The organism is Pseudonocardia sp. UM4_GMWB1, assembly GCF_017312155.1.
In the GTDB taxonomy this organism is placed as follows: Bacteria; Actinomycetota; Actinomycetes; order Mycobacteriales; family Pseudonocardiaceae; genus Pseudonocardia; species Pseudonocardia alni.
This window is the reverse complement of record NZ_QJPN01000002.1, coordinates 114,937-292,232: the sequence shown is the minus strand read 5'-3', so window position 1 is coordinate 292,232 and position 177,296 is coordinate 114,937. Positions and strand designations below refer to the sequence as shown.

At 70.9% G+C, this 177,296-nt stretch carries 170 protein-coding genes, 1 other RNA gene, 20 pseudogenes and 4 other annotated features (1 of these 195 running past the window's edge); of the genes and pseudogenes, 103 read left to right on the top strand and 88 right to left on the bottom strand.

Annotation, left to right across the window (positions count from 1 at the left end):
• Positions 1-659: 659 nt before the first annotated feature.
• Positions 660-1,067: a GNAT family N-acetyltransferase gene (locus DMP15_RS30485; RefSeq protein ID WP_253066741.1), complete on the bottom strand. Its 408-nt coding sequence runs from the start codon at positions 1,065-1,067 to the stop codon at positions 660-662.
• A 175-nt stretch (positions 1,068-1,242) separates the two neighbouring features.
• On the opposite strand from DMP15_RS30485, the gene DMP15_RS29155 reads away from it, so the two are divergent.
• Together DMP15_RS29155 and DMP15_RS29150 are read left to right on the top strand one after the other, a co-directional pair.
• Positions 1,243-2,151, top strand: coding sequence for an aminoglycoside phosphotransferase family protein (locus DMP15_RS29155; protein ID WP_337826852.1), 909 nt, complete (start codon positions 1,243-1,245; stop codon positions 2,149-2,151).
• 1,021 nt (positions 2,152-3,172) lie between these two features.
• Positions 3,173-3,301, top strand: a complete 129-nt coding sequence (locus DMP15_RS29150; protein WP_281010836.1) for a hypothetical protein — start codon at positions 3,173-3,175, stop codon at positions 3,299-3,301.
• Between the two features lie 364 nt (positions 3,302-3,665).
• On the opposite strand, the pseudogene DMP15_RS29145 reads toward DMP15_RS29150, so the two are convergent.
• Both DMP15_RS29145 and DMP15_RS29140 read right to left on the bottom strand, forming a co-directional pair.
• Positions 3,666-4,250 (bottom strand): annotated as a pseudogene (locus DMP15_RS29145) (IS3 family transposase); the annotation flags it as partial.
• Positions 4,164-4,295: a sequence feature (AL1L pseudoknot), on the bottom strand. It overlaps the preceding pseudogene by 87 nt.
• A complete protein-coding gene (locus tag DMP15_RS29140) occupies positions 4,253-4,588 on the bottom strand; it encodes a transposase (protein WP_337826732.1) in 336 nt (111 codons plus the stop codon). (Overlaps the previous feature by 43 nt.)
• A gap of 320 nt (positions 4,589-4,908) precedes the next feature.
• Here DMP15_RS29140 and DMP15_RS30480 point away from each other — a divergent pair.
• The 3 genes and pseudogenes from DMP15_RS30480 to DMP15_RS30470 all read left to right on the top strand — a co-directional run.
• A pseudogene (locus tag DMP15_RS30480) lies at positions 4,909-5,268 on the top strand (transposase); the annotation flags it as partial.
• A 16-nt stretch (positions 5,269-5,284) separates the two neighbouring features.
• Positions 5,285-5,443, top strand: a complete 159-nt coding sequence (locus DMP15_RS30475; protein WP_443217717.1) for a hypothetical protein — start codon at positions 5,285-5,287, stop codon at positions 5,441-5,443.
• A 34-nt stretch (positions 5,444-5,477) separates the two neighbouring features.
• Positions 5,478-5,660 (top strand): hypothetical protein, encoded by a 183-nt coding sequence (locus DMP15_RS30470; protein ID WP_443217715.1) that lies wholly within the window; start codon positions 5,478-5,480, stop codon positions 5,658-5,660.
• Between the two features lie 5 nt (positions 5,661-5,665).
• On the opposite strand, the gene DMP15_RS29130 is transcribed toward DMP15_RS30470, so the two are convergent.
• The 4 genes from DMP15_RS29130 to DMP15_RS29115 form a co-directional block, all read right to left on the bottom strand.
• Positions 5,666-6,064, bottom strand: a complete 399-nt coding sequence (locus tag DMP15_RS29130) for a hypothetical protein (RefSeq protein ID WP_337826851.1) — start codon at positions 6,062-6,064, stop codon at positions 5,666-5,668.
• Positions 6,065-6,409: 345 nt separating this feature from the next.
• Positions 6,410-6,847, bottom strand: a complete 438-nt coding sequence (locus DMP15_RS29125) for a hypothetical protein (protein WP_337826850.1) — start codon at positions 6,845-6,847, stop codon at positions 6,410-6,412.
• A gap of 334 nt (positions 6,848-7,181) precedes the next feature.
• Positions 7,182-7,907 carry a hypothetical protein gene (locus tag DMP15_RS29120; protein ID WP_337826849.1) on the bottom strand — a complete coding sequence of 242 codons (726 nt, stop codon included), beginning with the start codon at positions 7,905-7,907 and terminating at the stop codon, positions 7,182-7,184.
• A 171-nt stretch (positions 7,908-8,078) separates the two neighbouring features.
• Positions 8,079-8,897 carry a 2-phosphosulfolactate phosphatase gene (locus DMP15_RS29115; RefSeq protein ID WP_337826729.1) on the bottom strand — a complete coding sequence of 273 codons (819 nt, stop codon included), beginning with the start codon at positions 8,895-8,897 and terminating at the stop codon, positions 8,079-8,081.
• A 452-nt stretch (positions 8,898-9,349) separates the two neighbouring features.
• Between DMP15_RS29115 and DMP15_RS29110 the strand changes: the two genes are divergently transcribed.
• Positions 9,350-10,150 carry an inositol monophosphatase family protein gene (locus tag DMP15_RS29110; RefSeq protein ID WP_337826848.1) on the top strand — a complete coding sequence of 267 codons (801 nt, stop codon included), beginning with the start codon at positions 9,350-9,352 and terminating at the stop codon, positions 10,148-10,150.
• 117 nt (positions 10,151-10,267) lie between these two features.
• Here DMP15_RS29110 and DMP15_RS29105 read toward each other — a convergent pair.
• Positions 10,268-11,186: pseudogene (locus DMP15_RS29105) on the bottom strand (IS5 family transposase).
• 68 nt (positions 11,187-11,254) lie between these two features.
• Here DMP15_RS29105 and DMP15_RS29100 point away from each other — a divergent pair.
• From DMP15_RS29100 to DMP15_RS29065, 8 genes and pseudogenes are all read left to right on the top strand, one after another.
• Positions 11,255-12,328, top strand: a complete 1,074-nt coding sequence (locus DMP15_RS29100; protein WP_337826727.1) for a hypothetical protein — start codon at positions 11,255-11,257, stop codon at positions 12,326-12,328.
• 130 nt (positions 12,329-12,458) lie between these two features.
• On the top strand, positions 12,459-12,776 hold the full coding sequence (locus tag DMP15_RS29095) for a type II toxin-antitoxin system Phd/YefM family antitoxin (RefSeq protein WP_337826847.1): 318 nt from the start codon (positions 12,459-12,461) through the stop codon (positions 12,774-12,776).
• On the top strand, positions 12,773-13,390 hold the full coding sequence (locus DMP15_RS29090; protein WP_337826846.1) for a Fic/DOC family protein: 618 nt from the start codon (positions 12,773-12,775) through the stop codon (positions 13,388-13,390). Before DMP15_RS29095 ends, DMP15_RS29090 begins: the two co-directional genes overlap by 4 nt.
• A 173-nt stretch (positions 13,391-13,563) precedes the next feature.
• Entirely contained in the window at positions 13,564-14,265 is a 702-nt protein-coding gene (locus DMP15_RS29085; protein ID WP_337826845.1) for a histone-like nucleoid-structuring protein Lsr2, read from the top strand.
• A gap of 112 nt (positions 14,266-14,377) precedes the next feature.
• Positions 14,378-15,322 (top strand): annotated as a pseudogene (locus DMP15_RS29080) (IS701 family transposase); the annotation flags it as partial.
• A 125-nt stretch (positions 15,323-15,447) separates the two neighbouring features.
• Positions 15,448-16,704: an IS256 family transposase gene (locus tag DMP15_RS29075; protein ID WP_337826758.1), complete on the top strand. Its 1,257-nt coding sequence runs from the start codon at positions 15,448-15,450 to the stop codon at positions 16,702-16,704.
• Between the two features lie 60 nt (positions 16,705-16,764).
• A pseudogene (locus tag DMP15_RS29070) lies at positions 16,765-17,013 on the top strand (IS701 family transposase); the annotation flags it as partial.
• A gap of 311 nt (positions 17,014-17,324) precedes the next feature.
• A complete protein-coding gene (locus tag DMP15_RS29065) occupies positions 17,325-17,762 on the top strand; it encodes an ATP-binding protein (RefSeq protein ID WP_435827817.1) in 438 nt (145 codons plus the stop codon).
• Positions 17,763-17,773: 11 nt separating this feature from the next.
• Here DMP15_RS29065 and DMP15_RS29060 read toward each other — a convergent pair.
• The 5 genes and pseudogenes from DMP15_RS29060 to DMP15_RS29045 all read right to left on the bottom strand — a co-directional run.
• Positions 17,774-18,178, bottom strand: a pseudogene (locus DMP15_RS29060) (DUF6545 domain-containing protein); the annotation flags it as partial.
• Positions 18,179-18,236: 58 nt separating this feature from the next.
• Positions 18,237-18,296 (bottom strand): annotated as a pseudogene (locus DMP15_RS30465) (hypothetical protein); the annotation flags it as partial.
• The gene (locus tag DMP15_RS29055) at positions 18,293-18,544 is read right to left on the bottom strand and encodes a hypothetical protein (protein ID WP_337826844.1); all 252 of its coding nucleotides are present in this window, start codon (positions 18,542-18,544) and stop codon (positions 18,293-18,295) included. The gene DMP15_RS29055 and the pseudogene DMP15_RS30465, both read right to left, overlap by 4 nt.
• Before the next feature lie 163 nt (positions 18,545-18,707).
• Positions 18,708-19,505, bottom strand: a complete 798-nt coding sequence (locus DMP15_RS29050) for an IniB N-terminal domain-containing protein (RefSeq protein ID WP_337826843.1) — start codon at positions 19,503-19,505, stop codon at positions 18,708-18,710.
• 115 nt (positions 19,506-19,620) lie between these two features.
• Positions 19,621-20,436 carry a hypothetical protein gene (locus DMP15_RS29045; RefSeq protein WP_337826842.1) on the bottom strand — a complete coding sequence of 272 codons (816 nt, stop codon included), beginning with the start codon at positions 20,434-20,436 and terminating at the stop codon, positions 19,621-19,623.
• A gap of 395 nt (positions 20,437-20,831) precedes the next feature.
• Here DMP15_RS29045 and DMP15_RS29040 point away from each other — a divergent pair.
• Positions 20,832-21,000, top strand: a pseudogene (locus DMP15_RS29040) (IS21 family transposase); the annotation flags it as partial.
• 1,591 nt (positions 21,001-22,591) lie between these two features.
• Here the strand turns inward: DMP15_RS29040 and DMP15_RS29035 are convergent.
• Positions 22,592-23,456 (bottom strand): annotated as a pseudogene (locus tag DMP15_RS29035) (IS5 family transposase); the annotation flags it as partial.
• A 43-nt stretch (positions 23,457-23,499) separates the two neighbouring features.
• Here DMP15_RS29035 and DMP15_RS29030 point away from each other — a divergent pair.
• From DMP15_RS29030 to DMP15_RS29000, 7 genes and pseudogenes are all read left to right on the top strand, one after another.
• Positions 23,500-23,871, top strand: a pseudogene (locus DMP15_RS29030) (pyridoxal-phosphate dependent enzyme); the annotation flags it as partial.
• Positions 23,872-23,922: 51 nt separating this feature from the next.
• A complete protein-coding gene (locus DMP15_RS29025; RefSeq protein WP_337826762.1) occupies positions 23,923-24,249 on the top strand; it encodes a transposase in 327 nt (108 codons plus the stop codon).
• Positions 24,207-24,338: a sequence feature (AL1L pseudoknot), on the top strand. (Overlaps the previous gene by 43 nt.)
• The gene (locus DMP15_RS29020; RefSeq protein WP_337826763.1) at positions 24,246-25,103 is read left to right on the top strand and encodes an IS3 family transposase; all 858 of its coding nucleotides are present in this window, start codon (positions 24,246-24,248) and stop codon (positions 25,101-25,103) included. It overlaps the preceding feature by 93 nt. Before DMP15_RS29025 ends, DMP15_RS29020 begins: the two co-directional genes overlap by 4 nt.
• Positions 25,043-26,392, top strand: coding sequence for an IS30 family transposase (locus DMP15_RS29015; protein WP_443217716.1), 1,350 nt, complete (start codon positions 25,043-25,045; stop codon positions 26,390-26,392). The genes DMP15_RS29020 and DMP15_RS29015 overlap by 61 nt, the downstream gene beginning before the upstream one ends.
• A gap of 7 nt (positions 26,393-26,399) precedes the next feature.
• A pseudogene (locus DMP15_RS29010) lies at positions 26,400-26,720 on the top strand (transposase); the annotation flags it as partial.
• A gap of 16 nt (positions 26,721-26,736) precedes the next feature.
• Positions 26,737-27,396 (top strand): annotated as a pseudogene (locus tag DMP15_RS29005) (pyridoxal-phosphate dependent enzyme); the annotation flags it as partial.
• Positions 27,396-28,802 (top strand): MFS transporter, encoded by a 1,407-nt coding sequence (locus DMP15_RS29000; protein WP_337826841.1) that lies wholly within the window; start codon positions 27,396-27,398, stop codon positions 28,800-28,802. The pseudogene DMP15_RS29005 and the gene DMP15_RS29000, both read left to right, overlap by 1 nt.
• Positions 28,803-28,852: 50 nt before the next feature.
• On the opposite strand, the gene DMP15_RS28995 is transcribed toward DMP15_RS29000, so the two are convergent.
• On the bottom strand, positions 28,853-29,422 hold the full coding sequence (locus tag DMP15_RS28995) for a L,D-transpeptidase (protein WP_337826859.1): 570 nt from the start codon (positions 29,420-29,422) through the stop codon (positions 28,853-28,855).
• A gap of 618 nt (positions 29,423-30,040) precedes the next feature.
• On the opposite strand from DMP15_RS28995, the gene DMP15_RS28990 reads away from it, so the two are divergent.
• Complete coding sequence (locus tag DMP15_RS28990) at positions 30,041-30,820, top strand: M23 family metallopeptidase (RefSeq protein WP_337826840.1); 780 nt, start codon at positions 30,041-30,043, stop codon at positions 30,818-30,820.
• 20 nt (positions 30,821-30,840) lie between these two features.
• On the opposite strand, the gene DMP15_RS28985 is transcribed toward DMP15_RS28990, so the two are convergent.
• Entirely contained in the window at positions 30,841-31,536 is a 696-nt protein-coding gene (locus tag DMP15_RS28985; protein ID WP_337826839.1) for a cytochrome c biogenesis CcdA family protein, read from the bottom strand.
• Positions 31,537-31,680: 144 nt separating this feature from the next.
• On the opposite strand from DMP15_RS28985, the gene DMP15_RS28980 reads away from it, so the two are divergent.
• The 13 genes from DMP15_RS28980 to DMP15_RS28920 all read left to right on the top strand — a co-directional run bounded on the left by DMP15_RS28980 (position 31,681) and on the right by DMP15_RS28920 (position 47,098).
• Positions 31,681-32,298: an ABC transporter ATP-binding protein gene (locus tag DMP15_RS28980; protein ID WP_337826838.1), complete on the top strand. Its 618-nt coding sequence runs from the start codon at positions 31,681-31,683 to the stop codon at positions 32,296-32,298.
• Entirely contained in the window at positions 32,295-32,972 is a 678-nt protein-coding gene (locus tag DMP15_RS28975) for a heme exporter protein CcmB (protein ID WP_100877240.1), read from the top strand. The genes DMP15_RS28980 and DMP15_RS28975 overlap by 4 nt, the downstream gene beginning before the upstream one ends.
• A complete protein-coding gene (ccsA, locus tag DMP15_RS28970; protein ID WP_337826837.1) occupies positions 32,969-33,730 on the top strand; it encodes a cytochrome c biogenesis protein CcsA in 762 nt (253 codons plus the stop codon). Before DMP15_RS28975 ends, ccsA begins: the two co-directional genes overlap by 4 nt.
• Positions 33,731-33,851: 121 nt before the next feature.
• Positions 33,852-34,295 carry a cytochrome c maturation protein CcmE gene (locus DMP15_RS28965; RefSeq protein ID WP_337826836.1) on the top strand — a complete coding sequence of 148 codons (444 nt, stop codon included), beginning with the start codon at positions 33,852-33,854 and terminating at the stop codon, positions 34,293-34,295.
• Complete coding sequence (locus DMP15_RS28960) at positions 34,292-36,280, top strand: heme lyase CcmF/NrfE family subunit (protein WP_337826835.1); 1,989 nt, start codon at positions 34,292-34,294, stop codon at positions 36,278-36,280. Before DMP15_RS28965 ends, DMP15_RS28960 begins: the two co-directional genes overlap by 4 nt.
• Positions 36,273-36,770 (top strand): cytochrome c-type biogenesis protein, encoded by a 498-nt coding sequence (locus DMP15_RS28955; protein ID WP_337826834.1) that lies wholly within the window; start codon positions 36,273-36,275, stop codon positions 36,768-36,770. Before DMP15_RS28960 ends, DMP15_RS28955 begins: the two co-directional genes overlap by 8 nt.
• Positions 36,767-37,555, top strand: coding sequence for a tetratricopeptide repeat protein (locus DMP15_RS28950; RefSeq protein WP_337826833.1), 789 nt, complete (start codon positions 36,767-36,769; stop codon positions 37,553-37,555). The genes DMP15_RS28955 and DMP15_RS28950 overlap by 4 nt, the downstream gene beginning before the upstream one ends.
• Positions 37,552-38,181, top strand: coding sequence for a TlpA family protein disulfide reductase (locus DMP15_RS28945; protein ID WP_337826832.1), 630 nt, complete (start codon positions 37,552-37,554; stop codon positions 38,179-38,181). Before DMP15_RS28950 ends, DMP15_RS28945 begins: the two co-directional genes overlap by 4 nt.
• Positions 38,182-38,712: 531 nt before the next feature.
• Positions 38,713-39,408 carry a DsbA family protein gene (locus DMP15_RS28940; RefSeq protein ID WP_139323933.1) on the top strand — a complete coding sequence of 232 codons (696 nt, stop codon included), beginning with the start codon at positions 38,713-38,715 and terminating at the stop codon, positions 39,406-39,408.
• 787 nt (positions 39,409-40,195) lie between these two features.
• A complete protein-coding gene (gene ctaD, locus DMP15_RS28935; protein ID WP_337826831.1) occupies positions 40,196-41,950 on the top strand; it encodes an aa3-type cytochrome oxidase subunit I in 1,755 nt (584 codons plus the stop codon).
• Between the two features lie 5 nt (positions 41,951-41,955).
• Entirely contained in the window at positions 41,956-44,259 is a 2,304-nt protein-coding gene (locus tag DMP15_RS28930; protein WP_337826830.1) for a heavy metal translocating P-type ATPase, read from the top strand.
• A complete protein-coding gene (locus DMP15_RS28925; RefSeq protein WP_337826829.1) occupies positions 44,256-46,130 on the top strand; it encodes a cytochrome c oxidase assembly protein in 1,875 nt (624 codons plus the stop codon). Before DMP15_RS28930 ends, DMP15_RS28925 begins: the two co-directional genes overlap by 4 nt.
• The gene (locus DMP15_RS28920) at positions 46,127-47,098 is read left to right on the top strand and encodes a cytochrome c oxidase assembly protein (RefSeq protein ID WP_337826828.1); all 972 of its coding nucleotides are present in this window, start codon (positions 46,127-46,129) and stop codon (positions 47,096-47,098) included. Before DMP15_RS28925 ends, DMP15_RS28920 begins: the two co-directional genes overlap by 4 nt.
• A gap of 5 nt (positions 47,099-47,103) precedes the next feature.
• On the opposite strand, the gene DMP15_RS28915 is transcribed toward DMP15_RS28920, so the two are convergent.
• Complete coding sequence (locus DMP15_RS28915) at positions 47,104-47,739, bottom strand: hypothetical protein (protein ID WP_139323932.1); 636 nt, start codon at positions 47,737-47,739, stop codon at positions 47,104-47,106.
• 453 nt (positions 47,740-48,192) lie between these two features.
• On the opposite strand from DMP15_RS28915, the gene DMP15_RS28910 reads away from it, so the two are divergent.
• Positions 48,193-49,116, top strand: a complete 924-nt coding sequence (locus DMP15_RS28910) for a cation diffusion facilitator family transporter (RefSeq protein ID WP_337826858.1) — start codon at positions 48,193-48,195, stop codon at positions 49,114-49,116.
• Positions 49,113-50,681, top strand: coding sequence for an apolipoprotein N-acyltransferase (lnt, locus tag DMP15_RS28905; protein WP_337826827.1), 1,569 nt, complete (start codon positions 49,113-49,115; stop codon positions 50,679-50,681). The genes DMP15_RS28910 and lnt overlap by 4 nt, the downstream gene beginning before the upstream one ends.
• A gap of 133 nt (positions 50,682-50,814) precedes the next feature.
• On the opposite strand, the gene DMP15_RS28900 is transcribed toward lnt, so the two are convergent.
• Positions 50,815-51,219 carry an integrase core domain-containing protein gene (locus tag DMP15_RS28900; RefSeq protein WP_357440867.1) on the bottom strand — a complete coding sequence of 135 codons (405 nt, stop codon included), beginning with the start codon at positions 51,217-51,219 and terminating at the stop codon, positions 50,815-50,817.
• A 603-nt stretch (positions 51,220-51,822) separates the two neighbouring features.
• A complete protein-coding gene (locus DMP15_RS28895; protein ID WP_337826825.1) occupies positions 51,823-52,686 on the bottom strand; it encodes a TIGR02391 family protein in 864 nt (287 codons plus the stop codon).
• Between the two features lie 275 nt (positions 52,687-52,961).
• Here DMP15_RS28895 and DMP15_RS28890 point away from each other — a divergent pair, with 275 nt between their 5' ends.
• Positions 52,962-54,332 (top strand): HEPN domain-containing protein, encoded by a 1,371-nt coding sequence (locus tag DMP15_RS28890; RefSeq protein WP_337826824.1) that lies wholly within the window; start codon positions 52,962-52,964, stop codon positions 54,330-54,332.
• 71 nt (positions 54,333-54,403) lie between these two features.
• Here the strand turns inward: DMP15_RS28890 and DMP15_RS28885 are convergent, their stop codons facing one another.
• Positions 54,404-55,429, bottom strand: a complete 1,026-nt coding sequence (locus tag DMP15_RS28885) for a site-specific integrase (RefSeq protein WP_337826823.1) — start codon at positions 55,427-55,429, stop codon at positions 54,404-54,406.
• Between the two features lie 138 nt (positions 55,430-55,567).
• Here DMP15_RS28885 and DMP15_RS28880 point away from each other — a divergent pair, with 138 nt between their 5' ends.
• The 3 genes from DMP15_RS28880 (at position 55,568) to DMP15_RS28870 (ending at position 57,697) form a co-directional block, all read left to right on the top strand.
• Entirely contained in the window at positions 55,568-56,953 is a 1,386-nt protein-coding gene (locus DMP15_RS28880) for a hypothetical protein (protein ID WP_337826822.1), read from the top strand.
• A 105-nt stretch (positions 56,954-57,058) separates the two neighbouring features.
• Positions 57,059-57,412: a hypothetical protein gene (locus DMP15_RS28875; RefSeq protein ID WP_337826821.1), complete on the top strand. Its 354-nt coding sequence runs from the start codon at positions 57,059-57,061 to the stop codon at positions 57,410-57,412.
• Between the two features lie 75 nt (positions 57,413-57,487).
• Positions 57,488-57,697 carry a hypothetical protein gene (locus tag DMP15_RS28870; RefSeq protein ID WP_337826820.1) on the top strand — a complete coding sequence of 70 codons (210 nt, stop codon included), beginning with the start codon at positions 57,488-57,490 and terminating at the stop codon, positions 57,695-57,697.
• Between the two features lie 539 nt (positions 57,698-58,236).
• On the opposite strand, the gene DMP15_RS28865 is transcribed toward DMP15_RS28870, so the two are convergent.
• Complete coding sequence (locus DMP15_RS28865; protein ID WP_337826819.1) at positions 58,237-58,947, bottom strand: DUF4352 domain-containing protein; 711 nt, start codon at positions 58,945-58,947, stop codon at positions 58,237-58,239.
• 162 nt (positions 58,948-59,109) lie between these two features.
• Between DMP15_RS28865 and DMP15_RS28860 the strand changes: the two genes are divergently transcribed.
• Complete coding sequence (locus DMP15_RS28860) at positions 59,110-59,775, top strand: helix-turn-helix transcriptional regulator (RefSeq protein ID WP_337826818.1); 666 nt, start codon at positions 59,110-59,112, stop codon at positions 59,773-59,775.
• 209 nt (positions 59,776-59,984) lie between these two features.
• Positions 59,985-60,299, top strand: coding sequence for a hypothetical protein (locus tag DMP15_RS28855; RefSeq protein ID WP_337826817.1), 315 nt, complete (start codon positions 59,985-59,987; stop codon positions 60,297-60,299).
• Positions 60,300-60,381: 82 nt separating this feature from the next.
• On the opposite strand, the gene DMP15_RS28850 is transcribed toward DMP15_RS28855, so the two are convergent.
• Positions 60,382-60,918 carry a DinB family protein gene (locus DMP15_RS28850; protein ID WP_337826816.1) on the bottom strand — a complete coding sequence of 179 codons (537 nt, stop codon included), beginning with the start codon at positions 60,916-60,918 and terminating at the stop codon, positions 60,382-60,384.
• A gap of 104 nt (positions 60,919-61,022) precedes the next feature.
• Positions 61,023-61,472 (bottom strand): hypothetical protein, encoded by a 450-nt coding sequence (locus DMP15_RS28845; RefSeq protein WP_337826815.1) that lies wholly within the window; start codon positions 61,470-61,472, stop codon positions 61,023-61,025.
• A 414-nt stretch (positions 61,473-61,886) separates the two neighbouring features.
• On the opposite strand from DMP15_RS28845, the gene DMP15_RS28840 reads away from it, so the two are divergent.
• From DMP15_RS28840 to DMP15_RS28795, 10 genes are all read left to right on the top strand, one after another.
• Positions 61,887-62,174, top strand: a complete 288-nt coding sequence (locus DMP15_RS28840) for a hypothetical protein (RefSeq protein WP_337826814.1) — start codon at positions 61,887-61,889, stop codon at positions 62,172-62,174.
• Positions 62,164-62,532 carry a hypothetical protein gene (locus DMP15_RS28835; RefSeq protein WP_253067124.1) on the top strand — a complete coding sequence of 123 codons (369 nt, stop codon included), beginning with the start codon at positions 62,164-62,166 and terminating at the stop codon, positions 62,530-62,532. The genes DMP15_RS28840 and DMP15_RS28835 overlap by 11 nt, the downstream gene beginning before the upstream one ends.
• Positions 62,525-62,701 carry a hypothetical protein gene (locus DMP15_RS28830; protein ID WP_337826813.1) on the top strand — a complete coding sequence of 59 codons (177 nt, stop codon included), beginning with the start codon at positions 62,525-62,527 and terminating at the stop codon, positions 62,699-62,701. The genes DMP15_RS28835 and DMP15_RS28830 overlap by 8 nt, the downstream gene beginning before the upstream one ends.
• Before the next feature lie 938 nt (positions 62,702-63,639).
• A complete protein-coding gene (locus tag DMP15_RS28825) occupies positions 63,640-64,605 on the top strand; it encodes an ATP-dependent DNA ligase (protein ID WP_337826812.1) in 966 nt (321 codons plus the stop codon).
• Positions 64,606-64,879: 274 nt separating this feature from the next.
• Positions 64,880-66,136 carry an IS256 family transposase gene (locus DMP15_RS28820; protein ID WP_337826758.1) on the top strand — a complete coding sequence of 419 codons (1,257 nt, stop codon included), beginning with the start codon at positions 64,880-64,882 and terminating at the stop codon, positions 66,134-66,136.
• 71 nt (positions 66,137-66,207) lie between these two features.
• Entirely contained in the window at positions 66,208-66,387 is a 180-nt protein-coding gene (locus DMP15_RS28815; protein WP_337826811.1) for an FDXHR family putative zinc-binding protein, read from the top strand.
• 103 nt (positions 66,388-66,490) lie between these two features.
• A complete protein-coding gene (locus tag DMP15_RS28810) occupies positions 66,491-67,123 on the top strand; it encodes a hypothetical protein (protein ID WP_337826810.1) in 633 nt (210 codons plus the stop codon).
• Positions 67,124-67,139: 16 nt separating this feature from the next.
• On the top strand, positions 67,140-67,367 hold the full coding sequence (locus DMP15_RS28805; protein WP_443217713.1) for a helix-turn-helix domain-containing protein: 228 nt from the start codon (positions 67,140-67,142) through the stop codon (positions 67,365-67,367).
• Between the two features lie 127 nt (positions 67,368-67,494).
• Positions 67,495-68,718 carry a glucuronyl esterase domain-containing protein gene (locus tag DMP15_RS28800; protein ID WP_337826808.1) on the top strand — a complete coding sequence of 408 codons (1,224 nt, stop codon included), beginning with the start codon at positions 67,495-67,497 and terminating at the stop codon, positions 68,716-68,718.
• A 154-nt stretch (positions 68,719-68,872) separates the two neighbouring features.
• The gene (locus tag DMP15_RS28795; RefSeq protein WP_337826807.1) at positions 68,873-70,003 is read left to right on the top strand and encodes a hypothetical protein; all 1,131 of its coding nucleotides are present in this window, start codon (positions 68,873-68,875) and stop codon (positions 70,001-70,003) included.
• Between the two features lie 9 nt (positions 70,004-70,012).
• Here DMP15_RS28795 and DMP15_RS28790 read toward each other — a convergent pair whose 3' ends face one another.
• Positions 70,013-70,453 carry a helix-turn-helix domain-containing protein gene (locus DMP15_RS28790; protein ID WP_337826806.1) on the bottom strand — a complete coding sequence of 147 codons (441 nt, stop codon included), beginning with the start codon at positions 70,451-70,453 and terminating at the stop codon, positions 70,013-70,015.
• 207 nt (positions 70,454-70,660) lie between these two features.
• Here DMP15_RS28790 and DMP15_RS28785 point away from each other — a divergent pair, with 207 nt between their 5' ends.
• From DMP15_RS28785 to DMP15_RS28770, 4 genes are all read left to right on the top strand, one after another.
• A complete protein-coding gene (locus DMP15_RS28785; protein ID WP_337826805.1) occupies positions 70,661-71,893 on the top strand; it encodes an MFS transporter in 1,233 nt (410 codons plus the stop codon).
• 1,080 nt (positions 71,894-72,973) lie between these two features.
• Complete coding sequence (locus DMP15_RS28780) at positions 72,974-74,338, top strand: GGDEF domain-containing protein (RefSeq protein WP_337826804.1); 1,365 nt, start codon at positions 72,974-72,976, stop codon at positions 74,336-74,338.
• A 4-nt stretch (positions 74,339-74,342) separates the two neighbouring features.
• Entirely contained in the window at positions 74,343-75,254 is a 912-nt protein-coding gene (locus DMP15_RS28775; RefSeq protein WP_337826803.1) for a hypothetical protein, read from the top strand.
• 138 nt (positions 75,255-75,392) lie between these two features.
• Positions 75,393-76,091, top strand: a complete 699-nt coding sequence (locus DMP15_RS28770) for a hypothetical protein (protein ID WP_337826802.1) — start codon at positions 75,393-75,395, stop codon at positions 76,089-76,091.
• Here DMP15_RS28770 and DMP15_RS28765 read toward each other — a convergent pair.
• The 5 genes from DMP15_RS28765 to DMP15_RS28745 all read right to left on the bottom strand — a co-directional run bounded on the left by DMP15_RS28765 (position 76,067) and on the right by DMP15_RS28745 (position 81,944).
• Positions 76,067-77,299: a DUF6545 domain-containing protein gene (locus DMP15_RS28765; protein ID WP_337826801.1), complete on the bottom strand. Its 1,233-nt coding sequence runs from the start codon at positions 77,297-77,299 to the stop codon at positions 76,067-76,069. The genes DMP15_RS28770 and DMP15_RS28765 overlap by 25 nt on opposite strands.
• 7 nt (positions 77,300-77,306) lie before the next feature.
• Complete coding sequence (locus tag DMP15_RS28760; RefSeq protein WP_337826800.1) at positions 77,307-77,870, bottom strand: ImmA/IrrE family metallo-endopeptidase; 564 nt, start codon at positions 77,868-77,870, stop codon at positions 77,307-77,309.
• A gap of 128 nt (positions 77,871-77,998) precedes the next feature.
• On the bottom strand, positions 77,999-79,357 hold the full coding sequence (locus DMP15_RS28755; RefSeq protein ID WP_337826799.1) for a GGDEF domain-containing protein: 1,359 nt from the start codon (positions 79,355-79,357) through the stop codon (positions 77,999-78,001).
• A 21-nt stretch (positions 79,358-79,378) separates the two neighbouring features.
• The gene (locus DMP15_RS28750; RefSeq protein WP_337826798.1) at positions 79,379-81,280 is read right to left on the bottom strand and encodes a S9 family peptidase; all 1,902 of its coding nucleotides are present in this window, start codon (positions 81,278-81,280) and stop codon (positions 79,379-79,381) included.
• A gap of 142 nt (positions 81,281-81,422) precedes the next feature.
• Positions 81,423-81,944 (bottom strand): XRE family transcriptional regulator, encoded by a 522-nt coding sequence (locus DMP15_RS28745; protein ID WP_253067110.1) that lies wholly within the window; start codon positions 81,942-81,944, stop codon positions 81,423-81,425.
• A 520-nt stretch (positions 81,945-82,464) separates the two neighbouring features.
• Between DMP15_RS28745 and DMP15_RS28740 the strand changes: the two genes are divergently transcribed.
• The gene (locus DMP15_RS28740) at positions 82,465-82,860 is read left to right on the top strand and encodes a hypothetical protein (RefSeq protein ID WP_337826797.1); all 396 of its coding nucleotides are present in this window, start codon (positions 82,465-82,467) and stop codon (positions 82,858-82,860) included.
• Here the strand turns inward: DMP15_RS28740 and DMP15_RS28735 are convergent.
• A complete protein-coding gene (locus DMP15_RS28735; protein ID WP_337826796.1) occupies positions 82,857-83,291 on the bottom strand; it encodes a helix-turn-helix domain-containing protein in 435 nt (144 codons plus the stop codon). The genes DMP15_RS28740 and DMP15_RS28735 overlap by 4 nt on opposite strands.
• Positions 83,292-84,169: 878 nt before the next feature.
• Here DMP15_RS28735 and DMP15_RS28730 point away from each other — a divergent pair.
• From DMP15_RS28730 to DMP15_RS28645, 18 genes and pseudogenes are all read left to right on the top strand, one after another.
• The gene (locus tag DMP15_RS28730) at positions 84,170-84,649 is read left to right on the top strand and encodes a hypothetical protein (RefSeq protein ID WP_337826795.1); all 480 of its coding nucleotides are present in this window, start codon (positions 84,170-84,172) and stop codon (positions 84,647-84,649) included.
• A 437-nt stretch (positions 84,650-85,086) separates the two neighbouring features.
• Positions 85,087-86,055 (top strand): MinD/ParA family ATP-binding protein, encoded by a 969-nt coding sequence (locus tag DMP15_RS28725; protein ID WP_337826794.1) that lies wholly within the window; start codon positions 85,087-85,089, stop codon positions 86,053-86,055.
• Positions 86,052-87,332 (top strand): glycoside hydrolase family 16 protein, encoded by a 1,281-nt coding sequence (locus DMP15_RS28720; RefSeq protein ID WP_337826793.1) that lies wholly within the window; start codon positions 86,052-86,054, stop codon positions 87,330-87,332. Before DMP15_RS28725 ends, DMP15_RS28720 begins: the two co-directional genes overlap by 4 nt.
• A 2,281-nt stretch (positions 87,333-89,613) precedes the next feature.
• Positions 89,614-89,877 (top strand): annotated as a pseudogene (locus tag DMP15_RS28715) (transglycosylase family protein); the annotation flags it as partial.
• Between the two features lie 3 nt (positions 89,878-89,880).
• The gene (locus tag DMP15_RS28710; protein ID WP_337826792.1) at positions 89,881-90,846 is read left to right on the top strand and encodes a trypsin-like serine peptidase; all 966 of its coding nucleotides are present in this window, start codon (positions 89,881-89,883) and stop codon (positions 90,844-90,846) included.
• Positions 90,846-91,910: a hypothetical protein gene (locus DMP15_RS28705; RefSeq protein ID WP_253067103.1), complete on the top strand. Its 1,065-nt coding sequence runs from the start codon at positions 90,846-90,848 to the stop codon at positions 91,908-91,910. Before DMP15_RS28710 ends, DMP15_RS28705 begins: the two co-directional genes overlap by 1 nt.
• A 110-nt stretch (positions 91,911-92,020) precedes the next feature.
• Positions 92,021-92,356, top strand: a complete 336-nt coding sequence (locus DMP15_RS28700; RefSeq protein WP_337826791.1) for a hypothetical protein — start codon at positions 92,021-92,023, stop codon at positions 92,354-92,356.
• Positions 92,356-93,195 carry a hypothetical protein gene (locus tag DMP15_RS28695; protein ID WP_337826790.1) on the top strand — a complete coding sequence of 280 codons (840 nt, stop codon included), beginning with the start codon at positions 92,356-92,358 and terminating at the stop codon, positions 93,193-93,195. Before DMP15_RS28700 ends, DMP15_RS28695 begins: the two co-directional genes overlap by 1 nt.
• The gene (locus tag DMP15_RS28690) at positions 93,192-94,910 is read left to right on the top strand and encodes a hypothetical protein (RefSeq protein WP_337826789.1); all 1,719 of its coding nucleotides are present in this window, start codon (positions 93,192-93,194) and stop codon (positions 94,908-94,910) included. Before DMP15_RS28695 ends, DMP15_RS28690 begins: the two co-directional genes overlap by 4 nt.
• Positions 94,907-96,439 (top strand): SCO6880 family protein, encoded by a 1,533-nt coding sequence (locus tag DMP15_RS28685; protein ID WP_253068807.1) that lies wholly within the window; start codon positions 94,907-94,909, stop codon positions 96,437-96,439. Before DMP15_RS28690 ends, DMP15_RS28685 begins: the two co-directional genes overlap by 4 nt.
• On the top strand, positions 96,436-98,214 hold the full coding sequence (locus DMP15_RS28680; RefSeq protein ID WP_226369789.1) for an ATP-binding protein: 1,779 nt from the start codon (positions 96,436-96,438) through the stop codon (positions 98,212-98,214). The genes DMP15_RS28685 and DMP15_RS28680 overlap by 4 nt, the downstream gene beginning before the upstream one ends.
• A 7-nt stretch (positions 98,215-98,221) precedes the next feature.
• Positions 98,222-99,388 (top strand): C40 family peptidase, encoded by a 1,167-nt coding sequence (locus DMP15_RS28675; protein ID WP_337826788.1) that lies wholly within the window; start codon positions 98,222-98,224, stop codon positions 99,386-99,388.
• Between the two features lie 109 nt (positions 99,389-99,497).
• Positions 99,498-100,907 (top strand): alkaline phosphatase PhoX, encoded by a 1,410-nt coding sequence (locus DMP15_RS28670; RefSeq protein WP_337826787.1) that lies wholly within the window; start codon positions 99,498-99,500, stop codon positions 100,905-100,907.
• Positions 100,908-100,966: 59 nt separating this feature from the next.
• On the top strand, positions 100,967-102,820 hold the full coding sequence (locus tag DMP15_RS28665; protein WP_337826786.1) for a type IV secretory system conjugative DNA transfer family protein: 1,854 nt from the start codon (positions 100,967-100,969) through the stop codon (positions 102,818-102,820).
• Between the two features lie 215 nt (positions 102,821-103,035).
• Positions 103,036-103,752 (top strand): ParA family protein, encoded by a 717-nt coding sequence (locus tag DMP15_RS28660; RefSeq protein WP_253068802.1) that lies wholly within the window; start codon positions 103,036-103,038, stop codon positions 103,750-103,752.
• A 3-nt stretch (positions 103,753-103,755) separates the two neighbouring features.
• Complete coding sequence (locus DMP15_RS28655) at positions 103,756-104,682, top strand: ParB/RepB/Spo0J family partition protein (protein WP_253068801.1); 927 nt, start codon at positions 103,756-103,758, stop codon at positions 104,680-104,682.
• A gap of 825 nt (positions 104,683-105,507) precedes the next feature.
• A pseudogene (locus DMP15_RS30460) lies at positions 105,508-105,597 on the top strand (IS3 family transposase); the annotation flags it as partial.
• Positions 105,598-105,725: 128 nt separating this feature from the next.
• Positions 105,726-106,553, top strand: a complete 828-nt coding sequence (locus DMP15_RS28645; RefSeq protein ID WP_337826785.1) for an IS5 family transposase — start codon at positions 105,726-105,728, stop codon at positions 106,551-106,553.
• Positions 106,554-106,571: 18 nt separating this feature from the next.
• On the opposite strand, the gene DMP15_RS28640 is transcribed toward DMP15_RS28645, so the two are convergent.
• Positions 106,572-107,165, bottom strand: a complete 594-nt coding sequence (locus tag DMP15_RS28640) for a plasmid pRiA4b ORF-3 family protein (RefSeq protein WP_337826784.1) — start codon at positions 107,163-107,165, stop codon at positions 106,572-106,574.
• A 107-nt stretch (positions 107,166-107,272) separates the two neighbouring features.
• Between DMP15_RS28640 and DMP15_RS28635 the strand changes: the two are divergent.
• Positions 107,273-107,639 (top strand): annotated as a pseudogene (locus tag DMP15_RS28635) (DDE-type integrase/transposase/recombinase); the annotation flags it as partial.
• A gap of 382 nt (positions 107,640-108,021) precedes the next feature.
• Here DMP15_RS28635 and DMP15_RS28630 read toward each other — a convergent pair.
• Positions 108,022-108,886 (bottom strand): annotated as a pseudogene (locus DMP15_RS28630) (IS5 family transposase); the annotation flags it as partial.
• Positions 108,887-109,209: 323 nt separating this feature from the next.
• On the opposite strand from DMP15_RS28630, the gene DMP15_RS28625 reads away from it, so the two are divergent.
• From DMP15_RS28625 to DMP15_RS28600, 6 genes and pseudogenes are all read left to right on the top strand, one after another.
• Positions 109,210-110,001 (top strand): hypothetical protein, encoded by a 792-nt coding sequence (locus DMP15_RS28625; protein WP_253067039.1) that lies wholly within the window; start codon positions 109,210-109,212, stop codon positions 109,999-110,001.
• Positions 110,002-110,059: 58 nt separating this feature from the next.
• Positions 110,060-110,353, top strand: a pseudogene (locus DMP15_RS28620) (transposase); the annotation flags it as partial.
• A 512-nt stretch (positions 110,354-110,865) separates the two neighbouring features.
• The gene (locus DMP15_RS28615) at positions 110,866-111,936 is read left to right on the top strand and encodes an IS110 family transposase (protein WP_337826782.1); all 1,071 of its coding nucleotides are present in this window, start codon (positions 110,866-110,868) and stop codon (positions 111,934-111,936) included.
• Between the two features lie 6 nt (positions 111,937-111,942).
• Positions 111,943-112,067: a sequence feature (AL1L pseudoknot), on the top strand.
• Positions 111,978-112,793: an IS3 family transposase gene (locus tag DMP15_RS28610; RefSeq protein ID WP_337826781.1), complete on the top strand. Its 816-nt coding sequence runs from the start codon at positions 111,978-111,980 to the stop codon at positions 112,791-112,793. (Overlaps the previous feature by 90 nt.)
• Entirely contained in the window at positions 112,733-114,082 is a 1,350-nt protein-coding gene (locus DMP15_RS28605) for an IS30 family transposase (RefSeq protein ID WP_443217716.1), read from the top strand. The genes DMP15_RS28610 and DMP15_RS28605 overlap by 61 nt, the downstream gene beginning before the upstream one ends.
• Positions 114,083-114,089: 7 nt before the next feature.
• A pseudogene (locus tag DMP15_RS28600) lies at positions 114,090-114,410 on the top strand (integrase core domain-containing protein); the annotation flags it as partial.
• A 176-nt stretch (positions 114,411-114,586) separates the two neighbouring features.
• Here the strand turns inward: DMP15_RS28600 and mobF are convergent.
• The 6 genes from mobF to DMP15_RS28570 all read right to left on the bottom strand — a co-directional run bounded on the left by mobF (position 114,587) and on the right by DMP15_RS28570 (position 124,071).
• Positions 114,587-119,278, bottom strand: coding sequence for a MobF family relaxase (gene mobF / locus DMP15_RS28595; RefSeq protein ID WP_337826780.1), 4,692 nt, complete (start codon positions 119,276-119,278; stop codon positions 114,587-114,589).
• Between the two features lie 195 nt (positions 119,279-119,473).
• On the bottom strand, positions 119,474-120,697 hold the full coding sequence (locus DMP15_RS28590; RefSeq protein WP_253067041.1) for a hypothetical protein: 1,224 nt from the start codon (positions 120,695-120,697) through the stop codon (positions 119,474-119,476).
• On the bottom strand, positions 120,694-121,473 hold the full coding sequence (locus DMP15_RS28585) for an ATP-binding protein (RefSeq protein ID WP_253067042.1): 780 nt from the start codon (positions 121,471-121,473) through the stop codon (positions 120,694-120,696). The genes DMP15_RS28590 and DMP15_RS28585 overlap by 4 nt, the downstream gene beginning before the upstream one ends.
• Positions 121,473-123,095, bottom strand: a complete 1,623-nt coding sequence (locus DMP15_RS28580; protein WP_337826779.1) for a Mu transposase C-terminal domain-containing protein — start codon at positions 123,093-123,095, stop codon at positions 121,473-121,475. The genes DMP15_RS28585 and DMP15_RS28580 overlap by 1 nt, the downstream gene beginning before the upstream one ends.
• The gene (locus tag DMP15_RS28575; protein WP_337826778.1) at positions 123,092-123,367 is read right to left on the bottom strand and encodes a hypothetical protein; all 276 of its coding nucleotides are present in this window, start codon (positions 123,365-123,367) and stop codon (positions 123,092-123,094) included. Before DMP15_RS28575 ends, DMP15_RS28580 begins: the two co-directional genes overlap by 4 nt.
• A 101-nt stretch (positions 123,368-123,468) precedes the next feature.
• Positions 123,469-124,071 carry a recombinase family protein gene (locus tag DMP15_RS28570; protein WP_253067045.1) on the bottom strand — a complete coding sequence of 201 codons (603 nt, stop codon included), beginning with the start codon at positions 124,069-124,071 and terminating at the stop codon, positions 123,469-123,471.
• 205 nt (positions 124,072-124,276) lie between these two features.
• On the opposite strand from DMP15_RS28570, the gene DMP15_RS28565 reads away from it, so the two are divergent.
• From DMP15_RS28565 to DMP15_RS28525, 9 genes are all read left to right on the top strand, one after another.
• Complete coding sequence (locus DMP15_RS28565) at positions 124,277-124,546, top strand: metal-sensitive transcriptional regulator (RefSeq protein WP_098960089.1); 270 nt, start codon at positions 124,277-124,279, stop codon at positions 124,544-124,546.
• Positions 124,547-124,657: 111 nt separating this feature from the next.
• Positions 124,658-124,966 (top strand): rhodanese-like domain-containing protein, encoded by a 309-nt coding sequence (locus tag DMP15_RS28560; RefSeq protein ID WP_253067048.1) that lies wholly within the window; start codon positions 124,658-124,660, stop codon positions 124,964-124,966.
• A gap of 46 nt (positions 124,967-125,012) precedes the next feature.
• Entirely contained in the window at positions 125,013-126,395 is a 1,383-nt protein-coding gene (locus DMP15_RS28555) for an MBL fold metallo-hydrolase (protein WP_100877278.1), read from the top strand.
• A 34-nt stretch (positions 126,396-126,429) separates the two neighbouring features.
• Complete coding sequence (locus DMP15_RS28550; protein ID WP_100877279.1) at positions 126,430-127,224, top strand: sulfite exporter TauE/SafE family protein; 795 nt, start codon at positions 126,430-126,432, stop codon at positions 127,222-127,224.
• Between the two features lie 40 nt (positions 127,225-127,264).
• The gene (locus DMP15_RS28545) at positions 127,265-127,660 is read left to right on the top strand and encodes a DUF302 domain-containing protein (RefSeq protein ID WP_100877280.1); all 396 of its coding nucleotides are present in this window, start codon (positions 127,265-127,267) and stop codon (positions 127,658-127,660) included.
• A gap of 62 nt (positions 127,661-127,722) precedes the next feature.
• Entirely contained in the window at positions 127,723-127,938 is a 216-nt protein-coding gene (locus tag DMP15_RS28540; RefSeq protein WP_337826777.1) for an SHOCT domain-containing protein, read from the top strand.
• Complete coding sequence (locus DMP15_RS28535) at positions 127,935-129,392, top strand: multicopper oxidase family protein (protein WP_100877282.1); 1,458 nt, start codon at positions 127,935-127,937, stop codon at positions 129,390-129,392. The genes DMP15_RS28540 and DMP15_RS28535 overlap by 4 nt, the downstream gene beginning before the upstream one ends.
• Positions 129,393-129,490: 98 nt before the next feature.
• Positions 129,491-130,081 carry a rhodanese-like domain-containing protein gene (locus tag DMP15_RS28530; protein ID WP_100877283.1) on the top strand — a complete coding sequence of 197 codons (591 nt, stop codon included), beginning with the start codon at positions 129,491-129,493 and terminating at the stop codon, positions 130,079-130,081.
• A gap of 427 nt (positions 130,082-130,508) precedes the next feature.
• Positions 130,509-130,988 carry a translation initiation factor IF-2 gene (locus DMP15_RS28525; RefSeq protein WP_337826776.1) on the top strand — a complete coding sequence of 160 codons (480 nt, stop codon included), beginning with the start codon at positions 130,509-130,511 and terminating at the stop codon, positions 130,986-130,988.
• Positions 130,989-131,257: 269 nt separating this feature from the next.
• Here DMP15_RS28525 and DMP15_RS28520 read toward each other — a convergent pair whose 3' ends face one another.
• The 22 genes from DMP15_RS28520 to DMP15_RS28410 all read right to left on the bottom strand — a co-directional run bounded on the left by DMP15_RS28520 (position 131,258) and on the right by DMP15_RS28410 (position 146,693).
• On the bottom strand, positions 131,258-132,085 hold the full coding sequence (locus DMP15_RS28520; RefSeq protein WP_281010756.1) for a hypothetical protein: 828 nt from the start codon (positions 132,083-132,085) through the stop codon (positions 131,258-131,260).
• 513 nt (positions 132,086-132,598) lie between these two features.
• Positions 132,599-132,916 carry a hypothetical protein gene (locus DMP15_RS28515; RefSeq protein WP_281010755.1) on the bottom strand — a complete coding sequence of 106 codons (318 nt, stop codon included), beginning with the start codon at positions 132,914-132,916 and terminating at the stop codon, positions 132,599-132,601.
• Positions 132,917-133,000: 84 nt separating this feature from the next.
• On the bottom strand, positions 133,001-133,192 hold the full coding sequence (locus DMP15_RS28510; RefSeq protein WP_281010754.1) for a hypothetical protein: 192 nt from the start codon (positions 133,190-133,192) through the stop codon (positions 133,001-133,003).
• Between the two features lie 456 nt (positions 133,193-133,648).
• On the bottom strand, positions 133,649-134,575 hold the full coding sequence (locus DMP15_RS28505) for a DNA-processing protein DprA (protein WP_281010753.1): 927 nt from the start codon (positions 134,573-134,575) through the stop codon (positions 133,649-133,651).
• A gap of 136 nt (positions 134,576-134,711) precedes the next feature.
• Positions 134,712-135,188 carry a hypothetical protein gene (locus DMP15_RS28500; RefSeq protein WP_281010752.1) on the bottom strand — a complete coding sequence of 159 codons (477 nt, stop codon included), beginning with the start codon at positions 135,186-135,188 and terminating at the stop codon, positions 134,712-134,714.
• Positions 135,189-135,280: 92 nt separating this feature from the next.
• Positions 135,281-135,538, bottom strand: coding sequence for a hypothetical protein (locus DMP15_RS28495; protein ID WP_281010751.1), 258 nt, complete (start codon positions 135,536-135,538; stop codon positions 135,281-135,283).
• A gap of 67 nt (positions 135,539-135,605) precedes the next feature.
• Complete coding sequence (locus tag DMP15_RS28490) at positions 135,606-135,851, bottom strand: hypothetical protein (protein WP_281010750.1); 246 nt, start codon at positions 135,849-135,851, stop codon at positions 135,606-135,608.
• 428 nt (positions 135,852-136,279) lie between these two features.
• A complete protein-coding gene (locus tag DMP15_RS28485) occupies positions 136,280-137,038 on the bottom strand; it encodes a hypothetical protein (RefSeq protein WP_281010749.1) in 759 nt (252 codons plus the stop codon).
• A 248-nt stretch (positions 137,039-137,286) separates the two neighbouring features.
• Positions 137,287-137,502 carry a hypothetical protein gene (locus tag DMP15_RS28480; RefSeq protein WP_281010748.1) on the bottom strand — a complete coding sequence of 72 codons (216 nt, stop codon included), beginning with the start codon at positions 137,500-137,502 and terminating at the stop codon, positions 137,287-137,289.
• Entirely contained in the window at positions 137,499-138,533 is a 1,035-nt protein-coding gene (locus DMP15_RS28475; RefSeq protein ID WP_281010747.1) for a bifunctional DNA primase/polymerase, read from the bottom strand. Before DMP15_RS28475 ends, DMP15_RS28480 begins: the two co-directional genes overlap by 4 nt.
• Before the next feature lie 372 nt (positions 138,534-138,905).
• Positions 138,906-139,562, bottom strand: coding sequence for a hypothetical protein (locus DMP15_RS28470; protein WP_281010746.1), 657 nt, complete (start codon positions 139,560-139,562; stop codon positions 138,906-138,908).
• Positions 139,559-140,035, bottom strand: a complete 477-nt coding sequence (locus DMP15_RS28465; RefSeq protein ID WP_281010745.1) for a hypothetical protein — start codon at positions 140,033-140,035, stop codon at positions 139,559-139,561. The genes DMP15_RS28470 and DMP15_RS28465 overlap by 4 nt, the downstream gene beginning before the upstream one ends.
• Before the next feature lie 70 nt (positions 140,036-140,105).
• A complete protein-coding gene (locus tag DMP15_RS28460; RefSeq protein ID WP_281010744.1) occupies positions 140,106-140,429 on the bottom strand; it encodes a hypothetical protein in 324 nt (107 codons plus the stop codon).
• Positions 140,426-141,037: a hypothetical protein gene (locus DMP15_RS28455; RefSeq protein ID WP_281010743.1), complete on the bottom strand. Its 612-nt coding sequence runs from the start codon at positions 141,035-141,037 to the stop codon at positions 140,426-140,428. The genes DMP15_RS28460 and DMP15_RS28455 overlap by 4 nt, the downstream gene beginning before the upstream one ends.
• 19 nt (positions 141,038-141,056) lie before the next feature.
• Positions 141,057-141,124: hammerhead ribozyme type II (locus DMP15_RS28450), an RNA gene on the bottom strand.
• Positions 141,125-141,200: 76 nt separating this feature from the next.
• Complete coding sequence (locus DMP15_RS30455; protein ID WP_405421963.1) at positions 141,201-141,581, bottom strand: WhiB family transcriptional regulator; 381 nt, start codon at positions 141,579-141,581, stop codon at positions 141,201-141,203.
• 119 nt (positions 141,582-141,700) lie between these two features.
• Positions 141,701-142,114, bottom strand: coding sequence for a single-stranded DNA-binding protein (locus DMP15_RS28435; protein WP_281010742.1), 414 nt, complete (start codon positions 142,112-142,114; stop codon positions 141,701-141,703).
• A 306-nt stretch (positions 142,115-142,420) separates the two neighbouring features.
• Positions 142,421-143,044, bottom strand: a complete 624-nt coding sequence (locus DMP15_RS28430; protein ID WP_337826775.1) for a hypothetical protein — start codon at positions 143,042-143,044, stop codon at positions 142,421-142,423.
• An 84-nt stretch (positions 143,045-143,128) separates the two neighbouring features.
• Positions 143,129-143,707 carry a hypothetical protein gene (locus DMP15_RS28425; RefSeq protein WP_281010740.1) on the bottom strand — a complete coding sequence of 193 codons (579 nt, stop codon included), beginning with the start codon at positions 143,705-143,707 and terminating at the stop codon, positions 143,129-143,131.
• A gap of 28 nt (positions 143,708-143,735) precedes the next feature.
• Positions 143,736-144,155 (bottom strand): hypothetical protein, encoded by a 420-nt coding sequence (locus DMP15_RS28420; protein WP_281010739.1) that lies wholly within the window; start codon positions 144,153-144,155, stop codon positions 143,736-143,738.
• Between the two features lie 258 nt (positions 144,156-144,413).
• On the bottom strand, positions 144,414-144,914 hold the full coding sequence (locus DMP15_RS28415; RefSeq protein ID WP_281010738.1) for a hypothetical protein: 501 nt from the start codon (positions 144,912-144,914) through the stop codon (positions 144,414-144,416).
• An 87-nt stretch (positions 144,915-145,001) separates the two neighbouring features.
• Positions 145,002-146,693: a ParB/RepB/Spo0J family partition protein gene (locus DMP15_RS28410; RefSeq protein WP_337826774.1), complete on the bottom strand. Its 1,692-nt coding sequence runs from the start codon at positions 146,691-146,693 to the stop codon at positions 145,002-145,004.
• 655 nt (positions 146,694-147,348) lie between these two features.
• Between DMP15_RS28410 and DMP15_RS28405 the strand changes: the two genes are divergently transcribed.
• On the top strand, positions 147,349-148,605 hold the full coding sequence (locus tag DMP15_RS28405) for an IS256 family transposase (protein WP_337826758.1): 1,257 nt from the start codon (positions 147,349-147,351) through the stop codon (positions 148,603-148,605).
• A 15-nt stretch (positions 148,606-148,620) separates the two neighbouring features.
• On the opposite strand, the gene DMP15_RS28400 is transcribed toward DMP15_RS28405, so the two are convergent.
• The 4 genes from DMP15_RS28400 to DMP15_RS28385 form a co-directional block, all read right to left on the bottom strand.
• Complete coding sequence (locus DMP15_RS28400) at positions 148,621-149,211, bottom strand: hypothetical protein (protein WP_337826773.1); 591 nt, start codon at positions 149,209-149,211, stop codon at positions 148,621-148,623.
• On the bottom strand, positions 149,208-149,975 hold the full coding sequence (locus tag DMP15_RS28395; RefSeq protein WP_281010734.1) for a hypothetical protein: 768 nt from the start codon (positions 149,973-149,975) through the stop codon (positions 149,208-149,210). The genes DMP15_RS28400 and DMP15_RS28395 overlap by 4 nt, the downstream gene beginning before the upstream one ends.
• A 91-nt stretch (positions 149,976-150,066) precedes the next feature.
• A complete protein-coding gene (locus DMP15_RS28390; protein ID WP_281010733.1) occupies positions 150,067-150,831 on the bottom strand; it encodes a hypothetical protein in 765 nt (254 codons plus the stop codon).
• The gene (locus DMP15_RS28385) at positions 150,828-151,961 is read right to left on the bottom strand and encodes a hypothetical protein (protein WP_281010732.1); all 1,134 of its coding nucleotides are present in this window, start codon (positions 151,959-151,961) and stop codon (positions 150,828-150,830) included. Before DMP15_RS28385 ends, DMP15_RS28390 begins: the two co-directional genes overlap by 4 nt.
• 747 nt (positions 151,962-152,708) lie before the next feature.
• Here DMP15_RS28385 and DMP15_RS28380 point away from each other — a divergent pair.
• A complete protein-coding gene (locus DMP15_RS28380) occupies positions 152,709-153,050 on the top strand; it encodes a hypothetical protein (RefSeq protein ID WP_281010731.1) in 342 nt (113 codons plus the stop codon).
• Positions 153,051-153,083: 33 nt separating this feature from the next.
• On the opposite strand, the gene DMP15_RS28375 is transcribed toward DMP15_RS28380, so the two are convergent.
• From DMP15_RS28375 to DMP15_RS28285, 19 genes and pseudogenes are all read right to left on the bottom strand, one after another.
• Complete coding sequence (locus DMP15_RS28375) at positions 153,084-153,713, bottom strand: GNAT family N-acetyltransferase (RefSeq protein WP_281010730.1); 630 nt, start codon at positions 153,711-153,713, stop codon at positions 153,084-153,086.
• Positions 153,710-154,474 (bottom strand): lasso peptide biosynthesis B2 protein, encoded by a 765-nt coding sequence (locus DMP15_RS28370; protein WP_281010729.1) that lies wholly within the window; start codon positions 154,472-154,474, stop codon positions 153,710-153,712. The genes DMP15_RS28375 and DMP15_RS28370 overlap by 4 nt, the downstream gene beginning before the upstream one ends.
• On the bottom strand, positions 154,474-156,246 hold the full coding sequence (locus tag DMP15_RS28365) for an albusnodin/ikarugamycin family macrolactam cyclase (protein WP_337826772.1): 1,773 nt from the start codon (positions 156,244-156,246) through the stop codon (positions 154,474-154,476). Before DMP15_RS28365 ends, DMP15_RS28370 begins: the two co-directional genes overlap by 1 nt.
• Before the next feature lie 112 nt (positions 156,247-156,358).
• A complete protein-coding gene (locus tag DMP15_RS28360; protein ID WP_224404130.1) occupies positions 156,359-156,466 on the bottom strand; it encodes an albusnodin family lasso peptide in 108 nt (35 codons plus the stop codon).
• A 505-nt stretch (positions 156,467-156,971) separates the two neighbouring features.
• Entirely contained in the window at positions 156,972-157,166 is a 195-nt protein-coding gene (locus tag DMP15_RS28355) for a helix-turn-helix domain-containing protein (RefSeq protein WP_337826857.1), read from the bottom strand.
• Positions 157,152-157,379 (bottom strand): annotated as a pseudogene (locus DMP15_RS28350) (WhiB family transcriptional regulator); the annotation flags it as partial. The gene DMP15_RS28355 and the pseudogene DMP15_RS28350, both read right to left, overlap by 15 nt.
• 161 nt (positions 157,380-157,540) lie before the next feature.
• The gene (locus DMP15_RS28345) at positions 157,541-157,942 is read right to left on the bottom strand and encodes a hypothetical protein (RefSeq protein ID WP_281010727.1); all 402 of its coding nucleotides are present in this window, start codon (positions 157,940-157,942) and stop codon (positions 157,541-157,543) included.
• A gap of 97 nt (positions 157,943-158,039) precedes the next feature.
• Positions 158,040-158,495, bottom strand: coding sequence for a hypothetical protein (locus DMP15_RS28340; protein ID WP_281010726.1), 456 nt, complete (start codon positions 158,493-158,495; stop codon positions 158,040-158,042).
• Between the two features lie 79 nt (positions 158,496-158,574).
• Positions 158,575-158,970 carry a hypothetical protein gene (locus tag DMP15_RS28335; RefSeq protein ID WP_337826771.1) on the bottom strand — a complete coding sequence of 132 codons (396 nt, stop codon included), beginning with the start codon at positions 158,968-158,970 and terminating at the stop codon, positions 158,575-158,577.
• Positions 158,971-159,214: 244 nt separating this feature from the next.
• A complete protein-coding gene (locus tag DMP15_RS28330) occupies positions 159,215-159,946 on the bottom strand; it encodes a hypothetical protein (protein WP_337826770.1) in 732 nt (243 codons plus the stop codon).
• Between the two features lie 50 nt (positions 159,947-159,996).
• Positions 159,997-160,257 carry a hypothetical protein gene (locus DMP15_RS28325; protein WP_224404192.1) on the bottom strand — a complete coding sequence of 87 codons (261 nt, stop codon included), beginning with the start codon at positions 160,255-160,257 and terminating at the stop codon, positions 159,997-159,999.
• On the bottom strand, positions 160,254-160,541 hold the full coding sequence (locus DMP15_RS28320; RefSeq protein ID WP_281010723.1) for a hypothetical protein: 288 nt from the start codon (positions 160,539-160,541) through the stop codon (positions 160,254-160,256). Before DMP15_RS28320 ends, DMP15_RS28325 begins: the two co-directional genes overlap by 4 nt.
• Before the next feature lie 117 nt (positions 160,542-160,658).
• Positions 160,659-161,828 (bottom strand): DUF932 domain-containing protein, encoded by a 1,170-nt coding sequence (locus DMP15_RS28315; RefSeq protein WP_281010722.1) that lies wholly within the window; start codon positions 161,826-161,828, stop codon positions 160,659-160,661.
• Between the two features lie 334 nt (positions 161,829-162,162).
• Positions 162,163-163,134, bottom strand: a complete 972-nt coding sequence (locus DMP15_RS28310; protein WP_337826769.1) for a tetrahydrofolate dehydrogenase/cyclohydrolase catalytic domain-containing protein — start codon at positions 163,132-163,134, stop codon at positions 162,163-162,165.
• A 50-nt stretch (positions 163,135-163,184) separates the two neighbouring features.
• Positions 163,185-163,709, bottom strand: coding sequence for a hypothetical protein (locus DMP15_RS28305; RefSeq protein ID WP_337826768.1), 525 nt, complete (start codon positions 163,707-163,709; stop codon positions 163,185-163,187).
• Positions 163,710-163,741: 32 nt separating this feature from the next.
• A complete protein-coding gene (locus DMP15_RS28300; protein ID WP_281010719.1) occupies positions 163,742-164,656 on the bottom strand; it encodes an amidase family protein in 915 nt (304 codons plus the stop codon).
• 290 nt (positions 164,657-164,946) lie between these two features.
• Positions 164,947-165,825 (bottom strand): DUF5753 domain-containing protein, encoded by an 879-nt coding sequence (locus tag DMP15_RS28295; protein ID WP_281010718.1) that lies wholly within the window; start codon positions 165,823-165,825, stop codon positions 164,947-164,949.
• Between the two features lie 19 nt (positions 165,826-165,844).
• A complete protein-coding gene (locus DMP15_RS28290; protein ID WP_281010717.1) occupies positions 165,845-166,426 on the bottom strand; it encodes a DUF6879 family protein in 582 nt (193 codons plus the stop codon).
• Entirely contained in the window at positions 166,423-166,734 is a 312-nt protein-coding gene (locus tag DMP15_RS28285; protein ID WP_337826767.1) for a hypothetical protein, read from the bottom strand. Before DMP15_RS28285 ends, DMP15_RS28290 begins: the two co-directional genes overlap by 4 nt.
• A 609-nt stretch (positions 166,735-167,343) precedes the next feature.
• Between DMP15_RS28285 and DMP15_RS28280 the strand changes: the two genes are divergently transcribed.
• The 3 genes from DMP15_RS28280 to DMP15_RS28270 all read left to right on the top strand — a co-directional run bounded on the left by DMP15_RS28280 (position 167,344) and on the right by DMP15_RS28270 (position 171,435).
• Complete coding sequence (locus DMP15_RS28280) at positions 167,344-168,354, top strand: hypothetical protein (protein ID WP_337826766.1); 1,011 nt, start codon at positions 167,344-167,346, stop codon at positions 168,352-168,354.
• Between the two features lie 341 nt (positions 168,355-168,695).
• Positions 168,696-170,465: a type IV secretory system conjugative DNA transfer family protein gene (locus tag DMP15_RS28275; protein ID WP_337826765.1), complete on the top strand. Its 1,770-nt coding sequence runs from the start codon at positions 168,696-168,698 to the stop codon at positions 170,463-170,465.
• 175 nt (positions 170,466-170,640) lie between these two features.
• Positions 170,641-171,435 (top strand): hypothetical protein, encoded by a 795-nt coding sequence (locus DMP15_RS28270; RefSeq protein ID WP_337826764.1) that lies wholly within the window; start codon positions 170,641-170,643, stop codon positions 171,433-171,435.
• A 739-nt stretch (positions 171,436-172,174) separates the two neighbouring features.
• Here DMP15_RS28270 and DMP15_RS28265 read toward each other — a convergent pair.
• From DMP15_RS28265 to DMP15_RS28250, 4 genes and pseudogenes are all read right to left on the bottom strand, one after another.
• A pseudogene (locus DMP15_RS28265) lies at positions 172,175-172,495 on the bottom strand (transposase); the annotation flags it as partial.
• Positions 172,496-172,502: 7 nt separating this feature from the next.
• Positions 172,503-173,852, bottom strand: a complete 1,350-nt coding sequence (locus DMP15_RS28260; protein ID WP_443217716.1) for an IS30 family transposase — start codon at positions 173,850-173,852, stop codon at positions 172,503-172,505.
• Positions 173,792-174,649, bottom strand: a complete 858-nt coding sequence (locus DMP15_RS28255; protein ID WP_337826763.1) for an IS3 family transposase — start codon at positions 174,647-174,649, stop codon at positions 173,792-173,794. The genes DMP15_RS28260 and DMP15_RS28255 overlap by 61 nt, the downstream gene beginning before the upstream one ends.
• Positions 174,557-174,688 (bottom strand) — a sequence feature (AL1L pseudoknot). It overlaps the preceding gene by 93 nt.
• The gene (locus tag DMP15_RS28250; RefSeq protein WP_337826762.1) at positions 174,646-174,972 is read right to left on the bottom strand and encodes a transposase; all 327 of its coding nucleotides are present in this window, start codon (positions 174,970-174,972) and stop codon (positions 174,646-174,648) included. (Overlaps the previous feature by 43 nt.) The genes DMP15_RS28255 and DMP15_RS28250 overlap by 4 nt, the downstream gene beginning before the upstream one ends.
• Positions 174,973-175,154: 182 nt before the next feature.
• Between DMP15_RS28250 and DMP15_RS28245 the strand changes: the two genes are divergently transcribed.
• The 5 genes from DMP15_RS28245 to DMP15_RS28225 all read left to right on the top strand — a co-directional run bounded on the left by DMP15_RS28245 (position 175,155) and on the right by DMP15_RS28225 (position 177,018).
• Positions 175,155-175,439, top strand: coding sequence for a hypothetical protein (locus tag DMP15_RS28245; protein WP_337826761.1), 285 nt, complete (start codon positions 175,155-175,157; stop codon positions 175,437-175,439).
• Positions 175,440-175,656: 217 nt separating this feature from the next.
• The gene (locus DMP15_RS28240; RefSeq protein ID WP_337826760.1) at positions 175,657-175,932 is read left to right on the top strand and encodes a hypothetical protein; all 276 of its coding nucleotides are present in this window, start codon (positions 175,657-175,659) and stop codon (positions 175,930-175,932) included.
• Entirely contained in the window at positions 175,929-176,111 is a 183-nt protein-coding gene (locus tag DMP15_RS28235; RefSeq protein ID WP_281010708.1) for a hypothetical protein, read from the top strand. Before DMP15_RS28240 ends, DMP15_RS28235 begins: the two co-directional genes overlap by 4 nt.
• Before the next feature lie 219 nt (positions 176,112-176,330).
• Positions 176,331-176,588 carry a hypothetical protein gene (locus tag DMP15_RS28230; RefSeq protein ID WP_281010707.1) on the top strand — a complete coding sequence of 86 codons (258 nt, stop codon included), beginning with the start codon at positions 176,331-176,333 and terminating at the stop codon, positions 176,586-176,588.
• A gap of 19 nt (positions 176,589-176,607) precedes the next feature.
• Complete coding sequence (locus DMP15_RS28225) at positions 176,608-177,018, top strand: Clp protease N-terminal domain-containing protein (RefSeq protein WP_281010705.1); 411 nt, start codon at positions 176,608-176,610, stop codon at positions 177,016-177,018.
• Positions 177,019-177,119: 101 nt separating this feature from the next.
• On the opposite strand, the gene DMP15_RS28220 is transcribed toward DMP15_RS28225, so the two are convergent.
• Positions 177,120-177,296 carry the 3' portion of a hypothetical protein gene (locus DMP15_RS28220; protein WP_281010704.1) on the bottom strand. Its footprint extends 96 nt past the window's final position, so 177 of the gene's 273 nt are visible here — the last part of the coding sequence; its start codon lies beyond the right edge, outside the window — the gene reads right to left on this strand; it ends in the stop codon at positions 177,120-177,122.

The window sequence follows — 177,296 nt, the reverse complement described above, 5'->3', positions numbered from 1 at the left end:
AGCTGCACTAAGCCTAGTCGCCCTCATCGTCGCACTCTACGCTCTGTATAAGTCGAACCTAGATCTAACCCGCGAACGCACCAACCTTCACGAGTTAGAAAATCTTGCGTCAGATCGGGAGTCGCCTACACCCAAAAGCTGACCCACTTGAAACTGCCGCACTAATAGTGCTACTTCCAGATACGGATTTCCCGTTGGCTAGAGCGGGCCTCACGCACGACGGAACCGAAAAGGGACAACGCGCATTCGATGTGGGGTTTCAGCAGTACATGACCGAGACAGATGATTCAAACCAGGACGAAAAAGCCGAGTGGCGATACCTCGGTCGCCGGGTTTGGGGGTCCGCAGATTCACGTTCAATCCTGCGACGAGAGTTTGATGACGCCGTCTCCCGCAGAGTAAAGAACCCCAACAGGTAGCACGCCCTCATCCCCACACAGCCTGATCTCCACCGGTCCACGGGACTACCTCATACCGTTGAGCACCGGCGATAGTCGTAGGGACGTACCCAGTGCCAGCGGTGACCCCGAGCGTGCGCATAGCACCTGCCTGGGTCGCGATCAGGCCGCCGGCCGCGACGTCCCATAGGTGCAGGGTCTCGGTGTGCGCATCCAGGCGCACCACGACCCGGCACCGGCCCAATCGGCCGCGGTGAGCGGCTACCTGATGAGGCGTCCGCGCCGCGGATGCAGGGGCGCGCGCATCACCGGTGTGCGTGAAACGCTGAAACCGGATTCCTCGTACATTCGACGACCGTCATCGGTGGCGAGCAACTCCGCGCGGCCCGCATCAACGGTGTGACTCCAAGCGAGCACGGCGTCGAAGGCTGCGCGGCCGTGACCCCGACCCCGAGCCCCAGGATCAGTGCATACGTTGCTGATCAGCACATCGCCCTCGGTCGAGTGCGGTGATGGGGGCGCTTCTCGGAGTGTGCCCAAGGCGGTCGCGACGACCGCGCCATCCACCTCGACGACCACGATGCAGAAGCGTGGGTCCTCCAGCCGCCGCGTGAACCACTCCGTCGCCGCGGCCTGCCAATCGGCGGAGCCATGCTGCGGGACCCCCATCGCCCGGAACATCTCGACACGAAGCCGTACAACGGCCTCAACGTCGTGTGCCCTCGCCCTACGGACACGCCGGGTCGTCACGACCTCGAGCGTAACGATCACCGGGCGACCATCTCCTGTGTCGGCACCGGCTGACCCGGGTTCGCCGTCGGCGCCCCCCGCTACGGTCTGAGGTGTGTCCCAGACCGAGCCGGAGATCACCGAGGGCCTGGTCCGCGAGCTGCTGCAGGACCAGCACCCAGACCTGGCAGGGCTGCCCCTCAGCGAGGTCGAGGGCGGCTGGGGTAACCAGATGTGGCGCCTCGGGGACGAACTCGCGGTGCGGATCCAACGCATGGACACCACCCCGGAGCCACAGCTCAAAGAGAGGCGTTGGCTACCCCAGCTCGCGCCACGACTGCCGTTACCGATCCCCGTCCCGGTCCGCGCCGGCACACCGTGCGAGCGCTTCGGGAAGCTGTGGACCGTCATGACCTGGGTGCCCGGTTGCCCGCTGGACCACGGGGTGATCGCCCGGCCCGAGCACGCCGCCGACACCCTCGCCGCGTTCCTCCAGGCCCTGCACGTCCCAGCACCGGGCGACGCACCCGGTGATGACATGGGAATCGGAGCCCACCCTCGCGAGAGCACCGGAGGCTTCGAGCACTTCCTGGGCTCGATCGACACAGCCGCGTTCGATGTCGATACCGCCGGAGCTCGCGCGGTCTGGCAGGACGCCGTCGCCACCCCCGGGTGGGCCGGGCCGCGGATGTGGGTGCACGGCGACCTGCACCCCGCGAACGTCGTCATCGCGGACGGGACGCTGACCGGGGTGGTCGATTTCGGGGCCCTGTTCGCCGGCGACCCCGCGGTGGATCTCGCGGCCGCCTGGGTGGTGCTCCCAGCGGGCATGGCCGAGCACTTCTTCTCCGCCTACGCAGAGGTCGACGAGGCGACGATGCGGCGTGCTCGGGGGCTGGCTCTGCTCAAGAGCCTGTTCCTGATGCTGATGGGCCAGAACGGCGACCGGGGCCTACCCGGCGGCAAACCGGCCTGGGGACCGGCCGGCCGGAAGGCACTGGAACCGGTCCTGAACCATGAGTGACCCGGCGAATCGATCGACGACCGATCGTGCGAGTCCGGCGCCTGCCGCATCACCGCCCCGGGACGCCGCCGGTGCCGGCTACGGCCGGGAGTGGGCGTTGTTCTGCGACTACGCCGCCGCGACCGGGCAACCAGCTCTGCCGACCACGGTGCCCACACTGGTCGGGTTCTTCGCCGCGCTGCCGGCCCGCCCGGCCACCCAGGCTCGGCGGGTGCGCGCGATCGCCGCCGTTCACCGCCAGACCGGGTATCTACTCCCTCGCCCCGAGACCGGGCCCGCCGCGCTTCCGCGGCCGCGGGCTGCTCGCGCGGGCGTCCCTGATCCGGGCGAGATGATCGCTGCCTGCGCGACCCGCGCTGGCCCCACGGGCTCCACGGCCGCCGCGACGCCTTCCTCGTCGTCGCCACCGTGGTCCTGGACCTGCCGCAGGCACGGGTGCGGGAGCTGGTCCCCGCCGCGGTCATCGTCGACGACGAGGGCGTGCGGGTCGGGGCACAGCCGGTGCCTGTCGACGTCGACCCGCGGCGCTGCCCGACGTGTGCCGTCGTGCGCTGGCTGGAGCTCCTCGGCGTCCTCGACGGGCTGGGCCGCGGATCGGCCCGCATGGACCTCACCCGCGCCCACGCCCCGACCGCCACCGGCCCGCACCGTCACCAGTGCCGGGCCCCCCAGCGGTGGTGCGCCGCCGCCACACTCCTGCCGGCCATCGACCGCTACGGCTGGCACGACGACTACCGCCCCATCACCGCGCGCACCATCCGTACCCGGCTCGCACTCACCGCCGCCCGCGCATCACAGCCCGGCGAGCACGACTCGCCGCCGGACGTCCCCACCGTGCGCACCCGGGCGGCCGCGGGCGAGAAACACCCAGTCTGGACCAGGTCCTCACCCTCCTCGACAGCATCGCCGACGACGCCGACGCGCTCAACGACCGGATCATCGCGCTGCTCGAGGGAAACCCGTGAGATCCCTACGCCCTCGCCGGCCACTCTTCGCACACCCCCAGTACAGGAAGGCAGCCATGACCAGAACCGCACCCAGTACGGTCACCGCTCGCCCCACCCCGCGCCTCATGATCACCATGGCCGGGCCCCAGGCGGTGTGGACCGCGGTCGAGGACCCCACCGCGCACCGAGGGCGACGGTCGTGACCGGCCCGCAGGCGGGTGATCCTCGGATCGAGGAGCTGCTCGAAGCGGTGACCGCACTGCGCGCCACACTGCGCGCTCACGACGAACGCCACTCCTACACCGAGCGCAGACTCGGCGAGCTCGATCAATACAGCCGGGAGCAGGCCGCGGTCTTGGCAGAGCTCGCACCCCAGATCGACGAACTCGCGGCCGCGACTGCCCCAGGCCCGCCCGACCGCGACGGGGCCGGGCCAGTGGTGTGGGCGCGACTGTCCGCCCAGGAGGCTGCAGCCGCGTGGGACGAGCTGGCCCGCTGGATGGACACCATCGCCATCCCTACTCTCGCCCCGACCTGCCGCCAGATCCCGCCTTGCTGGCCCATGCACCCACGGGTCCACAGCGCCATCTCCAGGGCGTCGAGCGGGAGCTCGGTGGGCATCCGCGCGGCGCAGCGCCACCCGACGATCCGCCGGGAGTACACGTCGGAGACGAACGCGGTGAACACCGTCCCCGACCATGTCGGCACGTAGGTCAGGTCCACGACCCAGAGCTGGTTGGGCCGCGCCGCGGTGAAGTCCCTGTCGACCAGGTCCGGGGCCCGCCCGGCGTGCTGGTCGGGCCGGGTGGTGATCGTGGGCTGACCGCGGCGCACGCCGCGCAGCCCGAGCTCGCGCATCAGTCGTTCCACGGTGCAGCGCGCGACCGGCTCGCCGCCTTGGCCGGTGACGCCGTCGCGGCGCAACTGGTGCCACATCTTGCGGGCCCCGTAGAGCCCGCGGCCCTTGTCCCGGTCGAAGAAGGTGGCCTCGATCGTCTCGGCCAGCGCCGCGTCGTGCAGCGCCCGCCGCGACGGACCCCGCTTCTTGTGCGCGTAGTAGCCGCTCGGGGCGACCGCGATGCCCTGCGCGCGCAGGGCAGCACAGATCGGCTCGACCCCGAAGCGGCGCTTGTGCTGATCGATGTAGGCCACGATCAGCGGATATGGCGGTCGAGCTCCGCCGCCGCGAAAAACGCCGACGCGGTCTTGAGGATCTCGTTCGCCCGCCGCAGCTCGGCGTTCTCCCGCCGCAGCCGCTTGAGCTCCTCGGACTCTGCAGTGGTCACACCCGCGGCCAGACCGTCGTCGATGTCGGCCTGTTTGCACCAGCCGCGCAACGTGTCGGGGAGGATCCCCAACTGCGGGCCGATCCGCTTGCACGCCGCGTTGACCGAGAGCCCCGGCTCTTGCCGGCGTGCTTCACGGACCATGCGCTGGGCGCGCTCGCGCATCTCGTCGCTGAACTTCCTCGGTGCCGGCACGATCTCCACCTTCCCGTGGGATCAGAGCCTCCACCACATCCGGGGCGCTTCACACCGCATGCGGCGCGCCACCGCACATGCACCGCCGGTGTCTGAGCTGCTGGCGCATGGTTACTCCGCAGTTCATTGATTACTTACGTGTATCTCTGCGCAGTCACTCCGGCGCCGGGCCTAAGACCGTGTTTGAGAAGGGTCGGGCGTGTCTGCGCCGCGCGGGCCGCGCTTCTGGTCCATCTGGGACGGGTGGCTCGGCGTCAGCGGCGTATCCTCGGACACCAGCGATGAGCAGTGGGCGTTGATCGAACCGCTGTTGCCCGAGGCCGGGGCGGGTGGGCGTCCGGGAGAAGCACCCGCGCCGGGACGTGGTCGACGCGATCCTCTACGTCGTGCGGGCGGGGTGCGCTTGGCGGGCTCTACCAGCGGACTTCCCGCCCTGGCAGACCGTCTACTGGTATTTCAACCGGTGGGAACAGCAGAAGGTCACCGAGAAGATCCTCCCGGTCGTGCGCCGTCAGCTACGTGCCGACGAGGGGCGGGACCCGGAACCGAGCGCGGGGATCATCGACTCGCAGTCGGTGAAGGGTGCCGACACCGTCGGGCAGGACTCGCGCGGCTTCGACGCAGGGAAGAAGATCAACGGCCGGAAGCGGTTCATCGTGACCGACACCCTGGGCCTGCTGTTGACCACGGTGGTGCTCGGCGTCGGTGCAGGACCGCGACGGGGCGAAGTCGATCCTGCTCGACCTGTACCTGCGCACCAGGGTGCGGTTCGTCTACGCCGACGCCGGGTTCGCCGGACGCCTGCTGGAGTGGGCGAACACGATCCTGCGCACCAGCGTCGAGGTCGTGCGCAAACCGGCCTGAGCAGCGCGGGTTCGCCGTCCTCCCGCGCCGCTGGGTGGTCGAGCGGACACTGGCCTGGCTGACCGCACACCGCCGTCTGGCCCGCGACTACGAACGCCACCCCGCCGTCTCCGAGGCCATGATCCGCTGGGCCGCGATCAACACCATCACCCGCCGCATCGCCCGCGGCAAGCCGGCCGCCCGCCAACAGAAATACGTCTTCACACCCGCGACTTGATCTTCTCAAACACGCTCTAAGGAACGGTTCGAGGTGCGGCACCGTGCTCGCCTGTCGGTGACGGTCAGGACGGCTGCGAAGGCGGTCTGGACGACGAGGTAGCCGAGGACGAAGGGCAGCATGACCAGCGCGGGGTGTGTCGTTGCCGGGTCCGGCAGTGGGGTGAGCGAGGCGATGGCGACGACCAGCCCGCAGTTGAGCAGCGACAGGCGGGCGTAACCGGTGCCGTCGCCGTCGGCCTGGCGTCGAGCCAGCTCGAAGACCACCACGAGCCGGAACAGCACACCGACCATGAGCGCGGCGATGATCGGTGCGCCGACGGTGTAGCCGGGTCCCAGGACCCGCAGGACCGGCCAGCCCAGGGCCGCGCCCAGGGCGAGGAGCGGGACGAACAGCACCAGCATGCGGCGTCGTGTCCGGCGGGCGAGCTTCGACGGCGCGGTGAGGCTCGCGCGCGGTCTGCACGGCGAGGGAGTTGGTGAAGAACACCGCGGCGGTGTCGATGACGACGGTGGCCTGCCAGGCGATGAAGAACACCGCGCCGATGGCGTTACCCATCCGGAAGTTCGCCAGCAGCGGGATCTGGTTGTAGAGCAGCACTGCCCCGAGCTGGGCCACCGCGGTCGGGGCGAGGAACCCGGCCATCGTGGCCCGGCTGGGCAGGACACCGGGCCCGCCCGCGGCGGCGAATCTGCGGACCAGGAACCACAGCACGATCGTGCCGACCCCGATCCACACCACGACCGGGATCACCCAGGACAGCACCATGCCCTGCGAGGCCAGGCCTGCCCCGAGCACGGCGAGCAGGCCGATCGGGCCACGGCGAAGGTCCCGCTTCGCCAGACCGCCAGCCAGGGCCGGCCCGCGGCGACCATGACGAAGTCGTGCACGACGAACACGCCCCACCCGGCACAGCCCAGCACCAGCAGCAACAGGCCGAACCCGAAGGAACCCTCGCCGGCGGCGACCAACGCCACCCGCGGGACGAGCAGCCCGTAGACCAGCCCGGCCAGCCCGGACAACGGCATGATCAGCAGCAGGCTGCCGAACACCAGCCGCACGGACTTGCGGCCTGCCCCGGGCAGCCACCTCATGATGCCGATACCGAGATTGAGCTGAGCCGCGCCGCCGATCAGCTGCATGGCCGAGACGAACTCCGTCGCCCGCCCGACCTCCTCCTGGGGCATCACCCACGCCGCGATCAGAAACCCCAGAAGGCCGGCGACGGAGTTGAAGACCGAGGTGAGCGTCAGGGCCAGCGAGTCCCCCAGCTCACGGCGCCCCCTACTGGTCGAGGAGACGGAGGTGGAAGGAGGGCATCGCCGCGACGCTACGGCAGCCCCACGCGAGCCCCTCGGGATCCGCCTGCGCCTGGAGATCTGGTCTCGCGGCGGTGTCGAGACCGTCGTCGACAGCGCAGCTGGCTCGATGGCGGCGGGGCCTGCCGCGGAGATGATGAGGCCCCCGCCGCAGGGGTGCTGTGGCGGGGGCCTCGGTTGCGCGCCGTGTCGTTGTGCGTGACTACCCCGGCTTTCGGCGCGCAGCTCGGGGGATGGAGGTCAGTTCGTCCAGGTGATCGGGTCGGAGAAGCTGAACGAGGGCGCGTACTTGACCGCGTTGACGTCGGTGGTCTGCTGGTCGCCGCAGATCATCCCCGAGGTGGTGCCGCCCGGGGCGAGCTGACCGGAGTTCAGCGCCTTCGCCCCGGCGTTGAACGGGATCGACGCGGACGCCTCGACCCCGGCCGGGGTGGTGAACTTCCAGTCGAACGGGGTTGAACGACGCCGGGCTGGACCCGTTGTTCTTGTAGGTGACCGTCGAGCACGCCTGCGTCATGCCGAACTCGGTGACCTGCTCGGGTGCGGACGCCGAGATGGCCAGGTCTCCGGAGGTGGCCTCCTGCCCGAACTTCACCGACTGGTCCCCGCTCGCGGCGGCACCGGCGGCGGCAGGGGCGGCGTTCGCGTCTCCTGAGGCGGCGGCCGGGGCCTGCTCGTCGCCGCCACCGCCGGTGGCGATCGCGATGACGACGATCGCGACGAGGATCCCGAGGGTCACCTTGAGCCCGGTGCGCTTCTTCTTCGGCGCGGGCGGCGGGATCTGCGGGGCCTGGTTGTACTGCGGGTACTGGCCCTGCGGGGGCGGGTAGCCCTGCGGCGGGTACTGGCCGCCCTGCTGGGGCGGGTACTGACCGTAGTAGGGCTGCTGCTGAGGGTGGCCCTGGTAGGGGCTCTGCGGCGTAGTCACGTACCGCTTATCGGCCGCGTCACCCCCTCATTAGCGCTCGGACCTGCGGATCATCAAGGTTGTTGAACTACTCTTTACCCAGACAACCCGCGGGTAGAGGCTGATGGCGGCCGCGTCCCACTGGCTGACGGTTATGTTCGCCTCCTACCGGCGTCGGCCAGGATCCCCGAACTAGACGTTGGCAACGAACATGTCGCCCCGCAAGATCGGGACGAGTGAGCTGGAGTCCAGTTCACTCGCGGTTTGGACGTCGTCCTCGTATCCGCTGTCGATCAGTTCCCGCCCGCTGGCGCATTCACGGAGCAGCTGAGTGATCTGAGCCGAGGCGGTCTCAAACGACGTTGCTGCGACAAAAGCCTCCGGCGAAAGGTCAGTCCAGCCGAAGCTGTGCAATGCAGAGATCAGTGCGCCTGCTCCCCATAGATCTTCCACGGCAGGGCGGAGGCTCCGGTCTGGCCACTTCTCGCCGGCCGGGATGATTGCGACGCGAATGTCTGGGGCGGCGGCGCGGCGGGCCTGGATCCAACTTGCCACGGCGGCGCGGTTGCGCAGGCTGCAACCGAGCACGTCTGCCTGCGACCTAGCGAGCTCGAAGCTGATCGAAGACCCGTTAGGAGACGGAAGTACGAGACGCTCTAACGATTGAGCGTTCCGGATGCTGGCCGGCGACAAGCTGACCTGACCTGCTCGGGCTTCCGATCTGCCAACGGCGAGAGTCGCAGCACGGGCAGCAGCGAAAGTGGCGGCCGCATCCTTTCGCCAGGGCAGCGGATAGACGACGACGCCTCGATCGGCGGCCACGGTCAACGTCGTGGTGAAGCTCAGGACGTCGACGACTACGGCGATATCGCAGTCCGGAACCACAGCAGCGGCTCCGGCGAGGCCCCACTCCATGCGGAGCGAATACGCGCTCTGCCCATGAGCAGTCGACCCTGATATCACGCGGTGAACAGTACTTCGATCAGCGATGCAGCGGATGATCACAGTCACCCGAAGACTAGTCCATGACGCGCGGCTCCTCGTCGCACCGGCGAAGACTGTCTTCTCCGTGCAGATAAGTTCCGGGAGGGCAACGGGCGCACCCAACGGGCGTTCCTGGCCCAGCTCGTCCACCCCGCGGGATACGAGCTGCGCTGGACCGGGATGGACCCGGCCGAGAACACCGAGCGTCCGCGCTCTCGTTGGCCGATGACAGCTCCGCCCTGCACCGGGTCAGACTCCCTCGTGACCAGTAGCCGGGACCAGATCTGGAGTAGGGGAGCCCCTGAGCGCGATTGGGCGGGCTCCCGGATCGCTGTCGTCATGCCTTCTCGCCGGTCGTACTGCTACGAGCCCGTGAATCCGTTGCTCTACCTGAGTCACCCGACTCCGCAACCCTGCGCTCGACACCACGAACGTTTCCGGTGGGACTAGATCTGCGCTGTGCTGCACTGTGGACGACTATGGGTAACTACGACCTGCACGCGGTGCTCGACTGCGCCGTGTCAGCTGCGCGGACCGCCGGGCGGGAGATCGCCCGCGCGGCGCAGGCGGACGGCGGGCCGGTACTGCAGATGAAGGACGGCGTCGAGCCAGTCACGGACTCCGACCTGCGCTCGGACCGGATCATCCGGGGCGTACTCGGCAGCTGCATCCCAAGCGTCCCAGTGCTGAGCGAGGAGTCCGGTGACCTGCCCGTCGTCGGCGAGGGACCGTTGTGGATCGTCGACCCGATCGACGGGACGGCGAACTTCGCACGCGGGCACCGCTACGTCGCCGTCTCGATCGCCTTTGCCATCGACGGCGTCGTCCAGGCTGGCGTGGTACACGCTCCCCTGCTGGACGAGACGTTCACCGCGATCCTCGGGCGGGGAGCCGCTCTGGACGGAGCCCCGATCGGGGTGACCGACCGGGGCTCGCTCGCCGACGCGATCGTCAGCACCGGGTTCCCGCACGTCCGCCCCGACATCGACGCGCTCGTCGAACGCATCCGCCGGCTGATCACGCACTGCCAGGACATCCGCCGGGCGTCCTCGCCCGCTCTCGACCTCGCCTGGCTTGCCGCCGGACGCCTGGATGCGCACACCGAGACCCTGCACCCATGGGACGTCGCGGCCGGCGGCCTGATCGCGACCGAGGCCGGCGCTGTGCGCACACTCCTGCCGGGACCTGCCCGGACGCTGCCGCCGGACCTGGACGGCGCCGAGGTGCTCTTTGCGGTGCCGGGCATCAGTGACCTGCTCGAGCACCTGCTGAGCGAGTAGCTGGACCAGCCGCGGAGGGGCATCGTGAGTGATCGGGACGTAAGGGCCGCAGGAACGTAGGCATCGTGTGAGCCGGTTGCTGCCGAACCGGACACCGCGGTAGTTTCTGGAACCGACCTACCTGATCCGCAGGGGAGTCAGAGCGTGTTTGAGAAGATCAAGTCGCGGGTGTGAAGACGTATTTCTGTTGGCGGGCGGCCGGCTTGCCGCGGGCGATGCGGCGGGTGATGGTGTTGATCGCGGCCCAGCGGATCATGGCCTCGGAGACGGCGGGGTGGCGTTCGTAGTCGCGGGCCAGACGGCGGTGTGCGGTCAGCCAGGCCAGTGTCCGCTCGACCACCCAGCGGCGCGGGAGGACGGCGAACCCGCGCTGCTCAGGCGGTTTGCGCACGACCTCGACGCTGGTGCGCAGGATCGTGTTCGCCCACTCCAGCAGGCGTCCGGCGAACCCGGCGTCGGCGTAGACGAACCGCACCCTGGTGCGCAGGTACAGGTCGAGCAGGATCGACTTCGCCCCGTCGCGGTCCTGCACCGACGCCGAGCACACCACCGTGGTCAACAGCAGGCCCAGGGTGTCGGTCACGATGAACCGCTTCCGGCCGTTGATCTTCTTCCCTGCGTCGAAGCCGCGCGAGTCCTGCCCGACGGTGTCGGCACCCTTCACCGACTGCGAGTCGATGATCCCCGCGCTCGGTTCCGGGTCCCGCCCCTCGTCGGCACGTAGCTGACGGCGCACGACCGGGAGGATCTTCTCGGTGACCTTCTGCTGTTCCCACCGGTTGAAATACCAGTAGACGGTCTGCCAGGGCGGGAAGTCCGCTGGTAGAGCCCGCCAAGCGCACCCCGCCCGCACGACGTAGAGGATCGCGTCGACCACGTCCCGGCGCGGGTGCTTCTCCGGACGCCCACCCGCCCCGGCCTCGGGCAACAGCGGTTCGATCAACGCCCACTGCTCATCGCTGGTGTCCGAGGGATACCGCCGCTGACGCCGAGCCACCCGTCCACGATGGACCAGAGCGCGGCCCGCGCGGCGCAGACACGCCGACCCTTCTCAAACACGGTCTCAGCGCGCTGCCGCGCGTCTCCAGCCAGGAGGTCGCACTCATGAACGCCGACCAGCCCGACCTGTGGCGATCCCAGGGCAGCCCCGCGCCGATTGTGCTGTGGGACATGCTTGACGGTCCGATGCCGCGAGGGCTACTCGGTGTCGGTGACCCGAACGTTCACCTCGTCGACGACCGGTGGACCCTGTTCGTCGGCGGCTTCACCACCATGTTCCGCAACCGCCTGTTCCGCGCGCACCTGGTCGACGAGGCGACCGGCCCCGGCGGTCCATGGCGGGTCGCCTGCGACCCTCGGGGCCGGGCCCGACCGCTGGCCGCCGACCCGCCGAAGGGCAGTTGGGACGCTGCCGGCATGCACACCCCGAGCTACGTCCCGCCGGCTGCGGGCAACGGCGCTCGGATCTATTACTCGGGCCGGGCGAACGCCAAGCTTTACGGGCCCGGGAGCAGGTACGCGATCGGCGTGCTGGAGCACGTCGACGGCCAGTGGCGGCGGCGCGGAGCGCCGGTGCTGGAGGGCAGCGGCCCGCGATGGAGCGTGCTCGAACCGCGCGTCGTTCATTCCGGGGGTCGCTACCGGATGTGGTATCAGGCCAACCCGCACGAGATCGGTCCCGGCGAGCACCCCGACTACGAGCTGCACTGCGTCGAGAGCGAGGACGGCCTGACCGGTTGGACACCGCCGCGTGTGTTCGCCGGGCCGGACGAGGGCTTCTTCGACATCGCGATCGCGCCGCGCGGCGACAGGTGGATGATGCTGCTTGCACGCGGATCCGACCTGCACAACACGGGCGGCTTCCCGCCGCAGGGCCTCTGGTGGAGCACAGCGGCACACCCCAGCGCCGACCGCGCGGACTGGTCGCAACCGCGGCGGTTCCTCGACACCGACGCGCCGGGTACTCCAATCTGGATGGCCCGCGGAACCTACGGACCGGGGCTCGCGTTCGATCCTGCCAACCCCGCTCGCGTCACGGTGCTGCTGACGGGCGTCCGGGACGCCCCGCGATGGCCCCGCCTGATGCTCGGGCGGGTCTCCCGGCTGCGTGGCCCGCCGGTGCCCGCACCGTTCTACCTGTCGGTGGCTTCTCTGATGCTTGATCTGCCGACCTGCTGATCGATGCGCTTACACGGCCGGAGTCCAGATCGGCGTAGGGCTCAGTGCGCTGTGCTTTGCACTAGCCCTCAACGAGTCCGCGGCGCGTACTCGAATGTGTACGCGTTCGGGTACGCTGGGCGGTGTGTGGGTGCCTGAGGTGTTGTCGTTTCGTGAGTTCCGTACGGCGTTGGCGGCGACGTTGAAGCGGGTGCAGGAGCCCGAGGCCGAGCCGGTGTTCGTCGGTGCTCATCGCAAGCCCGAGGCGGTGGTGATGTCGGTGGCGCGCTACGAACAGCTCATTGGGGCCGCGCAGCGCCGCGCCGATGTCGACGAGGCCCTCGCCTCGGTCCGGGCCGAGGGCCTGGAGCCGAGCGCGGAGGGTCTGGCGCTGCTCGACGGTGTCGCAACAGGCTCGTTGAGTACCGGCGAGGCTCGTGAGCGTGTCCTGGCCCGCTACCGCCGTTGACCGGCCCGGACCCCTACCTCGACCTCGCCACCGGCGTTCTGCGGAACCGGCTGGGGATCACCGATCCGGGAGAGCTCGCCCAGGCCGAGGCCGAGCTCACCGCGCTACGCCTGATCGAGCTGCGCCAGGCGCCGCTGCCCGGACGCTACGACCTGGACCACCTGCAGGACTTCCACCACCACATCTTCAGCGACCTCTACGACTGGGCCGGTCAGCTGCGCACCGTGTCCATCGGCAAGGGACAGCTGTTCTGCCTCCCTCAGCACCTCGAGACCTTCGCCGCCGACATCTTCGACCGCCTCCACTCCGAGCAGGTCCTGCGCGGGCGTGACCTCGACGGCTTCGTCACCGGCCTGGCCGAACTGCTGGCCGACATCAACGCCCTGCACCCGTTCCGGGAGGGCAACGGGCGCACCCAGCGGGCGTTCCTGGCCCAGCTCGCCCACGACGCCGGCTACGAGCTGCGCTGGACCGCGATGGACCCCGCCGAGAACAACCGCGCGTCTGCGCTCTCGCTGGCCGGTGACAGCTCCGCCCTGCACACCATGCTCGTCCGCCTCATCAGGCCACTCCGTCAGCTACCCCGGTCGCGGCCGGCCTCCAGCGACAGCTGAGCAGCGCCTCCGCCTGGACGTCGGCCCGATTCTCGAGGGGCGTGCCGCTTGTGCCGGGTCGGCAACGCGTTCCTGTCGGTTTGTCCGCCGAGCCTGGCTTGGCGGGCCTAAAGAATTGTCGGCCCCCTGTCGCACACTGAGCCCTATCCCCGGTGCTGTGCGAGAGGACCGTGATGTCAGACCCCGTCATCGTGGCAGGAACCGCCCTGTCCCGTGAGCTTCAATCAGCGTTCCGGAACGCATGCGACGCCCGCCGGAGCGAGTGGGTCGAGCGGGAGAACGAGGCACTGACCGCCCTGCGGATCCTGGCCACCTACCTCGCCTACCACCCGGGAAGCGCCACCGCCCGGGCCATCACGACAACGCTGGCCCGCACTATCACTGGTCCGGGGGAATGCATGTCTCCCGCAGAGCATCCACTACCCTCGGCACCGAGCATCAATACAGCAGAGGGTGACGCAGTGGCGCGAATCAAAACGGTACAGCTGATCGACGACCTTGACGGCGCGGCAGCTGATGAGACCATCGCTTTCGCCCTCGACGGAAAGCAATTCGAGATCGACCTCAATGCGGCCAACGCCGCGACGCTCCGGAACAAGCTCGCCCCGTTCGTTTCCGCCGCGCGAACCGCAGGAGGCAGCCGGCGCGCACGCCGTCGCGAGGCTGCCGCGGGGGCGGGCTCGACCGAGGCTCGGCGCCACAACCAGGCGGTGCGCGTGTGGGCGCGGGAGAACGGATACTCCGTCTCCGAGCGGGGGCGTATTCCTGCCGAGGTCGTCGAGGCCTACTGCGACCACGACTCGAACACCTCGCCGTCCGCCCCGGAGAAGGCCGCGCCGACGACGCGGCCACAGGCCGCCCAGTTCAGCGGATAGCCCCGCGCGCCGCCCTACATCGACGGCGGGTCATCAACCAGGTCCTAGTACTGCAACGGCGTTTCGGCGTGTCGTGAGAGGCTGATCCGGGTTCGGCGGTGATGATCGCCGGGTGGTGGATCTTGCTGGATGGGTAGCGGCGTTGGACCAGGTCATCGCGTCGATCGGGCCGCGGTTCTTCCGTCGTGAGCCCCGCGCGCGGGCCGGGGCGTATGTGCGCGGCCTGCTGGCCGGGTTGGAGCGCAAGAACGGGTGGACTCTGGCCGAGCATGCGGGGGCGGTCTCGCCGGACGGGACGCAGCGGATGCTGCGCACCGCTGACTGGGACGTCGACGGGGTCCGCGACGACGTGCGCGACTACGTCCTCGACGCCCTCGGCGACCCCGCAAGTGAGGTGTTCGTGGTCGACGAGACCGGGTTCATCAAGAAGGGCCTGCGTTCGGCGGGAGTGCAACGCCAGTACACCGGTACCAGCGGCAAGGTCGACAACTGTCAGCTCGGGGTGTTCCTGGCCTATGCCAGCTCGAAGGGGCGGGCGCTGATCGACCGCGAGCTCTACCTGCCGACCTCGTGGACCGAGGACCGGGACCGCTGCGCCAGAGCCGACGTGCCCGATGAGGTCGGGTTCGCCACGAAACCCCAGCTCGGGCTGGCGATGCTCGACCGCGCCCACGCCTGCGGGGCCCTCACACCCCGCTCGTGGGTGACCGCCGACGAGATCTACGGACAGAATCCGACCTTCCGCACCTGGCTGGCCGACCGGGAGATTCCGTTCGTGCTGGCCACTCGCAACGACGACGTCCTGACCAGCCCGGACGGGCATCGCCGCCAGGCCAAGGTCCTCGCCACGATCGCCGGCGCCCGCGACCCCGACACCGGCCGCAGCGGGTGGGAACGGCGCCAGGTCGGCGCGGGCGCGCACGGAGAGCGGATCTATGACTGGACCACCGTCGCCCTCGACCCGGCCGGCCTACCCCACGGCTGGGGACACTGGCTGCTCGTGCGCCGCCAGACCGAACCCGGGCAGGGCAAGACCACCCGGGAGCTGGCGTTCTACGGTTACGTCCGCGGAGGTGGTGTACGGGTTCGTCGCTGGTGAGCGGCGTGGCGTCGTGACGTGAGACGGCCACCGCGTGATCTTTCTCGAGTACCGACCAAGGAACTCCAGGAAGGACCACCACGATGGCCGCACCACACAGTGTGGACCCTGCCCAGCTTGTCGAGGAGTTCGCCTCGGCGGGTGTGTCGCCGGATCTGTTGCAGACGATGATCGCGACGACGGCGAACGCGTTGATGTCGTCGCAGGCCGATCAGCAGTGCGGGGCCGGCTATGGCGAGCGCAGCAGCGAGCGGACGAACCAGCGCAACGGCTACCGGGCCCGGGAGTGGGACACCCGAGCGGGCACGATCGAGTTGGCGGTGCCGAAGCTGCGCCAGGGCTCCTATTTCCCGGACTGGCTGCTGACCCACCGCCGCCGCGCCGAGCAGGCCCTGGTCACCGTCGTGGCCACGGCCTACCTACTCGGTGTCTCCACCCGGCGGGTGGAGAAGCTGGCCGAACAACTCGGGGTGAAGTCGCTGTCGCGTTCGCAGGTCAGCGAGATGGCCACCCACCTCGACGGGCAGGTCGCCGCGTTCCGCGAGCGCCCGCTCGACCAGGGCCCGTACACGTTCGTGTGGGTCGACGCGCTCACGGTGAAGGTCCGCGAAGACGGCCGGGTGGTCAACGTGCACGCGCTGCTCGCGACCGGGGTGAACGCCGACGGGCACCGCGAGATCCTCGGCCTGGATGTGGCCTCCAGCGAGGACGGAGCGGGCTGGTTGGCGTTCCTGCGCGGTCTGGTCGCCCGCGGCCTGTCCGGGGTCCAGCTCGTCATCTCCGACGCCCATCCCGGCTTGGTGGCGGCGATCGCCTCGGCGTTGCCGGGTGCGGCGTGGCAGCGGTGTCGCACCCACTACCTGCGTAACCTGCTCTCCCGTGTTCCGAAGTCGGCGCAGCCGCATGTCGCTACGCAGGTGCGCACGATCTTCGACCAGCCCGACGCCGACGCCGTCACAGCCCAGTACGGACGCGTGGTCGACACTCTCACCGCGCGCTGGCCCGACGCAGCCGAGCACCTCGACAACGCCCGCGATGAGCTGCTGGCGTTCACCGCATATCCGCGCGAGGTCTGGCGCCAGATCTGGTCGAACAACCCTCAAGAGCGACTGAACAAGGAGATCCGCCGTCGCACCGACGTGGTCGGGATCTTCCCCGGCCGCGACTCCCTGATCCGCCTCGTCGGCGCCGTCCTGGCCGAACAGAGTGATGAGTGGACCGAGAACCGCCGCTACATGGGCCTCGATCTACTGGCCCGCTCACGCATCCGCATCGTCACCACCGAAGCCGCACCGACCGGCAGCGAGGCACTCATGACAACCGAGGCAATAACCGCCTAGAATCCCGAACCAAGATCACGCGGAGTCGATCTCATACACCACTCCGCCGGACGTGACCCGTTCTACCGCTGCGCCGCCCCCGCGGCCACGCCGCTGCGCGAGCTGGTCCGCGTCGCCGGCGCACGCTGGGCGATCGAGGAATGCTTCCAGACCTCCAAGAACGAAGCCGGCCTCGACCACTACCAAGTCCGCTCCTACCGAGCCTGGTACGCCCACATCACACTGGCCATGCTCGCCGCCGCCTACTTGTCCGTCACCCGCGCACAGGAGGCCGAAAAGGGGGATCTCCAGCCGAGCGGACCGGCCTGATCCCGCTGAGCGGCAACGAGATACGGCGTCTGCTCGCCACCCTCATCCTCACCCCAGCCGCCTGCCTGGCCAGCACACTCGCCTGGTCCACCTGGCGCCGACGACGCCAGCACCAGGCCCGGACCTGCCACTACCGCCGCCGCGGCCAACGCCCACCAGCCTGACAAAACGCCGTTGCAGTACTAGCCGGGGCGGTCGTTCCCCAGCGCTCTTGGGCAGGCTGGAGGGCCAGGCTGACCGGTTCGCCGATTACGACCTGGGACGCCTCGGGTTGTCGGGCCCACTCCTCCCGCTATGAACAAGGCAGCGTCATGGTCACCAGCAACCTGCCCTTCGGCCGTTGGGGCGAGACCTTCTCCGACGACGTCGTCGCCGCAGCCATGATCGACCGCCTCGTCCACCACGCCGAAGTCCTGACCCTGTCCGGGGACTCCTACCGCACCCGCGCCCGCCGCGAGCTCTGGCCAAACACAACCGCGCAGCAACGACTGACCACCCACCCAGGGGCCAATCCCAATTTGTCGCTACAGGGTCACTCCCAACCCGCCGTTGAACGCGGCGGCACAGATCACCTCCGGCGCGCATCCTGCGACGGCGCGCATACCGTGTTGCTCCGCTGTCCAGTAACGGCCGTAGCCGAGTGCCTCGGCGTGGCGGGCGAGGGCGAGGGATCGCCCGAGAGTGTCGCGGACCGTGGCGCCTTCGACGATGGGTGCAGTGTCGTGAACCGTCAGGACGCCGGGATCTAGGAGTTCCACTGTCACGATCTCTCCGCGAGATCCATAGGTAGCACGTCGCGCTGTTGCAGGGCGTCGCTGAGCTTGGCCATCCACAGCGCGCGCTCGCGCCACGAGCTGACCTCGGGTTCCCACTGGGGTAGTTCGTCGTCGGTGACGTGTCGGTGTTGCCCGGTCCAGCGGGCAACACCGAACGCATGTTTGTTGCTCAAGGCCATGGCGATGTCGGCTACCACTGTGGACGGTGCCTCGGCACGAGGTGGCGCCCAGGGGGCGAGGTAGGCCAGGCCATCGGATACCTCGATGACCATGCGGTCCAGACGAGGCGGCCGGACTGTTTGTGGAGTGCTGGTGGGCAGTGCGATGTGGGGGAACTCGACCGACAGCACCTCCCACAGCGAAGACAACCGTTGAACGAGCCGGCTCTCGAAACGTGCCCATCCAGGCTCGGCCGTCGGCCCGGGTCGCTGACGCCATCAGCTGATCGTCGGTCTTCATCAGGTGGTCGTACTGCGGGTGGAACGGCTTGTAGAGGTCGCTGTCTATCTCGACAGCACCACCGTCCGCACGGCGATGGCGATGTCGTCGTCGACGGGACACACGGTGGCGTTGACCAGCGCGTTCACCAACTGGCTCTTGCCCTGCTTGAACTCGCCGACGACCAGCACCCGCACGACCGGGTCGGTCAGCCGCGCCTTCGTCTGCCGCAGCCGAGGTGCCAGGTCGGGGCGGTCGTAGGCAGTGACCGCCGTGAGGGCCAGGTCGACGAGTGCGACCGCCTCCGGCACTGCCACGACCGCTCCCCCCGTCGCTCCGCGGACGGTGCCCACACCACCCGTCACGTTCCCGTCGTGGATACACGAACGACGACGGCCCCGGTCACCCACGGGTGGGTGACCCGGGCCGGGCGGTCCGGGCGGTCGAACCAGCTGGTCCGCCCGGAGCAGAGCTGCTGGATCAGGTCTGCGACAGGAGGTCGGCGTTCGCGTCGTTGTGCGACAGGACGTCGGTGTGGCTGTGGTCGTCGGTGTTGGTCTCGGTGTACTGGCTGTCGTCGGTGTTGTACGAGTCGTCGATGTCGACCGTCGTGTTGGTCTCGGTGCGGGTGTCGTTGAACGAACCCGACGCGTCGTTCGAGCCCGTGGCGTTGTCGCCCAGGGACACCGCGCCGCCCTTGTCCGCGGAGATGTCGCCGGTGTCGTAGGCCGAGCCCGAGCCGAAGGCGCTCGTGTTGTCGTCGCCCGAGACGACCTGGTTGTCGTCGCCGACCACGTTGTGGTCGCCGGTGGTGACCGGGGCGTTGTTGTCGCCGCCGACCGCGACGGCGCCGTCGCCGGACGCGACGGTGGTCTTGGTGTCGATCGACTGGTTGAAGTCGCCGCCGCCGGTGTCGACGTTCTGGTTCACCGAGTTGTCGATGATGGTGTCGCGGTCGTCGACGTTGTAGGTGTAGTGGTTGTTGGTCACGTACTTGTCGATGTACTTGACCGGGTCCTCGCCGTGGTGCACGGGCGGCGGCGGCGGGGTGTGGTGGTGGCCGCCACCGTGGCCGCCGCCGGTGTTGTAGTCACGGTCGAAGGACACGTCGTCGTTGTCCTGGGCCAGGACCAGGGCGTCGCGGACGTCGTCGGCGGAGACCTCGGACAGGCCGCACTGGGCGAGCATGCCGTGCGGGTCCTCCTTGAACTCGGCCAGGGCCTTCGGGTCCTTGAGCAGGTCCAGGATGAACTGGATCAGCGACTTCTCGACGGACATGACGTTCTCCTCATGGGGTGCCGCCGGGCTCGGGCGCGCGGCGGAGGGTTCGGGTCGTGCGGGAGGTGGTGGACGGGCTGGGCTCACCGGCCCGTCCACCGGGCGGTGCTCGGGCTCAGCCGACGCTCAGGTCGACGTCGTTGTGCGAGGCGATGTCGGTGTGGCTGTTGTCGTCGGTGTTGGTGACCGTGTCGACGCTGCTGTCGACGTTGCCGGAGTCGTGGATCTCGACGCTGTCGTTCGACTCGCTCCAGGTCTTGTTGAACGAGTCGGTCGCGTCGTGCGAGCCGTTCGCCTCACCGCCCAGGGAGACCGCACCGCCCTTGCTCGCGGAGATGTCGCCGGTGTTGTAGGCCGAGCCCTCACCGAAGGCGGTGGTGTTGCCGTCGCCGGACACCACCTGGTTGCCCTCGCCCACCACGTTGCCGTTGCCGGTGGTGACCGGGGCGTTGTTGTCGCCGCCGACGGCCACGGCGCCGTCACCGGAGGCGGAGGTCGACCGGATGTCGATGGTCTGGTCGAAGTCGCCGCCACCGGTGTCGATGTTCTGGTTCACCGAGTTGTCGACGATGGTGTCGCGGTCGTCGATGTTCTCGGTGTACCAGGCATCCTTGACGTGCACGTTCTCCTGGGATGCGGCGGCCTTGTGGCCGTGGTCGCCGTGGTCGCCCTTGCCCTCGTTCCAGCCCCAGCCGCCCTTGCCCGAGTCCCAGCTGAAGCCGGTGTCGTAGTGGCGGTCGAAGGACACGGTGTCGTTGTCCTGGGCGATGACGATCGCGTCGCGGATGTCCTCCGGGGACAGCTCGGACAGGCCGTAGTAGTGCAGGGCGGCGTTCGGGTCCTTCTCGAACCAGTCGCGGACCTGGATGCTCTCGGAGCCGCTGCCGAGCAGCAGCTTGATGAACTCGACGAGCGAGATGTTCTCCGCCATGACGGCCTCCGGATGACTTCGGGGTGACCGGTCCGTCGGCGACGACCGGTGTTGACGACGAAAGCTAGGGGCGCCGGCCGGTCCGGCCATCGGGGATCGCTCCGGGTCCGTGGGGGGGCCGTTAGGGGATCGGCCCCCAACCTCGAACTGCTGCGCCGCACGGGCTAGAGGGGGCCGTTAGGGGATCGGCCCCCAACCTCGAACTGCTGCGCCGCACGGGCTAACACCGGGGCGGCCCCGTCGATGGGTCTCGGAGAGGGCTACGCCGGCGTGCCGGTTCGACGAGGGGGGAGCAGTGATGTCGTACCTGCTCGGGATCGATCTGGGGGCCACCTCGGTGACCGCTGCCGTGCTCCGCACGGGCGGTGCCGCGGAGCCCGTGCGGCTGGGGGGCGGATCGGGAGGCCGACATCGGCGGCAGGGCGCGTCACGGCGCCGGCGGCGGCGTTCACCGGGACCCTGGCCACCCGCATCCGGTTGGCCCCGCGCCACGACCCGGAGTTCAAAGGGGTCGTCGAGCGCAGCAACGGTTATTTGAAGACCTCGTTTGCGAAGGGTGCTCGACCTTGTGCGTGAGGGCCTGGTCGAAACGGTGCGAAACAGGGGATTCCGGATCACCGCGGTCAGCGACGCGGAACTCGACGGCATAACCGAGATCCGTGGCCTCCTCGAGATTCGCCGATCACACACGGGACGTGCCCCCGGGACGTCGGCACCACGACCTCGTCGTGCAGGACGTAGCTGGCCACGCTGGCGAAATCGACGGCCGTGACCCGGGAACCAGTGGTCGCGACCCTTGCGGTCACCCGTCCCGAGTGACGGTGACCGGAGCGGCGCCGCGTGCAGCGCAGCCGGGGACGTCTGTACGAATTCGGACGCGAGCACGGGGGCCGAATAGATCTGGCCCGGCACCAGCCGACCCGAAACCACCAGCGACCGCAGTGACTGGGCACGTGGGCGGTGCAGACCGGGCTTCGGTCCGAACCTGACGATCGCTAGTGGCAAGGGACTGCACGGCTGACCCGTCGCCGAGCACACGCTGACCCGCGTGCTTGCCGCGGCGCGCCGACTCGACCGCGCATTCGTGGCGCAGCATGACTACTTATGGAGCACGGGGATCGGCGGTCTGCATGAGCCGCGGTGGAAAACCCGCATCGAACTGGCCGACAGATCTTCGAGTACCTCGAGATCTGCACAACCGGCGCCGCCGACACAGCGCTCTAGGCTAGCGCTCGCCGGAAGAGTTCGAGGCTCAGACCAAGATCGTCGTGGCTTAGAGACTCCAGCCACGCAACTCCGCGGGACCCGGTGCACCCCACAGCCTCCACCGCGCCCGAGGCGCTTCACCGCGACCGCACGAGCGCGAACAGGCGTTCCACACTGCCCACCAGGACAACCAACAGCTGGTCGGAATCCCGTCGCGGGGTCTCAATCCGACCCGGAGCGACTCAACCGGGCACTGCAACACGGCTTTGGGCCTCGATCGCGTAGCGCCCGCGATCGGTGCCGTCAGCGGCCGTTCTGGCCGCCGCCCGTCGAGTCCGTGGACCATCGCAGGCGCTCGTTCTCGATGTGTAACAGGCTGATACCGTTCGATCGCTGTGAGCGACCGTCTAGAGCATCCCGGCCTGGTGTGGCCCCGCCGTATTGCTGTGTGCTCCGGTCTGTTACTGGGTTTGGTCATCGTCGTGCTTGCCGCCGCTGGTGCTTCGCATGTTGATGGCGGGCCTGTGGCCTCCTCGGTTGCGGTGGTGGCTCCGCCCCACAGTCACGGACCGTCGTGCCACGAAGCCGGCGACCACGACGCCGCGAGCACCGTGACGCGCCCGGACCGCTGGGGCGACTTGGGCGATGGCCTTCCAACTATTCTCTTTACTTTCGAAGCCGCCGCTGTGCGGCAGGTACCGACAGTTGTGCCAGTCGATACTCGACCAGCACGCCCCCGCAGTGGTCGATCGCATCTCGCTCTCGCACAGATATGTCGCACGTAGATGCTGGCGGGACACAGCTCCCGTTGTCGTTTACGCCCGTCTGTACGTTCCCGCACGGCATAGTGCCGCGCTGCCTGAACGAGGTCTGAATTCGTATGTCCACGCTTGTCTATGCTGGCCTGCCCATGTCTGAGAGCGTGTTTGAGAAGATCAAGTCGCGGGTGTGAAGACGTATTTCTGTTGGCGGGCGGCCGGCTTGCCGCGGGCGATGCGGCGGGTGATGGTGTTGATCGCGGCCCAGCGGATCATGGCCTCGGAGACGGCGGGGTGGCGTTCGTAGTCGCGGGCCAGACGGCGGTGTGCGGTCAGCCAGGCCAGTGTCCGCTCGACCACCCAGCGGCGCGGGAGGACGGCGAACCCGCGCTGCTCAGGCGGTTTGCGCACGACCTCGACGCTGGTGCGCAGGATCGTGTTCGCCCACTCCAGCAGGCGTCCGGCGAACCCGGCGTCGGCGTAGACGAACCGCACCCTGGTGCGCAGGTACAGGTCGAGCAGGATCGACTTCGCCCCGTCGCGGTCCTGCACCGACGCCGAGCACACCACCGTGGTCAACAGCAGGCCCAGGGTGTCGGTCACGATGAACCGCTTCCGGCCGTTGATCTTCTTCCCTGCGTCGAAGCCGCGCGAGTCCTGCCCGACGGTGTCGGCACCCTTCACCGACTGCGAGTCGATGATCCCCGCGCTCGGTTCCGGGTCCCGCCCCTCGTCGGCACGTAGCTGACGGCGCACGACCGGGAGGATCTTCTCGGTGACCTTCTGCTGTTCCCACCGGTTGAAATACCAGTAGACGGTCTGCCAGGGCGGGAAGTCCGCTGGTAGAGCCCGCCAAGCGCACCCCGCCCGCACGACGTAGAGGATCGCGTCGACCACGTCCCGGCGCGGGTGCTTCTCCGGACGCCCACCCGCCCCGGCCTCGGGCAACAGCGGTTCGATCAACGCCCACTGCTCATCGCTGGTGTCCGAGGGATACCGCCGCTGACGCCGAGCCACCCGTCCACGATGGACCAGAGCGCGGCCCGCGCGGCGCAGACACGCCGACCCTTCTCAAACACGGTCTGAGGAGACCCGGCTCATCCACGTCGTCGGGAACACTCCTGTCGTCTGGATCGACTCACCATTCGCCGAGGGCGGGCGGGGTTTCTGGGCCAAGCTCGAAGGAGCCAACCCCGGTGGGATCAAAGACCGTCCAGCGGTACATATGGTTCGCCGCGCCCGCGAACGCGGCGACCTGCTCCCGGGCGGACGCATCGTCGAATCGACCAGCGGAACCCTCGGGCTCGGTCTCGCGCTGGCTGGGATCGCCTTCGGGCACCCAGTCACCCTGGTCTCAGATCCCGGTATGGAACCTTTGATGTATCGGTTGCTGCGCGCCTACGGCGCAGGAATCGAGACTGTCGACGCCCCCGCGTTGATTGGTGGGTGGCAGCAGGCCCGTCGGGACCGTGAAGCGCCCCGGGTCTGGTGGAGGTTCTGAAGCCACGGGAAGGTGGTCTTCGTGCCGGCACCGAGGAAGTTCAACGACGAGATGCGTGAGCGGGCCAAGCGCATGGTCCGGGAAGCACGACAGCAGGAGCCCGGCCTGTCGGTCAACGCCGCCTGCAAGCGGATCGGGCCGCAGCTGGGGATCCTGCCCGATACGCTGCGGGGCTGGTGCAAGCAGGCCGATATCGACGACGGGCTGGCGCCTGGGACCACGACCAGTGACCGCGACGAGTTGACCCGGCTGCGTCGGGAGAACGCCGAGCTGCGGCGGGCGAACGAGATCCTCAAGACCGCCTCGGCGTTTTTCGCCTCGGCGGAGCTCGACCGCCGACTGCGGTGATCGTCGACTACATCGACGCCCACCGGGACCGGTTCGGGGTCGAGCCGATCTGTGCCGTGTTGACCCAGCACGGCGCCACGATCGCCCCGAGCGGCTACTACGCAGCCAAGACCCGCCCGCCCTCGCGGCGAGCACTGTCCGACGCCGCCCTGGCCGAGACGATCGAGGCCACGTTCTGGGACCGGACAAAGGGCCGCGGCGTGTACGGAGCCCGCAAGATGTGGCACCAGCTGCGCCGTGACGGCGTCACGGGCGCCGCAGGGAGTCCGGTCGCCCGGTGCACGGTGGAGCGGCTGATGCGCCAGCTTGGCCTGCGCGGGGTCCGCCGCGGACAGCCGGTGCTGACCACCCAGCCCGACCGGCAGGCCACACGCGCGCCTGATCTGGTCGACCGGAACTTCACCGCCGCCGCACCGAACCGGCTTTGGGTGGTCGACCTGACCTACGTGCCGACCTGGTCGGGGATGGTGTTCACCGCGTTCGTCTCCGACGTGTTCTCCCGGCGCATCGTCGGATGGCGCTGCGCCGCCTCGATGCCCACCGAGCTTCCGCTCGACGCTCTGGAGATGGCGTTGTGGACCCGTGATAGCGCAGGTCAGACCACCGACGGGCGCCTGGACGGGCTGATCCATCACAGCGACGCGGGCAGTCAGGGCGGATTCAACTGGTCGTCGCAACACCTCGATCATGGAGGTGTTCGGCAGTGGCGACGAAGGACTGGATCGCGAAGACGAGCGAGGTGCCCGAAGGGGCTAGACGTCAGTGGCGGGCGGATCGGGCGTTGCGGCCCCCGATGCGTTCGCCTGGGCGGCCCGAGCCCTCGCGTGCGGTGCAGCGGCAGTTCTGGCGGTTGATCGCGACGGGCATCACCTCAGCCGAGGCGGCGCTGAAGGTGGGCGTGTCTGTGCCGGTCGGCGCACGGTGGTTTCGCCACGCTGGCGGTATGCCTCCGATCTCACTGGCCGAGCCCAGCGGCCGCTACTTGTCCTTCGAGGAGCGTGAGGAGATCGCGATCCTGCACGCCAAGAACACGGGAGTGCGCGAGATCGGCCGGGCGATCGGGCGTGACCCGGGGACCGTCTCTCGCGAGCTGCGTCGCAACGCGGCCACCCGGGGAGGGAAGGCGGAGTACCGAGCGCTGGTGGCGCAGTGGAAGGCCCAGCAGGCAGCGAAACGACCGAAGACCGCGAAGCTCGCGAGCAACGACGAGCTGCGGGAGTACGTGCAGGAGCGGCTCGCTGGGGGCGTGCGCCGGCCGGACGGCAGCATCGTCGTTGGGCCGGAGCCGCCAGCATGGAAGGGGCTGAACAAGCCGCATCGGCAGGATCGGCGGTGGGCGACCGCGTGGAGTCCGGAGCAGATCTCGCACCGTTTGAAGGTCGATTTCCCGGATGATGAGTCCATGCGCATCAGCCACGAGGCGATCTACCAGTCGCTGTTCATCCAGGGCCGTGGCGCGCTCAAACGCGAACTCGTCGCCTGCCTGCGAACAGGACGTGCGCTGCGGCAGCCGCGGGCTCGCGCGCAGAATCGCCCGCAAGGACACGTCACCGCCGATGTCGTGTTCTCGAAGCGCCCCGCAGAGGCGGCGGACCGTGCTGTTCCCGGGCATTGGGAAGGCGACTTGATCATCGGCACCGGTCGCTCCGCCATCGGCACGATCGTAGAACGCAAGAGCCGCTCGACCCTGCTGGTGCACTTGCCGCGGCTGAACGGCTGGGGTGAGACCCCGCCGGTCAAGAACGGTCCCGCGCTGGGCGGATACGGCGCCGCGGCGATGAACGCCGCCCTGACCATGTCGATGACGACGCTGCCCGAACAGCTCCGCCAGACGCTCACCTGGGATCGCGGCAAGGAGCTCTCCGGACACGCCCAGTTCGCGCTCGAGACAGGCACGAAGGTGTTCTTCGCCGACCCCCACTCACCCTGGCAGCGGCCGACGAACGAGAACACCAACGGGCTTCTGCGGCAGTACTTCCCGAAGGGCACAGATCTCTCGCGCTGGTCCGCCGAAGATCTCGAAGCCGTCGCCCTCGCGCTCAACAACAGGCCCCGCAAGAGCCTCGACTGGAAGACCCCCGCCGAAGTGTTCGAAGAGCAGCTACGCTCACTCCAACAACCCGGTGTTGCAACGACCGGTTGAACCCAGGCAGTACTGCGCCATCCGGTATGGCGACCGCCTCGCCGAGGCCGGCGCGATCGCCTCGATCGGCTCGGTCGGTGACAGCTACGACAACGCGATGGCCGAGTCGGTGATCGGGCTCTACAAGACCGAGTGCATCGGTCGTGACGGACCGATCCGCTCAGTCGACGATCTCGAGCTGGCCACCGCGAGCTGGGTGCACTGGTTCAACACTCACCGGCTGCACTCCATGATCGGCAACATGCCGCCGGTCGAGTACGAACAGAACTACTACGCTCACCAACCAGACCGAGACACACCGATCTCGGGAGAACCCAGCCTCCACTGAACCCGGGGCGCTTCACCGGGTCGCCCAGGTGCTCGCCGAGCACCCCGGCTCGTGGTGCCCTGATCAGTACAACAACCCGGACAATGTCGCCGCCTATGCGCCACTCGCCGCTGAGCTGTGGCATCAGCTCGGGCGCATCGACGTATTGGTCTGTTCCGTAGGCACCGGCGGCCACTCGGCCGGGATCTCGCGCGCGCTGCGACGTCACCAGCCCGACCTAGAGGTCGTCGGCGTCGACACGATCGGGTCGACCATCTTCGGACAGCCGGCTCGGCCTCGTCTGATGCGTGGGCTCGGCTCGAGTATCCACCCGCGCAACGTCGATCACAGCACCTTCTCCGAAGTGCACTGGGTAGCGCCGGACGAAGCGGTATCTGCGTGCAGAGCGATGGCGAGCGCGAGCTACGCCAGTGGCGGTTGGAGTGTCGGTGCCGTCGGCGTCGTCGCTGGCTGGTTGGCCCGTACCCGCCCACCTGGTACGCGGATCACTGCGGTCTTCCCCGACGGCCCGCAGCGGTACTTCGACACGGTGTACAACGACGACTTCTGTCGGAACCACAACATCGAGGTCGGACCGCCGCCACTAGGTGATCCGGACCAGATCGACCGCACTGACCGCTCGGAGGTCCGGCGCTGGACGCGTTGTGTCGACGTCGTCGCACCTGAGGCGAGCTGATGCGGGTATGGGCCCGCTACCGTTCGTTCGAGCGTCCGACGCGGCTGCTACTTCTCAACCAGCTCACCATCAACCTCGGCTTCTACATGCTCATCCCGTACCTGGCCGACCACCTGTCGGCCGGGCTCGGGCTGTCGGTACTAATGGTCGGCGTCGTCCTCGGAGTCCGGAACTTCTCTCAACAAGGGATGTTCCTGGTAGGAGGTAGCCTGGCCGACCGGTTCGGATACAAGCCGATGATCGTCGCCGGGTGCGCCTTGAGGACCGTCGGATTCGTACTGATCGGGCTCGTCGACGCCGTGCCCGCGTTGGTGATCGCCTCGGCGATGACCGGGTTCGCCGGGGCGCTGTTCAACCCGGCAGTCCGCGCCTACATCGCCCACGACGCCGGAGAGCGACGGGTCGAGGCGTTCGCCTTATTCAGCGTGTTTTACCAGGCGGGGATCCTTATCGGGCCGGTGGCGGGAATGCTGTTGACCGGGATCAACTTCACAGCGACCTGCCTGGTCGCCGCAGCTGTCTTCGCCGTGCTGACAGTGCTGCAGATTTGGGCATTGCCTGGTCGTCACGGTAGCGGCGGGAACTCCCGTGAGGATGGGCGTTCGGTACTGGCCCAGTGGCGTGACGTGGCTACCACCAGGGGTTTCGTGCCGTTCGCCGTCGCGATGATCGGTACCTACGTGCTGTCGTACCAGATCTACCTCGCGCTCCCGCTCTATACGCGGTCGTTGCTTGGCGGCGGTGACTCCGCGACGATGCTGGTAACTGCCGTCTACGTCGTATCAGGCGGGGTCACGGTCGCGACACAGATGCGGGTCACCGCGTGGTGCCGGGACCGCTGGGGGTCAGCCGCGTCGCTGAGCAGAGGCCTGTTCGTGCTCGGAGCAGCGTTCGTGCCGATGCTCGTCGCCGACTGCCTACCAGCACTTGACGACGGTACGACAGTCGTCGTGGGGATCATAGCGCTGCTATCCACAGCTGCGATGCTCGCGGTCGGCACAGCCATCGTTCTGCCCTTTGAGATGGATACGATCGTCGGGCTGTCGGGCAACCGTCTCGTTGCCACTCACTACGGGTTCTACAACACCGTGTGCGGGATCGGGATCCTGCTGGGCAATGCCGGGACCGGGTGGGCTATGGACTTGGCCCGTTCAGCTAGAGCAGCTGCAGTCCCGTGGGCGGTGCTCGTCGCGACCGGAGTCGTCTGTGCGGTAGCACTTATGGCTCTTCACCGGCGCGGTCTTCTGACCGTGACACCAGAGAAGACACCACGCCCGACGGAGACAGACGCGCCCACGGTGAGCTTTGAGGCGATCAATTGGTTCGCCGCAGCCGACACCGCTCCGACGCAACCGTTGCCCATGGCATCGGCATCGGCATCGGCATCGAGAAGCCGAACCCGCTGACCTCCGCTGGTGTGGCGCCCGCTGCAGCGCCACACCAGCGGACGCGGTCCTCAGCTCGCCGCTGCACCGCCTCCGCGCGCTGTCTGCTCGTCCGAAGCGCGTACGACCTGAACCTTGTCGCCCTCGACGAGATCGTTGAAGAACGCCTCGGCCTCCCCGGTGTCGAGCTTGACGCATCCCGCCGACGCTCTCGCCCGGTCACCGCCGTGGAAGGCGACGCCGCCGTCGGCGAAGAAGACCGACCACGGCATCGGCGCAGGGTTGCCGTCAGGGCCGGTGAACTCACCGCTGACGTGGTCCTTATTCTTGCGGTAGACCCGAAACGAGTGTCCCAGAGGTGTCTCCTGGCCGGCTCCGCCGGACGCGATCGGAACCGGACCACGGGTCACCTTGCCGTCGCGCAGGAGCCAGGCGCGTTGCGTGTCGAGATCGACGCACGCCCGTGCCGAGACCGCGCAAGGGGTGCCCGGGGCGACGGCCTCCGCGTGGGCCTGGGTTGCGATGTCGCCCTGCTCGACGTCGGCGAGCGCGGTTCCACCGAGGCCGATCCCGGTTGCGGCGACGATCGCGGCGACGACGATCCGCTTGCGGCGTGGTCGTCGGGTCGTCGGATTCCCCATCTGGTGCTCCTGTTCGTGGGTCGCCGTCACCGCGCTCGGGGTAACGAGACTCGGCATCATCCGTAACGAGAGACGTTCAAGAGTGGCCGAGGTTGTCACGCTTCGGAGTCGGATCTGCCGGTGGGTGACCCCGGGGAGTCTCGGAGGCCCGTGGCCGGGTGCTGGAGAGTGGCCGACCCTGCACCGCTAGCCTCGTCGATGACGGAGGGAGTGCACGTGCGGCGGATTGCTCGATGGACAAGCGCCATCGCGGTCGCCGTACTCACCGTGCTCACGGTCGGTGTCCTATGCGCGGGAGGCGCGACGGCGGGGGAGCCCCCGGCCCCTGTCGGTCAGGAAAGCTCGCACGGATGCCACGGTGCTCCGCTGCAGGACATCGAGCACGCCGCCGCGAGCCCGGTCCGCCTCGCCGACGACGGGACGAGTGCGTCGACCGTCGACCTCACTGTTCTCTGCGTCCGAACCGTTCCCGCAGCAGTGGTCCGCCCGGCGGTGCCGGACGACACCCCGCCGGCTCCCGCACGCGTCTCGACAGCTGATCTCCAGGTCTTCCGGATCTAGACACCGCTGCGCGCTCCCACGCCGCCCGCAGCCCCTTGTCAGATTTGGGATACCCGTATGTCGACGTCCAGTACGTCCCTGTCCTTCTGCCTCCCTGCTCCGCCGCCCGCCGGTGCCGGGGCCGTCGCCGCACTCGCAGCCGGAGCCCTGGTCACCGGTGCTCAGGCCACCTACGACGAACTCGATCTCCAACTGGTCGACGACGAGGTCCGTCCGGTCGCGGCGCTGTCGCTCGAACCGGCCTCGATGCCGACTCCCGACCGTCCCGCGGTCGTCGCGCCTGTCGCGGCGTCCGAGCTCCCGGACGCCGCCGACCCGGACGACCTCGCCGCCCTGGCGAAGGGCACCCGGATCGGAGAGGAGTCCGCCCGTCGAGCCGACCAGCTCTCGGCCGCCCGGGCCGAGGGCGCCCCGGCCGCCGTGACCGCGGCCGGCGGTGAGGTCACCGTGCAACCCGTCCGGGGCCGGATCACCTCGACGGCCGGTCCGCGCTGGGGCTCCACCCACTACGGCCTGGACATCGCCAACCGCATCGGGACCCCGATCTTCGCCGTCGCCGACGGTGTCGTGGAGAAGTCCGGTCCGGCGAACGGATTCGGACTGTGGGTGGTCGTCCGCCACCCCGACGGCAGCCGATCGGTGTATGGCCACATCAATCAGGCGTTCGTCGCGGCAGGGGAGCGCGTGGCGGCCGGGGACCGGATCGCCGAGGTGGGCAATCGCGGTCAGTCGACGGGGCCGCACCTGCACCTGGAAATCCGGCAGGGCTCGGTGTCGGGCGAGAAGGTCGACCCTGTCGGATGGCTGAGAGCTCGCGGTCTGGAGCTGACCGGATGACGACGCAAGCCGGGAATGCCTCAGATCGGAGGCCAGCCCCACCGCGCATAGCCGGAGACAGCATCGGCCATCACGGCCGACCACACGCCGCTGAGCATCAGCACGCCGGTGACCACCAGCATCACGCCGCCAGTGACCTCCAGACGGTGGGCGTTGCGGCGCAGCCAGGCGAATCGGTCGCGGCCGCGCAGGAGAGCCCGTGCCAGCAGCAGGAAGGGAAGCCCGAGTCCAAGCGCGTACGCGGCGAGAAGCACGACACCGGTCATGAGCTGGCCCGAGGTCGCGGCAACGGTGAGGATCGTCGCGAGCACCGGACCGACGCACGGGGTCCAGCCGAGCGCGAACGCCGCACCCAGACCGAACGAACCGATCGTGCCAGAGGTCGCCCGGCGCAGGCCGGGCCGGAACTCGCGGGCGATCAGCGGAATTCGGAGGACCCCGGTCATTCCGAGCCCGAGAGCGACGACGACCACTCCGGCGCCCCGGGTGAGGATGTCGAGGTTCTGCCGCAGCAGGAGCCCGACCGCCGAGGCCGTGAGACCCATGGCGACGAAGACCGCGCCGAACCCGGCCACGAACAGCGCCGGTCCCCAGTGCGATCGTCCCCTGTCCTGACTGCCGGAGCGGCTGACGAAGGAGACGTAGCCGGGCAGCAGCGGCAGGACGCACGGGGAGCTGAACGACACGGCCCCGGCGACGAGCGCGAGCGCCGTCATGGCCAGGAGTTCCACGACACCTCCGAGATCGACCAGGGCCGTTGTGGACCCGTTACGCGAAGTATGTCATCTTCTACCATCTGTAGAAGTTTGGGAGTCCTCGTGAACAATGCGTCGCCGGTCGCCCGTCTCGCAGGAGTACGGGTGGACCTGCACCAGGCCCCGGTCCTGCGCGATCTGGACCTTTGTCTCGAGCCTGGCGAGGTCATCGGCCTGATGGGCGCCAACGGTTCGGGTAAGTCGACGCTGCTCTCCGTGCTCGCCACCCTCGTCCGCCCTACCGCCGGAACGGTCGAGCTGTTCGGCCGGCAGATCGACGCCACCAACGCTCGCACGGCGAGGTTGCGCGTCGCGCTCGTCGGACACTCGGCGGCGCTCTACGACCGGCTCACCCTCGAGGAGAACCTGCGGCTGGTCGCTCGCCTCACCGGCCGCCCGCGTCGCCGGGTGCCCGAGGTGCTCGCCGACGTCGGTCTCGCCCGGGCGGCCGGTCGGCCGGCGATCGCCTGCTCGCAGGGAATGCGCAGGCGCGCGGAGCTCGCCCGGGTGATGCTCACCGAGCCCGACCTGCTGCTCCTGGACGAGGTGCACACCGGGCTCGATTACGACGCCGCACCGTTGGTGGGCCGGGTTCTCGCAGAGGTGTGTGCCCGGTGGGGAGCGGGGGTCCTCGTCTCGCACGAGGCCGGAAGGGTCTCCGACCTCTGTGACCGGACGGTCGGTCTGCGCTCCGGCCGGGTCGAGACGGTGGTAGCCCGATGACTCCGTCGGTGTCTCCGCTGGCGCAGGCGGTCGTGCTCGCCCGCAAGGATCTGTCCGTCGACCGTCGTACCGGTGAGGTCTTCGGGGTCGTGGCACCGTTCGGTGCGGTCGCGCTCTTCCTGGTGCCGTTGGGTGTGGGTGCCGAGACCGCTCTGCTGACCGCTGTCGGACCGGCCCTGTTCTGGCTGATCGTGCTGCTCTTCGGAGTTCTCGTGACCATGCGGGGCGGCGCTGTCGACAGCCCCGCCCACAGAGCGCTCCTGCTTCTGTCCGGGGTGACCCCCCGGGTCCGTCTGGCCGGTCGAGCCCTCGGGAACACGGCGCTTCTGCTGGCGTTCCAGCTGGTCATCGCTCCGGTGGCGATAGTGCTCTACGCGCCGGATCTGGGCGGGTGGCCGTGGTTGCTGCCGATGGTCGTCCTCGTCGCTGCGGGCCTGGGCACGCTCGGTGCGTTCGCCGATCTCGTCTCCGAGGGGCTCGCAGGGCGCACCACGCTCGGTCCCCTGCTCGTCACTCCGATCACGGTTCCGTTGCTGCTCGGCGCCGTCGGAGTCATCGACGCCACCCGCTACGAGCGCCCGGCGTGGCCGTGGCTCGTCCTCGTGCTGGCCGTCGATCTCGCCATCGCGTTGTCGGCCGCGTGGTGCGTCCGGCACCTGGAGGACCAGACATGATCGAACCCGACCTGACCCGAACGACTGCGGTGACACCGCTGACCGTCTTCGGCCGTCGGTTACCGCTCGCGGTCGCGACCGCCGTCGTCATCGCGGCGGGCGCCGCGATGCTCTCGCCGCCCGACCGATTGCAGGGTGAGCTCGTACGGCTGATGTACGTGCATGTCCCCGCGGCGTGGACGGCGTTCCTCGCCTACGGCGTGACCCTCGTCGCCGGCCTGGTCTGGTTACGGCGGCGCACCGCCGTCTGGGATCGGCTGGCGGCATCGAGCGCCGAGGCCGGGGTGTTCTTCACCGGTCTCGCCATCGGCCTGGGCTCGATCTGGGGTCGACCTACCTGGGGCGTGTGGTGGACGTGGGACGCCCGGCTCGTGACCACGGCGTTGCTGTTCTTCGTCTACCTCGGGTACCTCGCCCTGCGGCGCGCGATCGACGACCCGGTCGCTCGGGCCCGCCGGTCGGCGGTGTTCGGCGTCGTCGCTTTCGCCATGGTCCCGCTCGTGCACTTCTCGGTGCTGTGGTGGAGGACGCTGCACCAGCCGCCGTCGCTGCTGCGTCCCGCTGCACCGGCGATCGTTGGCGGCATGCTGGCAGCGCTGCTGCTCTCCGTCCTGGCCTTCACCGCCCTCTACGTGCTGGTCGTCCGGACCCGGATGCGGATCACCGCCGCCAAGGACACCGCAGACGCTGCTGAGAGCGCCGGGGGCCGGCCGTTCGCCGGCGATGCCGTGACCGCACCCCGAGGGGAGACCGAGTGATGACGCAGTGGGCCTGGGTGATTCTCGGGTACGGCGTGACCGTGACGGCGACCGTCGCCTATCTCGGGGTGCTCGTGCGGGCCGCCGCCCGGATCGGCGAGAGGACGGAGGGGAGGCGATGATGACCTCACACATCCGCGAGCGCCGTGTCGTGCGGCGCTATCGCCTGCTCGGCGCTTCTGCGACCGGTGTCCTGGCCGTCCTCGTCGGCCTGCTGCTGTTCGGCAACCTCAACGGCAACCTCGTCTACTACCTCGAGCCCGCCGAGGCGGTGGCCCAGCGCGCGAGCCAGTCTGAGGGCACCCGGTTCCAGCTCGGCGGCCTCGTCGTGGACGGCACTGTCGTCGGCGAACCAGGCCGGGTGCAGTTCGAGGTGACGTCCTCGGCCGGGCCAGACGGTGTCCGGGTGCCCGTGGAGTTCAGTGGCGCCCCGGCCCAGCTGTTCGGCGCCGGCGTCGGGGTCGTGCTCGAAGGGCAGTGGCAGGGGGACACCTTCGTCTCGGACTCGATGAAGGTGAAGCACGACGAGAACTACCAGCCGCCCGACGACGAGGGTTCGGCATGACGACGGCGGTGCCCTCCGCCGGGTGGACCGGCCTCATGCTCGGCCTCTCAGGGTCGGTAGTGCTGGCGGTCCTCGGCTTCCTCGCCCAGCACCGGCCCGGTGCCGTGCGTCGCAGGCAGCTGCTGGTCGGGGCGGGTTTCATGCTCGGTGGCTCGGTGCTAGCGATGGCGGCGCTCCAGGTCGCCCTGCTGACCGACAACTTCGCCGTCGCCTACGTCGCCGAGAACCACTCCCGTGCCACCTCGACGTTCTTCAGCATCACCGGGGCCTGGGCAGCGCTCGAGGGCAGCCTGGTCCTGTGGGTGCTCGTCCTGTCAGGATTCACCGCAGCGGTGATGCACGGAGTACGCGACACCGATGACCGGCTCGGCACCGGGGCGCTCGGCGTGCTGGGTTCAGTCGGCGCCTTCTTCTTCGGCCTGGTCGTGCTGGCGGGCAATCCATTCGAGATTCTTGCCGAGGTACCCGCAGACGGGCCCGGGCCGAACCCGATCCTCGCCGACCACGTGCTCATGGCCGTCCACCCGCCCTTGCTGTACGTGGGCTACGTCGGCCTCACAGTGCCGTTCGCGTTCGCGATGTCGGCGCTGCTCGGCAGCGTTGCGGGAGTGGAGTGGCTGCGCCGCACCCGCCGCGCGAACCTGACGGCCTGGAGCTTCCTCACGGCGGGTCTCGTGGTGGGCGCCTGGTGGTCCTACGAGGTCCTGGGGTGGGGCGGCTACTGGGCCTGGGACCCCGTGGAGAACGCCGCACTGGTTCCGTGGCTGGTCGCCACCGCCTTCCTGCACTCGGCCGTGGTACAGGTCCGGCGGGGAATGTTGCAGTCCTGGAACTTCGTCCTGGTGCTGGCGGCATTCGCCCTCACCGTCCTGGGCACGTTCCTCACCCGCAGCGCGGTCGTCCAGTCGGTACACAGCTTCAGCCAGTCCGACGTGGGCCCACCGCTGCTGGTGTTCTTCGTCGTCGTGGTGGTGACCGGGTTCGTGCTCATCGCACTGCGTGCCGAGCGCATCGCATCCCGGGGCGGTCCCGAGTCGCTGGCCAGCCGGGAGGGCATGTTCCTGCTGAACAACTTGCTTCTGAGTCTGTTCGCGTTCGTCGTGCTGCTCGGAACCCTCTACCCGGTCGTCCTCGAGGCGATCACCGACGAGCAGGTGTCGGTCGGACGGCCGTTCTTCGACCGGATGGCGGTCCCGCTCGGTTTCGCCCTGCTCCTCGCGATGTGGGCCGGACCGGTCACCCCGTACCGCCATGCGTCGCCGGCGGTGATCTGGAGACGCCTGCGCGTGCCGTTGCTGCTCGCGGCCTGTGCCGCGACGTCGACGGCCCTTGCCGGGGTGAGCTCACCGGGGGTCGTGGCCGTCGTGGCCCTGGCTACCGGGATCGCGTCGAGCACCGTGCGCCAAGCCCTGGTGACCGCCCCCGCACGGACTCCCGCCGGTCTGTGGCGCCTCATCTGCGGGCAGCGCGGGTACTGGGGCGGGCAGCTGGCCCACCTCGGTGTCGCTCTCTTCGTCGTGGTGGTCGCCACCTCGTCCGGTCTGGCCGAGCGGAGCACCGTCACCGTCGACCGCGGGGACTTCGTCGAGTTCGCCGGGTACACGCTGACCTTCGACTACGTCGACGAGCACGAGCTGCCCGACCGGCTGGTCACCGACGCGCACCTCACCGTCACCGACGGGGAGCGCGTCATCCGGGAGATGACACCGTTGTTGAACTCCTTCCCCGGCAGGCCACAGGCGGTCGGTAACCCCGATGTATGGACGACCCCGGCTCAGGACGTCTACGTCGCCCTCGGGGACCTGGAGCCCGAGCGCGTCACGCTCAACCTGTTCCGCTACCCGCTGATGGTCTGGATGTGGGTCGGCGGGGGCATGGTCGCGGCCGGCGGGTTCTGGGCGTTGGGTCGGCCGCGCCGGACCGCGCGGGCCGCGGTCGATCCCGGCCAGTCGCGGTCTGGGGAACCGGTGAGCACCGATGCCTAGCCCGGGCCAGAGGGCGGTCTCCGTCGTGATCGGCGGGGCGACTCTTCTGCTGACCGTCGCCGTCGCACTGGTGCTCGCCATGGCCCCCGCGGCGGGGCAGGACCGGGTGCAGGAACTGGCCGAGCGGCTGCGCTGCCCGGTCTGCACGAGCGTGTCGGTCGCCGAGTCGCCGTCGGACACCGCTGTCGCGATGCGGCAGGTGATCGAGGACCAGGTGGCGGCGGGGCGGTCGGACGACGAGATCGAGGCCTACTTCCGTGCCCGGTACGGTGACTGGGCGGTGATCGACCCGCCGGCGTCGGGCAGCACGCTGCTCCTGTGGCTGCTGCCCGCCGCGGCGACGGTCGCAGGTGTGGCGCTGCTGCTGACCCGCCGGTCCCGGCGCGCCGGCCGCGACGAGCCGGAACCGTCCGAGGCGGAACAGGCACGGGTCAACCAGGCGCTCGACCGGAGCCGCGAGTCGCAGGCCCGGCGGGAGCTCGAGCCGTGAGCCGGGGTGACGAGATCGCCGACCAGGCGCTGGCGGACATCCTGGAACTCGAGGCGCAGGTCGCCCAAGGCGAGATCGACGAGGAACGAGCCCGGCGGATGCGCCGGCATTATGTCTCCGTCGCCGCCGAGGCGATGGCCTCGCCGGACGACACCAGATCGCCCGGCCCCCGGAGCCCGGCAGGTCGAGCACCCCGCCCGTGGACGCTCGCCTACGTGCTGGCAGCCACGGTGGCGCTGGTCGCCGGGATCATCGTGCTCCCGGCGTCGATCGTGGAGCGCCCCGAGGGTGGAGCGGTCACCGGGATCGAACCGATGGCCGAGGCACCCGGTGATGCCCCGGCGGTCGACCCTGCCGCCGTCGACGACGAACAGCTGGAGCAGGTGGTCGCCGAGAACCCCGGGGTGATCGGGATGCGGTTGGCCCTGGCGGACCGCTACGTCGCGGCAGGCGACCACGGTGCCGCGATGCGCCATTACGTCGAGGCGGTCCGCCTCCGGCCCGACGACCCGCAGGTCCGCACGCGGCTGGCCTGGCTGCTGCTGACGATCGGGCAGACCGGACCGGCCCTCGAGAACGCCGACCGAGCACTCGCACTGAGCCCCGGCTCCCCTGACGCGGCCTGGGTCCGGGCGAACGTGCTTATCGACGGTCTCGGCGACGTGGCAGGTGGCGTCGGTGTCCTCGAGGGCCTGCTGGCCCGTCCGGACCTCACCCCGGACATCCGGGGCCAGGTGGAGGACCTGCGCCGCCGCGCACTGACCGACGGAGGAGGTGGGCGATGACGACGCGCAGTCGTCGATGGAGTGGGGTCCGCGCAGCGGCGGTCGCCGTGGTCGTCGTGGCGATCGGGGTCGGTGCCGTGTTCGGTTGGCGCCTTGTCGGAGGATCGACGGTCGTCGACAGCCCGCTGATCGGCCGCCCGGCCCCGGCAGCGACCCTGCCGCAACTGGACGCCGGCGGCACGGTCTCGCTGGCCGACCTCCGCGGTGACGTGGTCGTCGTCAACTTCTGGGCCTCGTGGTGCGTGGCGTGCCGTGGCGAGCATCCGGTCCTCGTGGAAGCGGCCCGTGACTACCGGGACCGTGGGGTGACCTTCCTCGGCGTCGACTACCAGGACTCGCCGGACTCGGCCCGGGCGTTCCTCGACGAACTCGGCCGCGGCGGCCCGAACTATCTCTACGTCAGCGACCCGGGATCGCGCGCCGCGTTGGACTTCGGGCTCTTCGGAGTCCCGGAGACCTTTGTCCTCGATCCCGACGGCGTGATCGCAGCGAAGATCACCGGGCCGGTGACGACAGGGCAGCTGGACGGGGTTCTCGAGGCCGTGCTCGCCGGTCGACGCCCCGAACCCGGGACACCCGGGTCCGTCCAGCCCGCACCGGGCGCGCCGTACAGGTCCCCCGGATGACGGCGCCGCCCACTACCGGACGAGTACCGGACGGTCCCGGTCGCAGGCGGTTGCCGTGGAGCGTCCTGCTGCTCGCCCTCCTCCTGCCCCTGGCGATGGGATGTCTGCCGGGCTCCGAGGTCACCGCAGGTCCGGCGGCGTCAGCCATCGGAGCCTCGGCGACCGCGGCGGAGTCCACCGCCGCAGAGCAGGATCACGACGTCTGCCCGTTGCAGCCTCTCTGTCCGCACGATGCCGGGCAGGACCACGCCACCGACGACGCCCCACCCCGCCTGACCGGTCCGGCCCCGCACGATCCGCTGTGTCCGTCGGCCCAGGGCGTCGAGGGGATCCGCGGGGAGTCCGGGACGGCCGCAGCCCCACGCGGCGAGCCGATCGTCCTCCCCGCCGTCCGGACGCCGGTCTCGGTCCTCTGCGTCGACCGGAACTGATCGACCGCACGAGCCGGCGCCTGTTCGTCCCGCGACCGGCCCGCCCGTCACGTCAGTCCCGACACCCGCGGCCCCACAGCCGCAGAGCCCGAGGTCTCCCATGTCCCGCAAGACCCGCACGCGTTCGACACCCTCGCTCCCCGTCAAGGGCGGGATGTCCAACCTGAAGTTCTCCCTGATCATCGTCGTGGTGTTCGTCGTCGGAGTCGGCACCCTGTTCGGCATCAGCCGCTTCAACGCCGACGACACGTCGGACGCTGCGGCAGTCGCCGTCCGCGAGAACAGCCTGAGGCTGTCGACTGCACCGGGCGCCACGGTCGACTTCGTCGAGTTCCTCGACTTCGAATGCGAGGCGTGTGGCGCCGCCTACCCTGCGATCGAGCAGCTGCGCCAGGAGTACGGCGACCGTGTCAACTTCGTCATCCGGTACTTCCCGGTGCAGAGCCACGCCAACGCCGAGCGGGCCGCTCGTGCCGTCGAGGCCGCTGCACAGCAGGGCGCGCTCGAGCCGATGTACAAGCGGATGTTCGAGACACAGGCCCAGTGGGGGGAACAGCAGGTGCCGATGGACGATCGGTTCCGCGGCTATGCTCGTGACCTGGGCCTGGACCTGGTCCGCTTCGACGTGGCCTACAACGACCCGGCCACCATGGATCGTATCGACGCCGACCGGAACGACGGTTTGAGCCTCGGGGTGCAGGGCACACCGACGTTCTTCGTGAACGGCGAGCGAGTCACGGTCCAGACCTTCGACGACCTTCGCCGGGCCCTCGACGATGCACTCGCCGCGAGCTGAGGCCGGTCGTCGGGCGACCGCGTCGGTGCCTGCCGTGCTGACGGGACTGACCGTGCTCAGCTCTGCGGTACTCGCTGCCTGGGCCTGCCTGCGGTTCACCGCCACGGACGACCGGGGCACCTCGGTCCCCGGCCGTCGCCGGTGATGCACGGGAGCGACGAGCTGATGTGCGTAGGGACCGCATGTTCTACGCTGTGTCGGAGTTCGAGGGAGCCGACGGTGGAGCTGGTCACGTGATGTCGAATCGAGGTGCGGTCGTGCTGGCCGTCCTCGGCGCGCTCCTCGGCCTGCTGGCACTGCACCCGTTGTCGGCGGCGTATGCGGGAGTGGCCCCGCACCCGGTTGCGGTGACCGCGGTGCCCGCCTCCGCCCCGGCTGCGTCGTCGACGCCCGACGCCGGCGCCGGACATATCGTGGGATGTCCTGAGTCGCCGGCCGACGGGCATCCCGCGCCGCTGTCGCCGAGCCGTGACGACGATCGGCCGATGCCCACGCTCGTGGGCAGGGTGGCGGCGACGGCCCCTGCCGAGTGGGCATCGGCTCTACGGTCGCCGATCACGGCAGAACCGCCTGCGCTCGCGGGGACACGTCTCCTGATCGGGATCTGCGTCTCCCGGACGTAGATGCGCCCGCGACCCTGGTCGCCAGCCACCGTCCCGCGCGGCCTCCGCGCGGATGCCCCTCGGCGTCGATCGTCCCGACGACCGCCGCCCCTGCTCTGTTCCGCGCCCGGATCCGGCACGACGTCGACGACCTGGATCGCCGCACGGAGCCGAAAGGACACTCCATGACCCAGGTCGGTCCACAGCCGGTGACGGTTCGCCCGAACCCGACGCGCTCCACCGCGAAAGGGTCCACGTTCCTCAAGATGCTGAGAACGACGGATCCAAAGGACATCGCGATCCTGTACCTCTGCACGTCGTTCGCGTTCTTCGCGGTCGGCGGCGTCATGGCGCTGCTGATCCGCGCCGAGCTCGCGCGACCGGAGCTGCAGTTCTTGTCGACCGAGCAGTACAACCAGCTGTTCACCATGCACGGCACAATCATGCTGCTGCTGTTCGCGACGCCGATCGTCTTCGGTTTCGCCAACTACATCGTGCCGCTGCAGATCGGTGCGCCCGACGTGGCGTTCCCGCGACTCAACTCGTTCTCCTACTGGCTCTACCTGTTCGGCGGGATCATTGTCGTCTCCGGCTTCCTGACCCCAGGCGGCGCCGCGGACTTCGGCTGGTTCGCCTACACCCCGCTGTCCAACGCGATCCGCTCACCAGGTCCCGGTGCGGACTTGTGGATCATGGGCCTCGTCGTTTCCGGCCTCGGCACGATTCTCGGTGGCGTCAACTTCGTGACGACCATCGTCTGCATGCGCGCGCCGGGTATGACGATGTTCCGGATGCCGATCTTCACCTGGAACATCTTCATCACCGCGCTGCTGATCCTGATCGCGTTCCCGATCCTGACCGCCGCGCTGCTGGCGCTGGCCGCGGACCGCCACCTCGGTGCGCAGATCTTCAACCCGGCCAACGGTGGTGTGGTGCTCTGGCAGCACCTGTTCTGGTTCTTCGGCCATCCGGAGGTCTACATCGTCGCGTTGCCGTTCTTCGGCATCGTCTCGGAGATCTTCCCGGTGTTCTCCCGCAAGCCGCTGTTCGGCTACAAGGGCCTGGTCTTCGCGACCATCGCCATCGCGGCGCTGTCGGTCGCGGTGTGGGCGCACCACATGTACGCCACCGGCGCGATCATGCTGTCGTTCTTCGCCTTCACCACGTTCCTCATCGCCATCCCGACGGGCGTCAAGTTCGTCAACTGGATCGGCACCCTGTGGAAGGGCAAGATCACCTACGAGACGCCGATGTTGTTCTCGGTCGGCTTTCTCGTCACGTTCCTCTTCGGCGGCCTGACCGGCATCCTGCTCGCGATGCCGCCGGTGGACTTCAACGTGTCGGACACATACTTCGTCGTCGCGCACTTCCACTACGTGCTCTACGGCACGATCGTGTTCGCGACGTTCGGCGGGATCTACTTCTGGTTCCCGAAGATGACCGGGCGGTTCCTCGACGAGAAGCTCGGCAAGATCCACTTCTGGCTGACCTTCGTCGGGTTCCACCTGACGTTCCTGGTGCAGCACTGGCTGGGCAACGAGGGGATGCCCCGGCGTTATGCCGACTACCTGCCCTCCGACGGTTTCACCGTACTGAACACGATCTCGTCGATCGGTGCGTTCGTGCTCGGTGCGTCGACGCTGCCGTTCTTCTACAACGTGTTCAAGAGCTACCGATACGGCCGGATCTGCGAGGTCGACGACCCGTGGGGATTCGGGAACTCGTTGGAGTGGGCGACGTCGTCGCCGCCGCCGCGGCACAACTTCACCGAGCTGCCCCGGATCCGGTCCGAGCGTCCGGCGTTCGACCTGCACTACCCCCACATCGTGCAGCGAGCACGGGCTGAGGCGCACGTCGGCGGGAGGGCGCACCCGACGGAGGTGCTCGCCCACGAGGTCGCCAAGGAGTCCATGCCGAGCGACGACCCGAGGGAGAACTGACTCGCGTGACAGATCGTCACTTCACTGGCACGGGGCGCGAGCTCGGGACGATCGACGGGGACGATGCCACGGTCCGGCCGGTGGAGATCCACGTGTTCGCGATCGGAGGGATGACGTGTGCTGCGTGTGCTGGACGTGTCGAACGGAAACTGAACAAAGTCGACGGGGTGGTGGCGACGGTCAATCTCGCCACCGAGCGTGCCCGGGTCGCCGTTCCGTCCGGTACCGATCCCCGCTCGCTCGCCAAGATCGTCGAACGTGCCGGCTACACCGCACGGCCACTGCCTCCCGCCCAGGATCTCACTGGTGGCGGCGCAGCGACCCGGACGCATGATCTCCGCCGCCGGCTCGCCGTCGCGGCGGTGCTTGCCATGCCGCTGGCCGACCTGTCGCTCGCGCTCTCCCTGTTCCCCGAGCTTCGCTTCGCCGGCTGGGAGTGGGTCTTCCTCGGGCTGGCGTTGCCGATGGTGCTCTGGTGCGGGTGGCCGTTTCACCGGGCCGCGTGGCTCGCGGCCCGCCGCGGCGGGGCGACGATGGACACGCTGGTGTCGGTCGGCACGCTCGCGGCGACCTGCTGGTCGCTGTGGATCATGCTTCGAGGGGGCGAGGCGGAGCCGGGCTTCGGCACCGGTTGGGCGGCCCTCGCCCGGACCGACGACGCGCTCTACCTCGACGTCGCGGCAGTTGTGATCACGTTCCTGCTCGCGGGACGCTACTTCGAAGCACGTGCGAAGCGTTCGGCAGGGTCGGCGTTGAGCGCACTGCTCGGCTGGGGGGCGAAGGACGTCGAGGTCGTGCGCGACGGTGAGCCCGTCCGGGTTCCGGTGGGGGAGTTGCGGGTCGGCGAGCTGTTCACCGCGCGGCCCGGCGAGAAGATTGCCACAGACGGCCTCGTCGAGGAGGGCCGGTCCGCTGTGGACACCGGTGTGGTGACCGGTGAGTCGGTCCCGCGCGAGGTCGGGCCGGGTGACCGGGTCGTCGGTGGCACGATCAACACGGTCGGGCATCTGCTGATCGTGGCGACCCGGGTCGGCGCCGCGACCCGGCTGGCACGGATGACCCGACTCGTCGAGGAGGCGCAGGAGGGCAAGTCCGCCACCCACCGCCTCGCCGACCGGGTGTCGGCTGTGTTCGTGCCGTCGGTTCTGGCCCTCGCGATGGCGACGTTCGCGGGATGGTGGCTGCTCGGCCCGTCGACCGCGAGTGCGATGACGGCCACGCTCGCCGTGCTGGTCGTCGCCTGCCCCTGCGCGCTCGGACTGGCCACCCCGACCGCTCTACTCGTGGGCACCGGGCGGGGAGCGCAGCTCGGGGTGTTCCTGAAGGGGCCCGAAGCGCTGGAATCGACCAGGCGCATCGACACCGTCGTCATCGACAAGACCGGCACCCTCACCGAGGGAAAGGTCCACCTCGAGGCCCTACGACCGGCAGCCGGTGAGGATCCGCAGGACGTACTGGCTCGAGCCGCAGCCGTCGAGCGCGGTTCGGAACACCCGATCGCCGCTGCCCTGGTCGCGGCGGACACCTCACCCGGCCGGCCGGCCCACGGCATCGTCGCGATCGCCGGGCTCGGTGCCCGCGGCACCGTCGACGGAGTCGAAGTGCTGGTCGGCAGTCCGCGGATGCTGGCCGAGCACGGTCACGAGCTGACGGACGCCCTGGCATCGGAGTGCCGCAGAGCGGAGGACGCCGGTGGCACCGTGGTCGCCGTCGGGTGGGCCGGTCGGGTACGCGGGCTCTGCGTCGTCACCGACCGGATCCGGCCGAGCGCCGAGGGGGCCGTCGCCGCGCTGCGCTCGCTCGGGATCGAACCGGTCATGGTGACCGGCGACAACCCGCGGACGGCCGCTGCCGTGGCCGAGGCCGTCGGGATCGACCAGGTGATCGCTGAGGCGATGCCGGAGGACAAGGTCCGCCACGTCCGCCGTCTCCGAGCCGGCGACCGGTCGGTCGCGGTGGTCGGGGACGGTATCAACGACGCCGCGGCGCTTGCCGCGGCCGATCTGGGGATCGCGATCGGGAGCGGCACCGACGTCGCTATCGAGGCGGCCGACGTCGTCCTCGGCCGCGATGACCTGTCGGCGGTGGCGGATGCGATCGAACTCGCCCGCCGCACGCACCGCACCATCGTGCGCAACCTGCGATGGGCGTTCGGATACAACGTCGCCGCACTGCCTCTCGCCGTCGCCGGCCTGCTCAGCCCGCTGATCGCGGGACTGGCCATGGTCCTGTCCTCGGTCTTCGTCGTCTCGCAGAGCCTCCGCCTCCGCCGGTTCACGCCCTCTACATCACCCGGGACCGGGCCGTGAAACGGACCGGAACGATCACCCTCGCGATGCGGCCCGGCTGGTCCTGGCTCGCCTGGTGGGTGCCCGTCGCCGTGCTCACAGGTCTTGCGGTGGCCGCAGTGGCACCCGACATCGCGGTCCTGTTCGGCTATCGCTCGCTGGGCGTGACAGCCTCGGTCGGTCAACCGTTGGCCCGCACACTGGCGATCGGCGCGGCGTCGGTGGCGGTGGCCGGCCTGCTTGCCGCCGTCGTCCACGCACCGGGCACCGCACGAGGTGCCTTGAGTCCGACGGGATACGCCGCGCTGCAGGTGGTTCGTCCCGCGGGCCTCGTCTTCGCTGCCTCCGCGATCGCTGTCGCCCTGCTCACGATCGCGGAGTCTGTCGGGATCGGGCCCGGACGGCTGCTGCAGAACCCACCGACGCTCGTCCAGGCGCTGCTCACCATCGATGCCGCAGCAGGGTGGGCGATCGCGGCACTGATGGTCGGATCGGCCGGCCTGGCCGCCAGGACGGTCCTCACCTGGCGTGGTGCGACGGGAGTGTTCGCAGTCCTTCTCGCCGGTCTGATCGTGCCCCCGGCCACCGCGGTGTCGAACTCCGAGCGTTCGCACGACTGGTACGGAGACGCCGTCACCGTGCACACGGTCGCCGCCACACTCTGGATCGGGAGCACGCTGGCGATCTGGTGGCTCGGTCGCGGCGGCGAGGTCGGTGAGCACGCACTGCGACGTCACGATCGCCTTGCCACGGCCGGCGGAGTCGTCCTGGTGATGACGGGCGCCGTGCCGTTCACACTCGACGTCGGGGCCGACGGGCTGACCAGCGAATACGGCCTGCTCGTCGTGGCCAGTGCCGTGGCCCTGATCGCGGGGCTGGCCGTCGCCCGCGGCAGCAGGCGACGCGGCTCCGGGCGGCTCGGGCTCGTGGTGGAGATGGTCACCCTCACCGCTGCGGCAGCAGCGGGTGCAGCGATGACGCGACTGATCCCCCCAGGTGCAGAGATCCCTGAGCCGCTGGACGCAGACCGGCTCGTCTTCCTGCTCGGGTACGAATTGCCCGACCGGATGGGGTGGCCCGAGATCGCCGGCCTCTGGCGGGTAGACCTTCTCTTCGCCCCGGCCGCGCTCATCGCGGCCGTCGCCTACGTCGCCGCGGTCAGCCGTCTGCGACGCCGCGGCGAAAGGTGGCCACGTCACCGGACTCTTGCCTGGTCCGCCGGCTGCCTGACGGTCCTCGTCGCGACGTCGTCGGGAATCGGCGCCTTCTCGCCGGCCGTGTTCGGAGTCCATCTCGTCGGCCACGCGCTGCTCGCCACGGTCGCCCCGTTGCTCCTGGTCTGGGGGCATCCGCTGACGATGCTCCGGCGTGGCTCGTCCCCAGGAGCGAGCGACCGCATCGACGCGCTGCTCGAGAGCGGGCCGATGCGGGTGCTCTACAATCCTGCGGTCGCGTGGATGGCAGCGGCTGTGTCGCTGTTCGGTGTGTACGCCACCGGACTGTTCGACGCGGTGGTGCTGGAGCACTGGTCACATCCGGCCATGAACACCCTCGCTCTCGTGACCGGCACCCTGCTCTTTCGCGCAGTGCTCGGTGCCCGGGACCCCGAGCCGCCGGTGTTCGTCCGGCTGGGTCTTCTGTTCGCGGTGATGATGCTGCACTCGGCCTTCGCGATCTGGCTCCTCCTGCGCGCCGAGCCGGTCGCGGGCTCGTTCTATGCCGCGGTGGCGATGCCGTTCGTCCCGGACCTGCTCGCAGGACAACGCCACGGCGCCGTCCTCGCATGGCTCGTGTCCGACCTTGCGGTCGTGGCCGCGGCACTGGTCGTCGTCCGTTCGTGGGGCCGAGAACCGGGTCCCGGCGCCGACCCAACGGGAGTGACAACCCCATGATCCACACCGTTCCCGCAGGATTGCCACCTCTGGATCCGCCACCGTTGACGGTCGAGACGATGCTGTTCAGTTGGACGTTCGACAGCGTCGTCCTCGTACCTCTGGCACTGACCGGGGTGCTCTACCTCTGGGGAGTCCGGCGTCTTCGCCGCCGCGGTGACGCGTGGGCGCCTCGACGTACCGCGTTCTTCCTGCTCGGCCTCGGGCTCACGGTGGTCGGCACGGCGTCGTTCCTCGGTGTCTACGACCGTGTGCTGTTCTCCGTGCCCGCGATCCAGCACATGGTGCTGCAGATGATCGCACCGGTGGGTCTGGTGCTCGGCGCTCCGATCAGCCTGGCGTTGCGGGCGCTGCCTGCTCCGGGGCGCCGAGTCGTCCTGGCCGCACTGCACAGCCACTGGAGCCGGCTGGTCTCTCACCCCGCAGCGGCTTTCGGGATCTTCGCCGTCACACAGTTCGCCTTCTACTACACGCCGCTCTACGACCTCTCGTTGACGAACATGTGGGTGCACGACGTGATGCACCTACACTTTGTAGCTGTCGGCTTCCTCTTCTACTGGGCCCTGCTCGGGATCGATCCGACACCGCATCGCGTCCGGTTCAGCCTGAAGATGATCCTGGTCGTCGGAATGGGGCCGCTGCACATCCTTCTCGGCGTCCCGATCATGATGACCAGCACGTTGTTCGCCGCGGACTACTACGAAGCACTGGGCCGGGACTGGGGACCGTCGTTGCTCGACGACCAGCACCTGGGCGGCGCGATCCTCTGGGGATTCGGGGACATCGCGGCGATCGGGCTCATCGGAGCCTTCGTACGCCAGTGGTTCGCCTCGGACGAACGCGCAGCGCGCCGGACGGATCGTCAGCTCGACCGCCTCTACGGTGACGGCCCGACCATCCAGCCGTGGTGGCTGTCCAGGGAGGAGGACACCCCAGACGTTCTTGGCCCGCAGCGGGACGGCACGTGAGGCGGTCAGTCGAACGAAATGTGTACGTGGTCCATGTGGTTCGCGGTGACGCCGCCACGATCCTCCTGCATCTCCCATCCGCTGCCGGTGTCGATGCGCTGGCGGTAGATCACGTAACTGATGCCGAGCTCGTCCATGTTCTGACGGGCGTAATCGGCGAGCTTTTCACCGGTCGCACGGTCGGCCATGAAGTCGAGTGCCTTGCCCTTGGGGTGGTCGGAGGCGTTGGCGCGGCCCGCGACCCCGTAGACGGTGTCGACGCCGAACATGCAGCGGAGCCTCTCGCCCGCCGTGGCCGTGCCCGTCGCCACGGCGCCGAACCCCTCGGTGCCCGCAGCACAGCTACCCGGTCCGCCACTCGCGTCGCCGGAGCCGCTCTCCGGTGGGCTCTCCCGCTCCGCGTCCTGGCGGACCTGCTCCGCCTCGTCGACTGCGGTGGTCGCGGCGCGAGTGATCGCGTCGACGTCCAGGGGAGGGGGAGGGTCGGCGAGTGCCCGGGTCGCCCCGTCCGACGGAGCCGGTGCGACGGGCAGCGTCGCCACCGGTGGGGAAGCCGTCTCGGTGACCGGGGCGGTGAAGGCCTGCAGAGCGAGGTCCTCGACGTGGACCGTGTCATCCCCGAGCGCTACGTGACCCGCCACGAGTCCGCCGCCGGCCACCGCCGAGGTCAGGATCCCGACCGCGCTGCTGCCACGGTGCCGGACCGGGCCCGGTCCCTGCGGTGCAGGGGCGTCTCGTGTCACGAGCGAGCGGTTCGGAACGGGTCGGCTCGGGGAATGCCGACCGGGTCCCGCACCGGCGCGATGGTGCCTCGGCACAGTAGATCGCCCTTCGTCGAGCGGAATCGGCGGCATCCGGAAGCGGGGGAGCAGGACACCACGACCTCGGGGGTAGGTCGTTACCGTTCCGAGATTAACGCTACCGGTCGGACTGCACTCTTCCGACGTATCGGGCGCCCGGCCGCGACGATCGGTCGCGTCGAGGCTGTGAGCGGATCATGCTGCGGGAGCGGCGGCGGGCTGGCGCTGTGGCGTGCACCAGATGCGCGTGTGCCACTATCATGCACACATTCGCATATATTGATGGGAGATCCGATGGGACACGGGCATGGGCACGGGGTTGGCGGTTCGGCGACTGCCGGCAGTGCCTACACCAGGCGCCTGACCGCGGCGCTCCTACTGACAGGCGGCTACATGGTCGTCCAGATCGTCGTCGGTCTGGGCTCGGGGTCACTTGCGCTCCTCTCCGATGCCGCGCACATGGGTACGGATGTACTCGGGCTGGGTCTCGCGCTGGCAGCCGTCGTCCTGGCGAACCGCCCCGGCGCCACGCAGCGCACCTTCGGCAACTATCGGCTGGAAGTGCTCGCTGCCGTCATCAACGGGTTGCTGCTCTTCGCGGCGGCCGCCTACGTGTTCGTGGAGGCAGTGCGCCGGCTCGCCGATCCTGCTGAGGTCGCGGGCCTACCGGTGCTCGTGACCGCGGTGTTCGGGCTCGTGGTCAACGTGATCAGCCTGCGCCTGCTCGCCGCGGGTGCACGGGAGAGCCTCAACGTGAAGGGGGCCTACCTCGAGGTCATGGCGGACATGATCGGATCGATCGGGGTCATCGTGGCGGCGGCGATCGTCTGGTCCACGGGGTGGATGTACGCGGACACCATCGTCGCGGCGGCGATCGGACTGTTCATCCTGCCCCGCACCTACGTCCTGATGCGCCACGCCCTCCGGATCCTGATGGAGGTCGCACCTCCCGAGATCGACGTCGCCGAGGTCGAGCGGCGGCTACGTGCGATCAGCGGTGTGACCGAGGTGCACGACCTCCACATCTGGACGATCACCTCGGGCGTGGAGGCTGCGAGCGTGCACGTCCTCGTGCGCTCGGACGACCGGATCCATCCCGTGCTGGACCAGGCGCGCGAGGTACTGACCGAATCGGGAGTCACCCGGTCCACCGTGCAGGTGGAACCGGTCGATCACGTCGATCAGCAGAACACGACCGCAAAGGCCAGGGAGCCATGACGGCCGCCACGCCCGACCGGTCCATGGCACGCCGTCGTCGGCAGGCGTCGGCGGGTTCGTTGGGCTCGGTCCTCGCTGCGGTCGGCGGTGGGCTGGTCCTGTACTCGACGTTCGCTCCCCGCGACTGGTGGTGGCTGGCGCCCGTCGCGTTCCTGGCGATCGGCTTCGCCTGGCGTGGCAGGGGAGCGCGACGCGGCGCTGTATCGGGGATGCTGGCCGGGCTCGCGTTCTTCGTGCCGCTATTGTCCTGGATCGGCGAGTTCGTCGGTCCGATGCCGTGGCTCGTTCTGGCTACATTCCAAGCGTTGTTCCTTGCAGCGACCGGCGGTGCGGTCGGAGCATTACCGGATCAGTGGTGGTGGCCGCTCGCCGGAGCTGCGGTCTGGACGGCAGGTGAAGCTGCTCGCAGCAGGATCCCGTTCGGCGGATTTCCGTGGGGTCGCGTCGGATTCGGGCAGGCCGAGGGGATCTTCACCCCGGTAGCCACGCTCGCCGGTGTACCGGGGCTGGGATTCGTCGTCGTCCTGTCCGGATTCGCGCTGCTCGAGCTGATCCGGTCGACGGTTCACCACGCCGGCCCGATGCCCGTCGCCCTCTGCGTGGTGCTCGTGCCGATCATCGTCGTGATCGCAGCTCCACTCGCCACCGCGCACGCCCGTCCCGACAGCCAGATAGTGGTCGCTGCGGTGCAGGGCAACGTGCCCCGATCAGGGCTCGACTTCAACTCCCAGCGCCGAGCCGTGCTCGACCACTACGTCCGTCGCACAGAGCAGCTTGCTGCAGATGTCACCGCCGGCAGGGAGGAACGGCCGGAGGTCGTCCTGTGGCAAGAGAACTCGGCGGACATCGATCCGCTGCGCAATCCCGATGCCCGGGCCGCAGTCGATCGCGCAGCCCGGGCGATCCAGGCTCCGATACTCGTCGGTGCCGTCCTCACCCCGCCGGAGGCTGAGCCGACGAACACGATGATCGTGTGGGAACCGGACAGCGATCCGGGGGCTGTGTACGACAAGCGAAGGCTGCAACCGTTCGGTGAGTACGTGCCTTTCAAGGAGTTCTTCCGCACCTTCAGCCCTCTGGTCGGCCGGTCGAGCGACTTCGCCGCGGGTGACGGCAGCGGCGTGGTCGCCACCGCGGGCACGGTGATCGGCGCGGCCACCTGTTATGGGGTGATCTTCGACGATCTCGTCCGGGACAGCGTTCTGGCCGGAGCCCAGATGCTGGCGGTTCCCAGCAACAACGCCACCTTCGGGCGGACGCAGATGACCTATCAGCAGTTCGCCGTCGATCGCGTACGTGCGGTCGAGTTCGGGCGAGCAACCGTCGTGCCGACGACGAGCGGGGTCGGTGCGGTCATCCTCCCGGACGGCACGGTTCTCGCCCAGTCGGGGCTGTCCGATCCGGCTGCTTTGGTGGAATCGGTCCCGCTGCGCAGCGACATCACTCCGGCGGCCCGTATTGGGCCGGCGGTCGAGGGAGCCATCACCGGGGCCGCCGCCCTCGTCGTCCTCGGGTGTGTCCGCGCCCGCGTCGCCCCTAGGTGTGGTGACCCACCACGTTATTGACCGGGTTTAGCCGGCTAGTCGGGCGATGGGTGGATAACCGCCGATGGCGGAGTGGGCTTGTCGAGTGTCGTAGGCATGGACCCAGTCGCCGAGTGCGGCGAGCCGATCGGTGTTGGACAACCAGGGGCGGGCTTTAGGCGAACTCATCGAGCAGGGTCCGGTTGAACCGCTCTACTTTCCCGTTCGTCCAGGGGTAGTGCGGGCGGGTGAACCGGCGGCTGATCCCGAGCTCGGCGCAGGCCTGGGTCCAGCCGCGGCCGGCCCGGTAGACACGGGCGTTGTTGGTCAGGACCCCGCGCGCGGGGCACGCCGTGATCGGCGAACCAGGCGGTGGCGCGGCGCAGGAACCCGGCACTGGTCGGGTCACGCTCGTCGGGCAGGGCCTCGACGTAGGCCAGTCGGGAGTGGTCGTCGACGGCGACGTGGAGGAAGTCGTAGCCCAGCGCCTGGCCGTGGACCTTGCGGCCGCGGACTTCTTCGCTGCGACTGTGCAGGCGCCAGCCGCCGCCGTCGGGGACCCGGCCGAGTTTCTTGACATCGATGTGGACCAGATCGCCGGGCCGGGGGTGCTCGTAGCGTCGTGCGGACTGCTGTCGGCGGACCGGTCCTCCGGTGATCGGGTCGAGTGCACGAAGCGGTATCACCCGGCGACGGCGCAGGATTCGACCGACCGTGGACGCGGCCATGCCCAGTCCACGGGCCAGGAACACCGGCCCGTCGGGCTCTCGCCCGCAGGAGTCACGGGTGTCGCTGGCGGATCTCAGCACAGTCACAGGAGCGGCGCGAAGAGTGGACGTCGTGTCGCTTCCGCGTTCAGCCTCCGGCGGTTTTCTCACGGCCCGATGAGTGCTGCCGCCCGCACCACGATGGGAGCGCTCGCTCTCGTTCTGATGGCCGGGGGCATCTCGTCCACGTGATCGCCCTGGCGGGCCTGGTCGCGTCCACTGGTACGGCCATCTGATCCAGAGGATCTCGGAGGGCGCGACGACACCGACAGGGGCAGATAGGTCGTCCGCGAGCCTGTAGCCGCAGTGGATGCAACTCGCTCTAGCGTGCCTGTCATAATTTTCATTATCGGCTTGTCAGTCAGCGGAAGTTCCACCTTATGCGAGAACTCCACCTGCGCTGGCGCCGCCCGGCGTCAGGTCGGGGTGTCGTTCACCCCGGGCGCGATGACGCATTGATCAAGCATCCGGGCCAAGTAGCTGTAGGCCGATAGGCGTTCCATGGCCTCTTGCTCAGTCAACTCAGTTCGCGTGTGAGTCGTGACGTTGCGAACGGTGAGGTTCAAGCCTGTCGCCAGACCGTTGAGGCTCTTGGCGAGTGGTTCGAGTCCCCCGCGCATGCTCTTGGTTGTCTTGTCAGCAGCATCTCCTGGCCATACCAGCTTCGGTTTCCCCGGTTCGGCGGCGCCGGCGGAGAGCGTCTGCTGCCAGAACACGGTGTCGTCGACATCGGATCGGCCCAGGCGGTCCTTCCAGTGCAGTGTTAGGGCCTCCGCGGCCTCGCGGACCGCGACCCGGTACTGGTGGGCGGTCCAGTGAGCGGCTGCGGCCGACCACACCACCGCGTGCAGCTGCGCCGGAGCAAAGCCCGGCAGCCCGGAACCGGATGACGCCTCGGCCTCCTCGATCATCGCGCCCAGCCGGCCTCTGATGTTGGCCACGGACATCCGAATGTCTCGCGGCGTGACCGGCGCCTTCGGCTCTGACATCAACGCCCAATTCGCGACGGGGTCGACCGGACCGATTCCAGCAATAGCGATGTACGCTCCGGTAACCGCGACAGCACGGGCGGCCAGACCGGCGGACTCGGCCAAGTTCAACTCGAGCCGATGCACCTCAGTGTCGTCGTGTCCGTCCCGGCGCCACACGGTGGGGAGCAGGCCGCGGGCTGTCATGTGGTCCGATTCGACCTGGGTCTGCATCCAGGCGGTGAAGTCGATCTCGAATCGTTCCATTGCGCGGAGCAGACGGCGCAGGTAATCGGCACTGTAGTGACTCATCGCCGCCTATCCTAGCAATTCCAGCACGGCACGCACTGGGCAGTGCGCGGCCCGATCCTCGGCTGACTATCACCAGGCGCGTTTGGTAGCGGCCCCGATCTGGGTCTGCTCTGACGGTACGAGTGCGCTTTCCCAAGGATCAGGTCGTGACGGCGGTCGAGCTGTCGAGTAGAACGTGATGCGCACTCCGCAGGCTCACACGATCAACAATCGTTCGGCCTGGGCGGGGGCCGAGGAACATGGATCCGCACGGCGGCGATCCAGGCGGAGGGACGATGAAGCAGGCATCGAACGGAGCGATGATCGGGCGCTGGTGGATCGACGACGATCCCGAGCGGACGCTCGCCGGGACGCTCGTGATGGACGGTGACTACGAGCTGCAGGTCCTGGGCAGCTTCAAGGCGCTGACCCCGGACGGCTTTGCACCGTCGGTGATCCGGGGCGTCTGTGCCGGGCAGTTCATCACCTTGGTCGAGGTCAGCGCACGGCATGACGTCCCGAAACTCGCAGCGAGCGGGACGTCCACGTACTACTGCCCGGTCGTGCTCATCGGTCACCGCGACCTGACCGGAACGTCAACGGCGTTCGATCAGGTCGACGTCACGCACAGCCGGATGACGACGTTCGCTGGACGGACCGGCATCGCCGAGCACGACACCGACACGAGTTCCGTTCTGAGGTTCACGCCGTTGGAGAGCCTGCACGCCGTGGACGGCCAGGGGCGGACCTACCAACTCGATGGCGACTTCACCGCGGCCTACCCGGAACCTGGGCGCCGAGTGTCGTGGACGGAGCGGGAGAACCTCTTGGTGCACCTTCCGGCCGCCTTGACCGTGACTCAGATCCTCCAGACCGTCGAGCGGCCCGTCCGCCATCTGCTGCATCTCGCATGCGGGCACCCCAGCGGCATCGAAATGCTGCGACTCGCGCACAGTCCGGCGACCCCGGACGACTTGATGGAGTGGCACACCGTCCATATCTTCCAGAAGTACCCGAATCGCGGCGAGGACGAACAGACACCGGCTGATCGGTGCTTGCTGACTCTCGCCGACATCGACTTCGCCACAGTGGTCCCGAAGTGGATGGGACTGGCCGCGAAGTTGGACATCTCGCTGGATCTTCTGCTGAGCCTGGACGGTCCGCACGCCGGGTTCGTAAGCAATCGCTTCTTCAGCGCCGCGGCGGCTGCCGAGGGCATACATCGGCGCCTAAATCCGGAGCGGGAGCAGCCCAGTCCTCGACACACGAACCGCATGACGGCAATCCTCGCGGCGGTGCAGGAGCCGAAGCACAACAAGTGGTTGGACCGACAGCTGCGCGGCTCGCATCGGCTCGACTTCTCGTCGCGGCTGCGCCTGTTGCATCGCGAGGCGTGTCCGGCGATCAAGCCATACATCCCAGACGCCGACAAGTGGTCGACCGCGGTCGTCCACATGAGAGACATGGTCGCGCACTCGCTGCCGGACGAGAACCGCGACGCGCGCGCCTTCCACTACCTCGCCACAAGCATTGACCTCGTCGTGCGGATCGGACTGCTTCGCAGAATCGGGCTCGATCCGGATGTCATCGCCCGCCGGGTGGAGAACAACAATCAGTGGGCCCACTTGAAGGGCGGGCTGCGCGCGGCCGTCCCCGAGATCTTCTAAAGGGCTCGCACCACGAGACCACCATTTCGTGGCCCACAACACTCGAGATGCTGCGGCGGGCCGCTATGGCTTCATCGGCCGATCTGAAGGACGGCGTTGTCGGTGAAGACGTCGTCAACGCGGATGTAGGTGGTGATGGTGTCCATGGAGCGGTGTCGAGTCTGGTGGGCGATGGCGCGGTCGGTGGCGCCGCGCAGGTGGGCGTAGGTGACGAAACCGGCGCGCAGGCTGTGGGCGCTGTAGGGGCCGCCGGGCAGCCCGGCCCGGGCGGTGGCGGCCTGGACGAGGTTGTTGATCGACTCGGGGTGCAGGGGTTGGTCGAGGACGCGGTTGCCGGTGGAGACCTTGCGCAGGATCGGGCCCGTGGTGATGGCGGCCAGGTCGAGCCAGGTCTCCAGGGCGGTGAGCGGGCAGTGGTCGGGGTGTTCGGCGCGGGGCAGGCCGATGAGTTCTGCCTGGTCGCCGGTCTGGTTGGTCTTGGACCGGTGCAGGGTCAGGACGCGGCCGCGGCGCCCGCTGCGCAGTTCGCGTTCAGGGCCGAGCTGTTCGACGGTGAGCGCGGCGAGCTCGGCCCGGCGCAGGGCGCCCCAGAACCCGACCAGCAGAAGGGCCCGGTCGCGGGCGCCGGCCAACGACGGCTCGTCGGGCCGGTTCTTCCAAGTGCGAGTGGTCGGGCATGCGGCCACCGCCTGGTCGAGCAGGGGCGGCATGAGTGGGGCGGCCTGGTCAGGTGGGGCGCCGTGGCTGCGGCGGATGCCCTCCCAGACAGCGGTGACCCGGGCGGTGACGGCGGGGTCGGGCAGATCCGCGGCACGGTGGGCGGCGCGGACCCCGGCCAGGTGCTTGGCGATGGTGCGGACCTTCGCCCCGGCCTGGGCGAGCGCGACCAGGTAGGCCGACACCGTCGCCGGCGCGGCCGGTAGCGGCGTGAGGTCGTTGCTGGTGCAGAAGGCGGTGAAGCTCGTCCAGACCGACCGGTAGCCGCGGCGGGTGTTGTGTGCGCGCGCCGCGGCGACGTAGGCGGCCTCGTCCAGCGACAGTGGGACCTCGACCGCGGCCGAGGTGTCCGGGACGGCGTCGAGCTCGGCGTGCGGCACCGAGGGAGCGTATCCGCTGCTTAGCGGGATCTGGTCGATGATCCCGCCAAGCGGGAGTATGTTTCGTATCGTTGCGTTGCAACGCTACATAAGACAGAACTATTGACGTAACGATACGTTTTCCGTAGGATCGGTGTCGTGAGCGAGCAGCCCTCTCCGGACGCCCCGGCCGACGTCGGCGCTGACGCCGACGTCCCGACCGCGGCCGGCGCTCTCGCGGCCGACGAGTCGTCGAACGGTTCGTCGGGCGGACCGGCGTGGCGGGCGCAGCTGCGCCGGCCCGATCTGGAGTCGTGCCAGTTCCCGGGCGGGTGCGCGAACACCATGGAGTACGCGGGGTCCGGGCGACGGCCGAAGTACTGCTATCAGGTCGTGGGCGGGGTGATGCACGACCGGGTCAACGCCAAGCGGATCGCCGACGGCGGCACGCCCGCCCGGCGCCGTGGTGAGGTCGACGACGCGCTGGCCCGCCCGATCGCCCGCGCCGGGCAGAGCGTGACCGACCAGGTCGCGGCGCTCATCGCGCGCCTGGACCACAGCAGCAGCGAGCTGCGCGACGCCCTGGACACGCTGGCCGATCCCGAGGCGGTCGCGGCGGAGATCGCCGCGGCCCAGCGGGCCGCGCGCGCCGAGGTCGACGCCGCGCAGGCCGTGGCCGACGAGGCCCGCGCCCAGGCCCGCGCCGCCCGCACCGACGCCGAGGCCGCGCGACGCTCCGCGGCCGCGTCCGATGCCGAAGCCATCGAGGCCGCCGAGGCCCGCGCCGACGCCGAGCTCGCCCGTGACACCGCGATCGCCGCGCGGGACGTCCTCGAGGGCGAGGTGGCGCAGGTCCGCGCCGAGCTCGAGCAGCGCGACACCGAGCTGGCCGCAGCCCTCGCCGAGCGGGACACGCTCACCGCCGCACGTGACTCCGCGATCGCCGCCCGCGACACCGCGATCACGGAGTCCGCCCGGGTCACCACCGAGCTAGAGGCCCTGACCCGCGAGCACACCCGCGTCGAGACCGAGCTCGCCGACGCCCGCCGGCAGGTCGAGTCGCTGACCGCCGAGCGCGACTCTGCGGCCGCGGATCTGGGCGCGGCCCGCCGTGACCTCGACCGGGCCGAGACCGACCGCGCCCGGTTGGCCGACGAGCTGCACGAGGTCCGCGAACAGGCCGTCGAGCACCGGGCCGCACGCGCCGCGGCGGAGAGCAGCCTGGCAGCTCTTCGCGAGCAGCTCGCCCACGACGTCGACCGCGAGCGGGCCTACGGCGAACAGCGTCTCGCCGACGCCGAGGCCCGCCACGGCGCCCAGCTCGCCGAGCTGCGCACCGACCTCGCGCGGCTGCGCGGACAGATGAGCGGTCGGACTCCGGAACCCGACACCGGTCTCGTGAACGACTCCGGGTCCGGTCGAGGCACGAGCGGACGTAAGGCCCGACCCCGGGCGGCGCAGCGCCGGCCCGGCCCCACTGCCACCACGACCGACACCGCACCTGCCGACGAGACCCGACCCGTCGCCCCCGATGCTCAGGAGTGAGGCCCCGTGAACTCCGCCTTCCCCGCCGGACCTGCATCCCCCACCCCTGCTCATCGGGCCGGTCCTCGCCCACACCTGGGGCCCACCGCCGCCTCGCGGCCAGTGATGGCCAGCACGACCGGGCCGCTCGCCCCGGGGGCCGGGCCGTCGCTGTGCTGCGACCGGTGCGGGCAGGCCGCGGCGGACCCTCTGCAGCAGATCTTGATGAGCGCGGTGTGGCTGATCCCCGGCTTCGACGGCCCGACCACCGCCCGCTACTGCCGAGCCTGCCCGCCGGTCGGGCCGATCACCGACCTGACTTGTCTGCGCTGCGGTGATGGTCCTCTGCTGGTCGGCGATCTCGCAGCCGATTCCTCCGGGCCCGATGACGTGCTGCCCGCGGCCGCGCGGGACTGGCTCGCTGCGGCGGGCTGGCGCCTGGACGGGCCGGTGTGCCCCGATTGCCGACCGCGCCGCTGACCGATCTCGTCGGCGCATGGTCGCTGTCAGGGGCGTCCGGTATGACGGGTCCTGGAACGAGCTGAGGAGGACGTCGTGCCCGCGCCTGACCCCGCTTCTGCGTACGTCGCACCCCTGGTGGAGCGCCTCGCGCAGATCCTTGATCCGGTCGCGTTCGACGACCGCGCCGAGCCCCGCACGCTTGGAGCGTTGTGGGATCAGACCTGCCGGCGCATGACCGCCCAGCAGTACGCCGCCCGCGCGATCGCCGCCGGATGGGTGCCCACCTCGGAAACGGCGCCATGACGAGCCAGGACCGCGACGCCCGCACCGTGCTCGTCGACTTCCAGCCCGTCCGGATGCTGGCGGGGTCCGCGTTGATCGATGCCCTCGGCTCCGGGGACTGGTTCGTCGGGTCCTCCGGCGAGCTGTCCGAGGTGACTTGCTCAGCATCGAGCATCCGAATCTCTGGACCGAGGTCATGAACCTGTCGATGTTGAAGCAGGAGCGCCTGTGAAGCGCCATGCCAGCCGCTGGCGCGGCATCGGCCCCGCCCGCCCGGACCGGGTCGCGTTTGTCCCCCAGAACGACCGCGGCCGTCCCGCCGGCGCAACCCCACCGGTGCCCCGCGCTGTGGCGCCGCTCCCTGCTCGCCAGGGCCAGTGCTCGACGTGCGGGCAGATGGCTGTGCTCCGTCGCCGCGCGGGACGACCAGGACCCCGCACTTCGGGTGAAGTGCGGGGTCCTGGCCTTCTTGCGGGGGTGCCCGGTCGGAGGTCTGGTGCGTGACTACTCAGGTGACCCCGACCGGGCACCGGTCGGTGAGTGGCCTGGAGTTCAGGGAATCACTGGAAGGTGATCTCGTGCATGATCCCGAAGCCGGGGTTGTAGACCACGGTGGTGACGCCGGTGGTCTGGGTGTCGGCGCAGACCTGGCCGGAGACCTTTCCGCCTGGGGTGAGCTGCCCGGTGTTGAGCGCCTTGTCGGCGTTGAACGGGATGTTCGCCGTCACCTCGACCCCGTCCTTGGTGCGGAACTTCCAGTCGAACGGGGAGAACGACTTCTGGGAGTCGGCCTCGTTCCGGAGCGTGACCGTCGCGCAGGCCTGGGTACCGAGGTAGGGCTGGGAGAGTTCCTTCGGAGCTTGAGCGGTGACGATCATGCCTCCCGCGTTGACCTCTTCGCCGAACGAGGCGGTCTTCTTCCCGTAGCCGTCGGCGTTCTCTTCGGCGGCCGGGACCGCCTCGGCCTGCGCCGGCGCCGCGGCGGCCGGTGCGGCAGCGGCAGGGGCCGCGGCCGCGGTGGTGTCAGCGGGTTCGTCCTTGCCGCCGTTGATCATGCCGACCAGGACGAGCAGGCCGACGACCGCGACGACCCAGCGCAGCTTCCCGCCCTTCTTCTTCGGCGGCTCCGGCGGCGGGGGCGGGGTGGCGGCCCACTGCTGCTGCGGCGGCCCCCACTGCTGCTGGGGCTGCCCGTACTGGGGCTGGCCAGCGGGTCCGGGCCGGTAGGGGGGCGGGTTCTGCGGGCCGTTGGGGCCGTACGGAGTAGTCACGTCCGGCATATCCGCGATTGCCGGAAGGGCGTTTCCTCCCCGACGCCGGGATCATCAGAAGTAACTACATGCGGTAGCAGTTCCGCCACGGCTGTCCTGGCGAGCCGCTCACCGCACATACGAGAGTAGACAATTGTCTATCGGAGTCGTACGTTCGGGAGCGTGGACTCCTCCCCCGCCGTCCGATCCCTCTCCCTGTCGATCACTCTGGCCATCGACCCGCCGATCCCGGCCGATACCGATGTCCACGCGATCGGCCAGGCCGTGGCCGCAAGGGTCGGCAACGACGGGGTCGCGATGACCACGGCCCCCGTTCGCGGTGAGCCGATCGGTCGCCTCGGCTGGGTCATCCCCACCACCACCAATCGCGCCATGGGCAGCGGCCTCGCCGACTTCGCACGCGTCTTGGAGGCCGCTGCTCGCGAGGGTCTCGAACGCGTCGTCCCCCTGACGACCCCGGAGAACTACGGCCGCGTCCGCACCGTCGCCTTGGAAGTCCTCACACTCGACGAGGTCGATCGTCGCCTGGCCATCGACCGCTTCCCCGACGTTGTCGGCATCGACGAGGTCTGCCAGATCCTCGGCGTGAAACGAGCCATGGCCTACCGCCACACCTCCCGCGACAGCTTCCCCCCGCGTGTCCGCGAGGGGGTCGCGATCTGGTTCCGCGCCGGCGTCGAGCGCTACGCCGCCGAGCTACGTGGGGAACCAGACCCCATGATCGAGAGGATGCGCAGCCTCGGATACTCCACAGCGCCCGTCGAGGTCGGAACCTCGCCGACGGCCGCAGCCGGTAGGGAAGACATCAAGACCACCGGCCCCAGCTGACCCGCAGCCGAGGACGCCCGGCACGGCCGCGACAGCGACGCGCGCGTCGGAGACTCTGCGCTGGCAGGCGGCAGCGCTCCCGCCCTGACCCACCGCTCACCGGTCCCCGGAGACGCCGGCTACCGCGCGCAGCCGGCGCGGCAGTGATTGTCGGTCCCCTGTGCCACGCTTCGGGGCGAGCTCGGTCTGCGGGTGGAAGGAGATGAGCGGTGACCCTCGCCCTGGACCTGTTCCCCCGCCGGGTGGATCCGGAGGACTTCGCCCGCGCCCAGGTCGAACGGTTCACTGGTCACCAGCTCCGCATCGGCCGCTCCCGAGTCGTGCACGCTGTCGCCTTCCGTTCCTGGCTCGGCGACCTCACGTTGCCGGTCCCGGCCTGTCACCAGGGCTGGTCCGGATTCGCCGCAGCTGGCGACCTGCTCGCCACCAGCGATCCCGTGACGTGTCGGAAGTGCGCGTTGCGCGCCGGGCCGGTAGCCGGGGTGGCGGAGCAAACCGCGTTGTTCCCGGTCGCGCTGCCCTAAAGCAGCCCGGCCGGCGCTGGCCACGGCCCCAGCCGACCGGGGGGCCGGTCGGCTCCCCGAGGATCCCGACCCGACCCCGCCGCTATCGGCCGACGGAGCCGTCGATCTGTTCGCGCAGGATGTCGGCGTGGCCTGCGTGGCGAGCGGTCTCGGTGATCATGTGCTGCAGGATCCAACGCGCTGTTGCTCTGAGCTCGCTGCCGGGCGGCCGCGCCAGCACCCGGTCGAGGTCGTCCCAGCAGTCGAGGATCGTGTCGGCTTCGGTGATGGCGTCGCGGTAGTCGGCGACCATGGCGCTGATCGGACGCCCCGGCGGGGGCGTCGACACCGCAGCCCAGTCGTCGACGGCCAGGCCGCAGAACCAGAACCGCTCGGACGCTGCGAGGTGGGTGACGACCCAGGCGATGCTGGTTCCGGAGGGAACCCCGGCCCGGCCACCGGCATCGTCGGAGACATCCAGTGCCTTCCGGATTACTCCGTCCCGCATGTACCCCAGGAACTCTCTCAACGTTGCCAGCTCACCAGCGCCACCGAGAACCTGCGTCGCTGCCTGGTCGCCGGCATCGACGGCCCAACTCCGGGTGTCGTCATCGGACGGGTCATCCGCGGGGTCGCTCACGCAACGAGTCTGCCTTTACCGGCCAGGCATGAACATCGCGCCACTTACTCGATCCCGTCGCACACCCGGGACCCGAAGGCCCCTGATGACGAGGGAGCGCGAGATCAGAGGTGGTCGCCCGCGTCGGTCCGTGTGCCTGTGGCCCGGGCGAGTTCGTGCAGGTGGCGGGCGAGCGCGCGGACGTAGTCGCGCAGCTGCTGCTCATCGAGCTCGTCGGCAGCGCTGAGCAGGCCGTCGCCCAGCCAGTGGAATCCCGCCGATGTCGCCAGGTTTCCCGGCACCTGTCCCGGGACGCGCGGTTCGTGGTTGGGATGGGGCTGGTGTGGACGCAGCGGGGGGAGTGCGAGCGCGTCGCGGCGCTCGTCGATCAGCCGGCGGGCGATGATCAGCCACACCGTGCGGTAGCCGGCAGGTTCGGCCCCGTGCCCGTCCCAGGGGACGAGCTCGGCGGTCTGCTCGCCGGCCTGCTGGTGGAGTTCGGCGACGAAGTCCTCGCCGCCGAGGGCCAGGGCGTCCGCGATGAGCGCGTCCTGTTCATCGGGGGCGTAGTTCACCTCGCGGACCGTAGACCTACAACACCCGCATCGGTTCCTACCCCTCGGCCGACGCCGGCACGGTCGACCTCATTCGTGCCCTGACTCGGCCGCGGCCGGGTGTGGGGGCCTGTCGACGATCGCGACGCTGGCCGGTGATGGTGCCGGGATGGTGGGCGACCTCGTGAGCGCCTGCCGGGCTGTGGCGAACGCCTGAACCTCGCCGTACCGGACGACCTGACGGCCCGGCCCCCTCCCCTCACCTGAGGTCGGGGCCGTTGCGCGTTCTGCGGCGAGGTGGGGCGGCCGGACCGCGGTCCCCCGAGAGCGGGCCCGGCCGCCCCGGTGCGGTTCGGCGCGGGGCTTGACCGTGCACCGCACCCGGGCCGGGTGCCCGCTGGCGGCGCGGCTACTCGCTGAGCCACGATCAACGGCGTGGACCTCACGCCTCTCCAGCGGGTGACGCTGCACCGTCTCGTCGACGGCGGGCAGGGACCGGAGTCGCAGCCCCGTGTCGCGCTGCGGTGGCTGCGCCGCTACGGGCTCGTGGACGCGGACGGCTGGCCGACCGACGAGGGGCGGGCGTACCTCGCGGAGCTGCACAAGCAGCGGCGGCGGCGAACGGAGCAGCTCCAGGCGGAGCACCGGCGGCGGCAGGCTGACCCGCTGTCGGGGATGCGGGACGCGATCCGGCAGTGGAAGGCCGGCGAGCGTGACCGGTGACGGACCTTCCGCGGAGGAGCTGACCGATGCTGCGGTCGCGCGGATCCAGGCGGTGTGCGACGCGGAGCGGATGCGGTACGAGGAGGTCGTCGCACGCGACCCTTCGGTGAAGGCTGCGATGGAGGGCCTCTACGGCGACGAGCTGTCGGCGTGTGTGCACGCGGTGCGGGACGCCTACCTGGCGGAGGGGATCTCCCGAGAGCGGGCGGTGCAGGCGTCGGAGTCCTGGCTGATGATCAAATCCGGAGTGCGGGGCGACCTCGCGTTCGGTGACGAGATCCTGGCCGATTTTGCGTCGGGGAAGCTGCGGCGCGGTGGCAGAGGCATGGGAGCCACCTACGATGACCGGCGTGAGTGATGAGACCGCGCCGCAGGACGTTCCGACCGTGCGAACCCGGGCGGCGGCGTTGGGCGATCGGCTCGCGATGCACTTCGAGGCCGGGCGAGTTCGCCTCGATGGCGTCCAAGTGACCGACCTGGACACACCAGCCCCGGAGGGCACCCGCATCGTCATCGCCGGGAGCTGACGACATCCGACCCGGCCATCGACGACCGAGCCGAACCCCGCACCCTCGGCCAGCTGTGTGATCAGGTCTCCCGACGGATGACCGCCCAGCAGCACGCCCGCCGCGCGATCACCGCCGGCTGGACCTCCACGGAGACACCGTCAGCGCCGCACCCGCCCGAGCGCCTACGTCGTCGCCCACCTCGGCTCCCACGAACCCTTGCTCTGGCAGCCCGTCCCGGCCCCGACCGGCACCGATGATCTCGACGGTGCGAACACGCTCGCTGCCCGGACTGGGCACCTGACGTTGGGCAGCTGCGGATCCTGCGGGGTCCAGGTCGTCACCGCCCAACCGGATGACACCGATCCCGCCGCCGCCGCCCGCGACGTCGACGCGGCGGCGGCACGGCTCCCGCGATGTCCTCACCAGCCGCGGGATCGACCTCGGGCCCGACGCCGAGCAGTCCGCCCTCGACGCCTCGCGGTGCTACAGCCCTCCTCCTCCCTGCAGCCGTGACCGGCGACGGAGTGTTCGACGCCGCCGCGCTACGACGAGTGCTGGTGCCCGATCTGGTCGACGGGCTGACCGAGGTCCTGCGCGAGGCCGAGGAGCTGCTGCTGACCCCGCCCCCTCGCCACGCACCACATCGACGACATCAGTGCCACAGTTCCAGGAAGCGGGATAACTCCGCCGCCCGGTTCTGGCACCAGTTCGGCGTCCTTGGGGCACAGCCAGGCAGTGGCGTTTCTGGCTGTGCGGTACCCGCCGGGCCCCTGTGAACCCCTCACGGATCCGCCCACCCGCAGGCCTTGCGGTCACTACTCGACAGCGAGCGGGTACCGAGCGCCCGTCGCAGGTAATTCGGGTGAGCTCGTGCCGTCTCTGGTGTGCTCGCCGGATCGGGTCGTGGTTCGCCTCGGACACGTCCTGGACAGGCGGGATGGTCCACGATGCGGCGGATGAGCAGCGACGTCGGGTGGGTCGAGCCGATGCTGGCGACCGCCGGCCCGCTTCCGGCCGGGCCGGACTGGGCGTATGAGGTCAAGTGGGACGGCATCCGGGCCACCGTCGCGGCCTCCCGGCCGGGTCTGCGGCTGCGCTCGCGCAACGGGACCGACCTCACCGGCCGATACCCCGAGCTCGTCGCGCTGCAGCTGCCGGCCGGGTTGATGCTCGACGGCGAGATCGTCGCCCTTGACGAACGCGGCCGCAGCGACTTCACGCTGCTCCAACAGCGGATGCAGCGCACCCAACCCAGCCCCGAACTGCTGGCCAGCGTGCCGGTCACCCTCGTGGTGTTCGACGTTCTCCGCGCGGCCGGTGCGTTGCAGACCGGGCTGCCCTACCGCGACCGCCGTGCCCTGCTGGCCGACCTCGCCCTGCCCACCGGACCACGGATCTCGGTGCCCGGGAACTTCACCGACGTCGCACCGGATGACGTCCTGGCCGCGGTCGACGCGCAAGGACTGGAGGGCGTCGTCGCCAAGCGCCTGGCATCGCGCTACGAGGCAGGGCGGCGTAGTCGCGCGTGGATCAAGCACGCCATCCGGCACACCTGTCTCGTCGCAGTGGTCGGCTGGACAGCGAGCCGAACACGACAGCGCGACATGGCCGCACTGACCCTGGCACTGCCCGATGAGCACGGACAGCTGCACTTCGCCGGCGACGTGGGCACTGGCTTCACCGCCGCAACACGACGAGAGCTGCTCGAACTTCTGGCGGAGCGAGCGCAGCCCTCCCCCGCCATCACCGTTCCGACCGGCCGCAGCCGATGGACCAGCCCTACACCGATGCACCTGCGCCGCTGGGTACGGCCGGGGCTGATCGGAGAGATCGCCTACCGACAGCGGACGCCGGAAGGACGCTTCCGGCACCCCAGCTGGCGCGGGCTGAGACTCGACCGCGACCTGGACAACCTCGTATAGCCGTCGAATCCGAGGTCAGGGTCCGTCCGCCGTGGCGTCCAGGGCACCCGAGCCCGGAGCGCTCGGCTGGGCCCGCTGGCCCGGTGGCGGAGGATGACAGGATCAGGCGATCGTGGGCGAGATCGTGCGGGTCAGGTGTTGCGGCTGGGGGTTACGTCCGCGGAGGTGGTGTACGGGTTCGTCGCTGGTGAGCGGCGTGGCGTCGTGACGTGAGACGGCCACCGCGTGATCTTTCTCGAGTACCGACCAAGGAACTCCAGGAAGGACCACCACGATGGCCGCACCACACAGTGTGGACCCTGCCCAGCTTGTCGAGGAGTTCGCCTCGGCGGGTGTGTCGCCGGATCTGTTGCAGACGATGATCGCGACGACGGCGAACGCGTTGATGTCGTCGCAGGCCGATCAGCAGTGCGGGGCCGGCTATGGCGAGCGCAGCAGCGAGCGGACGAACCAGCGCAACGGCTACCGGGCCCGGGAGTGGGACACCCGAGCGGGCACGATCGAGTTGGCGGTGCCGAAGCTGCGCCAGGGCTCCTATTTCCCGGACTGGCTGCTGACCCACCGCCGCCGCGCCGAGCAGGCCCTGGTCACCGTCGTGGCCACGGCCTACCTACTCGGTGTCTCCACCCGGCGGGTGGAGAAGCTGGCCGAACAACTCGGGGTGAAGTCGCTGTCGCGTTCGCAGGTCAGCGAGATGGCCACCCACCTCGACGGGCAGGTCGCCGCGTTCCGCGAGCGCCCGCTCGACCAGGGCCCGTACACGTTCGTGTGGGTCGACGCGCTCACGGTGAAGGTCCGCGAAGACGGCCGGGTGGTCAACGTGCACGCGCTGCTCGCGACCGGGGTGAACGCCGACGGGCACCGCGAGATCCTCGGCCTGGATGTGGCCTCCAGCGAGGACGGAGCGGGCTGGTTGGCGTTCCTGCGCGGTCTGGTCGCCCGCGGCCTGTCCGGGGTCCAGCTCGTCATCTCCGACGCCCATCCCGGCTTGGTGGCGGCGATCGCCTCGGCGTTGCCGGGTGCGGCGTGGCAGCGGTGTCGCACCCACTACCTGCGTAACCTGCTCTCCCGTGTTCCGAAGTCGGCGCAGCCGCATGTCGCTACGCAGGTGCGCACGATCTTCGACCAGCCCGACGCCGACGCCGTCACAGCCCAGTACGGACGCGTGGTCGACACTCTCACCGCGCGCTGGCCCGACGCAGCCGAGCACCTCGACAACGCCCGCGATGAGCTGCTGGCGTTCACCGCATATCCGCGCGAGGTCTGGCGCCAGATCTGGTCGAACAACCCTCAAGAGCGACTGAACAAGGAGATCCGCCGTCGCACCGACGTGGTCGGGATCTTCCCCGGCCGCGACTCCCTGATCCGCCTCGTCGGCGCCGTCCTGGCCGAACAGAGTGATGAGTGGACCGAGAACCGCCGCTACATGGGCCTCGATCTACTGGCCCGCTCACGCATCCGCATCGTCACCACCGAAGCCGCACCGACCGGCAGCGAGGCACTCATGACAACCGAGGCAATAACCGCCTAGAATCCCGAACCAAGATCACGCGGAGTCGATCTCATACACCACTCCGCCGGACGTGACCCGGCTGGGAGTGGGTGGGAGCCGACCGGGCCCACTGCTGCCGCCGCTTCGGCGGCTGCGGGGCCGTCTTCGACGACACCGAGCTCTGGGACATCCACCGGCCGGCCGGGATCTGCCTGAATCCTCGAGAGCTGGGGCTGATCCAGACCAAGAACGGCATCTGGCGGCGTCGCCAGGACTGTCCTCGGGCGTGAAGCAAGTCCAGCCGAGCAGTCGAGATTCGGGGGCTGTTGCGCTCCCACCCCGCAGTGCTTATCGTTCTTCGATAACATCGATTTGGGATAAGGAGGGCATGCGATGAAGCTGACTCAGGCGAGCGCGAGCCTCACCGTGCTCCGGGTCCTTCTGTGCATATCCCTGCTGTGGCTGGTCGTGGTCGCCCCGCTCATGCTGCTCACCACGGTCATCGGCGCAACGGTCGGCTACGGCGCCGGCGGAGCCGGCCTTCGGGTCCCGGTGGCGTTCGACGCTCCCGCTCCAACCGAGTTGGCGCAGCCACCCATCGGAGCCAACGTCTTGGACCCGCGAGCCTCGCTGGGCAGCGCGGAGATCCCTCTCGCCACCACCCCCCTGTCGGTTGCCCTTCCCGCAGGCATTCTGCTCACCCTGGCCACGCTCGCTGTCGTTCCTGCGGCCATACGCGCCTTCCAGATCACCGGGCGCATCACCACCGGCGGAGTGGACCGACGCGTCGTCGTCCTCGCGCGTCAGCTGCCTCTCTTGGTGGCCGGTGGAGCGCTGCTGTGGTCGGTGTTCGCTTCCGCAGCGTCGGTCGTCACTGTGAGCGGTCTCGGAGATGGCTCCCTACGTGCCGTACTCAGCCTCGCGCCCCTTGGCTGGGGCCTCGCGACGGCCTTGCTGACAGCCGTACTGAGCGAGACCCTGCGGGTCGGCCTCGAGTACAAGGAAGAGAATGACTTCACCGTCTGAGCAGGACGAGCCGACCGTGACAGTCACCCTCGATAAGGTCCTTCGCAACCGAGAGATGACCTTGACCGAACTCTCCCAGCGCGTCGGTATCACGATGGCAAACCTGTCGAACCTCAAGACAGGAAGAGCCCGTGCGATCCGCTTCAGCACGCTGCAGGCACTCTGCCGCGAGCTGAACTGCCAGCCAGGCGATCTGCTGCTCTACACCCGAACCACCGCATCCGGCGACCCAGACGCGTCCTGAACCTCCATCATCTGACGGTAGAGCCCATGTCCTAGATCCATCTGACTGGATCGTCTACCCTTCTTCGTATCAACGAATGGACGGTCGGATGAGGGCTGGGACTCGCCGCCGGCGTGCACCGATTGGCGTGGTCGCCGGGGCTGTCGCGTTGCTCGTGGCCGTGCTCCCCGCCGAGGAGTCCGAGGTCGCGGTGACGCGATCGGCGACGGTCGGCGTCGACCGGTCCCCGGCTGTGGCCGCCGCGGTTGTGCGGGCGGCGGTCCCGCTGGGCGGCCTGGAGGTCCCGGATCCGCTCGCTCTGGACTCCGGTGGTCGTGTCACCAGCGTGCGCCAGTGGGAGCAGCAGCGCCGACCGCAGCTGCTCAAGGCCTTCCAGGACAACGTCTACGGCACCTCGCTGCCCGCACCGACGAAGACGACGTTCTCCGAGGACAGCAGCGGGGGCGGCGGGTCGGCCAAGAAGATCACGATCACGGTGACCGGGTCCGAGGGCACGGCGAGCTTCTCGCTGCGGCTGTTCACCCCGTCGTCGGGCACGCCGAAGGGCACGTTCCTGCTGATCGACCACCGGGGCTCGGTGGGAGACGACCCGGGTTCGGGGGGCTACGCCCCGGTCTCGACGATCACCGGTGACGGCTATGCCCTGGCCGCGCTCAACGCCGAGGAAGTCGCCCCCGACGACGCGGGCTCCTACCGCAACGGTGTGATCAACGCGTTCTACCCCGCCGGACAGGACCTCCCGGCCGACGCGGGCCGCACGATCAGCGCGTGGGCGTGGGGCGCCAGCCGAGCGATGGACTACCTGCAGACCGACCCGGACATCGACCCGAGCAAGGTCGCGGTGATCGGACACTCCCGCGGTGGGAAGGCCGCGCTGTGGGCCGGCGCCCAGGACCCGCGGTTCCCGGTGGTCATCTCGAACAACTCCGGCTCCACCGGAGCGAAGCTCGCCCGCCGCGACTCCTCGGGCGAGTCGATCTCGGCGATCAACTCCCAGTTCCCGCACTGGTTCCCCGAGACCTACAAGCGTTTCGACGGCAACGCCGATGCCCTGCCGGTGGACCAGAACGAGCTGCTCGCGCTGATCGCGCCGGGCCGGGTCGTGGTCGCCTCGGCCGCCGACGACGGCAACGCCGACCCGCAGGGCGAGTTCCTGTCCTACCTCGGTGCCGCCCCGGTCTATGAGCTCTACGGGCTCGGCGACACCGGGCTGTCCTCGACCAGCTGGCCACCGGCCACGGGGAAGGGCTTCCGCGGCCCGGGGATGAGTTATCACCTGCGATCCGGGGGGCACGGCCTTGAAGACGCCGACTGGCAGATCTACCTGGGCAGCAACCTGTTCACGCGCTGATCAGCGGCGTCGTGTTGCAGCCGCGGTCGCTGGCGCGGCCGCGGCGCTGCTCCTCGTCGGGTGCACGGCCCCATCCCCCGTCGACGCCCCCGGGGCGCCGCCCCCGCCTGCCAGGCAGGCGTTCGATCCCCCGACGGCGTTCGGGCCTGCTGCGTTGTCCCTCGGTGGGGACACCGGGCTCCCGGCTCCGCAGGTCCTCGACGGCGTCTATGGCTGGTCGTTGTCCGATGCCGGCCTGACCCGGGTCGACCTGACCTCGGGTGAGGCGATCGTGGGCGGCTTTCCCCGGGCCCCGCTGTTCAGCGGACTGGATGTGTCCCGGCCGACCGCGATCGGTGCCCCGCCGGTGCTCGGCGCCCCGGTGCTGGCTGACCTGCCCGTGGGCCGTCGGGTCTTGGCGGCCTGGCCGGTCGAGCAGCCCGGCCAGGGCACCACCCCGCCCCGCCGCGGCATCGAGCTGGTCGCCGCGGATCCGGGCACCGCCCGCACGCTGTCCTCCATCACCGTCCCTCTGCCTCCCGAGTGGCTCGGGGAGTCGCTGACGGGCTTCACGGTCTCGGTCGCCGGCGTGGTCGGGACCACGGCCGTCGTGAGTGCCTCGACCTCCGCCACCGCTCACACCGCCGCGGTCGACCTGGCAGGGGGAACCCTGCGGTGGTCCGCGCCCGGCGTCGCTGGTGTGCTCGTCGGAGAGAGCACCGTCGCCGTCGAGGTCCGCGACCTCGTCGAGCGGGAACTGCGCGGCCTGAGCATCGGCGACGGCAGCACCCGCTGGGCCGGGCTCACGGGCAGCGCGGTGTGGCCGGTCGGGCGAGCTCGGATGCTGGTCGACCTGAGCAGCCTGTCACGCCCGGCCGGAGGCAGTCAGGTCGTGGAGGTCGCGACCGGGCGATCGGTCGACAGTCCGCTCAACGGCCAACCGGGCTGGTCCTGCCGCTCCGACGACCAGGCCCTCACGATCTGCTCGCTCGCCCCCTACGTCGGGACCGACGCCGTCCTCGGGTTCGATGCCGCCGGCGTCGAGCTGTGGCGGATCACCCGCGACTCGGGGCGGGTCCCACCGACGGTCACCGCCGCCTGGCACGGCATGGTCTACGGCTACACCGACGCGGGGCCGCTGGTCCTCGACGGCCGGACAGGCCAGGACAGGGTCGCCTCCGCGGCGACGGCTCCGCTGCTGGTCAACGAGTACTTCGCGGTGGGTCCCGGCGCCGCAGCGACGCCGGAACAGCGCCCGAACTACCGCCATCCGTCGCGGCTGGTCGCGAGTCCCACTGCCGGATGAGCGGGGAGGTCAGGGGCGGTCCGTGCGCTCGGTGTGTCCGGGCGTCGGCATGGCCCGCAGATCAGCGACGACCTGCTCCAGCGCTCGGCGGGTCGCCGGCCGGAGGTGGCCGATGGCGCGGACGAGGTCGGCGATGTCTGCCTGCCGCACGACCTGCAGCACCTCGAGTTCCTCGGTGCTGACCTGGGCGTAGGGGTCGTCGAGCAGGTAGCTGACCGGCACCTGGAAGAACCGGGCGATGTCTTCCAGGGTTGCCTTCGACGGGTTGGTGGTGCGCCCGAGGCGCAGGTGGTTGAGCGTCGCGCGCGACACCGATCCGCCGGAGGCCTGGATGCCCGCGACCACCTCGTCGAGAGTGGTGGGCCGCCCTTGCGACTCCAGCGTGCTGAACAGGTAGTTCAGCTTGTCCGCCAGAGATCGCGAGCCCGCGGAGTCCCCTTGCGCCACCACCCTGCCCCCCTCATCTGGCTCACTCCCGAGTCACGAGGAGGCTGACGGTAGTTCTACCGGCCAGTGGCGCCATCCCGACGCAGGGATGCCGTGCCTCGGTCGGAGCGCTGTCTGATCAGCTGTTCGCGAGTGTTGTTCGCTTAGTGTGCGGGATCGGACCCTGGGTGTCCGGCGTGTTGCTGTTCGTAACATGGTCGGCCGCCGACTATGAACGATGCCGACTCTGCAGCCGCCGCGCCTGGGCCCCGCCGTCTGACCCAGGTCTTCGCGCTTCGAGAGTTCCGTGCGCTGTGGTCGGCTGAGGTCGTTTCGATCCTGGGCGACCAGCTCGCTCGGGTGGCGTTCTCGGTACTGGTCTACGACCGCACGAGCTCGGCGGCCCTGTCGGCGACCGTGTACGCGTTGACCTTCCTACCCGCGCTCCTCGGCGGCGCGTTGCTGGGATGGGTCGCCGACCGATACCCCCGCCGCCGGGTGATGATCGGCAGCGACCTCGCCCGCGCGGCACTGGTCGCACCGATGGCGTGGCCAGGCCTCCCCCTACCCGTGCTGTGCGCCCTGATCGTGGTCATGGTGCTGCTGGGCTCCCCGCACTCGGCGGCGCAGGGGGCGTTGCTGCCCGAGATCCTGCGCGGCGACCTGCTCGAACGCGGGTACGCCGTTCGCCAGGTGACGGGGCAGATCGCGCAGGTCGCCGGGTTCGCGACCGGCGGCGCGCTGCTGGCTCTGCTGAGTCCGCAGACCGCTCTGCTGGCGAACGCCGGGACCTTCGTCCTCTCAGCTGCCGTGCTGACCGCCGGGGTCACGGCTCGGGCGGCGCCCGCTGCTACCGAGGCCGGCGAGGTCCGTTCCTGGTGGCGTGACATCGCCGACGGGGCGCACACGGTGTTCGCCGATCCCTCGCGTCGCACGTTGGCCCTCGTCGTCTGGATGGCCGGGACCTACATCGCCCCTGAGGGGGTGGCTGCTCCGTACGCCGCGCAGCTGGGCGCTGGTCCGGTCGCCGTCGGGATCCTGCTGGCCGCCATCCCGGCCGGCAGCGTCGTCGGGGCGATCGTCTTCACCCGTTGGGTCCCCCAGGGGGCCCGGGAGCGCTGGATGCTCCCGCTTGCGGTGGTCGCGGGGGTCCCCCTGATGGTGAGCGCGATCGCGACGTCGGTCGTTGCGGTCGCCGCGCTGTGGGCGCTCAGCGGAGCGGCCGTGGCCGCCGCATTGATCCAGGCTCAGGCCGGGTTCGTGCGCCGGACTCCCGCCAAGGCCCGGGGGCGCGCGACCGGGCTTGCCGCCGCCGGCCTGATCGGCGCGCAGGGGATCGGCCTTCTCGCGGCCGGGTTGCTCGCCGAGTGGTCCTCCCCTGGCGTTGCGGTGGCGGTCACCGCCGCCGTCGCCGGGGTCGGGCTCGCGGCCTTGGCGGTGTCTGGGTCGGCCCGAGCGCTGTGAGCGGTGGGGGTGCCGAGGACTTTCCACTCGGGCTCCCCACCGCCTCACCGTCGTCGTGCTTCGCACTTTCACCGCCTGGCCGTCGCCAGTGAAGACCTCAGATCCACACACGGTTACGCATCACGTCGCCTCTCCTCTCTTGCTTGTTTCGATCAGAATCGCTTCCCCAGTTCCAGTTACGCATCCATCCTCCTTCCTAGTCGTTCGACCTGACGGTCCCAACCGTTCACCAGTTCCAGTTGCGCACGAGCCCTCTCCTCTCTCTTCGCGAATCCCCAGGAATCGTCGAGTCACCAGTTCCAGTTGCGCACGAGCCATCTCCCTTCACGCGATACCTACCAGCGGGATGCATTCACCAGTTCCAGTTGCGCACTGCACACTCCCTCCTATAGCCGCAAGAACAGGCCACTCCACGTTCACCAGTTCTAGTTGCGCACTCAAACCCCTCCTTCGCACAGGACATGCGGACCCATCGACAGCGCCGTCACCAGTTCCAGTTACGCATTACCCGCACCTTCCCTTCTTTCTCACCCGCCATGACCCGACCACCTGTCACCAGTTCCAGTTACGCATCTCGCTACCTCCAATCGTCACGACTTATCATCGACTCCAGTTCACCAGTTCCAATTACGCACGTTCACCAGATCCCATCTCATCGAGCCCCGCTTCCGTCGCCTGCTTCATTCGCCTGCCTCGTTCACCAGTTCCAGTTGCGCATTACAGCCCCTTTCAATCGAGTCCGACACCTTTACGCTCAGGCTCTTTACTCATTACCAGTTCCAGTTACGCACAGCTCCCCCTCTCGTCGTGGCGACTTCCGCCGGGTTACGACAAATGGCCTAGCTGCGGCGCAGCTCTGCCGACCACACCCGCGTCCGAGGTCGCCCCGGCTCGCGACGGCCTCGACAGGGTAGGCGAGAAACATCGCCACGTCAGCGACACAGTTGATCTTGATAGCCGATTCTGGGCCCTCCCGGCGACCTTCGGATCGATGAGAGCGACACAACTGAGCTGGGATGCAACCGCTCGCCGCCGTCTATGCTGAGACGGGAAAAAACGATCTACGATTCGAGGATTTTCGTGACCTCATCCACCGCGCGACACGCCGACCGGAGCATCCTCCGGTCAAGGCTGTCGGCGTGGCGGCTCTGGTCACTTCCGCCTCGCGTTCGGGCGTTACTTGTCGCAGTCGAACTCGCAGCTGTGTGCCTACTCACTGTCGACATCGTCATTCACGGCGTCCCCCGCGGGCTGTCGGTGTGGCTGACCGCGGGTGCACTGGTGGTCCTAAGCGGCGTGCACGCAGAGATCTCACTACGCGCTGAGCGACTGCGCCGCCGCATCGCAGAGACCAGGTATATCGACCTGAGTTCGGTGTGGACATTCGCGGGTGCGTTGTTGCTGCCGCCTCTACTGGCAGCGTGCACCGTGATCGTCAGCTATACCCATCTGTACTTCCGCGTCTTTCGGCCCGCCGGGACCCCTCCCCATCGACAGTTCTACTCGACGTCCACCGTCGTGTTGGCCGTCTATCTGGTCGCAGCGGTCCGACTAGGCTTCGACGGGTCGAACTCATGGTTCGCGATCGTTGAGATTGCGGCGTGTCTAGCGGTTTACACTGGCACGAACATGTTGCTCGTCGTGAGCGTTATCCGCTTGGCTCAGCCCGGGAGCAAGTTCTTGGCGATCCTGGCCGGCGGCGAGATCGCACTGGAGACCGCCACGCTCAGTCTTGGCGCAATCGTGGCCTACGCGGTGATGCCGGACCACCTTCCGCTCGTGGCACTGCTGATTCCTGCGCTCGTTCTGATGGAACAGACCACTCTCATCAGGCAGCTCGAGACACGGGCGGCGACGGATGCGAAAACCGGCCTGCTGAACGCGGAGGGTTGGCGCTCGCAGGCGCTGCAGCTGCTCGACGCGGCGGAGCGCGACCGCTCCAACGTCGGCGTCCTGATCCTCGACCTCGACTACTTCAAGGAGGTCAACGACCGCTACGGGCACCTGGTCGGTGACGCGGTGCTCCGCGCGGTCGCCGAGGTGATCGAGGCCGAGATCCGTGACCGCGACGCCGCCGGACGCTTCGGCGGGGAGGAGTTCGTCATCGCCCTGGCCGGGGTGCGGGTGCCGGCCGGCCGCGACGGCGGAGCAGTCCGTGACGTGGGAGAGCGGATCCGTCGGAGGATCGAGGCCCTGACGGTCGAGGTCGACGGCGACGAGGCTCTCCCGATGCAGGTCTCCGCTCTCACCGCCTCGATCGGGGCCGCGGTCTACCCGGAGGCCGGCCGCGATCTCGACGTTCTGCTCGCGGCCGCGGACGGGGCGCTCTACGCGGCGAAGAACGCCGGGCGGAACCGGGTCCTCGTCAGCCACGGCCCCACTCCGCCTCCGCCTGCCGCTCCCCCGCCCGGCCCGTCGGTGCCGTCGCCGCGCCCTGGAGCATGAGGGCGTGCGTAGAGACGACGCGGGCGGTGCCGGACAGGTGGACGACGCGGGCGACGCGGGCTTCCTGCGGCAGTCGGCGGAGTTCGTGTCTCACGCCTGTGCAGGGGGCGCACGCCGCACGGCGCGTCAGGTGCTCGGGGCGTGGGAGCGCTGGTGTCGCCGCGAGGGCTCCGATCCGCTGGTTCTGGATCCCATGGCGATACGGGCGTTCCTGGCCACGGCCCCGGTCGGCCATACCTACCGGGACCGGGAGCGCGCCGAGACGGTCCTGGAGCAGTTCCGGTCGACGGTTGCTGACGACGCAGCCGCGCAACCGCGCACCTCCTTGGGGGCCTCGGCGGTGTTGCCGAGTCCTGCCTCCGCCGCTGCCCCCGATGGCGCCCTCGAGCCCACGGCGCTGATCTGGCTGCTCGACACCGCGGAGGTGATCGACGCGCCGATCCTGGGTCTGTCGCTTCTCGTCGCGGTGAACGGGCTCGGGGTGGGCGAGGCTCTGAGCCTGGACGTTGAGCACGTCGCCTCGACCGACGGCCTGCCTGTGGTTCGCCTGCCTCGACGGTGGGGGCGACGGTCGGTGGTCCCGCTCGCGGCGGCGACCGCCGCGGCCCTGCCGCAGTGCACCGCCGGGCGATCGGAGGGACCGCTGCTGCGGGCGCTGGACGCCGGCGAGCGGCTCTCGCCGGTGGAGGCCGCCCAGCGTTTCACTGCGGTCGCGGCGGCGGTCGGCCTGGACCGGCAGGTGACGCCGGCGGCGTTGGAGCAGACCTTCGTCTCGCTCGCGCTGAGCGCCGGTGTGCCGATCTCGGCCCTGACGCATGCCCTCGGGGACGTCGACGGTCGCGCCGAACACTCCCGGCACGCTGCCTTTGCCATCTGCAACTACCTTGCGTCACAAGATCCGTTGCGCTTCGTGTAGGCGGTTGGACTCACTGGGTGACGGGGTGCTCCAATGGCTAGTCCCACGACGCGCGATGTGTTGTATTCGCAGCGTCATGCTGTTGGGTGAGCGCGGCAGGGGCTCAGCGGGCGAGAAGCATTCACGGAGGCTGCGTCGGTGGCGGCACGCAACAGCTGGCAGCTCAGCGGAGCTGCCGCCTCGTCACCGGTCGGCGCGGAGCTGACCTGGTGGGGCGCGGTGCTGCCGCGGGCAGGCCAGCTGGTCGTGGCCGATCCCCTTCTGCCCCGACCGCTGATGACGGCACTGCTGTCCGACGCTGCCGACGACGTGTCCGCCACCGGGCCGCGTCGGGCGCGCCTCGTCGTGGTCTCGCTGCTGGCCGGCGGAGGGCTCGCGGCAGCTGTTGTGATGGCGACCGAGGCGCTGCAGGTGCTTCTGCTGGTCACCGCTGCAGTCGGCTTCGTGGTCTGGTCGAGCCGGATGAGTAGCAGGGAGCACGCGGTCCGGGAGCGGGAAGGTGCGCGCCCGCTGTTCGCGGTGCGTCCCAGCGTCGGAGAGCCGACCTGGGAGCTGCTCGCCCATCTCGACAGTCAGCAGGCCGCCCGGCCGGACGATGCATTCTGTGCCGCCGCTCGTCATCTGCTGTGGCGGGTCGCGCACGTGAGCCCGCGCAGCGACGCCGCGATCACACGTCTGACCGAACGCGCTCGCGACGGTGATCTGTCCTCCACCGACCAGCTGTGGGCTGCGGCTGAGGACCTGACCATGTTGGCCGTCGCCTCGCCACGGGACGTGCGCCGGTCGGTGCCCCAGCTCGCCGTCCTGTTCCGCTACGAGTCCGGCGCAACCCGCTGACGGTCCGGCTCCTGGCCGACGGCGCTCCCCTGCGCAGCGTCTTCGGCTTCGGTGCTCTGGAGGTGTCGCAGGAAGGGCTCGACCAGTCGCCCGTGTCGCAGCTGTGTGGAGACCTCGGTCTGTAGGCGTGCTTCGGCCAGGAGCTCGCCGGTACGGGGTGGCGGTTCGGCGTCGAGGACCTGGAACGTCGCGTCCGGACCGTCGCCGCGCCCGCCCCGTAGGGCCCAGGCCAGCCAGCTGGCCTCGGCCAGCGCCGCCCGGCGGTCGGGGGAGGTGCCGGAGCCGTGCTCGCGAGCGAAGTCGACCGCTGCGGACACCACGTGGGTGGGAACCCCGCTGAGCAGGGCGCGTGTCGTGTCCCAGATGACGACCATCCGCGCGTAGAGCGCCGCGTCCGGGCGCTCCCGCAGCAGGCTCGGCCGGGCGATGGCCTCGCTCTGTTGCCAGCTCGGCACTGCCGAGACCAGGACACGTTCGAGCCGGCGCAGCCGGAGGAACAGGCCGGCGGCCCGGACCTGCTCGATGACCGGCTGCAGCGGGCCGCTCAGGCGGGTGGCGACGAGCCCGAGGCCGAGCAGGGTCGCGCAGCAGAGCAGGACGACGTCGCTCGCGGCGAGCGCTCCCTGGGCTACCGGGCTGGCGGCGGGGTGCAGCTGCAGCGCGGCGAGCACCGCGAGGGCGGCGAAGGCCGCCACGAACAGTGCAGCGGACAGCCGCAGGGTCGTCTGCATGGCAGTGCTGGGGATGTAGCGCAGCACCCGTCGGCCGTGCCCGATCAGCACTGCGGTGCCGACCATCGGCCAGACCAGGGTCAGACCGGTGAGCATGACGAGCTGGGGGTAGCAGCTCCCGCCGGTGCGAGGCTCGACGAGCGGGAGCAGGGCCCCGTCGACGAGCAGGAGGATCTGGGCGAGCAGAACACCGCCTCCGGCAGCGATCGGTGAGATCGCGTGGAGGCGGCGCGACAGCGCTGTTGCCGTGGTGAACAGTCCGGTCCCTGCCAGCCCGATCGCGACGAGGATCCCGGCGGCAAGGTAGGCCCGCGCCGTCGGTGTCCCGGGGCTGGGTACAGCACCCAGTAGCGCGGCGACACCGGCGAAGAGGGCTGCGACGGTGATCCCCACCGCGGGCTGCGTTCGCCGGCGCAGTCCCAGCACCGCGGCCAGCAGCAGCGTGGTCGCGGCGATGAGGCTCAGGGTCAGGTGCATCGGGGCCTCATGTGAACGCGGACTCCAGACGAGCGGCCGCGGCACGCACCTCGGCTGTGGCTACCCAGCGGTGCGACCGTCTGCCCGGTCCGTAGCCCAGCAGGGCCGCGCCGAGGGCGTCGGCTTCGGCTTCGTCGTGGGCGCCGTAGGACGGATCGTTGCCCATCCATGCGCTGAGCCGCTGCTGGGAGTCCGACAGCACCGTGCTGAAGCTGGGGCGGAACCGGGCGCTGTGGGCCTGGTGGTCGAAGAACAGGTGGCCGAGCTCGTGGGCGATGTTGTGGCGCCGGGCGAGTTCGCTGGCCGCGTGGGCGTAGAAGACGACCGCGACGCCGGGACGGGGAACCGTGCAGAGCCCGCACAGCTCACGGGCCGATGCCCCCAGCTCGACCGGTAGCAGGCGGATGGTCAGCCCGCGGGCCTGCCCGAGCCGTTCCGCGAACGCCTCGAGGTCGACCTGAGACTCCGGACAGGGTTCGAGTCCCTCGTCGCGGAGCTTGCGGCGGGCGCGGGCGACGAGCTGGGTCCAGCTCGCCGGCTCCTCGCTCTGTGCGCGTCTGCGTACCCGCATCTCATGTCCCTCGGCCGGAAACTGATCACAGTAGGTCTACCCCGGACGAGCCTCAACGAGTAGTGATCCGATGGAGGAACGCTACTGGCGTTCGCGTCGCCGTCTGTGACCGTGGGTTCTCTGCGCCCTCATCCGGCTGTTCCCCCCGCGGTGGTGCGGGCCACCATGGCGGCGGCTTCGCTGGTCACTGCGGTGGTGGCCACGCTGACGGTGCCCACGCCCTGCGACTTCGCCCGGTTGAGCTCGGCGTCGGCTCGGGTGAGCAGCTGGTCGATGCTGTCGGCGGCGTCGGGCCACCCCGCCGCGCCGACGCTGGCGGTGAGTCGGGGGGCGGTGCCGTGCTCGACGTCGAGGACCGCGGCGGTGTCGATCGCGGCGACGGCGGCGGTGACGCGCTCGCCCAGGACCTCCAGGTCGTGCCGATCGGCGGCCGGGGCGGCGATCACGAACTCCTCGCCGTGCATCCTTCCCACGATGTCTCCGGCCCGGACCGCTGTGGGCAGGATCCGCGCGACCTCGTCGAGCAGATGGTCCCCGGCCCGTACTCCCCAGGCGTCGTTGATGCGGCGGAAGCCGTCGAGGTCGACCGCCAGTACTCCGAGGGCGGTGCCGCGCTTGCGCGCCCGCTGCAGCTCCGCTGTCGCCGCCCGGTGCCAGGTCCCCGGGCTGAGCAGTCCGTCGTCGTGGTCGGTGGTCCCGACCGTGGAGACCAGCACGCTGCGCGAGAGCAGCCAGAGGGTGGGGACCAGGAGCAGGACCGGCCACGGTGAGGAGGAGGCGAGCATGAACGCCACCACCGCCCCGATGCAGAGCTGTGCCAGCTCGAAGCCGTGCTGACGCAGGTCGGTCACCATGTCGCGGGCTGCGAGCCGTCCGGCGGCCAGGAACACGATGCCGGCGACCAGACCTGCCTGCACCGAGGTGTAGGCGAGGAGTGCCAGGACTGTGGAGGCGATCGGCACCAAGGTCGTCGCGCCGGCGGCGAGGTCGAGGCCCAGCGCGGCCGCGAGGTAGTGGGCGGCGATCCCGGCGATGACCACCGTGGAGGCGGTGAAGATCGTGCGGTAGACCGGCCCCCGTTCACGCGGGATGCGGGGGCGGTCGATGCGCAGGATCCGGTACCCGTAGATCGCGGCGACGGTCGCGGCGATCAGAGCGGGAGGGAACAGCAGTGCGGCCACCACGGTGTAGACGGAGTTGGTGACCAGGTGGCCGGTCTCGGTGGTGCTCTCCCGCTTGATGGTCGCGCGCCGGTATCCGCGCTCGGCCGACAGCGCCGCTTCGTGCTGCAGGATGCAGGCGGCGACGAGGAGCGCGGCCAACCCGATCTGTGCCGGTTCTGCCCGGGTGGGAGCGGCGACGACGAGCGCGATCGCCAGTGTTTCGACCGCGATGACGTAGGCCAGGGCCGGCCGGGGCAGATTCAGCAGGGGCAGCCGTCGCTGCCGCTGGGTAGGTGGGGTGGGTCCGTCGGGTCTGGAATCCATCGGTGTCCTCCCGTTCACCGGTCAGCGGGGCTGCAGCCCGGTGTCCGGAGTCGGGGCGCCGGGGGCGACGGCCATGACGGCCTCGGCGAAGCTGACCGAGATCAGCAGGAACTCCTCCAGCGTGCCGCTCACCTGGCTTCCGTGCCCGCCGCCGAAGCGGTAGACCGCCGGGGCCCGCCCGAGGCTGCTGAGCTTGTCGGCGTAGGCGTCGACCTGCTGGATCGGGATCCGGGTGTCGTTCTCTCCGGCGATGATCGCGACCGGTGCGCGGACGTGCTCGGCCACTGCCAGCGGCGACGCGGCGGCATAGCGCTCAGGTACCTCCTCCGGGGACCCGCCGAACAGCGCCCGGGCCATCGCACGCAGCGGCTCCTGCCCGAGCTCGTAGCTCATGGCGTGGTCGGTCACCGGCACGACACCGATCCCGCCGCGCCAGCGCTCCGGCTGCAGGCCGAGCGCGAGCAGCGTGAGGTACCCGCCCCAGGAGGAGCCGGCCAGCAGACAGGACTGCGGGTCGGCCAGCCCCTGGCTGAGGGCCCAGCCGTGGACCGCGGCGAGGTCTTCGAGCTCGGTGAGGCCGGGGCGCCCGACGATGGCCTGCCGCCAGGCGGCACCGTAGCCGGTGGAACCTCGGTAGTTGGTGGCGATGACGGTCCACCCCGCATCAGCCCATACGGCCAGCCGCGGGGAGTAGACGTCGGCGTCATCGAGGTCGGGGCCGGGGTGCAGCCAGAACAGGGTGCGGCCCGGTGTCGACGGGGCGTTCTGTGGTCTGACGACCAGCACGGGGATGGGCCCTCCCGGCCCGTCGACCCACTCGACCGAGGCGGGGGCGCCGTCGGGCGGCGCATCGGGCGAGTCGGGGAACAGCGGCTGCGAGCCGTCGCTCGGGCTCCACCGATAGACCCGTGGCGCCTTCTGAGAGGAGGTCCAGCTGTACTCCAGCGCGCCGCCCGGGCGGCGCTCGACGTCGAGCACCGATCCGTCGCTCGGGCCGATCTCTCGCAGGTCCGAGCCGTCCGCGCGGCACAGGTGCAGCGTGACGCGGGCGTGGTGGGTGTGCCGGATCGCGAGGGTCTCGGCGTCGAGCCAGATCCCGTCCACCTGGCCGGGCAGGTCGATGGCCAGCTCCTGTTGTTCCCCGCTGTCGGTGTTCCACAGCAGCAGCTCGTGGCGCCCTCGGCGCTCGTGGCGCACGAGAAGCCGCGGATCTCCCGCGGCGGGCGCGAACCCGATGGGGAGCAGCTGCTTGCCCTCGTCCCGCATCTCTGCCACGGAGTCGCCGCTGTCGACGTCGAGGACCCGGATGCCGGGCGTGCTGGCGTCGCCGTGCTCGGAGTGGCGGATTGCCACTCGGCTGCCGTCCGGCGCGATGGGCCCGGACATGCCGTCCTGCTCGTGCCGGTAGATGGCCTCGGCCGGCTGACCTTCGAACTGCCTCCAGACCGCGATGCCCTCACGCACCGCGAGGGCGAACACCGCCACCGCACCTCTCGGCCCGTGCCCGAGCGCGAGCCCGCTGGCGATGCCGTCGCCGGCCTCGGGGGCCACTGCCTTCGCGGTGCCACCGTCGAAGGGCTGGCGGACCCAGTGCCCGAACTCGTTCCCGCCGGTGTCGTTGAACCACCACAGCCACTCACCGTCGGCGGACAGCGCTCCGTGCTCGGTTCCGGACTCTCGCTCGGTCGCCTGGACCAGCGAGTCCGCCTCGCGGTCCCACAGCCACAGCTCGTGGGTCCCCGACCGGTTGCTGCCCAGCATGCTGCGCTCGGGACGGCGGGCCGCCGAGTGCGGCAGCCCCAGCGTCGTTCCCGTGACCCGTGCTCGCCAACGGCGTTCCCGCTCAGGGTCGGCGAACAGCTCCGTGGGGGGTGTGAAGGTCAGCCCCGGCTTGTCGCCGGCAGCGACGGCGGCCTCGTCCATCGTGCTCCTCCTGGCCTACTGGGTTCTGCCGGTCGTAGCCGTGGCGTCGGCATCGAGTGCGAACGGGCGCAGCCTAAACCGAGGCTGCACGTCGACAGCCCGATCGCGGCCGCGCCCGATCCGGCACGTCAGTGGGGCGGTGTCAGTAGGTCCGGCGCTTCTTGTCCAGCCCGGTGGGGTCCTCGCGGCGTGGAGGCAGCCCCTCCAACGAGCGGGCGTGCTCGAGTGCAGCCTCGACCGCGGCCAGCCCGGCGGGGGACAGATCACGGGCCCGCAGGGCGAGCTGCTCCACTCCTGTCTCCTGCAGGGTCTTGAGGGTCTCCAGCTCGCGGGCGACCTGCTGATACCGCGACTCGTTGAGGAAGTAGTCCGCTCCCACTCCGAACAGGGCCCCCAGCGACTCAAGGTGCTTCACCGTGGGGTTGGTCTTCACACCCTTGCGCAGCTGCCAGATGTACTGCTGGGAGATCACCCGGCCTGCCCGGTCGGCCTCGGGAAGCGCCTCGACCATGCGCTCGATCGCGGTCGCCGCCCCGGGATTGCTGTAGGGCCGCCCGGTTGCCGGATCGACGATGTTGGCGAACAGCGCGTTGAGCTTCTCCGCCAGCGTGGCGCGCTCGGACGGCGCAGCTGCGTCGCTGGCGTTGGCGTCACTTTCAGTCATGTTCGGTGCGAGCGTCGCGGTCGACCGGTGGCGACGGGGTCGTGGTCGTCAACTCGCTCCCCCTTTCTACGTCAGTAGAGACTAGCCGGTAGGAGTGCAGGAAACCAAGCCTCAGCCGCGCTCACCGACTCCGAGGACCGAGGAGGCAGCAAGCGCTCAACACGCCGACCCCGAACCGACGTCGCGAACTTCCTGCACGCCAGCGCCTTCCCTGCACCTCGAGGCCGAGAGCAGCTCTGCACCACGCGGGACCGCTCCCGACCTTGCCGGATGCAACGCAGCGTTCCACACCAGTTGACAAGTACCTTCTATCTCAGTTTACGCTCCCGTTCGGTCGCGCTTCTTCCGCTGCGGTCGGATTCATCGACAGGAGCGAGGAGGCGGCAGTGACGGATGGTGATCGCCGCGATCGACAGCCGGCCACAGCGTTGGGAGGCCACCAGTCGTGATGACAGCAGCCGCACAGGCCGCAGCCCCTCCGGACGGCGACATGGCGGGGCACGCACACAAGGAGGTCGCCGTGACCGAACCTCTACCCGCTGCCGCGTCCGAGAGCCTCGACGCCGCGCCACGGCCCCGGCTGGCCCCGGACGTCGTAGCCCTCCTGATGGGCCGCGAGCAAGCCCGACACCACAGCGAGCTCACGCGGACTCGCGAGCAGATCCTCGCCCTGTCCTCCTCGTCTGCCGAAGCCCTGCTCTCGGCCCTGGACGACGAACTGGCAGCGGTCGCCACCGCGGCGATCGGGGCGATGTCAGTGCTTCGACGGGACCCCACCGACCCCCTCACTCCCTCAGCGGTCGAGGAGCTCAGCGGGTCGACCGGGGAGTACCTCACCCGGGTGGCGGACTTGAATCGCTCCCTGCTGGCGATCCATCTGGCTCTGGAGGCTCAGGTGCGAACGAACTCGTCCTAGCCGCGGCCCGCGCGCCGTCCACCGTGCAACCGGTGCAAGTCCTCGACGATGCGGGCCACCGACTGTCGGGTCTCCTCCGGCAGCTCAGCGACAAGTTCGACGAAGCTCTCCAAGTTGGCGTTGTGCACCACCGCCAGCAGGTGACGGTCGGGGTCGCCGGACTCGCTGAGGTCGTCGTCGAACAGATAGGCCACTGGCACCTGGAAGAAGCGGGCGATGCCTTCCAAGGTCGTCTTGGTGGGGTTGTCGCGCCGCCCCCTCCGCAGGTGATTGAGATACGGCACGGACAGCGACGGCCCGCCGGCCTCGCGGATGCCGTTGACGATCTCCTCGTTGGTGTAGGGACCGCGGTCGGCCGGATGGACCGTCGCCACGATCCGGTTCAGCCGATCAGCCAGCGAGGCGCCGGAGACGTCCGACTGCTCGGCCACCCGCGTCCTCCTCCGTGATGCGGTTCCGGCCCGAGGCGCGGAGTGCCACTGATGGATCGGGGCGACGGTAGCCGGGCCGACGGGTCCCAGGAAGCCGAGGTCGGCCTTCACGTCTGCGCGCCTCCTCGGCCCCGGCAGCCACCCCGGCGGGAACCCGCTGAGTGACCTCGAATCTGCAGGTCAGAACACGTTGACATCCCGAAACGACGACAGGATAGTTGCTGCTGTTGATTTCTCCTAGGAGAACAACACAGAGCATCAGCTACCAGGCTAAGGAGGTGTGCCGTGACGGCTCATCTGATCGCGGTGCTGCACACCGCCCACCCCGGCCCCGCAGGACGTGTGTGATGCCGAAGGCGCGAACATCTCGGACCGGTCCTCAGTGGCGAACTGCTCCTGGGCTCGGTGCGACGGCCACCGCCCTCCACGACGCATCGGCGGTCGAAGAGCCCACGACGGCCCGGCGACCATCTGCACCCGACCCGCAGCGCCGCGAGACGCCTGGTCTGGGCCCGCTCGGCCCCTGGACCGTGCCAACCGTCAAAGCAGACGCACCCGCCGAGCAGACGGCCGACGTAGCGCACGAGGACGACGCCGCGCCCGCCGCACAGCAGCCGACCACCGCGCAGCAACCGCCCACCGCGACCACCGCTACCGAGGCCACCCCGGTCGCCCTCACCGACCTCGCGAAACCTCAGCAGACCGCAAACCCCTCCCCCCTCCCCCCATCCGGCCCTGAGCAGGTGCGTCCGGAGGAGCCGGACCTCGCCGCACCGCAGGTGCCTCTCGACAGCGAGCTGCCCTCGCTTCGACGCAGGAACGGCAGGCCCGGAACGGTCGCCCGACACACCCCAGCGCGGGAGTCGTTCTCCCGTTCTGTGCGGTCGCTGGAGCCGATCTCCGATCCCGAGGCCGCGAGCTTCGCCGGCCGCTTCGCCGCCGACTTCCAGTCCTTCGACGAGGACGACCCGAGCCGTCGGGCAGAGGTACTGCGGCCTCTGCTCGCTGACCCCCAGGCCAGCACCTGGGGGTGGTCGGGCGCGGGCAGGCAGCGCGCCGACTCACCGCTACCGGGCCGGATCTACCGGCCCAGCGACACGGTGGTGTTCGTCGAGGTGATCGTCCGCGTCACCACGTACGCGCGCGCCTGCCCGCAGCCCGACGAACCGGCGGCGCACCCCACGGCGGTCGAGTCCGAGCTGACCGGAGTCGTGGGCCCCTCCTGTGCGCCTCCCGACGCCGACCCCACGTGGGTGGCGACCGAGGCGAACTGGGTCCGGATGACGGTCCCGATCACCCGTGACGACGACGGCCACCTGGTCGTCGACCCGCACCTGCGTCCCACCGATTCCTCCTGACCCCCACCAAGAGGTAGCTGCTGATGTCCTCGTCCAACGGCACCAACAACACCCCCGCTGCCCCGTCCTGGCTGGACGCGGGCGCCGGATGGGCCGCTCCGACCACCGGGCACGACGGGGCCCAGGTCCCCGCGACCGAACCCGAGCCCCCGGCCGCGCCGGCGAGCGCGTCGGCGAACTGGCCGAGCAGCTCGCCATCTCGCCCGGCGGCGCCCGCGCCGGAGCGCTTCCTCGCCGAGCCACCACTGACGAGGGCCGAACCGGTCGGTCGGCCGGCGCCGTCATCGGCAGCGTCGTCATCGGCAGCGTCGTCTTCGGCAGCGTCGTCCGTGTCAGCGCCCGCCCCGGCGGACCCGCCCCCCGCCCCGGCTCATCGGGACCCGGTTGTCTCGGAGGATCCGCAGGCGTTCCGCCCGGCGTGGGACGAGGAGACCGGGGTGCTGTCGGGGGTGGTCCGCGAACGGCGTGCCCGTCCTCAGCAGGGATGGCGCCACTTCGCCTACCAGCTGACCGGCGGCCGCTGGAACCCCGGCCTGTCCGAGGCTGAGGCCCGGCTGCGTGACCAGCTGCAGAAGATCCGCACCCCGCTGCCCGGCCCGCACAGCGTCGTCGTCGGCTCGATCAAGGGCGGGATCGGCAAGACCACCGTGTCCGCGCTGCTCGGGCTCGCCCTCGCCGAGCACCGCGGCGACCGGGTCATCGCCATGGACGCCAACCCCGACGCCGGCACCCTCGGCGACCGCCTCGTCGGCGAGGCCCAGGCCGCGAAGACCACTGTGCGCGACCTGCTCAACGCCCTGGACGAAATCCGCTCCGCGACCGACCTGGCCGGCTACACCCATCTCGCCGGACGCCTGCAAGTCCTCACCAGCGACCTGGAGCCGGAGGCGGCGGAGATGTTCTCCGCGGGCGACTACGAGGCTGCGCTGCGGGTTCTGTACCGCTTCTACAACGCGATCATCACCGACTCCGGTACCGGGATCGTGCACTCGGCGATGCAGGGCAGTCTGCGCCACGCCGACTCCCTGGTCATCGTCGGCGCCCCGACCGAGGACGGCGCCTCGCGTGCCCGGCGCACCTTCAAGTGGCTGGCCGCCAACGGCTACCGCCACCTCACCGAGGACGCGGTGGTGGTGCTGTCCTACGACCGGCACAGCCCCGACATCAACGACCGCGTCATCCGCGACTTCTTCGCCGAACGCTGCCGCGCGGTGATCGTGCTTCCCCCGGATCCGCACCTGCAGGCCGGCGGGATCATCGACTTCGACGCCCTGACCCCGGCTGCGCGCGACGCCGCGCTCGAGCTCGCCGCGACTGTCGCCGAGGGCTTCCAGGGCCGGCGCACCTACGGGCTGGCCAGCCACGGGTTCCGCACCCCGCCGACTGACCCCGGTGGTCCCCGGTGATCAGTCCCCAGCTGGTGGTGGGCGCCGCGCTGGCGCTCACCACCACCCTGACCGCGTCCGGGCTCGTCCCGGCCGCCGCCCCCGCGGGCGGGGTCGAGTGCGGGTGGCGGATCACCGCGGTGCACGTGCTCGCCGAGCTCACCGGGGACACCTCCGCGCGGGCGGAGAAGCTGCGCCGGGCCCTGCTCGATGTCGGCGCGAACAAGCCCGGCTTCATCCCGGCCCAGTGCTACGAACCCGGCTCCGGCAACTCCAGCGGGTCCGGCTCCGGCGGGAACGGCTCCGGCGGAGCTGGGAACGGCTCGGGTACTGCCCCCGGATCCGGAAACGGCTCCGGGAACGGAAACGGCTCCGGATCGGGCAGCGGCTCCGGATCGGGGTCCGGGTCCGGTTCGGGGTCGGGCTCTGGTGGTGCGGGCGGTCAGTGCAAGACGACCGCGGCGGACACGCTCGGCTGGGGCAAGCCGAAGGTCTCCGACGAGTTCGAGGGCAGCTCGGTCTCCGGGGACTGGAACGCCTACGACGGCCCCGGCCACGCCGGGAACGGCCGCCGCACCCCTGAGGCGATCTCGGTGTCGAACGGGCAGCTGACCATCACCGGCTCGGAGAACGGCGACGCGGGCGGGATGGCCTGGTCCCCGAACAGCCAGCAGTACGGCCGCTGGGAGGGCTGCGCCCAGTCCCCCGCCCCCGCCGCATCGAGCCTGCACACCCTGTTCCTGCTCTGGCCGACCGCGGAGAACTGGCCCGAGGGCGGCGAGGTCGACTTCATGGAGATCTCCGACGGGACCCGGCAGAAGGTCGAGGGGTTCCTGCACTACGGCTCGGACAACTCCCAGACCCAGGGTTCGGTCGAGGTCGACGCCACCGAGTGGCACGCCTTCGCCGTGGAGTGGACCCCGGACAAGATCACCTACCTCGTCGATGGCAAGCCGTGGTTCACCGACGACGACAAGTCCCACAACCCGCCCGGGCCGATGCACCTGACCATCCAGCTCGACTACTTCGGCGGTGACGCCTCGGGCGGGGCGGCGATGCACGTCGACTGGGTCCGCCAGTACGAGCTCACCGGCGGCGGAGCCTCGGCCGGGGTCGATGTCTCGGCCGGGCAGGACGGCGTCGACGCCGGCGCCGATGTGTCTCTCGGCGGCGGCGAGTCCACCGGTCAGAGCAGCGACGACCGCAGCGGCGGCGGCTCCGGCGGCGACAGCGACCGCGGTGGCGATGGCGGTGGTGAACGCGGTGGCTCCGGTGGCGGGTCCCGCGGAGGCGACTGACCGACCGACCTGCTCGTGAGACAGCCCCCGGATCACCTGACAGAGGACCTGTGACATGCCCTGGAACCGCACGCCGCGCCCCTCGTGGGCCGAGCACCTCCCCCCGTCCTCGCGCGGTCCTGCCGCGCGCCGCGTCGCGGTCGCGGTGCTGACCGCCGGAGCGCTGGTCGGGGTGACCGCGTTCTCGCTGAGCCCGCTGCCCGCCCAGCTCGGTCTGACCGCGGTCGGCTGCAACGAGGGCAAGGCCGTGCGCCAGCTCGAGGCCGCCCGCGAGACGCGCACCCAGACCCGGGCGTTGCTGGCCGATCTCGCCGTCAGCGACGACACCAGGGCTCAGGGGCTGGCGCGCGAGATCGCCGGGCTCGGTTTCACCCCCGCGACCCAGCCGCCCGGGTGGCGGCAGAAGGCCGTGGACGTCTCCGACCAGCTCAACACCCTCGACGCCGCCGATCCGCACCTGCAGCAGGTCGCGGCGAAGCTGGCCCGCGCCGGGTTCGGCCCGACCCCTGCCGACCTGCTGCCCAAGGATCCGCCGCCGCCCGCGCCGGGCCCGGTCGCCGAGCTGGGCGAGTCCCTCGGCAACGCCGCGGACAGCGCCGTCGGTGCGGTCACCTCCGCCGGTGAGGCGGTCACCGAGATCGGGAAGCCCAAGCCCACGCCCAGCAGCGGCGGGTCCGCCGGCCGACCTGCCGCCTCGAACCCCAAGCGCCAGGCCGAGCCCGCGCTGCCCCAGACCTGCATCGACCACGCCGGTGCCACCGCAGCACCCGCCGCCCCGGCACCGGCGCCGAAGCCCGCTGCGCCGGCGCCGAAGCCCGCTGCGGCCGCACCCGCCGCCCCAGCCCCAGCTGCGGTACCGGCGGCGCCCGCAGCGACACCGGACCCCGAGCCGGACGAGGACTCGGCCTCGGATGCGACACCGGGCAGCGACGACACCAGCAGCCCGAGCACCGGCGAGACCGGCTCGGACAGCCCCGCCGACGACGGCGACGCCGCCGAGCAGCCCGACACCGGCGCACCGAGCCCCGCTGGCGGACAGGACCCCGACCCCTCGGACCCGTCGGAGCCGGACTCCTCGGACTCCGACAGCTCGGGCTCCAGCAGCTCGGCCTCCGGCTCGTCGGACTCGGACAGCTCGACCAGCACAGACACCTCGTCGGGCTCGGACAGCTCGACCAGCACAGACACCTCGTCGGGCTCGGACAGCTCGTCGGGCTCGGACGGCTCGTCGGACACGAGCGAGTCCGCCACCTCCTCCGGGAGTGGTTCGGACCAGGACCTGGAGAAGGCGCGGATCGCGTTGCAGCTGGTGGGTGAGCTGATGCAGGCTTTGGGCGCGAGCTCCGACGCCGATGCCGGGCAGGTCCGCGACTCCGTGCTCGGGGTTCTGGACCGTGAGCAGCTGCAGAAGCTCGGCGCCGACCCCGCGGACCTGGCCAAGCTCGACCAGCTCGACGACCTCGGTTCCGGGGACTCCCCCACCTCATCAGGCTCCGGGTCGAGCGACACCGGCACGGACAGCACCGGCTCCGACAGCACCAGCACGGCCGATTCCGACGGCACGGGTTCGGGATCCTCGGACACCGACTCGTCAACGACCTCAGGCTCGGGTGACACGCCGACGACGTCGTCGTCGGGCGGTGGTGAGTCGTCGTCGACGACCGAGCAGGCCAGTACCGGTGGCGCAGGTGATGCGTGGGAGGCCGGGGCGGAGAAGCTGGCCGAGCAGGTGCGCGACGCCGCCGACGCCGACCCGTTGGCCGAGCAGCTCGCCGAGAAGCTCGACGCCGCAGGCATCGGCTCCAGCACCGACAGGGGCTCCGACTCCAGCACTGGTTCCGGCACCGACTCCGGCACTGGCACTGGGTCGGAGGCCGGCTCGGGCTCGACGCAGCCCGATGAGCAGGCGACGGACGGCACGGGGCAGGGCGAGACCGGCAGCTCCGAGCAGCCCTCCACCGGGAACGGAGACGCCGACACCGGTGAAGGGGCCGGGTCGGGCACCGGCTCCGGCAGCGACGCAGCGGGCGGCGACGACGTTCAGAGCCCGCAGGCCGGGGACCCGATCTCGCGGCCCGGCGCGGACCAGAACGGGCAGGGCCAGACCGGGGCGGGGCAGGCCGACCAGCCCATCGACCAGCAGGGCGACAGTGCCGGAGAGGCCGGGCAGACCGGCTCCGACGAGCAGGGAAGCTCCGACGGGCAGAGCGACCCAGATGCGCAGAGCGGCTCGGCCGAGGACGGGGAGCAGCCCCGGGACCCGGAGGGATCCGAACCCGCACCGGCGGCCGGTGACAGCGCGCAGGCCGCGACCTGGGACCGGCTCGCCCAGTGCGAGTCCGGCGGGGACTGGGCGATCGACACCGGCAACGGCTACTCCGGCGGCCTCCAGTTCGACCAGGCCACCTGGGCGGCCTACGGCGGCACCGGCTCGGCCCACGAGGCCAGCCGCGAGGAGCAGATCGCGGTCGCGGAGAAGGTCCGCGCCGACCGCGACGGCTACTCGGCCTGGCCGGCGTGCTCGAAGAAGCTGGGTCTGGCCTGACCGATGACCAACCGCAACTGGCGCACGACGTCGACGACCACGGTCCTCACCACGGTGATGACCGCGGCGCTGGCGCTGGCGCTGTGGACCTCCGAGGCCCCGCAGGGCACTCGGGTGGTGGGACTCGGGTCGGCCGCACCGTGGGGGTCGGCCGACCCGAGGACCCCAACCGCACCCCTGGCGCCGACGCCGCCGGTGCAGGGCCAGGCCGGGCCGGTCGTCGGCGGCCTGTCGGCGACCTCGGTCGGGGTGCTGGTCGTCGACGGCGGCCGCCACCAGTGCTCGGCGGCGGTGGTCGCCTCGCGGTCGCGGCGGGTGCTGGCCACCGCGGCGCACTGCGTGTGGCTCGACGGCGGCTGGCGGGTCGACGGGGCCTTCTTCATCCCCGGCTACGCCGCGGGTGAGGAACCGCTGGGCCGGTGGACCGTCGACACCGCCTACGTGCCACCGGCCTGGCAGCAGATCGACTCCCCCATCAACGACGTCGCCGCCGACACCGACTTCGCGTTCGTGACGCTGCTGCCCCGCGACGGGGTCCTGCCCGAGCAGGTCCTCGGCGCCCAAGGCATCCGCTTCTCCACCCCCGACCGGCTCCCGGTCGCCGCGCTGGGCTACCCGGCCACCGGCGTCTACGACGGGCAGTCGTTGCGGGGCTGCGACGGCCCCGCCGCGGTCGAGACCTTCACCCGGCCGGACCGCGACGGCGGGCAGGTGCTGGCGATGACCTGCGACATGACCGAGGGCGCCTCGGGCGGGCCGTGGCTGGCCGGCCCGGACGCCGCGGCCGGGCGCGGGCAGGTCGTCGGGGTCGTGTCCGGCGGCGATGCCACCCAGCTGGTCTCACCCCGATTCGGCGCCGCAGCGCGCGAGGTCTACGAGGCCGCCGACTCCGCCGCCCTGATCCCCGACCAGCCCACCACCCCCGACCCCGCGCTCGCCCGGACCGCCCCTCGAGGAGGGACCAGCTGATGACCTCACCCCGGAACGCGGCCGACCCGCACCACCGCTGGGCAGGGCCGGGGGCATCGCCGCCGCGCAGCCCGTATGAGCTCAACCACCGGCTCGGCGCCGCCGCGCGCACCCGCGCCCCGGGCGGGCTGGGCGTGGTCGACACCGAGACCATCGTCGACACCACCTCCGCCGCCGCCGCCGCCGACCAGGGCCACGGTCCGGACCCGGTCGAGGTCGCCGAGCAGCTCGGCGCGGCCACCGACGCCGCGCAGGACCGCACCCGCACGGTGTTCCCCGAGTCCCGCCCGGTGTCCTGGGCGGCGTTCGGGCCGCTGATCCCGGTGCTTGCCGGGTCCGCCGGGGCCGGCGCCTCGTGTGTCGCGGCCGCGATCGTGGACGCGCTGCAGCAGGACCAGCGGTGCGCGCTGCTGATCGACGCCGACGACCCAGCCCGCTCCGGGCTCGCCGGTGCCTCCTCGGTGGACGGCCCCTGGACCCGGCAGGTCAACGACCACCTCACCGTGCGCTACAGCTGGCGCGCCGACGCGCTGCTGGCCCGCCTGGAGACCCGGAACCCGGCGGCGCTGCCGACCATCACCCCCGGGATGGTGCCCCCACCCCCGGACTGGCTGCCCGACCCGGCACCCGACCCGCTACACGCCACCGTCGTCGACCTCGGTCACGGCGGCTGGCGGGCCGCCGCGACCCCGATCTACGGCGCCGGGGGCTGGCTACGCCGCGGACTGCCGACCCAGCGCCCGATCCTGGTGGTCCGCGCGACCCGCCCGTCGCTGCGCCAGGCCGAGCAGCTCCTCGCCCGCCTGGACCCCTGGGTGCAGCGCGGCCTGGCCACCCCGATCTACCAGCTCGTGGTCAACGGCGCCCGCAAATGGCCGACGGGAGTGGCCGGCGCGGCCGGGCCCCGGGTCGCGGCACTGCTCGACGAAGCCCTGTTCGTGCCACACATCCCGGCCTGGGAGGTCGGCGGGGTGACCGATGAACCCAGCCCGGCCCGGGCGGTCGACGCCCTCCGACCGCTGCTCGCCTCCTGGCAGCTCATCACCTCACCGAGGCGCCGCTGACCAGCCGACTGGTTCGACCCGCTGCGTCCGGCCCCCCACCCCGGCGACCAGCCCGCACACACCGCCACGCCCACACCGTTCGTCCCACACCACCCTGCGGAGCACACCCCATGTCTGTCCCCCACCTGATCAGCGAATCCCTCGCCCACGCCTTCCTGCTCCCCCTGCAGGACCCGCCAAAGCCGGATATCCCCGAGGTCAACGCGGTCGCACCGCCCGGCAACCAGATGCTCACCCGGGTCGTCGGCTACTTCATCTGGATCGCCGGCGTCTGCGTCCTCGGGCTGTTCTTCGGCGGGATCATCGCCTCCACCGCCGGACGGCTCTATGACCACCACGGCTCCGGACGCCGCGGCGCACAGATGATCGTCTCCAGCCTCGTCCTGGCCGTCCTGCTCGGCCTCGGCTACACCCTGATCACCGCATTCGCCGCCGGAGCCAGCTGATGGCCCGCCTGATGAACCCCCACGACCCCCGCCTGAGCTCGGGTGGCGGGCAGCGCCGCGCCCTGCTCATCCTGGGCGCGGTCGCGGCCCTGGTCGTGGTGGTCGTGGTCGCGCTGATCGTGTCCTTGACCGGCGTCTTCACCGACCCGCAGCGCGGCCCGGAGTCTGCGCCCGCGCAGCCGGCCCCGATCGGCACTGGCGACAGCGGCTCCGGACCGCAGGCCGAGGCCGAGCTCGCCGCCCGCCCGATGTTGCAGGTTCCCCTCGCCGCGATCCAGCCGCACGCGCTCTCCACGCGGACGGCGGGCCCGCCGATCGTGCTCCCCGCACCCCAGCAGTTCGTCGCCACGCTGGTCCCGACCGGGTTCCCCGACACCCCTGAGGGCGCGGTCGCGCAACTGGTCGAGCTGATGAAAGCCGGCATGTCCGGCGGCGACCCGGCGGTGTGGGCCCAGGTCTATAACTCCCTCGCCGAGCCCGGCGCCCAGCCCGCTGACCGGACCACGACCAGCAACGACCTCGCCGACCTTCGTCGCGGCGCGCACCTGCGCCCCACCGGCCCGTCCTCGAGCGGGCTGCGGATGTCGTGGACACCGACCAGCGCCATGGTCAAGGGCAGCACCGCCGACGGCACCTACGTTGTGGCCTGTGCGCTGGGCGAGTTCGTCGCCGACAACAACGGCCGGGTCGTCTCGTTTGGCTGGGGCGACTGCCTCCCGATGCGGCGTGTGGGTGACCAGTGGAAGGTCGCCTCCGGGCCGACCGCGGCCATCGCACCGAGCGCCTGGCCCGCCAGCGACGAGGCCGTCGCCGCGGGATGGCGAGACATCCAGCGATGACCTCCATGATGCTCGCCCGTTATCCCACCCCGGTGCCGCCCCCGCTGCCCGAACCGTCCCCGGGCGGAGGGGCATCCGGGAAAGGCGACTCCGGCTCGGGTTTCCTGGGCTCCATCGTTCAGTCCGGCTTCGACGCCGTCATGCAGAAGGTGTGGGACGCCGGGGTCTGGGTGCTGCGGGCGGGGTTCGAGCTGGCTGACCAGGTGTCCTGGGTCGATCCGAGCACGATCACCGGTAAGGCCGAGCAGCGCCCGGACTCCCCGAACCCCGCCACCGCCGTCGACGCCGCCACAGCCGGTGGGCAGAGCTTGTCGTTGTGGTCGTCGCTGATCTGGCTGGCCACCTTGATCGCGCTGGGCCTGTTCTTCTACCAGCTGATCTCGGTCGCCCTGCGCGGCGGGCGGGGCATGTTCCGGGCGTTCACCGGGCCTCTGCAGTTCGGGATGGCGATCGCGCTGACCTCCGGCATGGTCGCGGTCCTGCTCGGCGCCGCGGACGGGCTGACCACGTTCTTCCTGTCCCAGCTCGGCGGCGACGGATCGTTCGGCGCAACCCTGGCCAACGACACCGTCGCTGCCCGGGTCGGGGAGAACCCCGACCTGGGCGACAGCATCGAGGAGGGCGCCCGCGCGATGATCCTCGGGCTGGCCGCTCTGTTCGGGATCATCCCGGCCGCGATCGGCTTCGCCCTACAGATGATCTTCCGGCAGGCCGCGATCCTGGTCCTGGTCGCGACGATCCCGCTGCTGGCCGCGATGCTGGTCGCCGACTCCACCGCCCCGTCGTTCTGGCGCGGCGTGCGTTGGCTCCTCGCCGCGATCCTGATGAAGCCCGCCCTCGCACTCGTGCTGCTCATCGGGGTCTCGGTCATGGCCCGCGCCGAGGGGGTCGCGGGGCTGCTGGCCGGGGCGGCGGTGCTGCTGGTGTCGCTGTTCTGCCCGATGGTGATCTACCGGCTGCTGGCCTTCGTCGATCCGGGTACCGGTGCGGGGATGGCGCTGCGCTCGGGTGGCGGTGGGCGTGGTTCGTCGGCGCCGGGTGCGGATGGCGGCACCAGTGAGTCGATCAACGTCGCCCGCATGGCCCGCTCGGGCGGCAGTACTGACGGTGCTGCATCGGCCGGGGGTGGCGGGGAGCTCGGTGGCTCGACCGCCGCGTCTCCCGCGGCCGCCGGCCGTGCGGGCGGTGCTGGTGCCGGTGGCGCTGGTGGTGCGGGTGCTGCCGGTGGTGGGTCGGCCGCGGGCGGCGGCGCAGCCGCCGGTGGCGCGGCGGCAGGGCTCGGCGCGGTGGGGGGTGTCGCGGCCGCGGCGGTGGTGGGCGGCTACCTGGCCACCAAGGCCGCCGCGGGAGCCGCGGGCGGCTATGGGTCCTCCCAGATGGCCCAGACCGGTGTCGGGCACCCCGGCCCCGCGCCCGCTCCCAGTGGCGGGGACATCGGCTCGGCCGCCCGGGGCGCCTACGCGGGGGCGACCGCGCCGTGGGGCGGGTCCAGCGCGGCCGCCGGGGGTGACAACGGCCCGATTGAGCCCGACCCGACCACCGGACCCGAGCCTGGGCCCGGGTCTGAACCGCCAGTGGTCGATCCCGGACCGCCCGAGGCCGGGCGCCCCGACTCCGGACCCGGCACCACGCCCATCCCCACCGCGTGGACCCCCGAACCCCCGACCACACCGGCTGCACCTGCCGGCACCGACCGCGAGGACGACACCCCATGAGCGCTGTCCAGGAGGCCCACGGCCCGCGGGTGTATCGCGGGCTGAATCTCAAGGAAGGGATGGGCTGGATAGCCGGCCTCACCCCGGTCCAGGCGTTCCTGGTGATCGCGGTGTGTGCTCCGGCGCTGATCGCGATGTCGCGCAACCAGTGGTCCACCGCGCTGAGCTGGGGAGTGTTCGCTGCGATCACCGTCGTGTTGATCGTCGTGCCCGTCCACGGCCGCCCCGCGTTCCGCTGGCTGGCCGACCTGATCATGTTCCAGACAGGAGTGCTGATGCGCTGGTCCCCCTGGCAGTCACGCGCCGCGGCCGGGCTGGCCGGTGATCGCTGCGAGCCCGACCTGCCCGGCGTGCTGTCGCGCCTGGAGTTCCCCGACGGCCCGGAGTTCCACGGCTCGCGGATCTGCCTGATCCACGACACCGACCAGGGACGCTGGGGTGCCACCGCGCGCTTGACCCACTCCGGTGTCGGGATGCTGTCTGACGACGAGTGCGCCGAGCTCGCCCGCCGCCTCGGCTCGATGCTCGTCGGACTGGGGCATCGCGAGGTCGTCGACCGCATTTCGCTGCTCGTGCGCACCGTTCCCGACGACGGCACCGAGTACGCGGTCTGGCGCGAGCGCCACCAGCGCGCCGACGCCCCCACCCTGGCCCGGCAGGTGACCGCCGAGATCGACCGCGACGTCGCCTCGGTCTCCGTGCGGACGGAGCTGTTCGTGACCGTGTCGGGCACCGAGGACGCGCTGCGCCGCCCGGCCAAGGCCGCCGGCGGCGGTGTCGCGGGCCGCGCGTACGCGCTCTACCGCGTCCTGGAAGCCGTCGCCGACGGTCTGCGCGGATTGGGCGTGCAGTCGGTGACCTGGCTGACCTCCACCGGGGTCGCCGAGGCCATCAAGACCGGCTTCAACCCCGCCACCGCCGCCTCCCTGCAGTACCAGCACCTCATGCGGCCCGACCCGGACGGCTCGGTGGGGCTACCGATCTCCCAAGCCGGCCCCGCCCTCGCGCCCGCTCCGGCCGCCCGGGCCTATCACCACGACGGGTTCTCCTCGGTCTCCTACGCCGTGCAGCCCCCGGAATCCGGGACGATCTTCGGGTCGCTCGGCCCGCTGCTCGCGGTCCGCACCGCAGGAGAGCGCCGCACCCTGCAGATCCACTACGAGATCCTGTCCCAGGCCGCCGCCGCCCGGGAGGTGCGCTCCCAGCGGTTCCGCAACAACGTCCTGGTCGACGCCAAGGCCCAGCGCGGGTTCAACACCACCGCCGTCGACACCCGCCGCCAAACCGGCGCCCGCGAACAAGAAGCAGCGGTCGCGGCCGGGCACGCCCTGGTCCGCTTCACCGTGGCCTCCTCGCTCACGGTGCCCGCCGAGTGGAACCTCGAGGACCACGCCGCCCGTCTGGAGAACGACTCCTCGGGCCGGTTCCGGCTGCTGCGCCTGGAACTGGCCCAGGACTCCGCCTTCGTCGCCGCGGCCCTCCCGGTCGGGATCGGTCTGCCCCGTCTGACCAGGGCGTTCGACTCATGAGCATCTTCGGTAAGCGCCGCCACGTACAGCCGCGCACCACCAGCGACCTGCTGAGCCAGTTCACCGACCTCGACGGCATCCCCGTCTCCGCACCCGCCGACCCCATCGGCCCGGACGAGGAGCGCGCCAACGGCCGGCGAGGCGGCCGGAGTCGGGTCAACCAGGCCACCGCCCCCCGCCAGGGCCACCGTGAACCGGGCCGCGGATGGGCCGCGGTCGACGCAGCCCGCCGGGCCCCGGTCTACCGGGCCACCACCGCCGAGGTCGGCGGACTGTTCCCGCTGCTGGCCTCCAACGGCGTCCCGGCCATCGGCGCCCGGCTGGGCTACGACACCCAGTCCGGGGGCGCCTTCTACGTCCACCCCACCGAGTGGGTGCTGCGCCAGATGGTCACCAACCCGAACCTGGTGGTGTTCGGCGAACCGGGCCGCGGCAAGTCCTCCACCGTCGTCGCTTTGATGCTGCGGATGATGCTCTTCGGCGTCCGCTCCCTGATCTCCGGTGACGTGAAGGGCGAGTACACCCCGCTGCTGCGCTCGCTCGGGATCACCCCGATCGCGCTCGGCCGCGGTAGCCACCACCGCCTCAACGCCCTGGACCTCGGACCCATCCGATCGAGGTGGGGCACCTGGAGCACCGAGCGGCAGCGCGAGGAACTCACCGGCATCCTGGCGCGCTGGACAAGGCTGCTGACCGCGCTGGCCGAGGCCCAGGGCTACGACCCGACCGTCACCGACGAACACGTCCTGTCCACCGTGCTCAACCGGCTCGTCGGCGCCGAGCACGGCGCGGACGAGCTGCGCCCGATCACCATCCCCGACGTCGTCGACCAGCTCGCCCACCCCGACGACGACCTGTGGCAGGCCACCCGCTTCGCCTCCCACCGCCAGTTCCTCGACCACACCCGCCAGATCACCGACGCCCTGTCCAACCTCGTCGTCGGCCCGCTGTCGGGGTTGTTCGACGAGCCGACGAACTTCGACCTCGACTGGGACGCCCCCGTGCAGTCGATGGACCTCTCGCTGCTGCGCAGCAGGGGTGATCAGGCGATCGCGGTCGCTCTGACCTGCCTCGGCTCCTGGTCCTCGATGATCACCGACCTGCAGGACGACGGCGACGTGCGCATCGTCGTGCGCGACGAGGTCTGGCGGCAGATGCGACTCGGGCTGCGCGCGGTCCAGGCCGTCGACTCCGACCTGCGCCTGTCCCGCGCCGAACGCAAGATCCAGCTCCTGGTGATGCACAAGCCCTCCGACCTGCTCTCCGTCGGCGCCGCCGGCTCCCAGGAGGTCTCCATCGCCAAGGACCTGCTCGCGCTGTGCTCGACCCGGATCCTGCTCGGCCAGTCCACCCGGGTCGGCGACGAGCTCGCCGACGAGCTCGGACTGTCCGAGCGTGAACAGGCCGTGCTCACCGGCTGGGCGATGGAAGGCCAGGGCCGTGCGCTGTGGAAGCTGGAGAACCGCCCCGGCATGAAGATCCAGACGGTCCTCTCCCCCACCGAGCGGGCCATCTTCGACACCAATGCCGGGCTGCGCTCCCGAGACGACCAGCCCCACGCGACACCGCAGCACCCCGCGCTCCAGGAACCCTCACCGCCGACCGGGCGCCCAGGCCGCCCACGGCTGGTGCCGGTGAGCGCCTCCACTCCCGACCCCAGCCTCGACGCCGCCGCGCCCGCCGCCGTCGAGCACCTGGCCGCGGCCGTCAGGATCTCGACCAACGGCACCGGCCACAACGGCCGTGGCTCCGGCGGCGCACCGCCGCGACGGTGACCTGACGGTGGACCAGAAGAAGAGCACCATCGCCCTGGCGGTCGGCGCGGTCATCCTCGTCTTCGCCGGCGCCGTGCTGACGATGGGCGTGGGCATGCTGACCATCGTCGCCGGGGGCGCGCTCCCCGGCGGGGGCTGCGGCGGCGATGGCGGCCTCGGCGGCGGGTCGCAGACGATCGGCGGCACCGACTGGAACGCTGAGCAGACCGACAACGCCGCCACGATCGTCAACATCGTGGCTCAGCGGGGCCTGCCCAAGCGGGCCGCGGTGATCGCGATCTCGACCGTGATCGTCGAATCGAGACTGGTCAACGTCGGCCACGGCGACCGCGACTCCCTGGGCCTCTACCAGCAGCGGCCCTCGCAGGGCTGGGGCTCACCGGAGCAGGTCCTCAACCCCGACTACGCGACCCGGATCTTCCTGGACCGGCTCGTCGCCCTGCCCGGCTGGGCGACCATGCCGCCGGGCACCGCCGCGCAGGCGGTGCAGCGCTCGGCGTTCCCCGACCGCTACGCCCCCCAGGAAGCACCGGCCGCAGCCCTGGTCGACCGGTTCTGGGTCGGCCCGGACAACCCCGCCCCCGCCGCGCCCGGTGCCGCACCGGACGTGCAGCTGGCCTCGACCGCGTTCGCCTGCCCCGACCAGGGCGGCGCCGGGGTCCCGCTGGCCCCGTCGAACATCGACCCGACCAAGCTCCCGCCCGGGTTCGTCCCGCCCACCGACCCCGCACAGCGCGCCGCGGTCACCTACGCCCTGGCCCAGCTCGGCAAGCCCTACATCTGGGGCGCGAAGGGACCGAACGGGTTCGACTGCTCCGGGCTGATGCTCGCCGCCTGGGCCGCCGCAGGCGTCCCGATCCCCGCAGGGACGGTCAACCAGAAGAACGCCGGCACCCCCGCCGGCCCCGCGACCATCGCCCCCGGCGACCTGGTGTTCATCCCCGGCTCGCTCGGCTCCCCCACCAACCCCCGCCACGTCGGCATGTACGTCGGCAACGGCCTGGTCGTCAACGCCTACGACTCCAGCACCGGGGTCATCCTGCAGCCGCTCTCGGACTGGGCCGACAAGATCACCCACGTCCGCCACATCGCCGGCCCCGCCGGCGCATCGGCCGCGGCGCCCGTCCCCGCTGCCCGCGCTGAAACAGCCCTCGCCGAGGCCGCGGGCTCATGACCGCCGCCCCTCGCCTGACATCACCAGCAGCCGCTCCCCGGGAGGACCCGTGCTGATCAACCGACGGAAGTTCCTACGGAGCTCAGGGCAGGTCGGTCTCGGTGTCGCCGTGTCCGGCCCGGTCCACGGTCTGCTGAGCCGGGCCACAACCGCGGCACAGCCGGGTGCTGCAGCCGGGTACGGGCCGCTCGTCGACGACCCGAAGGGCATGCTCGCCCTGCCCGAGGGGTTCTCCTACCGAGTGGTCACCCAGGCCGGGAAGACCCGCCTCTACTCCGACCACGCCTCCCCCGGGATCCACGACGGTGCCGCCGCGTTCCCCGCACCGGACGGGAACGTGCTCGTGGTGCTCAACCACGAGGTCCGCGGCGGCCCCGACGACGACGGCGCCGTCCCGCACCTGCGTGGCTACACCTGGCGCGAGGACGCCGGCGGCGGCTGCACCGTCGTCAAGACCACCCCCGACGGCGAGCTCATCTGGGAGACCGTCGCACTCGCCGGGACCTCCACCAACTGCGCCGGTGGCGTCACCCCCTGGGGTACCTGGCTGACCTGCGAGGAGACCGACAAGGACGGTCACGGCTACGTCTTCGAGGTCGACCCGGTCGACCTGCAGGCCAACCGAGACCCGCAGCCGATCAAAGCCCTCGGCCGGTTCGTCCACGAGGCCTGCTGCGTCGACCCCGACACCCTCACCATCTACCTGACCGAGGACACCTCGAACCCCTACGGCACCGTCTACCGGTGGACCCCACCCACCGGGTTCCGCGGCCGCAGCGGCGCGCTCAAGGCCCTCGACGCGGGCGCCGGAGAGCTCGCCGCGATGGCGGCTGCCGACCGGTCCGGCAAGGTCGTCGCCGACCTCGACCAGGCCGACACCGTCGGCACCTCCTACACCGTCACGTGGGTGCCGGTCACCGACCGCGACGCAGCGCGGGGTCCGGTGCGCTCGCTCGACGGGATCACCCGGGCGAAGAAGCTGGAGGGCGCCTGGTGGGCCGACCACGACGGCGCCCCCGGCGCCTACCTGGTCTCCAGCTTCTCCGACTCCCACCGCGGCCAGATCTGGCACTACGATCCGACCGCCTCGACACTGACCCTGACCACGGTGTTCGCTGTGGAAGCGGATGGAGAGACCGTCGAGGCACCGGACAACATCGTCGCCGCCCCGTTCGGCGGGCTGATCGTGTCGACCGACGGCGACGGCGACAACCACCTCGCCGGCGTCGCCGATGACGGGACCGCCTACCCCATCGCCCGCAGCCAGATGGGCTCGGAGTTCACCGGCCCCACCTTCTCCCCCGACGGGACGGTGCTGTTCGCCGGGATCCAGCAGCCCGGCACCCTGTTCGCCATCACCGGCCCCTGGCAGGCGGGCGCCGAAGCCGGGCAGAGTGTCTCGGCGGAGAAGGGCATGCCGCAGGGCGCTCTATCGCAGGGCTCCAAGGCTGGCACCGAATGGGGTTCCACGAGCCGCGATCAGGGCGCGGCCCGCCGTTCTGAACGGGACGCGTCGTGAGGACCCGGTCCGGAGCTCCTCGTCCCTGGGTTCAGGACGTTGCCCTCCCCGTGACGGCTGTGGGGTTCGCGCTGGCTGTCGCCGTCATTGTCGAGCTGGCGGCCGTGGTCACTGGGCTCCTTCTCGGCGCGGCGTTCCCGATGTGGGTTGGGTTCTCCGACGTCGCAGACATCGTCCGGGGCTCTCTCGGTGCTCCGTTGTCTGCCGATGGCACTGCTGGGCGTCTTATGCGGCATTGGACGCTGTTCCTTGTTTGCGCCGCGGTGGCGGCCGTCGTGCTGGTCGCCGTGACCGCCTTCGCCGTCCGGTGGGGTGGTCGACGCTTCGCCCCGGCACCGGGCGGCCACGCAAGCGTCGACGAGATCAACGCGGAGCTGTCCGCCACGGCGCTCCGACGGAGCGCGGAACGGACCCGGCCGTCGTTGAGCCCAGGCGAAGTACGGAGCGTCCCGCCGACCGAGCTGGGCTTCCCTTTCTACCGGTACCGCAACAAGCAGCTATACGGATCTTTCGTCAACCTCACGGGCACTCTGGCCCCGACCCAGTCGGGGAAGTCTCGAAAAGACCTGGTGCACAAGGTCCTCGACGCTCCCGGGGCCCTGCTGTGCTCGACCACCAAGCTGGACTTGGTGGAGTTCGCCGCGCTGGCCCGCTCTCGTCGCCCCGTGGCTGGTCCTGTCATCGTTCACGACAGCACGGGCCGGCTGCGGTGGCCCGCTCCACTGCGTTGGGCCCTCATCGGTGGGTGCGAAGACCAACAGGAAGCCAATCGACGCGCTTACACCCTGGTCGAAGCCTCAGCGCTGCGAGTGGAGGCCGGCGGCGGTGGTGGTGCTGGCAACGATCGGGTGTTCCGGGAGCGCGCCGTCGTAGTGCTCACCGCCTACCTCGTTGCCGCTGCAGTTTCCGGCTCGTCGGTGGACACCATCCGTGCTTGGGCCACCGAGCCTCCTGAGGCTGACTCAGCCGCGCCGGCAGCGGCGGGTAGGCCAGGGGGCCGGCCCCCTACGGCGGCACCGAGGCGGAGGCTCCCCGCGGATCCGGCACCGGTCACGATTCTCCGCAACGCAGGCCGCGCGGAACTCGCCGCCAACCTGGCTGCGGAGATGGCGCTCGACCCCCGGACCGCGTCGGCGGTGTGGATGTCGGTGCGCCGCGTCGTCGGGGCTTGGACCGATCCCCGGGTCCGGGAGCTGATCAGCCCTGCCCACGGGCACGGTCTGGACGTTCGTCGTTTCATCGCACAGGGCGGGTCGCTCTTCCTGATCGCTGACCAGCAGCAGGCGGCCGAGGCAGTCCCGGTCTTGACAGCTCTGGCGGAGCACTGGCTGCGGACGGCTCAGGAGATGGCTATGGACTTCCCTGCCCGTCGTGTCGACCCGCCTGTGACGGTGGTGTTTGACGAGCTCGCCAACGGCACGCCTGTCCCCCGCCTCGCTGAGGTGATCTCCGACGCCGCAGGTCGAGGCGTGATCATCCACTGGTCGGCGCAGTCACTTGCTCAGCTGGAACGTTTGTTCGGCCCGGTGGGCTCTCGGGAGGTTCTGGACAACACCGTCAGTCTGAGTGTGTGGGGCGGAATCAAGGACGATCGCACGCTGCACGCGCTGTCCGACCTCTGCGGCACACACGAGACGTATCGGCGCCAGAGTCACACCGATGGTCTGTTCAGTAGTACGCGCCACTCGCTCAGTAGCGAGACCACCCCGGTCCTTCGTCCCGGCGACATTCGCAAGCTTCCACCGGGTCGCGTGCTGGTGATCCACCGCGGCATGCCGGTGTTCGTCGCCGACGCCGTCGACGTCACGGATCGATCCGACTATTCGGATATCGCCACCGACACAGCCATCCTGCGGGACAGGTCCAGCATTCCGATCGATGCTCGCGGCTACCAGTCGATTCACCCCGCATAGGCGCGCTCGACTGGTATCGGGGGCTGACAGGGTGGAGTGCGGCTCGATCACCCTGACGAGATCAATCGTACATATGTTCGTCGAATGTATGTTCGATGTTTCCAGCGGCGCGCGGAGGACGCCCCACCTGCACAAAGGCGTGGGCAGGGTCTGCCACGATGGAGGGGATCCGAAGTACCACCTGCCAGGTGGGAAGCAGACGGAGGGATTACTCCATGGCTCGCGTACATGTGGTTGCAAATCAGAAGGGCGGCGTCGGGAAGACGACCGTCACGGTCAACTTGGCCGCGGTCGTCGCGGACACCCTGGGCGGGACCGCAGAGTCGTCGCCGGTTCTGGGTGTTTCCACTGACCCACAGGCCTCGATGCTGGAGTGGGCCCAGCGGGTCGGGGACGACCTGCCGTTCGACTTCGAGCAGTGCCACGACAATCCGCAGTTGCTCGGCAAGTTGCGGGAGATCAAGCAGTACTCACACATCTTCGTCGACACCCCGGGGAGCCTGGAAGACGAGTCGATTCTACAGACCGTCCTGACACAGGCCGATGATGTCATCGTCCCGCTGGAGCCCGAACCAATGTCGTTCTCGCCGGCGACGCGCTCCATCCAGCGGGTCATCGAGCCCGCGGGGGTCCCGTGGCGCGTGCTGCTCAACAACTGGGATCCCCGCGACGGGACGGGCGACCTCGACCAGACCCGCGACTATGTGGCCGCGAAGAAGTGGCCCGTGTTCAACACGGTCATCCGACACTACAAACTCCACACACGTGCCTCAGCCGAGGGCGTCACCGTGGTCCAGTACGCCAAGAACCGCGTGGCCCTCGAAGCGCGTCAGGACTTCTTCAAACTCGCCCTGGAGGTCCTCGGCACTGGTGGTGAAGGGCCGCGACACGCGAGCGGTGTAAACGACGTTTACACCCCTGGTGAGGGCTGAGCCGTGGGTAAGCGCGTCAACCTGGCGGAGCTCGCACGGGAAGAGGTGCCCGAGGACTACTCGGCCCGCACGCCAGTCGAAGCATCAGCCGCCCCGGCGCCACCGCCGCCGACCGCCCCCCAACCTGTCGTGGAAGCGGATCCCGGTCCGGCCACGTCGATGCTCCCGGTCGGGGACATCGTGTCCAACCCGCTCAACCAACGCGCTGCCGCGGACGAAGAGGATGCCGAGTTCTACGAGCTCGTCGCGACGATTGGCAATCACGGGGTCTTGCAGCCCATCGTCGTCTGCTCGGCTGCTGCTTTCGTCGATCGGTACCCCGAGCAGCAGGCCGCTGTGGGCAGCGCCCGTTGGGTAGCGCTGATCGGCAATCGCCGGCTTCGCGCCGCTGGGGTGGCTGGGCTGCAACAGATCCCGGCTCTGGTCAACGACGACCGGGTCGCCTCGATGTACGAGGTCATGCTGGTGGAGAACAGCCACCGCAAGGCCCTTGGTCCACTCCATGAGGCAGAGGCGATGAAGCGCCTCCTCGAAGAGGCGAACATCAGCCGGCGGGCTTTGTCGACACGGATCGGACGCACTCCGATGTATGTCAGCCAACGGATGGCCCTGCTCGACCTGATTCCTCCGCTGCGGGATGCACTCGAGACCGGGACGCTCAAGCTCGAGCAGGCCCGCCAGTTCGGCACTCTGCCGATATCGGAGCAGGAAGCCATCGCCGCAGCCGGCCCCCCGTATCGGCGGCGGCCGGCGGGAGGCGCCCTGGGTAACTCCGAGTTGCCGAAGCGCACGCGCCGCAGCATCGCGGTGTCGAGCCCGGCTCGCGCCGCTGCGTCGATCCGGGAAGTGTTCACCGAGACCGAACGGGCCGAGCTCGTCCGTCTGCTCCTCGAGTCCACCACCGCGCCTGACGCCAGTCCTGCGGAGTGACGGCGTAGGACGAGCCAGATCCTCTGGCTCCGAAGTGCAGCGGCACCTGCACATGGTCTGGGTGTAAACGACGTTTACACCCAGGCCTTTCGCTGCCCATTCGATCCTCTGATAATCCACCGCCGCGGGTGTCGGCACACACGCGATCGGTTGGTGCCGACAGCTCGCACCAACGTTGTGCAGGTCCGCGATAGGGCGACCACGGCCCTGTCAAGCCCCACCAGTGAACCGCCCCGGCATGGCCGGAGACTTGATCTTCTGAGGAGATGGAGCCAGGACACGTCGTCGTTCCCAGGGGCACTACCCACCGAAGTTGCGGGAGCGGGCGGGCGGTGCGCATGGTCGCCGAGATCGCGGGTGACTACGACTCGCAATGGCCGGCGATGCGCGCGGTCGCGGAGTACTTGGGGGTCGGCTCGGTGGGACGGTCCGCAAATAGGTCCAAGCCGAGCTCGACACCGATGACCGGCCGGAACCCACGACCGAGGAGTCCGAGGAGCTCAAGCGCCTGCGGCGGGAGAACACCGAACTTAGACGGGCCAACGAGATCCTGGGGACGGCGTCGGCCTTTCTTCGCGGCCGGGATCTACCGGGCACAGAGGCGCTGGTGAGGTTCATCGACCAGCACGTCGCCCACACCACCGCGGGCCGGCGGTGGGTCGACCTGTGCCCAGCTCGCCGAGGTGGGTGCGGCGATCCTCCCGCCGACTTACTACGCCGCCCGGGCCGCAGCGCCGACTCGCCAACAGCAGCGCGACCGGGGGGCTGACCGCCCAGATCCGGCGGGTGCACGCCGAGAACTAGGGCGTCTATCGGGAGCGGAGGGTGTGGGCTCAGCTATACCGCGAGGGAGCCGAGATCGCTCGCTGCACGGTCGAGCGGCTGGTGCGCGAAGCCGGGCTAGTCGGGGTGCGCCGCGACCGCCGGATCCGGACCACGATCGCCAGTGCCCGGGCCCCGGGCGGCGGACTTAGAGGTCGTTGCAGAAGTCGGGGTGTGTCGGTCCTATGTAGATGGATCTGGTCGGGTGATGCTCGGGGTCGATGGCAAGGGCATCGACGGTCGAACGACTGGTCACCGACGAGCTGTGGGAGCTGGTTGAGCCGCTGCTTCCCCGGCCTCGGCCACGTCGGCGAGGCGCGCGGACGGGCCGGCCACCGGTACCGGACCGGGCCGCGCTGGCGGGGATCGTGTTCGTGCTGGCCACGGGGATCGGCTGGAACGACCTGCCGCCCGAGTTGGGCTGTGGATCAGGGACCACCTGCTGGCGACGGCTACGCGACTGGCAGCGGGCGGGGGTCTGGGGTGAGCTGCACCGAGTGGTCCTTGATCGGCTCGGCCAGGCTGGGGTTCTGGACTGGTCGCGAGCTGCGGTGGACTCGGTCAGCGTGCGCGCCAAGCGCCGCGGCGAACAGACAGGGCCCTCGCCGACCGACCGTGGGAAGGCCGGGTCGAAGTACCACGTGCTCTGCGACCGCAACGGCCTGCCGCTGCACGCGGTCGTGTCCGGCGCGAACACCCACGACAGCCGGATGCTGGCCGAGCTGCTCGACACCAATCCCGGCGTCCGCGAACGGTGCGGCCAGGCCGGACGCCCGCGGCGGCGTCCCGGCAAGCTGCACGCCGACAAGGGCTACGACTACCCACGGTGTCGGCGCTACCTCTCCGGGCGCGGGATCGGGGTGCGGATCGCTCGCCGCGGAGTCGAAGACTCGGCCCGGCTCGGCCGGGTCCGGTGGGTCGTGGAGCGCACGATGGCCTGGCTGCTGTCGTTCCGGCGGCTCGGGCTGCGCTACGAACGCTCCCGCACCAGCATCGAGGCCTTGCTGAAGCTGGCGTGCGCGTTGATCTGCTTGCGCCGTCTGCCCTGAACGACCCCTCGCGGTGGATCAGGACCGCGCCGTCGCGCTCGACCCGGCCAGCGGCGACCAGGCCAACCGCTCCAGCGCTCGGTCGGTGCCGGCGAGGTCGAAATGGTGCGGATCGAACTGGTCCGAGCCCCACCACTCGACCCGCTCGGCGTGCTCAGCATGATCGGGATCGGCGAGCGCGTCGACGAACTCCGGGTAGCCGAACACCCCGCCCACGTCCTCGGGTGGACATGCACCCTGCCCCTCGACACAGCGCGGGTAGCGCACCCCAGGCTCTGGAGTGGTGACTGCGTCGACGGTCAGGACGTGGTGCCAGTTGTCGCCGAAGTCGTAGACATAGCCCGCGTCCTGCCCGGCGGCCAGCACCCGGAACAGCTTCGTCTTGGCCTCGTCGAGCGTGCCGGAGTCCCAGTCCGGATCAGGCATCCCATAGCGCACAGCGTCGATCTCGAACTCGTGCAGGTGGGAGTTGGTCCAGCCCATCGCGTCCTGCACGACCTCGTGCAGGACCGCGAGACTGGCCTCACCCGGGACCTCGACCACCCGCCGCACGGTCGGTTCGACATCGACCAGCACGATCTCGATCCGGAAGATCTTCGTCTTCGTCGTCACCCGAGGCCTCGCCATGCCCGCGATGCTCCCACCGCCCCTGGGAGCGCCCGGTACCCGCTCCCGGACTTCTGCAATGACCTCTTAGTCGGGCGCCCGTGCGACCGGCAGCGCCCGACCGGTTGCCGATCGCTGACTTCACCTACGTCCCCACCCTGGTCCGGGATGGTCTACGTCGCGTTCGTCATCGACGCGTACTCGCGACGGATCCTAGGCTGGCGCGCAGGCACCTCGACGCGCACCGAGCTTGTGCTCGACGCACTCGAGCAAGCGGTATGGATCCGCGCACAGGACAGCCACGACGACCTGCCTGGGATCATCGCCCACTCCGACGCCGGGTCTCAACACCGGTCCATCGCCTACACCGAACGCCGCGCCGCGGCTGGAGCGGCACCCTCGGTCGGGTCGGTCGGCGACGCCTACGACAACGCCGTGGCTGAGTCCACGATCAAGCTGATCGAGACCGAACTGATCAAGCCATGTCGATCGGAACTAAGATCCCGTCTCTGCAATGGTGGGCGCAGGGACAAGGACGACCGCCCCCAGACCAGCGCCGACAGCTGATCGAGTCAGTGTCGGCTTCGCAGCCCGAGGCCTGTAAACGGCGTTTACCCCATCCTGCACGGTCGCGACTTCGCCCCGAGCCGAGATTCCTGGAGCGGCGACGGCTTCGAGGGCGAGCTAGATGCTGCAGCCCGACCCTCCCGCTTCGACAGCGGTGCAGACCTGACCGAGGTCCGGCATCGGTCAGGTGAAAGGACCTCCATCCCTGATGACTATTTACTGCCAGCCCTACCACTGTTGCAACGACTCCCCGCCGTGCTCTTAGAGCGTGTTTGAGAAGATCAAGTCGCGGGTGTGAAGACGTATTTCTGTTGGCGGGCGGCCGGCTTGCCGCGGGCGATGCGGCGGGTGATGGTGTTGATCGCGGCCCAGCGGATCATGGCCTCGGAGACGGCGGGGTGGCGTTCGTAGTCGCGGGCCAGACGGCGGTGTGCGGTCAGCCAGGCCAGTGTCCGCTCGACCACCCAGCGGCGCGGGAGGACGGCGAACCCGCGCTGCTCAGGCGGTTTGCGCACGACCTCGACGCTGGTGCGCAGGATCGTGTTCGCCCACTCCAGCAGGCGTCCGGCGAACCCGGCGTCGGCGTAGACGAACCGCACCCTGGTGCGCAGGTACAGGTCGAGCAGGATCGACTTCGCCCCGTCGCGGTCCTGCACCGACGCCGAGCACACCACCGTGGTCAACAGCAGGCCCAGGGTGTCGGTCACGATGAACCGCTTCCGGCCGTTGATCTTCTTCCCTGCGTCGAAGCCGCGCGAGTCCTGCCCGACGGTGTCGGCACCCTTCACCGACTGCGAGTCGATGATCCCCGCGCTCGGTTCCGGGTCCCGCCCCTCGTCGGCACGTAGCTGACGGCGCACGACCGGGAGGATCTTCTCGGTGACCTTCTGCTGTTCCCACCGGTTGAAATACCAGTAGACGGTCTGCCAGGGCGGGAAGTCCGCTGGTAGAGCCCGCCAAGCGCACCCCGCCCGCACGACGTAGAGGATCGCGTCGACCACGTCCCGGCGCGGGTGCTTCTCCGGACGCCCACCCGCCCCGGCCTCGGGCAACAGCGGTTCGATCAACGCCCACTGCTCATCGCTGGTGTCCGAGGGATACCGCCGCTGACGCCGAGCCACCCGTCCACGATGGACCAGAGCGCGGCCCGCGCGGCGCAGACACGCCGACCCTTCTCAAACACGGTCTTAGCGCGCTGACCGTAGGTCTCATGCTCTGCACTTCCCCCGCCCGCTGGCGGCGCCAGCTGCACACCCCGCTCAGCTGCAAGCCTCGCTGGATCTTGGCGCAACCGCTCGACCCACCACCTGGACCAGGCTATTTGCGATAGCCTGTCACTTTAGTGACTATCGAGCCTTTCCGGCTAAAAGCCCAACCAACTGGCTGGTGCAGAACTCTGACCGAAGAACTTCCCTTAGGCTAAGGGAGGGCCCCACCTGCACTTGCAGCGACATCGGGACCAGGGGCGGGGTAGGAGGCCAGGATGATTCGTGGTCGTTTTGGCGATACCCATGTCGCACCGGCACCGCTCCTCGATGTCGGTGACGCCCATGCGTCGCCGCCAGCTGACTCACATGAGGTGCAGTTCCGCATTCCTCTCTCGCTCTCGGCGATGCTCGACGGCATGGCCAGAGCCGGCTTGGACGAGGACGTCGCGGCGTGGGGGACGGCCTACACCCAGCTGGTGCAGGACCAGGTTCTGCGCCGTGTGCAGGAGGCGTGTGGCTACGCGGCTGATCCCGCGAGACCGGATGTCGGTCGCCCGGCGCGTCTGGAGTTGGCGGCCGTGGTGGAGGCTGCGGTGCCGGGGATCGACGCGACGCGGTGGCACTGTCACGTCTACATCGGGTCGACAGCTTGCGTGCTGGCCACGGGGGAGCGTTTCCCTGTCTACGTCCCGCAGATCGAGCGGGGTGTCTTCGGCCTTGCCCACAGCTTCCACAACGCCGACGTGCGAGAGCTCGCGGAGCGCGAGTTCGGTGTTACCTGGGGTGATCCAGGCCCGACGGCCACGGTCGAGGAGATCGTGGATCCGCCGTGGCACGAGCACGTCGATCCTTCGGCTGTCCGTGGGGTGTGTCTCGGGCCGTGGGAGGTCCAGGGTGTGCGTGTTGTAGCCGACGAGGAGAGCCTGCGTGTTGCTGCAGAGCAGGAGGGGTTTCTGCGCGCGGAGCTGGAGCGGCGGGAGTCCGAGCCCGAGCCGTCGCCGCCGACGCTGATGGAGCGGTACGCCGAGTTGCTCGGTGATGCGGCGGTTTCACCGCGGTCGCGCTGACCGGAGTGAACCGCCCCGGTCTTGATGGAGGCTCTGAACCCACGGAAGGGTTGGAGTCATGCCAGCGCCGAAGAAGTACCCCGATGAGATTCGGGAGCGGTCGGTCCGGTTGGTCCTGGACCTGGTCGAGGGAGAGGAGCAGGTGAACGTGACCGCGGCGTGCACCCGGGTCGGGGAGCAGTTGGGGATCAATCGGGACACGTTGCGGGGCTGGGTCAAACAGGTTCAGATCGATCAGGGTGTGCGGGTGGGGACGTCGACCTCGGAACGGGACCGGATCCGGGCTCTGGAGAAGGAGAACGCTGAGCTGCGGCGGGCGAACGCGATCCTGCGCACGGCGTCGGCTTTCTTCGCGTCAGTGCCACGATGATCATGCCTGGCGGGGTTCGCTCCTTTCTTCGGCGCCCGCCGCGGTAGTGGTTGACCACGGGGTGGTTTCTCGGCGATGTGCGGCCCCGCCAGGCGTCCGGATCGCCCGAGCGCGTGGCCTGATAGGAGCGTGCGCTCGGCCCAACTGAGGCGTGCCCGTTCTCGGGCGATGCGGAGGACCGAACGCTCGAACGTCAGGAGTCCGGAGTCTCGTGGTCATGATCGGAACCGACTCACACAAGCGCACCCATACCGTCGTCGCCTCAGTGCCACGATGATCATGCCTGGCGGGGTTCGCTCCTTTCTTCGGCGCCCGCCGCGGTAGTGGTTGACCACGGGGTGGTTTCTCGGCGATGTGCGGCCCCGCCAGGCGTCCGGATCGCCCGAGCGCGTGGCCTGATAGGAGCGTGCGCTCGGCCCAACTGAGGCGTGCCCGTTCTCGGGCGATGCGGAGGACCGAACGCTCGAACGTCAGGAGTCCGGAGTCTCGTGGTCATGATCGGAACCGACTCACACAAGCGCACCCATACCGTCGTCGCCCTCAATGAGGTCGGCCGCCGCCTCGGCGAGCTCACCGTGGCCGCGACCTCGGACGGGCACTTGAAGCTGCTGGCCTGGTCGGCCAAGTGGGGTGAGGTCGCCTTCGCGCTCGAGGACTGCAGGCATCTGACCCGCCGTCTGGAGCGGGATCTGCTCGGCGCGGGCGCCCGAGTGATACGCGTACCGACCCGGCTGATGGCCGGAGCACGCCGTGGTGGTCGGGAGCCGGGCAAGTCTGACCCCATCGACGCCGAGGCCGTCGCGCTCGCCGCGCTGCGGCACGACGACCTCCCGGTCGCTGAGCTCGACGGGCCGGCCCGCGAGGTCCGGCTCCTGGTCGATCACCGCCGAGACCTTGTCGCCGAACGCACCCGCATCCAGAGCCGGCTGCGCTGGTACCTGCATGAACTCGACCCGACCCTGGCCGTGCCCAGCCGTGGGCTGCGCCGATTCTGCGTCATGGACGCCCTCGCCGAGACCCTGGCCGGACACAGCGGAGTGCTCGTGCGCGTCTGCCGTGAGCAGCTCGCGCGCTGCCGCGAACTGACTGTGCAGATCAACGGACTCGAAGGCGAACTGCGCACGCTGATGCGGCGCCTGGCCCCGACGCTGCTCGCGCTGCCCGGATGCGGGGTGCTGTCCGCCGCGACCCTGTTCGCTGAAACCGCCAGGGCCAGCAGGTTCCGCTCCAAGGACGCCTACGCCCGCTTCACCGGTACCGCCCCGATCCCGGTCTGGTCAGGCAACACCGCCGGGAAGGTCCGGCTCAACCGCGGCGGCAACCGCACCATGAACTGCGCCCTCCACATGATCGCCGTGACCCAGACACGCGGCATCGGACCCGGCGCCGTCTACGTCGAGAAACTCACCGCAGCGGGCAAGACCCGCACCGAGGCGCTGCGGCTGCTCCGCAGACGGCTCTCCGATGCCGTCTTCGCAGCCCTGCGCGCCGACGAGCCAGCGCACAACGCTGTGACGGCAAGGCCTGCCGAATCGGAGCATGACGATCTTGTGGTTGCGGCTTGACATAGGAGCATCGCGGAGCTCGACCGCCCCAGCGGCAGCAAGTGATCGACTACATCGACGCCCATCGCGGCCGGTTCGGGGTCGAGCCGATCTGCACAGTGCTGGCCGGGTCCGGCGTGCCGATCGCCCCGAGTAGTTACTACGCGGCCAGGACTCGCCCTCCCTCGGCGCGGGCGCGCCGCGACGAGTTCCTCAAGGTTGAGATCGGGCGGGTGTTCGCCGAGAACTACCGGGTCTATGGGGCGGACAAGATCTGGGCCGCGCTCAACCGGGAAGGCACCCGGGTGGCGCGCTGCACCGTCGAGCGCCTGATGCGTGAGCTCGGGATCCGCGGTGCGGTCCGGGGTCGCACGGTGCGCACCACGGTTGTCGAGCACGGCGCGCAGCGGCCGGCGGATCTGGTGGAACGCCGGTTCCGGGCGCCGGGGCCCAACCGGTTGTGGGTGGCGGATCTGACCTACCTGCGCACGTTCTCGGGCTGGGTCTATGCCGCGTTCGTCGTCGATGTGTATTCCCGGATGGTGGTCGGCTGGCAACTGGCCCGGCATCTGCGCACCGACCTGGCCCTCGACGCTTTGGAGATGGCGTTGTGGCGTCGTGAGCTGCAACAGGCCGACATCTCGGGGCTGGTGCACCACTCCGATCGCGGGGTGCAGGGCGGATTCAACTGGTCGTCGCAACACCTCGATCATGGAGGTGTTCGGCAGTGGCGACGAAGGACTGGATCGCGAAGACGAGCGAGGTGCCCGAAGGGGCTAGACGTCAGTGGCGGGCGGATCGGGCGTTGCGGCCCCCGATGCGTTCGCCTGGGCGGCCCGAGCCCTCGCGTGCGGTGCAGCGGCAGTTCTGGCGGTTGATCGCGACGGGCATCACCTCAGCCGAGGCGGCGCTGAAGGTGGGCGTGTCTGTGCCGGTCGGCGCACGGTGGTTTCGCCACGCTGGCGGTATGCCTCCGATCTCACTGGCCGAGCCCAGCGGCCGCTACTTGTCCTTCGAGGAGCGTGAGGAGATCGCGATCCTGCACGCCAAGAACACGGGAGTGCGCGAGATCGGCCGGGCGATCGGGCGTGACCCGGGGACCGTCTCTCGCGAGCTGCGTCGCAACGCGGCCACCCGGGGAGGGAAGGCGGAGTACCGAGCGCTGGTGGCGCAGTGGAAGGCCCAGCAGGCAGCGAAACGACCGAAGACCGCGAAGCTCGCGAGCAACGACGAGCTGCGGGAGTACGTGCAGGAGCGGCTCGCTGGGGGCGTGCGCCGGCCGGACGGCAGCATCGTCGTTGGGCCGGAGCCGCCAGCATGGAAGGGGCTGAACAAGCCGCATCGGCAGGATCGGCGGTGGGCGACCGCGTGGAGTCCGGAGCAGATCTCGCACCGTTTGAAGGTCGATTTCCCGGATGATGAGTCCATGCGCATCAGCCACGAGGCGATCTACCAGTCGCTGTTCATCCAGGGCCGTGGCGCGCTCAAACGCGAACTCGTCGCCTGCCTGCGAACAGGACGTGCGCTGCGGCAGCCGCGGGCTCGCGCGCAGAATCGCCCGCAAGGACACGTCACCGCCGATGTCGTGTTCTCGAAGCGCCCCGCAGAGGCGGCGGACCGTGCTGTTCCCGGGCATTGGGAAGGCGACTTGATCATCGGCACCGGTCGCTCCGCCATCGGCACGATCGTAGAACGCAAGAGCCGCTCGACCCTGCTGGTGCACTTGCCGCGGCTGAACGGCTGGGGTGAGACCCCGCCGGTCAAGAACGGTCCCGCGCTGGGCGGATACGGCGCCGCGGCGATGAACGCCGCCCTGACCATGTCGATGACGACGCTGCCCGAACAGCTCCGCCAGACGCTCACCTGGGATCGCGGCAAGGAGCTCTCCGGACACGCCCAGTTCGCGCTCGAGACAGGCACGAAGGTGTTCTTCGCCGACCCCCACTCACCCTGGCAGCGGCCGACGAACGAGAACACCAACGGGCTTCTGCGGCAGTACTTCCCGAAGGGCACAGATCTCTCGCGCTGGTCCGCCGAAGATCTCGAAGCCGTCGCCCTCGCGCTCAACAACAGGCCCCGCAAGAGCCTCGACTGGAAGACCCCCGCCGAAGTGTTCGAAGAGCAGCTACGCTCACTCCAACAACCCGGTGTTGCAACGACCGGTTGAACCCAGGCAGTATCTGGCGATCCGCTACACCGAACGCCTCGCCGAGGCAGGCGCGGTCGGGTCGGTCGGTAGTCGCGGGGACTCCTATGACAATGCTCTGGCGGAGAGTTTCAACGGCCTGTTCAAGACCGAGTTGATTCGTCCGCAGGGCCCGTGGCGAGGGTTGGACGACCTTGAGATCGCCACCCTCGAGTACATCGACTGGTTCAACCATCGGCGCCTGCACGGCGAACTCGGGATGATCACACCGACCGAAGCCGAAGCCACCTACTACCGCGATCACGCCCCACAGCAGCATGCTGAACGGGCAGAACCCAGCCTCCACTGAACCCGGGGCGGTTCAGAGCCCGTCTGCGCGGCAACTGCCGCCGCTGTTCCACCGCGTCCGGGAAGTATCGACCGGGCAGGCTGCTGGGGTGGGGCGGGACACCCCCGCGGGGAGCCTCCGCGCTCTTGTGCGGAGGCTCCTGGCTTTTCGTCGGGCCGCCGGGAGGGCCGGTTGGGTTAGTCGTCGTAGCCGTAATCGGTGTCGTAGGGGTCGTAGTCCGCGCCGTACTCATGGCCTTGTTCGTGGCTCTGTTCGGCCTGGCCACTGTGGTGCTGGTGGCGTTCGTTCTCGATGGCGAGCTGGTCGCGGTGGGCCCGTTCGGCATAGCCGGTGTCGGGGTCGCGGTCCTGGTGGTGCTGGTCGTTCTGGACACGGGCCTGCTGGTGCAGCTCTCGGAGCTGCGACTCGCGGGTCACGCGGCGTAGATCATCCACTGCGTCGCGTGCCGCGCCCGGGTCGCGCTCGCCGATGTGGCGGGCGCCGTTGTCGGCGGAGGGTTCCTCCTGGGTTGCCTCGGGTGTCGCGCTCGCGCGCGGCTCCTGCACGTCCGGTTCGACCGTAGGAGAGTCGTCGGAGTGCCCGAGGTCCGGGGCCGGCGCCGACTCCGAGTTCGCGCCCGGACCCTCATGCTCGACACTCGACTGCGCGGCAGCTGGGCTGCTCTCGGGCTCTGCGGCCGCGGCGGGCTCTGGGACATCGGTGGACAGGATGAGTTGTTCCCCAGCCGCCGGTGTCGGGGTGTCGCGCCAGGCGGGAAGCTGGCGTCGTTCCAGTTCCCCGGCCGCGGCCTGGTCGGCCTCGCGCAGCGGAGCGACGTCGTCCCACCACTGCTGCCGGGCCTCGTACTCCTCGGCCAGGTCGGTCGCTTGGGCGTTGTAGGCCTGTGCGAGGGCGCGATAGCGGTCGGCGGCCGCGAGCAGATCGTCTCGGCCGGGTCCGTCGGCTGTGGCGTCTGCTTCGGCTGCGGTGAGCACGGCGTCGTCGTTGATCTCGGTGGCCAGCCGCTGGGTCGCGGCCAAGTCCTCACCGACGGCGCGGGGCCCGTACTCATCGGCGTGATACAACGCGAGCGCCCAGGCTTCGCGGGCCTGGTAGAGCTCGCTGTCGGTCTTGTGCTGCCAGGCCAGCGCGGTCGGGTCCGGGTCGAGAGCTTCGGTGGCTTCGCGCCACAGCGCGTAGGCGAAAGGCTGCTGGGTCGGGGGCGCCTGCCCAAGGGAGGACTGGTGCTCGGGGATGCCGCGGTACTCCCGGTACGCCGCGACCACTCCGGCGCGGTGCTCCCATGCGCGGCGGGCGTCGGTGTCGTCCTGGCCGGGGACAGCAGGGAGCCGGTCGAGCGCCCACTGCGGCGGGTCGAGAGCGATCTGGGTGCCGAGTTCGCGCTGCCGGTCGGTGGCCAGTTCCCCGAGCTGGTGGAGGTAGTCGCGGACGGGGCCGGGAGCCAGGGTGTCGGCGACCGCGGTCCAGTCGTGCTCCGGCTCGGCAGTTCCGTTCTCCGGTGCGCGGTCGGCAGTGAGCTCTCCGACGCGCCAGTGCAGAACCTTCGCGATGGACTCGGCGTCGTCGAACCCGCGACGCGCGACGGCCTCGATGAGCAGTGCGCGCGGGTCGTGTCCGTCGAGTTCGGCGGCGTAGACGGTGGCCAGCATGCGTCCGTAGGCGTCCTCGCCCTGCAGGCGTTCCATCTGCTCGTCGGTGAGCAGTTCCGTGAGGATTTCGGCGTTGCGGCCGCCGGAGGCACGCATGCTGACCTGGTTGATCAGGGCACCTAGAGTCTCGAACGAGGCAGTGTCGTGCTCGGCGACCTCGCGCACGGTCAGCGCCGCTTCCGCGACCTCTGTGCGCGCGAGGATGTCGGTGAGCCGCTGGGCGGGTGTGTCCTCGATGCGCCGCTGGTCGTGACCGTCCGGGGCCTGCTCGGTGACCATGTAGAGCAGGTTGGTCTCCCTCCCGCGGCTGATCGGCACATACACCGACTCGCGGGTCGCGTCGCGGTCGAGCAGGCCCCGCCCGACATCGACGGTCACGCCTTGGGCCGCGTAGGCGGTGACGGCGTAGCCGAGGATGACGTGCTTCTTGACGTACTCGGGGGTCAGATGTGCGACCGCGCCGCGCTGGTCTCGGGCCAGGATCGCGCCGGCGGGGCTCAGGCCGATGACGGTGTAACGCTCCTTGTTCAGGACCTCGCCAACGGTCCCACCAGGCGCGGGGTCCACGCGCAGTCGCCGGTCGTTGCGGGTCGCTTGGATCAGGTCCCCGACCCCAATCTTGTTCTCGACACCCCCGCGGTTCACTATCGCCAGGACATCGGGCGATACGCGCCCGAGATCAACGAGGGTCTCGTGGACCTGTTTCGACATCTCCGCCGCAGTTCGGTTGGTGCCGACGATGAGCAGGGCGTCCTTGCCCTCGATCATGTCGGCCATGTGCCCGCGCACGGCGTGCTCGCTCATCTCCTTCACCGTGCCCGTGCGCAACCGCCCCCGGTCGGCGTATGCCGCGACGGCTGCGACGTCGCCCACCCGAAGCTGCAGCGACGCCTCGGCCTCCCAGGCGTGGCGGAACCGGTGCACTGTGTCCAGCTCGAGCACGCCGGCCTGGGCGGCGAGGTGAGCGAACATGCCGCCTGCGCCGACCGGCTGGAGCTGGTGGTGATCGCCGACCAGCAGCACCTTGGCCCCGGCCGCCGCGGCAGCGTCACTGATCTCGGTCAGCTCGGCGGTGGTACTCATGCCGGCCTCGTCGACGATCACCAGGTCCCCGGCGCGGAGCCGATCACAAACCTCGCCGGTGGTCGGGTCGGGTAGGAACCGCTGCCGCCACTGTGCGGTGTTCATCCCCTCTAGGCCGAGCTCGGCCAGGTTGCGCGCGGCCATCTCCGCGGTCGCCAAGCCCAGCACTCGGCCACCTTGCTCACCCGCCCACACGGTCGCCAGGGCCCCGACGGTGTGCGACTTCCCGGTGCCCGCCGGCCCGACCAGGACGTCCACTGTCCGCGCGGACCCCAGCACCCCGGAAATCACCGCAGCCTGGTCTGGGGACAGCTTCCCAGCACCGAGTGCTCCCCCGAGTTCGGCGAGCCGCGCGGCCGGAAGCGGGATGAGGCTGTCGGTGCGGCTGTAGCCCAGCAGCCGCTCTTCGGCGGTGACCGCCGCGGTGGTCGCGTAGCGCTCGTCGATGTGGGCGCGGAACATCGATCGGCCGTCACCACTGGCGCCGAGGCGGCGCAGCTCGTCCGGGACCGGCACCGGATCGGACGCGGAGACCTGCACGATCCCGAACTGACCGGGTGCGGCCAGCACCGCCTCGGTGAGGGTGGCCATGAACGCCGGACGGGCGGCCGCCGCCACCCCGAGCGCGGCCGCGTGGTCGCCGAGGTGGTCGTCGATGGCCGCGGTCAGGTTTCCGACCGTCCACGTCGCATACCGGCTCTGGACATCGGCCACTCCGGCCTCGATAGCGATGGCCACTGCCCCCGCGAGCGTGGCCGCGCCCTCCCCGACAGGCGTGTTGTGGCCGGACACCGCTCGGCCGGCGCCGATGACCGCCAGGACCTCAAGCGCAGCCTCGCGTCCGTCGATGGCCTGTGCCTGGTCACCATGTGCGAACACCGGATGGGTGCCGTTGGCCGCCGCGGTCATCACCACCTCGTCGACCGCGTCCAGTGCGGCCGCGAGCCTGCCCACCCGCCCCGACTGTCCGGTCGTCCACGCCAGTACCGCGGCCGGGCCGGCCAGACCCCGCTTCGGTTCGCGGGTGCCCTTGACCGCCTGTTCCACCAACGCCCGCCGCGCCCGCGGCCCCGGGGCCCGCCCGTGCCGGGCTGTGTACGCCTCCACCAGCTCCGCGACCGCCGGGCGGACACGCTCCAAGGTGCGGGTGCTCGCCTGTGCCAACAGCTCCGGGTCGAACCCGGCGATCTCCCGCGCCAGCCCGTCAGGCCGCAGCTGGAACAGCACCCCCATTCGCTCGGTCAGCAGCTGCTGGTATGCCCGCGTGTAGGCCGCCGACAGCGCCTCCTTCACCGGCCGGAACGCCTGCCCATCCAGCGCGAGCACCCGCCCATCGGCGGTCGCGGCACGGTTGAGCACCCCGGCGTGCGAGTGCAGCTGGGGCTCACCGTCACGGTTGGTGTGGTGGCCATAGACCACGGCGGCCAGGCCCGTGGCCGCCTCCCACTGACCCACTGTCCGCCCCGACGGGCCCCGGCCCTCGTGGCGGCCCGAGCGGACATACGCCACGTCGGACTGCACCGACGACAACGCGATCCGCACCGCCTCGTCGTGCGCCCAGCGGACCGTCTCCGCGCCGTCGTTGTCGCCCGCGGCGAGCAACGCCGTGTAGTACATCGACACCGACTTCACCGGCGAGAACGTCACGTCGTAGTAGGCCGTCGGAGTCCGGGTGTTGCGGGTCGCCGCCGTCTCGATCTCGAATCGCCGCTCCGCCGACGCGGTCGGTTCTTCCTTGAGTGCGTCGGCCACGATCTGGGCTGCCGTGCGGAACTTCCGCGGCTTCGAACCGAGGTAGACCGGCGTCTTCTCGGTCGACCCCGCGAGCACGTGCTCTGGATAACGCAGCTGCCCGAACACCGCCCGAACGTCATCCGCTGCAGCCGTGTCGCCGGCCGCGAACGGCAGTCCGAGAGCCTCGAAACCGGCACCGAACCAGACGCCGTCGGGCTCGCCGCGCTCGGCCGCAGAGGTCAGATACTCGGCCGCCCCGGGGATCCGCTGAAAGCCATCCCCGGCGTTCTCGACACCCTGTTCTGAACCGTGCTCGTAGCTCTGTTCGGGGCGCGAATCGCACCCGTGGAGCAGGTACTCGACAGACCCGGGCGCCATCGCAGTGACCCGCACGACGCCCATGGCGAGAACGCTACGCGACCAGCACCGCATCCGGCAAGATCATTTGATGCATAGGTGTGAGGCCTTGAAGCAGGTGACGGAAGGACATGGGATCATGAGCAGGTGTTGAACGACGCTGAAGTGGCACTGGCAGACGACAGATAAGTGGCACGCGGCGACAGCTAAATGGCACGGAAGTGGATCATCGTCCGGGCGTCAGAGGTTGGTGACGCTGGCCGTCTGGGCGACGGCTGCGGCGAACGGCGCGGCGGGGTGGTAGCCGTAGAGCGGCCGGGCCGCCGGGGGCGGCCTGGTCCCGGTAAGGGTGCAGCCGCGGGCGACGCGGTGTGCGAGACGTTGAACGCTGAGGTGGAGGTCGCCGGGTTGGCCGAACAGCAGCTGTCCGGGCCCCGGGTTGTCGTGGGTCTCGATTGCGGCCCGCAGCAGTGGCCGGGCTGCGGACGGGATGCGGTACTGCCCGGCGAGCAGGGTGATCTGCTCGGTGTCCGCGCTGTGGCGGTGGTGGGCGAGGAATCGTGATGCTGCGTCGGTGGCCAGTGCAAGCACTACCGCGGCTGCGGTGACCGGACAGACGAGCTGGCGCAGCTGGGTGATCGTGGCCGGGTCGAACCGCGGCCCGAGGACGGCGAGGGTGGCCGGGTTCAGCTCGGGCAGGGTCAGCTGCCGGTGTTCGCTGGCGAAGCCGTCCTGGGCAGCGCGTAGCCGGATCCGGAGCTCCGCTGGGGTGGCGGCGTCGATGGTCAGGCGTTGCAGCAGCGCGCCGACGTCGCAGCCCGGCCAGGCGTGCGACGTGGGCGGGAGTCTCCACCCGAGCCGGTGTCCGTCGGGGCGCCAGGTGCGGGCTTCCTGCCTGGCCGCGGCGAACGCCGCGACGTACACCGCGTGCCCGGTCGGTGGGCACGGAGCGGCGGCCGTATCGGCGAGCAGCGCGTCCACCACAGCTGCCCACCCGGTGCGCGGGTGGGGCAGCGGCGCAGTGTCGCGGTGGTGCCAGACCGGCCACAGCGTGACGTCCGCGTCCGCGGCGAGTTCGACCAGCCGGGCCAGAACGGTCGGACAGAGTCGGTGTGCGCGCAGCACGACCAGGTGGCGGATCTGTTCGGCGCGCAGCCACACCCGCAGCAGGTGTGGGCCGTGGCGGGTGCAGCGTTCCCGTGTCAGCGCCTGCGGGTGCTTGCCCAGCGCTCGGAGCAGGTCCTCGACCAGCGCCGGCCAGGTCGCGCCGGGCCGCGGATGACACACCACCTGCCCGGCCGCCAGGTCGTGGAGATCTTGCAGCCCGCGCATGCAGGCGGTGTCGTCGCGCGGGTCGAGTGCCCAGGACACCCGAGGGCGGTCGGCGGCGACGGGCTCGGTCGCACCGCCGGGCACGGCCGCGACGACGGCCGGCGCTGCCACGGCTGCCGCGGCGAAGCTCACGCTGGCGCGCTGGTGGTGACCCCGCCACCACCGACGTCGACGACGCCGCCGTGAACGGCGAAGGCGTTGTGCACGATCTCCTCGTCGATCCGGTCGCGCGCAGCCCGGGCGCACAGGTCGGCGGCGGTGTGGGTGAACGCGGCCCAGTGCCGCAGGTTCCCGTGTCCGACGTGGTCGTCGATCAGCGCCAGCAGCTCGCGGTCCGCGCCGTCGTAGATCGGGTGGAACGAGCCCATCAGCTCGCACACCTGCGGCGCGGTCAGCGGGTCCAGCGCCACGCGACGGTAGACCCTCGAACGCAGCATCGGCTCGCGGGAGAGCACCGACCAGGCGTCATCGCCGCCGACCAGCAGCAGCGCGAACCGGGTCCGCCGGTCGTCGTGGAGGTAGCGCAGGAACTCGATGCAGTCCTTGGTCAACCGCTGCGCCTCATCGACCACCACCGCCCGCGGGCCGCGCCCGAGGGACTCGAGCAGCTCGTCGGTGAGCACGAACCGGCTGCGCCGCCCGGCCGGGTCGCGGGTGAGCTGCTCGAACAGAGTGGCCGCGACCAGGCGCATCGTCGGCCGGGACGGGAACTCCACCCACGACACCGCCACCCCGGCGTGGCGGGCCAGGGCCCGCTCGACCGCGTAGCTCTTGCCCAGCCCCGCCGGGCCGTGCACCACGCCCATCGCAGACGCCGCCACGACGTGCTCCACGGCCTGATCGGTCGCGACCAGACCCGGGGTGGGCAGCGTGCGCGCCCCGGCGATGTCCAGGAAGTGGTGACCCATCAGCGGCTCTCGCTCTCTGTCGGATCGGCCGGGTCGACGGGCTCGACGGCCGCGGCGGGGGCGGGGGCGGCCAGGTCATCGAGGTCGGTCGAGGTGGCAGCAGTGGCAGGGGTGGCGATGTCGGGGTTCCAGAACGCGAAGTCGGTTTTCAGGTCGAGCAGGCTGGTACGCGCCATCCGGCGCAGCGCCTCATCGTCGCGACGCCCCGCACCGGCCCGGCCGCGCGTCGGCTCGCGGCGGTCGGCACGCGCGGACGCAGCAGTGATGACAGTGGTGTCGGTGACCGGGCCTGGCTCGGTGATCGGGGCCAGCTGGGCGCGGGCCCGACGGCTCGCCCGGCGCTGGCGGCGCCCGAGCTCGGCGGCGTCCGCGCGGCGTCGCTCGAGCACCGCCGCGCGTTGCTCGTCGGTCAGCGTGTCCTGCGCGAACGCGGTCGCCAACCACACATCACCGCGGAACACCTCGATGCTGCGCAGGTCGTGGGGCATGTAGCGGATCTGGACCCGTTCGCCGACCAGGCCGTTGAGCTCCGGGGCCAGGAACCGGACCCCGTCGTGATGCACACCGTCACGGTTGACCGTGCGTTCCCGATCGGCCAGCAGCATCCAACGCAGCGCCTCGGCCGGGATCTCCCGCAGGGGGGTCGCGTCCTGGGCCCAGCGCTGCAGCGGGGTGCCACCCAGCGCGGAGTGCACCCGGCTGATGTTGTAGTCGGCGACCCAGGCGGCGAGCCGGTCCACAAACAACCCGAGCGTCATCGGGTCGGAGTCCGGGCCGAGCAGCGTGCCGTCGGCCGCGCGCGGCCCGCCGGTGTAGAACGGCAACCCGGACAGGAACTCCTGCACCAGCGTCCGGTTCCACCTCTCCACCTTGCCCTTCAAGTGCGGGGTGTAGGCCGGGGCCGGCACCAGCTCCACCCCGAGAGCCGCGCACGAGCGGCGCAGCGCGGCCGCGGTGAACTCCAACCCGTGATCGGTACGCAGCACCGCCGGGACACCGCCGAACGGGCCGCGCGCCGGGTCGATCACGATCCCGCCGCGCAGCGCGGCCAGCACGGTCCCCGAGTTGGGCCGCAGCGAGATCGCCCACCCCATCACCAGCCGCGAGAAGCCGTCGATGAACACCGTCGCCCACGGCTTGACCGGCCGCTGGGCCCGCGGCGCGAGCACCAGCACCGGCAGCTCGACGTGGTCGCCCTCCCACATCGCGTTGCGCGCCGGCGGCGCCCACCGCAGATACACCTCGTAGCGGCGTCGCCCCTCCGCACCGTCCACCAGCCCGGCCCGCTGGCCCGGAGTCAGCTGCGCGGCGAACGCGCGCTGCAGCCGGCGCACCGACAACCCGCCCGGACGACCGGCGTGCAGCTCGCGGTGCACCGCCGCGACATTGCCCTGCCACCGCGTGAACGCGTCCACATCCGCGTCGGTCAGTTCGTAGCGATCCGACCTGCTCTCCTGGTCGGTGTCGGTGAACTCCGCGACCCAGCGCCACACCGTCCGCGCGCCCACCTCGAGCTCCCCAGCGACGCGACGGACCTCGTCACCGATCGGCTCACCTGCTCGCCGGCGTTCCCGCAGCCGCGCCACCAGCAGCGCCTTGGCATGCGGGTCCACCCGAGTCATCGCGCCAGCTCACCGACACAGTCCGGGCACACCGGCCCCGACAGCCGCCACCCGGCGCTACTCATCCAGGCCTGCACCATCGGCGATATCCGATCGGCGCCGTCCGCGGCGGCCGCCAACTCTCCGCCCAGCAGGGGTCCGTCCCCGCACCGCACACACGCGAGGTCAGCGACCGGGCCGGGCGGCACGCAGCCGCGGCAGAACCGCCGCTCGACCAGCCCCATCGACTCCGCCTCCATCGACTCCGTGGTGTCCAGCAGCAGCCAGGTCATCGACACCTCCGCGCGCTCGATCGGGTTCCCCGGCGCCTGCCCGCACCCCGAACAACGCATCTCCACGCGCCCCGGATACGCCGAACTCTGCCGCCGCACCGCTACACCCGACCACTCTGCTGCACGGGCGTATCGGACGGTTTGCCCAGGTAGCGGTAGATCGTGGGCCGGCTGACCCCGAACTCGGCAGCGATCTGGGCCACGGTGTAGCGGCGCCGCCCGTCCGCACCGGTTTCCTCGTACATCAGCCGTGCCAGGTGCGCCTGGCGCGCCCCGAGCTTCGGTTTCTGCCCACCGGTACGCCCGCGAGCACGCGCGGCCTCCAGGCCGTCCTTGGTCCGTTCGGAGAGCAGGCTGGCCTCGAACTCGGCGATCGCGCCGAGCACCTGGAAAAACATCCGCCCGACCGCGGTGGAGGTATCCACACCCTGATCGAGCACCACCAGATCGACACCACGCTGCTGCAGCGTGCGGGCCAGCTCGATCAGGTGCTCCAGCGAACGGCCCAACCGGTCCAGCTTGGTCACCACCAGCTGGTCACCGGCCCGTACGACGAGCAGCGCCTGATCGAGCTCCGGACGGCGCGCGAGCTTGCCCGAGGCCCGGTCGACGAACACCTGCTCGCAGCCAGCCGCGCGCAGCGCGTCGTGCTGAGCTTCGGGATGCTGGTCACGGGTCGAGACCCGGGCGTAGCCGATGCGCACACCCGCACCGTATCGCGAACCCACGAATGCGTTACGCAGGCGCGGACACGGGTTCCGTTACAAACGCGACCTGCAGGAACCGACCTGCTCCGCGAGTGTCTCGCGAACGATCATTTCCCGACACACACCCCCAACCGCGCACGCACGAGGTGCGACCCGGAACAGATACACCCGGGGGTATGTTCGTGAGAGTGGAGGTGGCGACATGGAGATGACTCCCGCCCTGGTGGGCGACGCTCTGGTCCGGTTGCGACGCGCGCAGGGCCAACTGGCCGGCGTGATCCGGGCGATCGAGGGGGGTGGGGACTGCGCGGAGGTGCTGACCCAGCTGGCCGCGGTCTCCCGTGCTCTGGACCGGGCGGGTTTCAAGATCGTCGCGAGTGGGATGCGGCACTGCCAGGCGGCCCGGGACCGGGGTGAGCAGCCGCCGATGACCGAGGACGAGCTGGAGAAGCTGTTCCTGTCGCTGGCCTGATCCGCGAGCCCCGACCTCCCGTGGCGTAGCCGTGGGTAGCAGCCAAGGCAGAAGTGTGTTTCCTGGATACCCCACCGGGTATCCGTGACCAGGAGGTGTTGCATCGTGTCGATGCGCGAGATGGACGTGGAGCAGTTCGCGGCGGGACGTCGTGAGGACATGGCCGTGGTGGATGTGCGCTCCCATGAGGAGTTCGTGTCGGGCCACGTACCTGGGGCGGTGAACATGCCGCTGGAGCGGGTGATCACCGATCCGGGCCGCTATGCCGGGCAGGAGTTGTACGTGATCTGTCAGTCCGGGGGTCGCAGCGCCCAGGCGGCGCAGGCGCTGGCCGCTGCCGGCGCGCAGCCGGTGTCGGTGGCCGGCGGGACCGCCGGCTGGATCAGCTCCGGGCGCCCGGTGGACACCGGGGCCCGATGAGCGCCCCGCCAGTCCGATCGAACCGACGAAACGAAGGAGATCTGTCGTGATCGACGTCAACGTGATCGAAACGTCCTCGCTGGGTGACCGCAGCTACCTGGCCACCGACGGGGAGGTGGCGGTGGTGGTCGACCCGCAGCGAGACGTGGACCGGGTCCTGGCCCTGGCCGGGCGGCTCGGGGTGCGGATCTCGCACGTCGTGGAGACCCACGTGCACAACGACTACGTCTCCGGCGGGCTGGAGCTCGCCCGCCTCACCGGCGCGGCCTATGTGATGTCGGCGCGCGACGATCTGGCGTTCGCCCGCACCGGCGTGGTCGACGGTGACGTGCTGGAGGCCTCGCCGCGGCTGCGGCTGCGGGTGCTGGCCACCCCGGGGCACACCTTCCATCACCTGTCCTACGTGCTGGAGGGCCCGGACGGGCCGCAGGGGGTGTTCACCGGCGGGTCGCTGCTCTACGGCACCACCGGGCGTACCGACCTGCTGGGTGACGAGCACGCGGAGGCGCTGGCTCGGGCCCAGCATGCTTCGGCCGCGTCGATGGCCGACGTGTTGCCCGACGGGGCGCAGGTGTGGCCGACCCACGGGTTCGGCAGCTTCTGCACCGCCAGCCCCGCCTCGGGCAACGACTCCACGGTCGGGCACGAGAAGGAGGTCAATCCCGTGTTGCGGTTGGCCCGCGACGAGTTCGTCCGCCACACGCTGGCCGGGTTGGGTGCCTACCCCGCCTACTACGCGCACATGGGCGCGCTCAACACCGCCGGACCGGCGCCGGTCGACCTGCGCCCGCCGACCATCGCCGACCCGGCCGAGCTGGCGCGCCGCCTGGCCGACGGGGAGTGGGTGGTCGACCTGCGCCACCGCAAGGCCTACCTCGACTCGCACCTCACCGGAACGGTGAGCCTCGGCCTGGACGGGCCGATGGCGACCTGGCTGGGCTGGATGGCCCCCCACGACGCACCGATCACCCTGCTCGGTGAGGACCGCGCGCAGGTCGCGCAGGCCCAGCGTGAGCTGGTCCGTATCGGCGTCGACCACGTCGTGGCCGCCGCCACCGGTGAGCCCGGGGACCTGGCCGACGCGGCCCAGCTGGCTGGGTTGCCGAGCGCGAGTTTCGCCGACCTGGCCGCGGAGCTGTCCGGTCGGCGGGTCGCGGACCTGCCGCCCGCTCAGGTGGTCCTCGACGTCCGGCTGGGCACCGAGTGGGCCGCCTCGCACGTCCGCGGCGCGGTGCACGTCCCGCTGCCCGAGCTGGACGCCCGGCTCGCCGAGGTGCCCGACGGCGCGGTGTGGGTGCACTGCGGCAGCGGCTACCGCGCCACCGCGGCCGCGTCGCTGCTGGCCCGCGCCGGGCGGACGGTGGTGGTCATCGACGACATGTTCGACGACGCCGCGGATGCCGGTGTCCCGCTGACACCCACCTCGTGAGCAGGTCCCGGACCCGTGGCCCAAGGCGGGCACGGTGATCCTCGCCGGCGTGTTCGGCCTGGTCATCGGCGCCGCGCTGGGGCTGCTCGGTGCGGGTGGCTCGATCCTGGCCGTCCCGGCCCTGGTCTACGGGGTCGGCCAACCGGTGGCGGCCGCGGTGTTCGGGTCGCTGCTGGTGGTGTCCGTGTCGGCGGCCGGCGGCGTGGCAGCGAGGTTGCGGTCCGGCATGATCCGGTGGCCGGTAGCGCTGGTGTTCGGCGCGGCGGGCATTCCCACCGCGTTCGCGGGGGCCGCGCTCGGCCGCCTGATCGCCGACCGGTGGCTGCTGGTGGCGTTCTCGGTGCTGATGGTCGTCGTCGCGGCCCGGATGCTGCGCGGCAACCCCGAGGAGGCGACCGGCGGCGCGTGTCGGATCCGCGACGGGCGGGTCGACTGGCGCAGCTGCCTGCCCAAGGCGCTCGCCGCCGGCGCCGGGGTCGGGGTGCTGACCGGGCTGTTCGGGGTGGGGGGCGGTTTCCTCATCGTTCCCGCCCTGACCCTGCTGCTCGGGCTGAGCGCCGCAGAGGCCATCGCCACCTCGCTGGTGATCGTCACGATCACCTCGCTGGCCGGGCTGTCCGCGCACGCCGCCGACGCCGCGAGCGTGGACTACGGCGTGATCGCCGTGTTCGCCGGCGCCGCCCTGCTCGCGTCGCTGGCCGCCGGGCGCGTGGCGAACCAGCTCCCGGCCGCGGCGCTGCGGCGCGGGTTCGCCTACCTGATCCTGGCCGTCGCGGTCGGCGTCGCCGCCGCCGCGCTGCTCGCCCCGGCCGCACTGAGCAGCGGCTGACACACACACGACCGACAACTTGACGAATGGAGCATTCGCAATGGACTACAGCATGACGATCACCCTGGATCTGCCCTACGACCAGGCGGTCCCCGCGGTCAAGGCGGCCCTGGCCGAGCAGGGGTTCGGGGTGCTCACCGAGATCGACGCCCGCGCCACCCTCAAGGAGAAGCTCGACCACGACATGGAGCCCTACGTCATCCTGGGCGCCTGCAACCCCCAGCTCGCCCACCGCGCCCTCGACGTCGACCGGCAGATCGGGCTGCTGCTGCCCTGCAACGTCGTGGTCCGCGCCGACGGCGACGACCGCAGCATCGTCTCCGCCCTGGACCCGCAGGTCATGGTCACCATCCCCGAACGCGAAGACCTGCGCCCCGTCGCGGACGAGGCCGGGGTACGCATCCGGGCCGCACTCGACGCACTCACCAGCGACTGACCCGCAGACCAAAACAGGCACGACGAGACGACGGGAGTGGAACGACCATGATGGACGGCTCGATGATGGGATGGTTCTGGATCTGGCCGGTACTGGTGCTGATCGGCCTGGTGCTGCTGGGCTACCTCGCCTACCGGCTCACCCAGAACCGCCGACCCGGCGCGGACACCGCCGCGGCGGCGGGGCCGACCTCGGCACGGCAGATCCTCGACGAGCGCTACGCCCGCGGCGAGATCGACGACGACGAGTACCGCAAGCGCCGCGACGAGCTGGCGTGACCCCGGCACCGATCAGCCGGCGCCGCGCGATCGTCCTGGGCGGGCTCGGCGCCGCCGCCGTCGCCACCGGTGCGACGGGCTGGATCGGCTCCGGTACGGGCAGCCGGCTGCGGCCCGCCGACACCGGCGCAGAGCTGCGCCAACCGCAGGTCCTGGACAGTGCGGGCGGGCGGCTGCAGGTCGAGCTCACCGCCGCGGCGGGGGTGCGGCTGGCCGGTCGGGACACCCAGGGCCTGGGTTTCAACGGCACCGCACCCGGGCCGACGCTGCGGGTGCACCCCGGTGACGAGCTCGCGGTGCGCCTGACCAACCGGCTCGACGAGCCCACCAACCTGCACACCCACGGGCTGCGGGTGTCCCCAGAGGGCAACAGCGACAACCCGTTCCTGCGGGTCGACCCCGGCACCTCGTTCGACTACCTCTACCGGATCCCGGAGGATCACCCGGCCGGCACCTTCTGGTACCACCCGCACCACCACGGCATGGTGGCCGATCAGATCTTCGGCGGGCTCGCCGGTGCGCTGCTGGTCGCCCCGGCGGGCGCCGACCCCGACCTGGCGGTGGTCGAGGACCGGGTGCTGCTGGTCACCGACACCACCCTCGACGGTGACGGCGGGCTGGTCGAGGTGAGCGCGATGGACCGGGCGATGGGCCGCCAAGGCGAGCTGGTCCTGGTCAACGGCCAGCACCAGCCCGTCATCCCCGCCGTTCCCGGCGGGACGCAGCGCTGGCGGGTCGTCAACGGCTGTGTGTCGCGGGTACTGAGCATCCGCCTCGACGGGCACCAGCTCGTCCGGGTCGCCCAGGACGGCACGTTCCTGCCCGCCCCGGTCGACGCGGACCGGGTGATGCTCGCCCCGGGCAACCGGGCCGACGTGATCGTCCGCCCCACCGGCACCGGCCGCTACCCGCTGATCGCCGACGCCGTCGACCGTGGTGGCATGGGCGCGATGATGGGCGGCGCCGCCGCGAGCAGCGGGCCCGTCACCCTCGCCACCATGGTCACCGCCGGGGCGCCGGTCACCGCACCGCCGCTGCCCACCGCACTGCTCGCCGAGGCGCCCGCCCCAGGGCCGGTGACCGGGCGGCGGCAGATCACCTTCCAGATGGGCATGGGCGCAGGCGGGATGGCCTTCACCATCGACGGCCGCGCCTTCGATCCCAAGCGCGACGACCAGACCATCGCCCTGGGCTCCACCGAGGAATGGACGATCACCAATCCCGGCCCGCTCGCGCACCCGTTCCACCTGCACGTCTGGCCGTTCACCGTGCTCGAGTCCAGCGACGCCACCCCACCGACCGGGGTGCCGCAGGACGTCGTGCTCGTCCCGGCCCGCGGCTGGGTCCGGCTCCGCATCCCGTTCACCACGTATTCCGGGCGCAGCGTCTACCACTGCCACATCCTCGACCACGAGGACGCCGGAATGATGGCCACCGTCAACGTCCGCCCGTGAGTGCGCCTCGACTCGGCCATCTCGCCGACCCGGGCCCGACCGCGGCGGCCGGCTCAGCGACCATCCATCCCACGACCCCTACCGACAAGGACGCCCCTGTGGCCCACGCCAGCCCCCGCCACGTCGACGCACGCACCGTTCGCGACTGGCTCGGCGATCCCGACACCGTGACCGTCATCGACGTGCGAAGCCCCACGGAGTTCGAGACCGTGCACATCCGCGGTTCCTACAACGTGCCGCTGGACATGGTCAATGAGCACACCGAGCAGCTCGCCGCTCACTTCGACCGGCAAGTCGTCCTCGTCTGCCAGTCCGGGACGCGGGCCGCGCAGGCTCACCAGCGTCTCGCCGGGGTCGGATCCGAGCGCGTGCATATCCTCACCGGCGGCATCTCCGCGTACTCCGGTGTCGGCGGGGACGTTGTGCGTGGCCGCGCCCGGTGGGCGCTGGAGCGCCAGGTCCGTCTCGTCGCCGGAACGCTCGTGCTCGCAGGACTGACCGCGGGACTGCGTGCGCCGAGGGCACGTCTGCTCGCCGGCGGAATCGGGGCCGGACTCACCGTCTCCGCGCTCACAGACAGCTGCACAATGGCGTCGTTCCTGTCCGCGCTCCCATACAACCGCGGGCCTCGCGACCGCACGCCGGCCGAGGTACTCGCGGAGCTTCCCGCCACCCGGAAGGCAGCGTGAACCGCAGGCACCAACGCAGCACCGAGTTCCTGTAGCTGGCCCGCGATGATCGACGTGACGAACGGTTACCCGAGACGGAATTGATCTCGATCCGCGAACTGCGGTCAGCGTGCACCAGGGCGTCGCGGGACTGCCATCTCGTGGCGCCGACCCGCTGTCGTTCTACTGTCGTTCCACATCTAGGAGGAGTGGGACGAGTAGGGACTGTCTGAAGGAGGGACAGAAGAACGGTGAGGTGGACGGGAACGGCAAGGAACTGGTGACCGTTCTCGACGCTGCAGGGGCACCGACTGGTGACCCTGCGAGCGCCTTCGGGGTCAGCACTGAGTGGCCCAGAACAGGCTCGTGAGGGTCAGAGGAACCGCAGAGGTGGGGCACGTTGGCAGGCAAGGGCAGGACGAAGACGGACCGGCAGGTTCGGGACCGAGTGGCCGAGCTGGCGGCGGCCCGGGATCGGCTCGATGCCGAGGAGGCCGAACGCCGGCGGCGTGAGGACGAGGCGTTCGAGCGCTACGCGCGTGCGGACGCCGAGGCGGCCCAGGTCGTTGCCGAGCGGGACGCCGCGCTGGCCGACCTCGAGGCGCAGAGTCGGCGCGTGAGCGACGACGCCGATGCCGGGCTCGGTGAGATCGAGCAGCGGCAGCGCGAGATCCTCGCCGAGCTCAACCGCTCCGGCCGCAAGGTCGACGACCTGGCCGCGATGTTCGGTCTCGCGGTCAAGCGGGTGCGGACCCTCCTGCGGCAGGCACGGCCCCCGGCCGGGGCTGCCGCCACAGCGGCCGCGCCGCAGGCGCGCGCCGCCAACGACACAGCCCAACAGGCCCCGACAGCGGACGCGGGCGACACCCCGGCGGCCATCCCGCCGGCCACCCCGGCCCCCGACGCCGCCGACCAGACCCCCGCATAGGCCGACGCCGCCGTACGCCGGCCCGCCGACTCGGTGGCCACGCGGACGGGGCTGTGCCGCCGCCAGGCGGGTCCGCCGAACGCTCGGCCCGGCGCGGCCCTGAGCGCCTCGCGGATCCGCCGGCGGCCGCGGAATCCGCTCCGCCGGCGGACCCGTGGTGCGGCGACAGCGTGCCGCCGACCGACCGGCCCGGGGGGCTCGTTCCGCGTCGGCCGGGCACACGCCAAAGGGGCCCCGCCGTGGCGGGGCCCCTTTCTCGGTGGTGCGGGTCAGGCGGGCTGGCGGGCGTGCCAGTCGGACACGGTGAACTTGTCCTCGGTGCGCAGGCACCGCCAGTCGCGGTTGAGCCGGGCGTTGCGCTCGGCCGGGGTCGCCGACGTGGCGGCGATGTACTCGCAGCGCGCGATCAGGACCTCGGCCCGGGTCGCGGTGGCGGGCAGGATCGCCAGTCCGGCCGTGCCGCTGTCGCGGCAGTCCTCGCACAACCCGTCGTCGTGGCTGCGCTGCTGGTCACGGGTCGACCGCTCGACCCCGCACGGTGCGGCCACGCACGGCAGGCCCCGCATGGGCGGCACGGCGGCGAGGTCGTAGTCGAGCTGCTGGTAATCCGACTGCTCGTCGGTGACCTCGGCCGGGTCGACCCGCTCGTCAAAGTAGCGCCGCGACGCGGTGTCGTTGTCGGTGGCGCGCTGGCCGCGCCGCGGCTGCGGGCTGCCCTGGCGGGTGACCACCGCGCCCGGTCGGCGGCGGGCGTACTCGCGCCGCTCCGCGCGGGTCGCCTGGGCCATCCGCTCGGCCTGCTTGGCGGCCTCGGCGCGGCGCTCCGCGTGCGGCACGCACGCCAGCACCAGCGCGCGCCCGTCCTCGTCGCTGACCTTCCACAGGTCCCGCAGCTTCGCAATGGTGACCGCCGGGTGGGTCTCCAGGGCGGCGAGGATCTCGCCCAGCAGCGCGCGAGTGCTCACCGTCGCCGTGTCGGCGAGCCGCGCGGTACGGCGTCGCGCCTCGCGCGTCGCACCCGCCGCAATCAGGTCGGCCACCTGGCCCATCTCCTCGGCAGCGTCGATCGTGGTGGTTTCGGCGGTCTGGGTGTTCATCGTGACTGCACTCCTTCGCTGGCCGGTGCTCGGTAGCGGGTGGGCTTGTCGGCCCGTGATGGGTAGCGGGCGCCTTGCCCCGCTGCCGCTTCGCGGCGGTTGCACGGCCTCCGAGGCTCGACGTCAAGGGCAGCCCGAAGGCTGTCGCCGAAGGCGACGCGGAGCGCCAGCGGAGCGCCCTTGATGTTGAGTGAGGCCGTGCTTAGCTTTAGGGCCGACAGGCCCATCCGCCCCGCCGCAGGCGGGTCCCTCGGGGTTCTCGGCCCGCCGCGGCCTTGAGCGGCCCCACCCCACCGCCGCCCGCCCGGCCTGGCCGAGATCCCGGCCTGCTCTGGCGCGCGGCCCGGTAGGGCCGATGGCCGCGCCCCGGCGCGGCCGCTCTCCTCGGACCCCGCGCTGATGGCCGACCTGCCCGGGCACCGGCGGGTCGCTCCCGGCGTCGCCTACCTGGCCCGGCCTCGCGGCCGGGCGTGGATTGCTGGCGGCAGCCGCCACCGGCGCGGGCTGCGGCGTCTACGGCGCCGGGTCGGTGCCCTCCGGGCGGTGACGCTCGGGCATCTCGACGATCTCGTCGCGGCGGGAGTCCCAGGCGGTGCAGTGCACCCGCGACCGCCCCGCCCGCGGCCCGGTGAGGTCGACCTCGACCAGGGCGAAATCCGAGAACGGGATCACCGCCCAGGCCACCTCCCCGGTCAAGACTTCCTCGACCCGGTACTGGCAGTCCAGGTAGCCGCTGCGGTAGATCCCCCCGACCCGGCGGGGCCCGATCGCGGCCCGTGTCACCTGGTCCAGCTCGCCGAGCTGGTCGCTGCCCTTCGCTGCTGATGCCATCGTGGCTTCTCCTCCCGATCGTGCGTGCGGTGTCCGCGCGCCGATAGCGCGCGAGCTCGGGCCCGGCAGGACCTGTCGCCGCCCTCAGAAGGCCGGCTCCTCGTCGCCGTAGCTGCCGACCGCAGGCTCCAGCCCGCCGAGCAGCTCGTCCTCGACGAGATCGGCGGCGATCTCGGCCTCACGCCGGGTCAGAACCGGCACGTCAGTCCCGGCGTAGACGTGGTGCCCCAGGACGGGGCTGAACTCGATGGCGCTGGAAGTAGTGACCGTGCTCATCTGGGCCTCCGGTGGTCGGTGCGGCTGGAACGCGGCGCAGCCTCAGCACGCCCGTGCCGGGGTCCCGAAGGGACGTCGGGGAGCCGGTGCTGGCCCGTGCGGGTGAGACCACCTCCCGACCCCGACGAACCCGACCCCGCCCGCCCGGTTGGCGCTCGCGTGCCTGCCCGGCGACCGGCGACGGTGACCAGCGGGCCGGGCCGGATCCCGCTGTGCGGCCGGCCACGGGGATGCCGCCGCGCCTAGCCGGGTGACGCCCGCGGGCGGTATCACCCGCACGGGTCGGCGGCGGCTCATCGGCGCGTGCCCCGGCACGGGTGTGCTGACCTCCGGGCGATCCAGCCGTGCCGACCACCGGAGGCCCCACCCGCACCGCTACCGGCACCGACGGCCACCGCCGGTGCCCACCAGCACCGAGCTGGCGACCACACCACCCCGGCCGGCACCGAGCAGGCCCTACGGCTCCAGGCCGAGCGCGTCGACCACGTCGGCGCAGTTGGTGACCAGCGTCGCGCCCTGCCGGAGCAGCTGGTGTGGCCCGGCCGACAGGACCGATGTGGCTGGACCGGGCACAGCCATCACGGCTGCGCCGAAGCCGCGCGCGGCCTCGGCGGTGTGCAGGGCCCCGGAGCGGGCGCCGGCCTCCACGACCACGGTGGCGTCTGCGAGGGCGGCCTGTAGCCGGTTACGGGCGATCACACGGCGGCGGCTCATCGTGGCCCCGGGCGGCTCGGCGCTGACCAGCAGCCCGGTCTGCGCGATCCGCTCGAGCAGGTTCTCGTGCGCGACCGGGTAGGCCCGGTCGATACCGCACGACAGCACGGCCACCGTGGTCCCGCGCCCGGCCAGGGCACCCCGATGCGCAGCGGCCTCGATCCCGAAGGAGGCCCCGGCCACCACCGCGTAGCCCCGGGCGGCGAGCCCGCCGGCGAGATCAGCAGCAACGTGGGTGCCGTAGCTGCTGGCCGCGCGCGCCCCGGTCACACACACCATCTCCGCGGACAGGACCGCCAGGTCGGCCTGGCCACGCACCCACAACCCCACCGTGCCGCTCAAGGCCGTGGTGGTGGGCCACTGGTCGTCCTCGGGGATCAGCAACCGTGCCCCGCACCGGGAACCGGTCTCGACGTCGGCGGCCGCCCCTGCGGCCGCGGCCCACACCTGCCCGCGGGTCACGTGCTCGGCCAGCGCCTCGGGGATCTCGCCGGTGTAGAGCTGCTCGGCCGCCGCACGGGGCCCGGCCTGCCGGATGAACTGCTCCAGGGCGGTCCCCCCGTGCTCGACCAGCCGCAGCAGGACCGCCCGCGCGGTGCGGGTCTCGGCGAGCGGGTCCGGGCCCGGCATCGGGCCGGGGATGGACAGGCGGATGTGGGTGATGGACATCAGGACACCTCGCGGATCGCAGGAGAAAGGGGGGTGGAAATGGGTGTGCCCGGGGTGGTGGCCACCCCGGGCACATGCGGGTCTCATCGACTGCCGGGCCGCCGCCCTGGCGGCCGGCGCCGCAGGCTGCGGCGGGTCAGTTGCCGGGCTCGGCTTCGCGCTCGGCCTGGTTCTGCATGGCGATGCTGTGGTGCAGCAGCTGCTCGTCATCGGCGAGCCGGAGGCGGGCATCCCCGTCAACGTCGAGCTCCCCGGCGGCCTCACGCTGCTCGGCCTCGGCGAGGGCCTGCTCGGCGCGGTGCACGGCCACGTTGGCGTGGCAGACCCGGTCCAAGGCGGCCAGTGACTGGTCCCCGAAGAAGTCGCGTTGGTCGCGGGCGGCCATCCGCTCGACACAGGCATCCTCGAGCCTGGCCGCGGCGCGGCCCACGGCCGGGGCGCGGAACGACCCGTCGGGCATCAGGCCGAGGTCACGCACCGCGTAGGCCTCGTAGTGCTCCGGCGCCATGATGTCGCCGTAGTAGAACCCCGACCCCGGGGCGATCTCGCTGCTGTCGGCCATGCCGAGCTCGACCATCCGGGCGTCGATCTGGGCCGCGTGGGGGAGTCCCACGCGGCCCTGCGGGTGTCACTCATGCCGATCTCTCCTGTCAGTCACGGGTGTGTGGGCGTTGCCCCTGGGTGTGCGGTGCAGAAAGTCCGAGGTCAGGGCTCCAGCTCGGCTTCCCCGGGCTCCGGCTGGGGCTCGGGTGGCCCGTACTGGGCCAGGACCCGGCGCGCGGCCGCCACGGCGAGGCAGTCCTCGCCCGAGCAGACCTTTTCCGGGTCCTCGTGGTCGGCGAGTGCGTACTCGAGCCCCGTCTTGACGGCCCGGCTGATCCGGTCATCGCCGGGCTGGGACTCCAGGACGGCGGCCGCGTCGCGCCGCAGACGCTGATGTTCTGGCAGAGACAGCGATGTCATGAGGTTCCTCCTGGCAGGGCTCCGCCCGGGGCCGGTGGTGGGCCGGCCCCGGGCGGGCGAGGGTTGGTCAGGTGCCGGGCTCGTCGTCGTCGTCGGCGGGCTCGGCCTTGGTGACGGTGATGTTGTGGGCGACCTCGACCTGGAGCACGGACGCAATGCGGTGCTCGCCGTCGCAGCCCGGGCAGGGCACGACCTCCCCTGCCTCGTGGGTGCCGGGCACGAAGGTGCCCGCGTCGGCGCACCCGTCGGCGAACTCGACCATCGTGGTGTCGCTGAGCAGCAACCCGTTCTCCATGCGGAACTTCTCGGCCATCTCGGATACCTCCGTGTGCTCGGTCGGTGCGGCTGGAACGCGGCGCAGCCTCAGCACGCCCGGGCCGGGGTCCCGGTAGGGACGGCGGGGATCTGGTGCTGGCCCGACCGGTGTGAGACCGCCCGGCGTGCCCACGGCGCACCCGCCACCCGCCCCGGGGTGCACACGCCCACGTCCGGCACCGGAGGGCAGGTGGAGCCCACGCCCACGGGGCACGGCCAGACTGGAGTCGGGGACCGGCATACCGGCACCGGCCGCCCACTGGAACCGATCAGGCGGTCTCACCCGGGCGGGTCGGCGGCGGATCATCGGCGCTCGCCCCGGCCCGGGTGTGCTGACCTTCGGGCGGTCCAGTCGCACCGACCGAGCACACCCCAAGGGGAGACCCACCCCGGACCCACGACCCGGATCCGGGGTGGCTGCTCAGATCAGAACGGGGCGCGGCCCTCGGCCCGCCAGACCGCTGCCGCGGCGAGCAGCTCCGCGGCCGTCGAGTCACCCCAGCCCTGCACCACCCGCAGCGCGAACACCGCCTGCTGCTGATCCCCCACACCGCCGCGGCCGCCGAGGAACTCGAGCAGCTCACAGACGTCGCCGTCGTCGGCTCCGGCCGTGACGGTGGCCGGTCCGCGGCGCAAGCCGCGGCGCAGCCGCCGGGCCTCCCGGGTGGCCTGCATCGCCGACCGCGCCGCCGCGCGGCCCCCGCGCCCGCTCGACGGGTCGAGCAGCCGGCTGGCCCAGTGCCGCCAGATCCGCGTCGTCGAGGGAACGTCGCCGAGCAGCGCGGCTGCCTGGTAGACCGCCGGCTCGCCGCCGGCCCGGTTAGGACCGGGGTGGGGGTCGAGGACGTCCTGGCCGGGGCAGAACGGTTCTCGGCAGGGTTCGCCGTGCTCGGCGCCGCAGTCGCGGCAGCCCGCGGGCAGCGGCGCCCTGCCGAGCACCACCACCGTCGCGTTCTCCGGGTCGTCGGGGTCGAGCCGCCCATAGCGGCCGCACTGACCGCAGGTCACGGTCTGGTGCTCGCCCCAGTCGGGATCGGCCACGATCCGGCCCGCGCGATCGGCCGGGTGCAGGGCCACCGACCGGGTCGAGCAGGGGCACCGGTGGAGGGTGACCCGGTCCGGAATGAACTCGCCCAGCGTTGCGGCGGTCTGGGCGGGTTCGGTGGTGGGTTCGTGAACGGTCATGTGCTGCCTCCAGGTCGTGGCGGTGGGGGACAGCACCTCCTCTGGGCACGACCGGGTGGGCCCCGGGCGTGGGTTCGCGCTGGCCCATCCGGTGTGGGATCACCACTGCCCACCCGCGGCCGTCGGTGCCTCGCCGGCGCGGTGATCCCGCCCGGATGGCGTCAGCACGCGTTCATCGCCGGGGCCCTCTCGGGCGTGCAGGGTGCGGCAGTCACCCCCCGCCACGACCTCGAGGCGCACCCCGCCGGCTACCTGGTGGTCTCGCCGCCGGCGGGATCCCGGTCGCCGAGCTCGGCGGGGCGGGAGAGGTACTCGATCCGGTCCGCGCGCCCGTGCGGGTTCTCGGTGATCCAGTTGGCGGTCGCGGCGGCGATCGCCTCACCGGCGGTGTGGCCGCGGATCTGGTCGTCGTGGGTGCGGCCGTCGGGCCAGTGCACCCGCACTGCGTGCCAGCGGCGGGTCACGACGCCTCCCCACCTGCAGCATCGGGACTCTCGGTGGCGGCGGTGCTGTGGCGGCGGTCGATACGCCTCGGGGATCGAGCGCCGAACGCCATCCCCCGCGTGACGGTGCGTTCTGCTTCGGCCTGGGTGAACTCGTCGACGCCGATGTGGACCGCCGCGGCGTCGAGCAGCAGGGCGTGGGCGTTGTCGGCGTCGAGCTCCCCGCCCCCGACGAGGCGGCCCAGGGCGCGGGCCGCGCCGAGCAGGGTGATCTGGCGCTGCCCCTTCGGTGCCTGTTCGACGGCGGCGGTCTCGCCGGCCAGGATCGCGGCCACGTAGGCATTCGCCCGCCGGGTCGGCAGGACGAGGGCCTCGCCCCGGCGCGGCTCCGGCGGCGGGGGAGGGGTCAGCAGCGCGGCCAGCCAGTCGGGCAGCTCGGCGATCCGGCCGTGCTCGGCCACGAAGTAGGCCCCCTCGGGGCGGACGCTGCCGGCACCGACGACGAACCCACCGGCCGCTCGGGTGTCGATCAGCGGGCCCAGGCTGTGCCCGTGCCCGCCGTGGGTGTTGCGCAGCTCCAACCCGTCGGGCATCCGGTAGTAGAGGTGCTCGCCATCGGTCGGGGTCACCGTCGAGTAGGTGTCGGGCAGCGTGTGGCCGTGCCGGGCGGTGAGCTGGTCGAGAACCTCACGGCCAGTGGTCGCCCCGCCCCAGTCGGCGAGGGGTTCGGTGCTGGTGTCGAGGTCGATGACCACGATCCCCGACGGCCGGCAGGCGATCCCGACGTTAAATCGGGCCGATGCGTCGCCGGACCACCAGCGGCAGATCTGGGCCCGGTCGCGGGTGGCGCGCTGCTCCCAGCCCTGATGCCCCTCGGCGCAGATCCCCCGACCGCGGCAGCGCTCGGCGCTGTGCCGCGGCACGGCCGGGAGCTTGCCCCCGGGCTGGACCGGGAACACGAACAGCCCGGCGGCGGCCGCATCGAGCGCAACCCGGCGCAGCCGCACCACCTCCGGATCCTGGCGCCGTGCGCGGGTTCGGGTGCGTGCCATGCGGTGATCCCCCTCTCGGCCGCGGGGATCAGCATCGCACCGATCAAAGCGATTGCGGGACACATCAGTGCTGGTCTGAGTGCTCATCAGAGGTGGTCTCCGTTCGTGAGATCCGCACGGTGCGCGGCGGGAAAAGGGGTTCGGTGGCGGGCCGCCCGGTGGGGCAGGCCGTGCGCCTGCCCCTTGGGGCGTGCCCGAAGGGCGTGTAGAGGCTCGCGGGTCCAGGGCAGCCCGCCAGGGCTGTCGCGACAGCGACGCGAACCGCGCCCTGGACGCGCGAGAAGCACGCCCGCACCCTCGGCCCGACACCTCTCGAACCAGAAGCAGCGCGGCGTAGCTGCGCTGCCTCAGCGCGGTGGTCGTTGCTGCAGCTCAGCTGCGGTGGGAGGGGTGCAGACCCTCCACGTCGACCGAACCCGACGCCGGCCCGGTGGGCGGTGCGGTGTCGTCTCCTGCAGGACCAGCCGCCGCGCGGGCTTCTCCCTCGGTGCAGTGGTGGACCAAGCCCAGATCGTCGTCCTCAACCAAGTAGCCGTCCCGGGCTGCAGCCCAACACTCCTGGTCGAGCTGCCGGATGGGACGGGGGTCGTTGCCGTCCTCGTCGGCGGCCCGTTGGGCGGCCTGCGCGGCGGCGAACGAACCGGGGTAATGCGGCTGCTCCCACACGTCGTTGCCGTCGACAATCCAGCACGGGCCGGTGATTCGGGCGACCCACGACGCCGGTGCGTCTGCGGCCCGGGGCCGCTGCTCGATCGCGTCCTGCACCCGCATGTGCTCGACGGCGTCTACCGGCTCCTGGGTGGGATCGTGGTGGTCGGCGGGGGACAAGCCCACCGGGCTGTCCTGAGCCCCCTGTGCGTCGAGGAGGCGTGTCACCGCTTCTGCCACCTCGACCGCGGCGTCGTCGCGGGCGTGGTAGAGCCGATCCGGGGGGCAGCCCGCCTCGAAATCGGGGTGGGCGACCAGCGCCGCGTGCGCGGTCGCATACCGCGTGACCAGCCCAGTGAGGTCAGTCAGATCGCTGCTCACGACTGCACCGCCGTCAACTCGTCCTCGGCCGCGCTCCAGGACCGCACCGGCCGGGCCAGCAGCACTACCAGGGCGGCGGGGTCGACCGTGCCGGTGGCGAGCCGGTCGAGCGTGGTCGTGGTGGCTGGGAAGGTCTCGCGCAGCGCGTGCTCCTCGGCGGGCAGCGCGTCGTGCAGCGCCTGGCGCAGGACGGTGACGATCGAGCCCTCTCCGGCCAGCAGCAGGGCGTAGTCGCGCAGCGCGGCCGTGGACAAGCCCCAGTGGGTGTCGTCCTCCTCGTTGTCGGCGGCCGCGTGTCCACGCAGCCACACCGCCGCGTCGTCGATGTGTCCACCTGCGGCGATGGCGGCGGCGAGCGCATCAGCTTCCATGCAGGCCATCGTCGGACCGGCCTCGGCTGCGGTCCAGCCGTTGCCGAACACCCACGCCAGGTGCGCGATCACGGCCTGATCGGTGCTGCTCTGCTGGTTCATGACAGTTCCCTTTCGCATGGGACGGTTCAACGGGTTGCCCCGCACGCGGGGCGGCACGGTCGGCGGCGTTTCAGCGGGTGGCCAGGCCGGTCCCGGTCAGGTCGTAGGCGCTGAGGCAGCCGATGCGTTCACCGTTCGCGGCGGTGACCACGTAGCCGTCGGCGGCCGGGGCGACCCCGTAGGGCTGCGGGCGTTGACGGGCGCGGTGGCAGCCGTCCGGGCACACACCCTCGAGCCGGGCCAGGCGGCCATCGGCGAGGCGGACCGGGGCCCGTCGCAGCACACCCTGCTCTGCGGCGGTGAGCCGGGCGGTGCGGGCCGTGACCAGCAGGTCGTGCACGATCAACGCGCGCGGGTGGCAGCGGCGCCGGTTGAGGGTGGCGACGCTGCTCACGAGGCCACCGCCCGGCCGCGCAGGTCGTCGAGGGCACAGCGCCAGGTGACGGGTCGGGCGGCCACGGCGGAGGCGTGCAGCGTCTGCTCGTCGACCGGTTCCGGGTCGAGCACCTCGACGCTGCCGGCGGGCAGGAACCGCAACCCGTCCTCGCCGGCGGGCTGGATCCCGACGCGCTCACCGGTGCCGCGGGCGTAGCGGTCCGGGCCGATCCAGCGGACCTCCCCGGTGACCCCGATGTTCTTGCCGCGCCGGGTCAGCGACCGCACCCGGCGGCCCACCCGGGGTGCGCTGGCGCGCGCCCGCGCGCGCTCGATCAGCTGCGGCGCCAGCTGGCGCCGGTACCAGGCCAGGGCGGCCTCGCGGACCTGCGGCGTCGCGTCGACCGAGGCGGTGTTGTGGTAGGTCCAGCCCCGCGTGCTGGCGTACTCGCGAGTGGTGACCTGCTCGCCGTCCCAGACCACGGCGAGGAAGTCGCTGTCGTCGTAGCCGTTGTGCTCGTAGGTCTCGAGCACCGCCCCCACAGAGGAGATCTGGGGGTCCCCGCAGGGCCGGCCGCTGTTCTTGATCTCGGTGGTGCAGGCGGGCCCGCACACGGTGATGGACATCGGATACCTCCCGAGTGAAGTGGATCTGCCTCGTCAGCGCCGGGGAGATCAACCCCGGCGGACGCCGCCGGCGGCGGCGTTTCGGCTCAGATGTCGTCGGGCGCGCACGAGCCCCAGCCGGGGGCTCGGGGCGCAGCGCCACGTCCGGTGTCGCCACCGACGATCAGGCGCTGGCGTCGGCGGGCCAGCGCTGCAGCGTGCGCGGACTGACGCCGTACTGCTCGGCCACAACGACGCGCGCAGTGCCCTGGCGGACACACGCCACCGCGGCGGCCCGCCGCGCCTGCCGCGGGCTACGCTCCGCAGCAGCCCGGCACGGGGTGCGGGGCCGCGACCGGCGGCGCTCGTCGTCGGTCGTTGCGCCCCACACCCCGACCTCGCCGGACCGAACCGCCCAATCGAGGCAGGCCGCGGTCACCGGGCAGCGCCGGCACACGGCCTTGGCCCGCTCCACCTGGCGGGCCGCAGGGCGGCCGGTACCGACAGGGAAAAACAGCTCCGCGTTCTCCCGGCGGCAGGGCAGGTCGTGGTCCAGGAAATTCATCACTACTCACCTCGCATGCGGGCTCGGACAGGACCGGCCCCGGGACAGGGCCGGGAGTGGAGACCGGGCGGGGCGCCGCCGCTGTCGGTGGGGCGCCCCGCCCGGTAGCCGCCCGGGGGTCAGGCGACCGGCTCGGGGGCGGTGGTCGACCCGGTGTGCTCACGCCGGGGCTGGCGCGTGACGGTGATCGCCGCCTTGCGGGTGTCGGCCGTGACGATCTTGGCCTGCACCTCGGTGCGGGCGATCTCGCGTGACTGGCCGTCGTCGTCGGTCACGGTGAACGAGTTGTCGGCCAGCTGGCCGATCACGACCACGGGGTCACCGGAGCCCAGGTTGCTGGCGTTCTCGGCGACCGGACCGAACGCGACCACGTTCAGCCAGAGGGTCCGGCCGTCGCGCCACTCGCCAGTGTCGCGGTCCTGGTAGCGCTTGTTGATCGCCAGGGAGAACTGCAGCCGCGCCCGCCCGGTGTGCTCGTTGAACTCGAAGGTGGGCTTCTTGCCGATGTTGCCGATGTAGGTCTGGTCGTTCATGGGTGCCTCCTGGATGCGTGTCGGGCTGGTTGGTGACGCGGCCCTGCCTCAGCGCGCCGTGGTGGGGCCCGTCAGGGGCGGCGGGGGTTCGACGCGGGCCCGAGCGGGTGGGATCGGCCGCCAGGCCGACGAGCAGCGCGAGCTCGTCTCACCCGCTCGGTGTCGGCGCCGGTTCATCGCCGCGACCCCCACCGCGGTGTGCTGACCTTCGGGCGTCTCCACACCGAGACCCGACACGTCTCCGGGAGGCACCCCGGTGGCGAGCCGCAGACGCCCCAGGACCGACGTCCGAGCCCTCGCCGCCCGCTACCGCGGGTGCCGTACACCGGCCAGCACGGTGCGGCCCTGGGTGATCGCGTCGTCGATGCCGTAGATGCCCCAGCAGGCCTCGACCTCGACCCAGTCCCCACCGCCGCATCCGCCGTGCTCGCACGCGGTCCCTGCGGGGCACGGTGTCCACTCTTCGGCGATGTAGCCGACGACCTGCCCGCTCGCCCACTGGTCGTAGCTCTCGACTTCGCCGCGCAGGTAGGCGCGGGCCTGCTCGTCACCGGGGTAGCTGTCCCCGCACGCGGTGCGCAGTTCGCTGCGGAGCAGGTAGGCCAGCCCGGCTTGCCCGGAGTCCCACGGGTCGGCGAATGACCCGACCCGTGCCCCGGCGCGCAGGGCGAGGTCGCCGTGGGCGTAGCCCCAGACCGGCACCACGACGGCGTCGTGGAACACCGTCAGGTAGCGGGCGGGCAGGCGCCACCCGCCGCGTTCGCGCAGCTGCTGTAGCTGGCCGGTGTGGTCTTCCCACGGCAACGCGTGACGGGCCACGTCGAGTATCAGGTGCCCGACGGTGCCCCAGTCGCGCGGTGACTGCGGCGCGTCGTCGGGCAGGACCCGTACCCGGCCGCCGGGTACCTCGACGATCTCGATCTCTTCCATGGCTGGTGTCCCTTCACAGACGACGACGGGGGCGCCCCACCGCGTGCGGTGGGCGCCCCCGGTCGGGGAGTGCAGTGGTGGTGGTCAGTGCCAGATGACGTCGCGGGCCTGGTCGCGGGCGAACAGGGCGACTTCGCGCAGAACGTGGAGCCGGTCCTGCAGGTAGCCGGCGCGCCGGCCGAAGTCCACGACCGTGCCGGCCGTGTTGAGGTCTCGGACCGGTACGCCGGCATCGGCGGGGGCCAGGGCCAGGGCCAGCTCGGCGCGGCCGAGCATCTGCTCGGCCGTGAGCTCCCCGACCAGGGGCGTGTCCGCGTCCGGGGGCGGTGCGGCCGCGGCGCCGGGTGGGGGCTCGTGGACGTCGGCGGCGCCGAGCTCGGCGACGAGCCCGAGCGCGCGCAGCAGCAGCATCGCGTTGCGGTTGCTGATGTTCAGGCTGGGGTCGGTGTCGGTGCTGTAGTGCACGACCACGAACGGGCGGTCGGCGTGCTCGCCGCAGTCGGGGTCGGTGCAGTACCGGCGATGGTCGGCCAGCCCGGCGACGGCGGCGTCGTAGTCGGCGAAGTAGCGCCGGTCGGTCGGCGGATACGCCGGGCACTCGAGGCTCGCGCCCAGCTCAATCGGGCCGCCGGCGGGCGGGGCAGGGCAGAAGGTGACAGACATGGCGGGCACTCACTCCCAGACGAGAGGGTCAGTAGTCGCTGGACAGGGCGGCGTACTGGGCGGTGGTTTCGAACCGGTCGTGCAGGGGGATCGCCGACCCGCCGCAGCCCAGGTGCGCCGACAGCGCGCGGAACCGGGAGTCGCTGCTGTAGATGAACGCCCCGGAGGCCATCGGCCCGACCCGGTCGGGGCGGGCCAGGTCGGGCACGGCGATGCCGTACGTGCCGGCCCGCTCGATCAGCCGCACCGCCGGCGCCTGCTCGTCGGGCGCGAGCACGGCCGCTGCGTAGTAGTCGACGAGGTCCCCGACCAGGGTCACGCGGGTGACCCGACCGGAGATCCCGCCGTTCGAGCAGTCGGGCAGGTCCGCCGCGCGCAGGATGCTGACCCGCAGGCCCCGCCGGGTGTCCTGCGTGCCGGGGTTCGCGGTCGGGGTGATCTGGTTCATGGGGTGCCTCCCTGAAGGCGTGTCGGGCTGGTTGGTGACGCGGCCCTGCCTCAGCACGCCGGGGTGCGGCCCGAAAGGGGCGGCGGGGGTTCGATGCTGGCCCGAGCGGGTGGGAACCGCCTGCGGCGGTCCGAGCCCCCCGGCGAGGCGTGTCCCACCCGCTCGGTGTCGGTGCCGGTTCATCGCCGCGGACCCCGCACCCGGTGTGCTGACCTTCGGGCGTCACCCACCGAGCCCCGACACCCCGAGAGGGCGTGTTCACCCGGCGCGGGCGATGGCCAGCAGCGTGTCCGGGGCGGTGAACCAGGCGCGCACGACATCGCTCGCGTCGTGCTTGTCGAAGCGGGCGGCGAGGCGTTCGAGACCGCCGGGCATGCGCACGTCGATCTCGGCGACCAGGTCGGCGATCGGGTAGTCGAACCCGGCACCGCCGTAGAGCTCGGCGTACTCGGCCAACGCAAGCTGCTGAAACAGCTCCTGGTCGCCGAGCCCACGCACCGCCTGCTCGACACCGCCGGCGGGTGCGGGCAGCTGGTAGACGACGCCGTCGTTGAGCGCGACCTGCATCGGCGGGTTGTCCGGGAACTCGGCGGCCAGGTCAGTGGTGTCGACGCTGATCCGCAGCAGCGGGCCGGGCTGCCAGTACGCGCTGACCAGAACTCCACCGACGCGCAGCGCGGGGCGCTGGTCGTCAGTGGTCTGCGGCAGGAACTGGGCATCGCGGTTGAGCTGGTCGTGGACGTGCTCGGTCTGGGGCATCTCGATCTCCTTCGTGAAGGGTGGTGCGCAGACACGCCCGGGCGGGACGGCTGTGCCGGCCCGCCCGGGCGTGTGGTGGGTGCTGGGTCAGTCGGACTCGTCGTCCGGGAGACCGCCGGGCTCGGCGCTGTCGAGCTCGGCGGCGGCGGTGTCCGGCTCGCAGTCGGGGGCGGGCCCCGCGGCTGCGTCCTCCTCCTCGTCCGCGTCGCCGCCGTCGACGTTGTCGCCCGGGGCGCGGGTGGCGGTGTGGTCGGCGTTCGGGTCGAGGGCGAGCTGTTCGACCTCGCAGAGCGTGTAGCCCCAGTCGCGGAGCTGGGACAGGTAGCGCTGCGTGGCGGGGTCGGCGTTGCGCCAGTTGCCCTGGTGAGTGCCGGCCTCGTAGGCGCCCAGCACGAACGCCAGCGACAGCATCGTGGCCCGGGCGGTGCTGGTGGTGCGGGCGGCCTCGGCGAGCGGGTTGACCCGACCGCTGTAGTAGCCGCCCCCGTCCGGGGCGGCGAGCCCGAGCAGCTCACACGCCAGCGGGTTGCCCGATTCCATCGCCTTGCGCAGGGCGTGAGCACCCTGGCCGAGCTCGGCGGCGACATAGATCGCCGCGCCCTTCGGCGCGGACTTCTTGGCCAGCAGCTCGGCCAGCCACTCGCGGCGCACGGTCTCCGCCGACGTCCACGCCTTGTTGTTGGCGATCACCCGCCGCCGCTCGATGCGCGCCGCTTCCTTGTCTCGGGCTTCGCGAGCGGCGCGCTCCTCGTCGCTCTCACCCGCACTGCCACCGGCGGCTCCCGTGCGGATGCGCATGCTCTCGCGCAGCGGGGCGTGCCCGTGCGCGGTCGGGTCCAGACACAGCCAGCGCACCCGGGACTGGGGGTCCTGGCCGTAGTGGCGGACGGTCACCACTTCCGCGGCGTGGCCGGGGCAGTCCCGGTGGGCCTCCTCCTCCAGGACGGTGTCGTCGGGATCCTCGGAGCTGGGCCGTAGCCGGAACAGCTCGGTCGCGGCGGTGTAGCGGTCGTCGTCGCGGTCGATGACCGGCACCCCGGCCTCGGTCAGTTCGGCGACCGCAGCCGCATACACCTGCTGCTCGGCGCGCGCGTCACGCAGCCGCTGCGCGACGTGGCGGAACCGCTCCGGCTCCCGCACCGCGACGACGGTGAGCTGCTTGACCGCCTCGTCGTCGTCCTCGAACTCGGCGATCATCGACATCTGCACCAGGTCCAGCTCGTAGCGCGACCCGATCGCGACCGCCCGCGCGCTCTGCGCGGCCTGGGTGGTCTGGCGGACCCGGTCGGCCTTGGTGCGCACCACTTTCGCGATGTCGGTCGGCTTGAACCCCAGGCCGAGCAGCTGCTGGTGCGCTGCGACTTCCTCGGCGTCGGCGATTCCACGCCGATGCTGATTCTCGACCAGTTGTTCGACGATTCGTTCGGCCTGCCCGTCCCGGTAGTCCTCGCTGTCGGTGTCGACGTCGTCGCCGTCCTCGGAGGCCGGTTCGGGGGAGATGATGACCGGCACCTGGGACAGACCGACCCGGACCGCGGCCAGCGTGCGGCGCTGACCGGTGCGCACGATCAGGGTGCCGTCGCTTGCGCGGCGGCGCACGGTGATCGGTTCGCGCACTCCGCGGTCGCGGATCGAGGCGCAGAAGTGCGGGTCGAGGTTCGCGTCGAGGCGGGTGTTGACCTCCAGCTCCAGGGTGTTCGGGTCGACCAGCGCAAGACGGCCGAACGCCGCCGCGTCCAGCACAGCCGTCTCGGTGGCAGGGGTCGGTTCTACGGTCATCAGACCTCCCACAGGGGAAAGCGGCCCGCCCCGGGGCACGCGTGCCCCGGGGCGGTGCGCCCCGCGAAGCCCGGGGGCGCACCACGTGGCTCGGGCAGCGCCGGGGCCGGGCCGGCGGGGGTTCTGCCGTGGTCACCCCGGTGTGGACCCGCCCGGCCGTGCCCTGCCCACCTGCTGTGTGTCGTGGGGCGGGTTCACCCGGGGGGATCGCGCGGCAGGTTCATCGCCGATGTCCGGTCCCGGCGCTGCCAGCGTGTGTCCGCCCCTGGCCGGGGCGGACACAGCCGCGGAGCCGACCCTCACTGCACCTGTCTGGCCGTCGCGTGGTCGTGACCGTGCGGGCAGACCGGCTGGTGGGTGTGTGGGCACTGGTGTGTCGGCACCGCATCCACCTCGGTGGTGGCCGCGACCTCGGCCAGAGCCCTGGTCAGGGCGGGCAGCAGCCGAGGATGCACCGCGAGCTGCACCCGGGCATACAGCGGCCAGCGCACACCGCCGAGCCGCACTGCCTGTTCAGGTGGGCCGGTGACGGTTACGTCCGCGGAGGTGGTGTACGGGTTCGTCGCTGGTGAGCGGCGTGGCGTCGTGACGTGAGACGGCCACCGCGTGATCTTTCTCGAGTACCGACCAAGGAACTCCAGGAAGGACCACCACGATGGCCGCACCACACAGTGTGGACCCTGCCCAGCTTGTCGAGGAGTTCGCCTCGGCGGGTGTGTCGCCGGATCTGTTGCAGACGATGATCGCGACGACGGCGAACGCGTTGATGTCGTCGCAGGCCGATCAGCAGTGCGGGGCCGGCTATGGCGAGCGCAGCAGCGAGCGGACGAACCAGCGCAACGGCTACCGGGCCCGGGAGTGGGACACCCGAGCGGGCACGATCGAGTTGGCGGTGCCGAAGCTGCGCCAGGGCTCCTATTTCCCGGACTGGCTGCTGACCCACCGCCGCCGCGCCGAGCAGGCCCTGGTCACCGTCGTGGCCACGGCCTACCTACTCGGTGTCTCCACCCGGCGGGTGGAGAAGCTGGCCGAACAACTCGGGGTGAAGTCGCTGTCGCGTTCGCAGGTCAGCGAGATGGCCACCCACCTCGACGGGCAGGTCGCCGCGTTCCGCGAGCGCCCGCTCGACCAGGGCCCGTACACGTTCGTGTGGGTCGACGCGCTCACGGTGAAGGTCCGCGAAGACGGCCGGGTGGTCAACGTGCACGCGCTGCTCGCGACCGGGGTGAACGCCGACGGGCACCGCGAGATCCTCGGCCTGGATGTGGCCTCCAGCGAGGACGGAGCGGGCTGGTTGGCGTTCCTGCGCGGTCTGGTCGCCCGCGGCCTGTCCGGGGTCCAGCTCGTCATCTCCGACGCCCATCCCGGCTTGGTGGCGGCGATCGCCTCGGCGTTGCCGGGTGCGGCGTGGCAGCGGTGTCGCACCCACTACCTGCGTAACCTGCTCTCCCGTGTTCCGAAGTCGGCGCAGCCGCATGTCGCTACGCAGGTGCGCACGATCTTCGACCAGCCCGACGCCGACGCCGTCACAGCCCAGTACGGACGCGTGGTCGACACTCTCACCGCGCGCTGGCCCGACGCAGCCGAGCACCTCGACAACGCCCGCGATGAGCTGCTGGCGTTCACCGCATATCCGCGCGAGGTCTGGCGCCAGATCTGGTCGAACAACCCTCAAGAGCGACTGAACAAGGAGATCCGCCGTCGCACCGACGTGGTCGGGATCTTCCCCGGCCGCGACTCCCTGATCCGCCTCGTCGGCGCCGTCCTGGCCGAACAGAGTGATGAGTGGACCGAGAACCGCCGCTACATGGGCCTCGATCTACTGGCCCGCTCACGCATCCGCATCGTCACCACCGAAGCCGCACCGACCGGCAGCGAGGCACTCATGACAACCGAGGCAATAACCGCCTAGAATCCCGAACCAAGATCACGCGGAGTCGATCTCATACACCACTCCGCCGGACGTGACCCCGGTGACCTCGTGCCCGAGCCGGACGTCGCTGATCCGGACCTGCTCGACCGCGCCCCGGTAGGGGTGCTCGGTGGACAGGGTCAGCGCGGGCAGATGCGGCGAGCCGGAGCGCTCGACGGTGCCGGGCAGCGCAGCGAGGTGCTGCTCGGCCTCGTCGAGGACAGCGTCCTCGGCCGCGGCGAGGGCGTCGGCGGCAGCCCGCCACGCCCGTGCGGCGGGACGCACGGCCCGGTATGCCCGTAGCAGTCGCCGGGACACATCAGCGGCAATGTGCTCGGCCGGGCGTGCCGGGGACACCGTGATCGTCGCGCCCAGCTCGGGCATCGGCACGTCGCGGGCGTCGTCGGGGTCGCCGCAGCCCACGATCACCCGCCCGGCCTGCGGGCCGTAGCTACGGATGTGCAGCTCCAGTCGGTCACCGCCCGCGCTGACCAGCCCGACCCGCCCCTGGGGCTCGGTGACCCGCCAGGTCTGCTCGTCGAAGGTGCTCAGCGCGGCCGCGAGGCGCGCGCCGATCTCACCGACGCTGCACTCGGGGCGGTTCACGCGTTCACCGCCCCGGCACCCGGGGCCAGCAAGCGGCTGCGGCGCAGGCCGGCGGCCATCTCGGCGGCCAGGTCGTCGACGGTGAGCACGCCGAGCTGGTGGTCGAGTATCCGATCCCGGGCCGGTTCGAGGGCCTGGTCCAGAGCCTGGGCAAGGTAGGCCGCGATCATCGGCACCGCCGGGTCCTCACCATCGGGTGCCGGTCCGGGGTCGACGCGGCCGGCGAGCTCGTCGAGCGGGGCGTGCCCGTCGTCGTCGAGCTCGACGTCGGTCAGCCCGATCGCGGCGAACGCCGCGTCGAGATGCTCGACCAGGTCACCGCCGCAGACGCTGCCGGCGTCGGCTTCGCGCAGCTGGGTCCAGGCCACGAACAATCCCAGGATCCACCGATCCGCCGGCACCTGCGTGCTCATCGCCCACGGGCTGTGCCCGCCAGCGGGGGCCAGCGCGCGCAGGGTGTCGTACTGGCGTGGGCTGGCCGGCGCGGTGGAGGGTTTCTGGTGGCGCCCCAGCACAGGCAGCAGCCCCTCGGGGGCGGTGGTGTCGGTGCACCCGGCCTCGGTCAGCTCGCCGTGCCGGTTCCACGCGCTGTAGGCCCAGCCGATGCGCTGACGGTCCTGCTCGTGCGGGGCGAACCACACCTGCCCACCCAGCCGGGTGGTGAACAAGAACGAGGCCTCCCCCGGCGCGGGGGGCTGGGTGATCCGGTCCGGGTCGAGGCCGCGGACGGAGAAGATGCGGCGAATGTCAGCCAGGGTCGTCATCGACAGGGGTCCAATCTCTGCAAGCGATGCGGGGGACAGCGGCGCCCCGAGCCCGGTGGTCCGGGCTCGAGGCACCGCAGAACGTGCGAGGTCAGGTCGCGGCTGGAGCCGGCTGGGGCGCGGGGCGGTAGAGCTGCGCGACGTGTGTGGCGTGCCCGGCGCGCTGCCATGGCGGCCCGGAGATCACGGTGGGCATGAGCTGCCATCCGCCCTGGGCCAACGCGGCCGCCGCGGCGCGGGCGGCCGGGTCGCTGATCTCGCCGAGCGCCGGCCCGGGTGGGGCGTGCACGATCTGGGTCCCTGCGACCGGATCGTCGATGTAGATCAGCCCACTCGGGCGGTCCCACTCGGCCTCGACCGGCGCAGAGATCGGCACAAACCCGGCGGCCGGTGACCCGGCCGCAAGCTCCCGGTGACCCGCGACGATCCGGTCCTGCCAGGCCAGCCCGGTGACGACGGCGAGGGCGCCCGGGTCGACCTGCAGGACCTCTGGGCGGGGCAGGGCGGCGGCCGGGACGTAGATCTCGCCGGAGCTGTCGCACTCGCCGGTCCACACGCCCAGGTCCGGGGCATACAGCGCGGCGGCGCCGAGGCAGCCCTCGTATGGGTCGTCCCAGGCCAGCCAGGTCGCGCCCGGCGCGACCGCGCGCAGCAACCCCGGCAGGTGCTCGTCGGCCACCGCCCCGTATCCACCCTGGGTGCTGGTGTAGGTGGCGCCGAGATAGATCCCGGCCCGCGCCGCGGGCGGGTCGTCGTCGACACACACCAGCTTGAGCTCGTCGAACACCACGCTCAGCGGGGTCGCCTCGCCGGCCGGGAGGTCGACCACGGTCACCGCGAACTCCACGGCGCTCACGCCGCCACCGCCGGCGCCGGGGTGTGGTCCTCGGGCTGCGGGTCGCGTGTGCCGTCGAACGGCGCGATCGGGGCGAGCTCGTCGACGATGTCACGCGCCACCCGCAGGACGGTGGCCGCGGCGGCCCGCACGATGTCGATGTCGCCGTCGGCCCAGCCCATGACGTAGGCGTCGGTGTAGGGCTCGGAGTCCAGCCCGAACGCGGCGCACACGATGTGGGCTACCGACTCGGCCTCGGTCTCGGCGCGCCCGCGGTGCTGTACCGGCGCGACGAAGCTGACCTGGTCGAGGTGTCCGCACCGGATGTGGGCGAGCTCGTGGATGGCGGTCTTGATCCGCTGGGCGTGGCTGACGTCGTCGCGCACCCGCACCAGCCGTGTGTCCGGCCCGGCCACGGTCACCCCGTTGGCCGTGCCCAGGTAGTCGCTGCCGGGGGCGGCGAGGGCGTAGTCGTAGCCCTCGGCGCGGATCATGGCGACCACGTCGTCGTAGACCCCGGTCGGGTCGTCACCATCGAGCAGGACCGCCTGCTTGCCGCCGTGCAGCTTCACCTGGCGCCGCACCGCCACGGTGGGCACCTCGTAGTTGTCGGCCCACGGCGGAAGCGGCGCGGTCTGGGACAGCTCGAACGTCCGCTCGAACTTCCAGCCCGCGACAATGATCGGCAGCCGGTTCTGCGCGTCGCGCACGATCTTGCGGCCGGTGCGCTGCTCGTAGTCGGTGACCTCGTCCTCGCGCAGCCGCCGCTTGACCGGCGCCCAGATCTTGAACCCGGTCTCGCCGGCCATCACGGTGCGCTTGTGCTTGCGCCAGCCCGAGCTTCCGTCGTGGGCGCCGTAGGCCATGAACATCCGCGGCTCGATGCCGCGCTCGGCAGCCTGGGTCATGAGCAGGATCTGGTTGCCCAGCGAGTAGCGCGCGCCCCACTCGGCGACGGTCTCGATGAACTCCAGCCACTCGACCGGGTCGGCCGCCAGGCGCTCGAGGCGGGCCATCATGTCCTCGTGCGCGGCCGCCATCGCCTCACGACGTGCCTGCAGCTGCTCCTCGGTCGGCGCCGGCCGCGTGCGCTTGCGCGTGCGGGTCTTCGTCGCCGCGCGGGTGCGGGTGCGGGTGGTGGTCTGTCCCATGAGGGGCTCCGATCAGACGAATCAACCGCTCCCACCGGCCCCTGGGGAAGCAGGGCCGGTGGAAGCCCCACCGCGGTCGCGGTGGGACGTGACTCGCCCGCAGACCGGCGGGCGGCGCGGCGGGGCCGCGCGCTCGCCCGACCGGCGTGACACCACCCCACCCGCCCGAGGCGAGCAGACGTCGTGAAGCCGGTGGTGTCACCCGCGTCGGGTGCGGCCGGCGCGGCATCGTCGGGAAAGCCGCCCGCCGGGCTGCAGAGTCACCACGGCCCACCCCCGCCCGCGGTGCGGCCGAACCGCCACCGAACCCAGGCACTACCGAACCGGGTGGTGGCCCTGTGCCGACGCGCGTTGCGCAGCGCCCGGACCGCATGGGTAGTGGTCCGTAGAGTGCGGTCGGGGTGGACGGGCCAGGTAGCGGCCGGCCCGTCCACCCCTTCGCGCGCCGTGGATCACGGCTCGCACTTGCAGCACTTCCACCGCCCGGCCTGGCGGTCGTAAACCATGTAGCAGCCATCAGCACACATCGCTGGTCACCTCCTCTCCCGAGCTCGCGGATGGGTCCGGTCGGCGCCGCCGCGGCGGCCGCGGCCGCCGCCGGTGGTCGTCGGGGTCCAGGCCCCAGGGCTTCTAGAACCGGGTCAGCAGCCTGCGGACCGTGTCCGGGCTGGGGTACCGACGGGCGACGGCGCCGACCAGCTGCGCCCCTGCGGGTCCGAGCCCCCGACCGCGGGCCCGGGTGGCCGCGTGCCAGTGATCACCTCGGCGCTGCTCGGGCGCGGGTTCGCGATGCTGACCGACATGGCCCCGGACGCGCTGCGGGCGGCGCCGGTCGTGCCGGGGTGGACCGGTGTGATCACCGGCTACGACCGGCTCCGCCTCGGTGCACCGGGCGAGCAGTTCTACGACGGGGACCTCGGGGCCGCTGTCCCCGCCCGGTGGCACGCCACCGCGCTGTCTCGCGGCTGGTTGGTCGTACTCGTCGCCACCCGGCTGGATCTGCACCGCGACGACCGTGCCGAGCAGGCACACAGCGCCCTGCACGACGGTCGGCTCCTCGCCGGGCAGGTCCCGCTACGGGGCCGGTGAGCCCCGTAGCGGGCTCCTGCGGGACCGGGCCGCTCAGCCGGTGGGCAGGTGGGTGTCGGCGACGACGTCCATGAGCAGCTCGTCGGCCTCGGCGCCGTGCCAGTAGCCGGCGCGGCGCAGCCGCCCGGCCTCGCGGAACCCGGCCTTCTTGTAGGCGGCGATCGCGCCGGTGTTCGGCTCGAGGACCTTGAGCCACACCGACCGCAGCGCCGAGATGGTGAAGGCGTAGTCCAGGGTCAGCCGGGTCGCCTCGGGCGCCAGGTTGCGGCCGCGGCCGTCCGCGCCGAGCAGAATGATGAACTCCGCGGTGCGCACGTAGTGGTCGATGCGCAGCGCGCTGGTCCCGACCGGCACCGGCTCACCGGTCCGGGTGAGGTCGTAGATCGTGAACCGCGGGATGGTGCCCATGCTGCGGGCTTGGGCGTCGTAGCCGGCCAGGCGGGCTTCGAGGGATTCCGGGGTCTGGCGGCCCATGCCGGCGATCACGGCGGGCTCGTTCTCCCACTGCCAGTACAGCTCGGCCAGCTCGCGGGTGAACGGGCCCAGCGCGGTGCGCTCGCCCCGCATCCACAGCAGCGGCGCGGCCGCGGCGGTGGAGTCGCTCTGCACGGCGCCCCCGGGGTCGGGGGTGGTGGTGTGGTCGTTGGAGGTCGTCAGCGTCATGAGGTGTCTCCTCTCGCCGCCCGGCCACAGGTGCGCGAGGGCACGGTGGCAGGTTCGGGCAGCTGGATCAGTGGTGTGAAGCGCAGCGTGGAGGTGGGCTCGCCGACGGGGCAGCCGTCGAGGCTGAGCCAGGCGTGCAGCCTGATCGGATCCGCGGCGATCCCGTGGCACCACCCAGCTCGCCGGCCGGTGACGGCCAGGGCGAGCATCGCCGCGACGGTTTCCTCCAAGCACGCTGTCCGGAACGGAGACACGCCTCCGATGACGCGTACACAGTCTAGGACCGCCACCACCTGGGTGTCGCGTACCGGGCGTCGTGCCACCCAGGTGGTGATCCGGACGAGGCGCAGGAGCCGGGAGAACGCGTGCGTTCGGCGCCCGGCTGTGCGCACGAGCAGCACCGTCGCCAACGCGCACGCCGCGAGGGGCGCCCACGCCGGCGACAGTGGGCCACGTTCCGGGAGTGCGCCGGGCGCTTCCTGGGTGCCCCAGCTGGGGCCGGTCGCCGGGAGCACCACGACCGGTGCGGGCGCCGTGTCCGACCGGCCCGGGCGGAGGAACCCTGCGCCCGACAGGCTGGCGGCCAGCCCCTCGGCTGCGGTGCCGGGCGCCCAGGTGCCAGTGGCGTCGAGGGCGAGGAACGCTTCGCGTTGGGCACCGAGCAGGGCGCGCACGGCACCGGTGAGCTCGTGTAGCAGCACGAGGGTGTGGCCGAGATCTGCGGCGCGGACCTCGGGCGGACGGACGAACCGCGTGGTCATCAGAAGACCTCCCATCGGGAACAGGTCGAGACCCTCGGTGGCGGGTCCTCGGCTGTGGAGGCCCATCGGGCGGCCGAGGGCCACTGGTCGAGGGCGCGTAGCCACACCTCGGTGGCCAGCACGGGGTTGAGCTGGTGGAACCCGATGCCCGGGGCGCCGGCGGCCGCCCGGGTGAGCAGCGCCCGGTAGCGGGCGGGGTCGATGAGACTGCGGGCGGCCAGTTCGCCGTCGACGAGCGCGGTGAGGGCCCCGAGGTGGGTGCGTAGTCCTCGGTACTGATCGGGAGTGAAGTCGCCCTTGGTCCGGCGCGCGGTCACCGTGTCGGGCAGCAGCCCGGTCATGGCCTGGCGCAGCAGCGGCTTGTAGTCGCCGGGGCCGGCGCGCCGGGGTCCTGGGATCGCGAGCGCGGCGTCGACCACGCCGGGGTCGGTGAACGGGTTGTGCAGGCTGATGCCGTGGAACTGTTCGGTGATCTGAGCGTCGGCTCGGGCGGTGCGGGCCACGACCCGCATCGCCGTGCGGGTCCGCGCCGCCTCCCCCGGCTCACCCCGAGCGGCGGCCGCGCAGGCCTGCGCGAGCAGCGGCCAGACCGCGGTACGCCGCAGGCGGGCCCAGCCCAGTGCGTGCCGCAGCAGCTGGGCCTGGGCGCGCGCTGTTCTTGTGGCGGCGAGGTCGGGCAGGTATCCGGGCTGCGGGCCGAGCAGGGTGTCGCCACCGTCGCCGGTCACCAGGTCACCGACGCCGAGCGCGGCGAGCACACCGAGTTCGGCGTCGAATCGGGCGATCGCGATCGTCGAGGGCGCCGGCTCATCGGTCGCCGGGACCAGCTCACCCATCTGCCCGTAGGGCAGGTGACGGTCGTCGAGCGGGCAGAGCAGGTGTGTCAGCGACCGGGTCCGCCCGGCCAGCCCGATGCGGGCGTAGTCGACTGCGGCGCGGGCGTAGTCGAGATCGCCACCCGCGGTGATCCCGGCCGGGTGCACCGTGACTGCCAGAACGGTGCCGGGCACGTCCTCGCCGCGAGCGTCCCGATGCTGGGCCAGCAGCATCGCCAGCGACGTCGAGTCCATCCCACCGGAGCAGTCCGCCGCCACCGCGGCGCCGGTCGAGCCGGGACCTTCGGCGACCCCGGCGACCGCGTCCCGCAACGCCTCCCGAAGCTGGTCAGCCTGCCGCTCGGACACGGCGCCGGTGGCGGTGAGCGGGGAGATCGTGATTCCCGCCGCGGAGATGGTCAGCCGTACGCCGGGTGGCACCGTGGTGATCCCGGCGAACGCCGACCGGTCCCCGGCCCCGTGCTCGCCCCCGGGATCACCGTCGTGTCCGGGGTGTAGGTGCTCGTGCAGCCACGTGTCGTCGACGCCCGAACCGGTCAGGGCGGCCAGCGCCAGCGAACTCGACCCCCACAGCGCAGCACCGTCGTCGGTGGTCGTGGTGTAGATCGGCTGGACCCAGCCAGGATCGGTGAGCACCACCGTGGCGTGTGCGGTGATCTCGACGACGGTGTAGGCCCCGGACAACGCGGTGACCGCGGAGTCGGGGACACCGGAGCGCACCCATCGGGTCATCAGATCGACGTCGCAGCGGGCTCGGCCCAGGACCGCCACGGTCCGGGCGGGGCCCTGCACGATCGTGACCTGTGAAGCGGGCCAATCCCCGCACAGCCATGCGGTACGGATGTCATCGGCGAGCGCGCGGCCGCCGGCCGGGTACCCGGCCCCGGTGGAGCCGGTGCCGGTGGGGCCGCGGCCGCCGAACCATCGAACACTCATCTCCTGACCTCCCAGGTTGGGGTGTTGTGGGGCACCCCGGGTGGGGTGCGGTAACGACGAGGGCCCGGTGAACGACAGTGCGTTCACCGGGCCCTCGTGCCTCTCGCCTGGATCAGGCGTAGACGTAGCGCTTGTCCTCCGACGTGCCGGAACCACCGCCCTCGGTCAGGACCGCGGCGTCACCCAGCTCGACCATCTCGGTCTCGGTGTGCTGCGACATGCAAGATCACCTCCTCTCAGGTGTGCTCGTGGTAGGCGCATCAACCAGGTACTGGCCGCGCGCTTCCTTCCCCGGCCGCTACCGGCCGGCTCCGGGGCCCACCGCCGGTCGCGGTGGGACGTGACTCGCCCGCACCGCGCGGGCCGCCGCGCCGGGGACGCGCGCTCGCCCGACCGGTGTGACACCACCCCGCCCGCACTCAGTGGGCCGAGGGACGAAGTCGGTGGTGTCACCCGCGTCGGGTGCGGCTGGCGCGGCATCGGTGGGAAAGGCGGACCGTGGGGTGCAGAGTCGCCACGTCCCCACCTCGACGGCGGAGGATGCTCCGACCGGGCGCCACGGTGGTCCCGGCCGCAGTCGTGCTACCCGCGCTGTGGGGATTCACCCCGGCGCCACGAGGCGGCGCAGCGCGTCGGCGTCGGTAGTGCTCTGACGACTATCGTCGGATTCCGCGCTCGTCCGTCTTGTGATCGCGGGTGAGCTGCGAAGGCCCCCCGCTCGCCGGCTATGCGCTGGTGCGGGCGTCGGCCCGCCACCGGTCGAGAGTGCGGCGGCTGACACCGGCCTGGGCGGCGACGTCGTCGATCCGATCGCCCTGCTCGACCCGGGCGATGGTCTCAGCTCGTCGTCGGGCCCGTTCACTGCGTGGAGTCCGGGGGCCGGCGCGGCAGGGGCGGCGGGCGGTGCGGGCGCGCCGCACGGCGCGCCGCTCGTCCTCGCTCAGCCCGCCCCACACCCCGAAGTCCTGCCCCGTGGACAGGGCCCACTCCCCGCAGGCGGCGGCGACCGGACACCGGCGGCACACGGCCTTGGCGGCTTCGAGCTGGTGCGCGGAAGCCTGCCCGGGCCCGGTGACGAAGAACAGCTCTGGGTCCTCGTCACGACACGGCAGGGCGTTGTCCAGGAAGTTCATCGCTACTCACCTCTTTCGGCGGTCGGGTGGGGTGGAGACCGGGCGGGGCACCGCCTGAAGGGGTGGCTGGTGCCCCGCCCGGTGGCCGACCGGGGGTCAGTCGGCCGTCTGGGGAGCGGTGGTCGAACCGTCGGCGGGCTCGGCGGGGAAGAAGGTGACGGTCACGGTCGGCTCCCTACTGCTGGTGTTCGGGCGGGCAGTCCGCCGTGGTGGATGACGTAGAGGTCGGTGAGGTGCTCGCAGACGTCGCGGGACTGACCGGCGGTGATCATCGGGAGGAACTGGCGGGTGTAGATGCCGCTGCTTCCTTCGACGAAGCACGTCCCGCCGGGCAGCAGGTCGCACGGCTCCGGGCCCGCGCCGGGGACCTGCTCGCGTACGTCGTGGAACTCGACCCCGCCCATGTCCGGCGCGTCGAGGTGAGCCCAGAGCTCGACGGCTCCGGCGGGGCCGGAGCAGATCAGGGAGTGCTTGGTGTGGAGTCCGCGGACCTGGCGCCGACCCCAGAGGGTCAGGCCGGGAATGTGGAGGATCTCGCCGTTGATGTGGGCCAGGGTGGTCATCGCGTGTGCCTCTCGTTCGGGACCGGCTCGGAGCCAGAGCCTGTGGTGATCGGCGGCCAGGGGGAGCGGGAGTGCCCGTCCTCGTGGCCGGAGGTGGTCAGGCGCTCGCGCGGTTCATCACGCGCCCGGCGATCAGGACGTTGTGGTAGGCGGTGAGGGCGTCGCCGCTGGTGCCGCCGTCGTCCTGGACGTTCTGCGCCGCGCGGGTGGCGTCGGCGACGAGGCCGGGCAGGACCGGCTCGATCACGAGATCGAGGACGACGTCGGCGAGGGCGCCTTCGTGGTCGGCGAGCACGCGCAGGGGAACCCCGGCGCGGTGCAGCGCGGCGCCGATCAGGCACATCGGGCGGTGGCCGTCGGCGCTGACGTAGCGGCACGAGGACAGCCCGTGCTCGACGCTGTTCTCGGCGAACAGCGGGTGGTGATCCTGCGGGTCGACGTAGGCCTCGGGATCGGTGTCGATGTCGGGGTAGGTCCAGTTCAGGCCGCGGTCAGCGACCACGGCGTGCAGCGCAGCGGTGAGCTGGTCCTCGGTGATGGCGAAGGTAGGCATGACGAATGCCCCCTCTGGAGAAGGTGGGATGGGAGGCGACACGGGCCCCGGCCCTGGCTGGGCCGGGGCTCACCGGGGGTCAGCGGTTGAGCAGGTCGCGGTGGTAGCCGGCCAGGACCACGATCACGGGTCCGAGGTCGCTGGCGTCGAAGATCGGCCGGATGTCGCGGGCCAGGGCATCGTCGGCGAGCGTGTCGGGATAACAGATCCCGACGGTGACCTCGTCGCCGGTGAGCTCGCAGTCCTCGCCCAGCTCCTCGGCCCCCCGGTCCGCGCACAGCGGGTGGACCGAGTGCAGGGTGACCGAGAGCCCGTCGGTCCTCGTGCGCGTGGCCCACGAGTCTGCGAGCCAGCGCATCTCCACCGCGCCGTGGTCGTCGGAGACGACCAGCCGGATCCAGTGCGGATCCGGCGCGATGTGGACGCCCAGCCCGTCGAACCGGGTCGAGCGCTCCCGGAGCCGGTCGAGGCTCAACGCCTCGCCCCGATGGCCGGGGGCGCGCTGCGCGTCTCCGGCGGCCCGACGAGTGGTTCGGTGGGGGTTCTGCCGTGGTCGCGGTGGCGTGGACCCGCCGGGCGGTGGTGCTGCGCATGCGAGTAGCTGCGGGGGCGGGTTCACCCGCGGGGACCCCGCGGCAGGTTCATCACCGAGCCACCCGTCGGGATGCCAGCGTGGGTCCGCCCCCTTACTGCGGGGCGGACCCCGTACCGGCAGCCGCCTACCGCTCCGCGATGGCGAGGTGGTCGTGGCCGTGCCGGCACAGCGGCTCGTGGGAGTGCGGGCACTGGTGTGCTGGCACAGAGCTGATGTCAGCCGCCCAGCCGAGTACCGCGAGGGCTCTCGACAGGTCGGGCAGCAGCCGCGGGTGCACCCGCATCCGGACCTCGGTGTAGAGCGGTGCTGCGCCGATCCCGCCGACCTCACGGTTGGCGTGGGCAGCTCGGATCTCGTGTTCCAGCGACGGCTCGGCGACATGAACCTGATCGATGGGTCCGGCGTGCGGGTGCGCCGACTGCAGCAGCACTCCCGCACCGACGCCGTACGCGCCGCGCCGCACCAAGCCCCGAAGCCCGGCCAGGTTGGAGCGGACCTCGGCCAGGATCGATTCCTCGGCGGCGGCGGTGCGGGCGTCGGCGGCGCGCCGCCATTCCCGCGCCGCAGGCCGGGCGGCGCGGTAGGGCTCGACCATGCGACGATGCAGATCGGCGGCGATCCGGGCCGCGGGACGGGCCGGATCGGCCGTGGCCCGGGCCCGCAGGGCCTCGGCGCCCGGCACGTCCCGGGCGTCCGACGGTGACTCGCAGGCCACGATCAGCCGCCCGGTCTCCGTGCCGTGTCGGCCGATGCGCATCCGCAGGACGGCGCCGTCGGCCGCGGTGAGCAGCACCCCGCGCTGCTGGGTGCTGACCGTCCCGCTGTCCTCGTCGATCGCGGTCAATGCCGCGGCCACGGCAGAAGCGATGTCACCAGTGACATCGCTGTCGCTCACCTGCGCGCGGATCATGACCGCACCTGCCCGTTGTGTGCCTGTTCCGCGAGGTAGAGCAGGCTGCTGTCGTCGTTCAGCCCGATCGCTGTGAACATCTCATCGAGGTGGCCGACCAGGTCGGCCCCGCTGATCGATCCGCCGCCGACGTCCTGGAGGTCCCGCCAGGCCACGAACAGTCCGAGAATCCACCGCTCGGCAGGGCCGTCGGCGCGAAGCGGGAACGGCCGGTGCGCGGCCGGCGGGGCGAGGCGGGCGAGCACGGCGGGGATCACGCGGCACGCCGGTTGGTGAGGCGGTGCAGGACCGGTAGGACGCTCTCCGCCATGGTGGAATCGGTACGGCCGTGCTCGACCAGCGCACCGTGGGCGGTGACGAGGTAGTGCCAGCCGATCCGCCAGCCGGCCCGCTCGAGCGGGGCGAACCACACCCGTGGCCCGTCCGGTGTGGTGAGCACGAACGCGGGTGTGCCGTGACTGTCGGGTGGGGTCTGGGTGAGCTGGTCGGGATCGATACCGCGCACGGAGAAGATCCGCCGGATGTCGGCAATCGTGGTCATCGCTGGAGCTCCTGTTCGCAAGGGGGATGGTGGTCAGACACGCCCCGGACCCGCCGACCGGCACCCCGCTGACTACGAGCGGGTGCCGGTCGGACGGGTTGCCGAGGTGGGGAGCGGTCAGCTCGCGGCCGCGGCGAAGGTGGCCGAGAGCTGCATGGCCTCGATGCCGCGGGACTCGACCTCGTAGGCCTCGTCGACGTCGGGGATGCTCTGGGCGGCCGCGGTGACCGCGTGCAGCACCCCACCCGAGGTCGGGGCCCCACCGCGGATGAAGTGGGTCAGGATCGAGTCCTGGGCGGCGGTGGAGAAGCGCAGCTTCTTGCTGACGTGCTCGATGGTCTGCTGGGGGCGGGTGACCTCGACCCCGGCGTCGGCCTCGATCTCGGCGATGCGCTCGGCGACCCAGACCGGGTCGAGGAACTTCCCGACGGCGTCGCGGGTCATCTTCTTCGCCAGGGCCAGGCTGGCGGCCTGGGTGTCGGCCGACCAGTCGATCTGGCCGTGCTCGAGGCGCCCGCCGGCGTGGACCTCGTCGATGGCGTGGCGGGTCAGGGTCATGCCGTTGTTGCAGATCTGGACGGTGAGCTGGGGGATGAGGCGGAACTTGCCCTGCCCGGTCTCGGAGTTGGTCAGGACGAACCCGGCGAACACCGTCGGGTTGTCGGCGCCGCGGTCCCCGGAGAACGGGGAGGTGTAGCCGGTCAGCAGTGCCGGCGCCATCGCCGCGACCGCGGTGGAGCGGATCTTGACGTACATGCGGGATTCAGACAGGTCCGCCGAGACGATGTCGACGGGGTGGTCGGCCTCCCGGATCCCGTCCAGGCAGGTCATCAGCACGTCGAGGTTCTCGATGGGGCGGTAGCGGTCCGACAGCAGTGCCCGCATCACCCCGTGCCGGCTGTCACCGTCGGTCAGGCCGCGCACCAGGAACCGGCGATCGGGCCGGTGGGTGAGCCAGCCGTTGACGTTGTCGTCGTAGAGGTCGATGTTCTGCTCGCGGGTCCGCCGCAGGTAGGCGGCCGGGATGCCGAGCTTGTCGGCGATGCCGTTGTCGGCGGTACGGGTCGGTGCGAGGGTCAGGTCACCGGTGGTGACCCCGTCCATCGACAGCTCGCTCCTGCCGGCGCCGTGCACGAGCATCTGCCCGCCCTGGGCAGCCAGGGCGGACGCGGCGACGACGTGGTCGGTCTTGGCTGCCTGCTGGGTGCGCAGCAGCTCGACCATGCTGCTCAGGTCGGCGTTGCGGGTGGTCAGCGCAACGGCGTTCTGGTCGGTGATCTGCTCCATGACAGGGGTTCCGTTCTCTCGGGCGTACGCACCGGCCCCTGGGGAAGCGGGGCCGGTGCGGTCCCGACCGCTGCGGTGGGACGTGACTCGCCCGCACCCCGCGGTTCGGCGCGGCGGGGCTGCGCGCTCGCCCGATCGGCGTGACACCACCCGAGCACACGACCGGAAGCCGACGTGGCGACCGTGGTGTCACCCGTGTCGGGTGCGGCAGGCGCGGCATCGTCGGGCAAGCCGGGCCGCGGGGTGCAGAGTCACCACGGCCCATCCGGCTGCGGTCGTGGCCTCCCCGGACCCTGCGCTCACCGGCAGCTCATCCCAGGTGGCGCAGCTGTCGCTAGTCCAGGTCGAAGCCGTTCTCTTCATCGAGTTCATAGGCCTCGTCGATGGCGTCGCCGAGCTCGTGTGCCTGGAACTGTCCGTTCTGGATCTCGTGGTGGAGCTGTAGCTGATGGTCGACGTCTGTGTGCACGGTCGTGAGCGTTCGGTGCTGTGTGTCGAGGCCGTGGAAGTGCCACGAGTCGAGGCCGGGGGCGGCGGCTTGCTGGACCAGACGTTCTGAGAGGACGGCCATCTCGACCGGTCCGATCCCCCCGGGGACGGGGGTGAGGTTTCGCGGCAGTAGGGCCGCGTCGGGGTGGAGGTCGCCGCGGGGGCCTGCTGGGTGCGGGGTGAATCCGGAGTCGACGACCAGGCGATGCCCGGGGTGGATGTGGTCGGGGGTGAGCAGCCAGGGGCTGCCGGTGGTGGAGAGGACGACGTCGGCGTCGCGGAGCCGTCGCAGGTCGTCGCCTACCTCGAGGAGCATTGGGTCGTGGCCGCCCTGGTGGAGGAGCGCGACGACGCCGGAGCCGACGAAGCCACTGCTGCCGACCACTGCGATTCGGGCGTCGGCCAGGTAGGGCTCGGCGATGCGCGCGACGCCGGCCGCGGTTGCGCATGCTGTGCGGGGCGCGAAGACACCGAGCGAGTCGATGTCCTTGGCAGGGTCGATCTCGTCGAGCAGCGCGAGCACAGGCCGAGGTGGCGGGGCCTGGACGATGATCGCGGCGACGAGGGGGTCGTCGTTGGCGCGGTGGATGAGTTCAGAGATCTCGCTGTCGCCGATGGTGTCGGGCACGACGACGAGCTCTGGCGTGACGCCGAGCGCGGTGAAGGTGCGCACCTTCTGTTCGGCCGAGATGCGGGACGCCTCCATTCGTGTGGCCCAGAGTGGGGCGTCGGTCGTTGACTCGAATCGCACGACCATCACCCTGACGCCGTGTTCCTGCAGTGTCGCGGCGTAGGCGTCGCGGTAGGTGTCGCGCACCTCGCTGAGGATGGCGCGGCCCGGGACCTCGCGGGTCTGGGATGTGCCGGTCATCCCTGGGGCGTGCCGGTGTCGGCGCTGTCCTGCCGGGGCCGGGGGATGTCCCACGGCATCGCGGCGAGGACCTCCTCGACCGGGCGCAGTCGGAGCTCGCCGAGCAGTCGGTCGGAGTCGTCGTAGTTGAGCCGAATGACCTTGTCCCAGCCCGGGGCGGTGTAGCGGTCGAGTGTCCAGTGCAGGCCGACGCGGGTCAATAAGTCCGGGCCAGTGGGGTCGACGCTGGAGAACTGGCCGTGGTGGACGAGCCAGGTGATCGTGCTCGGATCGACGCTGCGCGGCACGAGCTGGGCGTACGCGTTGTTCGCGGCGCCGGCGATGTCGGACAGGATGTAGTGGCTGCGGGGCTGGCCACGGAGCTCGCTGAGCACGACGGTCAGCAGGAGGCGATCGGCCGCGGCCGGGTCACGGGCGCCGCGCAGCCGCGCCAGGCATGACGTTGTCGACCCGTAGCGGTGCGTCCAGCTCAGGATCGCGTCGCTGGCCAGTGTCAGGCCGTGGGTGTGGGCCGAGGTCATGGTGTTCATCATCGTTCACGGCTCCGGGTTCGTCATGGCCTGCTGAGTGGGGGAGCGATCGGGGCCGCGGGTATGTGGGCGTCGAGTAGTCGCAGCAGCAGCTCGTCTGCGCGGGGACGGGCGATGATCTGCAGGCCGACCGGGCAGCCGTCGGTAGTGAATCCGGCCGGCACACTGGCTGCGGGGTGCCCGGAGAGATTGATGCCCCACGTGAGCGCGACGCTGAGGTGGTCGCCGGGGCCGTCGTGGCCGTGTGCTCGTCCGGGGGTTGTGGGTGTCAGCAGCAGGTCGGCGCTCTGGAAGAGCGCGGCGAGCCGGGTGTTGTGGTCGCGTCGCGATCGCTGAGCGTGGCGGAGTTCGGCTGCGCTCGACGAGGTGCTGCGCAGCGTCGTCCAGGCGCGCTCGGGGTCGGTGAGGGTGACCCCGGGTCGGGACAGGGTCAGGCCGGCGCGGGCGCACACGGCCTGGGCTGCTCGTTCAGCGATCCCGGCCACCTCGGGGTCGAGGTGTGGACCGGCGTAGCCGAGGGTGGCCGACCATGCTGCGGTCGTCAGAGGGCTCGGTGATGTCCCTACCTGGGGGGACCAGTCGGGGAGCACGGTTGCGGCCCAGTGCTGCAGGAGGGTCGGGTCGCGGACCAGCACGCCGGGCACGGCGAGCCCTGTCGGGTCGGAGGTGGGGGCACGGCCGGTGGTGGGCTTGAAGCCGATCACGTGGCACCACGCGGCCGGGATGCGGACGGATCCGGCTCCATCACTTCCGCAGGACAGAGGGACGATTCCGGCAGCCACCGCCGCGGCGGCGCCGGCGGACGACCCGCCGGGGGACAGGTCCGGTCGCCACGGATTACGGGTCGGGCCGCGATCGGTGTGACCCCAGGTTTGGTGGCGGGTTCCGGGTCCGGGCACCGTAGTGGTGCCGATCGCTACTGCGCCCGCGTGGATCATGCGTTGAGCAGCGGGGTGATGCAGCCCCCGGCGGCCTTTCACGGTGATCGGCAGGCCGGCTAGGCCAGGAGCGTCCTGAGGGGACGCTGGGGTGCTGCCGCCGGGTAGGCGTCCGATCTCGAGGAATGCGCGCAGTGTCGGGTCGGCGCGACGGGCATGCTCGAGAGCAGCGTCGACAGCCGAGTTCAGGCCATGGCCGGGGTCGGATGTGAGGTGGTCCGCAGTGCGGGTGTCGTTGATCGAGGCTGTGCCCTCCTCAGTTGCACGGGCAGAGCCCGTTGCTGACCGTTCTACTCGGCTGGGTGGCCGGTGCTGTTGAAGATCTGGGCGTAGGAGTCGTCGGCCAGCTGGCGGACCAGCTGCCGGGACTGCCCGGGATCGAGTGCTGCGTCGCGGTAGATGCGGTGCCGGCGCCGGTAGCACTCCACTCTGGTGGGGTCGTCCTCGCGGTACTCGCTGGCCTCGAGCTCGACGACGACAGTGGCCGGAGTGTCCTGCCCGGTGAACTCGAACAGGTCGAAGCTCGCCCCGTATCTGCTGGGCATGTCGGTGTCGGTGGGGATGATGCGAAGCGAGACTGTCGGGAAGTCGGCGACCTCGGCGAGGCGGCGGAGCTGTTCGGCCAACACTGCCGGGCCGCCGAGACGGTGTCGCAGAACGGCCTCGGTGATGACGACATCGAAGTTCGTCGTGGGCTGGTAGAGCAGTTCCTGGCGGGCGACGCGGGCCATCACGGCGGCATCGGCATCCTCGGCATCGAGACCGACGACCTCGCGCATCAGGAAGTTGGCGTAGCGGGCGGTCTGCAAGAGTCCGGGGATCATGGCGTTCTGGAACACCCGGATCTGGGTGGCGGTACGCTCCAGCTCGTCGTATCGCGCCTGGTGGGCACGCCATCCGGCCGTATGCAACGTGGTCCAGTCGACCATTCCGCCGGCTTCGGCGGCGAGGCTGAGCAGCGAGTCGAGGTCCGCGCCGGTCGCATCGACGGTGTGTTCGGCCCAGGACCGGATGAGGTCTTCGTCGAGACGTCGGGTCTGACCTGTCTCGAGTTTCGAGACGGTGGCCTGGGAGATACCGAGCAGCAGGCCGAGCTCGGTACCGGTGAGCCCGGCAGCCTTCCGGCGCGCGCGCAGGCGCGAACCGAGCTGTGACTTGGCCTTCTGCAACCAGGGACTCCTTCGGGGACTACCGGCTCAGTGACGGGACGGTGAGGGCGGGCGGTGCGGGTACCGGTGTGGTGCGCTGGCGGGGCACGGTGTCGAGTGCGTAGCGCCCGGCCGGCACCGTCGTGGCCAGGTCGATCAGGAGCTGGCGGATCTGGACGAACGGCGCGACGTCTTCGACAGGCTCGGCTCCGAGGAACCGCCCCTCGTCGTCGAAATGTTGGACGAATGCCGTCGTGTCGTCGAAGAGCCAGAAGTCGGGGACCTCAGACCAGGCTGGGTCGAGCTGTTCGCGGTCGATGACCTCGATGTCCTCGCCGGCGGCGATGTTGTCGGGGTAGGCGGCGAACTCGAAGCGGGTGTAGTCGGTGACGGGTCGGCCAACGACCCGCACGCGTCCGATCTGCGCTCCGCGGGTTCGGGCGTCCTCGACGATGCGGATCCAGCCGTTGTTGTCCCGGGTCTTGCGCGGCAGTGTGCCCTCGCGCAGGAACGCCTGGATGCGTTCCTGCTCTCCGTCGACGGTGTAGACGTCGCGTCCCTCGTAGCGCCAGGCGTAGTCGGTGAACCGGTCGTACATCCGCCCGAGCTCCTCTGCGCTCATGCGACTGCCTCCTGGTCGAGTTCGACGAGGTTCTCGTGGCTGGGGGCGTTGATCGTGTTGAGCACGATCGGATCGGTGACTTGCCTGCCCCGCACGAGCACGCGGTCATCGCCGGCGGGGCTGACGGTCCAGGGCCAGTCGGGCTGCCCGGTGGCGTGGGCGTGTCGGCGGAGCAGCTCGTTCGGGACCACGACCGCGTCGGTGTCACCGCTCACTGCGTCTCCCTGCACGACGATCGTTCCCCGGTCTGTGGCGTAGGTGTTCGGGCAGTTCCCGCCCTCGCAGCCCATGTCCGCGATCCTGCGCATTCCGCCTCCGCGTGCCTCATGACGAATATTCCACGAGCACCGACGAGCGTAGCGGCCGACCCCCACCCGCGAAACGTCCAACGAGGAGCCAATCGGCGCGGTTACGCCGGAGTAACCACACACCACGCTAGAGAATATTCGTAATATTCGCTAGCGTTGAGGTGCCTCGGCGGGTGTTGCAGCACCCGCCGAGGCGTGGATCGCACGACCTGACTTCGACTCGAGGGGTACGACCCATGTCCAGGATCGCAGTGTCCTTCCCGCCCCGTCCCGGGCCCCTGGCCGCTGGAGGCGGTGCGTTCGTCCAGATGACGGCCGTCGACGGTCTCGAGCACGAGATCGGGCCGGACGACCACAGCTCGGGCCTCGGCAGGGGGTGCTACCGGGCGATGTGCGGCGCGGTGATCGCGCCGGCGTCGCTGACCGCGTCGCCGGGAGCTGTGTGCCGTGTGTGCGCGGTGGAGGCCGTGCCGCATCCGGAGACCGTTGAGACGGACAGCCGCAGAGCTCGTCGCTCGACGGCAATCTGGCTACGTGGTCTGCGGGCCCGTGCCGCCCGGCTGACCTCGACGGTATGGGCCGGGGGCGTGGATGTCGCAGCGTAGGTCCGTGCAGTCCTTGCGGGAGCGGGCCGCTCAGCTCGCCGCCGAGGCGGAGCACTCGGCCCAGATCCGTGCGCTGTCGGTGCATCCCGATGTGGTCGCGTTGCAGGTTGAGCGGGTTCGCCGGACGGTGAACCGGTTGATGTGGAGCGGCATCGTGCTCGGGATGGCGTTCTGCATGACCAACGTGCAGGAGTTCGGGGCGGAGGGGACAGCGCGGTGGTCCCCGGGCTGGTGGGCAGCGTGGCTTCTCGATCCGATGGTGTCGCTGGTGTTGATCGCGGTGGTGCTTGCGGAGCAGACGACGTCGCGGTGGCAGCTGTCGACACCGGTCTGGGCTCGTCGCGCTCGCTGGGCGACGCTGGGCGCGACGTATGCGATGAACACCTGGAAGGCGTGGGGAGCGCTGGATCCGGGGCTGATTTTGCTGCACTCGGTTCCGCCGCTGGTCGTGTTCGTCGCGACCGAGGCTGCGCCGGAGATCCGGGACCGTCTCACCGAGGCGGTCAAGGCCGCTGCGGCGGACTCGGGGCGGGGGCCGGCGACAGTTGCTGAGGCCGCTGCCGCGATAGGCATCGCAGGAGCTCAGCCCACAGCCGCCGACCCCACCGAGCTGCAGGCTGTGTCCGCACCGGGTGGCGCTGACGGTGAGCCGCAGATTCGTCCCGCGGACGGTACGGACGTCGTGGGCCGTTGGGACCGTGAGGAGCTCCTGAGCGCGGCCCCGGCGGTTCGGGTCGAACAGGTCAAGGACCTGATACGTGGGGGCCTGGTTCCGTCGGTGGAGCTCACCGGCTCTCAGGTCGGCGCCATCTTCGGGCAGTCGGCGCGCACTGGGCGCCGCGATATCGAGGAAGCCGAACGACAGCTGGGTACGGCACAGAACTTGGGTGCCACCGATCGGCAGCGGCGTGGAGGCCTGACTGCCGCTCCGGAGCACGACATCGCCTCAGACGGTCCTGGTGTGTTGGTCGTCGTGGGGGCGGAGCGCTCTACGCCGGTGGGGGTGAGCGCATGACTTCTGCCGAGTTGCACGGCGTGTTCCCCGCCCCCGAGGACTCGTCGACGTTCGAGCCCCAACAGAGTCGGGCGACCGATCCGGATCCACTCCGCGACTCCGCCTCGTCCCGCCCTCCGATGCCGTCAGGGCCGACCGCCGCTGCGTGGAGATCCGTGCGGTGGGCGGTGAGCCGGGTGTGGTGGTGGGTGCTGCTACCGCTGGTGCGGTCGGTCGTGGCCTCTGCGGTGTGGGCTGGGCTCGGGCAGCGCTCGGCCGCGGTCCTGTCCCGAGGAGTGATTCAGGTGGGCGCCGGGTGTTCCCTGTCGTTGGGGATGGTGTTGCTGTGTGGGCCGGCGGTCGTGGCGATCGTGGTCGGCGCCGTCGTCACGGGCGGCGCCGCGCTGCTGGTGTGGCGCCGGGTCATGCCCGTTGTGGTGCCGGCGGCAGGCCTGGTGTTGGGGGCAGGCCTGCTGCTTTTTCCCGGGACGCTGGTGACAGTCACTGGGCTCGTCCTGACGGCGTGCGGCGGCGCGGTGCTGGCGATCCCGATCGGGAGGGCGGCCTATGCCCACACCGAGAGGTCCCGGGTCCGGACCGGTTATGGAGTCGACGGGTGGGCCGGGTGGTGGGATCTGCATCGGCACCTGTCCCTGCATGCGGTTCGCCTGGTCGCCGCGGTGACCAGGCCCAGTGTGACCGCGGAGGTCAGCTGTGACGGGTCTGGGGGCGGCTTGGTCCCCGGGTTGGTGGAGCGCCTACCGGCCCGGCGGTGTGGGACCTGGCTGGGTCGTTCGGTGGTCGGGCCGGTGATCGGTACCGACTGTTATGCATCGCATCGGGATGTGGTTGGTCTGGTGGCTCCGCCGCAGACCGGGAAGACGGCGTTGATGGGCCATCACATCCTCGACCACGACGGCCCGCTGCTGGCCACCTCGACCAAACCCGACCTGTACACCTACTGCGGCGGGAAACGGGCTCAGCAGGGCCCGGTGTGGTTGTTCAACCCCGAGCAGCTCGGCGATCTGAGGTCCTCGGTGTGGTGGTCTCCGGTGTCGGGGTGCGCGGACGCGCAGGTGGCTGCGGTGCGGGCTGGGTTGCTGGTCGGTGGTGTGTCGACAAGCGAGGACGGCGGTGATCGCTGGGATCAGTGGTCGGTCAGTGTGCTCACCGCCTTGCTGATGGCCGCGGACCTGTCCGGCGCGGATATGGCCACGGTTGCCCGGTGGGTGTTCTCCCCGACCAGTGACGCGCGCAGTGGTGGAGCCGGCGAGGCTCTGCAGATCCTGGGCCGGAATCCCGGCAGGCGCGTTCCGGAGGGGACGCTGGATGCTCTGCGTCAGGTTCTGGCGACCGATGCCCGCAAGACCCGCGATTCGATCTTCATGACCTTGTCCGAAGCGGTGAAGTTCATGACCGATCCGCAGGTTGCTGCTCTGGTCACCGGTGACGCGGGCGGCCAGGAGCTCGATGTCGAGCAGCTCGTTGCTGGTCGCGGATCGTTGTTCGTGGTCGGGTCGGACCGCGAGCATGCCTCGATCGCGCCGCTGTTGGCGGCGATGACGGGCCATCTTTTCGAGACGGCCAAACGGGTCGCCTCGTCGCGGCCGAAGGGGCGTCTGGATCCGCCGCTGGGGTTGTTCCTCGACGAAGCTGCGTTGATCACACCGGTGCCGCTGGACCGCTGGGTGGCCGACGCCGGTGGCCGTGGGATCCACATCGAGTGGGCGGTGCAGTCACCGTCCCAGCTCGCTCAGCGTTGGGGCACCAAGGGTGGCGAGACGATCTGGAACGCCACCAACGCCAAGGTCATTTTCGGGGGGCTGTCGCTGCGTGAGGACTTGGAGAAGGCCTCGGTGTTGTGTGGGGACAGGCACGAGCCGCTGTACACCGGCGGGGGCGAGGAGCGCTACGAGAAGGTGCGGGTGTGCCCGGTCGACCGGGTGCGCACGATCCCGCAGTGGCACGCGCTGCTGATCCATCGCGCGACCCCCGCGACCGTGGTGCGAGTCAGTCCGGTGTGGGAGCGGTCTGACCTGTGCCCGCCGCCTGCGATCATCACCTGGACGCCCGGTGTGACGCGCGGTGGGGTTCCTGCCGCCGCGCAGGCGGTGGGTCCGGTGGCCGCGTAGATCTGGCTGGTCCAGCGCACCTGCGCCGGACCAGCCACTGTCGCCGTGTCGTTGAGACGAGGGGAGACCGGTCACTGTGACCAGCGATGGGCCGGGACCGCCGCAGGGCGAGGATCGATCTGCTCCTGGGGGGCGTCGGCCGTGGGCGGTCGTCGTGGGGGAGCAGCTGCGCCAGGTGCAGCGCGAGCTCGACGCCACGGCCCGGCAGGGTGATGAGACCGCCGGTCACGTCGCCGAGATCGCCGACATTCTCGGTCGCATGAGCCCCCGGCTTGACGACGTCGAACAAGGGGTTGCCGCCCTCGGTGGCGCGGTCGAGGCCGCCGTTGCGGGGGCGGGTGCCGGGGACGCGGAGGACGAGGCGCTGTCGCTGACCCCGGCGCTGCGCTGGTCGCAGCTGGATCGCACCGCCAAGCACGCCGCGTGGGACGCCCTGGGAGGATTCGTCTCCGAGGTGCTCAACGACGACTACCAACTGTCGCGGCTGGAGCTACCCGACTGCTGGCCGGTGCACCCGCGCGCGGTGCGTGAGCTCGCGTGGCTACGCACCCTCTACATCTCCTCCAGCGCCCCCGGAACCCGCCCGGAGCTGGTAGCCGAGTGGCACGTGCGCTGGCTCCCGGCCGCGATCACCAACCTCGCAGTGGCCATCGACGGGCGCGAGTGCGCCCCGGGCAAGCACCGCGTGACCGAGGAAGAACGCCGCCGCTACGACGACGCCGTCCAGGAGGCCGGCTCCGCCGGCCAGCATCCGCCGGCACTGACCTCCGAGCGGAGTGTCGATCGCCCCCGGTACTTCCCCGCCCAGTTCCCGCCGCTGCGGGGTCACGATCCCAGCTACGGCGCGCGCCAGGCTCGGGTGGCGCTGCTCGACGCGGAGACGCCGGCACCGCCGAGTCGCCCAGAGCACTGGCGGGAGTACTTCCTCGACGCCCGTATGGCCGACATCGGGGACGGGACCGGCGCCTGACGCATCCGGCCGGCTGATCCGATAGTCAGCTCGCCACGACCGTCGCCCGTTACGGGCGGGTCGATGTGCTCTGCATCGGTGTGACCTGACGCCGACGGGCCGGTTCGCAGCCTTACGGCTGCCTGACGATCTGTCGGAAGGGTGCACCACCGCACCTTCGGCGGCGTCTCATCGCAACCCGCTCCGACCTGTACGCCGGCTCCCCGTCGCCGTGCCTGTTCGCTCCAGAAGAATCCAATATGTCCGAGATCCTCGCGAAGATGGCCGACTCCACCGCACGGCAGCTCGAGGAGCGCGCCGCGAAGGCCACCGACCCCGTGAAGCGGGACAAGTTGCTCGCTAAAGCTGCGAAGCAGCGGCTGGAAGCCGAGGGATACCGGCGGCCGAGGAGATCGGCACCGACTCCGCCGCGGGCACTGCGGCCGGGCCCGATGCAGGGCACCGGTGCGCCGCTGCCCGCACCAGGCCCCGGTCCGGGGGCTCCCCCAGCTGGGATGAACCCCATGGACGCGCCGACGCATCAGCTCCGGCCAGTGCAGCGGGGTGTGGGCCCTGCTGTGCCGCCCTCGCCGCAGCATGGCTTCATCCCGGCGCAGGGCGCCCCGTTGCCTGAGCCGGCCCAGCCGGGCACGGCCCCGATGCCGCGCGCCAAGAAAATCGGGATCGGCGTCGTCGCAGTGTTCGCGCTGATCGGTGCTGCGTCGGTGTTCGGGAACGGGGACGCTGAAGCGCCCCGGGTTCAGTGGAGGCTGGGTTCTCCCGAGATCGGTGTGTCTCGGTCTGGTTGGTGAGCGTAGTAGTTCTGTTCGTACTCGACCGGCGGCATGTTGCCGATCATGGAGTGCAGCCGGTGAGTGTTGAACCAGTGCACCCAGCTCGCGGTGGCCAGCTCGAGATCGTCGACTGAGCGGATCGGTCCGTCACGACCGATGCACTCGGTCTTGTAGAGCCCGATCACCGACTCGGCCATCGCGTTGTCGTAGCTGTCACCGACCGAGCCGATCGAGGCGATCGCGCCGGCCTCGGCGAGGCGGTCGCCATACCGGATGGCGCAGTACTGCCTGGGTTCAACCGGTCGTTGCAACACCGGGTTGTTGGAGTGAGCGTAGCTGCTCTTCGAACACTTCGGCGGGGGTCTTCCAGTCGAGGCTCTTGCGGGGCCTGTTGTTGAGCGCGAGGGCGACGGCTTCGAGATCTTCGGCGGACCAGCGCGAGAGATCTGTGCCCTTCGGGAAGTACTGCCGCAGAAGCCCGTTGGTGTTCTCGTTCGTCGGCCGCTGCCAGGGTGAGTGGGGGTCGGCGAAGAACACCTTCGTGCCTGTCTCGAGCGCGAACTGGGCGTGTCCGGAGAGCTCCTTGCCGCGATCCCAGGTGAGCGTCTGGCGGAGCTGTTCGGGCAGCGTCGTCATCGACATGGTCAGGGCGGCGTTCATCGCCGCGGCGCCGTATCCGCCCAGCGCGGGACCGTTCTTGACCGGCGGGGTCTCACCCCAGCCGTTCAGCCGCGGCAAGTGCACCAGCAGGGTCGAGCGGCTCTTGCGTTCTACGATCGTGCCGATGGCGGAGCGACCGGTGCCGATGATCAAGTCGCCTTCCCAATGCCCGGGAACAGCACGGTCCGCCGCCTCTGCGGGGCGCTTCGAGAACACGACATCGGCGGTGACGTGTCCTTGCGGGCGATTCTGCGCGCGAGCCCGCGGCTGCCGCAGCGCACGTCCTGTTCGCAGGCAGGCGACGAGTTCGCGTTTGAGCGCGCCACGGCCCTGGATGAACAGCGACTGGTAGATCGCCTCGTGGCTGATGCGCATGGACTCATCATCCGGGAAATCGACCTTCAAACGGTGCGAGATCTGCTCCGGACTCCACGCGGTCGCCCACCGCCGATCCTGCCGATGCGGCTTGTTCAGCCCCTTCCATGCTGGCGGCTCCGGCCCAACGACGATGCTGCCGTCCGGCCGGCGCACGCCCCCAGCGAGCCGCTCCTGCACGTACTCCCGCAGCTCGTCGTTGCTCGCGAGCTTCGCGGTCTTCGGTCGTTTCGCTGCCTGCTGGGCCTTCCACTGCGCCACCAGCGCTCGGTACTCCGCCTTCCCTCCCCGGGTGGCCGCGTTGCGACGCAGCTCGCGAGAGACGGTCCCCGGGTCACGCCCGATCGCCCGGCCGATCTCGCGCACTCCCGTGTTCTTGGCGTGCAGGATCGCGATCTCCTCACGCTCCTCGAAGGACAAGTAGCGGCCGCTGGGCTCGGCCAGTGAGATCGGAGGCATACCGCCAGCGTGGCGAAACCACCGTGCGCCGACCGGCACAGACACGCCCACCTTCAGCGCCGCCTCGGCTGAGGTGATGCCCGTCGCGATCAACCGCCAGAACTGCCGCTGCACCGCACGCGAGGGCTCGGGCCGCCCAGGCGAACGCATCGGGGGCCGCAACGCCCGATCCGCCCGCCACTGACGTCTAGCCCCTTCGGGCACCTCGCTCGTCTTCGCGATCCAGTCCTTCGTCGCCACTGCCGAACACCTCCATGATCGAGGTGTTGCGACGACCAGTTGAATCCGCCCTGACTGCCCGCGTCGCTGTGATGGATCAGCCCGTCCAGGCGCCCGTCGGTGGTCTGACCTGCGCTATCACGGGTCCACAACGCCATCTCCAGAGCGTCGAGCGGAAGCTCGGTGGGCATCGAGGCGGCGCAGCGCCATCCGACGATGCGCCGGGAGAACACGTCGGAGACGAACGCGGTGAACACCATCCCCGACCAGGTCGGCACGTAGGTCAGGTCGACCACCCAAAGCCGGTTCGGTGCGGCGGCGGTGAAGTTCCGGTCGACCAGATCAGGCGCGCGTGTGGCCTGCCGGTCGGGCTGGGTGGTCAGCACCGGCTGTCCGCGGCGGACCCCGCGCAGGCCAAGCTGGCGCATCAGCCGCTCCACCGTGCACCGGGCGACCGGACTCCCTGCGGCGCCCGTGACGCCGTCACGGCGCAGCTGGTGCCACATCTTGCGGGCTCCGTACACGCCGCGGCCCTTTGTCCGGTCCCAGAACGTGGCCTCGATCGTCTCGGCCAGGGCGGCGTCGGACAGTGCTCGCCGCGAGGGCGGGCGGGTCTTGGCTGCATAGTAGCCGCTCGGGGCGATCGTGGCGCCGTGCTGGGTCAACACGGCACAGATCGGCTCGACCCCGAACCGGTCCCGGTGGGCGTCGATGTAGTCGACGATCACCGCAGTCGGCGGTCGAGCTCCGCCGAGGCGAAAAACGCCGAGGCGGTCTTGAGGATCTCGTTCGCCCGCCGCAGCTCGGCGTTCTCCCGACGCAGCCGGGTCAACTCGTCGCGGTCACTGGTCGTGGTCCCAGGCGCCAGCCCGTCGTCGATATCGGCCTGCTTGCACCAGCCCCGCAGCGTATCGGGCAGGATCCCCAGCTGCGGCCCGATCCGCTTGCAGGCGGCGTTGACCGACAGGCCGGGCTCCTGCTGTCGTGCTTCCCGGACCATGCGCTTGGCCCGCTCACGCATCTCGTCGTTGAACTTCCTCGGTGCCGGCACGAAGACCACCTTCCCGTGGCTTCAGAACCTCCACCAGACCCGGGGCGCTTCACGCCGCGCAGGACGGATTCGACGCGGCGACCGCTCCGCCCGCACCGTCGGCAGCCGCTCCGGCTGCCGCTCCGGTGGCGTCCGGGCCGGACCCGGCGGACGTGCGAGCGTGCCAGCGGGCCGGTGAGGTAATGGAGGCTTGGGCCCCAGCGGCGCAGGGCCTGTCCACCGGTGAGACGGACCTGCCCGAGCTGGCGCGGGAAACTCGCACGGCGATGGACGGCATGTCCGAGGTGCCGATCATCGCGAACGACCCGGGGGTGACTGCGGCGTCGCGCGTGTTGACGGGGCAACACGAGATGATCGCGGCCGCTGCCGGTCGCGGTGACCTGTCGAACCTGGCGACACTGGCTGGTGACGGCGCCGGGATGGTGGACGACCTGGTGAGCGCCTGCCGGTCGGCCGCGAGCGCCTGAAGCTAGCTCTGCTGGGCGGCCATACGGCTCCGGCCCCTGGCAACCTGGGCGGCCCGTTCCGCGTTCCGGGGCGAGCTCGGGCGACCGGGCCGCATCCCCCCGGGGTGGACCCGGCCGCCGGGTGCGGCTCGGCGCGGGGGTCGACCGGACACCGCACCCCGGCCGGATGCCCAGTGGCGGCCCGGCTACTCGCTGCGCCACGATCGGGGATGTGGACTTGACGCCTCTCCAGCGGGTGACGCTGCACCGCCTCGTCGACAGCGGGCAGGGCCCGGGGTCGCAGCCCCGGACCGCATTGCGGTGGCTGCGCCGCTACGGACTCGTCGACGCGGACGGCTTCCCCACCGACGAGGGGCGGGCGTACCTGGCGGAGCTGCACCAGCAGCGGCGACGTCGGATGGATCGGCACGAGGCGGAGGATCGGCGGCGCCGCGAGGACCCAGCGTGGAGGATGCGGGACGCGATCCGGCGGTGGAAGGCCGGCGAGCGTTGAGCGGTGACGGGTCGTCCGCGGAGGAGCTGACCGACGCGGCGGTGTCGCGGATCCAGGCGGTGTACGACTCGGCGGTGCTGAAGCGCATCACCGCGTCCCGTGCCCGAACCCGGGCCGCACAACTGGAGCAGGAGGCCGCGCCGGAGGGCACGCGCCCGGTGGTCTACGCGAGTAAGTGACTCGATATCGCTATTTGCTCCGATTGGAGGTATCGGCCCGTTTATCCGATTCCGTAGCTTAGCGGGTCCGCGCGGACACCCACTGCTACGACGGATCGGAAGATCATGCGAGCACGACTCAAGTCCGCGTCCCGCGCTGCCCTCGCGGTATTCGCCACCCTCGCCCTCTCAATCGGGACAGCGCTTGCTCTGGCAACACCGGCACACGCCACATAGGAGGTGCCGTGCACCTCGACCACGTCATTCGCCCTGTCGACACCGTTCGACAACTTCGGTACGACCTGCTTCGACGGCGGCGGCCCCGTCAACAGCGTGGTGTCGGTGTCCCTCGGCGCGAACGGCTTCAACGCGGGCCCGAGCAGCGGGAACCTGTACCTCATCGACGGCTCGAGTATCCCGTTCTCGAACGGCGACATCGTCAATTTCCCACAGATCATCGACGTCACCGGTGTCCAGGTGTTGCTCCGGGTCCGCTGACCGGGCGCACACTGAGGTGATGGAACGCGTAGACCTGACTCCGCTGCTGCGGGTGCCGGATGCCTGCCCGGTGTGCGGCGGGCCGGTGCAGTCCGAGCCGGTGTCCGTCGCTGGGCGAACCGAACCGATCGGGACCCGCTGGTCGTGCCTGAACGGCTGCGATCCGCGGGACGCACCGGACGCGGAGGAGATCGTGAAGCCCGTCGAGCTTCCGCCGACACCTCGGCTCCAGGCCGTGCTCCATCGTGCAGCTCGGCTCGCTCACGATCAGGGCCTCAACGCGCTCACGGTCGAGCACGTCGTTCTCGCCGCGCTGGAGGACGAGCGTTCGGTGCCGGCGCAGGTCTTTGGTCAGCGCGCCGACTCGGCGGTCCTGCGGGCCGACCTGGAGCGGGTGATGCGATCACCGGAGTACCGCGCCAATCTGTAGGCCGTCCGTCCCGGTCACACATCCCGGGACGGCCGCACGGCCCGCCCCCGTTACTGCCGGGGGCGGGCCGTCGTCGTCTGGGGCGGCGCGGTCAGTCGTGGTCAGCACCGCAGGTTGTAGAGCGACCAGCTGGTTTCCTGGCTCTGGGTCGGGTTCCCGTTGGAGATGCAGCAATACTTCGAGGTGTCGGGCGCTCCCCGGTAGGCCGCGATCGCCGCGTCACATGCTCCTCTGTTCTTGTAGGGCGCGACGTAGCTCCAGGTTGGGGACTGGGCAGG

What these genes read in the sequence shown, in the direction of transcription:
- DMP15_RS28565 (WP_098960089.1), top strand. Translation starts at nt 124,277, where the DNA reads ATGGAGATGACTCCCGCCCTGGTGGGCGACGCTCTGGTCCGGTTGCGA.
- DMP15_RS28575 (WP_337826778.1), bottom strand. Translation starts at nt 123,367, where the DNA reads ATGACCTGGCTGCTGCTGGACACCACGGAGTCGATGGAGGCGGAGTCG.
- DMP15_RS28300 (WP_281010719.1), bottom strand. Translation starts at nt 164,656, where the DNA reads ATGATCCACGCGGGCGCAGTAGCGATCGGCACCACTACGGTGCCCGGA.
- DMP15_RS28645 (WP_337826785.1), top strand. Translation starts at nt 105,726, where the DNA reads ATGGCAAGGGCATCGACGGTCGAACGACTGGTCACCGACGAGCTGTGG.
- DMP15_RS29065 (WP_435827817.1), top strand. Translation starts at nt 17,325, where the DNA reads ATGGTCACCAGCAACCTGCCCTTCGGCCGTTGGGGCGAGACCTTCTCC.
- DMP15_RS28490 (WP_281010750.1), bottom strand. Translation starts at nt 135,851, where the DNA reads ATGGCCGAGAAGTTCCGCATGGAGAACGGGTTGCTGCTCAGCGACACC.
- DMP15_RS28510 (WP_281010754.1), bottom strand. Translation starts at nt 133,192, where the DNA reads ATGAGCACGGTCACTACTTCCAGCGCCATCGAGTTCAGCCCCGTCCTG.
- DMP15_RS30485 (WP_253066741.1), bottom strand. Translation starts at nt 1,067, where the DNA reads ATGGGGGTCCCGCAGCATGGCTCCGCCGATTGGCAGGCCGCGGCGACG.
- DMP15_RS28690 (WP_337826789.1), top strand. Translation starts at nt 93,192, where the DNA reads ATGACCTCCATGATGCTCGCCCGTTATCCCACCCCGGTGCCGCCCCCG.
- DMP15_RS29130 (WP_337826851.1), bottom strand. Translation starts at nt 6,064, where the DNA reads ATGCTGGTGCTGTTCGTCCCGCTCCTCGCCCTGGGCGCGGCCCTGGGC.
- DMP15_RS28745 (WP_253067110.1), bottom strand. Translation starts at nt 81,944, where the DNA reads ATGACTGAAAGTGACGCCAACGCCAGCGACGCAGCTGCGCCGTCCGAG.
- DMP15_RS28410 (WP_337826774.1), bottom strand. Translation starts at nt 146,693, where the DNA reads ATGACCGTAGAACCGACCCCTGCCACCGAGACGGCTGTGCTGGACGCG.
- DMP15_RS28920 (WP_337826828.1), top strand. Translation starts at nt 46,127, where the DNA reads ATGATCCACACCGTTCCCGCAGGATTGCCACCTCTGGATCCGCCACCG.
- DMP15_RS30455 (WP_405421963.1), bottom strand. Translation starts at nt 141,581, where the DNA reads ATGAATTTCCTGGACCACGACCTGCCCTGCCGCCGGGAGAACGCGGAG.
- DMP15_RS28910 (WP_337826858.1), top strand. Translation starts at nt 48,193, where the DNA reads ATGGGACACGGGCATGGGCACGGGGTTGGCGGTTCGGCGACTGCCGGC.
- DMP15_RS28785 (WP_337826805.1), top strand. Translation starts at nt 70,661, where the DNA reads ATGAACGATGCCGACTCTGCAGCCGCCGCGCCTGGGCCCCGCCGTCTG.
- ccsA (WP_337826837.1), top strand. Translation starts at nt 32,969, where the DNA reads ATGATCGAACCCGACCTGACCCGAACGACTGCGGTGACACCGCTGACC.
- DMP15_RS28945 (WP_337826832.1), top strand. Translation starts at nt 37,552, where the DNA reads ATGACGACGCGCAGTCGTCGATGGAGTGGGGTCCGCGCAGCGGCGGTC.
- DMP15_RS28245 (WP_337826761.1), top strand. Translation starts at nt 175,155, where the DNA reads ATGGAGGCTTGGGCCCCAGCGGCGCAGGGCCTGTCCACCGGTGAGACG.
- DMP15_RS28385 (WP_281010732.1), bottom strand. Translation starts at nt 151,961, where the DNA reads ATGGGACAGACCACCACCCGCACCCGCACCCGCGCGGCGACGAAGACC.
- DMP15_RS28405 (WP_337826758.1), top strand. Translation starts at nt 147,349, where the DNA reads ATGGCCGCACCACACAGTGTGGACCCTGCCCAGCTTGTCGAGGAGTTC.
- DMP15_RS28965 (WP_337826836.1), top strand. Translation starts at nt 33,852, where the DNA reads ATGACCTCACACATCCGCGAGCGCCGTGTCGTGCGGCGCTATCGCCTG.
- DMP15_RS28900 (WP_357440867.1), bottom strand. Translation starts at nt 51,219, where the DNA reads ATGTCAAGAAACTCGGCCGGGTCCCCGACGGCGGCGGCTGGCGCCTGC.
- DMP15_RS29150 (WP_281010836.1), top strand. Translation starts at nt 3,173, where the DNA reads ATGACCAGAACCGCACCCAGTACGGTCACCGCTCGCCCCACCCCGCGC.
- DMP15_RS28890 (WP_337826824.1), top strand. Translation starts at nt 52,962, where the DNA reads ATGAAGCAGGCATCGAACGGAGCGATGATCGGGCGCTGGTGGATCGAC.
- DMP15_RS29075 (WP_337826758.1), top strand. Translation starts at nt 15,448, where the DNA reads ATGGCCGCACCACACAGTGTGGACCCTGCCCAGCTTGTCGAGGAGTTC.
- DMP15_RS28585 (WP_253067042.1), bottom strand. Translation starts at nt 121,473, where the DNA reads ATGGGTCACCACTTCCTGGACATCGCCGGGGCGCGCACGCTGCCCACC.
- DMP15_RS28560 (WP_253067048.1), top strand. Translation starts at nt 124,658, where the DNA reads ATGCGCGAGATGGACGTGGAGCAGTTCGCGGCGGGACGTCGTGAGGAC.
- DMP15_RS28685 (WP_253068807.1), top strand. Translation starts at nt 94,907, where the DNA reads ATGAGCGCTGTCCAGGAGGCCCACGGCCCGCGGGTGTATCGCGGGCTG.
- DMP15_RS28465 (WP_281010745.1), bottom strand. Translation starts at nt 140,035, where the DNA reads ATGAACCAGCAGAGCAGCACCGATCAGGCCGTGATCGCGCACCTGGCG.
- DMP15_RS28505 (WP_281010753.1), bottom strand. Translation starts at nt 134,575, where the DNA reads ATGTCCATCACCCACATCCGCCTGTCCATCCCCGGCCCGATGCCGGGC.
- DMP15_RS28760 (WP_337826800.1), bottom strand. Translation starts at nt 77,870, where the DNA reads ATGCGGGTACGCAGACGCGCACAGAGCGAGGAGCCGGCGAGCTGGACC.
- DMP15_RS28365 (WP_337826772.1), bottom strand. Translation starts at nt 156,246, where the DNA reads ATGAGTGTTCGATGGTTCGGCGGCCGCGGCCCCACCGGCACCGGCTCC.
- DMP15_RS29110 (WP_337826848.1), top strand. Translation starts at nt 9,350, where the DNA reads ATGGGTAACTACGACCTGCACGCGGTGCTCGACTGCGCCGTGTCAGCT.
- DMP15_RS28435 (WP_281010742.1), bottom strand. Translation starts at nt 142,114, where the DNA reads ATGAACGACCAGACCTACATCGGCAACATCGGCAAGAAGCCCACCTTC.
- DMP15_RS29085 (WP_337826845.1), top strand. Translation starts at nt 13,564, where the DNA reads ATGTCAGACCCCGTCATCGTGGCAGGAACCGCCCTGTCCCGTGAGCTT.
- DMP15_RS28290 (WP_281010717.1), bottom strand. Translation starts at nt 166,426, where the DNA reads ATGAGCGCAGAGGAGCTCGGGCGGATGTACGACCGGTTCACCGACTAC.
- DMP15_RS28825 (WP_337826812.1), top strand. Translation starts at nt 63,640, where the DNA reads ATGAGCAGCGACGTCGGGTGGGTCGAGCCGATGCTGGCGACCGCCGGC.
- DMP15_RS28340 (WP_281010726.1), bottom strand. Translation starts at nt 158,495, where the DNA reads ATGCCTACCTTCGCCATCACCGAGGACCAGCTCACCGCTGCGCTGCAC.
- DMP15_RS28820 (WP_337826758.1), top strand. Translation starts at nt 64,880, where the DNA reads ATGGCCGCACCACACAGTGTGGACCCTGCCCAGCTTGTCGAGGAGTTC.
- DMP15_RS28985 (WP_337826839.1), bottom strand. Translation starts at nt 31,536, where the DNA reads ATGACGGCGCTCGCGCTCGTCGCCGGGGCCGTGTCGTTCAGCTCCCCG.
- DMP15_RS28605 (WP_443217716.1), top strand. Translation starts at nt 112,733, where the DNA reads ATGCGTTCGCCTGGGCGGCCCGAGCCCTCGCGTGCGGTGCAGCGGCAG.
- DMP15_RS28625 (WP_253067039.1), top strand. Translation starts at nt 109,210, where the DNA reads ATGATTCGTGGTCGTTTTGGCGATACCCATGTCGCACCGGCACCGCTC.
- DMP15_RS29125 (WP_337826850.1), bottom strand. Translation starts at nt 6,847, where the DNA reads ATGCCCCAGGAGGAGGTCGGGCGGGCGACGGAGTTCGTCTCGGCCATG.
- DMP15_RS28960 (WP_337826835.1), top strand. Translation starts at nt 34,292, where the DNA reads ATGACGACGGCGGTGCCCTCCGCCGGGTGGACCGGCCTCATGCTCGGC.
- DMP15_RS28260 (WP_443217716.1), bottom strand. Translation starts at nt 173,852, where the DNA reads ATGCGTTCGCCTGGGCGGCCCGAGCCCTCGCGTGCGGTGCAGCGGCAG.
- DMP15_RS28430 (WP_337826775.1), bottom strand. Translation starts at nt 143,044, where the DNA reads ATGGAAGAGATCGAGATCGTCGAGGTACCCGGCGGCCGGGTACGGGTC.
- mobF (WP_337826780.1), bottom strand. Translation starts at nt 119,278, where the DNA reads ATGGGCGTCGTGCGGGTCACTGCGATGGCGCCCGGGTCTGTCGAGTAC.
- DMP15_RS28990 (WP_337826840.1), top strand. Translation starts at nt 30,041, where the DNA reads ATGTCGACGTCCAGTACGTCCCTGTCCTTCTGCCTCCCTGCTCCGCCG.
- DMP15_RS28660 (WP_253068802.1), top strand. Translation starts at nt 103,036, where the DNA reads ATGGCTCGCGTACATGTGGTTGCAAATCAGAAGGGCGGCGTCGGGAAG.
- DMP15_RS28420 (WP_281010739.1), bottom strand. Translation starts at nt 144,155, where the DNA reads ATGAACCAGATCACCCCGACCGCGAACCCCGGCACGCAGGACACCCGG.
- DMP15_RS28755 (WP_337826799.1), bottom strand. Translation starts at nt 79,357, where the DNA reads ATGGATTCCAGACCCGACGGACCCACCCCACCTACCCAGCGGCAGCGA.
- DMP15_RS28225 (WP_281010705.1), top strand. Translation starts at nt 176,608, where the DNA reads ATGGAACGCGTAGACCTGACTCCGCTGCTGCGGGTGCCGGATGCCTGC.
- DMP15_RS28520 (WP_281010756.1), bottom strand. Translation starts at nt 132,085, where the DNA reads ATGAACACCCAGACCGCCGAAACCACCACGATCGACGCTGCCGAGGAG.
- DMP15_RS28750 (WP_337826798.1), bottom strand. Translation starts at nt 81,280, where the DNA reads ATGGACGAGGCCGCCGTCGCTGCCGGCGACAAGCCGGGGCTGACCTTC.
- DMP15_RS28375 (WP_281010730.1), bottom strand. Translation starts at nt 153,713, where the DNA reads ATGACGCTGACGACCTCCAACGACCACACCACCACCCCCGACCCCGGG.
- DMP15_RS28940 (WP_139323933.1), top strand. Translation starts at nt 38,713, where the DNA reads ATGTCCCGCAAGACCCGCACGCGTTCGACACCCTCGCTCCCCGTCAAG.
- DMP15_RS28315 (WP_281010722.1), bottom strand. Translation starts at nt 161,828, where the DNA reads ATGGAGCAGATCACCGACCAGAACGCCGTTGCGCTGACCACCCGCAAC.
- DMP15_RS28415 (WP_281010738.1), bottom strand. Translation starts at nt 144,914, where the DNA reads ATGCCCCAGACCGAGCACGTCCACGACCAGCTCAACCGCGATGCCCAG.
- DMP15_RS28485 (WP_281010749.1), bottom strand. Translation starts at nt 137,038, where the DNA reads ATGACCGTTCACGAACCCACCACCGAACCCGCCCAGACCGCCGCAACG.
- DMP15_RS28975 (WP_100877240.1), top strand. Translation starts at nt 32,295, where the DNA reads ATGACTCCGTCGGTGTCTCCGCTGGCGCAGGCGGTCGTGCTCGCCCGC.
- DMP15_RS28320 (WP_281010723.1), bottom strand. Translation starts at nt 160,541, where the DNA reads ATGACCACGATTGCCGACATCCGGCGGATCTTCTCCGTGCGCGGTATC.
- DMP15_RS28495 (WP_281010751.1), bottom strand. Translation starts at nt 135,538, where the DNA reads ATGACATCGCTGTCTCTGCCAGAACATCAGCGTCTGCGGCGCGACGCG.
- DMP15_RS28455 (WP_281010743.1), bottom strand. Translation starts at nt 141,037, where the DNA reads ATGTCCATCACCGTGTGCGGGCCCGCCTGCACCACCGAGATCAAGAAC.
- DMP15_RS28360 (WP_224404130.1), bottom strand. Translation starts at nt 156,466, where the DNA reads ATGTCGCAGCACACCGAGACCGAGATGGTCGAGCTGGGTGACGCCGCG.
- DMP15_RS28615 (WP_337826782.1), top strand. Translation starts at nt 110,866, where the DNA reads ATGATCGGAACCGACTCACACAAGCGCACCCATACCGTCGTCGCCCTC.
- DMP15_RS28305 (WP_337826768.1), bottom strand. Translation starts at nt 163,709, where the DNA reads ATGACCTCGGCCCACACCCACGGCCTGACACTGGCCAGCGACGCGATC.
- DMP15_RS28475 (WP_281010747.1), bottom strand. Translation starts at nt 138,533, where the DNA reads ATGGCACGCACCCGAACCCGCGCACGGCGCCAGGATCCGGAGGTGGTG.
- DMP15_RS28765 (WP_337826801.1), bottom strand. Translation starts at nt 77,299, where the DNA reads ATGCACCTGACCCTGAGCCTCATCGCCGCGACCACGCTGCTGCTGGCC.
- DMP15_RS29100 (WP_337826727.1), top strand. Translation starts at nt 11,255, where the DNA reads ATGAACGCCGACCAGCCCGACCTGTGGCGATCCCAGGGCAGCCCCGCG.
- DMP15_RS28370 (WP_281010729.1), bottom strand. Translation starts at nt 154,474, where the DNA reads ATGACCACGCGGTTCGTCCGTCCGCCCGAGGTCCGCGCCGCAGATCTC.
- DMP15_RS28955 (WP_337826834.1), top strand. Translation starts at nt 36,273, where the DNA reads ATGCCTAGCCCGGGCCAGAGGGCGGTCTCCGTCGTGATCGGCGGGGCG.
- DMP15_RS28345 (WP_281010727.1), bottom strand. Translation starts at nt 157,942, where the DNA reads ATGACCACCCTGGCCCACATCAACGGCGAGATCCTCCACATTCCCGGC.
- DMP15_RS28895 (WP_337826825.1), bottom strand. Translation starts at nt 52,686, where the DNA reads ATGAGTCACTACAGTGCCGATTACCTGCGCCGTCTGCTCCGCGCAATG.
- DMP15_RS28425 (WP_281010740.1), bottom strand. Translation starts at nt 143,707, where the DNA reads ATGTCTGTCACCTTCTGCCCTGCCCCGCCCGCCGGCGGCCCGATTGAG.
- DMP15_RS28875 (WP_337826821.1), top strand. Translation starts at nt 57,059, where the DNA reads ATGGCCAGCACGACCGGGCCGCTCGCCCCGGGGGCCGGGCCGTCGCTG.
- DMP15_RS29045 (WP_337826842.1), bottom strand. Translation starts at nt 20,436, where the DNA reads ATGGCGGAGAACATCTCGCTCGTCGAGTTCATCAAGCTGCTGCTCGGC.
- DMP15_RS28285 (WP_337826767.1), bottom strand. Translation starts at nt 166,734, where the DNA reads ATGCGCAGGATCGCGGACATGGGCTGCGAGGGCGGGAACTGCCCGAAC.
- DMP15_RS28695 (WP_337826790.1), top strand. Translation starts at nt 92,356, where the DNA reads ATGGCCCGCCTGATGAACCCCCACGACCCCCGCCTGAGCTCGGGTGGC.
- DMP15_RS28515 (WP_281010755.1), bottom strand. Translation starts at nt 132,916, where the DNA reads ATGGCATCAGCAGCGAAGGGCAGCGACCAGCTCGGCGAGCTGGACCAG.
- ctaD (WP_337826831.1), top strand. Translation starts at nt 40,196, where the DNA reads ATGACCCAGGTCGGTCCACAGCCGGTGACGGTTCGCCCGAACCCGACG.
- DMP15_RS28580 (WP_337826779.1), bottom strand. Translation starts at nt 123,095, where the DNA reads ATGACTCGGGTGGACCCGCATGCCAAGGCGCTGCTGGTGGCGCGGCTG.
- DMP15_RS28680 (WP_226369789.1), top strand. Translation starts at nt 96,436, where the DNA reads ATGAGCATCTTCGGTAAGCGCCGCCACGTACAGCCGCGCACCACCAGC.
- DMP15_RS28545 (WP_100877280.1), top strand. Translation starts at nt 127,265, where the DNA reads ATGGACTACAGCATGACGATCACCCTGGATCTGCCCTACGACCAGGCG.
- DMP15_RS28540 (WP_337826777.1), top strand. Translation starts at nt 127,723, where the DNA reads ATGATGGGATGGTTCTGGATCTGGCCGGTACTGGTGCTGATCGGCCTG.
- DMP15_RS29050 (WP_337826843.1), bottom strand. Translation starts at nt 19,505, where the DNA reads ATGTCCGTCGAGAAGTCGCTGATCCAGTTCATCCTGGACCTGCTCAAG.
- lnt (WP_337826827.1), top strand. Translation starts at nt 49,113, where the DNA reads ATGACGGCCGCCACGCCCGACCGGTCCATGGCACGCCGTCGTCGGCAG.
- DMP15_RS28705 (WP_253067103.1), top strand. Translation starts at nt 90,846, where the DNA reads ATGACCTCACCCCGGAACGCGGCCGACCCGCACCACCGCTGGGCAGGG.
- DMP15_RS28995 (WP_337826859.1), bottom strand. Translation starts at nt 29,422, where the DNA reads ATGGGGAATCCGACGACCCGACGACCACGCCGCAAGCGGATCGTCGTC.
- DMP15_RS28810 (WP_337826810.1), top strand. Translation starts at nt 66,491, where the DNA reads ATGAAGCTGACTCAGGCGAGCGCGAGCCTCACCGTGCTCCGGGTCCTT.
- DMP15_RS28395 (WP_281010734.1), bottom strand. Translation starts at nt 149,975, where the DNA reads ATGACGACCCTGGCTGACATTCGCCGCATCTTCTCCGTCCGCGGCCTC.
- DMP15_RS28700 (WP_337826791.1), top strand. Translation starts at nt 92,021, where the DNA reads ATGTCTGTCCCCCACCTGATCAGCGAATCCCTCGCCCACGCCTTCCTG.
- DMP15_RS28710 (WP_337826792.1), top strand. Translation starts at nt 89,881, where the DNA reads ATGACCAACCGCAACTGGCGCACGACGTCGACGACCACGGTCCTCACC.
- DMP15_RS29000 (WP_337826841.1), top strand. Translation starts at nt 27,396, where the DNA reads ATGCGGGTATGGGCCCGCTACCGTTCGTTCGAGCGTCCGACGCGGCTG.
- DMP15_RS29015 (WP_443217716.1), top strand. Translation starts at nt 25,043, where the DNA reads ATGCGTTCGCCTGGGCGGCCCGAGCCCTCGCGTGCGGTGCAGCGGCAG.